General features: G+C 60.5%; 230 protein-coding genes, 2 tRNA genes and 2 pseudogenes (2 of these 234 cut by a window edge). 123 read left to right on the plus strand and 111 right to left on the minus strand.

All coding sequences use genetic code 11. The annotated features are described in order from the left end of the window. The 3 genes from BUA42_RS02530 to BUA42_RS02540 form a co-directional block, all read left to right on the plus strand. Positions 1-370, plus strand: the 3' portion of a protein-coding gene (locus tag BUA42_RS02530) for a phosphogluconate dehydrogenase C-terminal domain-containing protein (protein ID WP_072776107.1). 467 nt of this gene lie to the left of the window's left edge; 370 of the gene's 837 nt are visible here — the last part of the coding sequence; its start codon lies off the left edge, out of view; the stop codon is at positions 368-370. 508 nt (positions 371-878) lie between these two features. Beyond that, positions 879-1,856, plus strand: coding sequence for a TAXI family TRAP transporter solute-binding subunit (locus BUA42_RS02535; protein WP_245818942.1), 978 nt, complete (start codon positions 879-881; stop codon positions 1,854-1,856). Positions 1,857-1,929: 73 nt separating this feature from the next. Then, positions 1,930-3,843 (plus strand): TRAP transporter permease, encoded by a 1,914-nt coding sequence (locus BUA42_RS02540; RefSeq protein ID WP_072776109.1) that lies wholly within the window; start codon positions 1,930-1,932, stop codon positions 3,841-3,843. Between the two features lie 344 nt (positions 3,844-4,187). On the opposite strand, the gene BUA42_RS02545 is transcribed toward BUA42_RS02540, so the two are convergent. Further along, the gene (locus BUA42_RS02545) at positions 4,188-4,823 is read right to left on the minus strand and encodes a tyrosine-type recombinase/integrase (protein WP_072776110.1); all 636 of its coding nucleotides are present in this window, start codon (positions 4,821-4,823) and stop codon (positions 4,188-4,190) included. A 123-nt stretch (positions 4,824-4,946) separates the two neighbouring features. On the opposite strand from BUA42_RS02545, the gene BUA42_RS02550 reads away from it, so the two are divergent. Both BUA42_RS02550 and BUA42_RS02555 read left to right on the plus strand, forming a co-directional pair. Then, the gene (locus BUA42_RS02550) at positions 4,947-5,192 is read left to right on the plus strand and encodes a type II toxin-antitoxin system ParD family antitoxin (RefSeq protein ID WP_072776707.1); all 246 of its coding nucleotides are present in this window, start codon (positions 4,947-4,949) and stop codon (positions 5,190-5,192) included. After that, complete coding sequence (locus BUA42_RS02555) at positions 5,192-5,482, plus strand: type II toxin-antitoxin system RelE/ParE family toxin (protein WP_072776111.1); 291 nt, start codon at positions 5,192-5,194, stop codon at positions 5,480-5,482. Before BUA42_RS02550 ends, BUA42_RS02555 begins: the two co-directional genes overlap by 1 nt. 204 nt (positions 5,483-5,686) lie before the next feature. Here the strand turns inward: BUA42_RS02555 and BUA42_RS02560 are convergent, their stop codons facing one another. Then, positions 5,687-6,331, minus strand: a complete 645-nt coding sequence (locus tag BUA42_RS02560; protein WP_178346836.1) for a GntR family transcriptional regulator — start codon at positions 6,329-6,331, stop codon at positions 5,687-5,689. Positions 6,332-6,450: 119 nt separating this feature from the next. Between BUA42_RS02560 and BUA42_RS02565 the strand changes: the two genes are divergently transcribed. From BUA42_RS02565 to BUA42_RS02610, 10 genes are all read left to right on the plus strand, one after another. After that, entirely contained in the window at positions 6,451-6,948 is a 498-nt protein-coding gene (locus BUA42_RS02565; protein ID WP_072776113.1) for a tripartite tricarboxylate transporter TctB family protein, read from the plus strand. 3 nt (positions 6,949-6,951) lie between these two features. Beyond that, the gene (locus tag BUA42_RS02570; RefSeq protein WP_072776114.1) at positions 6,952-8,442 is read left to right on the plus strand and encodes a tripartite tricarboxylate transporter permease; all 1,491 of its coding nucleotides are present in this window, start codon (positions 6,952-6,954) and stop codon (positions 8,440-8,442) included. Between the two features lie 42 nt (positions 8,443-8,484). After that, entirely contained in the window at positions 8,485-9,444 is a 960-nt protein-coding gene (locus BUA42_RS02575) for a Bug family tripartite tricarboxylate transporter substrate binding protein (RefSeq protein WP_072776115.1), read from the plus strand. Further along, on the plus strand, positions 9,437-10,384 hold the full coding sequence (gene dctP / locus BUA42_RS02580; RefSeq protein ID WP_143152596.1) for a TRAP transporter substrate-binding protein DctP: 948 nt from the start codon (positions 9,437-9,439) through the stop codon (positions 10,382-10,384). Before BUA42_RS02575 ends, dctP begins: the two co-directional genes overlap by 8 nt. A 67-nt stretch (positions 10,385-10,451) precedes the next feature. Further along, on the plus strand, positions 10,452-11,606 hold the full coding sequence (locus BUA42_RS02585) for a zinc-dependent alcohol dehydrogenase (RefSeq protein WP_072776117.1): 1,155 nt from the start codon (positions 10,452-10,454) through the stop codon (positions 11,604-11,606). Further along, positions 11,603-12,529, plus strand: coding sequence for a dihydrodipicolinate synthase family protein (locus tag BUA42_RS02590; protein WP_072776118.1), 927 nt, complete (start codon positions 11,603-11,605; stop codon positions 12,527-12,529). Before BUA42_RS02585 ends, BUA42_RS02590 begins: the two co-directional genes overlap by 4 nt. 74 nt (positions 12,530-12,603) lie before the next feature. Beyond that, positions 12,604-13,419, plus strand: coding sequence for a putative quinol monooxygenase (locus tag BUA42_RS02595; protein ID WP_084066085.1), 816 nt, complete (start codon positions 12,604-12,606; stop codon positions 13,417-13,419). 66 nt (positions 13,420-13,485) lie between these two features. Beyond that, positions 13,486-14,571: a Bug family tripartite tricarboxylate transporter substrate binding protein gene (locus tag BUA42_RS02600; RefSeq protein ID WP_072776120.1), complete on the plus strand. Its 1,086-nt coding sequence runs from the start codon at positions 13,486-13,488 to the stop codon at positions 14,569-14,571. Continuing rightward, positions 14,571-15,113 carry a tripartite tricarboxylate transporter TctB family protein gene (locus BUA42_RS02605; protein WP_072776121.1) on the plus strand — a complete coding sequence of 181 codons (543 nt, stop codon included), beginning with the start codon at positions 14,571-14,573 and terminating at the stop codon, positions 15,111-15,113. The genes BUA42_RS02600 and BUA42_RS02605 overlap by 1 nt, the downstream gene beginning before the upstream one ends. A gap of 3 nt (positions 15,114-15,116) precedes the next feature. Continuing rightward, positions 15,117-16,607, plus strand: coding sequence for a tripartite tricarboxylate transporter permease (locus tag BUA42_RS02610; RefSeq protein WP_072776122.1), 1,491 nt, complete (start codon positions 15,117-15,119; stop codon positions 16,605-16,607). Here the strand turns inward: BUA42_RS02610 and BUA42_RS02615 are convergent. Next, positions 16,602-17,336, minus strand: coding sequence for a sulfite exporter TauE/SafE family protein (locus tag BUA42_RS02615; protein ID WP_084066086.1), 735 nt, complete (start codon positions 17,334-17,336; stop codon positions 16,602-16,604). The genes BUA42_RS02610 and BUA42_RS02615 overlap by 6 nt on opposite strands. A 105-nt stretch (positions 17,337-17,441) precedes the next feature. Between BUA42_RS02615 and BUA42_RS02620 the strand changes: the two genes are divergently transcribed. Genes BUA42_RS02620 through BUA42_RS02630 form a run of 3 tightly spaced genes read left to right on the plus strand, consistent with a single transcriptional unit; the run spans position 17,442 to position 20,428 of the window. Beyond that, positions 17,442-18,158, plus strand: coding sequence for a cytochrome b561 domain-containing protein (locus tag BUA42_RS02620; RefSeq protein WP_072776124.1), 717 nt, complete (start codon positions 17,442-17,444; stop codon positions 18,156-18,158). Positions 18,159-18,190: 32 nt separating this feature from the next. Further along, the gene (locus BUA42_RS02625; protein ID WP_072776125.1) at positions 18,191-19,141 is read left to right on the plus strand and encodes a hydroxyacid dehydrogenase; all 951 of its coding nucleotides are present in this window, start codon (positions 18,191-18,193) and stop codon (positions 19,139-19,141) included. Positions 19,142-19,150: 9 nt separating this feature from the next. Then, the gene (locus BUA42_RS02630) at positions 19,151-20,428 is read left to right on the plus strand and encodes an LVIVD repeat-containing protein (RefSeq protein WP_072776126.1); all 1,278 of its coding nucleotides are present in this window, start codon (positions 19,151-19,153) and stop codon (positions 20,426-20,428) included. A 240-nt stretch (positions 20,429-20,668) separates the two neighbouring features. On the opposite strand, the gene BUA42_RS02635 is transcribed toward BUA42_RS02630, so the two are convergent. The 5 genes and pseudogenes from BUA42_RS02635 to BUA42_RS02655 form a co-directional block, all read right to left on the minus strand. Then, positions 20,669-21,265 carry an HAD-IA family hydrolase gene (locus tag BUA42_RS02635; protein ID WP_072776127.1) on the minus strand — a complete coding sequence of 199 codons (597 nt, stop codon included), beginning with the start codon at positions 21,263-21,265 and terminating at the stop codon, positions 20,669-20,671. A 329-nt stretch (positions 21,266-21,594) separates the two neighbouring features. Next, positions 21,595-22,287 carry a hypothetical protein gene (locus BUA42_RS02640; RefSeq protein WP_143152597.1) on the minus strand — a complete coding sequence of 231 codons (693 nt, stop codon included), beginning with the start codon at positions 22,285-22,287 and terminating at the stop codon, positions 21,595-21,597. A gap of 320 nt (positions 22,288-22,607) precedes the next feature. Then, positions 22,608-24,071, minus strand: a complete 1,464-nt coding sequence (locus tag BUA42_RS02645) for a sulfatase-like hydrolase/transferase (protein WP_072776129.1) — start codon at positions 24,069-24,071, stop codon at positions 22,608-22,610. A 626-nt stretch (positions 24,072-24,697) separates the two neighbouring features. Continuing rightward, a pseudogene (locus BUA42_RS02650) lies at positions 24,698-25,924 on the minus strand (flavin monoamine oxidase family protein). A 278-nt stretch (positions 25,925-26,202) separates the two neighbouring features. Beyond that, on the minus strand, positions 26,203-27,066 hold the full coding sequence (locus BUA42_RS02655; RefSeq protein WP_072776131.1) for a LysR family transcriptional regulator: 864 nt from the start codon (positions 27,064-27,066) through the stop codon (positions 26,203-26,205). 114 nt (positions 27,067-27,180) lie between these two features. Here BUA42_RS02655 and BUA42_RS02660 point away from each other — a divergent pair, with 114 nt between their 5' ends. The 3 genes from BUA42_RS02660 to BUA42_RS02670 are packed head-to-tail and all read left to right on the plus strand — an operon-like array spanning position 27,181 to position 28,297. Next, positions 27,181-27,414: a YgaP family membrane protein gene (locus tag BUA42_RS02660; RefSeq protein ID WP_072776132.1), complete on the plus strand. Its 234-nt coding sequence runs from the start codon at positions 27,181-27,183 to the stop codon at positions 27,412-27,414. A gap of 13 nt (positions 27,415-27,427) precedes the next feature. Then, a complete protein-coding gene (locus BUA42_RS02665; RefSeq protein ID WP_072776133.1) occupies positions 27,428-27,811 on the plus strand; it encodes a DUF1330 domain-containing protein in 384 nt (127 codons plus the stop codon). 57 nt (positions 27,812-27,868) lie between these two features. Further along, positions 27,869-28,297, plus strand: coding sequence for an SRPBCC family protein (locus BUA42_RS02670; protein WP_072776134.1), 429 nt, complete (start codon positions 27,869-27,871; stop codon positions 28,295-28,297). A 273-nt stretch (positions 28,298-28,570) separates the two neighbouring features. On the opposite strand, the gene BUA42_RS02675 is transcribed toward BUA42_RS02670, so the two are convergent. Beyond that, a complete protein-coding gene (locus BUA42_RS02675; RefSeq protein WP_072776135.1) occupies positions 28,571-28,936 on the minus strand; it encodes a VOC family protein in 366 nt (121 codons plus the stop codon). 309 nt (positions 28,937-29,245) lie between these two features. On the opposite strand from BUA42_RS02675, the gene BUA42_RS02680 reads away from it, so the two are divergent. From BUA42_RS02680 to BUA42_RS02710, 7 genes are all read left to right on the plus strand, one after another. Beyond that, complete coding sequence (locus tag BUA42_RS02680) at positions 29,246-30,142, plus strand: NAD(P)-dependent oxidoreductase (RefSeq protein WP_072776136.1); 897 nt, start codon at positions 29,246-29,248, stop codon at positions 30,140-30,142. Next, entirely contained in the window at positions 30,135-31,847 is a 1,713-nt protein-coding gene (locus tag BUA42_RS02685; protein WP_072776137.1) for a dihydroxy-acid dehydratase, read from the plus strand. The genes BUA42_RS02680 and BUA42_RS02685 overlap by 8 nt, the downstream gene beginning before the upstream one ends. Next, complete coding sequence (locus BUA42_RS02690; protein WP_072776138.1) at positions 31,844-33,196, plus strand: NAD(P)H-dependent oxidoreductase; 1,353 nt, start codon at positions 31,844-31,846, stop codon at positions 33,194-33,196. The genes BUA42_RS02685 and BUA42_RS02690 overlap by 4 nt, the downstream gene beginning before the upstream one ends. A 30-nt stretch (positions 33,197-33,226) precedes the next feature. Then, positions 33,227-34,129 (plus strand): LysR substrate-binding domain-containing protein, encoded by a 903-nt coding sequence (locus BUA42_RS02695; RefSeq protein WP_072776139.1) that lies wholly within the window; start codon positions 33,227-33,229, stop codon positions 34,127-34,129. A gap of 97 nt (positions 34,130-34,226) precedes the next feature. Continuing rightward, positions 34,227-34,619, plus strand: coding sequence for a VOC family protein (locus BUA42_RS02700; protein WP_072776140.1), 393 nt, complete (start codon positions 34,227-34,229; stop codon positions 34,617-34,619). 18 nt (positions 34,620-34,637) lie between these two features. After that, positions 34,638-35,468 carry a helix-turn-helix transcriptional regulator gene (locus BUA42_RS02705; RefSeq protein WP_072776141.1) on the plus strand — a complete coding sequence of 277 codons (831 nt, stop codon included), beginning with the start codon at positions 34,638-34,640 and terminating at the stop codon, positions 35,466-35,468. Between the two features lie 83 nt (positions 35,469-35,551). After that, positions 35,552-36,100, plus strand: a complete 549-nt coding sequence (locus BUA42_RS02710; protein WP_072776142.1) for a YbhB/YbcL family Raf kinase inhibitor-like protein — start codon at positions 35,552-35,554, stop codon at positions 36,098-36,100. A gap of 125 nt (positions 36,101-36,225) precedes the next feature. Here the strand turns inward: BUA42_RS02710 and BUA42_RS02715 are convergent, their stop codons facing one another. Together BUA42_RS02715 and BUA42_RS02720 are read right to left on the minus strand one after the other, a co-directional pair. Next, a complete protein-coding gene (locus BUA42_RS02715; protein ID WP_072776143.1) occupies positions 36,226-37,020 on the minus strand; it encodes a nuclear transport factor 2 family protein in 795 nt (264 codons plus the stop codon). Between the two features lie 60 nt (positions 37,021-37,080). After that, complete coding sequence (locus BUA42_RS02720) at positions 37,081-37,494, minus strand: cupin domain-containing protein (RefSeq protein ID WP_218588600.1); 414 nt, start codon at positions 37,492-37,494, stop codon at positions 37,081-37,083. Between the two features lie 119 nt (positions 37,495-37,613). On the opposite strand from BUA42_RS02720, the gene BUA42_RS02725 reads away from it, so the two are divergent. From BUA42_RS02725 to BUA42_RS02750, 7 genes and pseudogenes are all read left to right on the plus strand, one after another. After that, on the plus strand, positions 37,614-38,543 hold the full coding sequence (locus tag BUA42_RS02725; protein ID WP_072776145.1) for a LysR family transcriptional regulator: 930 nt from the start codon (positions 37,614-37,616) through the stop codon (positions 38,541-38,543). 128 nt (positions 38,544-38,671) lie between these two features. Further along, positions 38,672-39,731, plus strand: a pseudogene (locus tag BUA42_RS02730) (IS110 family RNA-guided transposase). A 540-nt stretch (positions 39,732-40,271) separates the two neighbouring features. After that, a complete protein-coding gene (locus BUA42_RS02735; protein WP_084066090.1) occupies positions 40,272-40,517 on the plus strand; it encodes a helix-turn-helix domain-containing protein in 246 nt (81 codons plus the stop codon). 164 nt (positions 40,518-40,681) lie between these two features. Then, the gene (locus BUA42_RS20915) at positions 40,682-40,939 is read left to right on the plus strand and encodes a hypothetical protein (protein ID WP_143152599.1); all 258 of its coding nucleotides are present in this window, start codon (positions 40,682-40,684) and stop codon (positions 40,937-40,939) included. Between the two features lie 544 nt (positions 40,940-41,483). Further along, on the plus strand, positions 41,484-42,377 hold the full coding sequence (locus tag BUA42_RS02740) for a hypothetical protein (protein ID WP_178346839.1): 894 nt from the start codon (positions 41,484-41,486) through the stop codon (positions 42,375-42,377). A gap of 8 nt (positions 42,378-42,385) precedes the next feature. After that, positions 42,386-43,429, plus strand: coding sequence for a tyrosine-type recombinase/integrase (locus BUA42_RS02745; RefSeq protein ID WP_218588601.1), 1,044 nt, complete (start codon positions 42,386-42,388; stop codon positions 43,427-43,429). Next, positions 43,426-44,031, plus strand: a complete 606-nt coding sequence (locus BUA42_RS02750; RefSeq protein ID WP_072776148.1) for a hypothetical protein — start codon at positions 43,426-43,428, stop codon at positions 44,029-44,031. The genes BUA42_RS02745 and BUA42_RS02750 overlap by 4 nt, the downstream gene beginning before the upstream one ends. A 285-nt stretch (positions 44,032-44,316) precedes the next feature. Here BUA42_RS02750 and BUA42_RS02755 read toward each other — a convergent pair whose 3' ends face one another. After that, positions 44,317-45,105 carry a hypothetical protein gene (locus BUA42_RS02755; RefSeq protein WP_072776149.1) on the minus strand — a complete coding sequence of 263 codons (789 nt, stop codon included), beginning with the start codon at positions 45,103-45,105 and terminating at the stop codon, positions 44,317-44,319. 301 nt (positions 45,106-45,406) lie between these two features. Continuing rightward, entirely contained in the window at positions 45,407-46,183 is a 777-nt protein-coding gene (locus BUA42_RS02760) for a transporter substrate-binding domain-containing protein (protein WP_072776150.1), read from the minus strand. A 128-nt stretch (positions 46,184-46,311) separates the two neighbouring features. On the opposite strand from BUA42_RS02760, the gene BUA42_RS02765 reads away from it, so the two are divergent. The 3 genes from BUA42_RS02765 to BUA42_RS02775 are packed head-to-tail and all read left to right on the plus strand — an operon-like array spanning position 46,312 to position 48,202. Beyond that, positions 46,312-47,052, plus strand: a complete 741-nt coding sequence (locus tag BUA42_RS02765) for an amino acid ABC transporter ATP-binding protein (protein ID WP_072776151.1) — start codon at positions 46,312-46,314, stop codon at positions 47,050-47,052. Positions 47,053-47,063: 11 nt separating this feature from the next. Next, entirely contained in the window at positions 47,064-47,834 is a 771-nt protein-coding gene (locus BUA42_RS02770) for an amino acid ABC transporter permease (protein ID WP_072776152.1), read from the plus strand. Between the two features lie 11 nt (positions 47,835-47,845). After that, entirely contained in the window at positions 47,846-48,202 is a 357-nt protein-coding gene (locus tag BUA42_RS02775) for a carboxymuconolactone decarboxylase family protein (RefSeq protein ID WP_072776153.1), read from the plus strand. A 9-nt stretch (positions 48,203-48,211) separates the two neighbouring features. On the opposite strand, the gene BUA42_RS02780 is transcribed toward BUA42_RS02775, so the two are convergent. After that, on the minus strand, positions 48,212-48,796 hold the full coding sequence (locus BUA42_RS02780; protein ID WP_072776709.1) for a TetR/AcrR family transcriptional regulator: 585 nt from the start codon (positions 48,794-48,796) through the stop codon (positions 48,212-48,214). A 96-nt stretch (positions 48,797-48,892) separates the two neighbouring features. Here BUA42_RS02780 and BUA42_RS02785 point away from each other — a divergent pair, with 96 nt between their 5' ends. From BUA42_RS02785 to BUA42_RS02815, 7 genes are all read left to right on the plus strand, one after another. Next, positions 48,893-49,174 (plus strand): hypothetical protein, encoded by a 282-nt coding sequence (locus BUA42_RS02785; protein WP_072776154.1) that lies wholly within the window; start codon positions 48,893-48,895, stop codon positions 49,172-49,174. Positions 49,175-49,249: 75 nt separating this feature from the next. Next, positions 49,250-50,536 carry a homoserine dehydrogenase gene (locus BUA42_RS02790; RefSeq protein WP_072776155.1) on the plus strand — a complete coding sequence of 429 codons (1,287 nt, stop codon included), beginning with the start codon at positions 49,250-49,252 and terminating at the stop codon, positions 50,534-50,536. A gap of 83 nt (positions 50,537-50,619) precedes the next feature. Beyond that, the gene (glpX, locus tag BUA42_RS02795; protein ID WP_072776156.1) at positions 50,620-51,585 is read left to right on the plus strand and encodes a class II fructose-bisphosphatase; all 966 of its coding nucleotides are present in this window, start codon (positions 50,620-50,622) and stop codon (positions 51,583-51,585) included. A 10-nt stretch (positions 51,586-51,595) separates the two neighbouring features. Next, on the plus strand, positions 51,596-53,347 hold the full coding sequence (gene recJ / locus BUA42_RS02800; protein ID WP_072776157.1) for a single-stranded-DNA-specific exonuclease RecJ: 1,752 nt from the start codon (positions 51,596-51,598) through the stop codon (positions 53,345-53,347). Between the two features lie 134 nt (positions 53,348-53,481). Continuing rightward, a tRNA-Glu gene (locus BUA42_RS02805) sits at positions 53,482-53,556 on the plus strand. A 54-nt stretch (positions 53,557-53,610) separates the two neighbouring features. Further along, a complete protein-coding gene (locus tag BUA42_RS02810; protein ID WP_072776158.1) occupies positions 53,611-55,008 on the plus strand; it encodes a trypsin-like peptidase domain-containing protein in 1,398 nt (465 codons plus the stop codon). Between the two features lie 3 nt (positions 55,009-55,011). Beyond that, positions 55,012-56,316, plus strand: coding sequence for a replication-associated recombination protein A (locus BUA42_RS02815; protein WP_072776159.1), 1,305 nt, complete (start codon positions 55,012-55,014; stop codon positions 56,314-56,316). Between the two features lie 3 nt (positions 56,317-56,319). Here BUA42_RS02815 and BUA42_RS02820 read toward each other — a convergent pair whose 3' ends face one another. Then, positions 56,320-57,726: a multicopper oxidase family protein gene (locus BUA42_RS02820; RefSeq protein ID WP_245818944.1), complete on the minus strand. Its 1,407-nt coding sequence runs from the start codon at positions 57,724-57,726 to the stop codon at positions 56,320-56,322. 60 nt (positions 57,727-57,786) lie between these two features. Here BUA42_RS02820 and crcB point away from each other — a divergent pair, with 60 nt between their 5' ends. The 8 genes from crcB (at position 57,787) to BUA42_RS02860 (ending at position 65,261) form a co-directional block, all read left to right on the plus strand. Then, positions 57,787-58,167 (plus strand): fluoride efflux transporter CrcB, encoded by a 381-nt coding sequence (gene crcB / locus BUA42_RS02825; protein ID WP_072776160.1) that lies wholly within the window; start codon positions 57,787-57,789, stop codon positions 58,165-58,167. Further along, entirely contained in the window at positions 58,164-59,207 is a 1,044-nt protein-coding gene (locus BUA42_RS02830; protein WP_072776161.1) for an RluA family pseudouridine synthase, read from the plus strand. The genes crcB and BUA42_RS02830 overlap by 4 nt, the downstream gene beginning before the upstream one ends. Next, positions 59,204-59,884: an HAD-IA family hydrolase gene (locus tag BUA42_RS02835; RefSeq protein ID WP_072776162.1), complete on the plus strand. Its 681-nt coding sequence runs from the start codon at positions 59,204-59,206 to the stop codon at positions 59,882-59,884. Before BUA42_RS02830 ends, BUA42_RS02835 begins: the two co-directional genes overlap by 4 nt. After that, on the plus strand, positions 59,881-60,591 hold the full coding sequence (locus BUA42_RS02840; protein WP_072776163.1) for an ATP12 family chaperone protein: 711 nt from the start codon (positions 59,881-59,883) through the stop codon (positions 60,589-60,591). The genes BUA42_RS02835 and BUA42_RS02840 overlap by 4 nt, the downstream gene beginning before the upstream one ends. A 191-nt stretch (positions 60,592-60,782) precedes the next feature. Beyond that, entirely contained in the window at positions 60,783-61,802 is a 1,020-nt protein-coding gene (locus BUA42_RS02845) for an amino acid ABC transporter substrate-binding protein (protein ID WP_072776164.1), read from the plus strand. A 126-nt stretch (positions 61,803-61,928) separates the two neighbouring features. Beyond that, a complete protein-coding gene (locus BUA42_RS02850) occupies positions 61,929-63,143 on the plus strand; it encodes an amino acid ABC transporter permease (protein WP_072776165.1) in 1,215 nt (404 codons plus the stop codon). 1 nt (position 63,144) lies between these two features. After that, positions 63,145-64,440 (plus strand): amino acid ABC transporter permease, encoded by a 1,296-nt coding sequence (locus BUA42_RS02855; protein ID WP_072776166.1) that lies wholly within the window; start codon positions 63,145-63,147, stop codon positions 64,438-64,440. Positions 64,441-64,490: 50 nt separating this feature from the next. Then, the gene (locus BUA42_RS02860; RefSeq protein ID WP_072776167.1) at positions 64,491-65,261 is read left to right on the plus strand and encodes an amino acid ABC transporter ATP-binding protein; all 771 of its coding nucleotides are present in this window, start codon (positions 64,491-64,493) and stop codon (positions 65,259-65,261) included. A gap of 91 nt (positions 65,262-65,352) precedes the next feature. On the opposite strand, the gene BUA42_RS02865 is transcribed toward BUA42_RS02860, so the two are convergent. From BUA42_RS02865 to ttcA, 8 genes are all read right to left on the minus strand, one after another. Next, positions 65,353-65,856, minus strand: coding sequence for a SixA phosphatase family protein (locus BUA42_RS02865; RefSeq protein ID WP_072776168.1), 504 nt, complete (start codon positions 65,854-65,856; stop codon positions 65,353-65,355). A 24-nt stretch (positions 65,857-65,880) separates the two neighbouring features. Then, the gene (locus BUA42_RS02870) at positions 65,881-66,534 is read right to left on the minus strand and encodes a ferredoxin (RefSeq protein ID WP_072776169.1); all 654 of its coding nucleotides are present in this window, start codon (positions 66,532-66,534) and stop codon (positions 65,881-65,883) included. Continuing rightward, a complete protein-coding gene (gene argB / locus BUA42_RS02875) occupies positions 66,531-67,400 on the minus strand; it encodes an acetylglutamate kinase (protein WP_072776170.1) in 870 nt (289 codons plus the stop codon). The genes BUA42_RS02870 and argB overlap by 4 nt, the downstream gene beginning before the upstream one ends. Positions 67,401-67,490: 90 nt before the next feature. After that, positions 67,491-68,141 (minus strand): ribosome biogenesis GTP-binding protein YihA/YsxC, encoded by a 651-nt coding sequence (gene yihA / locus BUA42_RS02880; protein ID WP_072776171.1) that lies wholly within the window; start codon positions 68,139-68,141, stop codon positions 67,491-67,493. A gap of 1 nt (position 68,142) precedes the next feature. Beyond that, positions 68,143-68,886 carry an MOSC domain-containing protein gene (locus BUA42_RS02885; RefSeq protein ID WP_072776172.1) on the minus strand — a complete coding sequence of 248 codons (744 nt, stop codon included), beginning with the start codon at positions 68,884-68,886 and terminating at the stop codon, positions 68,143-68,145. Then, entirely contained in the window at positions 68,883-70,694 is a 1,812-nt protein-coding gene (gene yidC / locus BUA42_RS02890) for a membrane protein insertase YidC (RefSeq protein ID WP_072776173.1), read from the minus strand. The genes BUA42_RS02885 and yidC overlap by 4 nt, the downstream gene beginning before the upstream one ends. 168 nt (positions 70,695-70,862) lie before the next feature. After that, entirely contained in the window at positions 70,863-72,413 is a 1,551-nt protein-coding gene (locus tag BUA42_RS02895; protein ID WP_072776174.1) for a GGDEF domain-containing phosphodiesterase, read from the minus strand. A 20-nt stretch (positions 72,414-72,433) separates the two neighbouring features. Next, positions 72,434-73,303: a tRNA 2-thiocytidine(32) synthetase TtcA gene (gene ttcA / locus BUA42_RS02900; protein ID WP_072776175.1), complete on the minus strand. Its 870-nt coding sequence runs from the start codon at positions 73,301-73,303 to the stop codon at positions 72,434-72,436. Positions 73,304-73,412: 109 nt separating this feature from the next. Here ttcA and BUA42_RS02905 point away from each other — a divergent pair, with 109 nt between their 5' ends. Then, positions 73,413-74,360 (plus strand): alpha/beta hydrolase, encoded by a 948-nt coding sequence (locus BUA42_RS02905; protein ID WP_072776176.1) that lies wholly within the window; start codon positions 73,413-73,415, stop codon positions 74,358-74,360. Here BUA42_RS02905 and hrpB read toward each other — a convergent pair. The 5 genes from hrpB to uvrB all read right to left on the minus strand — a co-directional run bounded on the left by hrpB (position 74,357) and on the right by uvrB (position 81,118). After that, positions 74,357-76,807 (minus strand): ATP-dependent helicase HrpB, encoded by a 2,451-nt coding sequence (hrpB, locus tag BUA42_RS02910; protein WP_072776177.1) that lies wholly within the window; start codon positions 76,805-76,807, stop codon positions 74,357-74,359. The genes BUA42_RS02905 and hrpB overlap by 4 nt on opposite strands. A gap of 45 nt (positions 76,808-76,852) precedes the next feature. Beyond that, positions 76,853-77,167, minus strand: a complete 315-nt coding sequence (locus BUA42_RS02915) for an excinuclease ABC subunit B (protein WP_245818945.1) — start codon at positions 77,165-77,167, stop codon at positions 76,853-76,855. 161 nt (positions 77,168-77,328) lie between these two features. Further along, a complete protein-coding gene (locus tag BUA42_RS02920) occupies positions 77,329-77,769 on the minus strand; it encodes an excinuclease ABC subunit B (protein ID WP_245818946.1) in 441 nt (146 codons plus the stop codon). Between the two features lie 320 nt (positions 77,770-78,089). Next, positions 78,090-78,794 carry a DUF6782 family putative metallopeptidase gene (locus tag BUA42_RS02925; protein ID WP_218588602.1) on the minus strand — a complete coding sequence of 235 codons (705 nt, stop codon included), beginning with the start codon at positions 78,792-78,794 and terminating at the stop codon, positions 78,090-78,092. 140 nt (positions 78,795-78,934) lie between these two features. Then, complete coding sequence (uvrB, locus tag BUA42_RS02930; RefSeq protein ID WP_072776181.1) at positions 78,935-81,118, minus strand: excinuclease ABC subunit UvrB; 2,184 nt, start codon at positions 81,116-81,118, stop codon at positions 78,935-78,937. A 416-nt stretch (positions 81,119-81,534) separates the two neighbouring features. On the opposite strand from uvrB, the gene BUA42_RS02935 reads away from it, so the two are divergent. The 5 genes from BUA42_RS02935 to BUA42_RS02955 all read left to right on the plus strand — a co-directional run bounded on the left by BUA42_RS02935 (position 81,535) and on the right by BUA42_RS02955 (position 84,510). Beyond that, a complete protein-coding gene (locus tag BUA42_RS02935) occupies positions 81,535-81,846 on the plus strand; it encodes an ETC complex I subunit (RefSeq protein ID WP_072776182.1) in 312 nt (103 codons plus the stop codon). Beyond that, positions 81,847-82,311, plus strand: coding sequence for a GNAT family N-acetyltransferase (locus BUA42_RS02940; RefSeq protein WP_072776183.1), 465 nt, complete (start codon positions 81,847-81,849; stop codon positions 82,309-82,311). A gap of 46 nt (positions 82,312-82,357) precedes the next feature. Then, a tRNA-Arg gene (locus BUA42_RS02945) sits at positions 82,358-82,434 on the plus strand. A 61-nt stretch (positions 82,435-82,495) separates the two neighbouring features. Beyond that, entirely contained in the window at positions 82,496-83,710 is a 1,215-nt protein-coding gene (locus tag BUA42_RS02950) for a pyridoxal phosphate-dependent aminotransferase (protein ID WP_072776184.1), read from the plus strand. Next, on the plus strand, positions 83,707-84,510 hold the full coding sequence (locus BUA42_RS02955; RefSeq protein WP_072776185.1) for an aspartate dehydrogenase: 804 nt from the start codon (positions 83,707-83,709) through the stop codon (positions 84,508-84,510). Before BUA42_RS02950 ends, BUA42_RS02955 begins: the two co-directional genes overlap by 4 nt. Here the strand turns inward: BUA42_RS02955 and BUA42_RS21430 are convergent. From BUA42_RS21430 to BUA42_RS02965, 3 genes are read right to left on the minus strand one after another with little or no spacing between them, the layout of a single operon-like run. Next, complete coding sequence (locus BUA42_RS21430; protein WP_281249771.1) at positions 84,507-84,635, minus strand: hypothetical protein; 129 nt, start codon at positions 84,633-84,635, stop codon at positions 84,507-84,509. The genes BUA42_RS02955 and BUA42_RS21430 overlap by 4 nt on opposite strands. Beyond that, positions 84,632-85,936, minus strand: a complete 1,305-nt coding sequence (locus BUA42_RS02960; protein WP_072776186.1) for a c-type cytochrome — start codon at positions 85,934-85,936, stop codon at positions 84,632-84,634. The genes BUA42_RS21430 and BUA42_RS02960 overlap by 4 nt, the downstream gene beginning before the upstream one ends. Position 85,937: 1 nt before the next feature. Then, positions 85,938-87,179 carry a formate dehydrogenase subunit gamma gene (locus BUA42_RS02965; RefSeq protein ID WP_072776187.1) on the minus strand — a complete coding sequence of 414 codons (1,242 nt, stop codon included), beginning with the start codon at positions 87,177-87,179 and terminating at the stop codon, positions 85,938-85,940. A 168-nt stretch (positions 87,180-87,347) separates the two neighbouring features. Between BUA42_RS02965 and cls the strand changes: the two genes are divergently transcribed. Beyond that, on the plus strand, positions 87,348-88,748 hold the full coding sequence (gene cls, locus BUA42_RS02970; protein ID WP_072776188.1) for a cardiolipin synthase: 1,401 nt from the start codon (positions 87,348-87,350) through the stop codon (positions 88,746-88,748). Next, positions 88,748-89,431 carry an endonuclease/exonuclease/phosphatase family protein gene (locus tag BUA42_RS02975; protein ID WP_072776189.1) on the plus strand — a complete coding sequence of 228 codons (684 nt, stop codon included), beginning with the start codon at positions 88,748-88,750 and terminating at the stop codon, positions 89,429-89,431. The genes cls and BUA42_RS02975 overlap by 1 nt, the downstream gene beginning before the upstream one ends. 96 nt (positions 89,432-89,527) lie before the next feature. Here the strand turns inward: BUA42_RS02975 and fdh3B are convergent, their stop codons facing one another. The 6 genes from fdh3B to BUA42_RS03005 all read right to left on the minus strand — a co-directional run bounded on the left by fdh3B (position 89,528) and on the right by BUA42_RS03005 (position 95,213). Beyond that, on the minus strand, positions 89,528-90,121 hold the full coding sequence (fdh3B, locus tag BUA42_RS02980; RefSeq protein WP_072776190.1) for a formate dehydrogenase FDH3 subunit beta: 594 nt from the start codon (positions 90,119-90,121) through the stop codon (positions 89,528-89,530). Positions 90,122-90,135: 14 nt separating this feature from the next. After that, positions 90,136-93,006: a formate dehydrogenase subunit alpha gene (locus BUA42_RS02985; protein WP_072776191.1), complete on the minus strand. Its 2,871-nt coding sequence runs from the start codon at positions 93,004-93,006 to the stop codon at positions 90,136-90,138. Positions 93,007-93,099: 93 nt separating this feature from the next. Continuing rightward, the gene (locus BUA42_RS02990) at positions 93,100-93,291 is read right to left on the minus strand and encodes a twin-arginine translocation signal domain-containing protein (protein WP_072776192.1); all 192 of its coding nucleotides are present in this window, start codon (positions 93,289-93,291) and stop codon (positions 93,100-93,102) included. Between the two features lie 79 nt (positions 93,292-93,370). Beyond that, on the minus strand, positions 93,371-93,979 hold the full coding sequence (locus BUA42_RS02995; RefSeq protein WP_072776193.1) for a TorD/DmsD family molecular chaperone: 609 nt from the start codon (positions 93,977-93,979) through the stop codon (positions 93,371-93,373). Between the two features lie 2 nt (positions 93,980-93,981). Then, entirely contained in the window at positions 93,982-94,647 is a 666-nt protein-coding gene (locus BUA42_RS03000; RefSeq protein WP_072776194.1) for a DUF3306 domain-containing protein, read from the minus strand. Then, on the minus strand, positions 94,644-95,213 hold the full coding sequence (locus tag BUA42_RS03005) for a DUF3305 domain-containing protein (RefSeq protein ID WP_072776195.1): 570 nt from the start codon (positions 95,211-95,213) through the stop codon (positions 94,644-94,646). Before BUA42_RS03005 ends, BUA42_RS03000 begins: the two co-directional genes overlap by 4 nt. 138 nt (positions 95,214-95,351) lie before the next feature. Here BUA42_RS03005 and BUA42_RS03010 point away from each other — a divergent pair, with 138 nt between their 5' ends. Next, on the plus strand, positions 95,352-97,322 hold the full coding sequence (locus tag BUA42_RS03010) for a 4Fe-4S binding protein (protein WP_072776196.1): 1,971 nt from the start codon (positions 95,352-95,354) through the stop codon (positions 97,320-97,322). A 53-nt stretch (positions 97,323-97,375) separates the two neighbouring features. Here BUA42_RS03010 and BUA42_RS03015 read toward each other — a convergent pair whose 3' ends face one another. The 3 genes from BUA42_RS03015 to BUA42_RS03025 all read right to left on the minus strand — a co-directional run bounded on the left by BUA42_RS03015 (position 97,376) and on the right by BUA42_RS03025 (position 99,294). Further along, positions 97,376-97,858: a hypothetical protein gene (locus tag BUA42_RS03015; RefSeq protein ID WP_218588603.1), complete on the minus strand. Its 483-nt coding sequence runs from the start codon at positions 97,856-97,858 to the stop codon at positions 97,376-97,378. Between the two features lie 33 nt (positions 97,859-97,891). Beyond that, positions 97,892-98,422, minus strand: a complete 531-nt coding sequence (locus BUA42_RS03020; RefSeq protein WP_072776198.1) for a hypothetical protein — start codon at positions 98,420-98,422, stop codon at positions 97,892-97,894. A 128-nt stretch (positions 98,423-98,550) separates the two neighbouring features. Beyond that, positions 98,551-99,294 (minus strand): hypothetical protein, encoded by a 744-nt coding sequence (locus tag BUA42_RS03025; RefSeq protein ID WP_072776199.1) that lies wholly within the window; start codon positions 99,292-99,294, stop codon positions 98,551-98,553. A 116-nt stretch (positions 99,295-99,410) separates the two neighbouring features. Between BUA42_RS03025 and BUA42_RS03030 the strand changes: the two genes are divergently transcribed. From BUA42_RS03030 to BUA42_RS03045, 4 genes are read left to right on the plus strand one after another with little or no spacing between them, the layout of a single operon-like run. Continuing rightward, entirely contained in the window at positions 99,411-99,602 is a 192-nt protein-coding gene (locus tag BUA42_RS03030; RefSeq protein WP_072776200.1) for a DUF6494 family protein, read from the plus strand. A gap of 1 nt (position 99,603) precedes the next feature. Beyond that, entirely contained in the window at positions 99,604-100,668 is a 1,065-nt protein-coding gene (locus BUA42_RS03035) for an Mrp/NBP35 family ATP-binding protein (protein ID WP_072776201.1), read from the plus strand. Then, complete coding sequence (locus BUA42_RS03040; protein WP_072776202.1) at positions 100,665-101,372, plus strand: biotin/lipoate--protein ligase family protein; 708 nt, start codon at positions 100,665-100,667, stop codon at positions 101,370-101,372. Before BUA42_RS03035 ends, BUA42_RS03040 begins: the two co-directional genes overlap by 4 nt. Continuing rightward, positions 101,369-101,848: a DUF6505 family protein gene (locus BUA42_RS03045; protein ID WP_072776203.1), complete on the plus strand. Its 480-nt coding sequence runs from the start codon at positions 101,369-101,371 to the stop codon at positions 101,846-101,848. Before BUA42_RS03040 ends, BUA42_RS03045 begins: the two co-directional genes overlap by 4 nt. Positions 101,849-101,891: 43 nt before the next feature. On the opposite strand, the gene BUA42_RS03050 is transcribed toward BUA42_RS03045, so the two are convergent. Beyond that, on the minus strand, positions 101,892-102,614 hold the full coding sequence (locus tag BUA42_RS03050) for a DUF1194 domain-containing protein (protein WP_072776204.1): 723 nt from the start codon (positions 102,612-102,614) through the stop codon (positions 101,892-101,894). 134 nt (positions 102,615-102,748) lie between these two features. Between BUA42_RS03050 and BUA42_RS03055 the strand changes: the two genes are divergently transcribed. Further along, on the plus strand, positions 102,749-103,153 hold the full coding sequence (locus BUA42_RS03055; RefSeq protein WP_072776205.1) for a c-type cytochrome: 405 nt from the start codon (positions 102,749-102,751) through the stop codon (positions 103,151-103,153). 3 nt (positions 103,154-103,156) lie between these two features. On the opposite strand, the gene pepT is transcribed toward BUA42_RS03055, so the two are convergent. The 15 genes from pepT to BUA42_RS03130 all read right to left on the minus strand — a co-directional run bounded on the left by pepT (position 103,157) and on the right by BUA42_RS03130 (position 117,439). Further along, positions 103,157-104,392, minus strand: coding sequence for a peptidase T (gene pepT / locus BUA42_RS03060; RefSeq protein WP_072776206.1), 1,236 nt, complete (start codon positions 104,390-104,392; stop codon positions 103,157-103,159). Between the two features lie 140 nt (positions 104,393-104,532). Then, complete coding sequence (locus BUA42_RS03065) at positions 104,533-105,633, minus strand: BMP family ABC transporter substrate-binding protein (RefSeq protein WP_072776207.1); 1,101 nt, start codon at positions 105,631-105,633, stop codon at positions 104,533-104,535. A 60-nt stretch (positions 105,634-105,693) separates the two neighbouring features. Further along, positions 105,694-106,626 (minus strand): ABC transporter permease, encoded by a 933-nt coding sequence (locus tag BUA42_RS03070; protein ID WP_178346843.1) that lies wholly within the window; start codon positions 106,624-106,626, stop codon positions 105,694-105,696. After that, positions 106,617-106,925: a hypothetical protein gene (locus BUA42_RS03075; RefSeq protein WP_072776208.1), complete on the minus strand. Its 309-nt coding sequence runs from the start codon at positions 106,923-106,925 to the stop codon at positions 106,617-106,619. The genes BUA42_RS03070 and BUA42_RS03075 overlap by 10 nt, the downstream gene beginning before the upstream one ends. Continuing rightward, positions 106,922-108,010 carry an ABC transporter permease gene (locus BUA42_RS03080; RefSeq protein WP_072776209.1) on the minus strand — a complete coding sequence of 363 codons (1,089 nt, stop codon included), beginning with the start codon at positions 108,008-108,010 and terminating at the stop codon, positions 106,922-106,924. The genes BUA42_RS03075 and BUA42_RS03080 overlap by 4 nt, the downstream gene beginning before the upstream one ends. A 126-nt stretch (positions 108,011-108,136) precedes the next feature. Beyond that, a complete protein-coding gene (locus tag BUA42_RS03085) occupies positions 108,137-109,660 on the minus strand; it encodes an ABC transporter ATP-binding protein (RefSeq protein WP_072776210.1) in 1,524 nt (507 codons plus the stop codon). Beyond that, on the minus strand, positions 109,627-110,568 hold the full coding sequence (xdhC, locus tag BUA42_RS03090; protein ID WP_072776211.1) for a xanthine dehydrogenase accessory protein XdhC: 942 nt from the start codon (positions 110,566-110,568) through the stop codon (positions 109,627-109,629). The genes BUA42_RS03085 and xdhC overlap by 34 nt, the downstream gene beginning before the upstream one ends. Then, the gene (xdhB, locus tag BUA42_RS03095; protein ID WP_072776212.1) at positions 110,558-112,972 is read right to left on the minus strand and encodes a xanthine dehydrogenase molybdopterin binding subunit; all 2,415 of its coding nucleotides are present in this window, start codon (positions 112,970-112,972) and stop codon (positions 110,558-110,560) included. The genes xdhC and xdhB overlap by 11 nt, the downstream gene beginning before the upstream one ends. Then, positions 112,969-114,312: a xanthine dehydrogenase small subunit gene (locus tag BUA42_RS03100; RefSeq protein ID WP_072776213.1), complete on the minus strand. Its 1,344-nt coding sequence runs from the start codon at positions 114,310-114,312 to the stop codon at positions 112,969-112,971. The genes xdhB and BUA42_RS03100 overlap by 4 nt, the downstream gene beginning before the upstream one ends. 168 nt (positions 114,313-114,480) lie before the next feature. After that, complete coding sequence (locus BUA42_RS03105) at positions 114,481-114,948, minus strand: SRPBCC domain-containing protein (RefSeq protein WP_072776214.1); 468 nt, start codon at positions 114,946-114,948, stop codon at positions 114,481-114,483. Then, positions 114,945-115,427: an SRPBCC family protein gene (locus tag BUA42_RS03110; RefSeq protein WP_072776215.1), complete on the minus strand. Its 483-nt coding sequence runs from the start codon at positions 115,425-115,427 to the stop codon at positions 114,945-114,947. The genes BUA42_RS03105 and BUA42_RS03110 overlap by 4 nt, the downstream gene beginning before the upstream one ends. After that, positions 115,424-115,885, minus strand: a complete 462-nt coding sequence (locus tag BUA42_RS03115; RefSeq protein WP_072776216.1) for an SRPBCC domain-containing protein — start codon at positions 115,883-115,885, stop codon at positions 115,424-115,426. The genes BUA42_RS03110 and BUA42_RS03115 overlap by 4 nt, the downstream gene beginning before the upstream one ends. Beyond that, positions 115,882-116,211, minus strand: a complete 330-nt coding sequence (locus tag BUA42_RS03120; RefSeq protein ID WP_072776217.1) for an ArsR/SmtB family transcription factor — start codon at positions 116,209-116,211, stop codon at positions 115,882-115,884. Before BUA42_RS03120 ends, BUA42_RS03115 begins: the two co-directional genes overlap by 4 nt. A 68-nt stretch (positions 116,212-116,279) precedes the next feature. Beyond that, entirely contained in the window at positions 116,280-116,942 is a 663-nt protein-coding gene (locus BUA42_RS03125) for a hypothetical protein (protein WP_072776218.1), read from the minus strand. Continuing rightward, positions 116,939-117,439: a hypothetical protein gene (locus BUA42_RS03130; protein ID WP_143152602.1), complete on the minus strand. Its 501-nt coding sequence runs from the start codon at positions 117,437-117,439 to the stop codon at positions 116,939-116,941. The genes BUA42_RS03125 and BUA42_RS03130 overlap by 4 nt, the downstream gene beginning before the upstream one ends. A 165-nt stretch (positions 117,440-117,604) precedes the next feature. Here BUA42_RS03130 and dnaE point away from each other — a divergent pair, with 165 nt between their 5' ends. After that, positions 117,605-121,159 carry a DNA polymerase III subunit alpha gene (gene dnaE / locus BUA42_RS03135; protein WP_072776712.1) on the plus strand — a complete coding sequence of 1,185 codons (3,555 nt, stop codon included), beginning with the start codon at positions 117,605-117,607 and terminating at the stop codon, positions 121,157-121,159. A 91-nt stretch (positions 121,160-121,250) separates the two neighbouring features. Beyond that, complete coding sequence (locus tag BUA42_RS03140) at positions 121,251-122,114, plus strand: hypothetical protein (RefSeq protein WP_072776220.1); 864 nt, start codon at positions 121,251-121,253, stop codon at positions 122,112-122,114. A gap of 2 nt (positions 122,115-122,116) precedes the next feature. Here the strand turns inward: BUA42_RS03140 and BUA42_RS03145 are convergent, their stop codons facing one another. The 3 genes from BUA42_RS03145 to BUA42_RS03155 all read right to left on the minus strand — a co-directional run bounded on the left by BUA42_RS03145 (position 122,117) and on the right by BUA42_RS03155 (position 123,222). Continuing rightward, positions 122,117-122,509, minus strand: coding sequence for a DUF1801 domain-containing protein (locus tag BUA42_RS03145; RefSeq protein ID WP_072776221.1), 393 nt, complete (start codon positions 122,507-122,509; stop codon positions 122,117-122,119). Positions 122,510-122,541: 32 nt separating this feature from the next. After that, on the minus strand, positions 122,542-122,742 hold the full coding sequence (locus BUA42_RS03150) for a SlyX family protein (RefSeq protein WP_072776713.1): 201 nt from the start codon (positions 122,740-122,742) through the stop codon (positions 122,542-122,544). A gap of 135 nt (positions 122,743-122,877) precedes the next feature. Beyond that, positions 122,878-123,222: an ArsR/SmtB family transcription factor gene (locus BUA42_RS03155; RefSeq protein ID WP_072776222.1), complete on the minus strand. Its 345-nt coding sequence runs from the start codon at positions 123,220-123,222 to the stop codon at positions 122,878-122,880. A gap of 73 nt (positions 123,223-123,295) precedes the next feature. Between BUA42_RS03155 and BUA42_RS03160 the strand changes: the two genes are divergently transcribed. From BUA42_RS03160 to hisG, 4 genes are all read left to right on the plus strand, one after another. Beyond that, on the plus strand, positions 123,296-123,751 hold the full coding sequence (locus tag BUA42_RS03160; protein ID WP_072776223.1) for a DUF6428 family protein: 456 nt from the start codon (positions 123,296-123,298) through the stop codon (positions 123,749-123,751). A 76-nt stretch (positions 123,752-123,827) separates the two neighbouring features. Beyond that, on the plus strand, positions 123,828-125,297 hold the full coding sequence (gene hisS, locus BUA42_RS03165) for a histidine--tRNA ligase (protein WP_072776714.1): 1,470 nt from the start codon (positions 123,828-123,830) through the stop codon (positions 125,295-125,297). Continuing rightward, entirely contained in the window at positions 125,297-126,382 is a 1,086-nt protein-coding gene (locus tag BUA42_RS03170) for an ATP phosphoribosyltransferase regulatory subunit (protein WP_072776224.1), read from the plus strand. The genes hisS and BUA42_RS03170 overlap by 1 nt, the downstream gene beginning before the upstream one ends. Further along, positions 126,379-127,071: an ATP phosphoribosyltransferase gene (gene hisG / locus BUA42_RS03175; protein ID WP_072776225.1), complete on the plus strand. Its 693-nt coding sequence runs from the start codon at positions 126,379-126,381 to the stop codon at positions 127,069-127,071. Before BUA42_RS03170 ends, hisG begins: the two co-directional genes overlap by 4 nt. A gap of 27 nt (positions 127,072-127,098) precedes the next feature. Here hisG and BUA42_RS03180 read toward each other — a convergent pair whose 3' ends face one another. The 4 genes from BUA42_RS03180 to BUA42_RS03195 all read right to left on the minus strand — a co-directional run bounded on the left by BUA42_RS03180 (position 127,099) and on the right by BUA42_RS03195 (position 130,656). Continuing rightward, complete coding sequence (locus BUA42_RS03180; protein ID WP_072776226.1) at positions 127,099-128,418, minus strand: ABC1 kinase family protein; 1,320 nt, start codon at positions 128,416-128,418, stop codon at positions 127,099-127,101. 41 nt (positions 128,419-128,459) lie between these two features. Continuing rightward, on the minus strand, positions 128,460-129,242 hold the full coding sequence (locus tag BUA42_RS03185) for an SDR family NAD(P)-dependent oxidoreductase (protein WP_072776227.1): 783 nt from the start codon (positions 129,240-129,242) through the stop codon (positions 128,460-128,462). Between the two features lie 22 nt (positions 129,243-129,264). Next, a complete protein-coding gene (gene yghU, locus BUA42_RS03190; protein ID WP_072776228.1) occupies positions 129,265-130,131 on the minus strand; it encodes a glutathione-dependent disulfide-bond oxidoreductase in 867 nt (288 codons plus the stop codon). 93 nt (positions 130,132-130,224) lie between these two features. Further along, positions 130,225-130,656 (minus strand): DUF1489 family protein, encoded by a 432-nt coding sequence (locus BUA42_RS03195; protein ID WP_072776229.1) that lies wholly within the window; start codon positions 130,654-130,656, stop codon positions 130,225-130,227. Between the two features lie 204 nt (positions 130,657-130,860). Here BUA42_RS03195 and BUA42_RS03200 point away from each other — a divergent pair, with 204 nt between their 5' ends. Both BUA42_RS03200 and BUA42_RS03205 read left to right on the plus strand, forming a co-directional pair. Continuing rightward, a complete protein-coding gene (locus BUA42_RS03200) occupies positions 130,861-133,152 on the plus strand; it encodes an adenosylcobalamin-dependent ribonucleoside-diphosphate reductase (protein ID WP_072776230.1) in 2,292 nt (763 codons plus the stop codon). Then, the gene (locus BUA42_RS03205; RefSeq protein ID WP_072776231.1) at positions 133,130-133,645 is read left to right on the plus strand and encodes a DUF1993 family protein; all 516 of its coding nucleotides are present in this window, start codon (positions 133,130-133,132) and stop codon (positions 133,643-133,645) included. Before BUA42_RS03200 ends, BUA42_RS03205 begins: the two co-directional genes overlap by 23 nt. A gap of 15 nt (positions 133,646-133,660) precedes the next feature. On the opposite strand, the gene BUA42_RS03210 is transcribed toward BUA42_RS03205, so the two are convergent. Both BUA42_RS03210 and BUA42_RS03215 read right to left on the minus strand, forming a co-directional pair. Further along, complete coding sequence (locus BUA42_RS03210; RefSeq protein ID WP_084066094.1) at positions 133,661-135,010, minus strand: TrkH family potassium uptake protein; 1,350 nt, start codon at positions 135,008-135,010, stop codon at positions 133,661-133,663. Further along, the gene (locus BUA42_RS03215) at positions 135,010-135,666 is read right to left on the minus strand and encodes a potassium channel family protein (RefSeq protein ID WP_072776232.1); all 657 of its coding nucleotides are present in this window, start codon (positions 135,664-135,666) and stop codon (positions 135,010-135,012) included. The genes BUA42_RS03210 and BUA42_RS03215 overlap by 1 nt, the downstream gene beginning before the upstream one ends. 499 nt (positions 135,667-136,165) lie before the next feature. Between BUA42_RS03215 and ihfB the strand changes: the two genes are divergently transcribed. From ihfB to BUA42_RS03230, 3 genes are read left to right on the plus strand one after another with little or no spacing between them, the layout of a single operon-like run. Continuing rightward, positions 136,166-136,447: an integration host factor subunit beta gene (gene ihfB, locus BUA42_RS03220; RefSeq protein WP_072776233.1), complete on the plus strand. Its 282-nt coding sequence runs from the start codon at positions 136,166-136,168 to the stop codon at positions 136,445-136,447. Positions 136,448-136,454: 7 nt separating this feature from the next. Beyond that, the gene (locus BUA42_RS03225) at positions 136,455-136,805 is read left to right on the plus strand and encodes a lipopolysaccharide assembly protein LapA domain-containing protein (protein ID WP_072776234.1); all 351 of its coding nucleotides are present in this window, start codon (positions 136,455-136,457) and stop codon (positions 136,803-136,805) included. A 9-nt stretch (positions 136,806-136,814) separates the two neighbouring features. After that, positions 136,815-137,471 carry a phosphoribosylanthranilate isomerase gene (locus tag BUA42_RS03230; protein ID WP_072776235.1) on the plus strand — a complete coding sequence of 219 codons (657 nt, stop codon included), beginning with the start codon at positions 136,815-136,817 and terminating at the stop codon, positions 137,469-137,471. A 16-nt stretch (positions 137,472-137,487) separates the two neighbouring features. Here BUA42_RS03230 and BUA42_RS03235 read toward each other — a convergent pair whose 3' ends face one another. Both BUA42_RS03235 and BUA42_RS03240 read right to left on the minus strand, forming a co-directional pair. Continuing rightward, positions 137,488-138,537: a quinone-dependent dihydroorotate dehydrogenase gene (locus tag BUA42_RS03235; protein WP_072776236.1), complete on the minus strand. Its 1,050-nt coding sequence runs from the start codon at positions 138,535-138,537 to the stop codon at positions 137,488-137,490. A gap of 166 nt (positions 138,538-138,703) precedes the next feature. Next, positions 138,704-139,039: a DUF952 domain-containing protein gene (locus BUA42_RS03240; protein WP_072776237.1), complete on the minus strand. Its 336-nt coding sequence runs from the start codon at positions 139,037-139,039 to the stop codon at positions 138,704-138,706. A 127-nt stretch (positions 139,040-139,166) separates the two neighbouring features. Here BUA42_RS03240 and BUA42_RS03245 point away from each other — a divergent pair, with 127 nt between their 5' ends. After that, positions 139,167-140,747: a bifunctional metallophosphatase/5'-nucleotidase gene (locus BUA42_RS03245; protein WP_072776238.1), complete on the plus strand. Its 1,581-nt coding sequence runs from the start codon at positions 139,167-139,169 to the stop codon at positions 140,745-140,747. A 30-nt stretch (positions 140,748-140,777) separates the two neighbouring features. Here BUA42_RS03245 and BUA42_RS03250 read toward each other — a convergent pair whose 3' ends face one another. Then, positions 140,778-141,335 carry a flavodoxin family protein gene (locus BUA42_RS03250; RefSeq protein ID WP_072776239.1) on the minus strand — a complete coding sequence of 186 codons (558 nt, stop codon included), beginning with the start codon at positions 141,333-141,335 and terminating at the stop codon, positions 140,778-140,780. 74 nt (positions 141,336-141,409) lie between these two features. Between BUA42_RS03250 and BUA42_RS03255 the strand changes: the two genes are divergently transcribed. The 16 genes from BUA42_RS03255 (at position 141,410) to folD (ending at position 157,724) form a co-directional block, all read left to right on the plus strand. Then, entirely contained in the window at positions 141,410-142,075 is a 666-nt protein-coding gene (locus tag BUA42_RS03255) for an SOS response-associated peptidase (protein WP_072776240.1), read from the plus strand. A gap of 61 nt (positions 142,076-142,136) precedes the next feature. Further along, positions 142,137-143,522 (plus strand): FAD-binding oxidoreductase, encoded by a 1,386-nt coding sequence (locus BUA42_RS03260; RefSeq protein ID WP_072776241.1) that lies wholly within the window; start codon positions 142,137-142,139, stop codon positions 143,520-143,522. A gap of 719 nt (positions 143,523-144,241) precedes the next feature. Beyond that, positions 144,242-144,877, plus strand: coding sequence for a hypothetical protein (locus BUA42_RS03265; RefSeq protein ID WP_072776242.1), 636 nt, complete (start codon positions 144,242-144,244; stop codon positions 144,875-144,877). Positions 144,878-144,880: 3 nt separating this feature from the next. After that, a complete protein-coding gene (ybgC, locus tag BUA42_RS03270; protein ID WP_072776243.1) occupies positions 144,881-145,270 on the plus strand; it encodes a tol-pal system-associated acyl-CoA thioesterase in 390 nt (129 codons plus the stop codon). 116 nt (positions 145,271-145,386) lie between these two features. Then, positions 145,387-146,082: a protein TolQ gene (tolQ, locus tag BUA42_RS03275; RefSeq protein ID WP_072776244.1), complete on the plus strand. Its 696-nt coding sequence runs from the start codon at positions 145,387-145,389 to the stop codon at positions 146,080-146,082. A 3-nt stretch (positions 146,083-146,085) separates the two neighbouring features. Beyond that, the gene (gene tolR, locus BUA42_RS03280; protein ID WP_072776245.1) at positions 146,086-146,556 is read left to right on the plus strand and encodes a protein TolR; all 471 of its coding nucleotides are present in this window, start codon (positions 146,086-146,088) and stop codon (positions 146,554-146,556) included. A gap of 8 nt (positions 146,557-146,564) precedes the next feature. Beyond that, complete coding sequence (locus tag BUA42_RS21085; protein WP_072776246.1) at positions 146,565-147,689, plus strand: hypothetical protein; 1,125 nt, start codon at positions 146,565-146,567, stop codon at positions 147,687-147,689. Continuing rightward, complete coding sequence (gene tolB, locus BUA42_RS03290; RefSeq protein ID WP_072776247.1) at positions 147,686-149,011, plus strand: Tol-Pal system beta propeller repeat protein TolB; 1,326 nt, start codon at positions 147,686-147,688, stop codon at positions 149,009-149,011. The genes BUA42_RS21085 and tolB overlap by 4 nt, the downstream gene beginning before the upstream one ends. Positions 149,012-149,149: 138 nt before the next feature. Next, entirely contained in the window at positions 149,150-149,668 is a 519-nt protein-coding gene (gene pal / locus BUA42_RS03295; RefSeq protein WP_072776248.1) for a peptidoglycan-associated lipoprotein Pal, read from the plus strand. 11 nt (positions 149,669-149,679) lie between these two features. After that, positions 149,680-150,492, plus strand: a complete 813-nt coding sequence (locus tag BUA42_RS03300; RefSeq protein WP_072776249.1) for a tetratricopeptide repeat protein — start codon at positions 149,680-149,682, stop codon at positions 150,490-150,492. Further along, positions 150,489-151,877, plus strand: coding sequence for a tRNA lysidine(34) synthetase TilS (gene tilS / locus BUA42_RS03305; protein ID WP_245818948.1), 1,389 nt, complete (start codon positions 150,489-150,491; stop codon positions 151,875-151,877). Before BUA42_RS03300 ends, tilS begins: the two co-directional genes overlap by 4 nt. 78 nt (positions 151,878-151,955) lie before the next feature. Next, the gene (ftsH, locus tag BUA42_RS03310; protein ID WP_072776250.1) at positions 151,956-153,875 is read left to right on the plus strand and encodes an ATP-dependent zinc metalloprotease FtsH; all 1,920 of its coding nucleotides are present in this window, start codon (positions 151,956-151,958) and stop codon (positions 153,873-153,875) included. A gap of 156 nt (positions 153,876-154,031) precedes the next feature. After that, a complete protein-coding gene (locus BUA42_RS03315; RefSeq protein WP_072776251.1) occupies positions 154,032-154,628 on the plus strand; it encodes an MOSC domain-containing protein in 597 nt (198 codons plus the stop codon). Positions 154,629-154,777: 149 nt separating this feature from the next. Beyond that, on the plus strand, positions 154,778-156,454 hold the full coding sequence (locus BUA42_RS03320) for a formate--tetrahydrofolate ligase (RefSeq protein WP_072776717.1): 1,677 nt from the start codon (positions 154,778-154,780) through the stop codon (positions 156,452-156,454). Between the two features lie 56 nt (positions 156,455-156,510). Then, positions 156,511-156,825 (plus strand): chorismate mutase, encoded by a 315-nt coding sequence (locus BUA42_RS03325; RefSeq protein ID WP_072776252.1) that lies wholly within the window; start codon positions 156,511-156,513, stop codon positions 156,823-156,825. Next, positions 156,822-157,724 carry a bifunctional methylenetetrahydrofolate dehydrogenase/methenyltetrahydrofolate cyclohydrolase FolD gene (gene folD / locus BUA42_RS03330; RefSeq protein WP_072776253.1) on the plus strand — a complete coding sequence of 301 codons (903 nt, stop codon included), beginning with the start codon at positions 156,822-156,824 and terminating at the stop codon, positions 157,722-157,724. Before BUA42_RS03325 ends, folD begins: the two co-directional genes overlap by 4 nt. A gap of 55 nt (positions 157,725-157,779) precedes the next feature. On the opposite strand, the gene speB is transcribed toward folD, so the two are convergent. Genes speB through BUA42_RS03350 form a run of 4 tightly spaced genes read right to left on the minus strand, consistent with a single transcriptional unit; the run spans position 157,780 to position 160,898 of the window. Next, entirely contained in the window at positions 157,780-158,727 is a 948-nt protein-coding gene (speB, locus tag BUA42_RS03335; RefSeq protein ID WP_072776254.1) for an agmatinase, read from the minus strand. Positions 158,728-158,740: 13 nt separating this feature from the next. Next, the gene (locus tag BUA42_RS03340) at positions 158,741-159,154 is read right to left on the minus strand and encodes a PaaI family thioesterase (RefSeq protein ID WP_072776718.1); all 414 of its coding nucleotides are present in this window, start codon (positions 159,152-159,154) and stop codon (positions 158,741-158,743) included. Between the two features lie 26 nt (positions 159,155-159,180). Beyond that, positions 159,181-159,861, minus strand: a complete 681-nt coding sequence (pdeM, locus tag BUA42_RS03345) for a ligase-associated DNA damage response endonuclease PdeM (protein ID WP_072776719.1) — start codon at positions 159,859-159,861, stop codon at positions 159,181-159,183. A 50-nt stretch (positions 159,862-159,911) separates the two neighbouring features. Further along, entirely contained in the window at positions 159,912-160,898 is a 987-nt protein-coding gene (locus tag BUA42_RS03350; protein ID WP_072776255.1) for a 2-hydroxyacid dehydrogenase, read from the minus strand. 117 nt (positions 160,899-161,015) lie between these two features. On the opposite strand from BUA42_RS03350, the gene BUA42_RS03355 reads away from it, so the two are divergent. After that, the gene (locus BUA42_RS03355; RefSeq protein WP_072776256.1) at positions 161,016-161,537 is read left to right on the plus strand and encodes an SH3 domain-containing protein; all 522 of its coding nucleotides are present in this window, start codon (positions 161,016-161,018) and stop codon (positions 161,535-161,537) included. A gap of 15 nt (positions 161,538-161,552) precedes the next feature. Here the strand turns inward: BUA42_RS03355 and BUA42_RS03360 are convergent, their stop codons facing one another. From BUA42_RS03360 to BUA42_RS03375, 4 genes are all read right to left on the minus strand, one after another. After that, positions 161,553-162,617, minus strand: a complete 1,065-nt coding sequence (locus BUA42_RS03360; RefSeq protein ID WP_072776257.1) for a Hint domain-containing protein — start codon at positions 162,615-162,617, stop codon at positions 161,553-161,555. A 143-nt stretch (positions 162,618-162,760) separates the two neighbouring features. Beyond that, positions 162,761-163,822 carry a YeeE/YedE family protein gene (locus tag BUA42_RS03365; protein ID WP_072776258.1) on the minus strand — a complete coding sequence of 354 codons (1,062 nt, stop codon included), beginning with the start codon at positions 163,820-163,822 and terminating at the stop codon, positions 162,761-162,763. 82 nt (positions 163,823-163,904) lie between these two features. Then, positions 163,905-164,240, minus strand: a complete 336-nt coding sequence (locus BUA42_RS03370) for an ArsR/SmtB family transcription factor (RefSeq protein ID WP_072776259.1) — start codon at positions 164,238-164,240, stop codon at positions 163,905-163,907. Between the two features lie 9 nt (positions 164,241-164,249). Next, the gene (locus BUA42_RS03375) at positions 164,250-164,651 is read right to left on the minus strand and encodes a thioredoxin domain-containing protein (RefSeq protein ID WP_072776720.1); all 402 of its coding nucleotides are present in this window, start codon (positions 164,649-164,651) and stop codon (positions 164,250-164,252) included. Between the two features lie 72 nt (positions 164,652-164,723). Between BUA42_RS03375 and BUA42_RS03380 the strand changes: the two genes are divergently transcribed. From BUA42_RS03380 to BUA42_RS03430, 11 genes are all read left to right on the plus strand, one after another. Beyond that, a complete protein-coding gene (locus BUA42_RS03380) occupies positions 164,724-165,461 on the plus strand; it encodes a cytochrome c biogenesis CcdA family protein (RefSeq protein ID WP_072776260.1) in 738 nt (245 codons plus the stop codon). A gap of 33 nt (positions 165,462-165,494) precedes the next feature. After that, positions 165,495-166,073 (plus strand): thioredoxin family protein, encoded by a 579-nt coding sequence (locus BUA42_RS03385; RefSeq protein ID WP_072776261.1) that lies wholly within the window; start codon positions 165,495-165,497, stop codon positions 166,071-166,073. Between the two features lie 126 nt (positions 166,074-166,199). Next, positions 166,200-166,679: a sulfur oxidation c-type cytochrome SoxX gene (gene soxX, locus BUA42_RS03390; protein ID WP_072776262.1), complete on the plus strand. Its 480-nt coding sequence runs from the start codon at positions 166,200-166,202 to the stop codon at positions 166,677-166,679. Between the two features lie 31 nt (positions 166,680-166,710). Then, the gene (gene soxY, locus BUA42_RS03395; RefSeq protein ID WP_072776263.1) at positions 166,711-167,127 is read left to right on the plus strand and encodes a thiosulfate oxidation carrier protein SoxY; all 417 of its coding nucleotides are present in this window, start codon (positions 166,711-166,713) and stop codon (positions 167,125-167,127) included. Positions 167,128-167,157: 30 nt separating this feature from the next. Further along, positions 167,158-167,487, plus strand: coding sequence for a thiosulfate oxidation carrier complex protein SoxZ (gene soxZ / locus BUA42_RS03400; protein ID WP_072776264.1), 330 nt, complete (start codon positions 167,158-167,160; stop codon positions 167,485-167,487). A gap of 87 nt (positions 167,488-167,574) precedes the next feature. Next, positions 167,575-168,426: a sulfur oxidation c-type cytochrome SoxA gene (gene soxA / locus BUA42_RS03405; protein ID WP_072776265.1), complete on the plus strand. Its 852-nt coding sequence runs from the start codon at positions 167,575-167,577 to the stop codon at positions 168,424-168,426. 97 nt (positions 168,427-168,523) lie between these two features. Next, on the plus strand, positions 168,524-170,221 hold the full coding sequence (gene soxB / locus BUA42_RS03410; protein ID WP_072776266.1) for a thiosulfohydrolase SoxB: 1,698 nt from the start codon (positions 168,524-168,526) through the stop codon (positions 170,219-170,221). Between the two features lie 18 nt (positions 170,222-170,239). Beyond that, the gene (soxC, locus tag BUA42_RS03415; protein WP_072776267.1) at positions 170,240-171,514 is read left to right on the plus strand and encodes a sulfite dehydrogenase; all 1,275 of its coding nucleotides are present in this window, start codon (positions 170,240-170,242) and stop codon (positions 171,512-171,514) included. Next, positions 171,498-172,517 carry a c-type cytochrome gene (locus BUA42_RS03420; RefSeq protein WP_072776268.1) on the plus strand — a complete coding sequence of 340 codons (1,020 nt, stop codon included), beginning with the start codon at positions 171,498-171,500 and terminating at the stop codon, positions 172,515-172,517. Before soxC ends, BUA42_RS03420 begins: the two co-directional genes overlap by 17 nt. Before the next feature lie 390 nt (positions 172,518-172,907). Next, positions 172,908-173,567, plus strand: a complete 660-nt coding sequence (locus BUA42_RS03425; RefSeq protein ID WP_245818963.1) for a c-type cytochrome — start codon at positions 172,908-172,910, stop codon at positions 173,565-173,567. Between the two features lie 62 nt (positions 173,568-173,629). Further along, entirely contained in the window at positions 173,630-174,898 is a 1,269-nt protein-coding gene (locus BUA42_RS03430; protein WP_072776269.1) for an NAD(P)/FAD-dependent oxidoreductase, read from the plus strand. A 719-nt stretch (positions 174,899-175,617) separates the two neighbouring features. On the opposite strand, the gene BUA42_RS03435 is transcribed toward BUA42_RS03430, so the two are convergent. The 4 genes from BUA42_RS03435 to BUA42_RS03450 all read right to left on the minus strand — a co-directional run bounded on the left by BUA42_RS03435 (position 175,618) and on the right by BUA42_RS03450 (position 179,980). Beyond that, positions 175,618-176,499, minus strand: coding sequence for a carbohydrate ABC transporter permease (locus tag BUA42_RS03435; RefSeq protein ID WP_072776270.1), 882 nt, complete (start codon positions 176,497-176,499; stop codon positions 175,618-175,620). Positions 176,500-176,511: 12 nt separating this feature from the next. Beyond that, positions 176,512-177,534, minus strand: a complete 1,023-nt coding sequence (locus tag BUA42_RS03440; RefSeq protein ID WP_072776271.1) for a carbohydrate ABC transporter permease — start codon at positions 177,532-177,534, stop codon at positions 176,512-176,514. A gap of 75 nt (positions 177,535-177,609) precedes the next feature. Beyond that, positions 177,610-178,851: an ABC transporter substrate-binding protein gene (locus BUA42_RS03445; protein WP_072776272.1), complete on the minus strand. Its 1,242-nt coding sequence runs from the start codon at positions 178,849-178,851 to the stop codon at positions 177,610-177,612. Positions 178,852-178,927: 76 nt separating this feature from the next. After that, positions 178,928-179,980 (minus strand): ABC transporter ATP-binding protein, encoded by a 1,053-nt coding sequence (locus tag BUA42_RS03450; protein WP_072776273.1) that lies wholly within the window; start codon positions 179,978-179,980, stop codon positions 178,928-178,930. Positions 179,981-180,280: 300 nt separating this feature from the next. On the opposite strand from BUA42_RS03450, the gene BUA42_RS03455 reads away from it, so the two are divergent. Both BUA42_RS03455 and BUA42_RS03460 read left to right on the plus strand, forming a co-directional pair. Next, on the plus strand, positions 180,281-182,161 hold the full coding sequence (locus BUA42_RS03455; RefSeq protein ID WP_072776274.1) for an acyl-CoA synthetase: 1,881 nt from the start codon (positions 180,281-180,283) through the stop codon (positions 182,159-182,161). Positions 182,162-182,286: 125 nt separating this feature from the next. After that, positions 182,287-182,679: a DUF1801 domain-containing protein gene (locus BUA42_RS03460; RefSeq protein WP_218588604.1), complete on the plus strand. Its 393-nt coding sequence runs from the start codon at positions 182,287-182,289 to the stop codon at positions 182,677-182,679. Between the two features lie 6 nt (positions 182,680-182,685). Here the strand turns inward: BUA42_RS03460 and BUA42_RS03465 are convergent, their stop codons facing one another. The 12 genes from BUA42_RS03465 to BUA42_RS03520 form a co-directional block, all read right to left on the minus strand. Further along, a complete protein-coding gene (locus BUA42_RS03465) occupies positions 182,686-184,110 on the minus strand; it encodes an amidase (protein WP_072776276.1) in 1,425 nt (474 codons plus the stop codon). An 80-nt stretch (positions 184,111-184,190) separates the two neighbouring features. Continuing rightward, entirely contained in the window at positions 184,191-184,511 is a 321-nt protein-coding gene (locus tag BUA42_RS03470) for an ArsR/SmtB family transcription factor (RefSeq protein WP_072776277.1), read from the minus strand. 70 nt (positions 184,512-184,581) lie between these two features. Then, on the minus strand, positions 184,582-185,820 hold the full coding sequence (locus tag BUA42_RS03475; protein ID WP_072776278.1) for a mandelate racemase/muconate lactonizing enzyme family protein: 1,239 nt from the start codon (positions 185,818-185,820) through the stop codon (positions 184,582-184,584). Between the two features lie 46 nt (positions 185,821-185,866). Then, a complete protein-coding gene (locus tag BUA42_RS03480; protein ID WP_072776279.1) occupies positions 185,867-186,946 on the minus strand; it encodes an alcohol dehydrogenase catalytic domain-containing protein in 1,080 nt (359 codons plus the stop codon). Between the two features lie 78 nt (positions 186,947-187,024). Beyond that, positions 187,025-188,230 (minus strand): TCR/Tet family MFS transporter, encoded by a 1,206-nt coding sequence (locus tag BUA42_RS03485; RefSeq protein WP_072776280.1) that lies wholly within the window; start codon positions 188,228-188,230, stop codon positions 187,025-187,027. A gap of 66 nt (positions 188,231-188,296) precedes the next feature. Then, positions 188,297-189,085: a 3-oxoadipate enol-lactonase gene (gene pcaD / locus BUA42_RS03490; protein ID WP_072776281.1), complete on the minus strand. Its 789-nt coding sequence runs from the start codon at positions 189,083-189,085 to the stop codon at positions 188,297-188,299. Between the two features lie 82 nt (positions 189,086-189,167). Then, on the minus strand, positions 189,168-190,367 hold the full coding sequence (locus BUA42_RS03495; protein ID WP_072776282.1) for an endonuclease/exonuclease/phosphatase family protein: 1,200 nt from the start codon (positions 190,365-190,367) through the stop codon (positions 189,168-189,170). After that, the gene (locus tag BUA42_RS03500; RefSeq protein ID WP_072776283.1) at positions 190,367-191,344 is read right to left on the minus strand and encodes a threonine ammonia-lyase; all 978 of its coding nucleotides are present in this window, start codon (positions 191,342-191,344) and stop codon (positions 190,367-190,369) included. Before BUA42_RS03500 ends, BUA42_RS03495 begins: the two co-directional genes overlap by 1 nt. A gap of 3 nt (positions 191,345-191,347) precedes the next feature. Next, positions 191,348-192,169, minus strand: a complete 822-nt coding sequence (locus BUA42_RS03505) for an alpha/beta fold hydrolase (RefSeq protein ID WP_072776284.1) — start codon at positions 192,167-192,169, stop codon at positions 191,348-191,350. Then, positions 192,169-192,846: a haloacid dehalogenase type II gene (locus BUA42_RS03510; protein WP_072776285.1), complete on the minus strand. Its 678-nt coding sequence runs from the start codon at positions 192,844-192,846 to the stop codon at positions 192,169-192,171. Before BUA42_RS03510 ends, BUA42_RS03505 begins: the two co-directional genes overlap by 1 nt. Positions 192,847-193,058: 212 nt before the next feature. Then, positions 193,059-193,265: a 30S ribosomal protein S21 gene (gene rpsU, locus BUA42_RS03515; RefSeq protein WP_036556662.1), complete on the minus strand. Its 207-nt coding sequence runs from the start codon at positions 193,263-193,265 to the stop codon at positions 193,059-193,061. Between the two features lie 87 nt (positions 193,266-193,352). After that, the gene (locus BUA42_RS03520; protein ID WP_218588605.1) at positions 193,353-194,045 is read right to left on the minus strand and encodes a hypothetical protein; all 693 of its coding nucleotides are present in this window, start codon (positions 194,043-194,045) and stop codon (positions 193,353-193,355) included. 219 nt (positions 194,046-194,264) lie between these two features. Between BUA42_RS03520 and BUA42_RS03525 the strand changes: the two genes are divergently transcribed. Further along, on the plus strand, positions 194,265-194,954 hold the full coding sequence (locus BUA42_RS03525) for a COQ9 family protein (RefSeq protein WP_072776287.1): 690 nt from the start codon (positions 194,265-194,267) through the stop codon (positions 194,952-194,954). Between the two features lie 96 nt (positions 194,955-195,050). Here the strand turns inward: BUA42_RS03525 and BUA42_RS20920 are convergent, their stop codons facing one another. Together BUA42_RS20920 and BUA42_RS03530 are read right to left on the minus strand one after the other, a co-directional pair. Continuing rightward, the gene (locus BUA42_RS20920) at positions 195,051-195,911 is read right to left on the minus strand and encodes a hypothetical protein (RefSeq protein WP_143152604.1); all 861 of its coding nucleotides are present in this window, start codon (positions 195,909-195,911) and stop codon (positions 195,051-195,053) included. A gap of 95 nt (positions 195,912-196,006) precedes the next feature. Next, the gene (locus BUA42_RS03530) at positions 196,007-196,645 is read right to left on the minus strand and encodes a ribonuclease T2 family protein (protein ID WP_072776288.1); all 639 of its coding nucleotides are present in this window, start codon (positions 196,643-196,645) and stop codon (positions 196,007-196,009) included. A gap of 135 nt (positions 196,646-196,780) precedes the next feature. Between BUA42_RS03530 and BUA42_RS03535 the strand changes: the two genes are divergently transcribed. Next, positions 196,781-197,530, plus strand: a complete 750-nt coding sequence (locus BUA42_RS03535) for a DUF1013 domain-containing protein (RefSeq protein WP_072776289.1) — start codon at positions 196,781-196,783, stop codon at positions 197,528-197,530. Positions 197,531-197,608: 78 nt separating this feature from the next. Here BUA42_RS03535 and BUA42_RS03540 read toward each other — a convergent pair whose 3' ends face one another. After that, positions 197,609-200,254 carry a cation-translocating P-type ATPase gene (locus BUA42_RS03540; protein WP_072776290.1) on the minus strand — a complete coding sequence of 882 codons (2,646 nt, stop codon included), beginning with the start codon at positions 200,252-200,254 and terminating at the stop codon, positions 197,609-197,611. Between the two features lie 9 nt (positions 200,255-200,263). Then, the gene (ppsA, locus tag BUA42_RS03545) at positions 200,264-202,651 is read right to left on the minus strand and encodes a phosphoenolpyruvate synthase (protein WP_143152605.1); all 2,388 of its coding nucleotides are present in this window, start codon (positions 202,649-202,651) and stop codon (positions 200,264-200,266) included. A gap of 128 nt (positions 202,652-202,779) precedes the next feature. Between ppsA and BUA42_RS03550 the strand changes: the two genes are divergently transcribed. Beyond that, positions 202,780-203,130, plus strand: coding sequence for a hypothetical protein (locus BUA42_RS03550; protein ID WP_072776292.1), 351 nt, complete (start codon positions 202,780-202,782; stop codon positions 203,128-203,130). 41 nt (positions 203,131-203,171) lie between these two features. After that, a complete protein-coding gene (locus tag BUA42_RS03555; protein ID WP_072776293.1) occupies positions 203,172-204,119 on the plus strand; it encodes a 1-phosphofructokinase family hexose kinase in 948 nt (315 codons plus the stop codon). A gap of 11 nt (positions 204,120-204,130) precedes the next feature. Here the strand turns inward: BUA42_RS03555 and BUA42_RS03560 are convergent, their stop codons facing one another. Together BUA42_RS03560 and BUA42_RS03565 are read right to left on the minus strand one after the other, a co-directional pair. Further along, the gene (locus BUA42_RS03560; RefSeq protein ID WP_072776294.1) at positions 204,131-205,315 is read right to left on the minus strand and encodes a cation:proton antiporter; all 1,185 of its coding nucleotides are present in this window, start codon (positions 205,313-205,315) and stop codon (positions 204,131-204,133) included. Between the two features lie 45 nt (positions 205,316-205,360). Further along, positions 205,361-206,542, minus strand: a complete 1,182-nt coding sequence (locus BUA42_RS03565; protein ID WP_245818949.1) for a cytochrome c3 family protein — start codon at positions 206,540-206,542, stop codon at positions 205,361-205,363. 182 nt (positions 206,543-206,724) lie between these two features. On the opposite strand from BUA42_RS03565, the gene BUA42_RS03570 reads away from it, so the two are divergent. The 9 genes from BUA42_RS03570 to BUA42_RS03605 are packed head-to-tail and all read left to right on the plus strand — an operon-like array spanning position 206,725 to position 213,616. Then, on the plus strand, positions 206,725-207,993 hold the full coding sequence (locus BUA42_RS03570; RefSeq protein ID WP_072776723.1) for a Na(+)-translocating NADH-quinone reductase subunit A: 1,269 nt from the start codon (positions 206,725-206,727) through the stop codon (positions 207,991-207,993). Continuing rightward, positions 207,990-208,772: an RnfABCDGE type electron transport complex subunit D gene (locus BUA42_RS03575; protein WP_072776295.1), complete on the plus strand. Its 783-nt coding sequence runs from the start codon at positions 207,990-207,992 to the stop codon at positions 208,770-208,772. The genes BUA42_RS03570 and BUA42_RS03575 overlap by 4 nt, the downstream gene beginning before the upstream one ends. Further along, positions 208,759-209,553, plus strand: a complete 795-nt coding sequence (locus BUA42_RS03580) for a Na+-translocating NADH-quinone reductase subunit C (RefSeq protein ID WP_072776296.1) — start codon at positions 208,759-208,761, stop codon at positions 209,551-209,553. Before BUA42_RS03575 ends, BUA42_RS03580 begins: the two co-directional genes overlap by 14 nt. Positions 209,554-209,556: 3 nt before the next feature. After that, a complete protein-coding gene (locus BUA42_RS03585; protein ID WP_072776297.1) occupies positions 209,557-210,222 on the plus strand; it encodes an NADH:ubiquinone reductase (Na(+)-transporting) subunit D in 666 nt (221 codons plus the stop codon). After that, on the plus strand, positions 210,219-210,833 hold the full coding sequence (gene nqrE, locus BUA42_RS03590) for an NADH:ubiquinone reductase (Na(+)-transporting) subunit E (RefSeq protein ID WP_072776298.1): 615 nt from the start codon (positions 210,219-210,221) through the stop codon (positions 210,831-210,833). Before BUA42_RS03585 ends, nqrE begins: the two co-directional genes overlap by 4 nt. Then, a complete protein-coding gene (gene nqrF, locus BUA42_RS03595) occupies positions 210,830-212,053 on the plus strand; it encodes an NADH:ubiquinone reductase (Na(+)-transporting) subunit F (protein WP_072776299.1) in 1,224 nt (407 codons plus the stop codon). The genes nqrE and nqrF overlap by 4 nt, the downstream gene beginning before the upstream one ends. A 3-nt stretch (positions 212,054-212,056) precedes the next feature. Next, the gene (locus tag BUA42_RS03600; RefSeq protein ID WP_072776300.1) at positions 212,057-213,034 is read left to right on the plus strand and encodes an FAD:protein FMN transferase; all 978 of its coding nucleotides are present in this window, start codon (positions 212,057-212,059) and stop codon (positions 213,032-213,034) included. 16 nt (positions 213,035-213,050) lie between these two features. After that, positions 213,051-213,227, plus strand: coding sequence for a hypothetical protein (locus tag BUA42_RS21090; protein ID WP_178346846.1), 177 nt, complete (start codon positions 213,051-213,053; stop codon positions 213,225-213,227). Continuing rightward, positions 213,224-213,616: a CBS domain-containing protein gene (locus BUA42_RS03605; protein WP_072776301.1), complete on the plus strand. Its 393-nt coding sequence runs from the start codon at positions 213,224-213,226 to the stop codon at positions 213,614-213,616. Before BUA42_RS21090 ends, BUA42_RS03605 begins: the two co-directional genes overlap by 4 nt. A gap of 23 nt (positions 213,617-213,639) precedes the next feature. On the opposite strand, the gene recR is transcribed toward BUA42_RS03605, so the two are convergent. The 9 genes from recR to BUA42_RS03650 all read right to left on the minus strand — a co-directional run bounded on the left by recR (position 213,640) and on the right by BUA42_RS03650 (position 220,458). Further along, entirely contained in the window at positions 213,640-214,233 is a 594-nt protein-coding gene (gene recR, locus BUA42_RS03610; RefSeq protein WP_072776302.1) for a recombination mediator RecR, read from the minus strand. 42 nt (positions 214,234-214,275) lie between these two features. Further along, positions 214,276-214,620, minus strand: a complete 345-nt coding sequence (locus BUA42_RS03615) for a YbaB/EbfC family nucleoid-associated protein (RefSeq protein WP_072776303.1) — start codon at positions 214,618-214,620, stop codon at positions 214,276-214,278. A gap of 17 nt (positions 214,621-214,637) precedes the next feature. After that, on the minus strand, positions 214,638-215,021 hold the full coding sequence (locus BUA42_RS03620; protein ID WP_143152606.1) for a hypothetical protein: 384 nt from the start codon (positions 215,019-215,021) through the stop codon (positions 214,638-214,640). After that, positions 214,997-216,748: a DNA polymerase III subunit gamma/tau gene (locus tag BUA42_RS03625; RefSeq protein WP_072776305.1), complete on the minus strand. Its 1,752-nt coding sequence runs from the start codon at positions 216,746-216,748 to the stop codon at positions 214,997-214,999. Before BUA42_RS03625 ends, BUA42_RS03620 begins: the two co-directional genes overlap by 25 nt. 80 nt (positions 216,749-216,828) lie before the next feature. Further along, positions 216,829-217,191, minus strand: coding sequence for a YidH family protein (locus tag BUA42_RS03630; RefSeq protein WP_072776724.1), 363 nt, complete (start codon positions 217,189-217,191; stop codon positions 216,829-216,831). 39 nt (positions 217,192-217,230) lie between these two features. Further along, the gene (locus BUA42_RS03635; RefSeq protein ID WP_072776306.1) at positions 217,231-218,121 is read right to left on the minus strand and encodes a helix-turn-helix transcriptional regulator; all 891 of its coding nucleotides are present in this window, start codon (positions 218,119-218,121) and stop codon (positions 217,231-217,233) included. 56 nt (positions 218,122-218,177) lie between these two features. Beyond that, the gene (locus BUA42_RS03640) at positions 218,178-218,987 is read right to left on the minus strand and encodes an ABC transporter substrate-binding protein (protein ID WP_072776307.1); all 810 of its coding nucleotides are present in this window, start codon (positions 218,985-218,987) and stop codon (positions 218,178-218,180) included. Positions 218,988-219,020: 33 nt separating this feature from the next. Continuing rightward, the gene (locus tag BUA42_RS03645) at positions 219,021-219,758 is read right to left on the minus strand and encodes an ATP-binding cassette domain-containing protein (RefSeq protein WP_072776308.1); all 738 of its coding nucleotides are present in this window, start codon (positions 219,756-219,758) and stop codon (positions 219,021-219,023) included. Continuing rightward, a complete protein-coding gene (locus BUA42_RS03650) occupies positions 219,751-220,458 on the minus strand; it encodes an ABC transporter permease (RefSeq protein ID WP_072776309.1) in 708 nt (235 codons plus the stop codon). The genes BUA42_RS03645 and BUA42_RS03650 overlap by 8 nt, the downstream gene beginning before the upstream one ends. Positions 220,459-220,648: 190 nt before the next feature. Between BUA42_RS03650 and tsaA the strand changes: the two genes are divergently transcribed. Next, positions 220,649-221,140, plus strand: a complete 492-nt coding sequence (gene tsaA / locus BUA42_RS03655; protein ID WP_425435017.1) for a tRNA (N6-threonylcarbamoyladenosine(37)-N6)-methyltransferase TrmO — start codon at positions 220,649-220,651, stop codon at positions 221,138-221,140. A 3-nt stretch (positions 221,141-221,143) separates the two neighbouring features. On the opposite strand, the gene BUA42_RS03660 is transcribed toward tsaA, so the two are convergent. The 4 genes from BUA42_RS03660 to rplM form a co-directional block, all read right to left on the minus strand. Beyond that, positions 221,144-222,616: a pyridoxal phosphate-dependent decarboxylase family protein gene (locus BUA42_RS03660; RefSeq protein WP_072776310.1), complete on the minus strand. Its 1,473-nt coding sequence runs from the start codon at positions 222,614-222,616 to the stop codon at positions 221,144-221,146. Between the two features lie 147 nt (positions 222,617-222,763). Further along, a complete protein-coding gene (locus BUA42_RS03665) occupies positions 222,764-223,711 on the minus strand; it encodes a mechanosensitive ion channel family protein (RefSeq protein WP_084066100.1) in 948 nt (315 codons plus the stop codon). A gap of 122 nt (positions 223,712-223,833) precedes the next feature. Then, entirely contained in the window at positions 223,834-224,334 is a 501-nt protein-coding gene (gene rpsI / locus BUA42_RS03670) for a 30S ribosomal protein S9 (RefSeq protein WP_072776311.1), read from the minus strand. Continuing rightward, on the minus strand, positions 224,334-224,359 hold the 3' portion of the coding sequence (gene rplM, locus BUA42_RS03675) for a 50S ribosomal protein L13 (RefSeq protein ID WP_072776312.1). Its footprint extends 439 nt past the window's final position; 26 of the gene's 465 nt are visible here — the last part of the coding sequence; its start codon lies beyond the right edge, outside the window; the stop codon is at positions 224,334-224,336. Before rplM ends, rpsI begins: the two co-directional genes overlap by 1 nt.

Raw genomic sequence — 224,359 nt, forward strand, 5'->3', positions numbered from 1 at the left:
ATGCGAGGAAATCGCCCGCGTCTTTTATGGTCCTGTCATGCGATCTCACCGCGTCACGGTCGAGCAGATGGCTCTTCTGGAACCAGCGTTGTCGGAATCGGTCGGGGCAACTTTTGCCAAAGTCTTGAAAGACGCCACAGATGAGGCAGCCCGCCGGGGCATCCCCTATCAGGCGGCAGAAGACTTTTTACTTGGCCACCTGACGATCCTCTTGGCCGTGGCCTTTGGTGTCCAGCCCGGTGGCAAACTGTCGGACGGCTGCATGAAGGCCATCGAAGAGGCCGAACCCGTGATCTTCAGGGATGGGTGGATGGACAACATTTTTTCAGCCGAGGCGGTGAAGGCGTCTGTGAAATCCATTTGCGATTGATGAACGTTGGTGGCTTTCGGCGATCATTCAGCCGGACGTACTCAACACACAGATCGGCTTGCACAGCACAGGTGCCGTGAAATAGTGGATTGTTTTGGACCAAAATGGCTTTGGGGAAATCTGCTTGGTCAAAAGCTTCCAGTGCCGCCGTCGCGCGTGGTCACGCGTTAGCAACAGCTGTATTTACAATAGCCCGATTTGTCCGCGTCGCAGCCATTTCGGCCTTAGATATGCTGCGCAACCGATCAAGGTCCGCTTTGGGGAAGCTGCACTGCGGCAAAGTATCTCGCGGTGAACGGCTGGTAGGGGCCGTGAGTGTTTACACGAACTGTGCGCGCATAGCGGCAGATCGTTCTCAGATCGATTTGTATGAGTTCAGCACATCGTCGAGTCTGCAGTTTAGGTTATTTGGACCGCTCATCTGTGAGTGGTTCCAAAGGGTTCTCTCCATGGTTTGCGAATGCATTTGCATTCGTGTGCATTGGGGTTCTAGACTAAAGCCATAAACATGAATTGGGAGGAAGCTATGAATACGTTTACGAAGATGGCTGCTGTCGCCGCGATGGTGCTTGCCACACCAGCAATCGCGCAAGAGCGCCTGGCACTTGGTGCAACTAATGCCCAATCGTCCCATTACGCATATTTTGCCTCGCTCGCAAAGATCATCAACGAAAGCTATCCGGACAAGTATCAGGCAAGCGTGGTTGAGACTGGTGCAACCGTCGACAACCTGAAGCGGATGGCGCGGGGTCAGTTGGATGTGGGGCTTATCACCACGTCCGCCTTGTTCCATGCGAACAATGGCATCAAGACATTTGATGGTGAACAGATCGATTCACCTTTGCTGTGGGCCTACAGTCTGGCCCCGCAGAATGTAATTGTGCGTCGGGATGCGGGCGTAAATAGCCTCGAAGAACTTGCAGGTACCCGATTTGGCCCGGGTCAGCGTGGTAGCTCGACTGAAGCCACTAGCCAAGAGGTGCTTTCGCTGTTCGGGGTAGAACCGGAATGGGTGCGTGGATCAAACGGCGAACTGGCAGCTGCGATCAAGGACAATCGCGCAATTGGCTTTATAAAATCCGCTGTTGGAACACGCTTTGATGCGCTGACCACGGATATTGCGACATTCACACCGGTACAGGTGCTGCCGGTTCCGGAAGACAAGATCGCGATGATCCGTGAGCAACTCCCCGAGCTGTCCATTGTCGACATGCCCGGCGGTGACATGGAAAACACGGGTCCGTACCAGACCTGGGGCTTTATGATTGGTGTCTCCGCGCGTCCAGATATGCCAGATGAGGTTGCTTATGACCTGGTCAAAGCGGTTATGGAAGACGATGTCGAGCAGGTCACGGCGTTTCCGGCTATTGAGGGCGCGAACCTTGCCGAACTGACGCTGAACTATGCTACGTCGCCCTTGCATCCTGGTGCGATCCGTTGGTTTGAAGAAAACGGGTACGACGTTCCGGACCGTCTGCGGCCATAAACCTTAGCTGAGCGGCAATATTTTAACCCGCGCATTTCTTACGCGCGGGTCATGCCATCTAGTGGGGGGCCAAATGGCAACGCAGGACATCGATCCAGACGCAGGCATTGACGACAAAAGCGACAACTCGCTGCGCATGCGCGCTGCTGAGGCCATCGCGGTTGGTATCGGCCTTTTCGTCTTCTACACGTCGTTCTTTGGTGCCTTCGAGACCCTCATTCAACGGGCCTCGTTTGTTGGTCTGATTGTCATCATGGCAATACTGCTGTACCCCACTGGACATGGCAAACCTTGGCGCTGGTTAGGCATTGTGGTCGACCTCGCCATGGTGGGCTGGGTGATTGTATCAGCGATCTACGTTGTTGCGAATTTCGAACGCATTATGGTCGATCTGCCGTTTGCCGAACCCTTGGACGCGTGGTTGGGCTTTGGCACATTGATCGTCATCCTTGAACTGGCTCGGCGTACGGCATCGCTTGTGTTTCCGATTATTGTCGGGGGCATGGTGGCGTACGCCTTCTTTGGTGACGTCATTCCCGGCGCATTTGGTCACCGGGGTTTTGACATTTTCTACATCACAGAAGTGATCTTCTTGTCCGACCGGGGCTTGTGGGGCATGTTGGTCTCCATTGCCTCCACAACACTTGCCGCGTTTATCCTATTTGGCGCATTGCTGCTGCACACTGGCGCAGGGCAGACGTTTTTCGACCTATCCGCGCGAGCCGGCGGAGCAAGCCCAGGCGGTGCTGCAAAGATTGCGACCATCGCGAGCGGATTGTTCGGGTCGATCTCGGGCTCATCCGTCGCCAACATTGCAACCACCGGTAACTTTACCATCCCATTGATGAAACGCTTGCGCTACCCGGCACCCTTTGCAGGTGGCGTCGAGGCCGTTGCGTCCACCGGAGGCCAATTGGCCCCGCCCATCATGGGCACAGCCGCATTTGTCATGGCCGAACTTGTCGGTGTGAACTACTGGACCATTGCCGCGGTCGCTTTCATGCCCGCGTTCCTGTTCTATCTGGGTGTCTTTACGACGATCCACCTGATCGCCAAGCGCACCCACCTGGGCCAAGTGGATGCCGACGACCTGCCTGATTGGAAAGCCGCACTGAACTGGCAACGACTTGCCCCGATCCTTGCTGGCATCGCAGGGCTTGCGTGGGGCATCTGGAACGGAAACTCGATCCAGTTGACCGCCTGTTTTGGCATGATCGGCATAATTGTTGCATACACCATCGGCACAATGGCCGGCGGGGGCACATGGTCTGAAATCGCGGCGACACTTCTACGCGCGTTTCGCGATGGGGGCAAAGGAGTTGTCATCGTCGGCATCCTGCTGGTGGCGGCACAAGTCTTCGTGGCGATGGTAAACCTGACCGGTGTCGGCATTGCCGTCACGTCCCAGATCATTGGCATTGCGGGGGGTAACATCTGGGCAATTGCGGGCATCATGGCGGTGGTCTGCCTGATTGCCGGGATGGGACTTCCCACCTCCGCTGCCTATGTGTTGGTTGCCGCCGTCTTTGCACCTGTCCTCATCCAACAGGGCCTGGATCCAGTGATGGTGCACCTTTTCGTTTTTTATTACGCGGCGCTTTCGGTCATTACACCACCGGTATGTGTGGCGGTTTTTGTCTCGTCTACCATTGCGCAAGCTCCGTGGACGCAGGTGGCTCGGGATACGCTGCGACTTGGCGGCGTAGGTTACGCTCTGCCCATGCTGTTCATCGCCTATCCTGGCTTGCTGTTGCAAGGCGGCCCAGAGGCCATTGCACACGCGGCGTTTTCCGGGGTTGTGTTTGTCATTGCTGTGGCTGCCTTGTCCGCGAACCAAAAGGTCCCCGTCTTGCGGTTTGCCTCCGCGTTATTCTGGATCGGTGTGGCAGTGATCGCGCTATTACCAGGGTGGACGGCGTCAATCATCGCAGCCGTGCTTCTCATCGCCGCCTTGCGATGGCCCGAGCGCCAGGCTGTGTCCGTTTAGATGCTTCAATCAATCTGGCTACTCGGTGTGAATTTGATGAGCTCTTTCTTGAACGGAGCAGCGTTGTCAGTTTCTCGAAAACATGGCCAGCCTTACAGCGTGGACAAAATCTGTCAAAGAAAACGTTAGTACTGAAGCGGTTGGCAAAGAAGTCGACTTCTTTTGTCTGAATCGCCATTGGCAATAATGCCTGTCTCTGCAAAGAATCTTTAGCAATGCCGGTATGTGTGACGCGATCGACAGTGCAGCTGCAGCGAATTGCGGCTATGCGGGCTGCGAACGCAGCAGCTTGACTGGTCGGTCAATGGCAGGAGCGGGCCGCCCGCGAAGGCAGCCCAACTTGGTTAGATTTCAATCGCCTCTGCGATCGCGAGGGCGTCTTCGAGCTCAACCCCGAGATACCGGACTGTACTGTCCATCTTGGTATGGCCGAGAAGAAGCTGGACCGCGCGCAGGTTGCCCGTCTTCTTGTAGATCTGCGTCACCTTGGTTCTTCGCATTGAATGGGTCCCGTAGGCGCTTGCCTCAAGGCCGATCGATGTCACCCAATCTCGGACGATCCGGGCGTACTGCCGGGTCGAGATATGCAAACGCTCATGGAAGCGGCCTGGCCAAAGATACTCTGACCCGACCATCAACTCATCCTCCATCCACTTTTCGACGGAGGCGCGCGTGCCCTCGGATATCTCGAACCGTACCGGCTTCTGAGTTTTGCTTTGCAGGACTGAGGCGCGCTCCTTGATCTGACCAGATGCCATTACATCGACGACTTTCATCTTCACGAGATCACAGCCGCGCAGCTTGCTGTCGATCGCCATATTGAACAATGCAAGGTCACGATGGTTCTCGGCGAGTTCAAGGCGAACCCGGATCGCCCAGACATGCTTTGGCTTCAGCGGACGCTTTTGACCGACAATCCGTCCCTTGTTCCAGGCTGGGCGAAGCGCACGAATTGCAGGTAGGGTAGGGGTTGGTTCCATGACTGATCCTCCGATCCACCGCATGCCACCCCATCGTCAGTTCGCTGACGTGCCACTGTAACACGTCTCTTGTGATATTGAAAAATACCGAATATTGGTATAAATGTGTCTCAGGAGGCAAACATGGCTAAGAACACTTCTATGTCTCTGGGAGATCATTTCGCCGGCTTCATCGAGACTCAAGTCAGCAACGGGCGCTACGGCTCCGCGAGCGACGTCGTACGGGCAGGCCTAAGGCTTCTTGAGGAGCATGAAACCAGAGTCCAGGCGCTGAAGGACGCATTGATCGCTGGTGAAAACTCGGGTGAACCGCGTGCCTTTGATCGCGAGGTGTTTCAAGAACGCATGCGCCAGAAGAACGGCACCTGATGTCTCGGAAATATGTGCTTTCGCCGATGGCGGAAGCTGATCTCGAGGGGATCTGGATTTACACGGCGCAAAAATGGTCCACCGCGCAGGCCGAGAGTTATACCAACGACATCATCGACGCGTTTGAAGGCATCGCCACGGGGAGGAAGGTGGGCAGACCAGCTTTGGTCCGCGAGGGATATCTCAAGGCACTGATCGGCATGCATGCGATCTACCATCAAATCCGAGGCGAAGTGATCGCGATCATCAGAATCCTGCATCAAAGCATGGATGTGGACCGGCATTTGTAGCCTCCACGAACGGCCGCTTTCCGGGCTGCAACTGCAGCATCCGAGCACAGCGTTGTGAGTCCGCAATGGGCCGATGGCGTTAACGGAAATAGGACCCGCTTCTTATTACTTTTAGAGTGGACGCTCAGCTAAGCGGAGAACCAAACTCTGATAAACCAAGTTGCCGAGTTGGGTTCCCATTGTGAATTGTGAGGTGTCTTACTGCTACTGCGCGCTACCGGAAGGGGCATTGTCGCGCACGTGACGCCAAGAGATGTCGCGGGCTTGCGATGGCTCTCCGGATGCGATTGCGTCAATGATTGCCTGATGCGACTCTGCTAGAAGCTGCAAATCAGCAGCTGTGCGAGACATGTTCAGTCGGGTGCGGCTGCGGACGCTCAAACTCTCCCACATCTCGCGCAAGGTACTGTTTTTGCTCGCCTCCACGATAGTGCTGTGAAACTCGGAATTGAGCATGGCGAACTTCTTTTCGTCTGCGCGGGTTGCTGCTTTGCGCATGCGATCAAGGATTTTTTCCAGCGAGTTTGCCGTCTGGGGGGCGTCGCGCGCAACGATTTCGCCGGCGAGCGCCTCCAACTCCGCGCGCACGGAATAGATCTCGGCCAGTTCCGCTTCATCGATAACGCGGACGCGGGCACCGCGGTTGCGCTGTGTTTCGATCAGTCCAATGGCTTCCAGCTCGCGTAGAGCTTCCCGGACCGGGGCTTGGCTCGTCTGCATTTCATCCGCGATCTTGAGTTCGATTAACCGGTCACCCGGCTTGAGACTGCCGGATACGATCCTCTCCAGAAGAGTGTCTCTGATCTGCTGCGACAGAGAAGCGCGATTGATAACAGCGACTTCAGCCATGATTTGCTCCATAATCGATAATCCAATCATATGGCGTGAGGCGTCATCAAGACAAGGGCATTGACGATTATCGATAATCTATATTAGCGTTTGTTAGACACGAGGGAGGCATGTGAGTCGTGACGCAAGGTTTGAAGCCATTCGGCAGTGATACTCGGTCCGTTTCCGCACTGACTCTTGTCTATGGCGTGGTTGCCGGTATTTCGGCAGGTTTGCTGGTGGTCACGTCGGGCCAGGTTGGAGCACCCGTTACGCTGTTCGGCGCACCGCCTGAAGGTCTTGCCCCTGATACGATGCCGCGCCTTGTCCTCGTTGCTTTGCTCTGCGTAGCAGGGCTTGGCATTTTCACGACGTGGAACGACGCCCCCGAGGGCTTTGCGCGCCCGGTTAGGGCGGTCTTTGTCACATGCACGGCGAGCTTTGCGTTCGCTGCTTTGTTGGTCCCATTGGGTTTTGTCATTGCCAGCGCGTTGACCGTTGTATGTGTCGCTGTCTACCTTGGCGGACGTCACCCGGTCGGGCTTGCGCTCAGCGGTGTGGCGGTTCCGGTCGTGATTTACCTCGTTTTTACCCGCGGGTTGCACATCGCGCTGCCCCAGGGTTTGGCAGGGTTCTGATCGATGTGGGCAGAGCTTCTCACCGGGTTGGAGATGATCTTGCGCCTCGACACGGTCGCAATGACGGCTATCGGTTTGGTGTTGGGGATCTTCGTTGGGTCCTTGCCGGGTTTCACCACCGTTATGGCCATGGCCGTGTTGCTGCCGATTTCCTTCTTCCTCGATCCTTTGGTGGGGATCCCCTTTCTTATCGGTGTGTACAAAGGCGGGATTTATGGCGGGTCGATCCCCGCGATCCTGATCGGCGTGCCGGGAACAGGGGCGTCCGTGGCGACGACTTTTGATGGACCGGCGCTGACAAAGCAGGGCAAATCCAAAAAGGCGCTTGAGATGGCGCTTTACGCGTCGGTTTTCGGCGATACCGCTTCCAGCATATTTACCATCTTCCTCATTGGACCCATTGCACTCTTGGCCATGCGTATCGGCCCGCCCGAACTCGCTGTCGTGCTGGCTCTTTCGATGGCCATCATCGCAGCAACGTCGTCGACCTCGCTGATCAAGGGATTGCTCATGCTTTTGATCGGCATGTTCATCGCGCTCGTCGGGCAAGACCCGGTGCATGGTGTCAATCGGTACACCTTCGATATCTTTGCCCTGCAGGCCGGGATCGACCTGTTGCCAATGATTATTGGGCTGTTTGCGATCCCGGAAATTCTGCTGGCGGTCGAGGAAAAGATATCTCGTGTGCAAGCGACCAAGCCGGAAGGCGAAAGTCTGACACTTGACGAATTGAAAGCCTCACGTCGCACAATCCTGCGCTCGACCGCTATGGGTGGAGCGATTGGTGCGATCCCCGGTGTCGGGCAAGTCGTCGCGGCGTTCATGGGATACGCGGCAGCAAAAAGAGCTTCGTCCAAGCCTGAGACCTTTGGTCAGGGATCGCTGGACGGTATTGCGGCACCAGAAGCGGCGAACAACGCGGTGAACGGGCCGACCATGGTGCCTCTGCTGACGCTTGGCATTCCCGGCGACAATATCACGGCGATCCTGCTGGGCGCGTTTGTGGCGCAAGGGCTGCGTCCGGGACCGCAGCTTTTCGCGACCGATGCACCCGTGATTTACGCGCTGTTGGGGTCCATGGTCATTGCCTGCCTGCTGTTGCTGGTACTGGGCAAGCTGCTGATCCCCGTCTTTGCCAAGGTCGTGTCGATCCCGCGCGCTTACATGGTGCCATTGACATTGGTTTTCGCAGTCGCGGGAACGTATGTGTACCGCTCTAATCCGATGGACCTCGTCTTTCTGATGGCCTTTGGGGTCTTCGGCTACATCGCCCGCAAGCTTGCCTTCGACGTGACGCCGCTTGTCATGGGTTTCATTCTGATGGGCCCGTTCGAATACGCTGTCAGCCAGACCTTGTCTCTGAGCCAAGGCGACCTCGCCGGGTACATCGCCATGGAGCGTCCGGTCACCTTGATCCTGCTCGGCATGATCGGTGCGGGTCTTCTGTTTTTCTACTTTCGCCGCAAGAGCGGCCAAAGCGCGGTCTCGGCATGACCGGCCGCATTCCTAGCCAACCAAACTGAAGGGAGAATTCAAATGGCGTTTGGGAAGTTCATGAAAGGCCTTGCGGCGGCGGTCCTTGCCGCGACGCTTGGCACGGCGGCTGTGGCCGAATACCCGGAAAAACCGATCACCATGATCATACCGCTGGGCGCGGGCGGCAGCCATGATCTTAACGCGCGTGTGATCGCGTCAGTACTGCCAAGCTATCTCGGACAGCCTGTGATCGTGCAACTGATGCCAGGCTCTGCGGGGCAGATCGGCACGTCTGCCGCGGCGCAAGCGCCGGCAGATGGCTACACCATTCTGTTCACTCAGAACTTTATTGATGAGCTTCAACAGCATGTCGCAGAACTGCCGTATGATCCAAACGGGGACTTCGTGGCAATTGCCAGAACCAATTTTGCGGCACCCTCGATCATCGTAAAATCCGACAGCTCGTTCAATACGATTGGTGATCTGGTCGCACATTCCAAGGCAAATCCGGGCAGCCTGAAGTTTGGCCATTCGGGCAATTGGGGCGCGTTCATGGTCCCTGGCGCGCTGGTGTTCAATGCGGCAGGCACGATGCCGACGATGGTCCCTCACAAGGGCGGTGGACCGGCTATGCAGGCGTTGCTTGCTGGCGATGTCGACGTCTCGATGGCGTTCAATTCGGTGATCGACAGCCAGGCTGGTGCGGTCAAGGCGCTTGTATCAGTTTCGCCAGATACGCAGATCGAAGGTGTGCCGACCACAGCTGAAGCGGGTTTGGACGGCGTCGATACGGTTGGCATCATGCACCGCGTGGTCTTGGTGCGACGGGATACCCCTCCAGAGATAGTCGACAAGCTGCGCGCTGCGTTTGCCGCGATGAAAGAAGACAAGAGCTATCAGAAGCTGTTGGCCAAGCTTGGCGAGAACAACGTCTACATGGACGGAGCCGAGTATGAGGCTGTCCGTGTGTCGCAGGGCGAAGCTTATCAGGCACTAGTCAAGACACTGACTGGTGGCTGACGCCAAAAGGACGGGGCAGGGAACTGCCCTGGCTTGGTTCATGTCGAATGATGTGATCATCGCCGGATACCAGGGGCCGCGGTCGATTTTGACCCGCGGTCTCACCGCGTTTGCCGAGGCCTCCCTTCCCTCGGCAACGCTGGTTCCGGACGTGACCGCCGACGGTCTACCTGCGCAGGCGCTGTTCGACGGGATCGAAATGGGCACCTATGCGGCGGGCTACATGGCCAGCGGGTACCTGACCGCGCGCGTGCCAGAGCTCGCCGTTCTTGATCTCCCCTTCAGCGTGACGGATCGGCGTCAGGCGTTCGCCAAATTGGACGGCGACCTCGGTCGCGCGCTTTCCGCAGCGGTGGCGCGTGAAACCAACCTTGTGGTTCTGGCCTTCTGGGACAACGGTTTCCGTCATATCACGAACGCCAGTCACCCGATCCGATCTCCGGCAGAATGCAAAGGCCTCAGGATCCGCACGCTGAATAATCAGCTCTATCAGGACACCTTAACTGCTCTTGGATTTGAGCCGGTTGTGACCGACGTAAAGGAACTGATCCAGGCGTGTGAGACGGGTGCTGTCCACGCGCAGGAAAACCCGCTGACAAATATGCTGACCTTTGGGCTAGACCGATGGCACAAACACGTATCTCTGACCGGTCATATTTTTGGAATTGTCCTGCTCACTGCCAACAAGGACTGGTTTTGCGCCCTCAGCGAAGATGACCAAGAAACGCTGCTCAAAGGGGCGGCGGATGCGACCGTATGCCAACGCTTTTGGGCAGAAGAAGAAGACAGTGTCGGGTTGCAAACGCTAAAGGCAAGAGGCGTCGAGGTTCTCGAGCAGGCTGATCTCGATACGCAGGCATTCCGGGCAGCGGCAGAGCGCATTCGCAGCACATCTGTTGCCAAGCTGCCCAAAGAAATCGTCGATCTTTATCTCGCATAGTTATCGATAATCGTTGACATCGACACTTCTTTCGTTTGTATTATCGATAATCGAAAAGGAAAGACAAATGCCTGATTCCGGCTCGCTGCCAATTGACCATATTCAGACCGTCCCAGAGACAATGCGCGCTTGGGTGCTTGGTGGCCCAGACGAAATGACGCTGGTGGAAAAGCCGGTCCCGACGCCCGGCAAGGCCGAGGTGTTGATCCGCATCGATGCCGTTGCGATCTGTGCAACCGATCTCGAGATCATCCATTACGGTACGCCCGCGATCGTCGATGGCGGGCCCCCATTCCACAAGAACTTCACCATCGGCCATGAATACATGGGCACAGTTGCCGCCCTAGGGCCGGGTGTTGACGAGTACAAGGTTGGCGAGCGCGTTACGGTCGAAGTGCATGCCGGATGCGGTCGTTGCAAGCGGTGTCGGCAGGGGATGTATACCTCGTGCCACAACTATGGTCTGCGCGAGAAGGGCCACCGCGCCAACGGCATGACGACCGATGGCGGATTTGCCGAATACGCCGTCAATCACATCAACACGCTGGTGCGCGTACCGGACACGATGACAGATGAAGAAGCGACCCTTGTCGTCACGGCGGGTACTTCGATGTACGGGTTGACCGAGCTGGGTGGCCTCGTGGCGGGCGAAAGCGTTGTGGTAAGTGGCCCCGGTCCGATTGGCTTGCTTGCGGTCTCTGTCGCTCGATCTCTGGGCGCAGGCCCTGTTATCCTGACTGGCACCCGCGAAGACCGGCTCGCGATCGGGCGCAAACTGGGCGCGACCCACACGATCAACGTGCGCGAACAGGAAACGGTCGAAGCCGTCACGGCGATCGTAGGTGCGAAAGGGGCCGATTACGTTATTGAATGTGCCGGGACGGAAGCAGCCATCAACGATGCGATCCGTATGACAAACCGCGGCGGCAAGGTTTGCCTGGCGGGGTTCCCGCACGACCTCGCCAAGGTCGACCTGCCGCATGTCGTCAAGAACAACATCTACCTCTACGGCATCCGCGGAGAGGGCAAGAGCGCCACCCATCGCGCCATGTCATTCATGGCCGAAGGCCGGTTCGACGCTTCCCTGATCCACACCCACACCTTCGCCCTCGAAGACCTTCAGGAAGCGCTGCGATACGCGCGTGAGAGGGTTGAAGATGCGCTGAAGGTGGTCGTGAAGCCGCGAGGCGTTGCCTCGCTCAAAGCAAAGGCAGCAGAATGACCCACAAAGCCCGCAAAGGCGTTTACGCCGCCGCCATCACCCCTGTTGCCGCCGACGGGCGTCCAGACACCGCAAAACTGATCGCCTATTGCAAGCGCTTGATTGGCGAGGGTCTCGACGGCGTTGCACCTACTGGAACGACCGGAGAAGGGAATTCTCTCCCTTTTGATTGGCGATTGGACCTTCCGGGGCAGTTCGCAGAAGCCGAGTTACCTCCCGACCGGGTCATTTTTGGCACCGGCTCCTGTTCGGCGGACGATGCCGTGGCCCTGACCAAAGCCGGGGTCGATGCGGGTTATCCAAATGCACTCCTCCTGCCGCCCTTTTATCTCAAGAACGTCAGCGACGATGGCCTCTTCGCGTATTACGCGCGGCTGATCGATGGTGTGGGGTCCGACGCGCTGCGCGTCTATCTCTATCATTTTCCGCAGATGTCCCAGACGCCGATTTCGATCCCGCTGATCCAGAGGCTCAAGGCCGAGTTCGGCCCGATCATCGCGGGCCTCAAGGACAGCTCGGGCGATTACGAAGGGTCTCTTGCCTTCGCGGAAGCGGCGGACGAATTCGATGTCTTCCCTTCAAATGAAGGCGTGCTGGTTGATGCGCTGGCCAAGGGGTGCGGCGGTGTGATCTCAGCCACAACCAACGTTTCCGCAGGTCTTGCGCGGCGCACGTTGAATGCGACAGGCGCAGAACAAGATCGTTTGCAAAGCTTGCTCAATCAGGTGCGCCAGACCGTTGCCAAATACCCGTTGTCGGCGGCGATCAAGCAGGTTGAATCATGGAAAAGCGATGACGACACGTGGTGCGCGGTGTTCCCGCCACTCGTCCCGCTCACCGCCACGCAAAAGGCAAGTCTTCGCGCAGACCTTGAGGCGTTGCCAGCAGAAACCGGCGTTCTTGCGGCTTTGGAACTGGCCTGACGGAACGTTGAAAAGACTTCGGTTCACGAAGCGCAAAACACTGTAGCCAAAACAGCCATTAGGAGGAGAGATCGATGGCTTTCAAGGGAACCCGATTTTCGGGAATGGTCGCGGCTGGCCTGATCGTGGCCGCAACCGCAGCCACCGCTGAAATCGAATTGAAAAACGGCGAGGTGATTTCTGAATCGCCGACCTTTATTGTGACATATGTAGAAGTGGGCGCCGACCACTCTGGCGCGGCACTAGAACTGCTCAAAGCGCAGGCCGCCGCCGCCAAGGGCCACGACGGTCTTGTGCGCTTCGAAGTCATTCAGCGCATGGGCCAGGACAACCATTTCGTGGTGCTTGAGGCATGGGAAGACAGGGCAACCCGTGACGCCCATGCCGCTTCGGCAGAGACCGTCGCGTATCGCGAGGCTTTGGAGCCCATGCTCTACGCACCTTACGATGAACGCCCGCATGTCGGACTTGTGGCGGCGGACCTCGCAAGCATGCCCGAAGGAACGGCGGATACTGTCTATGTCGTGACCCACGCCGATATCATCCCGCCCGAGCAGTTCGCGCCGTGTGACCGCCAGATAAATCCGGCGGGGCCTTGTGGCAACGAGATGCTGGTGGGGCTCGCCAACTTCAGCCGCGAGCACGACGGCAACCTGCGTTACGACGTACTGACCCAGAACAACCGCACCAACCACATGAGCGTGGTCGAGATGTGGGACAGTCTCGAGGCGCAGCAGGCGCACCAGATGCACCCCGAGAAAAAGCAGTTCCGCAACGAGCTGGCCGGGATCGCTCCCGAAGGCGGGGTCAACGCCGACGCGCAGTTCGTGCCGAACATGCTGACCGGCAGCCTTTGGGACGAACGTCTCTACAAGCTAGTCGTGAACTGATCGCGCCAACGGGCCGGGCGGTTTCGTCGCCCGGCCACTCACACCCCGTCACGGGAGGAGGACCCAATGACCACAAGACGCAACTTCATGGCCGGGCTCGGAGCGACCGCCGCATCTGCCTTTGTCATCACGCCTGGCGCAGGCCACGCCAACGGTTGGCCGACACAACCCATCACGCTGGTTGTCATGTACGGGCAGGGCGGTGGCACCGATGTCATCATGCGCACGCTTGCCAATGAAATGGCGAGTGCGAAGGGCTGGAACATCAATGTCATCAACAAGCCCGGTGCCGTCGGTGCCGTCGCCACCGAGTTCGTGCATGGCAAGGAGGCCGATGGCCACTGGATGCTGGGCGCCGCCAATTACAACAAATTCGTTCGTGTCATGGGTCATACCGATGCGGTGCCGTGGGAGAACTGGACCTACCTGCAAGCAGCCTCTGCGCTGGCCTCTTGGGCTGTGCCCGTGGACAGCCCGTTCCAAACGCTGGAAGACGTCATTTCGGCCGCAAAGGACAACCCCGGAAGCCTTGCCATCTCGACATCGGGAACCGGTGGTATCTGGCACGAGCTTGCCTTGATCGTCGCGGATGCGGCGGGCATCGAGCTTAGCTTCGTGCCGTACAAGGGCGGAAAGGCGGCGACACTTGCGGGCCTGCAAGGCGAGACCGACATCGCAGGTGGCGGCGTACATGAACACGTCGATCTGATCCGCGCGGGCCAGCTTCGGTGCCTTCAGCAATGCGGCGTGGAGGACATCGTATTGGATGATGGAACCGTTCTGCCATCGGTCGGAAACCTGCTGTCCAGCCTGAAACCAGTTCTGCCGCTTGGTCCGCAGTACAACCTGATCCTTCGGCGCGATACTCCCCCGGCCGTTCTCAAAGAGGTGGAAGAGGCATTCGCCACGGCGGTCAACAGCCAGGCTTTTCAGGATATTGCCAAATCCAAGTACTTCAGCGTCGATATCCGGTCGGGCGAAGCCGCAGACAAGCGCGCAGCGCAGCTTGAGGCGATCACTGCCGCGACCTTCACGAAATATGCCGACCAGATTGGCGCGGCTGTGAAGTCACCGGCTGACCTTGGCCTTCCAGAGCCCGAAGGATTTGAGGCCTGGTGGCCGCCTGAAGGTTACACTCCGGTCGCTGGCTGATGCCGGAAGACACCGCAGCCTTCCGTGGTGAAGATGAAAGCGCGGGAGAGGCGTCTCCCGCGCTTGATCTGATCGCCTCCGGTTTCCTGTTTGCGCTTGGCCTGTTCTTTGCCGCGCTGTCGTTGGCGCTGCCAGTTCCGGGCGGGCTTGTCAGCGCTCCGGGGCTATTGCCGTTTGTGGTATCGGCCAGCCTTGCCGTCATGGCCATTGTTCTGGGTTTGTCGGCATGGCGCAGAAGGGTCTTTGTCGCGCCGCTACAAGTTGAGATCGACAGTGAAATCGCGCGCCGGATCGCGGCCGCAGGTGCCGTTGCGGTCTATCTTGCCGCGCTTCAAACTTTGTCACTCGAAGGCTTTGTCGCCATTCTCGGGCGTCAAATCCCGATAGGCGGATTTGAACCCGCGACAATCGTTTTCCTGACCGCACTGCTGCGCCTGTTCTGGACGGATCGTTTGGCCGCTGTGGTCACAGTTTCGGTGGGATGGACGCTTTGCCTGTCGTTTGCCTTCCGCGGCCTCTTTGGCGTTCCACTCCCGGGATAAAACATGCTCGACGCGTTCATCACCCTCGCTGACCCTTTGCTTCTTGGGACGACCCTTTTGGGTGTGACTCTCGGCATAATCTGGGGCGCGCTGCCGGGCCTTTCGACCACAATGGCGATGGGGCTTCTGATCGGGCTAACGGCCAGCATGGGGCAGAATCCCGCTTTGTGTTTCATGCTCGGCGTCTATACGGGGTCCGTTTTTGGCGGGGCGATTTCGGCTGTTCTAATCAACATCCCCGGAACGCCTGACGCGGTGCCCACGATGATCGAGGGTCATACGCTGGCCAAACGCGGCGAGGGCGGACAGGCACTAGGCATGGCTATCGGCGCGTCATTTATCGGAAATTGGGTCGGGATCATCCTTCTGATCCTCTTCATCCCAATGCTGCTGAGCTTCGCGCTTAACTTCAAATCCTACGAGATGTTCATCCTGTCGATGCTGGGCATTCTGGTTTGCGGATCGATGGCGGCGGGCTCCATGCCGCTGAAAGGGTGGATTGCCGGATGGCTTGGCCTTCTTGTGGCCTTCATCGGGATCGACATGATCCACGGCGTGCCGCGTTTCACCTTTGGCGTGCGCGCGCTGGAGGATGGTCTAAGCTACGTCGCGATTTTGATCGGTGTCTTTGGCATGACCGAAATCCTCAAAACCCTGCCGCAGCTCAGTGCGCCGCCAATCCCTCCAACGGCAGGTAGGGTCGTGCCCTCGATCGGCCGTTTGATAAAGTATAGCGGTGCCGCGGTTCGATCCTCGATTATCGGCACGCTGGCCGGGGCAGTTCCGGGGGCAGGGGCCAACGTAGCGTCCTTTCTGGCTTATGATATTGGCCGCCGTCGCGCAAAACCGGAAGAGCGGGCGAAATGGGGCAAGGGCAGTTATGAAGCCATCGTCTGCGCCGAAACGGCCAACAACGCCAATATCGGCGGTTCTATGTTGCCGACGTTGGCGCTTGGCATCCCCGGAAACGCCCCGGCAGCCGCGTTGATCGCAGCCTTGCAGCTTAAGGCCGTCAATGTGGGTCCGACCATCGAGATCGATCATCCAGGTTTGATCTGGTTCATCTATGCGGCTTTGATCGTCGCAAACCTCTTCATGTACGGCGCCGCCATCGCGCTGATCAAACCGTGTGTCCGGCTGTTTTCGCTGCCCAAGGGGTTGCTGCTGACGCTCATCACCCCGGTCTGCGTTCTGGGGGCATGGTCAGTACGGCTATCCATGTTCGATGTCTGGACGATGTTTGCCGCCGGACTTGCGGGATATGCCCTGATCGCCTTCCGCTTCCCGGTTGCGCCGGTGGTACTTGGCGTCATCCTGGCGCCGCTGGCCGATGAAAACCTGCGGCGTACGCTAATCCTTTTCGAGCGACGGGGGTGGGACTATGCCTTGGATCAGTGGATCGGAAATATCCTCTTGGCCGGCTTCATCCTGCTGATTGTAGAAGGCATATGGCGTGGGCGCCGCAATCAGAGGCAGGTGCCAACGGGATCATGACAAAGCATTCAGGATCAGCTTGATCCCGGCCAGGATCATCAACCCGTTCACAGTATATTTGAAAACGGCCTTGGGTAAGCGCCGGGCGACGACAAATCCCAAACCCGCAGCAATGCCCGCGACAGGGACAAGCCAGATGGCAAATCGCAGTGTTTCCGCGCTGAGAGCGCCGACCGCAAAGAAGGGCCAGACCTTCAGGACATTCACTGACGCCATGAACATGTTCGATGTGGCGGCAAAGCGCAGCTGCTCATAGCCGCGCGACAACAGGAAGATGTGAATCGGCGGGCCGCCAGCATGCGCGATGCTGCTGGTGAAACCAGAAGCCGCTCCGAAAGGCAAAGCCATCCATCGGGGCAATCCTCTTGCCCCTAAGGGTTTGCTCCACAGTGCGTGTACCGCAAATAAGATGGCGATGATGCCAATTCCGCCACCGATCAACTTGCCGGGCAGGATGTGTATCATGAGGGCGCCAAGGCCGACACCGATAAACGCGCCTGGCAGGGCCAGCGCAATCGTAGGGTAGTCGGCATTTTTGCGGTGGTTCACCACGTTCACGATATCCATCGTCAACAGGACCGGTAAAAGCACACCAATGGCCGTCTCAACCGGTATGCCGGTTGCCATAACAGGAAGGGCAACGGGTGCGCCGACGCCACCAAAGCCGCCCTTTGCCAACCCGAGGATCACCACTGCGACTAAAGGGAACAGAATTTCTTCCAGTAGCATTGCGCGATCCCGAAAGCTTGTACTTGTGTTGTAAATCGATTATCGATAAAAAATGATCGATGCAACGAAGAATCTACCGTTGGCCGAAGTCAAAGGAGTGGCCCCATGGCGCTAGAACAAACACATATTCCGACTGAAGTGTATCTGGGCATTCTTAGCAGAACGATCGAAATCCATTGGAACTACCACGCGATCCTCATGGCCGGTATCTGGCTCATCCTCGTGCCGCTCTGCATCACGATCATCCGCTACGGCAAACCCAAGCCGACAGAATTCGGGGTGCGCTCCAAAGTGAGCCTCTGGAACCGGGAATGGTGGTGGTTCAGCATCCACAAATACGGACTTTACGCCGCGGTTTTGTTATCTCTTGCGGGGTTGACGGTCGCATTGGTTGTCAGCCAGGGGTTCAGCGGGTCGGTGCATTCCATCTTGGGGCTGCTCACGATCCTTATGGGCTGTTTGCAGGCCATCTCTGGTATGCTCCGCGGCACCCATGGCGGCAAGTTTTACTACACCGCCCGCCCGGATGACCCGGCATCGTGGCAGGGCGACCATTACAGTCGCACCACGCGTCGCCGCATGTTCGAGGCCTATCACAAAACGGCTGGCTACTTCGCCGTTCTATTTGCCATCGGAGCGACCGGATCAGGTCTTATGCAATATCCGATGCCCATCTTCGCGTCTGTCCTGCTGTCACTCCCCTTTGTGTTCCTTGTTGTCTGGGTCGTGCTTGAGTTCTTCGAGCGGCGTTATGACGGCTACAAGGCCGTGCACGGCTACGGGCTCGAACATCCTTACAACAAGGCGCGCGAGTATCTTTGAGCGCCCATTGATCTGACCTGAAAGGACGCAGAATGGCCGATGTTGTCATACCCGAATTCATGGACGAACCCACGGCGCAAAGCCTGATCGCAGCCTTTGATGTGCATTGGGACCGAACGCTGTGGAGCAGACGCGCCGAACTGTTGGAGCGTGTCAGGAATGCCCGCGCTCTCATTGTGCGGAATGATACGCTTGTGAACACCGAGCTTCTTGATGCGGCCCCTCGGTTGCAGGTCGTGGCGCGCATGGGTGTGGGTCTGGACACAATCGATGTAGAAGCATGTGCCGCTCACGGGGTTGAGGTTGTTCCTTCAATCGGGGCCAACGCCGTGTCGGTCGCCGAGTATGTGATCGCAACAGCCATGATCCTTCTGCGTGGTCCCGCATATTATGCCACCTCGGATGTTGCTGGCGGCATCTGGGACCGACCGAGGTTTGCGGGCGGGCGCGAGATTGCAGGGCGCACCATGGGCATCGTCGGGTTTGGTTCGATCGGACAAACCGTGGGCGACAAGGCCCGCGCGATGGGCATGGACGTGATCGCCTATGACGCTGTGATGCCTGATACCGCAGCAGCCTGGTCAAAGGCGCGGCGCGTCGATCTCGAGACCCTCTTGGCGCAATCCGACGTCATCAGCCTGCATTGCCCAAAACTGCCCCAGACCATTGATCTGATAGACGCCGACGCCTTTGCGCAGATGAAATCCGGTGCCGTCCTGATCAACTCGGCGCGTGGCGGCATCGTCAATGAGGCGGCCTGCGCGGCAGCGTTGAAATCAGGTCAGATCTCCGGTGCCGCGCTCGACACGCTGGATGTCGAACCCATTGATGCGACCGCCCAAGCCATCTTTCGAGACGTCCCCAACCTGATCCTCTCGCCGCATATTGCTGGCGTAACGCAGGAAGCGAACCGCCGCATTGCCGAGGTGGCGGCCGATACCGTGCGGCGCGTTCTGGGTGCCGCGCAGCCCATTCCAGCCTGAGGCCCGACCATGCTGAACACGATCTCCAAATCGAATACCGATCTTCCCACGCCGGATTACGCCTATAACCTCAAACTGCTTGGTTACTCTGACCAAGGTGGCCGTCCCGACGGTGTGCAACTTATGGTCAACAAGGGCCACGCGATTGTCGGACACATGTTCTCAGACGGCTTCAGCGTCATTGATTGCCGTGATCCGCGCGACCCGAAACCTGTGGCCTATGTGCCGGCGCCCCCGAACACCTGGAACATTCACCTGCAAAGCCATGAAGACCTGCTTTTGGTCATCAACGCAAAGAACATGTTTGCCGCGGCCGAATTTCAGGACGAGACCGAATACTACAAAGGCAAGCTTGGGAAGAAGGTCGGCACCGCAGACACCATGCTGTCGAAGACACGCGACTGGACGGCCGGCCTTTCCGTCTACGACATCTCCGATCCGGCCAACCCACGTCAAATCGGGTTTATGGATGTCGAAGGTGGGGGCATTCATCGCCTCTGGTATGTCGGCGGCCGTTGGGCCTATGCCTCTGTGCTTCTCGATGGGTTCACCGACTACATCTTCGTGACCATCGACATGGCCGACCCGACCAACCCTAAGGAAGCTGGTCGGTATTGGCTGCCCGGCATGAACGCCGCCGCCGGGGAAAAGCCTGAGGACGGTCAAGCCCGAGCAGGTCTGCATCACGCAATTGTCCATGGAGATACGGCCTATGGTGCATGGCGAGATGCGGGCATGGTCATCATGGATGTGAAAGACCGCAGTAATCCCGATTTGATTGTACACCGCAATTGGTCGCCGCCCTTCGGCGGCGGCACGCACAACTGCCTTCCGCTTCCCGACCGCGATCTGCTTGTGGTGGCCGATGAGGCCGTCCTGGACAATTGCGCTGATGGTATCAAGCACATCTGGCTCTTTGATACTCGCGAACTATCCAACCCGGTAAGCATATCGACCGTGCCGATCCCGGATGATGCCGATTATGTCAACAAGGGCGCGCATTTCGGTCCGCACAATATCCATGAAAACCGGCCAGATGGCCTAGTTAGTGACCAGCTGATCTTTGCGACCCAGCAGAATGCTGGGCTGCGCGTGTATGATATCTCGAATGAGTACCGTCCTGACGAAGTCGCAGCGTTTGTGCCGCCGGCCCCCGCGCGTCTGATGGACAAACGACCAAACCGCGAAAAGGTGATCCAGTCCTGCGATGTCTGGGTATCCAAGGAGGGCTTGGTTTACACTTCAGACTACAATGCCGGGTTGTACGTGCTCGAATACCAGGGGTGATGCCTACTACGTTCGACCTCGAACCAAGGCACCGGATGTCAGGTGACCAGTAACCGAAATCCACGTAACGCCTCTCGCCTGAACGTGTTTGTTCCTTTGAGCCTTTCCTAAGGTCCGCTTTGGAGAAGCTGCGCTGCCGCATTGATTGAACCAATGAAAGGCAACTCTGGGCCGTCCCGGATGGTCGATCCCGGGCTTCAGATGGAGATGCTGCGCCGCCTCCGAGGTCTGTTGTGAGACCTAGTTCTTGATGTGACGTTGCAATATGGTGCGCAGTTCTTCAGTTCGATCCCAGTGGACAGCGTTCCAACCCTCCGATTGAGCAGCACTGACGTTTGGCATTGTGTCATCAACCAAAAGCAACTCATGCGGTCGGCGGCCGACTGCGTTCTCCGCGAAACGAAAAAACTCAGGCTGAGGCTTCTTGCTTCTTGCTTGCGCCGAGTACACGATCCCGTCCACATCTTCAGACAGTCGCATCACCTCCATCAGATAGGCCGCGCGCATGTGCTCCTGGTTCGTTGCCAAATAGACAGAAATCCCATCTCGCCTTGCAGCACGAATATCGGAGAGAACTGGTTCGACAACTCTGGAGTCCATTTTAAACCAGTAAGCTACCAAATCATTAGCTTCGATCGTGGGCGCGATGCGCCTCAGGATCCCCGCCAGCGTCGGCAACAGTGCCTTTTTGCCAACGACAATGTCATTCCACTCAGCTTCGAAGAACTCTTTGACGAGAACATCAGTCGGTATTTTCATGTGCTTCTGCAGATCATGGTCCCAACGCAATCCATCGTTTGGACGGCCATCCACTAGTACGCCATCAACGTCGAGCATCAGACAATTGACCGTCACTGAAGTTTTCCTCTCTGAAATGTTGAGCAAGCTGTTATCGACATTCGAAGTAGTATCGTGAAGCCCTCGCATCAAAAGCGTTCGCTTCTTTCGAGCAACACCAAACCTTGACAGGTCCAAAGTGAGCCCAAAGTACCTGATGCTACGAAGATCGCGAATGTCTATTTCAGCACCGTGATAGCGTTAGCGAGGAAGAAGACCGCATGCGCTTCTCAGGAACTTCTTTGGGCTGCTGCTTCCCACCATACTCTGCTTTGAAAGCCGTCCAATCCATCGTGAAAATCCAACCAACTCTGACAGGTGGAATTCCACTACATAGCGATATCTTCAAACGTGGTCTCCAGGAATAGAGATGGCATATTCGGAGCTGTGGCACGTTGTTGGGACAAGGCAAATCCGCGGGCAGCCAAGGTTTCCTGATCGCGACCGCCGACGGTGCAGTGTTTGGCAAAAGCGAAGGTTCTACCAAAACCGCTTCCTTTTGCGACATAGGCGTCTGTACGCACCAAATGCTGATGCTTTCGATCAGCATGTTTAGCGGCTTTGAGTGACGCCAGTCGCTTGTTGCGTCCGTTCTGCTCCGCTGCTCCGTTGACAGCCGTGAAATGGAACAGTGCCGCTGCGGATTTTCCGTAGGGCCGCGAATACGTATACGGCAGCGTTATGGCAAGCGTGTCTTCGCTTGGATGAGACCAGAGCAAACAATGCGGTGCATTTATCCACCGGTCCAGCTTTTCGACATCGCCATCTATTTCGACCGGTTGCGCCCCTCTGACCGCTTTGCCCAAATCCGGTATCATCTTCCAGACCGTCGCCATGGCTGAACGCATCCTGGCCAAGTCGTCATTGGACCTTGTCTGCACGAAACCTAGACCTGACAAATCGCCTGCAAAGGTGCGTGTATCAACTGTGTCATCCAAAGCCCTTGCGCTGGCCCAGAAGGCGGGCGCATCGTCATCGACGTCTTGCGAAGCGCTTCGCTTTTCTATCTTGGGAATCCTCACTTCGTCTCCTATCTAGTGCATTGGATTTCACAGCAATACACTCTGCTTGCAAGCGTGCCCAATTCTTTACGCATATTGCGAAACACCCAAAGGTCTGGTGCGTACTGACGGATTGCGATCACCCGAAAGTCGACCTTGGCAACCAAAGATCAGAGGTCCGCTTGGTCCGCGTTGCGGTCATCTGCTTCGGCGAAATGCTGCTCTCGCGAGGCAATGTTCGCTATGGGGGCTGCAACCGCAGCATCTGGAAAGACGGGCGAAGGTCCACTCAGGGCCGTTAATTCCCTTTCCCCATCTCAATCGTCGCTGCCATCCTTGGCTCACTCGCGCACGTACCGTCCTGTGGAGCTTTGGTCTACCGTGTAGTCCCAGGCCGTTCGATTTGTTTTCATCGCGTTGTTCACGACTTGCTTGAGCGGGAGTCGTTCCCACACTTCGGATCTGATTTTTGCCAGATCGAAGGTGCCGCCCGTTACCACCTTGTTCAGCTGCGCTTCGATCTCTTGACAGTCGGCGTCTCCGGCGCGGTTGGTCCATTCGTTCGGATCTTCGGCGAGGTTGAAGAGCTGCGGTGCAGAACCGTGACAGTAATGATACTTCCAATCGCCCAAGCGGACCATGAATGAGGGCCGCATGATGCCCTCACCGTGGTATTCAGAGACAATCGGGATCACGTCGAGGTCCGCGCCCTGTATCGCCGCGAGCAGCGACCGCCCCTCCAAGGGCGCAACCGGCTCTTGGCCAGCGATATCGATCAGGGTGGCTGGCACGTCGATCAGAGACACGGGCGTGTCAATTTTGCAGGGTTCGGCATCGGGCAGATCAATGAACAGCGGAATCCGTGCCGACCATTCGTAGAGGCTCCGCTTTTGGATCATGCCCTTCTCGCCCAGCATTTCGCCATGGTCGGAGGTGACGATGACGACCGTATCATCGCAGAGCCCATTGTCTTCGAGAACCTCCAGAAGCTCCCCGATCTTGTCGTCGACGTAATGAGCAAGCGCGGCAAAGCCACGGCGCATGGCGATGAGGTTCTCGGGATCGCGTATCTCGTCGCCCCTGTGATGAAGGCCGTGCCAGCGCCGCATGGCCAGATCAAAGTCCGAATAGGTATCGTCCATGTCGTCGGGATAGTCAGGCAACGGGATGTCCGCGTCCTTGTACATCTCCCAGTATTTCTTGGGGACGTTGTAGGGCGGGTGAGGATTGGTAAAGGAGACGGTCAGCATCCATGGATTGGCGGGCGTATGGCGCAGATATTCCATGGATTTGAAATGGGTCTCCTCATCATATTGCAGCTCTTTGGACCATCCCGGCCCGATGTTTTCCGCCAGATATTGAGGGGTGAAATCAAACGCTTTGAAACCGGGATCATCCTCAGGCGGGAGAGGGTACGACCAGATAAACCCCGATGGATAAATGTCTGTGTTCAGGCGGCGCTGAAAGCCGTGCAACTGATCGGCGCCGATGAAGTGCATCTTGCCCGCCAAAACGGTCTCGTAACCGGCATTGGTGAGGTAATGCGCGAAGGTGGGAATGAAGCTGTGATAGGGGTCACCGTTGTCATAGCAGCCGGTCGTCGAGGTATTGAGCCCTGTCATGAAACAGGATCGCGCTGGCACGCAAATCGGGCTTGGCGTATAGGCATTGGTGAAATTGGCCGAGCGCTTGGCAAGAGCGGAGATATTCTTGGTCTTTGCGCCAATCCCACCGCAAGCTTCCAACATGAAGGGTGTCATCTGATCGGCCATGATCAATAGGATGTTGGGTTGTCTGCCTGTCATCCCGCGTTCGCCTCCCCCAACCAACAATCGATGCCGTGATGTCAGGAGAGTGAAACAGTGCTGGTCGCGGTTGTCTAGCGTCGCCTGAACCCGAACTTGCGATCAGTATATAAATGATCGGTGAGGCGGGCAGCGCAATTGCGGAACGAAGGGCAAGCATAGTCGGGTTTTCCGCGGGTTCACCCATGGCTACGTTTTTGCCAGTGCAGCGAACGGCGGCTATTTGGGCTGCAATTGCGGAACCTAAGACCACGTTTGAACGGCAGGAAAGGGCCGTAAGCGACGCGACGTTCTCCCTCACGTCGTGGGATTCTGAATCGCCCTTCAGGTCAGTTTCGATTCAAGGCCTGCTGGATCCTGCGCTTTGGGCGGAGGATCTCCTGAAACCAGTCCTCGAGTTGCTGACGAGGTTCTTGCTTCGATTTTACCCACCTCCAAGGTCGGCAGAGAGCCAAACTACTCTGATGCCGCGGAATTGGGCAACATAGTTTTTCTTCATCTTGCAGCAGTGGTCACCTTGCCTTTCGTATGGTCCTGGCCTCGTCGACGAAAGCGTTCAGGACATCCCCCAGGGTGCTGCTGAAGTGGCCGAAACGTTCTGTGGCATCTTCCTTTTGCATTGCAATTCAACCAGATAGCACGATTTGTGCAGCCCTTGCGCCGGCACCGTGCGCTGCAGCGACGGAGATCGGGTGTGGTTCCTGCGCGGCATCACCAGCGAAGAACACACGATCGGCTACGGGAACCCCATAATCAATGCGCGCACTGTCAGCGCCAAGTGCTCTCACCGAATAGGCCCCGAGCGCGAACGGGTCTGCCGATCAATCGTAGTGGTCGTGCGCCACGATCGCCGGGTGCGCGGCGCCGAATGCTTCGCGACATGCATCCGTTACGTGCGCGATGCGATCCCGCCCTGGCATTCGGGCTACGTCTCGCGCGTGATCGCCTGCGACGATGGCTGTAATCAATGGGAGGCTTGGATGTACGTGAAACCCGACCGCCTGGCCGCGGTTCGCCCGTGAAATGTCGAAGGCATACTCGGGAACATCTCGCAATCGGCTCTCGAGGCGTAGTCCGATCTTCATGAAACGACCCATCGGCAGCGCCTCGATTGCCGCCAAGGTCCGGTCTGGCAGTTCCGGCACGAAGTGTATTCGTCCGTCGCGCAGCACGCCCGTGGGAACCGTGACGATGACAGCGCGACCCTTGACGCTTCCCCAGGGGCCGGAGACAGTGACTGCCCCGCCGTCGTCCCAAGCGATCCGGTCCGCAGCGTGTTTGAGACGCGCAGGTATGTTCTTTCCCCAGTCTGCGATCAGGCGACCGAGACCATTCTCGACGGTTCGGTCCTCGCCGTCCACGAAACTCATATAGTCGTCTACCGATAAGCGGTGGGGATCGGTGGCCATAGTGAACGCCGCAAGTCGCTCGGCTGCTCCTGTCCATTCATCCGCGTCGGGCACCGTACCGAAGGAGAAGTCGCCCCGCACGAGGCTGCGCCATCCAAGGGACCATTCAAGGCGTCTCGCGCCAGTGTCCAGTCTCTCGGCGCCATCCGGTACGATAGCGCCAGACCTCAGCACGCGCATGTCCTTGATCGGGCTGGGTCGGGTCGCCCTCCCCATTGCCCGCGCAATATCGGCGAATGGATTGGTTTCATAAGCATGCAGCCATTGTGCGCCCCGATCAAAAGGCAAGCCTAGAGCGGCATCGTGCGTCCACGCCCGCCCGCCGATGCGGTCGCGTGCTTCGAGTAGGGCGAAGGAGGCTCCGGCCGCTTGGAAAGTCCGAGCTGCCGAGAGGCCTGCAGCTCCCGCACCTGCAACTTGCCGCCGAGGACGGTTCTTGGGCAAGGGATGCCGAGTGCGCGATTGCGGGTTATCTGAAGCACTGTTCCGACAGGAGCGGTTGAGCGTTCCGCCTGTTTCATATCCCGTCCAGCGGTCCGGTTCTTACAATGCAGCTCAGTCCGGCCGAAACAATCCTGCGACGCTGCTGCCGCGAAAGCACGCTTCTCACCAAGAAATATGAGCTCGACCTGTCGTTGAATTTGCGTTCACAGCGTGTTTTCGGAAAGCGGGGCGCGCCAATGCAATAAGGCTGACCGGTGAAACATTGCAATGGCCCGAAATTATCTTCCTGAAACTTTGTCTTTCAGCGTTGTGATCCGTCTGAAGATAAAGTCGGCAAACACGCGTACTCTTTCTAGGCGCCGCAAGTCTTGATGCTGTAGCAGCCACGCAGGAAGTGTGGGCTGAGTGAAGTCCGCATCCATCCGCTTCATCTTCTGATCTTGATCGCCCATGATGCAAGGTAGAAGGCCAATCCCTCTACCTTGTCGAACCGCTTCGGCTTGAAGCTCGAGTCCGGGCAATTGCCACGCTATTGGACGATCGGAGTAGGGAGTTGAGGCGATGCGTTCTTGAAACCTACGTCTATCCGGCCATCCGACCCAACCGAGCGAGAGATCGGAAGGGTCTGCATCCTTGCTCACATAGATCGCATCATGAAATTCTGGCAGTCGTCGCCCGACGAGATGTTCGTCCGGAGAATTCGAAAACCTGATCGCTAAATCGGCATCCCTTCGGTCAAGGTCAGCAAAGCTGTCAGTGGAAGCAACTTCCAAGTCAATCCCGGGATACCGCTCTTGGAATTCAGCAAGCATGGGCAACAAAAGGTACTTTAGAACGGCCGGTGGCGCTGTCAGCTTGACAGGGCCTTCAAGCTCTATGTCCGAGCCGGCGATTTCGCGTTGAACATCGAATACTTCGGCTTCGATTTGTTGAGCCTTCACAAGAAGTCGCTCGCCTGGTCCCGTCAGAACAAATCCTTCAGGTGTGCGATCGAACAGCTGAGCGTTCAAAGCGTCTTCGAGAGCTTGGAGCCGGCGCAGAACAGTTGAGTGACTCGTTCCAAGTTGTGCAGCCGCAGCGCGCGCAGACGCTCCTCGCTCAAGCGCAAGAAATACGCGCAGATCATTCCAATCAAGCTTCAAAGCTGGTCTCCCGCTTGGTCCAAATTTGGTCCATCCATAGGTCAATTATAGTCCGTTTGTTCCATTTTGATCCAGTGTAGTTGTTTGATGTCCCAATCGAAGGAGCTAATTCCCATGTCACTTCTCAAACGCCTGACGACCCGAAATGTCGGTACAGTCGATCGTATCGTCCGCGCTGTCCCCGCCGTTCTCGTTGCTTTTCTTTGGCTGAATAATGCGCTTACGGGCACGGCATTGATCGTCGGCGCTATCCTTTCCGGAATGCTGCTGCTCACCGCGATCACCTCGCGGTGTTCGATCTACGCGATGCTCGGATTCAGCACCTGTTCGACAAACCAATCAAACTGAAAGGAGACATCATATGATGAAGCGTATTATTGCGGCTGCGGTTTTGACCTCAGCACTTTCTGGTGCGGCATATGCAGAGAACCAGCCCGCTTACCTTGTTGCAGCTTTGGAGGTTTCAGACCTTAACGCATACTTCCAGACCTACGGAGGGCCGGTCTTCCCGATGCTTGCGGCGGCTGGCGCAGAGGTTCTGGTCGGAAGCCCATCGGTCAGCGTCTTGGAGGGGAAATATGGCGCAACCTGGACCGCGATTGTCAGGTTCCCGTCAATGGAGGCGCTCGAAGCCTGGTACGGCAGTGTCGAGTATCAGGCCATCGCGCCTGCACGTCGCGAACTGAGCAACCAATCTGTATCAGTGCTGGTCGCTGCTCCGGCCTTTCAAATGCCCCAGCAGTGAACAAAGGCTCGGGCTCCGCTGCCCGAGCACACAAATGTCCAAAGAAAGAGCGTTGAGATGACCCATCATGTTCGAGCCGAACGCACCATACCAGTAGAGGCTGCCGACCTTTGGCAAACCGTCAGCAAGATGACCGGAATGGAGGATTGGTACCCTGAACTGATAAGCGACAGCGCTGTCACAGATGTTGACGGCCGGGAGCCTGCACGTGTCTGCACTCTGAAAGATGGAGCCATGTTGAAGGAACGGGTCATCCTACGAGATGTCGCGACACGAACCTTCTGTTACGCCATCGATGAGCACGGAATGCCTGCCAAGAACGTCGTCGGGACAATCCGCATTGATGACCTTGGCGACGGAAACAGCTTCGTGTCTTGGTCAGCAAACCTCATGCTAGAGCCGGAGAATGCTGGCCAATTCGCTCCCTTGGTTCAGGGCATGTACGAAGCGGGGCTCGCGTCGCTAGAGGCCTATCACTGCAAATGACTGCAAAACGATGCGAGATGCCGCCCGAACGAAAGGTTTGGGGCGGCACCGGTAATTGTAGAAAGAAGCTCTGCTCAAAGGCCAATAATCTGGAGTAGTTGAGTGTTCGTCGAATTCTGACATTGCGCTTGCTGCGAACGGCGGCTTTGCCGACTGCATCCGCAGCATCTTGACGGTTGGGCGAAGGTCCGGTCTGGGCCGTCCCTGTCGGTGTGATCGCAGCCAATCTGCAGTGATGTCGCGAAGCGGCTAACGACAGGAGTGAGCTCAGATTTACCGCTTGGCAAACTGCCGACTCGAAACGGAAATCGAATTCTTGGCCGGGTCTTTTGCATTGGCGAAGCTGTAACCGTCTGCTTGGTGAATGGTGCCGAACTTGAGCCCGCGACTTTCGGCGTCCCGGCAAAATGCTTCGACATCTTCAACATCGAAGACCAGCTTCACCAGCGTCTGTCCGTCCTTTCGACCTGCCGACATCGGGTGCAAAAGTATATTGCTGCCAGCACCTTGGCTGACAAGTTCGACGATCCGGTCGCCTTCGAGCCTCAGGATTTCAAAGCCAAAGTACTTACAGTAGAATTCCGCAACCTCTTCGAGTCGCTTTGTGTAAATGATGACGCGGCCAAGTGGTGCAGACATTACGACCTCAAGTTTACTTGCGACCCAAGTCTACTTTGAAACAAGCCCTTCGCAAATGGCAGCTCCGTCCCGCGCTGCCGTCACACGATTGAACCGTCGTTGCGGCGCTGCAGCGAATGGCAGGAAAGCAGGCTGCGACCGCAGCATTCGAACACCGAGCTCAAAGGCAGCAAAGGGCCGTCAAGTTACACTCCCCTTCGATATTTCATTTGCCTTCGTGAACCCTGAAAGGGGCGTTCTCAATTCGGAATGCGCGATTTTGGCTTCAGCGATGCTACTCCCTGACCAAACGAACGATGGGAGCGGCATATGCGATTTGGATTTGTTGGCTTGGGCCAGATGGGGGCGCCGATGGCGGCAAACCTCGCGGCATCACACGATGTAAAGGTTTTCGATCTCAGCGAAGAAGCGATGAATCTAGCCAACAATGCTGGCGCCTCGAAGGCTGAAGATGCGGGCGATTTTGCGGGCGTTGACGTGATGATCACCTGCCTGCCGAGTGGTGCGATCGTCGAAAGAACACTCTTTGATCCCGAGCACGGGATTGCGCGGCATCTCCGACCCGGCACGATGGTCGTCGATACCTCCACCATCGAGTACGGCCTTACGCTTAGCATTGGGGAGCGTCTTGCGGCCCTTGGCATGACGTTTCTCGACGCCCCGGTATCCGGCATGCGGAAACGGGCGGAGGACGGCACGCTTACGATGATGATCGGTGGGGAGTGTGAGGCAGTAGGTCAGTTGACGCCCGCGCTCTCGACCATGGCCAACCGCATCTTGCACACGGGCACCGTTGGATCGGGGCAGTTGACGAAACTAATCAACCAGCTTCTCTTTGACATCAACGCCGCCGCACTCGCGGAAATCCTGCCGATGGCAGTGAAACTCGGGCTCGACCCTGAAACCACAGCCGAGGTGGTGAACTCCGGCACCGGGCGCAGCTATGCGTCGGAGTATTTCATTCCGCAGATCCTGGAGGGTGTTTTCGACACCGGCTACCCGCTGCAATCGGCCTACAAGGACCTTGTCAGCGGCGCGGAAATCTCCGCCCGATACCAAATACCGGCGCCTGTTTTGGCGGCCGCAACAACAACCTACCAGCAGGCCCTTCTGGAGGGACATGGTGCCAAGGACAAGGGTGCGATGGTTCGCGTCTACGAGCGTCTGCTGGGTGTGACTTGCCGAAAGGAGACGGCCAATGGCTGAAGACAAAGGGATCAAGGGCGGGCTGACGAACTACGGTGACAAGGACTTTGCCTCCTATCTGCGCCGTTCCTTCGCGCGGTCCATGGGCCTGTCACGCGACATGCTCGACAAACCGATCGTCGGCATCGCGATGACGCCGTCCGGCTTCAACAATTGCCATCGCTCGATGCCCGATCTGGTGGAAGCGGTGTCGCGTGGCGTTCTGGCGGCGGGTGCGTTGCCGAGGCCGTTCCCGACCGTCTCCTTGGGCGAGGTGTTCCTCAAGCCGACCAGCATGGTCTACCGCAATCTCATGTCGATGGACACCGAGGAGATGGTGCGCGCCCAGCCGGTGGACGCAGTGGTGCTGATCGGCGGATGCGACAAGACCGTTCCAGCCCAACTCATGGGGGCCGCGTCGGCGGATCTTCCTGCCGTGCAACTTGTGACCGGTCCGATGATGACCGGCCGCCACAAGGGGGAACGCCTTGGTGCCTGCACCGATTGCGGCCGCTTCTGGGGCAAGTTCCGGGCCGGCGAGGTCGAAGCCGAAGAAATCGCCGAGATCGAGGGCCGTCTGGCCACCACGGCGGGCACCTGCGCGGTGATGGGCACCGCCAGCACCATGGCATGTATTGCCGAAACCTTGGGCATGTCCTTGCCGGGAACCGCAGCCATCCCCGCCGTGCATGCCGATAGGCTCGTGGCGGCGGAGCACTGCGGCAAGCTGGCGGTCGAGCTGATCCAGACCCCCCGCAGACCAAGCGAGATCATCACCGAGAAATCCGTCGAAAACGCGTTCCGCGTGCTGATGGCCGTGAGCGGGTCGACCAATGCCATTGTTCACCTCACGGCGGTCGCCGGGCGGCTTGGCATCCGGATCGCGCCGGAGCGTCTGAACCAGATTTCCGATGAAACACCGGTCCTTGTCGACCTCAAACCGGTGGGCGAGGGCTACATGGAAGACTTTTTCGCTGCTGGCGGGGTCGGGGCGGTGCTGAGGGAAATCCGGCACCTTCTTCATCTCGATACGGTGGATGTCACGGGCCAGACACTGGCAGAGCGACTGGACAACGAACCCGACTGGGTGGACCGCAGGGTCATCCGCAGTTTTGACGATCCGGTCTCGGACGAAGGCGGGCTGATCAGCCTGACGGGCAACATCGCGCCGCAGGGTGCGATTTTCAAACGGGCCGCAGCAACGCAGGGCTTGTTCGAGGTCGAAGGACGCGCCGTCGTCTTCGAAAGCCTCGAGGATCTGGCCAATCGCGTCGATGATACAGACCTCGACATCACGGCCAATGACATCATGGTGCTGAAGAACGCGGGTCCCGTCGCGGCGGGCATGCCGGAGGCAGGGTATCTGCCGATCCCCAAGAAACTGGCCCGTCAGGGCGTGAAGGACATCGTTCGGATTTCCGACGCGCGCATGTCCGGCACCGCCTTCGGCACAATTGTCCTGCACATGTCGCTCAAGGCGGCGGTTAGTGGTCCCTTGGCGATTGTTCAAAATGGCGACCGGGTCCGATTGTCCGTGGCCGAGAAGCGGATTGATCTTCTGGTCGATAGCGCGGAAATCGCCCGCCGTCTTGAAAGTCATCAAGCGCCGGAGCCTGAGAGGCGGGGCTATCGGGGCCTTTACAGCCGAACCGTGCTGCAGGCCGATGCAGGCTGCGATTTCGATTTCCTCACCCATGAAGGCTGCTCGAAGGAGGGGAGCAAATGAACCTGTTCGCAAAACTCCAAGAGCGTGCCGCCATGGGAAATCCGATCCGCGTGGGCATGATCGGCGCTGGCAAGTTCGGGACGATGTTTCTCTCTCAGGCGTTGCGACTGAAGGGCATCCATATTGTCGGCGTCGTGGATCTGAACCCCGGTACAGCGAAGTCCAACATGAAGCTCGTCGGCTGGGAGGGGGAGGCGTATTCCGCCGCCAGCCTTAACGCGGGGGCCGCGTCGGGCGCGACCTTTGTGGGCGATGATTGGCAGGCGCTTATCGCTCATCCTGCCGTCGAAATCATCATTGAGTGCACCGGCAATACGATCGCCGCCGTGACCCATGCGTTGACGGCGTTTCAAAACGGCAAACATGTGATCAATGTCACGGTCGAAGCGGATGCCTTCGTCGGGCCGGGTCTCGCTGACAGGGCGCGGGAGGCGGGGGTGATCTACAGCATGGCCTATGGCGATCAGCCAGCGCTGGCGAGTGATCTGGTCGATTGGGCCCGTGCCTGCGGGTTCAGCGTGGTTGCTGCCGGACGCGGGCACAAGTGGATGCCGCATTATCGGCAATCCACACCCGACACCGTCTGGGACCACTGGGGCCTCACGCGCGAACAGGCCGAACGCGGTCGTCTGAACCCCAAGATATTCAACGCCCTCCTCGATGGATCGAAACCTGCAATTGAAAGCGCCGCGATTGCCAATGTCTGCGGCTTGGACGCGCCGGCGGATGGGCTCGTCTTCCCGTCGGGCGGGATTGACGACGTACCCAATCTGGCACGTGCACGCGCGGAGGGCGGGGTGCTCGATCATAAGGGAATGGTCGACTTCATCTCTTGCTTGACGCCGGACGGGGCGCAAATCCCGCATGACATTCGCAAAGGCGTCTGGGTCTGTTTCGAAGGGGATACCGAATACCTGCGCAACTGCTTCGAGGAATACAAGGTAGTGACCGACGACAGAGGTCGCTACAGGTGCAACTACAAGCGCTGGCACCTGATCGGGCTGGAGCTTGGGATATCGGTGGCCTCTGTTGGACTGCGCGGCGAACCGACAGGCGCTGCTCAAGACTTCCGCGCCGATGTGGCGGCGGTCACAAAGCGCAATCTGAAGAAAGGCGAGATCCTGGACGGCGAAGGGGGTTATTCCGTCGCGGGCGGATTGCGACCCGCGTCGCTGTCGTTGGAGGGCGGCTATGTGCCACTTGGTCTCGCCCATAACGTGACCTTGATCCGGGATGTGCCAGAGGGTCAGCCGATCACGTGGAACGACATCAAAGCCGACACGAATACAGATGCCTACCGTCTGCGGCGAGAGGTGGAGACACGGTTTTCGAAGACCGCTGCAGCGTGATAGAACCCGCTAAACCGGGAAACAGGCTGGATGCGGAAACGATTTGATCTCTTGACGCTCGAACTCTTCGTGGCCGTGGCTGCCGCGAAGAGCATAGCCCAGGCCGCCGCGCAGGAAAACATCGCTGCCTCTGCCATCAGTAAGCGCATCTCCGACCTTGAGACAGAGATCGGAACGCCGCTCTTCTACCGCCAGCAGAAGGGGGTCGAACTGACCCCTGCTGGCGACGAAATGCTCAGACATGCGCGAGACCTCCAAAGGCTTCTCGACCGTATCGACGATCACATGAGCGATTTCGCGCAGGGCGTGCGTGGTACCGTGCGGATCGCCGCGAATACCTCGGCCATCACGCAGTTTTTGCCGGAAGATCTTGCGCTTTTCGTGGACGCGCATCCTGACATGCGGATCGATCTGACCGAACTGACATCGCCCGAGATTGTGGCCGCCGTGCGCGACGGCACCGACGATATTGGCATCTTCTCCGGCCTTGTTCCCGATCCCGATCTGGACGTCTTTGAATGCCGCCGCGACACCTTGATGGTTCTGACCCCAAAAGGGCATCCGCTTGGCACCGATGGGCCGGTGGCCTTTCGCGAATTTTCATCCCACGACCTTGTTGGCCTGCAAAAGGGTAGCTCCCTGCAGGCTTTCATCGACAGGAAAGCCGCCGAGGAGGGTCTGGAATTGCGCACGCGAGTCGAAGTGCTCAGCTTTGATGGCGTCCGCCGGATGGTCGAGGCTGGTCTCGGAATTGCGATCCTGCCGCTGGGCGCGGTGCAGCCCTATCTTGCTGCGTCAAACCTGCGGATGGCCCCTGTTGCAGAGCCTTGGGCAGAGCGTAGCCTGAGAATTGCTGTGCGCGACAAGGCCGCGCTGGCCCGCCCGATCCGCGCCTTGCTGGGGCATCTGAGCGCGGATGATGCCATCTTATGAGGCTGCATCTTTAGCTAAGACGGGGGCGGTCTCCAATAGGAACGGGGCTGTCCGTCCAAGTTGCACTTAGACTGCAGCCAAAACAGGAGACCCCGCCATGCAAATCGACCGCGTCGATCATTTCGTCCTCACCGTCGCCTCTATCGAGGCAACCTGCGATTTCTACTCCCGCGTTCTTGGGATGGAGGTCGTGAAATTTGCCGGTGGCCGCAAGGCGCTGGCCTTCGGGGCGCAGAAGATCAACCTTCATCAACGCGGCAAGGAATTTGAGCCCAAGGCGCTGACACCGACGCCGGGAAGCGGCGATTTCTGCTTGATATCTGCCGTGCCGCTGGACCAGGTGGTTGCCCATCTCGAAAGCTGCGGTGTCGACATTGAAGAAGGCATCGTGGCACGCACCGGAGCGACCGGACCGATCAGGTCCGTCTATCTGCGCGACCCGGATCGCAACCTGATCGAAATCTCCGAATACGACGCCGGGCGGTCCTAGCAAAGCGGAGGTTTCGGCATGGATGGATCCCGCCTGTCAGCGGATGTTACCTGTGGGCAGCCAGTGCGTTATGTCGAGTTTCGACAATGTTGCAGCGCCGAGTTTCAGCAGTTGCACATCTCCAAAACCTGCCTCCTGCGGATCCGCTCGGGCCGCAAGACAGTGCAAAGCGTCGCAGGCGCCGAAACTACTGTACCGCGGGGTGAGTTTGTCTATCTGCGCCAAGGCGAAACCCTCCGGATCGGCAACATCATTGGGGAGACCGGCCAGTATCTGTCGGAGGGGCTGATCATCGACGATGCAGTGATCGAGCGGTTTCTGAGGGTCCACCCGAATCCGCCGCATGCTCGCGAACTTCGGAAAGGAGAGATGGCTTGCGGCTTCCGTGACGCGTTCTCACACGTGGTCGCCAGCCTCCGGAGCCCTGCGCTGCCCGACAGGATCACGACACATCGGATGCAGGAACTGCTGCTATGGCTCCAGTTTCACGGGGTCGCTCATCGTATCCACTCTTCCGATGCGCTGAAGCACCGTCTGCGGAAGCTTCTGGAAGGTGATGTCGCACACCCGTGGAAAGCACCCGATGTCGCGCGAGCGCTTGCGATGAGCGAAGCCACCCTGCGACGGGCGCTCAGCCGGGAAGGCACCAGCTTCTCACGGGTGCTGCGCGACGTGCGGGTGACATTCGCACTTTCGCGCATCCAAACCACGCAGCAACCGCTCGCGCAGATCGCCCTCGAATGCGGCTTCAGCTCGCAATCCCGCCTCAGCGAGGCGTTCAAGACCCGCTTCGGTATCACACCAGGGCGGCTACGTGCGATGCCGAAGCCATTTGCGCGAATTGCGTAAAACCTTGATCGGCGTCGGGGATCATTCGCGATGCCTTGGTGAAATACAGGTCCCATCCGAAACACTTCAGATGGAGATTGACCATGAAACACCTGATCACCACCGCAGCGCTCGCTGTATCCCTCGTTGCCCCGGCCTTCGCGGATACAGGCTTCACGCTTTCGAGCCCGGACATCGCCGAAGGCAAGCAACTCGACAACACCTTTGTCCTGAACGCGTTCGGTTGCGAGGGTGACAGCATTTCTCCCGCGCTCGAATGGAGCAATCCGCCCGAAGGCACCAAAAGCTTCGTTGTCACAGCTTACGACCCCGATGCCCCGACGGGCTCCGGATGGTGGCACTGGGTGGCTTTCGACATTCCTGCCAATGCAACCGCATTGGCCCGCGGCGCAGGATCCGAAGGGGGCGAGATGCCCGCCGGGACGGTGCAAAGCCGCACCGATTTCGGAACGGCAGGCTTCGGCGGCGCATGCCCTCCTCCCGGCGAGGTGCACCGCTACCAATTCGCCGTGCACGCACTTCGGGTTGAAAGCCTCGGGCTGGATGAAAATGCCAGCGCCGCACTGGTCGGCTTCATGACGGGCGCCAATTCATTGGCCTCAGCACGCATTACCGCCGTCTATTCCTGCTGAGCCGATCAAAAACCCAGCCGCCCGGTAATCCGAGCGGCTGGTTGACGTCGTGTTTTTAGCAGATTGAAGCTACGCTCAACATTATATCGAGCTTGATCGGTCTTCAGCGTAATTCGCCACCCCAATTACTCAGCAGCCATATCCCAGTGTTCGAGCAGTTTCATGCCGTCCGTGCGGAACACGTCAATGATGGTCTGCGAGGCGCTCCAACCTTCGGGCGGAACGTCAAACGAAACGCGGGTTGACGAGACCACAAGCGTCTCCGCCTCTATCAAGCCTAAAACCTCTGCCTTCATGCCTTGACTGCTTGCAAGAACGTCTCGAAAGAAGGCCTTGAACCCTTCGGGGCCCTGGCCGATGCCAACAGCATGTTGCTTGTAGTCTTTGGCCATGAGCGCGTCGGCGGCGTCGGGGTCGTGAGCGTTTATGACCTTGCTCCAAAAACTCCGGACGAGCATTTCACCGCTGCCCAAGGGCGGTAATGCGCCAATGCCTAGCTGGGCACCGAACTCGGCCTGGTTCGCGAAGACCCAATCTGCCACGATTTTTCCGTTTTCGATCCGGTATAGCGAATTGCCTTTCAGCGTCACCATCTGGCCAGTCGGGGCTTCGCCCATGAATGAGCCAACGTGTTTTCCAGTGGCCGCCCACCTTGCTGCAACGTGATTTTCAGAAGCCATGATATGCTCGATAACGAAGCCCCAGCCCTCGAAGCAGTTGTGATTGTGGCGCATGCCGGCAATCAGCGTCTCCCGACTTCCTGAGTCCGTGCTTTGATCGTCAGCGACCGCGCCGGCACTGGAGAGAGTGAAGTCTTTTGACAAGACTTCACGCAAAACGGCTGCGTTGTTTTTGGAAAACCCTTTCAGAAACAGCTTTTCGACAAGGACCGTGTTTTTTTCGGCAGTTGATATCGACATTATGACTGGCCTTCCACCATGAGTCCTGCTTGCCCGGATCATCTCTGCTGTTGATCGCGGTTATTCGGCCGGCTCGACGTCCAACGGGCCTTCGAACTGCACGTAAATGATTGTCGGCACGTCTGTCGGAAAACTGTCCTGGTGGGCTTCACCACCAATCTGGTACCAGTAGTCGCCCGGCCGTTGAAGCGGCACATCTTCTTCGGATTGACCTGCAATCCAGTGTTTGGAGCCGCCGGAAATCACCACGGCATGGTACCCATGCGTGTGGGTGTGCATGGCCCCGGGAAAGTTGGGCGGGAATTTCAACAATACGGCGGATGGTCCTGTTTGCGGGTTCCCATTGAGCACAGCGATTTCAATCGGTGTGTCGCCGAATGGTTGAAACACAGCATCCGCAAGAGCGACCGCTGCATTGCCGACATGGCTGTCTGCCGAGACCGGCTGTGCGAGCAAGCCGACCGCGATAAGCATGGGAAGGAAAGAGCGGCAGGAAGTTTTCAAGATCGTCATTTTCTGGTCCTTGCTATTGTTGCCAGGAGAACGTCTTCGCATTATGCAATCGAGACAATGGATGATTATTGATACTAAAAATGGAAAATTTCGATATAGAGGCTGTCGACGTGAAGTCAATGCGTCTGATCCTAGGAATCGCGCGATCAGGATCGGTCACTGATGCCGCGTTCGACGAGGGATTGTCTCAATCAACTGCGAGTTATCGTTTGGACCGGCTTCGTGACGCGCTGAATGATCAGATCTTCATTCGCGGGCCCTCCGGCATGGAACTGACAATCGCGGGGGTTCGCATCATCCGGAGCTTTTCGAAGGTACTGGAAGAACTGGAAGCTCTGGGCAAATCTGCGGCCTTCGATCCGACGACCGCAACGATGGACTTCGTCGTCGCGGCGACCGCGTTTGAAATCGAAACGGTATTGGCTCCGTTTCTGAACGAAATAATGAATTCGGCTCCCGGGTGCCGTCTCATCGTTCGCCCGATGGAGACCCGGAAACTTGCAGAAGCGTTGCGCGATGATTTCGATATTGCGTTGCTGTCTGAACCGCCGAAATCGGGTGCTTTGAAGCAGAAACTCTTACTGCGAGACGAGCTTGTAACCTATTTCGATCCAAAGGTTCGTACCGCGCCTCTGACGCTGGACGAGTTCTGCGCTGCGGAACATGCGGTTGCCAGTCTCGGCGGCAGTGCGCGTAGTGGAGTTGATTTGGAGCTGCGGAAACTGAACCGGAAACGCCGGATCAAACTTGAAACGAGCAATATCGAGTCGCTTGCGCCGATGATGAAGGGCACGCCGCTGATCACAACGATCCCATCGAAACTGGGTCCAGGTCTCATGCGTGACTTCCACAGCGTCGCGTGTCCGCTGAACTTCCCGACAATTCCGTTTCACCTTGTCTGGCATGCCAGGAAGGATGGCGATGCGGCGCATGGCTGGTTGAGGAGAACTCTTTCTGAGGTCGCCCGAAGCGAGCGGGCTAGCTCGACCTCATCTCAACATGTGAAATGAATGTCCGCAATGCGGGCTGCGATCGCAGAATCTGGAAGTTAGGTCGAAGGTCCGGTAATGGGATGTACCGGCTGCTTCACCCAGCAGGTTAGGCTTGGCCTATTTCACCTGCAGATAGGAGAAGTAGCATGGCGAAGAACACAATTGATGAGTTGATGTCGATTGGCATCGATATCGGCAAAGACACATTCCATATCGTGGCATTCGACCCTTACGGGCAGTTGGTGATGCGCAAACAGATCAAACGGCTGGCGCTTGTTGCGACGTTTGAGAAGCTGCCCCGCTGCGTGGTCGGCATGGAGGCGTGCCTGAGTGCGCATTTCGTGAGCCGGACCCTTCGCAAGATGGGCTTTGAGCCTCGGATCATTCCCGCGATCTATGTGAAGCCGTTCATCAAGGGTCAGAAGAACGACTACAACGATGCGAAAGCCATCGCCGAAGCCGCGTTGCGACCCAATCTGCCGGTTGTCCTTGAGAAGAGCCAGGAACAGCTGCGACTTGCAGGCGCTGCATCGCGTTCGGTCACGGCTGGTGTCGCGCCGAACAGCGACGATCAACCAGATCCGTGGATTTCTGATCGAACAGGGGATCACAGTGCGCAAAGGTTTGCGTGCTCTGAAGAGCTCATTCGAAGCGATCCTGGAAGAGCGCAAGGACGAGATATCCCCACGGATGCGGTCTATCCTGATTGGTCTCTACGGCGATTGGCTCTGGCTTGATGATCGGATCGAAACCGTCTCGAAGGAAGTCGAACAGATCAGCCGCACCGAAGAGAACTGCGTCAACGTCATGACGATCCCTGGCATCGGCCCAATGATCTCGACCGCGATGGTAGCAGCAATTGGAACGGGCGAGGCCTTTGGTCGGGGACGCGATTTTGCGGCCTGGATTGGCCTCGTACCGCAACAATACAGTACAGGCGGTCGCACAGTGCTTGGCCGGATATCAAAGCGAGGTAGCCGATATCTCCGGATGTTGTTCGTTCAGGCGGCAAAGGTCATTTTGATGCGGACCAACAGATGGCCGGACTTCAGCTTTGGAGAATGGCTGACCAAAGCCGCGGAACGGATGAACCGAAACAAGCTGGCGGTTGCACTGGCCAACAAACTGGCGCGGATCGCTTGGAGCATACTGAGATTCAAAACGGCGTTTAACGCGCCCAAAGACGAAGTCGCTATCGGCGTGTAGGCCGGATCGACCCAGAGGAGTTCGCGACTGAAAGAAAGCATGGAACGGAACAATTACGCCCCCAGAGTCTGACGGCCCATTCGATCAACTTGGACCTTGCCGCTAATTAGACCACGGCGCGTGCGTAACCCCAACAAGGCCACGACCCGCGTGTCGATCAACAGGCCGGATACATATGAGCGACTTCCGAGAACATGCGAGAAATCATTTGCGAACAGCAGCCGGTACATACATATGGGCCATCCCATGGTCGCGCATTGTAGCAAATTAGGCCAAATGCTGCGTCGGCTTTGAGCCCTTTTTCCCGGATGCTGCGCTACTGACCAATGGCAGCTTTTAGTGCGCATTTTGCCCGTGTCGTACAAGTGGCACTCTGCCCTTGACGGAGCGCTTATTTGGTTTCATAAATAATGCTGCCTACCACATGTAGGTTTCAAAGACACGCATGAGGCGCTGTCAGAATAACCCCAAGACATTGGGGGGATCTGCAGTCATGCGTAGTACTGAGAATGCAGAGCTTCCCGTTTTCAGGAGAAGCTCATGAGTCATCAACCTCACAATTCTCAGCGCAAAGCGAAGTCCGCAACCGAGCACCCCACTGCAAAGCACGGTGACGTCCTGTTGACGGTCAAAGAGGTCGCTGAACTCGATCGCTGTTCGGAAAAAACCGTGCGGCGCGCCATCGACGCCGGACATCTCAAGTGCATTCGCGTCGGCCCCAACGGGCGCTTGATCCGCATTCGAAAAGCCGACCATGCGGCCTATCGCTATGCCCATACGATGTGACCGTCATGTCCATAAATGTCCATATACTTCAGTGCTCTATCAAGTTATCGGGAAGACAGTGGCTCCGAAAATTTTTGATTTTCCATGTTAAGCTCTTCCCGAAAGTCCACTGCTGACAACCCCTGTCCACCCGAGACCCGTCATGTCCAAGGAGACCCGTTCCCATGCAACCGCTGGATCACAAGAAGTTACAGTTGGTCTTTGCTCCCAAAGACTGCCCGACGTTCTCAGATATCATTGATCGTGTTCTGTCCGACCCCGCACTGTCTCAAGCCAGAGCGCGTGACATGGTCTCCGGTCTGCGCCGAGTGTCAAAGGCACTTGGGCGGTCCTCTGCGGACGTCCCGGCCGACCCGAAATGGCTACAACCGCGATTGCAGAAGATTGCTCCTGCGGCCCTTGGTTTGACGCCAAAGTCCTAGCAGAACATCGTGAGCAACGCGCGGGCCGCCCTGGTCTCCCAGGACATCGTTCGCTCGCGATGGCGGCGTATCGATGACCTCTCGCCCGAATGGCAGGACCTCTGGGGTAGGGTGCTGGCATCCGAGGATAAGACGCTGCCAGCGCCTTGTCGGTTTGTGCATTTCCTCAGTAGGCAAGGGGTGTGTCCGTCAGAGGTGTGCGAGGCGCATGCCGAGGCGTATCACGATGCCCTTTGCTCAATGAAATCAGCAAATCCCCGGAAACCGCCTACCGTGCAGCCGTGAACAACTGGAACCTCGCTGCGCGACGGATCCCGGAATGGCCGCAGGTTTTGCTAACCCTCCCGAGACGCCAAAAGAAAATCACACTCCCGCATGGAGCGTTGCCGAGTGCATTTCATGTGGATTTGCACGCGTTTCTTACCGGCTGGCAAACCCAAATCCCCTTGATCCGCATGGCTGTCAAAAACCGCTGAGGCCAGACACCCTCGAACAGTATCGCCGACAGATCCTGCGCTTTGCCTCTGAACTCGTACACTGCGGCGTGGATGCGGCGTCCATCGACAGCGTGGCGCGCCTCTGTGAGCCACAGCTGGCTGAACGCGGGCTGCGGCACATGCTGAAAGGGCAGGGGGACCGGACCACCCGCTATATTGCAGATACGGCGGGCCTGCTCAGGCGGATTGGACGTGTTCTAGGCGCAGAGGACGACGCTTCCGAGAAACTGGCGGATATGGCCCACCGCCTCAAAGCGCCAACGCAGAAGGGCATGACGCGCAAGAACCGTGATCGGCTCAGGGTCTTCAAAGAAGCGCACACCCTGCGCAGTCTTCTGTTGTTGCCGGATCGGTTGTTCGCGCAATCGCAGCGGGTCACCCAAGCGCACAGCCGTGGTCTTATGCGTGAAGAGGCCATCAGCATTGCGATCCTGCTCTATTGCCCGATCCGGGCAAAAAACCTCTCTGGTTTACATCTCGAGCAGCACATTGCACGTCCGGGCGATGGCCGGGCCTATCTTGTCTTTGACGAAGACGACACCAAGACCTATCAACCGATCGAGTTCGAACTGCCAGCCAGTGTAGTACGCATGATCGACCGACACTTGGCGACACGCGCTCCGGCGATGTGCCCAGGGAACTCACCGTGGCTGTTCCCTCGCCGAGATGGGTCTGGTCCAGTCGAACCAGGTCAATTGTCCGGTCGGCTTCGCCGCCGCATCCTTCGCGATGTGGGCATTGAGATGAATGCGCATTTGTTCCGGCACTTGGCTGTCATGCTCTGGCTGGATGCCAATCCAGGAGCATATGAGGCGGCACGGCGCTTGTTGGGCCACCGCGATGTCAGCCAGACCATCAACCTCTACTCGGGCCTCGAGACACGGTCCGCTATGGCGGAGTTTTCCGCGCTGGTCACATCCACAAAAGGGCGTCTGGCATGAGCCTTATCTTGCCATTTGCGCAATGGCCGGAAGCAGACCGTCAAATGTGGACGGACCTTATGGCACTATCCGGACCGTTGGATAGCGGGGGACAACTCGCGCATCTGAGAGAAACCTCGCGCACGCCCCTTCAAAACCATTACGGCCGTTGGCTGAAGTGGCTCGCGGTTTCCGATCCAGCCTCTTTGGACGAGATGCCTGTGAGGCGCGCGAGTATTGACCGCTGGCGGAGTTGGCTAAAGGCTCTGTCCCACACCCGTCCTATGACGCAATGGTCTTTTGTGCATGATACAGTACGCCTGCTTCGGGCTGCGCATCCAAATGCCAACTGGCGGGACCACAAACAACTGGTCAAACACTTGCGGCGTCAGGCGGGACAGGGGGATCGCACACGGAAAGCTGGCAGGGTTCTGGGCAGCCATGTCCTTCTTCAAGCGGGCCTGCGACACGCAATAGATGGGGCTGAAGACGCACCCACCGAAATCGACGCGCTTAAACGACAACGCGATGGAACGATGGTGGCCTTTCTCGCGCTCATGCCCATAAGACGGCGGGCCGTTGTCAGTCTAACCATTGGCACGTCTATCCTCTTTGGTGCCGATGGTATCGAGATCGTCCTGTCGGAAGACCTTACGAAAACAGGTGTGCCTTGGGAGGCGCAAGTGCCCCAGGAGATCGAACCGCTGATGCGCAGATATGCTGACGACACGCGGCCAAGACTCATGGCAGCTCGCAAAGAAACGCATGATTGGCTGTGGGTTAATGATCGCGGTGCCCCGTATCACTTGAACTACTTCGGAAACAGAATTGGTCGTATCACACAGGACCTTCTAGGAGTGCGCGTCACGCCACATCTGTTCCGCGACGCGGCCGCCACCACGCTATCGCGGCACTCGCCTGATGCTGCGAAGCTTATCCCGCCGGTCTTGTCACATTCCAGCAATCTCACCTCACAGAAGCATTACATCCACGCCGGAAGCATTGAGGCCGGGCGGGGATTGATGGACGTGATCAACCAGCTGAAAACAAGCAAAGCAGAATTCAACCAATGATGTGGAACCGAGGACACGACATCTTCAAGAAGGCATGTGCCTCTTCCCTCCAGCGCATATTCGCAACCCGCATCGCCATTTCCCTCAGGGGCATATTTGTGCTGGTCTACAGTGTCTTGGCATTACTTCTGCCTTCGAGTGCGTCAGCTTGGACATATCTTGGAACGGTTGGGGGTGAAATTGCCTTCCCGACAGACGTTTACGTCGACTGGGACACATACAATGCCCTCGACGGTGATGTCTTCGCCGTCGATACACTCAGTGTGTATCCTCACACCATTGCAGGCATTGATTTTTTCGATGATGAAAGCGGTCAGGTCTATGACCTTAGGTACCCGCACCGGTCATATCTCACCGAAGCCTTGTTTGACTGTGAGGAAAGTACAGTCACGCTCATGCGAACGGTGTACTATTCGGGTTCAAGACCGTCCCCCAGTGGCGAAGTGTTCAACATGATTGAAGATAATGTGGCGTTTCTTCCAGTAGGGCTGCTTCAACTCGGAGAAACGACCGTTCTCGATCTGGTCTGTGCGGCCATAAAAGAGAACGAGGGACAGCCGAGTTTGATGGTCTCGGTGAACCTCATCTCGTCACGCAGATGAGTTCGCAAGAAGGAACTCTTTCATCAACTCTATAAAAGTCCTCGGACTGGACGAAGGAACAGTCTTCCTGAAGACAAGATTTGGCTGCCTACCGCGGCCTTAGCTTTGCATTCACATCTAGGGTTATCCCGCCACCAGTATCTTGGGTCCGCCAATTTATCTATCATGAATTGGAATTCTTTGGGGGGCTGATTGGGGGGCTCTAACAGAGTGTCGGCATATTTCACATAAATTTCAATAATGTTTGGTGCGCACCGCCCGCACCACCGCAACCGTATTCAGTGCTCACATGTTGTTGGGTGTAGGCAACTCCGGCAATTCAAGATGTGTGTGCACTCTGACTTCGCCCGCTTCTGACATGGAGACTACGCGCAAATACGGGGCGCCGGCTTCTGGTGCGGAAACGTGATCTTGTGCGATGCCGGCGACCACCGTACCGTTTCCGGGGTTTTCTGCATACTCTTTGATCAAGTTACTTCTGAACCTGCATTGATAACTATTGCAGATGTTGGCCCGAACCGAGCGCATTAGTGTGCAGCCCGCATTACCGTGATAAACGCAACTGTTGACGATACTGCGTTCTGGCAAGTGAGACATATACAAGTCGAAGATGTCTTCTGCATTCATCTCGGGATTCTGCCAGCGCACGTAGTCGATTGTTTCTTTCTCTAGAAACGCTTGAGTATTGCGACCGTGCAGACAACAGTCGCCTTGGCACGCGATACAGGCCGCATCGAGAACGCGGAGTTCCGGCTCTTCATCCGCCAATCGTTCGGCGTAGTCTGGATCCTTCTCTGGCGGCGCGGGAGGGCCCTCGTCAGCATGTGTCTCTGCGAAACTGTCGGATATCACGGATCGGACGTGGTTCTGGAATTCCGCTTTTCGCTCCGGTGGCAGGTAATCACAGGGTAGGCCAATGTAGGGCGCGATGGCGGACGCGACCGGGGTGTCTTCTGAGTGACCGGCCTCACGCTTTGCCTGTTCGATCACCCCGCGCGTGCGCGTTTCGGAGATTTTTATGTATGTCTCAAAACGTTGCTCGACGCGTCTTGCAGCTTCCCCGGCTTCTTTCACTCGTCGTTGTGTGACACAGGTTTGGCGGGAACAGAATTCTGCGGACGCAGTATCTTCTTCGGTCAAGGAAAGCCCACAGGCTTGGCACACATTGCCGAAGACTGCGGGTCGATGAACATGAACGTGAGGCTGCATCGCTAAGCTCTTTCCAAAGCACAAATGAAATACGTATCAATGCAAATAAGCCTAAAGGCGCATGGCGCTGAAGACCACTCATTTGGCGGAGCGTTTGAAAGCTTACGCGTAGAAAAGAAAAAACCGGCCCGCGGGCCGGTTCCTCAATCGGTAGCTGTTGAACGCCTCACAGGCCCCATTTTGCAGCGGTTTCTTCGAAGAACCCTTGGGCTTTCTTCAGTTCGATCCAGCTGTTGACGTAGTTGATCCAAACCTGATCATCCTGCGGCAGAAGCATTGCAATGGGTGTCGGTGCGCGCGGGCCGTCGGTTTCGATCTGGCGCAAGTTGGGGAACTTGGTGAGCAGGGTGGAGCCTTCGATGTTCGACGTCACGAACACGTCGGACCGTCCCGACAGCACTTCCTGAAATCCCCGAGCGGGAGCTTCGACGACGGTGATTTCGGCATCCGGGAACCAGTCTCGCACCATCTTTTCAAAGCTGGTGCCAAGCGTTGTGGCCACTTTGACATCGGCTTGGTTGATCGAGTCCCAGCCCGAGAAACGGTCGATCTTGTCATCTGTTGTGAACGGGAAGATCTCGACCGAAATGTAGCTGTCGGAATAGCCAGCCGCCTTGAGACGTGCCGGGCTGATCGAGGCCGATCCCGTCATGTGATAGTTGCCCGCAACCACACCGTTGACCAGCGTCTTCCAGTCGGTGGCGACGAATTCAAGTTCTACACCAAGGTCTTCTGCAAGCTGTGTCATCACGTCGATGTCATAGCCGACATAGGTGTTTGTGGCGGGGTCGCGGACCGACATAGGGTTCCAGTCACCGGTCGTGCCGACCTTGAGCACGCCTTCGCTCAGAATGTCCTGCAAGGCGGATTGGGCCGAGGCGGGTGCGGCGAGCAACGACACGGCAAATGCCGCCGCCAAACCGATAGATTTCAGAAAACGCATGGTTCTTCCCTTTTCGTGGATGTCTTGGTGAGGTTACATGGGGCGGAACGCTCTGACGGCCATCCCGGAAACGCAATCTGTGTTGCGCGCGCTATCTTGAGAGCACTGAAGATGGATCGGAGACGAAGATGAGGTCTGAGCGCGTCATAGACATATCTGCGCTGAACAAGTCTTTCGGCGACTTCCAGGTTCTGAAGACCGTCGATCTTGAGGTGGATCTTGGCGAGCGTATCGTCATTTGCGGACCTTCTGGATCAGGCAAGTCTACTCTAATCAGATGTGTAAATGGATTGGAACAGTATGATTCCGGCACACTTATCGTTGACGGCATCAATCTTGCTGATCCCGGCGGCGTGGACCGGGTCCGTTCCGAAGTTGGAATGGTATTCCAGCAATTCAACCTGTTTCCCCATCTGAGCGTCCTCGACAACCTGACGCTTGGCCCGATGAAAGCGCGCGGCCTCTCGCGGGCGGACGCCGAAGCGCTTGCGATGGAATACCTGGAACGTGTCCGGATTCCGGAACAGGCAAAGAAGCGACCTCGCGAATTGTCAGGAGGGCAGCAGCAACGCGTGGCAATTGCGCGGTCTTTGTGCATGAAGCCCAAGATCATGCTCTTCGACGAACCCACTTCGGCTCTGGACCCCGAGATGATTTCAGAGGTGCTCGATGTGATGGTCGAACTGGCGGAAGAGGGGATGACCATGTTGGTTGTCACACATGAGATGGGTTTTGCCCGCAAGGTGGCCGACCGGATGGTGTTCATGGACGCGGGTGAAATCGTTGAAACCGGCACGCCTTCAGTGGTCTTCGATGCACCAAAGTCGGCGCGCTTCCGCGCGTTTCTTGACAAGATCCTCCAGCATTGAGGCACGCGGCGATGATACGACCTTTCAAGGTTTGGGCGCTGCTTTTCGCTGTGCTGTTTGTGACCGGGTGCAGCGGCGGCGGCACCTGGGGCTGGTACGTGATCGACCCGAGCACCGAACAGGGCATGTCGAACGTCCGTTTCCTTGTCGGTGGCTTTTGGGCAACGATCCAGCTGTCTTTGATCGCTGCGGCCATGTCCATGATGATCGGACTTCTTGTTGCGTTGCCGGGCATGTCATCAAACCGCTGGATCCGCTTGCCCAGCCGCATCTACATCGAATTCATTCGCGCCATTCCGCTTTTGCCTATGCTATTCTGGGTATTCTACGGTTTGCCGGTGGTGATGCGATCAATGGGCGTTCCCATCAGCATCGATGCTTTCTGGGGTGCCATCATCACCCTCGCGATATCAGATTCTGCCTTCACCGCCGAGATTTACCGCGCGGGTATTCAATCCATTCCCAAAGGTCAGACCGAGGCCGCCCGGACCGTCGGGCTCAGCTACACGCAGACCATGCGCTACGTCGTTCTTCCGCAGGCGATCCGGCGCATTCTGCCACCCTTGGCGAACCAATTCATCTACATCGTCAAAATGTCCGCCTTTGCGTCCGTCATCGGGATGCAGGAACTCACGCGGCGCGCCAACGAGTTGGTGGTGACGGAATACCGACCGCTTGAAATCTATACGCTTTTGATCCTCGAATACCTCGTGCTGGTGCTCATCATCAGTTTCTTCGTGCGGTGGCTGGAACGAAAAATGGGCTCGGACGAGAGCCGTTAAGGGAGAGACATATGAGTTGGTCGGACTTCATGAGCGATACGGTCGCGCGCATTGGCAGGTTGCAGAAGGAAACCCCCGATACGATGGCGGGGTTCAACATGATGGGCAAATCCGCAAAGACCAATGGCGCTTTGTCTGAGAAGACCAAGGAACTGATCGCTTTGGGAATTGCGATTTCTACACGCTGCGACAGCTGCATTGCGTTTCACGTCAAATCGCTGGTTCGGCTGAAGACCACGCGCGAGGAATTCTGCGAAGCGCTGGCGATGATCGCGTATATGGGCGGCGGTCCTTCGGTGGCGTTCAGCGCGAAGGCTTTGGAGGCATTCGATGAGTTCACCGGCGGCGCGCCGGGCAAATCGGTATGACCTTGTTCGTCATGTGACCGCTTTGCGCACCATGTCCCAATAGATCGTTTCGACCTCTTCCTGGGACAGCCGCCCGCCGCTGCGATACCAGGTGTTCACGCCCGTCAACATTGCGATGATCGCAAGCGTGGTGATCTTTGTATCCGCGACGTGAAAAACGCCCTGTTCCCGTCCATCGCGCAGGATGTCTTCCAGCTCGCTCTCGTAGGCGCCGCGCAGGTCTTCGATGATTTTGAAATTCTCGGCGGTGAGATTGCGCAATTCCATGTAGGAAATGAAAACCGCCTCGGGCCGGTCAAGGTGGAAGCCGATGTGAAAACGCGTGAATGTTTCCAACCGGTCTTCCGGAGTGTCGGGCTTTTTCAGTGCTGCGCGGGCGGTAAGCAAATCGTCCATGTGCCCCTTGAGCAAATCAAAGAGAAGTGACTGCTTGTCCGGTGTGTAATTGTAAAGCGCACCGGCCTGAACGCCCACTTCTTTTGCGATCTGGCGCATGGATACGGCCGCGTAGCCATGTTGCGCAAACAAGCGCAGTGCTGCCTCGCGGATGCGGGGGCCGGTGATATCGGAATGAGATCCAGCAGTGCGCGCCATGCCAGTCAGCGTAACTGAACAAGCGTTCAAATCAAGCCTGCGGTTGCGCAGGTCTTTTCTGTGCGGCATGACGGTAGGGCAGGAGGTGTGGTGCGGATGTGGCGTGGCGTAATCATCGTGGTCGTTTCTCTCTCCGCCTGTGCGGAGTTTCCGGACGTGGACGCCGCTTTGGCCAAAGGCGATGCGACGCGCGACTACCCTGCGCTTCTTCCGTTTGAACAGCTCTTGAACGCGGAAGAGCCGCGATTGGCCGACACCGATGACGAAGCGCTGCGTGCACGCGCCGACGCCTTGCGTGGGCGCGCGGATGCGTTGCGTGGGCCGGTGATCGATGGCAACACACGCGGGCGCATGGCCGATGGTGTCCGCCAACCCTGACGCGCCCCGTTGCAGCAACCCGTCCAAGGCGCTATTGCGAGCCAAATCACGCCGGTTTGCAAAAGGAAACACCCCATGACTGAACCATTGCGCCTTGGAATTGCGGGTCTGGGGACCGTCGGGGCAGGCGTTGTTAAGATCGTGCGCCAGAAGGCGGGCCTTCTTGAAGCGCGTGGCGGACGTCCGATCGCAATCTCCGCCGTTTGCGCCCGCAACCGGGCCAAGGATCGCGGCGTTTCTCTCGACTGCTACGACTGGGAAGACGATCCGGTCGCATTGGCGCAGCGCGACGATGTCGACGTGTTCGTTGAACTCATGGGGGGAAGCGACGGCCCGGCAAAGGCTGCCACCGAGGCGGCGTTGAAAGCGGGTAAGGACGTGGTCTCGGCCAATAAGGCGCTGCTTGCGCATCACGGGCAAGCGCTCGCGCAAGCTGCGGAAGCCTCCGGCGCTGTGTTGCGCTTCGAAGCGGCTGTTGCCGGTGGGATCCCGGTTGTGAAAGCGCTGACCGAAGGGCTTGCCGGAAACGATATCGAACGCGTCATGGGCGTGATGAACGGAACCTGCAATTACATCCTGACGCGGATGGAGTCGGCAGGTCTGACCTATGAACAGGCCTTCGCCGAAGCCGATGGCTTGGGCTACCTCGAAGCCGACCCGAACCTTGACGTCGGCGGCATTGATGCTGGCCACAAGCTCTCGCTTTTGGCCTCGATCGCCTTTGGCACGCAGGTGGCCTTTGATGATGTGGAGCTTGAAGGCATAGGCCGCGTAAGCATCGAAGACATCCGTCAGGCAGCGGACATGGGCTACAAGGTCAAGCTGCTCGGTGTTTGCCAGATGAGCGGCCGTGGCTTGGAGCAACGGATGTCACCCTGCCTTGTGCCGGCATTGTCTCCACTGGGTCAGCTGGAAGGGGGCACCAATATGGTCGTCATCGAGGGCGATCAGGTTGGCCAGATCGTTCTGCGCGGAGCCGGAGCAGGTGAAGGCCCGACCGCGAGCGCTGTGTTGGGTGACGTGCTCGATATCGCGCGCGGCACGCGCGTGTCGACCTTTGGCCAACTTTCGGACAAGCTGGTCAAGGCGGAACCAGCCAAGACATCGACACCGGCACCCTATTACTTGCGGATGAGTCTGCTCGACAAACCCGGCGCGCTGGCGAAGGTCGCGGCGGTTCTGGGCGAAGCCGGCGTGTCGATCAATCGCATGCGTCAGCGCAGCCACGAACAGGACACGGCGCCTGTCCTGATCGTAACGCACAAAACCACGCGCGCCGCGCTGGATGAAGCGCTGTGTGCGATGAAGGGGACTGGCGTGGTCGAAGGCGAACCGGTGGCGCTGCGCATCGAACAGGTCTGACGCAGATAGCGCAATCAACCTTGTCACTCCGAAGCCCCGCGCTTAACACGCTAGGGACTGACCCATTCTGATCGGAGACCCTTATGACCACGCGCACTGACTTCAATGACCGTATGTTGTCCCTCGGTCTGGCGCGTGTGGCCGAACAGGCGGCCATCGCAACGGTAGATCTTATTGGTCGTGGTGATGAAAAAGCCGCGGATCAGGCTGCGGTCAATGCAATGCGCCAACAGCTCAACATGCTCGATATCGCGGGTGTGGTTGTCATCGGCGAAGGCGAACGCGACGAAGCGCCGATGCTATATATCGGCGAAGAAGTGGGGACCGGAAACGGGCCTGGCGTCGATATCGCTCTTGACCCGCTCGAAGGCACCACGTTGACCGCCAAGGACATGCCCAATGCTCTGACTGTGATCGCGATGGGACCACGTGGGTCCATGTTGCATGCGCCGGACGTCTACATGGACAAGCTGGCCATCGGTCCGGGATTCGCCTCCGATCTTGTGACGCTCGACATGTCGCCGCGCGAGCGGGTCGCAGCACTGGCCAAGGTCAAGGGATGCCGCGAGCGTGACATCACGGTCTGCGTTCTCGAACGTCCGCGCCACGAAGACATGATCTCGGAAATCCGCTCCACCGGTGCCGCGATCCGACTGATCACCGATGGCGACGTGGCAGGTGTCATGCATTGCGCGGAACCACACCTGACCGGCATCGACATGTATATGGGCACCGGCGGCGCCCCGGAAGGCGTGCTGGCGGCGGCGGCCTTGAAATGCATGGGCGGGCAAATCCAGGGTCGCCTTCTGTTCCGCAACGACGATGAACGCGCCCGTGCCGATAAGGCCGGGATCACCGATCTCGACAAGATCTACACCCGCGACGATATGGTGACCGAAGACGTCATCTTCGCGGCGACCGGCGTAACAACCGGGTCGCTTGTGGCCGGTATCAAGCGTGAAATCGGGTACTACACGACCGAAACGCTCCTCATGCGCTCCAAGACTGGATCGGTGCGTCGGATGACCTATCGCAACCCGATGCAGTGATGGCAGCACCGTGACCGGCTATCTGGGCGTAGAACGGTCCTTGACCGGACGGCGCTGGGTGGGGCCATCCCCCGATGTAACGCGGCATGCCGAAGCTCTTGTTCAGCAAAGCGGGTTGCCTCAGGCCTTGTGTCAAACACTTGCCCGGCTGGGCGTACCGGCTGCTGAAGTCGAGACCTATCTCGAACCCACGCTGCGCGCGCTCTTGCCTGACCCGCGGTCCTTGCGCGATATGGAGCGGGCGGCAAGCCGTCTTGTGGCGGCGGTGAGCCAACGCCAGCGCATTGCGATCTTTGCCGATTACGATGTGGATGGCGGGGCCTCGGCCGCGCTGTTGATCGACTGGCTACGGCAGATGGATCGAACCGCGACGCTGTACGTCCCGGATCGCATCGACGAAGGCTACGGCCCAAACGAACCCGCGATGGCGGCTTTGGCCCGAGACCACGATCTGATCATATGCGTCGATTGCGGAACACTCTCACACGGGCCGATTGCGGCAGCAGAAGGGGCAGATGTCGTCGTTCTTGACCACCACCTTGGTGGTGAAACCCTTCCAGACGCTTTTGCCGTGGTGAATCCAAACCGTCAGGACGAAGACGGCGCAATGGCGCATCTTTGCGCTGCGGCGGTCGTTTTCCTTTGCCTCGTGGAAGCGGGGCGGCAATTGCGAGAGGCCGCGACGCAGGGCCCCGATCTGATGCAAATGCTCGATCTCGTGTCTCTTGCCACGGTGGCCGACGTGGCGCCACTCAAGGGGGTGAACCGGGCGTTGGTGCGGCAGGGGCTTAAGATCATGGCACAGCGCGCCCGGCCCGGATTGGTGGCGCTTTGCGATGTGGGACGATTGGAAACGGCTCCGAAATCCTATCACCTTGGGTTTGTTCTTGGCCCTCGGGTCAACGCGGGTGGGCGGATCGGCAAAGCTGACCTCGGCGCGCGGCTGTTGTCCTGCACCGATCCGCACGAGGCCAGGGCCATGGCCGAACGACTGGACGCGCTCAACACAGAACGTCGCGACATTGAAGAGGCGGTGCGCGCGCAAGCACTGGAGCAGGCCGAGGCACGCGGCCTTGACGCGCCGCTTGTCTGGGCTGCAGGTGAGGGCTGGCATCCCGGCGTCGTTGGCATCGTTGCGTCCCGCCTCAAGGAACTCACCAACCGTCCCTCGATTGTGATCGGCTTCGACGGGGACGATGGAAAAGGTTCGGGCCGGTCGGTCAGCGGCATTGACCTTGGCGCATCGATCCAGCGTCTGACGCACGAAGGTCTGTTGCAAAAGGGCGGGGGTCACAAAATGGCGGCGGGCTTGTCTCTGAGCCGTGCGCAACTGGAACCCGCGATGGCGCGGCTGGCGGAACTTCTGGCAAAACAAGGGGCTGACACACTTGGTGCGTCCGACCTGCGCCTTGACGGCCCCCTCATGCCCGGCGCTGCCACATCCGAGCTTGTGGACCAGCTGGAAACTGCGGGCCCCTTCGGCGCAGGCGCCGCCGCACCGCGGTTCGCCTTTCCGGATGCTCAGATCGCCTTTGCCAAACGCGTTGGCAGCAGCCACCTGAAGCTAAGCTTTGGCGACGGACTGGGTCCCCGGCTCGATGCCATCTGCTTCGGTGCCTTCGACGGCCCACTTGGACCCGCGCTTGAGCAGAATGGTGGAGCGCGATTCCATCTGGCGGGGCGGTTAGAGATCAACGAATGGGGCGGTCGCCGCGCGGTTCAACTTCGCCTTGAAGACGCGGCGCCTGCTACAGTGACATAGGAGTAAGTATCTGAAATGAAAAATTTTTCGTAAGCTTGCCATCCACCATCCGCTGGTACCAAAAATCCATCCGGATTGTTGAATTTCCACTTGCATGGCTCCGCCGCTTTGCCTAAACACCGCTCACCAAGCGTGGCCCGTTCGTCTATCGGTTAGGACGCCAGGTTTTCAACCTGGAAAGAGGGGTTCGATTCCCCTACGGGCTGCCACTTCTCCTCCGCTCAAGACTTGCAAATGGTCCCGTCGCTCGACATATCCGAGCCATGGGTGCGAAATATCTCACTATCGCTTTCATTCTGGCCTCTATCGCTTTGCCGGCGACAGTTCGGGCGGAAGATATACCCCGCGTGCCGACCTCTCAGTCAGAGATCAACCTGTCCTTCGCGCCTCTGGTCAAAGAGGCGGCACCGGCTGTCGTGAACATCTACGCCCGGCGTATCGTGCAGTCGCGGCGCAGCCCGTTTGCAGGCGATCCATTCTTCGGGAATTTCTTCCGCGATTTCGGCACGACGCGGCCTCGGGTGCAGAACTCGCTTGGCTCCGGGGTGATCGTCTCGTCGGACGGGTTTGTCGTGTCCAATTACCACGTGGTTGGGCAGGCCGACGAAATTCGCGTTGTCCTGAACGACCGGCGCGAGTTCGAAGCGCGCGTCTTGATTGGTGATGAGGAGTCCGACCTCGCCATTCTCAAGATCGACGCGCTGGACATGCCGTATCTTCCCCTGCGCAACAGCGACACGGTTGAGGTCGGCGAACTTGTTCTTGCTATCGGCAACCCGTTTGGCGTGGGCCAGACCGTGTCCTCGGGCATCGTTTCCGGCCTGGCCCGGTCCGGGACAGCGGCGGGCAATGCGCGGGGATACTTCATCCAGACCGACGCGCCGATCAATCCCGGGAACTCTGGCGGCGCGCTGATCGACATTGCCGGTCGGCTGATCGGGATCAATACGTCGATCCTGACGCGCTCTGGTGGATCGAATGGGATCGGTTTTGCCATCCCGGCAGCACTGGTGGAACAGTTCCTGGCACAGGCGCGTGACGGGAAGACACGGTTCGAACGACCCTGGGCTGGAGTGACAGGTCAATCGGTCGATGCGGATCTTTCGGATGGCTTGGGGCTTTTGCGCCCGGAAGGCGTTGTTCTGACGGCGTTGCACCGCGCCAGCCCGCTGGCGCAGGCGGGCATGGCGGTGGGCGATGTTGTCGTCGAAGTGGCCGGACAGCCGGTCAACACACCCGCTGAGATGCTGTTTCGGATGTCCGTTCAGGGGTTGGGGCAGGAGGTCGACATGGCCTTTCTTCGCGACGGAGATCTCGCCCGCGCCAAGGTGGCCCTGATTGCGCCGCCGGAGGACCCGCCACGCGATACTCGCACCCTGTCCGACCGCGAGGTCCTGGCAGGAATGGAAGTCGCACAGGTGAATCCCGCTGTCATGGCCGAACTGGGTCTGCCAATGAATGCGGAGGGTGTTGTGGTCATCAATCCCGGGCCTGTGGCTCCGCGTGTCGGTCTGCGGCGCGGCGACGTTCTTCGCCAAATCGACCGGCAGGTCATCCAGAGCACTGACGAGGTTGGCCCGGCCTTGCGCCGTGCCGCACCCAATGTGGGCATCGAAGTGGAACGGGGCGGCCAACGCGTGATCTTGCGGTTCCGGGCCTGAACGGTGGCGGACCTGTTTGATTCCGAGGACCTGTCGAAAGAGGCACCGCGTCCTTTGGCAGATCGCCTGCGCCCGAAGTCACTGTCCGAAGTGATCGGCCAGCGGCAGGTGATCGGACAGGATGCGCCCCTGACCGTCATGCTGGAAGCTGGAAGCCTCGGATCGGTGGTGTTCTGGGGGCCGCCGGGCGTAGGGAAGACCACCATCGCCCGACTTCTTGCGGATGAGACCGACCTGCATTTTGTCCAGATCAGTGCAATCTTTTCCGGCGTGCCGGAACTGCGCAAGGTGTTTGAAGCCGCCAAGCAACGCCGCAAGGCGGGGAAGGGGACGCTTCTGTTTGTTGACGAAATCCATCGCTTCAACAAGGCGCAGCAGGACAGCTTTCTTCCGCATATGGAGGATGGGACGATCCTCCTCGTTGGTGCGACCACCGAAAACCCGTCATTTGAATTGAACGCGGCTTTGCTGAGCCGCGCCCAGGTCTTGGTGCTGGAGCGTCTGGACCTCGCCGATCTCGAACGCCTTGCGCAGCGCGCCGAAGTGGAGCTTGGCAAGACACTGCCGCTTGACGGTCCTGCACGCGAGAACCTGCTTGAAATGGCCGACGGGGACGGTCGGGCGCTTCTGAACCTGATCGAGCAGGTCATGGCATGGACCGTATCTGAGCCTCTGACCAGTCAGGCTCTGGGACAACGGCTGATGAAACGCGCGGCGCAGTACGACAAATCGGGCGACGCGCATTACAACCTGATCTCGGCCTTGCATAAATCGGTGCGTGGGTCCGATCCGGACGCGGCGCTCTATTGGTTTGCGCGCATGCTGGATGCCGGCGAAGACCCGCGATACCTCGCGCGTCGCATCACACGCATGTCGGTCGAAGACATCGGCTTGGCGGACCCGCAGGCACAGACGATTTGCTTGCAAAGCTGGGAGACGTTTGAACGATTGGGCAGTCCGGAAGGTGAATTGGCGATTGCGCAGGCCTTGGTGTATTTGGCGCTCGCGCCCAAATCGAATGCCACATACGTGGCCTACAAAGCCGCGCGTGCGGACGCCAAAAAGACCGGCTCACTCATTCCCCCGAAACACATCCTCAACGCGCCGACGCAGTTGATGAAGGATCAGGGGTATGGGTCAGGCTACGCCTATGATCACGACGCCGAAGACGGTTTTTCAGGGCAGGACTATTTCCCCGAAACGATGGATCGCCCCGAATACTACGCTCCGGTCGAGCGCGGGTTTGAGCGCGATCTGAAGAAACGGCTGGACTACTTTTCCAAGCTGCGATCCAAGCGCTCCAGCTAAACGCTACGCGGAGACGCGGATCCACGTTCCCATACCGGCCTGATGGTGGGCCAGCATGTGACAGTGGAACAGCCAGTCCCCCGGGTTGTGCGCCTGGAAAGCGATCTCACGCGTTTCCTGCGGGTTGAGCAGAATGGTGTCGCGCAGCGGCCCAAGCGATCCATCCGGCAGGACTTCGGCGAAATGTACCCCATGTAGGTGCATCGCATGCGGGAATGCGGTGTCATTGGCCATGCCGATGCGTACGCTCTCGCCCAGTTTCAGGTCGAGCAGAGGGTCTTCGGGGCGACCCGCCGTCCCGTTGAGCGCCCAAAAGAGCCCGCGCTGAGCCAGGTCTCTGGCACCAAGTTGCTCTCCGTCGACACTTGCCGCGCGCATGCCGCCCATCGCGCCGCCTTCGATCAACAAGGTCGCAGCGCGCGCGTTTTGCAGATCAATCGGGAAGTCCGGGTTGGCCGGAAGCGCGTCCGGTTTGGCCCGCTTTGGTGACGGGGCGCCCGAGACCGGGAAATGCGCAATCGCGTAGCCACCGTCGCGTTCGAAGGTGATCAGAAACGCCTCGTCATCGTCTGTTGTCACATCCACGATCAGATCCATGCGCTGCGCCGGAGCAAGCGTGATTTGGTCTGGAAGTTCTTGAGGGTCAGCCAAAGGCATCCCGTCCAACGCGACGATCCACCCTTCAAGGCCGGCCAGCCCAAGCGTGAAGATGCGCGAATTCGCAGCACTGATGAGCCGCAGACGAATGCGTTCGCCCCGTTTGATTGGGTACGCCGGATCGATCTGCCCATTCGCCAACCACAGATTGCCAATCCGGCCCGCGTGGCTGAGATCGTGGAAATTGCCGAACTCGCCGATCGTCCCATCCTGATTGAGACGGATATCGTCCAGAACAAGCGTCAGATCCTGGTCCACATCGGGCGGGTTGATCTCGTCGATGATCAGCGGCCCGTAAAGCCCGCGCTCGACCTGTTCCATGCTCTGTGCATGGCTGTGGTACCAATAGGTTCCGGCGTCCGGCAGATCGAATTCGTATGTGAAGGTTTCTCCCGGTTGGATTGGCGCTTGCGTGAGATAGGGAACGCCATCCATCGCGTTGTCGAGGCGGAGACCGTGCCAATGAACGGCGGTCGGCTGCGGCAAGTCGTTTACAACGTCAAGCGCCAGACGATCCCCCTGCCTCGCGCGCAGCGGCCGGCCGGGGAAGGCCGCGTCGAAACTCCAAAGCGTGGTCTCCGGATAACCGGCCGGAAGAATCTGCTGGCGATGCGTCGCCGCTGTGAGCACGTCCGGCGCCTGTTGCGACAACGCGGTACGCGGAAGAACGCCTGATGCAGCCAGTGTTCCTAGAAAGTGACGACGATGCACGGAATGGACCTCGCTCCTGACCCTGACAAGATGAAAGGTCACGTGCCAAAGCGCAATGGTGCATCGCTTGACATCCATAGGGCCGCGCGCGAGAGAGCCTGCATGTTGACCACCCTATCCCTTGTCGCGCTTGGCGGAGCCATTGGCGCGTGCCTCCGGTTTCTAGCCGGGGTCGGGATCCTGCGTCTGTTTGGTGCGGGTGACTTTCCTCTGGCGATCCTGACCGTGAACGTACTTGGGTCCTTTCTGATGGGGGCTTTCGTGGTCGCCGCAGCGCAACGTGGTCTGTCGCACATGTCGCCGTTCGTGATGACCGGCGTGCTTGGCGGGTTCACGACGTTCTCGGCCTTTTCGCTGGAGACGATGACATTGATCGAACGCGGTCAGATGGGGTCGGCAGCGCTCTATGTCGTACTCTCGGTCGGGTTGTCAGTGGGCGGATTGGCCCTTGGCCTGATGGCGGCACGGAGCGTCTTCGCATGAGCCGGGTGCAGAACATCACGGTTGGTCCGGGCGACGCGGATCAGCGACTGGATCGCTGGCTGAAACGGCTCTTCCCGCATCTGGGGCAGGGGCGCATCGAAAAGATGTGCCGCAAAGGCGAATTGCGTGTCGATGGCGGCCGGGTCAAGGCAAGTACGCGCTTGATGACAGGTCAGGATGTCCGCATCCCCCCGCTGCCTGAACCAGGAGAAGTTCAGGCGCGTCCGAAGCCGTCGGTTTCGGACAAAGACGCGGCCATGATGAAGTCCTTGGTTCTGTACCGTGACGATCACATCATCGCGCTGAACAAACCCGCTGGCTTGCCGACGCAAGGGGGCAGCAAACAGACACGGCACGTGGATGGCTTGGCCGAGGCTTTGACCTTTGGCTATGACGAGAAGCCCCGCCTCGTGCACCGGCTTGATAAGGATACGTCCGGAGTCCTTTTGCTGGCCCGCACACGCCAAGTGGCCGGTGCGTTGACCGAGGCGTTCCGGGCGCGCGAGACGCGCAAGATATACTGGGCCGCGGTTGCTGGCGTGCCATCGCCACAGATGGGCACAGTCAAATTCGGTTTGGTGAAGGCTCCGGGCCACGGTGCGGGTGGCGAGAATGAAAAGATGCGCTGCGTGCATCCGCGCGACGTAGCAACCACCGAGGGCGCGAAACACGCGACCACGGATTACGCTGTCCTCAGCGCTCTAGGCAAGCGAGCCGCGTGGGTTGCACTTGTTCCGGTCACAGGCCGCACGCATCAGCTGCGCGCGCATATGGCCGAGCTGGGCCATCCGATCATCGGTGACGGGAAGTATGGCGGGTCGAGCCAGGAAAACCTTGGCGATGGTTGGGGAGCCATGCTGGGCGGCGCGGTCAGCAAAAAATTGCACCTGCACGCCAGGTCGATTTCTCTCAAGCACCCTGTGACGGGTGCAAAACTGAATATCGTTGCGCCTTTGCCCGAGCATATGCAGCGCACCTGGGGTTTCGTTCAATGGGACGCGCGCGACGTGCCTGCCGACCCGTTCGAGGAACTTGAATGAGCGGACCGCTTCGGTTGGTGGTGTTCGATGTGGATGGGACGTTGGTGAACAGCCAGTCGCACATCCTCGTGTCGATGCGTCAGACCTTCGATGACCTTGCGCTGCCCGTACCGGAGGATCAGGCCATCCTCCAAGGGATCGGCCTGTCTCTTCCAGAATTGATGGCGAGGCTCGTGCCGGACGCCGATGCGAACGTTCACGAAGCTTTGGCCATAAGATACAAAGAGTTATCCTATGCGCGGCACGCCACGGTTGGACGGGACGCGGAGTCGCCGTTTTACCCGGGCATGCGTGACGTTTTGGAGCAGCTTCGCAAAGACGATTTCACCTTGCTGGCAACCGCGACCGGCAAATCGCGCCGTGGATTGAACCGAATGATCGCACACCATGGATTGCACGGTTATTTCCAGTCAACTCAGGTCGCCGACGACCATCCGTCGAAACCACATCCCTCGATGCTGCTTTCCGCACTGTCGGAAACCGGCGTCGATGCGGAGAATGCCATCATGATTGGCGACACGAGTTTTGACATGGCGATGGGCAAAGCGGCCGGAATGGCGACGATTGCGGTCAGTTGGGGGTATCACCCGATATCGCATCTGGCGGAAAATGCGATCGTGGAGTCAGCCGAAGACCTGATGACTGCTCTGAATCTGTGGATGGAGAGGTTGGCATGAGCGAATGGGCCCCGAAACGGTTCTGGAAAACGACGGAGACCACGCAGGTTGAGGGCGGGTTTGGCATTCTCTTGGACGGTCGCCCTGTCAGAACACCCGCGAAGGCGGCTCTCTACGTGCCAAGTGCTGCATTGGCCTCAAAGATCGCCATTGAGTTCGACGCACAGGAAGACCGGATCGACCCAACGACGATGCCGTTCACGCGCACGGCCAATGCTGCCGTCGACAAGGTCATGCTGCAACATGCTGAGGTTGCGGACATGTTGGCAGATTACGGCGACAGTGATTTGTTGTGTTACCGCGCCGACGCGCCAGAAGAACTGGTTGAGCGTCAAAACGCGCAGTGGGATCCGCTGCTCGACTGGGCGGCCGATGCGCTGGACGCCCGACTTGAAACACGCACAGGTGTCATTCACGCGGCGCAGGACCAAGCGATTCTGTCGCGCTTGCGCGAACGCGTGCACGCGCTGTCCGCATTCGAACTGGCGGCGTTTCACGATTTGGTGTCCATCAGCGGATCGCTGGTAATTGGATTTGCCGCCAAAATGCAGCATCGAAACCCCGAAGAGCTTTGGACAATCTCCCGGCTGGACGAGATTTGGCAGGAAGATCAATGGGGCGAGGATGAAGAGGCCGCTGAAATGGCCTTGGTCAAGAAAGATGCGTTTCTGCATGCGGCCGATTTCATGCGCTTGATCGAGTCGTAAAACCGGTGCTGACGCTGCGGAAACCAGAGGCATCTGTCCAAAAATTAGGCCAATCGGCTTGACCTCCGCGTCTGAATCCCCACAAAATCTCCGACACGAGGGGTAGGGTATTCCCTACTTTCGTCGTATGAGCATCATTATGCTTGTCGTAAACCGTGCCTGAAGGCGCGGGCTAACAGGAAGAGGTAAACATGAAGAAACTTGCAATTCTTGGCGCGATGACCGCTGCTGGCCTGACGGCCGGTGCAGCGTCTGCCGCCACGCTGGACGACGTGAAGGCGCGCGGCACGCTGAATTGTGGCGTGACCACGGGTCTCGTCGGATTTGCAGCACCGAACGCAAACGGTGAATGGGAAGGCTTTGATGTCGGCGTCTGCCGCGCTGTGGCCGCTGCCGTTCTCGGCGACCCGACAGCTGTCGAGTTTGTGCCGACAACCGGTAAGACACGCTTCACAGCGTTGGCATCCGGTGAAATCGATTTGCTCGCGCGGAACACCACATGGACGTTCTCGCGTGACGTCGACCTGAAGTTCGAATTCGTCGGAATCAACTACTACGACGGTCAGGGCTTCATGGTCCCGAAAGAGCTGGGCGTGTCCTCGGCGAAGGAACTGGACGGCGCAACCGTCTGCATCCAGACCGGCACCACAACAGAGCTGAACCTCGCGGACTTCTTCCGCGCCAACAACATCAGCTACGAGCCGGTTCCGATCGAAACAAACGCTGAGGCGCAGCCGCTGTACCTCGAAGGTGCATGCGACGTGTACACAACCGACGCATCCGGCCTTGCCGCGACACGCGCCGCGTTCGAAAACCCGGGCGACCACGTGGTTCTGCCGGAAATCATTTCCAAAGAGCCGCTTGGCCCGCTGGTTCGTCACGGCGACAATGACTGGGCAGATATCAACCGTTGGGTTCTCAATGCGCTGATCGCAGCGGAAGAACTGGGTGTGACATCGGCAAACGTCGAAGAACTGGCGTCGGCACCTGGCGACAACCCGGAAATCAACCGTTTGCTCGGCACAGAAGGCACACTGGGCGAAATGCTCGGCCTTGACGCTGACTGGGCGAAGCGCGCCATCATGGCGGGCGGCAACTACGGTGAGCTGTTCGAGAAGAACATCGGTGAAAACACGCCAATCGGTCTGGCGCGCGGCCTCAACGCGCAGTGGACCGAGGGTGGGCTGCTCTACTCGCCGCCCTTCCGCTAAGGCCTGACATAAGGAAAAGGGCGCGGTGCAAACCGCGCCCTTTTTCAAATAAACAAACGATAATCCGGATCAGACTCAAGAGCGTGCAAAACGCCGAATTGAATCCGGAAACACAGGGATAAGCATATGTCCACGTATTCAGACCCGCCATCGGGGTCGTTTCAGCTTTCAATGCTGATCAACGACACGCGTTATCGGTCCTACACATTCCAATTTGTCGCGCTGCTGCTTTTGGTTTTGGGGATGGCCTATCTTGGCTGGAACCTGGTCCAGAACCTTGCGGCGGCCGGGCTCAATATCTCCTATCAGTTTCTCGGAGAACCGGCCGGCTATGACATCAACCAGACCTTGATACCGTATACGAGCCAATCCTCGCATTGGCAGGCGTCCATGGTGGGCGTGTTGAATACGCTGCTCGTGGCGTTTCTTGGCTGTATCATGGCCACCATCATCGGCGTGGCCGTTGGTGTCCTGCGCCTAAGCAATAACTGGATCGTGCGTCAGTTGATGTCGATCTACGTCGAAATCTTCCGAAATGTTCCGGTTCTGGTCTGGATCCTGATCATCATGGCGATCTTTATCGCCGTGCTGCCGCAACCACGGGATTTCCGTGGCGACGATGCAGAGGCGTCGATGTTCCTCAACGCCTTCGCCTTCACAGGTCGCGGCTTCTATTCCCCCGCACCGATCTTCGGACCGGGGTCCGGCGTCGTGGTTGCCGTCTTCCTTGCATCAATTGCCGGCATTTTCGCGCTGCGAAACTATGCAACGAAAGCGCTGTATCAGCGTGGGCAGTTGATCCCAACACTTTGGCCATCGATCGCCCTGTTCTTTATACCTGCGATCCTCGCCTTCTACATCATGGGCCGCCCGATTGGTCTCGAATACCCGGAACTTCGCGGGTTTAACTTCCAGGGTGGCGTGTTCATGCGGAATTCGCTGATCGCCTTGTGGTTCGCCCTGTCGATCTACACCGCGGCGTTCATCGCTGAAAACGTCCGTGCCGGCATCCTCGCCGTGAGCAAGGGCCAGACCGAGGCGGCGGCGTCGTTGGGCATGCGTCCCAACCGGATCATGAATCTCGTGGTTCTCCCGCAGGCGCTGCGCGTGATCATTCCGCCGCTCATCTCGCAATATCTGAACCTCACCAAGAACTCGTCGCTGGCGATTGCTGTGGGCTACATGGACCTGACCGGGACACTTGGCGGTATCACGCTCAACCAGACAGGTCGCGCGATCGAGTGCATCGTCCTTCTGATGCTGTTCTATTTGACCATTTCCTTGGTCATCTCTGCGTTGATGAACGTGTACAACAACGCCGTTAAGCTGAAGGAGCGCTGAGATGTCAGACACACATGCTCAATCCGTTGCCTTCGTCCGCGACACGATGATACCGGAACAGGCGCCGCCGGCGTCTGAGGCGGGTATCATCAAATGGATGCGCGAGAACCTCTTTTCCGGCTGGTTCAATACGATCCTGACGCTCGTCTCGCTCTACTTCATCTACCAGATCGTCACGAGCGCATATCCGTGGTTTGCCAACGGTATCTGGACGACGAGTTCGCTTGCCGAATGCCGCGAGGCACTGGACGGGATGACCGGGGCCTGTTTCTCGGTCTTGACGGAACGCTGGAACCAATTGTTGTTCGGATTTCAGTATCCGAACGACGCATACTGGAGGCCGACTCTCGCATTTTTCCTGCTGATCGTGGCGCTTGTGCCGGTGCTCTATCCCAAAGCGCCGCGCAACATGCTGATATTCACAGCGATCTACCCGTTCCTGGCCTTCTGGCTGATCTGGGGCGGAACAATCTTGATCCCGATTGTCGCCATGCTCGGATTTGTCGGCGGCTATTTCGCGTTCAAGCAGTTCGACCACCAGAGCTTTGCCATGGGGCTGTTGGCGGGGGTCATTGCCGCAGTCGTTGTTTGGTGGGTTGGCGGTTTCGCCACTGGTGCCGCTCCGAACCTGCTGGCACTGGAAGCCGTGCCGTCGCGCGACATGGGGGGCTTCATGCTCAACATGATCCTCGGCACCGTCTGTGTGGCGCTGTCCTTGCCGATCGGCATCGTGCTGGCGCTGGGGCGTCAGTCGCACATGCCGATCATCAAATGGATTTGCGTGATCTTCATCGAATTCATCCGTGGTGTGCCGCTCATCACGCTTCTCTTCGTTGCGAATGTGGTGCTGGCCTACTTCTTGCCTCCGGGCACGAATTTCGACCTGATCCTTCGTGTGATCATCATGATCACGCTTTTCGCCTCTGCTTACATCGCAGAGGTGATCCGGGGCGGCCTGGCGGCCCTGCCACGGGGCCAGTACGAGGCGGCGGATTCGCTCGGTCTTGATTACGCGCAGTCGACGCGGTTGATCATCATGCCGCAAGCGCTGAAGATCTCCATTCCGGGGATCGTGAACGTGGCCGTGGGTCTGTTCAAAGATACGGTGCTCGTTTCGGTGATTTCGATGTTCGACCTTGTCGGGATGATCCGCGGGCCGATCCTCGCATCGACGGAATGGAATGGCGTCTATTGGGAACTCTGGGGCTTTGCAGTCTTCGTGTTCTTCATCGTCTGTTTCAGTATCTCGAAATACTCGCAGTGGCTCGAGCGACAACTCGCCACCGATCACCGATAAGGAGCACCGCGCTCAAAGAGCGAAGCGGTAGCGCAAGAAGGAAAAAAGTCATGGCTGAACAAGCACAGGAATTGACCGTCTCGGACGAGGTCGCGATCCAGATCAACAACATGAACAAATGGTACGGGTCGTTCCACGTTCTGCGGGATATCGACTTGACCGTGTATCGCGGCGAGCGGATTGTTATCGCCGGCCCGTCCGGATCGGGGAAATCCACGCTCATCCGGTGCATCAACGCATTGGAAGAGCATCAGAAAGGGTCGATTACGGTTGATGGCACGCTGTTGTCATCGGATCTGAAAAACATCGACCGCATCCGGTCGGAAGTCGGGATGGTGTTCCAGCACTTCAATCTGTTCCCGCATCTGACGATCCTTGAAAACTGCACGTTGGCCCCGATCTGGGTGCGCAAGACACCAAAGAAAGAGGCCGAGGATATTGCGATGCATTTCCTCACCAAGGTGAAGATCCCGGATCAGGCGAACAAGTACCCCGGACAGCTCTCCGGTGGTCAGCAGCAGCGCGTTGCCATTGCACGCTCGCTTTGCATGCGTCCGCGGATCATGCTGTTCGACGAACCGACATCGGCGCTTGACCCCGAAATGATCAAGGAAGTGCTCGATACAATGGTGGAGCTTGCCGAGGAGGGCATGACCATGCTCTGCGTGACGCACGAGATGGGCTTCGCCCGTCAGGTGGCGAACCGCGTGATCTTTATGGATGCGGGACAGATCGTCGAACAGAACGAGCCCGAAGAGTTCTTCAACAATCCGCAGAACGAGCGGACAAAACTGTTCCTGAGCCAGATCCTCGGTCACTAGGCACTTTGCGGGCAAACGCCCGGCACACGAAATCAGAAAAGCCCGGCGGTCGATCCGCCGGGCTTATCTTTTGCGCATGCCTGGACGCGCCTTAGCCTGGCAGCCCCTCCATGACCTCGCGGGGGATGGCAAAGCCTTCGCAGACGCCAAGACCAGGACGCACATCCTGCCATGATGTCACATCAAAGGCGATCAGGCTGGTGGCGCAGGTCGGGTAATCCGAAAACCTCGGATGGTCGGGTGGTTCCGAAACCAACTGATGTGCGCAGTCCGCGATACCGTAGTTGTGGCCAAGCATGAGGACGGTGTCGCCATCGGCACCGCGAAGCACGTCGATCATTTGCTCGGCACTGGCAAGGTAGAGCGATCGTTCAAACCGCGTCGGGGTGTCGGGCAAGCCAAGTAGGTCCAGCGTTTGGCGCGTGCGCGTGGAGGACGAGCACAGGATTTCGTCCGGAACCCAACCCTGATCGGTCAGCCACTGCCCCATGGCAGGTGCGCTTTTGAGTCCGCGCTTGTTCAGCGGGCGCGCGTGGTCGTCGCCGCGGGCGGACCAATCCGACTTGGCGTGGCGCATCAGAACCAGTCGTTTCAAACGGACCGCCTTTCCTTGATGGCGTTACTCTCCCAAAAACGCGCGCATGTGGAAAGCGGATTGTTCGGCAGGTCGGCCAAACCGTTGCGACACGGGGCAGGCACGTCTGACCAAGCATCCTGCGCGACAGGCGGCACCCTCCGGGCTTTCAAGATGCGCTTTACATGCCGGGACATCGTAGTCCTTACCGGGTGCAAGAGCGCCCACCGGGCAAGCGCTTGCACAAGGCTGTGCACTGCAACTCCGACACGGGTTCTGTGGTGTTCCGGCAATGGGCAGGCGTTCGGCTACGGCCAGCGCTGCGCGAAAACTTATGAACAGTCCCGCCGTCTCATGCACCAGTAGTCCGATCGGGGATGACCAGCTGGTGCCACAGCGTTCAGCCCAGTGTAGAAAGGGCGCGTAGGGTGGCCCATCGTAGGGAAAGATCGCAGTCGCGTGAAACAGCGCAGAAAGCTCGCCCGTGACCCGTTTCGACCAGCGGTCCAGCGGATGCTGCGCGCCATCGGTCATTTCCGGCGAAGCCTCAAAGATCGGCCAGAAGGACGGCTCATCCGGACCGAGCAGGACAAGGGTCTTGGTCCCGGGCGGTGTGTTGTCGCTGTCCGTTGGATGGAATGCGCCGCGCACGGCAAGGCCAACCGCGCGCGCTTTGGCATCGAGCTGATGAAGCGTCACCGTTTCGGGCGGATAAGCGATCCCGCCCCATGTTCGGTAAAGAGTTCCAGCAAGCAGGCATTTGGAACCCGCCCGTCCAGGATCACCACCGCCCGCACCCCATCGTCGATGGCTTTCAACGCCGTCTCGGTTTTTGGGATCATGCCGCCGGCGACGGTGCCGTCGTCGATCATCGCGCGCAACTCTTCCGGCGTCATGTCCGTGACAACCTCTCCATTGCCGTCCTTGACCCCACTCACATCGGTGAGCAGCAACAACCGGTCCGCCTTGAGCGCGCCCGCAATGGCGCCAGCAGCGGTGTCTCCGTTCACGTTGAACGTCTCATTGGGCAGCATGCCCGTCGCCACAGGCGCCACGACCGGGATGATCCCGGCCTCGAACAGATCACGAAGCACCTGCGGATGCATCTCGACCGGTCGTCCGACAAAGCCGAGTTCGGGGTCATCCGCCTCGCACACCATCAGGTCGTCATCCTTGCCCGACAACCCAACGGCACGGCCACCTTCGTCCATGATCGCCTGAACGATCCGTTTATTCACAAGGCCCGTTAGAACCATCTCGACCACCTGCACGGTCGCTTTGTCGGTCACGCGCTTGCCTCGCACGAATTCCGACTTGATCCCGAGCTTGGTCAGCATGTCGTTGATCATCGGCCCGCCGCCATGCACCACGACGGGGTTGATCCCAACCTGTCGCATCAAAACGATGTCGCGTGCAAACTCCGCCATGGCCGCATCATCGCCCATCGCATTGCCGCCAAATTTCACCACAACGATCGCCCCGGCATAGCGCTGCATGAATGGCAAAGCTTCTGAAAGCGTGCGGGCGGTGGCGATCCAATCGGTGTTCATATCTCGGGATTTCATGTTCGTTTCATCCTGGCCGGAACGTCCTCCGGCGATGGCCTTGTGTGCGGCAAGCGGCTTGGCGAGGCAAGCCGTTTTGAGCGGCCGGGCTTACGTGATGCCTGCAATCACCGCGCGCAGCGTGGCGATGCCGTCGCCCTTTTCGCTGCTTGTCGAGATCAGTTCGGGAAAGGCTGCGGGGTGCTTCGACAACTTCTCTCGCACCTGGTCCAACACGGCGTCGTGCTGCGACGGCTTGATCTTGTCCGACTTGGTCAGCACCACCTGAAAGGTGACCGCGCTCTTGTCGAGCAACGTCATAATCTCGTCATCGACCGGTTTGATGCCGTGACGGCTGTCGATCAGCACGAAGGCACGGCGCAGGCTGGCGCGGCCCGACAGGTACTGTTTGAGCAGCGCCTGCCACTTTTCAACGACGTTCACCGGCGCGTTCGCGTAACCGTAGCCGGGAAGGTCGACAAGATACCTGTCGTCGCCGACGGTGAAGAAGTTGATCTCTTGTGTGCGGCCCGGTGTATTCGATGCCCGTGCAAGCGCCTTGCGGCCCGTCACCGCGTTGATGAGCGACGACTTCCCGACATTCGATCGCCCGGCGAAGCACACTTCGATCCTATCATCCGGCGGAAGACCGGACATGGCGACCACACCCTTGAGGAAGTCCACCTCACCGGCAAAGAGCTTGCGACCCCGCTCGCGCGAGGCGTCGTCAGGGTCTTCGACAAGCGGGAAGGGCAGGCGCATGTCAGACACGTGTCACCTCATCGCCCACGCGGATATCTCCACCTTCAACCACCTCTGCCCGGACCGAAAAGTCCTGATGCCCCCAACTGCCCAGAGCGCCGAGAACATCCGCGTCGCGTTTGCCGGTCTCGGGATTGGCATGCGTCGACATACACCGATCCGTGCGTTCGCGGATGCGAAGTAGCGTCTCCCCAATGCGCACGGTTTTGTCGTCCCAGTCGAATTCCTCCCACGGTGCAAGCCCGTCGATCCAGATATTGCCGCGCCATCGGAGGTGAGACAACGGTCGCCCAACACGCTGCTCTACCGCTCTGTGGGACGCGTGGTTGCACAGCGTCACGCTTGGGAAGTCGCTATCCGTGAACGCTGCGGCTTGCGCATGCACCAGGCGCGCGGGCTGCAACGTCTCGTCGGAAACGAGGCCTTGTACCCAGTCAACTAAAGAGGCGCCGTCATCTTCGGGATCGAAGACGAAGTCCGCCTGATCCGGGTGGCGCAATGTGATCGCTCCTGTTGCGTTGTCGGTGGACGCGGTCACGGCCATCAGGGCCGGTATCTTGGCGACCCGGCAGAAATTCCCGCACGGTGCCCATTCCGACCCGTCAACCGTGGATCGTTCATGAGCCACCGCCCATGAGCGATCCAGCGGCATCGCCTCGCCCGCGCGCAACGCCACCGATGTCAGCGCTTCCCGGCCAAGGCTCTTGATCGGGTGCCGCCAGATCTCGGTGACGCGGGCGGTCATTTCTCGTCGGTCTTCGGACCGCGTTTCAGACCGGACTTGATATTGCCAAACACGTCCGGCTTGTACCCTTGCGAACGCATGATCAGGTATTGTTGCGTGAAGGTGATCGTGTTGTTGGCGATCCAGTACACCACAAGACCGCTGGCAAACCCGCCCAGCATGAACATGAACACCCACGGCAGCCAGGCAAAGATCATGGCCTGCGTCGGGTCAGTGGGGGCCGGGTTCAGCTTTTGCTGCAGCCACATGGAGATGCCCAAGAGAAGCGGCAGGATACCAATGAAGATCAGCGCGAGCAGGGAACCGGGTGCAGGCGCTGCCCAGGGCAGCGCGCCGAACAGGTTGAAGATCGAGGTCGGGTCAGGCGCGGACAGGTCCTGAAACGGCCCAAGCCACGGCGCGTGGCGCAGTTCGAGCGTGACGAAGATCACCTTGTAGAGTGAGAAGAAGATCGGAATCTGCAGAAGTATGGGCAAACATCCAGAGGCCGGGTTCACCTTCTCTTTCTTGTAGAGCTCCATCATCTCCTGCTGAAGCTTCTGCCTGTCGTCGCCCGCACGTTCCTTGATCTTCTCCATCTCGGGCTGAAGTTCCTTCATCTTCGCCATGGAGACGTAGGATTTGTACGCCAGCGGGAACAGGATGGCCTTGATAATCAACGTCAGCCCGATGATTGCCCAACCCATGTTGCCGATCAGCAGGTTGAGATGGTGCAATAGCCAGAAGATCGGCTTTGTCAGAAAGAAGAACCAGCCCCAGTCGATCGAGTCGATGAAACGGTCCACGCCTTGATTTTGGTACTTGCGGATGGTTTCCCATTCCTTCGCGCCGGCGAAAAGCTGGGTGGTGACGGTGCGGGTCTCGCCCGGCGCGACCGTAACCGTCGGTTGTACGGCTTCGGTCTGATAGATGTTGTTTGCGTCGCTGTATTTCGCGACCTGCCGGAACGGCGTGCCGTTCTCCGGGATGATGGTCGTCATCCAGTAATGATCGGTAAACCCAATCCAGCCGCTTTCGGTCACTTGCGTGACCTCGGCGCGCGCGCCTTCGGATGGCACGACGGCAAAGTCCGGCATTTCGTCGTAGTCAATCTCGGCTAGCGTGCCATCTGCCATGGCGACCACGCCCTCGTGGAGGATGAAGAAATTCTTCAAATCCATTGGTTCGCCATGACGCGCGATCAGGCCATAGGGGGCCATCGAAACCGCGGTGCCACTGGCATTCTCGACGGACTGGGTGATGCTGAACATGAAGTCTTCATCGACCTCGATCGTGCGTCGGAATGTCAGGCCCGCCGGACTGTCCCAGCGCAACACGACGGGTGTTTCTGTGGTCAGCGTTTCACCGCTCTCGACTGTCCAAGGGGTCATGACACTTGGCACATCGTCAAGACCAAGACCGCTGCCAGGAGCCCAACCGAACAGCGCGTAGTGCGGGTTCTCGGTACCGACGGGTTCCAATAGATGCACGATATCCGCGTCAGGATCGAGCGTTTCGCGATAATCCTTCAGCGACAGATCGTCGATGCGCCCACCGGCAAGCGAGATGGACCCTTGCAAGCGGTCCGTTGCGATGGGAACACGAGGTGCGGTTGCAATTTCCGGCGGCGCGGATTGCGCGGTCGTCGTTGTTCCGGGTGCCGCATCCGGCGTGGTCGCGATGGCTGGGGACGTGGCTTCGGACGCAGGTGGCAGGGCCGTTTCGGGAGCGACGGTCGGCTCCGGCGGCGGGAACAAGACAAACCAGACAAGAATGACCGCAAAACTCAGCGCTGTCGCGATAAGAAGGTTCTTGTTTTGATCGTCCATCGGGGATCGCCACCTGTGCTTGTGAATTATCGCAGGGTTCAACAGGCACTATGCGTGAAGGTCAAGCAGATTCCCGGTTATCCACGGGCCCTGCGGCATTTGTTCAGGCGAAATTGATTGGCCGTCAGACTGTCGATTGCACATCAAAACCTGCTGGTGTTTGGCAAGTCAAATGGCTTGGACCGACGGCATGTCTGCATTCACGACATGCTTAGCTATCCAGCCTCCCACGTCTGCAGCGGGCATGGCATTCCCGATCAGAAGACCCTGCACGTAATCGCAACCCAAATCCCGCATGACGGCGTGGTGGGCCACCGTCTCGATCTCATCAGCCAGTGTTTCCAGCCCCAATTTTTCAGCCATTGCGCAGACGGCGGCGAGCATGCGCTTGGCGTCTGGCGATTGGTCTGCGCTTTTGACCAGGTTTTGACCGATGATAAGCCGATGGATTGGATAGTACTGCAGGGTCGAAACGGGCATCTTGCCGGTCCCAAACCCATCCAAATCGATGCGACAGCCCATATCCGCCAAGGCATGGACATTGCGATGCACGACATCCTCCGGCGAGTCACCGACGGCATTTCCGTGGATAAGCAGAGCGATCCGATGTGCGGGCAGCCCTAGGCGGTCCAGCTCCCAATTGATTTGATCCGCGAGGTTCGGATTTCGCATCGCGGCTTCGGGAAATGGCACGCTGACCGTTGGTATCGAAAGCCCCTCCAAGTCCCATTGCCGCAAGCCTGCAAGGCTTTGCGACAGCAAGGTCTTGCCCAGATGTTCAATTGCTCCGCTGTCCTTTGCCGAACGCAGGATTTCGGACGCCTGTACAGGACCGCGTCTGGGATGATCCCATTGCGGTGTTGCGACCATGCCGACAACTTCCCCCGACAGCGCACGAACTTGTGGTTGGAAATGCACTTGTATCTGCCCGTTCGCCAACGCATCGGTCAGGTCTTCCCGCAACGCGTGTTCGGACTGTCTTTTGTGTGAGAGCCTGTCGGACCAGATCCGCGTCGTCGATGGTCCAGAGGCCAGGGCATCCGCCAAGGCATGCGCGCCTGACGCCATCCAGGTCTCCGCGGTGACATTGCGACGGAAATTAAGCGATGATGCAATGCCGGTCGCGGCATACAGATATCTTGTTGTCCCTTTCAGCGAGAGCGGTTGTTCGATCGCCGCGCGCAGACGCGAAGCGAGATCGAGAAGACCGTCAAGCTTCAGGCGAAATCCCGGCGCGATGAAAACGACATATCGGGACTCACCGATCTGAAAAACTCGGTCGCTCTTTCGGAGCGCAGACGTCAAACGATCCTTTATAAAGTGTCGCGCTTCGTCTGCTGACTCCTCGCCCAGCGTACGGGCGATTTCGTCATACCCCGAAACACCGATCTGGAAGCAGGCGGTGGTCTGGCCATGATGGTGGGCGATCTCCAGAAAGTCCTGCGCAACCTCGCGATATCCCGGTGCACGTTCGGCTGGTTGATCCCCAAGGGTCAGGCTGCCGAACCCGCCGATTGCTGCGTAGAGCAGGGGCGTGAACAGGGCGACGGCCACCAAAAGCACTTCTCCGCCGGCCCAGTATGCTATCAGGCAAACTGCGGGTAGAAAGGCGAGCATGTGGGGACCGCGCAGCCCGGTCTGCAGCAGGCGCGCGGTATTGGAGTGATGGATCGGCGGCATGATGTCCAAGCCCGGTAGAAATTCCTCCGGACCTTGCATCGAAACGAGTAACCGAGGTCTTAACGAAGCTTCGGAATCTCGTCCGAATTTTCGTCGATTTCGCCGCGGTTTATGGAAAGCCCTGCAAAATCAAAGAGTTTTTCGTCCAACAGATGTGACGGCCGCGCGTTGGTTAGCGCACGAAAGATCACTTGCCGACGCCCCGGGGAATTCTTCTCCCACCCGTCGAGGATGGCCTTGACCTGCTGCCGTTGCAATCCGTCCTGACTGCCGCACAGGTCGCATGGAATGATCGGATAGTTCATTCCTTTGGCAAACTTCTCGCAATCGGCCTCGGCAACATGCGCGAGCGGGCGGTAGACGAACAGGTCGCCGTCCTCGTTCACCAGTTTCGGCGGCATCGTGGCCAAGCGCCCGCCGTGGAACAGGTTCATGAAAAAGGTCTCAAGGATATCGTCCCTGTGATGACCCAAGACCACCGCCGAACATCCTTCCTCGCGCGCGATGCGGTACAGGTTGCCACGCCGCAGCCGCGAACAGAGCGCGCAGTAGGTCCGTCCCTGAGGCACCTTATCGACCACGATGGAATAGGTGTCCTGATACTCGATCCGGTGCGGAACGCCCATCTTTTCAAGGAAGTCCGGAAGAACAGTGGCGGGGAAACCGGGCTGTCCCTGATCCAGATTGCATGCGAGCAGGTCCACCGGCAGAAGGCCGCGCCATTTCAGTTCGTAGAGCACCGCCAGAAGCGTGTAGCTGTCCTTGCCGCCGGACAGACACACCAGCCAGCGGCTGTCCCGCTCGATCATACCGTATTGTTCGATCGCCTCGCGCACATTCTGCACGATCCGCTTGCGCAGTTTTTTGAACTCGGTGGTTTTCGGCGCACCGTAGAACAGCGGGTGAATGTCGTCGGCATCATCAAGCATGGGTCGGGATGTACGGTTTTCCGCGCAGTCCAGCAAGGGCTGGCCGCACCGCTTTGGGAATGCGGCGAAGCCGCGTAAACTGACGGCATTGATTTAAGGAGTATTGCTCATGGATTACGTATTCGTTGCGCGGGGCAAGCGTGGTGACGGGTTTTCAAACGAACCGTCGGCCAGTCATTTCCTCGCGGTTCCCGAATCCGCATCGACTTTGGCGTGGCACCAGCGGATTTCAAAATCCGCGTGGACCAAGGCCATTTTGGTCGAAGCTGAAGGCGGAACGCCGAACCCCAACACGAAGGGTGACATCCTGTTCTACGTGCACGGTTTTAACAATTCGCAGGCCAAGGTTCTGGAACGTCACCGCAAGATCAAGAACGGCCTGAGACATCAGGGCTTCAAGGGGGTGGTTGTCAGTTTCGACTGGCCAAGTGCGGACACTGCGCTGAACTACCTCGAAGATCGCGAGGACGCCAAGCTGTCCGCTTTCCGGTTGGTCAAGGATGGCGTTGCCACTTTCTCTGCACTCCAACAGCCGGATTGCCGCATCGATCTACACATCCTGGCGCACTCGATGGGGTGCTACGTTGTGCGCGAAGCTTTCGACGACGCCGACGACCGAGCGCGCATTGCCGGCAAAAGCTGGTCGGTGAGCCAGATCATGTTGGCGGCGGCGGATCTTTCGGTCGATAGCCTGAGCGAAGGCAACCCCAAAAGCAGCTCCCTCTACCGCCACTGCGTTCGATTGACGAATTACTACAATCCGCTTGACGATGCGCTATCGATCTCGGCGGTAAAAAGGTTGGGTGTGGCGCCGCGCGCTGGGCGCAACGGGATGGCGGATCCAAAACATCGCAAGGGTGTGAACGTTTATTGCGGGAAACACTTCAAGGACAGCGATTTCGGGCGCGGTCCGAATGTCGGGCACACCTGGTATTTCGACGATCCCGTGTTCATGGAAGATGTGTTTCAGACGATTTCGGGCCAATTGGATCGCGCCGAATTCAGGACGCGTGTCCCCACCGATCAGGGCAATCTGGCGCTGATCAAACCGCTCTAGGTCCTTCTGCGCTTTGCACGCAGGGTCGGGTCAGCTTCGGTCGGATCTTCCGGCCAGGGATGTTTGGGATACGCTGCCTTCATGTCCTTGCGGACATCGGCGTAGGAACCTGCCCAGAACCCGGGCAAATTCATTGTGGTCTGCACCGGACGTTGCGCCGGGGATAGCAGCGTAACACGCAACGGCGTGATTCCTACGCGGGGATGCGTGGTCTGACCGAACATCTCTTGCAGACGGAGCGAGATTTCCGGGTGCTCACCCGAGTAGTCGATCGGAATGCTTCGTCCCAGCGGCGTTTCGAAGGTGGCTGGCACAGCGGAGTCGAGGCTTTTTTGCTGCGCCCAGTCAAGCATCCCGCGCAAGGCGGGCAGAAGGTCGAACCGCTTCCAATCAGCCGCCGCGCGAACGCTGCTCAGGTGCGGAAGCAGCCAGTCTTTGATGGTCTCCATCAAAACACCCTCGGACATATCCGGCAGGTCGAGCCCGGCCTCCCGTCCGATCTTCACCCGCGCAAGAAAGCGCCTCGCGGCATCGGTCAGCGCCGGACTCAGACCGAGATTGCGAACGCCATCCAGCATGGCTTCGGCGACGGCGTGATCAGGAACCGTTTTCCAGATGCGGTCATCCAAGGCTATTGCGCCGAACATCTCCTGCTGCCGGGCAATGACGCGGCGATCCCGCTTGGACCATGTGCAGATGTCGACCCACGAAATCTGATCCTCGAACAAGTCGCGCACCGATGCTTCGGTGATCTGGATGGCTTGCCGGATGCGGGCCTCTCTGGGATTGCCATCAAGGTCGGTTGCAACGATCAACCGTGCGCCTGCAAGCGCATCGCCGTCGTCCATCACCGCGCCTTTGCCACCGGACAACTGGAACCGCGCCGCATCACCTTTGCGGCGCAAGCCGATCCGGTCCGGATAAGCCAATGCTGCCATCTCGGCCGGGTCGACCGGTTTATTCGGCGTGCCATCGACGACGCTGCGAAGGCGTTTGGCCTCTGTCCTGATCCGATCTATGGCGCCCCGGTTCATGGTTGCGGTGCGTGTCGCGGCAAAGCGCCTAGGATCGCGCAGGGCCTCCAATCGCAGGCTCAGATCGACTCCGCCGCCCTGCACCGGGTCCCGATCGGCCAAAAGCGCCGCCAAATCAGCCGCATCCGGCCCGGCTATGGCCAGCATGTGGGCCAGACGTGGGTGGAGCGGTAAGCGGGCCAAACTGCGACCGTGCCCTGTAATCAGTCCCTTTTCGTCAAGCGCACCCAACATGCGCAGCAAACCCTGCGCCTCGGCAAGAGCACCTTCTGGGGGTTGCGTGAGAAATGGCAGATCGCCCGCCTGCGCGCCCCAAAGAGCCAGTTCCAATGCCAGCCCGGATAGATCGGCGGCCTCGATCTCGGCGGGCGGAAAGGCGGAAAGCGCGCCATCCTCGCCCTTGCTCCAGAACTTGTAGGCGACACCTTCGGCAACCCGTCCCGCGCGGCCGGCACGCTGTGTGGCTTCGGCCTTGGTCACCCTCTCGGTCACAAGACGCGACATTCCGGACCCGGGATCGAACCGCGCACGGCGCGCCAACCCGCCGTCCACGACAACCCGGATGTCTTCGATGGTGAGCGAGGTTTCGGCGATGGCCGTGGCCAGCACAATCTTGCGCCCATCGCTTTCCGGTTGAATGGCCTCGCGCTGCGTCTTGAACGGAAGCGCACCGTAGAGTGGTCGCAGTCTCGCGGACTTGGGCAAGCGCCCGTCCAGCTGCGCCATCACCCGCCGGATCTCTCCTTCGCCCGGCAGGAACGCTAGGATGCCGCCCTCCGTCTCGGTCGCGGCTTTCAGGATGAGATCGGCAAAACCGTTCTCGAACCGCTCAATCTTGCTGCGCGGTTTGCTCAACCAACGTGTCTCAACCGGGAAGCTCCTTCCCTCGGACGTCACGATGGGCGCTTTCATGAGCTTCGCCACCGGCGCCGCATCCAGCGTGGCCGACATGGCAAGAAGGATCAAATCCTCGCGCAACGCGTCAGTGATTTCGAGGCTCAGCGCAAGCCCCAGATCCGCATTCAGAGACCGTTCGTGGAACTCGTCGAAAATGACGGCACCGATCCCCGTGAGCTCGGGATCGGACTGGATCATGCGTGTCAGGATGCCCTCGGTGACGACCTCGATCCGCGTATCTTTCGAGACCTTGGTGTCTCCACGCACGCGGTAACCGATCGTGCGCCCAACCGGGACGCCCAGTGTTTCCGCCATCCGCTCCGCCGCAGCGCGCGCGGCAAGGCGACGGGGCTCCAGCATGACGATCTTTTTGTCGGTGAGGCCAGCCTCAAGCATGGCCAGTGGCACACGCGTGGTTTTCCCGGCTCCCGGCGGCGCTTGCAATACCGCGCGTCCAGCCTTGCGCAAATGCGCCAGCAGTTCCGGAAGTACCTCATCAATGGGAAGCGCGGTCATGCTGACGTCTAAACAGGTTCCAGAAGCACCGGCAAGACGATCAGATCAGGCGTCACTCACAGCGTACAGCGTGTTGCAGGTCTGTGTTCCACGCTCTGCGGCGCGAGCCAAGGACGGCAGGCGACGCGCAAGCTCTGCTTCGCGTGCTGTCAACGCCGCGCGATCGATGCTGACACGCCGCGTGATCGGAATGGTCTCATTTTTCCAACAGGGAATATAGGTGTCCCGTCCGTGATAACAGCGCGTGAAGACGCGTCGCGTCACGAATTCCGTTTTGTACGCGTATCCACGAGCCAGCGTTTCAGAGATCGTCGCGCGTTCCTTCAGCGCCGCGCGATAGGGCGCGGTGGCGTCAGACACGCAACGTTCCTGCGGTGTAGCGCAAGCGGCAACCAGCAGGATTATCGGAAGGACACGCACCATCCGGCGATGCTACTGCAAGGCGTCTCACACAGCAAATCCAACGCAAGCCGACGGCGACGTGCCTGTGAACGCGCGACACGGCGCTTGTCTGGAGCAGGTCAGGATGCTGACCGGTCGATACCCGGCGTCCTCAGCACCAACTGGTCCGTCGGGCAAGCGCGGAATTCCTCAACTGCGGGGGCGGCACCATCAAGAGAAACGGGCACTTCGAGGTCACCCAGGACGGCGACCGCGCGAGCGTTGAAGTTCAAACCGTTGAGGACATTTCCAAAACCGCGGTCCTTCACGGTCAATGTCCTCGGATCGACCGCGTCGACACTATGGCGCGTGGTCGAAATCGTCAGTCCGCGCTCTCCTTCGAACCGCATCGAGAACACGTCATCTTCGGGCCAGCCCCCCTCTCGCGACAGATGGATCGCGTACTCGCGAACGGAATGATCGTACGTGACCATGACCGCCATGTCTTCACCTTGGTGAAACAGCGTGCAGATGGGCACCGGTGTGAACTCCCACGCAGCGGCAGACATGGGTGAAACCATCAGGGCAAAGGCCAAAGAGAATAGACGCATGCTCAAAGAGTAGCGTGAGTCTCTGTGCAGGCCAGTGGTGCAGTCATTCGATTTACCGCCGGGCGACGGCAAGGAGGTGTTCGACTTCGACGCAAAGCTCGGATAAGTGCAACACAACGGCTCAATTTGGACGATCCAGCGCCTCGCGATGGGTCCAAGATTCGGAGATCGATATGCGTGTGTGGATTGCGATTGCCAGCTTGGTTGCTCTGAGCGCTTGCGGCGTGCCTTTTGTGCCTTTCATCTGATACAACGGCCAAAGGTCCGTGCGTCCCTTCGACGATTGACCGTCAGTCTTCGGGCAACGCGCACTGGTAGGGCGTGCCGTCTGGAAGGGTACAGAGCTGATCCAGAAACTCAGGCGCAACCCGGTCATATTGCGGCAGCAAATGCGCCTCTTCCGTCCGATCGAGGTAATCCAGGCAACTTGATACGTAGTACACGTCGGTCCGCTGTTCGTTCGCAAACCACGCATCGAAACCCGCCTGCGCCGCTTGCGAAAGGCTATCCGTTTCCTCAAGCCTGGTCTCGAAAGCCGCCGCGACATCGCTTTGCATGGGCCAACGCGAAATGGCCTCCCACATGGAATCGTTACCGCTTTCCTTCAGACGTGCCGCGACGACGAGGCTCGCGACCGACGCATCCGCTTCCATCGCAAAGATCGCCTGGGCGTAATCTCTCATCGCCAGCGACAAAGAGGGGCAAAGCCCGAGCGCGTACTGCTCTGCATGGCGCAATTCATGAACCATAACGGCTTCCGGCAAGCCACCTTCAAGATCGGGCGCCAGCACGATGCGTCTGGCCTCTGGTTCGAAATAGCCGCGCGCCGCATGGAGTTTGTCGGCGATGCAAATCTCACGAATTGCAGATGACAGCGTCATCTCAAGCCCGGCAAATCCAGAGATCGCCTCAGAGGTCGCCTCGACAACCCGTGCTATCGGTTCGGGGCTGTCGAAAGGTGGATCGGCACAGACCGTTTCTGCGTGCACTTGCACTGCCGACAAGAGCAAAACGCTGGGAAGAAGAGCGTGGTGGAAGCAGGTCACTGAAAAGGGCCGGAGAGTCATGCCTGCTTTTACTATGCGACGGAACGGGAAAGGGGAAGGCAGCGCACAGCCGGGCAGTACTGCCCAATCTACCGTTTCTTGCGCCGCTTCACATTCCCACCGCGTTGGCCGGGCCGACCTGCGGTCGATCGACCGGATGACTTCACCGCCGCATCAGCAGCCGCTTCTACCGCTGACTGACGCGCAAGGGGATCGTCGGCAACGGCGAGGTCGACAGCTTCAAGCCGCTTGATCTCGTCCCGCAAACGGGCGGCTTCCTCGAATTCAAGGTTTTCCGCTGCCTTTCGCATATCGGTCCGCAGCCCATCCAGAACCGCCTTCAGATTGGACCCCTGCATCTTGTCGTCGATCTTCGTGGTCACGCGGTTCATGTCCACGTCGCCCTTGTAGAGTCCCGCAAGAATATCCTCGACGTTCTTCTTGACCGTCTCGGGTGTGATGCCGTGCTCTATGTTGTAGGCGATCTGCTTGTCGCGTCGGCGATTGGTTTCCGCCAAGGCGCGCTCCATCGAACCGGTCATGCGGTCGGCATACATGATGACCCTGCCATCCGCGTTACGCGCCGCACGACCGATGGTCTGAATGAGCGAGGTCTCTGAACGCAGGAAGCCTTCTTTGTCGGCGTCCAGAATAGCGACCAATCCGCATTCCGGAATATCGAGGCCCTCACGCAGGAGGTTGATGCCCACAAGCACGTCGAACGCACCCAGTCGCAAATCACGCAGGATTTCGATCCGTTCAATCGTGTCGATATCACTGTGCATGTAGCGCACGCGGATCCCTTGTTCGTGCAGGTATTCTGTGAGGTCTTCGGCCATCCGTTTCGTCAGCGTCGTGACCAGCGTGCGATAGCCATCGGCAGCGACCTTGCGGATTTCGTCTAACAGATCGTCGACCTGCATCTCGACCGGACGGATTTCGACCTCCGGATCGAGAAGGCCGGTGGGACGGATCACCTGCTCAGTGAACACACCGCCCGTCTGCTCCAGCTCCCAGGATGCAGGCGTGGCCGAAACGAACACTGATTGAGGCCGCATCGCGTCCCATTCCTCGAACTTGAGGGGGCGGTTGTCCATGCAGGAAGGCAGGCGGAAGCCGTGTTCGGCAAGCGTGAACTTGCGGCGATAGTCGCCTTTGTACATGCCGCCGATCTGTGGAACGGAAACGTGGCTTTCATCGGCAAAGACGATGGCGTGGTCGGGGATGAATTCGAACAGGGTGGGCGGGGGCTCTCCCGGCGCGCGTCCGGTCAGATAACGCGAGTAGTTCTCGATCCCGTTGCAGGACCCGGTGGCTTCAAGCATCTCGAGGTCGAAATTCGTACGCTGCTCCAACCGCTGCGCTTCGAGCAGCTTGCCTTCGTTCACCAACTGATCAAGCCGCGTCCGCAACTCCTTCTTGATGCCGACAATCGCCTGATTGAGCGTCGGGCGCGGGGTGACGTAGTGGGAATTGGCGTAGATGCGAATACGCTCGAACGTGTCGGTTTTCTCGCCCGTCAGCGGATCGAATTCCGTGATGCTTTCCAACTCCTCGCCGAAGAAGGACAACTTCCAGGCACGGTCCTCGAGGTGAGCCGGAAAGATCTCAAGCGAATCTCCGCGCACTCTGAAAGACCCGCGCTGGAACGCCTGATCGTTGCGGCGGTATTGCTGCGCCACCAGATCGGCCATGACTTTGCGCTGATCGTACTCCTTGCCGACATGCAGATCCTGCGTCATCGCTCCGTATGTCTCGACCGAACCGATACCGTAGATGCACGAAACCGAAGCCACGATGATCACGTCGTCCCGCTCCAGAAGCGCCCGCGTGGCCGAGTGGCGCATCCGATCGATCTGTTCGTTGATCTGAGATTCCTTCTCGATGTACGTGTCAGACCGCGGAACGTACGCTTCGGGTTGGTAATAGTCGTAGTAGCTGACGAAATACTCGACGGCGTTGTCCGGGAAGAACCCCTTGAATTCGCCGTATAGCTGCGCCGCCAAAGTCTTGTTCGGTGCCAGAATGATCGCCGGCCGCTGCGTTTCCTCAATCACCTTGGCCATGGTGAAGGTCTTGCCCGTGCCCGTCGCGCCCAACAGGACCTGGTCCCGCTCGCCGTCCATGACTCCGCCCGCAAGCTCTTTGATGGCAGTCGGCTGGTCCCCAGCAGGCTTGAATTCGGTTTGCATGCGAAAACGAATACCGCCTTCCAATTTTTCGCGCGTTCGCACGTCAGGAGCGGGGGAGTGAAGAATGGCATCATCTGGCATGGTGTGCCTCAAAGATTCGACTGGTCTCACCGAACGAAAATAGCGGTGGCGGGAAGACGGTCAAAATGGGCTTTCCAACGGCGAAATGCAACCAAGGTCTAATACGAGATGTTACGCAGGAAAAATAAATCTTTACAAAGTGTTACATATTTTGGCGCGTTTTCCTGCACTTCAATTGCGAGTGATCCCGGCTTTTTTATTTTCAAAGTTGCATGAAAGAGTTACCTTAAACGTGCAAGCAGTTGGTGCCATTGATTTTCGGGTTGCACACACCCACCCCTCGCTCCCCGCGGCTCGGGGGTTGATGGAACCCTGCTTGCACCCGCACCAACTGCGACAATTCACAAAGTGACAAAGGCTTGCGCAATCGGCGCAAACCTCTCATATCCAATGTGAACTGAGATCAGGTGACAGACATGCGCGCTCGTATTTATCAGCCTTCGAAAACCGCGATGTCCTCGGGTACGGCAAAGACCAAGCATTGGGTGCTCGAATTCGTGCCGGAATCCGCACGCGAGATTGATCCGCTTATGGGCTGGACCTCGTCGTCGGATACCCAAAGCCAGGTGCGCCTCAAATTCGACTCGCTGGATGCGGCAAAAGCCTATGCCAAGGAACACGGCATCGATGCGATCCAGCTGGAGCCGAACAAACGCAAGCCCAATATTCGTCCACGCGGCTACGCCGAGAATTTCGCCGTCGACCGCAGAGGCGCCTGGACGCATTAAGTGACGTCCTTCCGGATTGAACGTGTGGCCGAACCGCGCCCGGACGTGGTCGATTTGATTGAACGTCACTTCGCCGCGATGCGCTCGCAATCCCCCGAAGAAAGCTGCCACGTTCTGAACGCAGATGCGCTTTTCACATCCGGCGCGCATATCTTCGTGTTGCGGGACCGTGACGATACGCTCGGGATGGGCGCGATCAAACCACTGGACGAGGCACATGGCGAATTGAAGTCCATGCACACCAAGGCCGAGATGCGCGGTCGCGGTATCGGCAACGCGCTGGTCCTGCACCTTTTGGAAAAGGCACGCGCGCTGGGCCTTCAGAAGGTCAGTCTCGAAACCGGGTCGGAAGACATGTTTGCCCCCGCACGCCGCCTTTACGAACGCCACGGCTTTGCCTACTGCCCGCCTTTCGCGGATTACGTCGAAGACCCGCTCAGCGTTTTTATGACCCGCACGCTCTGACGCTCTCTTGCCCTGCGCCGGGAAAGCCTGCAAAACCGAAAACAGCGGTCCCTTAGCTCAACTGGATAGAGCAGCTGACTTCTAATCAGCAGGTTGAGGGTTCGAGTCCTTCAGGGATCGCCATTATTCGCTCGAAGCTCGGTGCGTGAATTGCCGTGAGACCGACGAGCAGGGGAAGGGTGAGATGAGCAAGCTTGACGTCAAATTCGCCGGGCTCGGTGCGGAAAACGCGCCAGGGCAGGAGGTCCGGCAAAACTCGGAAGACCTCAAATCGATCATGCGGGGTGACGTATTGCCCGGCACCCCTGTGGATTTTTCACATGGCGATGTGGATGCCTTTGCGCCAACACCCGGTGCGCGGGACGCATGGCAAGACGGGTATGACGTTGGCGGCGCGCAGGCCTATACCGAGTATCGCGGCGACGCCGATATCCGGGCGCAAGTCGCGGGCGATCTGGCGGCCTTCACCTGCGCACCGGTGGATCCTGTCGATGAGCTCATTATCACGCCGGGCACGCAAGGTGCCCTGTTTCTTGCCCTGGGATCGGTGGTCGATCAGGGCACGAAGGTTGCCATCATGGAGCCCGACTATTTCGCCAATTGTAAACTCGTGCGCTTCTTCGGCGGCGAGATCGTTCCCATTCCGCTGACCTACCAAGGGTCGGCAGAGGAGAATGGGCCGGATCTCGCGGCGCTCGAAGCCGCATTCTCGAAGGGCGTCGAGGTGTGCGTCTTCAGCACGCCCAACAATCCGACGGGATTGGTTTTTTCCCAACACGCCATCACTCGAATTGCTGAACTGGCGGCCGCGCACAACGTGACACTGATCGTAGATCAGCTCTATTCCCGGCTGCTTTATAGCGGTGAGACCTACACCCATTTGCGCGCCTGCGCCGTACGTCCTGACAAGCTCGTCACGATCATGGGCCCCTCGAAAACCGAGTCTCTCAGCGGCTTCCGTCTTGGCGTGGCCTTCGGCTCCGCATCGTTGATCGAGCGGATGGAGAAACTGCAGGCCATCGTCTCCTTGCGCGCCGCAGGCTATTCGCAAGCGGCGCTCCGCACCTGGTTCCGGGAACCCGATGGCTGGATGGCACAGCGCATCGCGCAGCATGAAGCGATCCGCGATGACCTTCTCATGATCTTTCGCAAAGCGGGTTTCCCCACGGCAACAACGCAGGCCGGAAGCTACGTCTTTCCGGAACTCCCGGACCTTGCAGTTCCACCGGAAACTTTCGCCCGTCTGTTACGCGTTCAGGCCGGGGTCACGGTTACGCCCGGCTCGGAATTCGCGCCGCACACGGCCAATAGCATCCGGCTCAATTTCTCGCAGGATCACGAAGCCGCCGTCGCTGCGGCGCACAGGATCGTAGAAATGGTCGAGAGGTATCGCGCATGAAGGTCGGCATCGCAGGTCTTGGCGCCATCGGTCTGCGCGTCGCGCAAGAACTGGACCGGGGCGGGATCCCAGGATGCACGCTCGCGGGTATTGCCACCCGCAACGCCGCGCGCGCGGCGGACGCAAACGCCACCCTCAACACGCCCGCTCCCGTCTACGCGCTGCACGAAATCGCGCGGCAATGCGATGTTGTTATCGAGACATTGCCTCCGACGCTCTTTCTCGACCTCGCCAGACCGACGATTGAGGCGGGCAAGACGCTGGTGGTTCTCACAGCCAGCCAGCTTCTGGGGCAGCAAGCGCTGATCGACCGCGCGGCCGAGACCGGCGCGACCATTGCGATCCCGTCGGGCGCGATCCTGGGGTTGGATGCAATCAAGGGTGCCGCTGAGGGCGAGATCACGTCGGCGGTTATCGAGACTCGAAAACCGGTGGCAGGTCTGATCAAGGCGCCTTACGTGCAGGAGAACGGCATCGATTTGACGGGCCTCACGGAGCCAATGCAGATCATCGCCGGACCCGTGGTCGATATCGCCCGGCACTTTCCAGCCAACGTGAACGTGGCAGTTGCCGTAAGCCTTGCTGGCATTGGCCCCGAAAAGACCCGGATGGAGGTTTGGGCCGATCCTTCCGTCACCCGCAACCTGCACACGGTGCGAGTCACGTCGGACAGTTCGGACTTTACCATGTCAATCCAGAACCGGCCGAGCGACGAAAACCCGGCCACGGGCAAAATCACGGCGTTAAGTGTTATTGCGTGGTTGAGACAGCAGACGGCAACCTTGCGCGTCGGGACTTAATCGAGGCGGACGTTGCTCGACGACGATCCCTGTTCTTCGGCGCTCCATCCCATCTGGTCCATGATCAGATCGCCGCTCACGGCGATGACCGCGATAGCAATGAATCCAAGGATCATGGCTTTCATTCTGTCGTCTCCTTTGGCGCGGTCTCTTTGCGCAGGTAAGTCACGAGGTCTTCCCGATCCTGCGCACCCGTTATGCGCTGAACCGGCATTTTCGTTCCGGGAATGTACAGGTCCGGTCCCACATCGAAAAGAGCATTGATGGTGGTCTCGTCCCAGATAATCGTCGATCCGTTCAGCGCGTCTGAATAGCTGTAATCCGGCACCGTCCCGGCCTGCCGCCCGAATACGTCATACAGGCTTGGCCCGGCACGCCGCGCGCTGCCCGGGGTCAGCGTGTGGCAGATCGAGCATTTGCGCATGAACTGCCGTTCGCCGTTGGGCATCTCATCCGCGCGCACAAGGAAATCGGGCGTGCCGGTTTGCATCGGGTCATATTCACCCATCGTCTCAACCGGCCACGAATAGACCCGCGCGTCCAGACCACCTGCATGGATGTTGGTGCCGTCGTTCGAAAACGCCAACGCCCAGACCGGACCGCGCTCTGTCGCGCGGAAATCGCGTGTGATCCGCCATTCGGATGTGTCGACCACCATGATGTACCCTTCGCCGTCTCCAACGGCGAGCTGGTCAGTGACGTCGCTCTGCGTCATCGCAAGGATCGGTCGCCTGTCGAGCGACAGATCGGCAAGAACTTCGCCACTCTGGACGTCCAGAACACGTGTGCCACCATCAACTGCGCCATATGCCAGCCAGCCGCCAGCCTCGTTCAGCTCGATCTCGTTCACACCGAACCCGTGTTCGACGACGCGGATCGCCTCGTCCTGTTCAGAGATGTTCCACAGTCGGATACTACCATCTGCCGAGGCGGAATAGAGCTGCGCGCTGTCGCCCGTGAAGGCCAGGTCATTCACCGGTCCGCTGTGCCCCTCCAGAAAGACCGGCGGTCCACCCGCCACCGACCAAAGTCCGACGGTGCCATCCCAGCTTGCCGAAGCCAGCCATTCCGCGTTTGCCGACAGCGCCAGCGACACGATCTTGCCCTTGTGCCCATGCCAAACGGCTTGCTCCGTTCCGTCCGGCGCCCACACCCGGATCGAGAAATCGTCACCTGCGGAAAAAAGCGTACCATCCGGTCCAAAGACCACCGCGTTTACAGCGGCTTCGTGCCCATCAAACCAGACGGGCGCTTGCCCGGACCAAAGACCGACGGCGTTGTCGAAGCTCACCGTCGCGATCTGGTCGCTGTCGGACACGGCAATCCCCATGACGGGCCCGCCGTGACCTTTCAACGTGAAGAACTCATCAGCCCCCGCCGCCGATGCGCACAGCACCGCAGCGCCAAGCAGTAGCGCCCCGCGCATCTTACTCGGCGGGTGTCGCGTTGCCCGGGGCATCCCGTTCGCGTTTCTGCACCTCTTCGACCCACAGGCTATGGTGTTCCTTGGCCCATTGCTCTTCGACCATGCCGGACCCCATCGCGTCATAAGCGCCTTCCATGCCGACCGACCCGATGTAGATATGCGCGAGGATAATCGCCATCAGAACAAAGCTGACGATTGCGTGCCAAAGCTGCGCGTACTGCATCTCTTCATGCGGCGTCATGGTTTCCGGCAAGACACCGAAGCCAAGCATCTCGGGCAGTCCGGTGCTGTTCAGAACCGCAAAGGTCTTCGCAAAGAGCGGCAGCTCGAACGGGAAGAGCAGGGACAAACCGGAGACCGAGATCGACGCACCCAGCACAATCACCGACCAGAAAATCAGCTTCTGACCCGCGTTGAACTTCTTGGCGGGCGGGTGGCCCCCGCCAAACAGACCGCCACCCTTGGCGAGCCATTTGATGTCCGTCTTGTCAGGCAGGTTATGCACCACCCACATCACGAAGATCATCACAAGCGCGATCATGAAGGCCCAGGACACGTTGTTGTGCACCCATTTGGAATACCCAGCGATCCAGGCAAACGCATCGTGACCAAATGCCGGGATCAGGAATTTCCGACCCATGAGCGAAACCAAGCCGGTGATGCCCAGCAGGATGAACGAACCGGCCAAAAGCCAATGCCCGAAGCGTTCGAAATTCTTGAACCGCTCTATCCGGCGACCGGTCTTTTCGCCGTCAATCCGCACGCGCCCGCGTACGAGGAAGAACAGCAGCAGAAACCCAAGCGTGCCGAGCAGAAGGTACCCGCCATAGGTCAAAAGCGGCCCTTCGCGGAACTGCAGCCACCACATGCCGCGGTCCTGGATCAGAACCTCGGAGGCCGGACCACGCACCTGTGTCGTGACATCCGCCGCGTTAAACCGCATGCCGCGCCAGAGGTCCGGGTCGGATGCACCACCCAGCGTGCCAAGCTGTTCGCTCAATCCGGCCGCCGCCGATGGATCACCGACATTTGACGCGCGAGAGGCGTTGTCGTTGGTTTGCAGACCTTGCTGGCGGCGCATGATGTCCTCCAGCGTCGTTGCTCCACCTGTGGCTGACCGGTCAATCTCGGTTTCCGCCGCCTCTTGTGCGAAGGTTGGGGACGAAAAGCCGGCAGTCAGGAGTGTTGTCAGCGCGAGAACAGCGACAAACAGAAAGCAAAGCGGATTTCGAGCGTCACGCATTGGGTGGGTCCCTCGTTGGCGGGCGCATGGAACGCCCTAACAGTTTTATTGTTGAGTCCGTTCATACACAGTTTATCTGGGTGACGTGACCGGGCAAAGCGCCGTTCTTTGCGACTTTAGGAGGAGATACCGCAAAACCCTGGGGTTTCCTAGCGTGTGGTAAGAGAGATGACAGAATTTCTGACACTGGGAAACGCAGCCATTGCCATCGCCATCGGGGCGTTGTCGCTGATCGCATCCTATCGCGCGCTTCTCACGTCGCGGACTCCACAGGGGTCAGTGGCGTGGATTCTTCTCATCCTGCTGGTGCCGATCATCGGCGTGCTGCTTTATTTCGTGTTCGGCCTGGCGGATTACAAAAGCTTTGAACGCGACCGGAAGAAATCCGATGAAGAGATGTTCGACGGCGCGATTGGCGCGGAAACCACGCATCCCAGCCCGCGCCTGAGTCCATTCGCCCGCATTTCCAACCTCGCCGTGACCGAAGGCAACGCAATGTCGCTGCTGCTCGATGGGCACGAGACGTACAGCGCGTTGTCGGACGCCATCGCTCAGGCGCAGTCTCACATCTTCGTCCAGTATTACACCATCAAAGACGACCACGTGGGGCGCTCCTTGCGCGATGCCTTGATCGAACGGGCGCAAGCCGGTGTGAAGGTCTGGGTACTCCACGACGAACTGCCCCTTTTCGGTTTGCCGAAGGCGTTCAAGAAAAAGATGTCCGACGCGGGGATTCACCTCGCCCGTCCTCAAGGCCCAAAGCGCCTTCTTGGTCCGTTCCAGTTCAACTACCGCAATCATCGCAAATTGGTCATCGTCGATAACACCGTCGCTTTCACCGGCGGATTGAACGTGTCCAAAACCTACCTTGGCGAAAGCGCCATCGGCGCGTGGAGAGACACATTCGCACGGTTCGAGGGTCCAATCGTACAACAGCTCGGGCTGCACTTTTCCTCTGACTGGGTGTGGGCCTGTGGGGAAGACCTGAGCGAGTATTGCGCGGAGGTGCCGTCCAAGGCAGGTGACACCAACGCCGTGGCCCTGGCCCCATCCCCGGCCGAGGACGTCGCGGCGGGCAATCTCTACTTCATCGCCGCCGCCCACGCCGCGCAGTCCCGTCTGTGGATCGCGACACCCTATTTCGCGCCGGATCGGGACGTGCTGACCGCGCTGCGCTTTGCAGCCCTGCGCGGCGTCGATGTGAAGGTGCTGGTGCCCGGACGGGCGGATCACTACCTCACTTATTACGCCGCGATGGCCTATTTCGATGACCTCCGATCGGCGGGTGGGGAAATCTGGGTCTACGATCCCGCATTCATGCATCAAAAGGTGATCCTGATCGACGATGACCTGTCGTCCATCGGGTCGATCAACCTCGACATCCGCTCCGGGTTGCTGAACTTCGAAATCGCGGTTGTCATGGAAGGCAAAGCGGCAGCAGCTGATGTGGAGGAGATGCTCGCAGCCGACCTCGAAAAGGCGCGACGCGTCGATTTCGACCTGGAAGACCGTCCCATGCTCGTCGGCATGGCAGCACGCATCTCGCGGCTGTTTGCGCCAATTCTGTAATGCGGATCGTCAGCTACAACATCCGTAAAGCCGTAGGTCTCGATTGGCGTCGCGACCCTTTGCGGATCATACGGGTGCTGGAAGACCTCAACGCCGACGTGGTCGCTTTGCAGGAAGCAGACAAACGGCTCGGGTCAAGACCGGCGGTGCTCCCGCAAGAGCAGCTTTACGATCACACCGGCCTGCGCATTCTGCAGGTGACCAACGGGCCAAGCTCCGGCTGGCACGGCAACGCGATCCTTGTCCGCGAGGGGTGGTCCGTTTTGTCGACCGAGCGGTTCTCGCTGCCCGGAATCGAACCGCGCGGCGCGGTGCGGGCGGACCTGCGCGGGCCGGAATTCGATGTCACTGTGATCGGTACTCATCTTGGCCTTCGCCGGGGCTGCCGACAGCTGCAACTGGCGCACCTGTTGGACGAGATCGGGGAGAACAGTGCGCGTACCATCGTGGCCGGGGACATGAACGAATGGTCAACGCGCATCGGCTTCGATCTGATCGACGATCATTTCGAAATGATCGTGCCGGGACAAACCTTCCACACTAGTCGCCCGGTCGCGGCACTGGATCGCTTTGCGGTGGGCCCCGGGTTCCGATGCGCTGATGCCGGAGTGTTTCGTCAGGGCGAGGCCAAGCGCGCCTCGGATCACTTGCCGGTCTGGATGGACGTCGAAGCGCGAGCCTAAGCGCCTTGGAAAGCGCTTTACGGCAATTCGAATGTCTTGCTCCCAAAGAAAACGCCCCGGCGCAAACCGGGGCGTTTTCTTTAAGGGAAAGAGGCTTTAGCCGTCTTTCTGATCGTATGCTGTGCCCCAGCCCCATGCGCCGGACCCAAAGCCACGGGCGACTACTCGCTCGCGGTAGATCGAAGCGACGATGTCGCCGTCCCCCGCCAGAAGCGCCTTAGTCGCACACATTTCCGCACAGATCGGCAGTTTGCCTTCGTCGATCCGGTTGCGGCCGTACTTGGCGAACTCGGCTGTGGAGTGGTTTTCTTCCGGGCCACCGGCGCAGAAGGTGCACTTGTCCATCTTGCCGCGCGACCCGAAGTTGCCCGCTTGCGGGTACTGCGGCGCGCCGAACGGACAGGCGTAGAAGCAGTAGCCGCAACCAATGCAAAGGTCCTTGGAGTGCAGGACCACACCTTCTTCGTTCTGGTAGAAGCAATCCACCGGGCAGACGGCCATACAAGGCGCGTCCGAGCAGTGCATGCAAGCGACCGAGATCGACCGTTCGCCGGGCTTGCCGTCGTTGATCGTCACCACCTTGCGGCGGTTGATGCCCCACGGAACTTCGTGCTCGTTCTTACAGGCTGTGACGCAGGCGTTGCATTCGATGCAGCGTTCGGCGTCGACGAGAAATTTAGCGCGTGCCATGTTTCAGGTCCTCCTTACGCTGCGACGATTTTGCAAAGCGTCGACTTGGTTTCCTGCATTTGGGTCACCGAGTCGTAGCCATAGGTCTGTGCCGTGTTCGTCGATTCACCCAGCACATAGGGGTCTGCGCCTTCCGGATACTTGGACCGTTGGTCCTCGCCCTGGAAATGTCCGCCGAAGTGGAAGGGCATGAAGGCCACGCCCGGTGCGACGCGCTCTGTGAGCATCGCCATCACCTTGACCTTGCCGCCTTCCGGACCTTCGACCCAAACCTGTGCGCCGTCCCGAACACCAAGATCATTAGCGTCGCGCGGGTTGATCTCGACGAACATGTCTTGCTGAAGCTCAGCCAGCCACGGGTTCGACCGGGTTTCGTCCCCGCCGCCCTCGTATTCGACCAGACGGCCCGAGGTGAGGATGATCGGGTAGTCGCCCGAGAAGTCCTTGGCCTGAATCGACTTGTAGAGGGTCGGCAGACGGTAGAACTTCTTGTCCTCGTAGGTCGGGTAATCCGCCACCAAATCGTAACGCGGCGTGTAGAGCGGTTCGCGGTGCAGCGGCACCGGATCCGGGAAGGTCCACACAACAGCGCGAGCCTTGGCGTTGCCGAAGGGCGCACATTCATGCTTGATCGCCACCCGCTGGATGCCGCCCGAGAGGTCGGTTTTCCAGTTGGTGTTCGGACCTGCCACCGCGTCAATCGCGGCGCGCTCTTCGTCGGTCAGGTCACCGTCCCAGCCAAGGTCCATCAGCATCTGCATGGTGAACTCGGGGTAGCCGTCCTGAATTTCCGACCCTGCGCTGGCAACACCTTCTGCCAGAAGGTTGTCGCCGTCCCGCTCAACGCCAAAGCGTGCCCGGAAGGTGAGACCGCCTTTGGAGACCGGCTTCGACATGTCGTAGAGGTTCGGCGTGCCCGGATGCTTCATCTCGGCAGTGCCCCAGCAGGGCCACGGCATACCGTAGTAATCGCCGTCTGCTGGACCGCCGATCGCCTGAAGCGTGGTGCGGTCGAACGTGTGCTGATTCGCCATGTGCAGCTTGATCCGCTCTGGCGACTGGCCGGTGTAACCCACCGTCCACATGCCCGAGTTGAACTCGCGGGTCACACTCTCGATGTTCGGCGTGTTGGCATCGTCCATCTCGATGTTGCGGAAGAAGCGATCCGCAAACCCGAACTTGTTGGCGAAGAGGCCGATGATTTCGTGGTCGGTCTTCGCCTCGAAGAGCGGGTCCATGATCTTGTCGCGCCACTGGATCGAGCGGTTGGACGCGGTGACCGAGCCATAAGTCTCGAACTGCGTCGCCGCCGGCAGCAGATAGACGCCATCGGTGCGGTCATGCAGCACGGCAGAGACGGTTGGGAAGGGGTCGATCACGACAAGCGTGTCCAGCTCTTCCATCGCCGTCTTCATCTCGGTCATGCGGGTCTGAGAGTTGGGCGCGTGGCCCCAGAGCACCATGACCTTGACGTTGTCGGGCTGATCCATGTTCTCGGGGTCTTCAAGAACCCCGTCGATCCAGCGCGACACCGGGATGCCGGTGGACTCCATCAGCTCCTTGGAGCCGAACTGGCCTTGTAGCCACTCGTAATCCTCACCCCAGACACGGGCCCAGTGCTTCCAGGACCCTTCAGCGAGGCCATAGTAGCCCGGCAGAGTGTGCGACAGAACACCAAGGTCTGTCGCGCCCTGCACGTTGTCGTGGCCGCGGAAGATGTTGGTGCCGCCGCCCGATGTGCCCATGTTGCCAAGGGCCAGCTGGAGCACACAGTAGGCGCGCGTGTTGTTGTTGCCGTTGGTGTGCTGCGTGCCTCCCATGCACCAGATCACGGTGCCGGGGCGGTTGTTGGCCATGGTGCGGGCCACACGCTCAAGCTGGCTGCCGGGGGCGCCGGTGACGCGCTCGACTTCCTCGGGGTTCCACTTGGCGACTTCTTCCTTGATCTGGTCCATGCCCCAGACACGGGTGCGGATGAACTCTTTGTCCTCCCAACCGTTCTCGAAGATGTGCCACAGGATACCCCAGACCAGCGCAACGTCGGTGCCGGGACGGAAGCGGACATACTCATCCGCATGTGCCGCCGTACGCGTGAAGCGCGGGTCGCAGACGATGACCGGTGCGTTGTTCTGCTCTTTCGCCTTGAGGACGTGAAGCAGCGAGACCGGGTGCGCCTCGGCAGGGTTGCCGCCGATGATGAAGATCGCGCGGCTGTTGTGGATGTCGTTGTAGCTGTTGGTCATGGCGCCGTAGCCCCATGTGTTCGCCACACCCGCAACCGTGGTGGAGTGACAGATCCGCGCCTGGTGGTCGACGTTGTTGGTGCCCCAGTAGGCGGCGAACTTGCGGAACAGGTACGCCTGTTCGTTGTTGTGCTTTGCCGAACCGAGCCAATACACCGAGTCAGGACCGTGCGCATCGCGCGACGCCAGCATCTTGTCGCCGACCTCATTGATGGCCTGCTCCCAAGAGATGCGCTTCCACTCACCACCCTCTTTCTTCATCGGGTACTTGAGGCGACGCTCGCCGTGGGCGTGTTCACGAACCGCGGCACCTTTCGCGCAATGTGCGCCCAGGTTGAACGGGCTGTCCCAGCCGGGTTCCTGGCCGATCCAAACGCCATTCGAAACTTCGGCAACGACCGTACAGCCGACTGAGCAGTGTGTGCAGACCGACTTGACCGTTTCGACCGCGCCGTTGACCGCTGTTGCTGCGCTGGCTTGCGTGACCGTGCCGCCTGTGGCGCTGATTGCGGCAAGGCCACCGATGGCCAGGCCCGATCCGCGCAGGAAGGTACGTCTGTCGACTGTTTTATTGGCGACTTCGGAGATCAGGCCGGTCCGCGCAGCGCGCCGTGTCAGCCCTCCGGTTTTCTTTCTTAGCATGGTGTCCCTCGTTAGCTACCTGAGCGCCCTTGCGCTGTCGGCTGGGTTGCGTCCTGTCGTCCGTTGGCCGTCAGGAGGGGGTGAGAAGCGCGATCAGAACCGCGTGCTGGCCAGGTACGCGCGCGTATGCGGCGTATCCTGCATCTTGCCATCCGCGACCGGCGTTTCGTCCGCTGCGGCCTGTGTGCCGGACACGGCGACGGCCGCCACGGCTGCGGGCGCGGCGGTGCCGGCAAGCTTCAGAAAATCACGGCGACTTGCGGTCGCTTCGGTTTTCTTTGTCATGGAAGTCTCCTTCCTTTCTTCCAAATGCGCGGCGGGGCGCCGCAAGGGGTGACGGTTGCCCGCCGGTTTCAAGCTCGGCTCAGGCCGAGGTCAGTCTGAACGCTTCGCGCTCAATCTCCATAAACGCCTTCCCGACTGATCCGACCGCGCTGAAAAGCATCGCGGATTTTGCGTTTTCCAGATCGTCAAAGAAGTGGCCGGCCCAAGGTGCGATGTGCCGGTTAAAAAACAGCTTCTGATCGTCGAGTGTCGCCGGGGCATTAAAGCGGCCAACGATCAACCCGCCCATGACCTCCATCAAGGTGGCGATATTGTCTTCGGGTTCGTAGACATTCGGTGCGCGCTCGATCCGGCGCGCGGCCAGATCGTTGCGCAGCACGGCAAGCGGCTTTTCGTGCAGAAACCCGGTCAGGTAGAAGCTCGCATAGGGCAACAATTCACCCCGGCCTAACCCGATGAAAAGCGCGTTGAACTCTTTCTCCGCCTGTGCCGGTTTGGTCGATTTCGCACAATCGGCAAGCCGTCCGATAGCCGATCCGATGGCGGTCTCGTCGCCGGACAAACCAGCGGTCTGGGCGAGGAGCAATTCGTCCGGGGGTGCAGAAAGAATGAGGCCCAAAAAATTGTAGAGGTCCGCCCTCAGGCGGTCTTCGTCTGACACTGCTGGCGTGGCTTGAGCTGCGCTCATGCTCATTCTGTCTCACTCTCGATTCGAAAACGCATCCGGCGAGGACGCAAAGGTTCCTCTTCCACTGTATCCAATGGTGTTCCGTCAGCATATTCCGCGACGTCTGAGACGATGGTCGTAGATGCATCTGCAGTATCTGCAGAATCTTGCAGAATTTCCGTTTTTTCTGCATTTTCCGCGTCCACTTCGGAATCTGTGCCTATAGCTGCTAATTCCGACGGATTCTCTGGGTTTTCTGCCGCGATGCCTTTCGCCTTCTCCGCTGCTTCGCGTTCCAGCGCCTCGATGTGTTTCATCAGACCCTTGCCGACCCGATAGGCCGTCGCCACGCCGGGTGCGTCCGTGGCCGCGTTGGTGAAGTCGCCGTTGTAGTCACACAAGCCGTCCAGATTGGCGAGCGCCGGGTTCAATCGCCACAACTGGCGCAAGGCACGTTGGCGCAAACGCTCAGGCACGGCCTTCTGCATGAAGCCCGAGATGTTTTGACCGGGTTCAAGCTGGTCGGGATCGGGCAAACCCAGTTCGTCCAGAATCTCGGCGTCGGATTTCTCTTCCAGTTCCGCCTGAGCGGCGCGCGCCTCGGCATCTTCGACCGCACGCGCCTCTTCAGCGGCTTCGGCCTCGACCTGCGCCTTGCGCCGTGACCAGAAATCCGATCCCCGGCTCATGACGATCCCAGCTTCCGGTCCCGTGACGGGGCGCGATAGACATCGGTGACTTGCTGGATGCGTGGATCACCGACCCCGTCTTCGACCTTGTCCTCGAGATATTTCTTCCGTTTGCGCTTTTTGAACGGCTCTTCGACGAAATGCGCGTCCGTCCATTCCTGCACCCAAGCGATCAGGGCAGGGGGCATGGGCACCTTTTCGATCAGGTCATCGCCGCCTTCGGAGTATTGCATCGCCTCATGCGGGTTCGCAGTCACGAGTTTGAGCGCAAGCGGACGGTCCGCATCGCTTGACGGCTCCAGCACGACATAAGCACAGGGCGTCGCCTCGGCGAGCGCGATGCGATAGGCCTCGGCATCGGTGCGCCAAAGGGTCAGGGGCAGCGTGCCGATGTGAAACTCGGCGCTGTCGCCTTCCTCGCGCAATACTTTCCAGTCAGCCGGGCCCGCTCCGGGCAGGAGGGCAGAAACGCTCCACGCCCATTTCTGCCAGCGCGTCGCGCCCGGCTTGCGGCGCAACACTACTCCGATTGGAAGCGTGGTCGAACGATCATCTGATCCGGTCAAGCGTCCGTCTCCTCCCCAAGACACGTTTGGCGCAGTTGACATCTGGGTAGCATAGCCATTGGGTAGGGCGAAATGTCGACCTTCGGACACAACGCCGCGCCAGCTAGCGCTTCGAAAGGCCCAGAGAAAGGCCAGTGAATGGGAACCAAACTGATTTTGTGTGACTGCCTCGGCAGCCAATCCGTTGACGCCCCCCGCATCGCGGAAGCGTCGGGCCTTGAGGTGTCGCGCGTCCATACCAACCTCTGTGGTGCCGAAGCGGATGCAGCGGCCAAACTGATGGAAGACAGCGATGTGATCGTCGCGTGCGCCCAGGAAAGCGCGTTTTTCGAGATGTTGGCAGAAGAGATCGGCGTCGACGCACCCGCGTGCGTCGATATCCGTGACCGCGCCGGGTGGAGCGACGAAGGCGCGCAAGCTGCGCCAAAGATGGCGGCCCTCGCGGCTGAGGCTAAACTCCAAATCCCGATGCCGAAGGTCGTCGATGTGGTGAGCGAGGGCACCTGCCTTCTGGTTGGCACTGGCGATACGGTATTCGAGGCCGCAGCGAAGTTGTGCGGCACGCTTGCTGTCACCGTCTTGCAGACCGATACCTCCGATGTCCCGGCTGACCGCCGGTTCGACGTGGTGCGTGGTGCCATCCGCAACCTTTCTGGCGCGTTGGGCGGCTTTAAGGTCCGGATCGACCGTTTCTCGATGCTGCAACCCGGTGGACGCGGGGCGTTCACTTTCAGCGACCCGAAAGACGGAGCCGTGTCGGAATGCGACATCGTGATCGACCTGACCGGCGATCAAGCGATGGTGCCCGCCCCACATAAACGCGAGGGCTATTTCCGCGCCGACCCGCGGCAGCCTATCATGGTGGCGGATGTCATGGCCGAAGCGATGCAAATGGTCGGGACCTTCGAAAAACCGCTCTATATCGCGCTTGAACCGGCGATCTGTGCGCACAGCCGCGCGGAACAGGCGGGCTGTTCGAAATGCTTGAACATCTGCCCGACCGGCGCGATCACATCCGCCGGAGACCATGTCGCCATCGACCCGATGATCTGCGCCGGGTGCGGCGCTTGCGTGGCGCTGTGCCCCTCGGGCGCGATCACCTATGACGCGCCCCCGGTCTCTGCCGTGTTCCGTCGACTGGACGCGTTGGCAACGACATATCGCAAAGCGGGCGGCACGCATCCGCACCTGCTCGTACATGATGCAGAGCATGGCGGCGAGATGATCCGACTTGCCGCGCGCTTTGGCCGGGGTCTGCCCGCCGACGTGATCCCGTTCGAAACCGATACGCTGGCAGGCTTTGGTCATGCCGAGATGATGGCCGCGCTGGGATGCGGGTTCGCGTCCATCGATGTGCTTCTCGCGCCAAAGACGGAACGGGACACACCGACCGTCGAAGCGGCGCTTGCGAACGCGCTCGCAGGCAAAGAGGCGGTCCGATTGTTGGACCTGATGGACCCGGACGCACTGTCCGATGCCTTGTTTGGCGCTGAACAAGCAAAGTCCATTGCCACACCCAACCTGCCCATCGGTACCCGGCGTCAAGTTGCGCGGGTCGCAGCGAAAGCCTTAAACCCCGAGGCCGACATTCTGGCTTTGCCCGACGCCGCGCCCTATGGAGCCGTGCTCGTCAACACGGACGCTTGCACCTTGTGCCTGAGTTGCGTGTCGCTCTGCCCGTCAGGCGCGCTGGGGGACAACCCCGATCTGCCGCAATTGCTGTTCCAGGAGGACGCCTGCCTGCAATGCGGGCTTTGCGCCAACATCTGCCCCGAGGATGCCATTGCGCTGGAACCGCGCATGAACCTGACGGATGCAGCTTTGAGCCAGGTTGTGTTGAACGAAGAAGAACCGTTTGCGTGCATCGAATGCGGCGCGCTCTTTGGGGTGAAATCGACCATCGAAAAGATCACCGAAAAGCTCGCAGGCAAGCATTCCATGTTCGCCAATGAGAGTGCGGCGAAGATGATCCAGATGTGTGACAATTGCCGGATCTCTGCGCAGTACCATTCAGAGAACAATCCGTTTGCTATGGGAGAGCCCCGCAAACCGCGCACGACGGACGATTACCTGTCGGACACGCCCTATTCGAAACGTCGGGATCACTGAGGGGACGCACAGAGTTCGGTTGCGGCATTGATCGTCGCCGGCGATAACAGCTTTTATCGAGTCAGCGGTTCCACGTTCGGGACATACCGTTCGAAAGCGGTCCGGAAAAACGCATTGCATTGCGTCAGCGAATAGGTGCCGTTTGAAGTCTCCACGTAGGGATTGAGCTCGACCGCAACCTCCACTTCTTCGCTGTCCCCGTCGCGCACACTCAGGATTTCTTGGAGAAGCGCAGCCTTTTCATCGATATAGGACGGATCGGCGTCCGGGCTCGTCCACGGCATGCGGAGAATAACGAGATCACATCCCGGCGCGCTGACCCCGGGGAGGCGGTCCGGCGGGATGTAGACTTCGAACATGCCGCCGTCCGAGAGCGTGTAGGCCAGATCATCATCCCGCGTATCAGGATTGGGTAGCAGATCACCGCGGGTCAGGCTGACCAGCACATGAAAGTATGCTACCCCGTTCGTGGTATTGATTCTGACGTCGGCACGCGCTTCGGGAATGCCTGACGTCCCGATCAGCAGTAGTGTCATAGACATTGCCAGATAGCCGCGCATCCTAAACCCCTAAACCGTGCAATCCGATCGGAAATATACCTTCGGGCCGCCATGCGCAGTCCAGTCATTCTGGTATTTGGTGGGCGTGCCTTTGCCCTTGGCCGTATTGTAGTGCTTTTTCCAATAGTTCGAATGTCCCACGATATCATCACTTTTCGGCAGAGGGTCGGGGCTGCGCAAATAGTGCACGCGCGCCATCCCGGCAGCATAGTTGTCGTTGAATTCAAGTTCGACATGCTTGTCTGCGTTCGGCAGGCTCATCAGTGCTTCGACACGTCCGCGAAGGTCATCCCGGTAGGCGAGGTAGTTGTTCCAGATATCGTCGTGCGTTGCCGGTTCCATTTGGAAGAAGCTGCGCGCCGGTCCACCGATTTGGCGACGGTGCTTTAGTCCCATACTCTCGTGCAGAGCTGTTCCCAGGAGCAGCTGCGTCGCGGACTTCGAGAAATTCTCCAGGTGACACAGCACAGGCTCGATCACGCGTGTCGTGAATATTTGTGGAGTGATGTTATCAATGCATTGCAGTTGAAGTTGGATCATCGTTCTGGTCTCGAATAAATTTGTCTGTGCAAGAAATATCTTCAGACATTACTCCGTAGCGCGTAAAAATTCAATGTTTTGCTTCGCTTCCCGCCCTTTTCCAAACCTGCCGATCAAAGACCTGAAGCTTATTCACTAAGTGCCCTCATGGACCGGCCCAGATCGGCTGGGGGAATGCCCTGCACAAACGCCATGATGTTCTCAAGATCGCCCAGCGTCATTTCCAGCGCATGGATCGGAGAGGGGCGCGACGGATCGAACGGGTCTGTCACGTCCGTAATCTGCGTGAAAGCGGGGTGCGGATTGAGAACGTAGAACGCCTGAAATCGGTTCTCCCAATCCGAGAGTGTTCGCAGCACCGCGAAAGAGGGCGTCGATCCGATGGAGTTCATCCGGTTCTTGTCGCTCACCACGTGGCAGCGCCCGCAATAAGACAGTGAGACTTTTTCCCCAAGCGCAGCATCGCCATCATAGGTGACAGCGACAACCACCTTCTTGACCTCGACCTCGGAGGTAAAAGGCGCGACTCCATCGACCTCGTAGCCATCGATGGTATTGCGCCCGACGTCCGAGCGGAGCCACTCCGCAAACCGCTGCGCGTCCGCGTCGTTGCCCGCGTCGTACTTCCAGACCTGCTCCAGCCCTTCGAACGCAACGAGACCGTCCGTGCCGAAACGCGCATCCGCAGGGGCATCGGGCGCGACAAGCGTGATGCGCGTCTGCGTCTTCAGAGAAAAGCGCGGCAGGATGTGTTTCAACAACCCGCTTTCGATCAAGGCGTCCGGCGCCGAAAGCGTGAACTGCTTGTCCTGAGCAAAGGCAGGGGCGCCGAGTGCCAGTATCAGAGCTGCGGCGTATCCAGCTTGTCTCATGGTTCCGTCCTTCCGGCCGCCCTCGCCGCTTGAAAGCCTAGGGGGCGTGGCGTAGACAGGTCAACAGTCCGATAAACTGTATCTCAGACTCACATTTGTCCTCGGGGAGGGAGCCAATGAGCGACGATTTCAATATGTCCATGCGCAAGTTTCTGAAGCAGGTTGGGGTCACTTCCCAACAGGCCATCGAAGAGGCGATGCGCGATGCCGATTCCACCGGCAAGGACTTCGAGGCAAAAGTGGTGCTGACCATTGACGGGTTGGACCTCGAACATGTCGTGACGGGCACCATCAAAGGACAAGACTGACGTGGCACTGACACGCGATGCGGTTCTTACCGCTCTCAAGGCGATCAAGGATCCCGCCTCGGGACAAGATATTGTTGCGGCGGGCATCGTCCGGGCGTTGAACGTCGATGGCGATGCGGTCCGCTTCGTGGTCGAGGTCGCCGGTGACCAATCGCAGGCCTATATGCCCGTGCGGCAAGCTGCGGAAGACGCCGTGAAAGCGCTTGGCGCCAGCTCTGTCTCGGCGGTGATGACCGCGCATTCCGCGCCCAAGCCGCCGCCCGATCTGAAAGGCGGCGCAAAGCCAAAACCGGCTGGGCCGGAGAAGATCCCGGGTGTCGACCGAGTGATCGCCATCGCGTCGGGCAAGGGCGGTGTCGGGAAATCCACGGTTTCCGCCAACCTTGCCTGTGCGCTTGCAGCCGAAGGGCGCAAAGTTGGTTTGCTGGATGCGGATGTCTACGGCCCGTCGCAGCCCAGGATGCTGGGCGTGTCCGGTCGCCCGGCCAGCCCCGACGGCAAGACGATCTTGCCGATGCGAAACTTCGGCGTGACGATGATGTCCATGGGCCTCATGGTCAACGAAGGGCAGGCGGTTGTCTGGCGCGGTCCGATGCTGATGGGGGCCTTGCAGCAGATGATGATGCAGGTGCAGTGGGGCGCGCTTGACGTTCTGCTCGTGGACCTGCCGCCCGGCACCGGTGACGTGCAGATGACACTTTCGCAAAAGACAAACGTGGACGGCGCAATCGTGGTCTCAACCCCACAGGACGTGGCTCTGATCGACGCCCGCAAGGGGATCGATATGTTCAACCAGATGCAGGTGCCCATCGTGGGCCTGATCGAGAACATGTCGACGCATATCTGTTCGAACTGCGGGCACGAAGAGCATATCTTCGGTCATGGTGGCGTGGCGGCGGAGGCGGAGAAGATGGGTGTGCCGCTTCTGGCCGAAATCCCGCTTCACCTCGATATCCGCAAAGCCGCAGATGGCGGTGCCCCGATCGTCGTGTCACAGCCCGACAGCCCGCAAGCCGGCGCGTTCCGCGATCTGGCGCGCAAGCTGATCGAGGTGGGGAAGGCATGAGTCACGGCCCGAGTTTCCCGCCGCTGATGCAAGGCATCAACGCGGCGGGGGCTGATCCGTTTGAAGCGGCCTGCGAAGCGGCGTCAAACGACTGCGACGCCGGATCGATACTGTACGACATCACCCCCGACCGCCTTCGGGCCGCGATCGTTCTCGCACCCGAGGTCCCGCTGGCCAAAGCCGCCGCCATGTTGCCGCTCACCGCCGTTGCCGTGCAAAACGCCCTGGGCGCGCTTGGCCCTGCGGAACTTCCGGTACATCTGGAATGGTCCGGCCCGATCCGTGTGAACGGCGCTCGCTGCGGTGCCGTCAAGGCGGCCGCGTCCGGCGCTGACCTCACCCAGCCACCGGCGTGGATGGTCACCGGTTTTACGCTGACGTTTGCGCGGCCACAGGCGGAAGGCGGTGCCACGCCGGATGAAACCGATCTCATGAGCGAGGGGTGCGGCGGGCTGTCGCCCACGCAATTCCTCGAAAGCTGGTCGCGCCATCTCCTGAATTGGATCAATCGGTGGGAAGATGACGGGATGGCGCCGCTGCACCGTGAATTTGCCGGACTGGCTTACGGTTTGGGAGAAGATATCGAGGTGCTTGGCCGCTCCGGGCACTTCCTTGGTCTTGATGAAGACCTCGGCCTCTTGCTTCGCTCGGGCGGCCAGACCACAGTAATCCCCGTGACAGACCTTCTGGAGACCCGGACATGAACCTCGCCCGTGCCATCCATTTTGACGAAAGCGACCAGCGCGTCTTCCACTCTCCGGCGCGGACGGGGGAGTGGTGCATCTCCGGGGGGTTCGAATTTTCGAACTGGTCAGAGGCCGATTTGACCGGAAAGGCAAAGCAGGCCTTCTCGAACGGATGGCTTGGCGCGGAAACCTTTGGTCGCGTGAGTTTCGTTGCGGTGACGCAGATCGAACCCGCGGAACACGACGCACTCGTGCTCGGACTGGCGCAGCACTTTGTCGATCTCTACGGCGCACCGTCCGTTGAAGCCGCCAGAGGTGTCGCCGCAGAGGAAATCGCCCACATGGCAGAGCTGTGTGACGAACACGCGCCGAACACGCTCTTGACCGTCAGCCGCGAGTTGACCGAAGCGGGCGTCAAGGAAAGCTTCCGCGTGATCGAGGCGCAGGAGGCAGAACTGACGATGCTGGCGGTGCACGGGTCGCTCGACGAGTGAAGCGTCTTGGAAGACGCTTGGCCCGCGTTTTCCAAAGCGCGGATCAAGGCTCTTTGAAGAGCCTTTCAGCAGCACTTGCCACCGTCTTTTCCGGCATCTGACCGGAAATCTCCAAAATCAGCTTTCGCTTCACGGCTTCGGCAAAGGACGCTCGGTCTTCTGCCGTCACCACGAATGCTCCCAGACCGCCGATGATCTGCGCTTCGTACTGCGCTTCCAGCCCGCCCTGCGCGCGGCCGGGGTCGTCGGGGCGCAGGATCGGCAGCGCGTTGATCGTCACACCTGCTGCGACCACCGTCGCGCGGGCTTCTGCGATGGACGGTCCCGAATAGTTGCGCACGCTGTCGCCCGAGAAATCGATCACCCGCCGCCAGCCGTCGAAGGCGTTTGTCTCCATCAGTCGTAACCCTTCCAGCAGTGCTGCGCCGATGGCGTTACGCCCGTAGGCCTGACGCGGTTTTTCAAGCAGTTCCAGCGCGAAGGCCGCCGCTGACTCCGGCCCGTCGATCCGTGTCCAATCCGCCACCACTGCCTGGTTCGCAGCCCATTCCACGTAGGTCACGGCAATCGATCCGTAGGCCGTATTGGCGATGGCGGACAGCACCTCGGGATCGGTGATCGCGGCCGCATAGCCCTGCCGCTGAAAGTCGATCTCGCGCTGGTCGATGGAGCCCGATGCATCGGCCAGAAGCACAAGCTCGAGGTCGGTGTCCTGCGCCCACGCAGGCGTGATCATTAAGATCAGCACAATCGCGAAGATACGCATGGTCCGACTCCCACTCTTTCCTCTACAGTAGCTGTAGATTGCCGAGCGACAAATCGCTTGATCCCGATCAACGTCGCGCGGTCCCGGAATTCCTAGACTTGCCTCAGTTTCAGTCAAATGGATGGAGATCTCGAATGCGACTGTCCCATGCCTGCCTCGCCGCGCTTTGCCTTTGCGCCTCTGCCGTGTCCGCGCAGGACGCCGATCAAGGCCGTGCGCTGTTCCAAAGCCACTGCGCCAATTGCCATGGCGCGGATGCCGACGGCAACGGTCCACTGGCGGCCGCACTGCTCTTGCAGCCCACCAATCTGACGACGCTGGCAGCAGGGAACGAAGGTCAGTTCCCGTTGGAGCGCGTTCTGAGACGGATCGACGGCACTGATCCCCTGGTCAGTCACGGCTCACCGATGCCGGTCTACGGCCCCTATTTCGAAGGAGTCGCCAACACACCGATGAAACTGCCAAGCGGCCAGCCGGTTCTCGCGCCGGAGCCTATGGCGGATCTGGTCGGGTATCTGATGTCGATCCAGGTCAAGTAACGCTCAGGCTTCGGCGGCGCGCTCCGCGATGCGCAGACACAGGCGCGTGGCCGCCGCCATGTCCTGCACCGATACCCATTCCAGCGGTCCGTGCACGTTCTGCATGCCGGTGAAAAGGTTGGGGCAGGGCACGCCCATTTCCGTCAGGCGCGAGCCATCGGTGCCACCCCTGATCGGAACAGACAGTTCCTCGATACCGAGGTCACTCAACGCGGCGCGGGCGAGGTCGACTGGCGTCATGTCCGTTTCCAGCCAATAGCGCATGTTCCGGTACTGTGGCGTGATCGTGCAGGTGATCTCGGCCCGGGGCTCTGTGGCGGCAACGGTTGCGCAGACCTGACGCAAAAGGGCGCCTTTCGCCTCCAGCCCGTCCCGTTCAAAATCCCGCAGGATGAAGCGCAGCTCCATTCTGGCGGCGCTGCCCTGCATGTCGACCGCGTGAATGAACCCATCGGTGCCGTCGGTGGTCTCTGGGGTCATCGTGACCTGCGGCAAGGTCTCAACGATCCGGGACGCAAGATGAATGGCATTCACCAGCTTGTTTTTCGCCCACCCGGGATGGATCGAAACGCCGGTGACGCTAACCACGGCAAAATCCGCCGAGAATGTCTCGTAAGTGACCTCGCCCAGATCGCCACCGTCGAAGGTATAGGCGAAATCGACGCCCAAATCGGCCGGGAGCCTCTCATCAACCCCGCGGCCGATCTCTTCATCCGGGGTGAAGGCCACGCGGATCGTCGGACGTTTGATCTCGGGGGTCTCCAGAAGATGTCGCATGGCGGTCATGATGATCGCCACGCCTGCCTTGTCATCCGCGCCGAGCAGTGTCAGGCCAGACGCAGTGACGATGTCGTGCCCGACCTTGCTTGCAAGGTAGGGAAAGTCCTCGGGGGTCAGAACCAGTTTGGGATCGTCGGGATAGGTGATCGTCCCGCCATTGTAGCCTTCAACCACACGCGGTCTGACACCCGTCGCATTGAACTGGGGCGCGGTATCGACATGGGCCAGAAACCCGATGGTCGGTCCTGGAGCCGTGCCAGGAATTGTCGCGATCACTGTGCCGTAGTGCGTCTTGGTCACATCCGACGCCCCGATCTCGGTCAATTCCCGCACCATGAGATCGAGCATGTCGTGTTGGCACTCGGTCGATGGCGCCGACGGGCTGTCCATATTCGACTGGCTGTCGATGGCGCAGTAGCGCACAAGGCGCTCTTTGAGTTCGGTGTCGAAGGACGTCATTTTGATCTCCTCAAGGTGACATCAATCGGCGGCAATCCGGCGGACGAGTCAAGCCGCGCGGGAGCACGATTCAAGGAAACGCCGGAAAAACGAAACCCCGCCGTAGCGGGGTTCCGGGATCGGTGGTGCTGCGACTGAAATCAGTTCGGAATGTCGCCTGTGATGCCTTCGATGTAGAAGCCCATGCTCAGCAGATCGCCATCGCTTGCGGTTTCGCCTTCGGCGAGCCAAGCGGAGCCGTCCTGTTTGTTGATCGGGCCGGTGAACGGGTGGTATTCGCCCGACGTGATCGCGTCGATCATGGCTTGTGCTTCGGCCTGAACGTCTGCTGGGATCGCATCGGTCATCTCACCGATGACAACTTCGCCTTCCGGCATACCGGCCCAGCTGTCGATCTGCTCGTAGGTGCCGTCCATCAGCTGACCCACGCGCTTCACATAGTAGGGTGACCATTCGTCAATGATCGATGCGATCCGCGGTCCCGGCGTGCCATCGTCATTTGTCGTGAAGGCGGCCATGTCAGACGCCTGACCGAAGCCCCATGCGCTGCCACCCTCTTTGCCGATCTCAGCCAATGGCGCAGTCGAGTCGGTGTGTGCAGTGATCACGTCGACACCCTGATCCAGCATCGCGCGGGCGGCATCCGCCTCTTTCGCCGGGTCGAACCATGTGTAGGCCCATGTCACGACCAGTTCGACATCCGGGTTCGCCAGTTTGGCGTGGTGGTAGTAAGAGTTGATGCCCATCACCACTTCGGGGATCGGGAAGGATGCGATGTAGCCGATCTTGTTGGTTTGGGTCATCTTGCCCGCGATGTGACCAACCACGGCGCGGCCTTCGTAGAAGCGCGCGTTGTAGGTAGACACGTTCGGATGCTCACGCTTGTAGCCTGTCGCATGCTCGAATTTCACGTCCGGGAACTTGGCCGCCACCGCATTGGTCGCATCCATATACCCAAAGGATGTGGTGAAGATGATGTCACAGCCCGAGATCGCCATTTGCGTAATCACACGCTCGGCATCGGCACCTTCCGGCACGCTTTCCTGCCAGCGGATATTGACGGCATCGCCATACTCTTCCTTCACGGCAAGCGCGCCCTGATGGTGCTGGTATGTCCAGCCGCCGTCGCCGATGGGGCCGACATAGACAAAACACGCCTCGGTCGGGTCCTGCGCCATGGCAGGGGCAGCGGCAAGCGTGGCAGCAGCGGCAGCGCTCGCGAGCAAGGTTTTACGGATCATGAGTGGTCTCCCAGTTGGTGGGGCGGCAGATGCCCCGTTGATGACACGCGCGCGGTTGTCTCACCGCGTCGCATGGAACGTCTGTCCAAGGCTCGCAGGTGCGTCGTGACTGCCCCGCTTGCGGTTGGACGAGATGAAAACAAGCACGAGGATCGTTATCAGATACGGCGACATGGACAAGTACTGCACCCCCCAAGTCATTCCGGCGGCTTGCAGATTGAGTTGCAGCACCGTGATGCCGCCAAAAAGATAGGCACCGACCAGAACGCGTCCCGCACGCCAGCTCGCAAACACCACGATGGCCAGCGCAATCCAGCCCGCGCCGGCCGTCATGCCCTCCGTCCATTGCGGCACACGCACGAGGCTGAGGTAAGCCCCTCCGAGCCCCGCACAGGCCCCGCCGAACATGATGGCGGCGATGCGCACGCGGATCACTTTGTACCCCAGCGCGTGCGCCGAGTCGTGGCTTTCGCCTACTGCGCGAAGGATCAGCCCGGCGCGGGTGAACTTGAGAAACGCCCAGACGGCAAGCACCAGAAGGAGGCTCAGATAGACCATGATGTCATGGCTGAAGATCATCCGGCCCAGCACGGGCAAATCGCTGAGCAACGGGATATCGAGCTTCGGCAGCGTCTCGGCCTTCATGCCTTCGTAAGGTTTGCCCAGCAGCGACGACAAGCCAAGTCCAACCAGCGTCAGGCCCAAACCGGTGGCCACCTGATTGGACAGAAAAACCTGCGTCAGCACACCGAAACTGAGCGACAAAATCGCCCCCGCCACCGCCGCGATGGCAAAACCCAAAAGCGGCGCGCCGGTGTTGATGGCAACGATAAACCCGATCACCGCACCGGTGATCATCATACCCTCGACACCGAGGTTCAGAACGCCGGACTTTTCGACAACCATCTCGCCAATCGCGGCCAGAAGGATCGGTGTCGCCGACACCATGAGCGACGCGACCAGAAGAACCGGGTTGATGTTGCTCAGGTCCATGCAGGCCCTCCATGAACCAGATGGATCAGAACCGCCGTTGCCACGGCCATGCCGAACATAACGCCCACATGCCGCCGCGACGGTCGATGCGCCAAAATGCGCGCCAAGGCGGGCCAGCGTCGATGCAAACCAAAGGCCACGGCAGCCAGAGCTGCCGAGACAACCGCGACATGTGCCAGAACGAATGCCACCGCGCCTGCGGCGCTGCCGTCTCCGGTCAGAAATCCGTGCAACATCCAGAGCATCATCGCGCCCATGATGACCCCCATACCCGCCGGCATCATGTCTCTGCGCGTCATGCCGCGACCTCCCCTTTTCCGAACCGCACGCGGTAATTGGTCAAAACATCCACCCCCAGAAGGAAGAACAAGAGCATGCCCTGAAACAGCTGGATGGACGCGCCCGGCACGCCGAGCATCAGCTGGGCCAGTTCCCCGCCGATATAGGTCAGCGCCATCAAGAGCCCTGCCAGCAGAATGCCCACCGGATGCAATCGTCCAAGGAACGCCACGATAATCGCCGTGAAGCCGTAGCCCGATCCGAAGTCGATGGTGATCTGGCCCGCGGGCCCGGTCACCTCGAAAAGGCCCGCCATCCCGGCCAGCACGCCCGCCAGCCCGAGGCAGAACAGCACCGTCCTCGCGGGAGAGACGCCTGCAAAGCGCGCCGCCCTCGGCGCTTCGCCAGACAGCCGGATGTTGAACCCCTGGATATGCCGCGTGAGCAGGACGTAGGCGAGGATCACGGCGATAAAAGCCGTCAACACCCCCAGATGCATCCCCGTCCCGGGGATCAGCTCAAGGTTCTGCGACGATGACCATTGCGCCAAGTTGCGAGACCCGGGAAAGCCCATGCCTTCGGGATTGCGCAAGATACCGGACGACACCGAGGCGAGGAGGTTCTCGGCCACGTACACAAGCATCAAAGACACGAGGATCTCATTGGTTCCAAACCGCACCTTCAAAAGCGCCGGGATCATCGCCCAAGCCCAGCCGCCCAAGGCCCCCGCTACGATCATCAGGGGCAGGATCAACGCCGACTCCATCGGATAAAGCGCCAATCCGACACCCGCGCCTACAATCGCGCCGATGATGTATTGACCCTCGGCCCCGATGTTCCAGATACCCGCGCGGAAACCGATGGACAGTCCGATCGCGATCAGGATCAGAGGCCCCGCCTTGACCAGAAGCTGAGGGCGCGAGAAGCCGGAAAACTGAGGATGAAACAGCGGGTCCCAGAAAATTGTGCGGATCGCCTCGAACGGTGACGTGCCGATCAACCCGAACATGATCCCGCCGAACACCATCGTCAGCAACACCGCCAGGATGGGCGTGGTGTAGGTCCAGACCTTTGACGGCTGCGGACGCTTTTCCAGACGGATCATCCCGCGCCTCCGGTCATGCAGACATATTGGGAGAAAGTACAAGAGCAGGATGGTACAAGACACCCCTGCTTCTTCTTTTCAGAAATATGCAAATTCTCCACCGGCCAGGGGCGGAGCGACACGGGCTTATTCCGCGACATGGGCGACCTCCATGTCATGCGCGCCGCCCATCATCAGGCCGATCTCCTCGATATTGAGCTGCGCGACCGGTTTCAGCGCGGACAACCGCCCCTCGTTCAGCGCCCCGAACCGATCCGCGATCTCCATCAATTCGTCGAGATCCTGACTGATTACGAGGATCGCCGCGCCCTTCGCTGCGAGGTCCAGAAGCGCCTGCCGGATGGCGGCTGCCGCCGCCGCGTCCACGCCCCAGGTCGGTTGGTTCACGACAAGGACGTCCGGGTCCTGCGCCACCTCGCGCCCGATGACGAATTTCTGCAGGTTCCCGCCTGACAGCGCCCGCGCCGCCACATGGGTCCCCGGCGTGCGCACGTCGAACCGCGAGATGACATCAGCCGCGAAACGCTCCGCGCGTTTCCAGTTGATAAACCCGTTCGACACCAGCCGCTGCCGCCGACCGGCCGTCATCACAGCGTTTTCGGTCAGGCTCATATCCGGCGCGGCGGCATGGCCCAGACGTTCCTCCGGCGCACACAGAAAGCCGACGGCGCGGCGCGCGATCGGTCCATCGCGGCTCACATCCGCGCCCTTGACCCAGATCGTTCCCTTGTCGGCCTTTCGTTCTCCCGAAAGTGCCAGCAGCAACTCATCCTGTCCGTTCCCGGCCACACCGCCGAAACCCAGCACCTCGCCCGCGCGCAGTTCGAAACTGATGCCCCTGAGCGGCGTGCCAAATGCGCCCGGCGCAGGCAGGGTGAGGTTATCGACACGAAGCAAAACCTCGCCCGGTGTCGTTGTCTTGGGCGCAGGCGACGCAAAACTCGCCCCGACCATCATTTCGGCCATCTCGCGCGCCGTGGTTTCCGATGGCGTGCAGGTCGCCACCTTCTTGCCCAGCCGCAGGATGGTCGCGTGATCGCACAGGGCGCGGATTTCTTCGAGTTTGTGGCTGATATAAAGGATCGCCGTGCCTTCGGCTTTCAGCTTGCGCAGCGTCTCGAACAGGATCTCGACCTCCTGTGGCGTCAGAACAGAGGTCGGCTCGTCCATGATCAGCAACTTGGGATCCTGCAGAAGGCAGCGAATGATTTCAACGCGTTGCCGTTCTCCGGCAGAAAGTGTTCCGACCGTGCGCGCGGGGTCCAGGGGGAGTCCGTAGGTCTCTGACACTTCCCGGATCTGCCGTGCCAGATCACGCGGCTTGGGCGGGTTTTCCATCCCCAGAGCCACGTTCTCGGCCACGTCGAGTGCATCGAAAAGCGAGAAATGCTGGAACACCATCGCCACACCCGCGGCCCGCGCCGCGCTTGGCTCAGACGGAGCATAGGGCGCACCGCGCAGCTCCATCGACCCGCTGTCGGGCTTGACCAACCCGTAGATCATTTTGACGAGCGTCGACTTGCCCGCGCCGTTCTCACCCAGCAACGCGTGAATTTCGCCTTCGCGAATGTCGAATGACACATCGTCATTGGCGACAACGCCGGGATACGCTTTGGTCAGGCCTGAGAGGCGAAGGAGGTCTTTGGCCAATGGGCACCTGTGTTGGTCTTCGACAGCGACAGTAGTTGCGAGGCAACCCCGACCGCAATCGCCTGAGGATGTTTTCCGAGCGATTTTTGCCCAATCGGACAGCATATGCGCGCGATTTGCGCATCGGAATGGCCCATCGTTCGGAGGCGCGACCGGAATCGCGCCCATTTCGTGTCCGATCCAATCAGCCCCGAAAATCCGAAGCCGTGACGCAAAAGCGCGTCGCACAGGCTCAGGTCAAGGGTATGGGAATAGGTCACGATGATATGGGCGGCGTCCTTCGGTGCGAGACTTACAACGCGCAACGGGTCTCGGGCGGGCAGGGCGTTCACGGTGTCGGGAACCGTTTCAGGGAACCGGTTCGGCGCTGTGTCGATCCACGTGATCTCGCAATCGGGCAATGGCTCAAGCATACCGACCAGCGCCCGGCCCACATGACCCGCGCCCCATATCCAGACAGGTCGCCTTGGCGTCGCCATGGGTTCCACGAACCAGCCCTGTACCATCCTCGGGCGCAAGTCGACACCCTGATTGCGCGCGCAGGTCAGCATGCGTTTGACAGCCAGAGGCATATCACCCGGCCCCCGCGCGTATAATGTGTCTGCGTCAAGTGACGCCAAAGCATCGGCATCGAACTGTTCGGACAGAAGCGTGACCGCCCCTCCGCAGCACTGCCCGAGTTCCGGTCCAAGCGGGTGCCTCGAAAACCCGTCGCGCACAAAGGCCTGTTCCGCGGCCTGATACTCCAACGCACCACCGCCGATGGTGCCGGATTGACCGCCGTCCCAGACCAGCATCGCCGCGCCGACCTCGCGCGGGGATGACCCCGCGACGTCAGCAATCACCACGCGGGCCACGCGCCCGTGCTCGGTCACCGCCACGCGCAGGGCTGCCAGATCAAATGCCATCCCGAACCCTTTCGATGGCAGCCAAAAGCCGCTCTGGCGTCGCGGGTGCGTCGAGCGCCGGATAGCTGTCTCCGCAGGCCGCAATGGCGTCCGACAAGGCCAGAAAGACCGATATCCCCAGCATGAAAGGCGGCTCACCAACCGCTTTGGAGCGATAGATCGTGTCCTCGCGATTGCGCCCGTCCCAGAGTGCCAAGTTGAAGACGTCCGGCCGGTCCGAGCAGGCGGGGATCTTGTAAGTGGACGGGGCATGCGTCCGCAGCCGCCCTGTGTCGTCCCAGACCAATTCCTCAGTCGTGAGCCAGCCCGCACCCTGCACGAAACCGCCCTCGATCTGGCCGATATCGATGGCCGGGTTCAAAGACGATCCCGCATCGTGGAGGATGTCGGTCCGCAAAACGCGATACTCACCGGTCAGGGTGTCGACGGCCACTTCGCTGACCGCCGCGCCATAGGCGAAATAGTAGAAGGGACGCCCCTGACCCTTGATCCGGTCCCAACTGAGTTTCGGGGTTTTGTAAAACCCTGTCGCCGACAGGCTCACGCGCGCCTGATAGGCGATCTGCGCGGCCTCGGCGAAGCTGTAGGTCTCGCCGCCCACGGTCACATTGCCATCGGCGAACTGTACGTCCGCAGCTGCGCACTGATGCAGTTCCGCCAGATGTTCGGCCATTCGGTCCCGGATCGTGTCGCAGGCCGCCTTGACAGCCATGCCGTTCAGGTCCGAACCGGAGGAGGCCGCCGTGGCGGAGGTGTTGGGCACTTTGCCGGTATCGGTCGCGGTGATTTTCACCATCTCCAGCGGCACGCCGAACCGATCCGCTGCCACCTGCGCCACCTTCTGGAACAATCCTTGCCCCATCTCGGTGCCGCCGTGGTTCATGTGGATCGATCCGTCCTGGTACACGTGCACCAGTGCACCCGCCTGGTTGAGATGCGTGAGCGTGAAGGAAATCCCGAACTTGACCGGAGAAAAGGCGAGACCCTTCTTGATGACCGGGTTCTCGTCATTCCATGCCGCCACGGCCTCGCGCCGTGTCTCGTACTCGGCTTCGGTCAGCAGTCGCTCGGTCATCTCATGTAGGATGAAATCCTCGACCACCTGCCCGTATGGCGTCGTCTGCGATGCCGCCGCAGGCTTGGCGTCAGTGCCTTCGACCAGTTCTTCCGACCCGCGAGAGACAATGTCGCCTTCGGTCTTCTCTGTTTCCGAAATACCTCGGGGGGGCGCCTCAGGCGCGGGGGGCTGGCCCCCCTCGACCTCTGCCGCGTAAAAATTCGCTCGCCGCACGGCGACAGGGTCCATCCCAAGCTCGTGCGCGATGTGATCCATCACCCGCTCGATCCCGAGCATCCCCTGCGGCCCGCCAAAACCGCGAAACGCCGTGGCGCTTTGGGTATTGGTCTTGAGGCGATGGCTCTCAATGCGCACATGGGGTAGGTGGTAGGCATTATCCGCATGCAGCATCGCGCGGTCCGCGACCGGCAGAGACAGGTCCTGCGCCCAACCGCAGCGAGCGTATTGCTCAAACTCGATCCCCTTGATCACACCATCGTCGTCAAAGCCGATGCGGTAGGCGATCCGGAAATCATGCCGCTTGCCGGTGATCATGAAATCGTCGTCCCGGTCATAGCGCATCTTCACCGGTTTTCCGGTCGCAGCCGCAACAACCGCGCAGGCGATGGCCAGCGCGTTGCCTTGGCTCTCCTTGCCGCCGAAGCCGCCGCCCATGCGGCGCGTTTCCACCCGCACCGCATGCATCGGCAGGTGCAACGCATGCGCGACCTTGTGCTGGATCTCGGTTGGATGCTGGGTCGAGGCGTGGACGACCATGTCGCCGCCTTCCTGTGGCAGCGCCATGGCGCATTGACCTTCGAGATAGAAATGCTCCTGCCCGCCGATCTCCATCTCGCCGCTCAAATGACGCGGGGCGGTGTCGATGGCCTCGCCGGGATCACCCTTCTCCCAAATTCTTGGCCCGTCCTCGAAGCGACTATCCACCGCCATGGCCTCGTCGATCGTCAGGATCGCGTCGCGTTCGGTGTAGGTGATCTTGCCCAAGCGCGCCGCCTTGCGCGCCGCAAGATGCGAGGTTGCCGCGACAAGGAAAATTGGCTGGCCAAGGTAGTGGATCGTCGCCCCGGACAGCAACGGTTCGTCATGCGCCGACGGAGAGCAGTCGCAGTCGGATGGCAGGTCTTTCGCCTCCCACAAACCAACCACACCGCGGGCAGAGCGCACAGCCGCAAGGTCGATCTCAGCCACACGTCCGGCTGCAATCGTGCTCAACCCAAAAGCCAGATGCAGCGTCCCGCGCGGCGTTGGAATGTCATCGACATAACGCGCGGCGCCGGTCACATGCAGGCGCGCGGCGTCGTGGGGGAGCGGCTTTTGCACGCTCATGCCGACACCTTCAGCACGCTCGTCGTCGCGCCCTGATCCTCTAGCCAAACCCGCAAGAGCATGTTCTCCGCCGTCTGGAGCCGGTAGTCGGCACTCGCACGCATGTCGCTGAGAGGCGTGAAATCCTCGGCCATCCTGGCCATTGCAGACCGCACCGTCTCCTCGGTCCATGCCTGACCGATCAGCGCCTCTTCCACCGCCGACGCCCGCTTTGGCACACCGGCCATCCCGCCGAACGCGATACGCGCGTCGGAGACTTTTCCGTCGGATCGTGCGATGTTGAACGCCCCGCAGACGGCCGAGATGTCCTGATCGAACCGCTTCGACAGTTTGTAGACCTTCAACCGGTCCGCCTGCCGTGGGAATGAAACGCCCGTGACCAGTTCGCCCGGCGCGCGGTCCTGCTTGCCGTATTCGAGGAAGAAGTCCTCCAGCGGCATCTCGCGGACGTCCGCACCTTTGCGCAGATGCAAAGTCGCGCCCAAAGCGATGAGCGCGGGTGGGTTATCCCCGATGGGCGAGCCGTTGGCGATGTTGCCGCCAATCGTCGCCGCCGCGCGCACCTGCGCCGAGCCATAGCGGCGGATCATCTCGGCGTAGTCGGGGTGCAGGTCCCTGACGGTCTCCATCACCCGATCCATCGTTACGCCAGCGCCAAAATGTACGGTTTCATCCGTGACGGTGATCTCTTGCAATTCCGCGCAGCGATTGAGGAAGATCACATCCGAGGGATCAAACATGTTCTTTGTGACCCAAAGCCCCACATCGGTCGCCCCGGCGATCAGGGTCGCGTCCGGCGTCGCCGCATAGGCCTCGGCCAATGCGTCCAGCGTTATCGGCGCTGGGCCATCGGCCGCGTCACCCATCCAATCGGGTACAGGCGCGTCCGCAGCTGCCTCGGCCGCGCGGACAATCGGTGCATAACCGGTACAGCGGCACAGGTTGCCAGCCAGCGCATCGTCATGCCCCGAGTCGCCATTCTTATGCGCCATTGCCATCTGAACAACAAAACCCGGCGTGCAGAACCCGCATTGCGAACCGTGATGCTTGACCATCGCCTCCTGCACCGGGTGCAACGCACCGTCCGGCCCGCTAATCCCCTCGACCGTGCGCACGGCGCAGCCTTCAAGCTGCGGCAGAAACAGAATGCACGCATTCAGCCCTTTTGAGCCCCTTGCGTCGGTGACCATCACCGTGCACGCGCCGCAATCGCCCTCGTTGCAGCCCTCTTTGGTTCCGGTCAGGCCACGCTCTTCGCGCAACCAATCCAGCAGCGTCACCGTCGGCGACACATCGCGCAGTTCCACGCTCTCTCCGTTCAGAAGAAAGGTGACATCCATGTGAAAAACCTGCCGCCTTACCAAGCCACCCGTTATGTGCGCGCCCTCGATGCGGCGTAGAAAGCGCGCGGGTTTTCCCTGTTTCGGTGAAAAGGCTAGGCAGGCGGGCGGGGGTTTGGCAAGTCAAATCTGCCGGTTTTCACGCCACGGCCCGGCACGGTGCCCGTTTCAGAGGCGCGCCGTCAGTTCGTCCAACTGCCGCAACGTGGTGCCCCAACCGTCGTGGAAGCCCATCTTTTCGTGCTCCGCCTTTTTGGCCGCGTCACTGTGCATGACAGCCGCGGAATACAACGTCCCGCCGTCCTTTGGGATCAGCCGGACATCTGCGGTCATGAAGGCAGGCTCGGGTGTCGGACGAAAGCCGGTCAGGCACCCGTCGGTAAAGACGAGGCGGCTGTGAGGTTCAGCCAGAAGAAAACAGCCGTCGTTTTCCATGAGCGTCCCGTCGGGCAACTTCATGACGTTGAACGCCCGCCCGCCGGGGCGCAGATCGTTCTCTACTTCGGTCACCTCGACCGGTGGCGGCACGAACCACTGTTTGAAAAGCTCCGGCTCTTCCCAGCAGCGCCAGATCGTCTCAGGCGCGGCCTTCATCAGCCGTTCGGTCTTGAGATCGGTGTCCGCATTGAAGCTCATGCCGCAGTCTCTTTCAGGACCTTGTCCATCATGTCCATGAGCCAGTTCCACCCGTTCTTGCGGCTTTCCAAACCGTCCGAGCCGTCCAGTTGCGTGATTTGTTCGGTGTAGGTCAGCCGCGTTCCGCCACCCGCATCCTCGAACGTCACCGTGGCGAGCGACGCTGAATGGATTTTGCCGTTCATCGCCATTGTGTAAGCATAAATGATCCGCGCGCGGTCCTCGATTTCAAGGTACACGGTCTCGTTGCTATGCTCGCCCGCCATCGGCGTATGGTCTGTGGCCTCCATTTTCCATCCGCCGCGTTCCCACCCTCCGACGCGGAAATCACTGTTGTAGTGAACCGTTTTCCACTCCGGCCCGTCGTGATCGACGAACCAGGCGCGTTTCAAAGTTGGGTCCGCCCAGGCCGCCCAGACATGGTCGCGGCAGGCGGCAATCTCGCGGGTCAACGAGAAGCTGTCATGTTGCGGTGTCATGCGAAAGCATCCGCTTTGATGAACCGTTCCAACCGGTCCAACCCGCTGTTCCAGCCCTGCTGGAAGTCGTCGAGCATGTCGCCATCCGTCAGCGGCGCGAGGCCCACATCGATGGTCAGTTTCGTGCCATTGCCTTCGGCGGTGAGTGCATAGGTCACCAGCGTCACCGCGAACCGGGTGCCGCCCGCGCTGATTGTCTCGGTGAAACAGGCGAGGTCCGGGGCGGCCAAATGATACCAATGCGTATCCACCACGAAATCGGGATTGTCCGCCGGGCCGCAGCGGTGCCGTTCCTGACCGCCTTCGCGCAGGTCGGCGGTTTCCAGAACCAGCACTGCGTCGTCAGAGGGTGCGCCCCACATTTCGCGCGCCTTGGGTTCGGTCAGCAACGACCACAACCTGTCGGGTGGCGCAGCAATGGTGCGGGTCAGTTGAAAATGAGCGCCAGACTGGGTCATTGCGGTTTCCTTTCAAGAGCTTCTGCAAGGGATTGCAGGCGATCCAGCCGACCCTCCCAGAGTTTGCGTTGACGGCTCAACCAATCCTCCGCCGCACGCATCGGTGCGGCCTCGATATGAATCATCCGCGTCCGCCCGGTTTTCTGCGAGGTCACAAGCCCCGCATCTTCAAGCTTGCGCAAATGCTTCATGAACGACGGCAGCGCCATGTCATGCGTTTCGTGCAGATCACTGACAGAGGCCGGACCGTCGAGCAGACGTTCGATGACGGCTCTGCGGGTCGGATCGGCCATCGCGGCGAAGACGGTGTCAAGTTGGTTAGCCATGTGGCTAAGTAAATGCATCTTCAGAACGCGGTCAAGCAAAAACTTAGCCATTTGGATAAGTTTCTACGCTACACGCCGAACAGATACACCGCCAAAGGCACCGGCAGCACGGCAATCGCCACGGTCAGAAGAAACTTCCAGACCCCGAAAACCCCGCTCAATCCCGCGACGAACGATAGCCCGCCGCCGCCCCCGATCAGCGCGTTGCCCGGCGCGTTGATGAGCAGCGCAAGCGCCACATAGCGATACCGCGCCAACCCGCGCAGAGCGGGCTGGTTGACCGAGTCAATCAGCATCTGAGGGCGCTCCTCGCGCGGCGTGGCGCAAAGCGTTTCCAGAAACGCGGCAAACCGCTCAAGCCGTAACCGCTGCAGCATCCGCGCCGTCGCCTCCAGCGAGGCCAGACGGCCGGCTCCGTAGGCCAGCATCAGGCTCAGGATCGTGGCGAGATAGATCAAAGGCGCCATCTGCGCGCCGAACACCGTGAGGAGCGTCATCCCGATTTCCGCGCCGGGCACGAAGGGCAGGGAGGTCAGGATCACATAGCTCAGAAGCCCCAGCAGGATCATCCGGTGCATCCACGCCTCATTGTGCGGCATGATCTCGATCCCGAGGCGTTGCTTCACCCAGGCCGAGAAATAGACCGCCACCAGTATAACGGCGATCACCACGGCCAACCTGAGCGCAAGACCGACGTAGTAGCGCCAGTCAGAAGACGTCGTGATTGTCATCCGGCGGTCAGTATCTCTGCGGGGGACTCCGACAAGTTGCCTCTGAATTCGAGCACCTGTTCGGTGTCCCAGTACCACCGCTTCGACGTCCATGTCACGGTGCCCTGTACGCTGTCCCCGCGCACAGCGCCGCGCCAGACCATCGTCGTGCTCTTGGTCGGGCAGTATGCCTCTACGATGAAGGCCGTGCCTCCGTCGACTTCGCGCGTCAGATACGCGCTGGGCGGATAGTTGCAGCGGTCCTCGCATTCGCGCGACATGAACAGGCCGTCGCTGAATTGCACGTAATCCTTAAACTCGGGCGGCTTACCCTGCAGCCCCATCACGGTGTCGAACCGCAGACCATCAAGCGCTCCTTGCCCAGCCGGATCGCTGAGCGGCAGCACCACCTCCCGCGGCGTCGCCTGCGCGTGATCCACATCCGAAGGCACCAGCAGGATCGCGGTGGTGACACCACCAAGGCACAGAACGGCAAGCGCCGCGAGGATCCATCGCATGAGCATGCTCCTTTGCAATGAGACTAAAGCGAAAGCATCCAAGTGGATAGGGTGACGCGCGGGTCAATTCGTCCGTTCGCCTTCCGACGTCCAAGTGCGGAAAAAACGTGCCGCCCGTCCATATCTTGGGTTTCGCCCGTGCGTGCCCCTGCATATCCTGTGCTCATGTCTGATCCCCGATTCATCCATCTCCGCGTCCACTCTGAGTATTCCCTGCTGGAAGGGGCGGTGCGGTTGAAGAAACTGCCGGGCCTCTGCGCGGACAAGGGCATGCCCGCCGTCGCGCTGACCGACACCAATAATCTCTTCGCGGCACTCGAATTCTCGGTTGGTGCGTCCGGTGCGGGCATCCAGCCCATCATCGGGTGTCAGGTCGATCTGCGTGTATCCGATCCAACCCCGGGCGAACGCGCCAAATCGCCCGCGCCGGTGGTTCTTCTTGCGCAGTCCGAGACCGGGTACGAGCACCTGATGAAGCTCAACTCGTGCCTGTATTTGCGCCGCGACGGGGAGCTGCCGCATGTCACGCTGGACGAGCTTGCGCAGCACAGCGCGGATGTGATCTGCCTGACCGGCGGTCCGGACGGCGCCGTGGGGCGTCTTCTGCAACAAGGTAATCGCGGCGAAGCCGAAGCGGTGATGCACCGTCTGGCGGAGATGTTCGGCGACCGGCTTTATGTCGAGCTGCAACGCCACCCCGGTGACAGCGGCCTTCCGGAAAACGAACGCCAGACCGAGCGGCCGTTCATCGAAATGGCCTATGCCATGAACCTGCCGCTGGTGGCCACCAACGATGTCTACTTCCCGAAGTCCGATATGTACGAAGCGCACGATGCGCTGATCTGTATCGCCGAGGGCGCTTATGTGGACCAGCAGGAACCACGCCGTCGCCTGACGCCGCAGCATTACTTCAAAAGCCCGCACGAAATGGCGACCCTCTTTGCCGACCTGCCCGAGGCGATTGAGAACACCGTCGAAATCGCCCGCCGCTGCGCCTTCATGGCCTATCGCCGCGATCCGATCCTGCCGAAATTCGCCGATGACGAGGTTGAAGAATTGCGCCGTCAGGCCAAGGCCGGCCTGAAGGAACGGCTTGCGGTGATCCCGCATGCCGCGCCGGTCAAGGAATACGAAGACCGTCTCGAATTCGAACTTGGCGTGATCGAGGGCATGGGTTTTCCCGGGTATTTCCTGATCGTTGCCGACTTCATCAAATGGGCCAAGGATCACGACATCCCGGTCGGCCCCGGGCGCGGCTCCGGTGCTGGCAGTCTCGTGGCCTATGCGCTCACCATCACCGACCTCGATCCGCTGCGCTATCAGCTGCTGTTCGAACGGTTCCTCAACCCCGAACGGGTGTCGATGCCCGACTTCGATATCGACTTCTGCATGGACCGCCGCGAAGAGGTGATCCGCTACGTGCAAGAGAAATACGGCCACGACAAGGTGGGCCAGATCATCACCTTCGGCGCGCTGCTGTCGAAGGCCGCTGTGCGCGATGTGGGCCGCGTGTTGCAGATGCCATATGGTCAGGTCGACCGGTTGTCGAAGATGATCCCGGTGGAAGGGGTCAAACCCGTCTCCATCGAAAAGGCGCTGAAGGACGAACCGCGCCTGCGCGAAGCCGCGCGCGAGGAAGAGGTCGTGGATCGCCTTCTGACCTATGGCCAGCAGGTTGAGGGCCTGTTGCGCAACGCCTCGACCCACGCCGCAGGGGTGGTTATTGGGGACCGCCCTCTGGATGAGCTTGTGCCGCTCTATCAGGATCCGCGTTCCGAGATGCCCGCGACCCAGTTCAACATGAAATGGGTGGAACAGGCGGGCCTCGTCAAATTTGACTTCCTCGGTCTCAAGACCCTGACGGTTATCCAATACGCGCTCGACATGATCGCCAAGTCAGGTCGTCCGCTGCACCTCGCCGCCGACGGGACCGAGCTCTATGACCCGGCAGAGGGCGCCGAGAACGATATCGGGCACATCCCGCTGGACGATGAGGCCACCTACATGCTCTACGCCGCCGCCAAGACGGTCGCGGTGTTCCAGGTGGAAAGCTCGGGCATGATGGACGCGCTCAAGCGCATGAAGCCCACCTGTATCGAAGATATCGTGGCCCTTGTGGCGCTCTATCGCCCCGGCCCGATGGAGAACATCCCGACCTATTGCGAGGTCAAGAACGGGCTGCGCGAACGGGAATCTGTGCACCCGCTGATCGACCACATCCTTGAAGAGACGCAAGGCATCATCGTCTACCAGGAGCAGGTGATGCAGATCGCGCAGGTCATGGCGGGTTACAGTCTTGGCGGCGCGGACCTCTTGCGCCGCGCAATGGGCAAGAAGATCAAGGAGGCGATGGACGCCGAGCGCCCCAAGTTCGAAAAAGGCGCGGCAGAGAACGGTGTCGAACCGGCGAAAGCGAAAGAGGTGTTCGACCTTCTGGAGAAATTCGCCAATTACGGTTTCAACAAATCTCACGCCGCAGCCTACGCCGTGGTCAGTTACCAGACGGCCTGGCTCAAGGCGAACCATCCGGTCGAATTCATGGCCGGGGTGATGAACTGCGATATTCACCTGACGGACAAGCTCGCGGTCTATTTCGAGGAAGTTAAGAAAGGTCTGGGCCTGCCTTGGGTGCCACCCTGCGTCAACCGCTCGCAGGCGATGTTCGACGTGGTGGACGGCCAGCTTGTCTATGCGCTCGGCGCGTTGAAAAACGTTGGTGTCGAGGCGATGAAGCTCGTCACCGAGGCGCGGAAAGCTCCTCAGCCCAACCGGGCGTCGTCGTCCGGCAAGAGCTCTGACCAGAGCGATGAGCGTCCGTTCGCAACGCTGTTCGATTTCGCCCGCCGCGTGGACCTCAAGCGTGTTGGCAAGCGCCCGTTGGAAATGCTGGCGCGCTCCGGTGCTTTTGACCAGCTTGATCCAAACCGCCGCCGCGTCTTCGAAAGCCTCGACGCGCTGGTTGCCTATTCCGCTGCGATCCACGACCAGCGCGCCTCGGCGCAGGTGTCGCTCTTTGGCGAAGCGGGCGACGACCTGCCCGAGCCGCGTCTGTCTCCGGTCAGCGACTGGCTGCCCGCCGAACGGCTCTCGGAAGAGTTCACCGCGGTCGGCTTCTACCTCTCTGGCCACCCGCTCGATGACTACATGACCGCGCTCAAGCGCAAGGGTGCCATGACACTCGACGATGTACTTGCCAAGGCGCAGGGCGGGCCGTGCGTTGTCAAGATGGCGGGCGTTGTGGCGGGACGTCAGGAGCGCAAATCGGCGCGCGGCAACCGTTTTGCTTTCGCGCAGCTCAGCGATCCAACTGGCGCTTACGAGGTCACGCTTTTCTCGGACACACTGGAGGCCGCGCGCGACCATCTGGAAACCGGATCGAAGGTGATGGTGACCGCCGAAGCCACGCTTGAATCCGATCAGCTGAAACTCCTCGGCCGCTCGGTCGCTCCGGTGGATATCGCGGTCGCTGATGCGGTCAGCATGGGACTGCGCATCTTCGTCGATGAACCCGAGGTCGTTCCACAGGTCGCGTCCGTCCTGGCGCGCGCGGCGGACCAGCTGCCGAAGGCGGGCAGGGGGCCCATCCGCATTTGTTGCCTCAACGCGCCCGGGCTTCCGGGCGAAGTCGATGTCGCGCTGTCACAGGAGTTCCCCGTGACGCCCGAGATCAAGGGCGCCATCAAATCGCTTGGCGGCGTGATGGACGTGGAAGAGCTGTAGCCCGCCTACGGCGGAAGGTCGCGTTGGGGTATGCTGGACGCGTCTGCCACATCCCGCTACGCTCGATCCACTCACCGGGGGGAGAGTCACCATGATCCGTTTCGCAGCGATCTTCTGCGCCGCACTTGCCTTGTCAGGGTGTGCCTCCGATCCCCTGCAGGACGTCCCACGCCTGTCCGAGGCCGACGTGGCAGAGACCGAGAGTCAGGCGGCCATCCGGGCAGAGCCGGACGACGCCATCGGCGAGCCCGAGGTCGCGACTTCGGCTCAAGCCACCGCAGCCACTGCACAAACCCAGCGCGGCGGGTTGCTCGGTTTCCTGCAGCGCGCCGCCGATGAGGCGCGAGCGTCCGAAGGGACGACCGGAACAACGGTCGCTGCAGCACCGCCGCCAACGACCTCGGACGCGACGCCGTCGCCGGGGCTTTTCGGCGCACGCTCCGGTCCGCGACCATCCGATCCGGATTATCGCATCGTCGAATTGGGCACGCCTTTGCCATACGGGGTCCTCGCGCGCGTCTGCAACGTGCGCCCGCGCCAGCTGGGCAGTCGCGTGGATCGCTATCCGGAAGGGCGCGGCATGTACGCGCTTTACGATTCTCAACCCGGCAACACCGCGCCACACACGTTTTACGTGACGGGCTTCAAGGACGGCTGTGCGCGCCAGTTCACGGCGGCTCTTGCCGTCTTCGGGTCAACCGAGACGCATGAGCAAATCCGCTATGGCCTCCCGGCGCAGGTGCAGCCCTATTCTGAAACTGACGCCGCCTACGAGACTCTGAAATCCCGTGTCTGCCGCGTCCGTCGCGGCCAACCCTGTGGATCTGCGCTGCCGCGTCTGTCGCGCAACACGGTTTTCGTCAGCGTCTACGAACGTTTCGGGTCGAACCCGGTGTGGAAAACGATCCTCATCCACGATGGCGAAGTGATCGAGACCGACATCCGCGGGAACTGACCTCAGAACAGCCGCTCAAGACGTCCCTTGCGCTTTGTTATGTTCTTGTAATCCCATCGAATGCGACGGCTGTCCTCTAGCCAGGCAGCCAAAGCAGCGCTGTCGATCTCGCCCACATCTGTGAACCGTGCCTCGGCTGCTTTGAATGTTCCGGTTGGCTGTAAGCCAGGTGCATCGAAGGACTGACCGCTCCAGAAAATCAATCGCACGCAGTCTTTCAGTTTGCTGTAACCGACGATCGGATTGCCTTCGAGGAACCAAACCGGATGAGCGTACCACATCTTGGCCTCGGCCGCTGGCAACCCGGCGTCGATCTCTTGCCGCAGCCGGTCGCAGATCGCGCGATCCGGTTCGGCAAGCCCCGCATGATAATCCGATATCGTTGACGCCCCCATATCCGGATTTAGCACACTGCGCTCGCGGCAGGTCAATAATGCGGGGGACGCTCGTCGCCGAGGACGATCCCGCCGGAGCCTTCCGCCTCGCGCGCGGCTTCTCGCTGCAAGAGCATTTCGACCCGCGCGGTCAGGCGGTCGATCTCCTTTGCCTGCGCCGCCACCGTATCGGAGAGGTCATCCGTGACCCGCAACAGATGCGCAATGCGTTCTTCAAGCTGTGTCTGATCCATGCGCGACAGATGCGCGTCCGGTTTTCGAAACGCAAGAGGTGAATAGGTCAGGAACGGCACCCTTTTGTTTCGCGCGCGAAACATTGGGTCCGGATCGGACCTTTTAACTTCCTGAAAACCAATGTGAAAAGCGCCTTAACAGTCGAGGCCAGGTCCGTCGCCCGACGCTGATGCACAGCACTCTCGAACGGTCGGGTGACCGCCACAGCAGTCTTCCAGAAGGTAGCGCAAAAGCGCGCCGAGCGCCGCGAACTCGACCTGATAAACCACATGACGTGCCTGCCGCTTGCTGGAAACGATCCCGGCCTCTGACAGCAGGTTCAGGTGGAAGGTCGTCTTCGACGGACTTGCGTCGATGCTCGTCGCGATTTCCCCGGCCGTCAGCCCGTTGGGCGCGCGGGCGACCAACGCCCGAACCGCGCGCAGGCGCATCGGGTGGCTGAGGGCGGACAGGTTCGCCAGGGCAATCGCTTCGTTCATATTTCAAACTTTCTTGAAATGAAATCCATTCCATGTTTTTACTTCAATAATTATTGAAATGAAAGGAAAGCCCATGACCTTTGAACACTTCCGCAAGCAACTCGACAGGCTGCCGGCCGGCGCGCCTGTCGTGTTCTCAACGCCCGATGGGCCGATCCGTGGCGGGTACCATCTGACCGAAGTTCGGCAAGCACGACTGACCGGCCTTGCTTGCAACGGGGTGTCTGAAGAGTGGGGCGAGGTGGCGTTGCACCTCCTCGACGGGTTCGGTGGACCACATATGCCAGTTGCCACACTGTTCGGAATCCTGGGGAAGGCGGCAGAAACCCTGTCTGACGCCATCGATTATGAGGTCTCCGTCGCGTTCGGTCATGGCAACGCCACCCGAAGCGTTTACACGGTCACCGATCCGGTTCTCGAAGGCGACACAGTGAAGATTGCACTCACACCGTCACCGGTGGACTGCAAAGCCTTGAGCACGGCGCAGATGGATCAGGTCCGCGCAGCATCGGCCTGTTGCGGGGGCTGACAGAGCGTCGTTCTTGCCCCTTACCCCGTCAGCCGCTAGAGGAGGCGCGAAACCCAGACCCAACCGGGACATGACGATGGCCAAGCAGAAAAAAGCCCCGCGCCCCAAGGCAATCACGCCGAAAGGGTTCCGCGACTATTTTGGCGCGGAAGTGACCGAGCGCGCCGAGATGCTCGACAAGATCGCCGGGGTCTACCATCGCTATGGCTTCGACGCGCTGGAAAGCTCTGCCGTAGAGACGGTCGAGGCGCTGGGCAAGTTTCTTCCAGACGTGGATCGCCCGAATGACGGCGTGTTCGCGTGGCAGGAAGAAGACAATGATTGGCTTGCGCTGCGCTATGATCTGACGGCTCCTCTGGCGCGGGTTTACGCGCAGCACCGCAATGACCTGCCGCTGCCCTATCGCCGCTACGCGATGGGCCCGGTCTGGCGCAACGAAAAGCCCGGGCCGGGGCGGTTTCGCCAGTTTTATCAATGTGATGCGGACACGGTCGGTGCCGCGTCCGTGGCCGCGGACGCAGAGATCTGCGCTATGCTGGCGGATACTTTGGAAGTCGTTGGCATTCCGCGCGGGGATTACATCGTCCGGGTCAACAACCGGAAAGTGTTGAACGGCGTGCTGGAGACGATGGGTCTGAATGACGACGGCCAACGCGATGCGGTTTTGCGCACCATCGACAAGTTCGACAAGGTCGGAGAGGCCGGTGTGCGCGAGCTATTGGGCAAGGGCCGGTTGGACGCCTCGGGGGCGTATATCGATGGGGTTGGCCTCAGCGACGATCAGGCCGAGCCCGTTATCGCGTTTTTGACGTCCAGGGGAGACACTGCAGCGCAGACGGTTGAGAACCTCAAGGCGGCAGTGGGTGACAGTGAGATTGGTTTGGACGGCGTGGCAGAGCTTGAGCAGATCGCTGATCTGCTGGGCGCTGGTGGCTACGGCCCGGATCGCATCGTCATCGACCCCTCTGTTGTGCGGGGTCTTGGATACTACACCGGCCCGGTGTTCGAGGCCGAACTCACCTTTGAAATCCTTGATGAAAAGGGGCGCAAGCGGCAGTTCGGATCGGTTGCGGGCGGCGGGCGCTATGACGATCTGGTCAAGCGGTTTACCGGTCAATCGGTCCCCGCCACGGGTATCAGCATCGGGGTGGACCGTCTTCTCGCTGCGCTCCGCGAGAAAGGGCGCATCGGAAGCGAGGCGCAGGGCCCCGTGGTGGTCACCGTCATGGACCGCGACCGGATGGGCGATTATCAGGCGATGGTGGCCGAGTTGCGGCAGGCCGGGATCCGGGCAGAGGTCTATCTGGGCAATCCCAAGAATTTCGGCAATCAGCTGAAATACGCGGACAAGCGGCAGTCACCCGTGGCAGTGATCGAGGGCGGTGATGAGAAGGAAAAGGGCGTTGTCCAGATCAAGGACCTGATCCTCGGCGCGAAGATCGCCCAAAGCGCGAGCCACGAGGAATGGCAGGACCGTCCGCAACAGTTCGAGGTGCCGCGCGCCGATCTGGTCGCCAAGGTGCGCGAGATCCTGGACCAGTACTGATGGCCAGTATTGCCGAGATACGTGCCGAGGCCGCGCGCCTCTGTGCCCGGTTCGAGGCTGCGGGCGCAGTGCCAGTGGACTGCCCTGTTCTGCAACCCGCCGAGACACTTCTCGACCTCTATGGCGAGGACATCCGCGCGCGCGCCTACGTGACCCGCGACCCGTCACAGGGTGAAATGATGCTGCGCCCCGATTTCACCGTGCCGGTCGTGGAACGCCACATGGCCGAAGGCGCGGAGCCTGCGCGCTACACCTACGCGGGCGAGGTGTTCCGGAGGCAGGAAGACCACCCGGATCGCGCTTCGGAATACATGCAGGTCGGGTTCGAGGTGTTTGACCGCGCAAATCCGGCTGCGGCGGATGCGGAGGTGTTCGCCCTGATCTCTGACGTGGTGTCGCCGCTTCGGCTGCGGGCGGTGACCGGGGATATCGGTCTGTTGATAGCAATGGTGTCGGGGTTGCGCGTGTCCGAGGATCGCCGCACTGCGCTCCTCCGCCATATCTGGCGCCCGTCGCGCTTCACGGCGCTTATCAAACGCTACGCCGGGATGACGCCGGTGCCACCCAGCCGCACAGCGCTTTTGAGCGCTGCAGATCCCTTCGCACGCGCTGGGGCGCAGATCGGTTTGCGCAGCGAGGCGGAAATCGCCACGCGCATCGACGCACTGCGCAAAGAGGCGGCAGAGCCGCCGATGAGCGGTGAAGAGGTCGCCCTGATCACGGCAGTTCTGGGTGTGGCAGAGACATGTCCCAACGCGCTCGAACACCTGCGCGATATTGCGGTCGATATGCCAAGCATCACGCATGCGCTCGACCGGTTTGAAGCGCGCTGCACAGCTCTGGCCGCGCGGGGTGTCGATGTGGGTGCACTGGCTTTCGAGGCGTCTTTCGGGCGCACCTCGATGGAGTATTACGACGGGTTCGTGTTCGGGTTCTATGCCGATCCCGCCGCCGATCTGCCCCCTGTCGCAACCGGTGGCCGCTACGACGCGCTGACCCTGCGCCTGGGCAACGGTCGCACCATCCCGGCCGTAGGTGGCGTGATCCGCCCCGATCTGGTTCTGACGCTGGGAGGTGCGACATGAGCATCAAGCTTGGCGTGCCGTCGAAGGGACGGCTGATGGAGAAGACCTTTGATTGGTTCGCGACGCGTGGTGTCGTCCTGTCGCGCACCGGGTCTGACCGTGAATACGCGGGCGCGGTGGAAGGGATCGACAATGTCGATCTGGTGCTCCTGTCGGCGGGTGAGATCCCGCGCGAACTGGCCTCCGGGCGCATTCATCTTGGTGTGACGGGCAACGATCTGGTGCAGGAAAAGCTGGTTCAGTGGGATCAGAAGGTCGAACCGCTTGCGGGGCTGGGCTTTGGTCGGGCGGACCTGATCGTTGCGGTTCCGCAATGCTGGGTCGATGTGGACACGCTTGATGACCTCGACGGTGCAGCGGCGGCGTTTCGCAAGCGGCACGGGTTCCGGATGCGGATCGCAACAAAGTACCACCGGCTTGTACGTGACTATCTGCGGCGGGGCGGGGTCGCGGATTATCAGTTGGTCGACAGCCAGGGTGCGACCGAGGGGACGGTGAAGAACCTGACGGCGGAAGCGATTGCGGACATCACGTCGACCGGCGAAACGCTGCGAGCCAATCACCTGAAAATCCTCGCGGAAGACCCGGTGTTGCGAAGTGAGGCGACGCTCTTCCGGAGCCGATCAGCCCCGATGGCCGGTGCGGACCGCGACACGATCAGCGAATTGCGGATCAAGTTGGGCGTGTAAAATAGGGACGTTCCGAGATCCGGCGCGTCAGACGTGCATGTCGAACAACTCGCGCAGATTGACTTTCGCACGCAGCCGCGTCGCCAGCAGGAACAACCCCGCCGCCTTTCGCTGCAGGTAAAGCACCTCGGTCGGCGGAATGTGCTGGATCGACCGATCGCGGCCAAGCGCCATACCGCGGTCCCTCAGATCGGCGACAAGTGTCGTGTCGCCGAAGTCAAACCCATCCGGTGACAGCATTGGGCCGTTGGCTGTGGCGACCATGTCGAGGATTTCGGCTTGAACGGCTTCCGGCAAGGCATCGGTCAAAAGCCCCAGATCGCGCAATGCGTCCGCAAGACCGGCAAGGTCGTTCTCGAGCGCAGGCTGCAGCATGGCGCGCGACCTGGCGATCAGCGAAGCGTCGAGCCGCCGCGTTGCGCCGAAGTCGAGCAGGACCAGACGCGCGGTCTCGGGTTGCCAGCGGAAATTGGCGAAGTTGGGGTCGGATTGTACCAACCCGAACTCGAACACCTCCCGCATCATGAGCGCGATCAGACGCCGGGCCACATCATCCCGCGTCGCCGCGTCTGCATCGTCCAGCGTGTCGATGGGCTGGGAGGGCACGAAATCCATTGCGAGGATGTCCGCCGTGCTGAAATCCGCCTGGCAGCCAGGGACGACGCAGGTCGGATCATCGCTCAGAAGCTGTCCGAATTCCGCAAGATACGCGGCCTCCTGCACGTAATCGGCCTCTTCGTGCAATTGCCGACGCGCGTCTTCGAGCAGCGATGCGAGGTCGAGACCCTTGGGCACCATCCCGGACAGGCGCATCAAACCCGCGAGGTTGCGGATATCGCTGTCGATGCTGTCTCGGATGCCGGGGTACTGCACCTTGATGGCGAGGTCGCGACCGTCGCGGGTTTGCGCACGGTGGACCTGACCAATGGATGCTGCCGCGATGGGGCGGACATCGAACCGCTTGAACCGTTTGGTGAAATCGCTGCCCCACGCCGCGCTCAGAACCTTTTTGAGCTGCGATGGCGGCATGAAATGCGCCTGTGATTGCAGGGGCCGCAAGACCGCGGCCAATTCCGGCGTCAGCAGATCGCCCGCTTCCAGGGACAGCAGCTGGCCCATTTTCATCGCGGCCCCGCGCATCTGTGACAGTTGCTGCGTCAACCGATGGGCGTTGGACGGCGTGAGGAACATGTCGCGCGGCGACGGACGTTGCCCGCGCAACAGATGCCGCGCGCCTTCGGCAGCGGCCGATCCGATCAGCCCGGCGGTCAGGCCACCCATCCGGGCGGCGCGATTGGCGCGTCCTGTCGGAACAGCGCGCGCGCGGGGATCAGGGGTGTCGCTCATGCGTCACGAGGTAAGTGCCATGACCGCAAAGGCAACGTCGTTCAGGCCTGCTTTTCCTGCATGTCGCCGAAGATCTTCAGCACCAGACGACGCGGCATGAACGGGATGACCCAGTTGAGCAGGAAGCTCAGTTTGGCTTCGTTGATCGTGACCAGCGTGCCCTGCATCATTGCGTCATAGCCGTGTTTGGCCACCGACCTCGCCGTCGCGCCGCCTTGGCTGACGAGCTTGGTGCCTTCGAGATCTGCCACTTCCGCGAATTCGGTCTTCACGTAGCCCGGCGCGAGCACGGTGCAGGTGACACCTTTGTCCCGCATTTCGTGATCCACGGCTTGGCTGAACGAGTTGACGAAGGCTTTGGTGGCGAAATAGACAGCCTGATTGGGCCCGGGTGCGAAACCCGCAGTCGATCCGACATTCAGGATCTTACCTCCGCCTTTGGCCGCCATATCGCTGCCGAACCTATGCGTTAGCTCAACCAGTGCCTTCACGTTCAGGTCGATCATCGACAGCTCTTTCGCGAGATCGCGTTCAATATGCTTGCCGTGTCCGCCGAAGCCCGCGTTATTGATCAGAATATCCGGGGTGAGACCGGCGGATTTGACCGCCTCATAGAGTTTGGCGGGTCCGCCGTCAGATGCCAGGTCAGCGGTGATCACATGTGCGCTGATGCCGTGCTTGTCCTCCAGTTCGGATTTCAGTTTGTTCAACGCCTCTTCGCGGCGGGCGACGAGGATGACGTCGCCGCCTTTGGAGGCGTGATAGCGTGCAAGTTCTTCGCCGATACCGGATGAGGCACCGGTGATGAGGGCAAGTTTGCTCATTGGATTGAATCCTTCCAGAGGTCTATTCGGCGGCGTCGAGCTTGTCTTGTGTGCGCGTCTCGAAATCGGATGCGTCATGACGCTCGTGCAGCTGTTCGCTTGGATCGCCAGAGGCGCGGTTTACCATGCGGCCGCGTTTCACTGCATCGCGCGCGTCGATCATCTTGGCCCAGCGCGCAACGTTGGTATAGCTTCCGACGTCGAGGAAATCGGCGGCATTGTAGAGGCGGCCCAGAACAAGCCCGCCGTACCACGGCCAGATCGCCATGTCGGCGATCGTGTAATCAGGGCCGCTGATGAATTCGCTGTTGGCGAGTTGACGGTCCAGAACGTCGAGCTGCCGTTTGGTTTCCATCGCGAAGCGGTTGATCGGGTACTCCATCGGCTCTGGCGCATAGGCGTAGAAATGGCCGAAGCCGCCGCCGAGATACGGCGCGCTCCCCATCTGCCAGAAAAGCCAGCTGAGCATTTCGGCGCGGTTGTCCTGCGGCCCGAGGAACGCGTCGAACTTCTCGGCCAGATGCATGAGGATCGCGGCGGACTCGAAGACCCGGACGGGCGTGTCGCCGGTGTAGTCCATCAGCGCGGGGATCTTGGAGTTTGGGTTGATCTCGACAAAGCCCGACCCGAACTGGTCGCCGTCACCGATCTTGATGAGCCACGCGTCGTATTCGGCGTCGCTGTGGCCGGCTGCCAGCAGCTCTTCGAACATGATCGTGACCTTCTGCCCGTTCGGGGTTGCAAGGCTGTACAGCTGGAAGGGATGCTTGCCGCGCGGAAGGTCCTTGTCGTGGGTTGCGCCGGCAACGGGTCGGTTGGTGCTGGCGAACTTGCCGCCGTTTTCCTTGTCCCAGGTCCAGACTTTGGGGGGCGTGTAGGTATCGGTCATGGTGATGGTCCTGATCTGGTTTGGTTGCAGCTCAAGGTAAGACCCAAGGTCGAAAGTACCAGTGCGATGGCGCAGGTCGGATGTGCAACGTGGTCAGAGAACGCCGATTTCCGCCAGCTTTCCGGCCAGGTCCGGCGGCAGGGCGTCATCGTTTGCGCGCGCCTTTCCAAGGTCTGCCGGGGCATCTTCAGGTTTGAGATAGCGCCATCCCTGAAACGGACGTTTCGGTGCGACAGTCGTACGGATAAGCTCGGGGTCGAGGACAATGGCGCACCGGCGAATGCCGTCGTCGCCGATCACCTCTTCAAGGCTGAGAACGCGCTGGCGGGCCTGCAGAAAGCCTTTGACCACCCAGTAGATCGACCCGCCGTTGAGCAGTTCTGCCTCGCGCTTGGGCCACATGCGGGTCAGGTGGTAGTACTGGCCGCCGATCCGCTGCTTTGAGCGGTTGCGTTGCCAATCCTCGATCTGTTCGACGCTGTCCGAGCCGACAGAGAGTTTGATGAGGTGTATCGTGCCTGTCATGGTGTGTCCCCTTGGGAACGACATTAGACGGCTTCTACCCGGGTTCAAGGGAGGCACGGTCCGGTTTGGTTTTTCCCGGGCTTATCCACAGAGTCTTCCCCAAGGCGTACCGAATGTGGTAGTGTCGATGTCTCACAAAGCTAATTGTTGTTTCTCCCGGACACGGTATCTTGTCGGTCTGCCACACCAAGGGAATCGCTGCCAATGACACGTTTCACTGCTCCGATTGCGGAACAAATCTGGGACATGAAGTACCGGCTGAAAGAGGCGGATGGCACACCGCTGGATGTCTCCGTGGAAGACACGTGGCGGCGGATTGCGCGGTCTCTGGCCGAGGTGGAGAAAGAGCCCGAGGTCTGGGCGGATCGGTTCTATACGGCGCTTGAAGACTTCAAGTACCTGCCCGCGGGCCGGATCACGGCAGGCGCAGGCACAGCGCGGTCGGTGACGCTTTTCAACTGTTTTGTAATGGGCACGATTCCCGACAGCATGGGCGGCATTTTCGAGATGCTGAAGGAAGCCGCGCTGACGATGCAGCAGGGCGGGGGGATCGGCTACGATTTCTCGACCATCCGGCCCAAGGGCGCGGATGTGAAGGGCGTTGCGGCGGACGCGTCTGGACCCTTGTCTTTTATGGATGTGTGGGATGCCATGTGCCGCACGATCATGTCGGCAGGGTCGCGTCGCGGTGCCATGATGGCGACGATGCGCTGCGATCACCCGGATATCGAGGATTTCATCACAGCGAAATCCGACGCCGCCCGTCTGCGCATGTTCAACCTGTCGGTGCTGGTCACGGACGACTTCATGGAGGCTGTGAAGACGGACGGTTCGTGGGATCTGCAATTCGACGGGCAAATCTACCACACCGTTCAGGCGCGCGATCTGTGGAACAAAATCATGCGCGCGACCTACGATTATGCCGAACCGGGCGTGATCTTCATTGATCGGATCAACGCGGCCAACAACCTGAGCTATTGCGAGACGATCGCGGCGACGAATCCCTGCGGCGAACAGCCATTGCCACCCTATGGTGCGTGCCTTCTGGGATCGATCAACCTCGCGCGGTTGGTTTCCGATCCGTTCGAGGATGCCGCTGCACTCGACGAGGATGCGCTGCAGGAGTTGGTGGCGACTGCCGTGCGCATGATGGACAACGTGGTCGACGCGTCGAACTTTCCGCTGGCAGCGCAGGCGGCAGAGGCGCAGGCGAAACGGCGGATTGGCTTGGGTGTGACCGGCTTGGCGGATGCACTTTTGATGTTGGGACTGCGCTACGGCTCTGACGAGGCAGCGCGTCAGACGGAGGATTGGTTGCACGCCATCGCGCGCGCCGCATACCTCGCGTCGGTCGACCTGGCAAAAGAGAAGGGCGCCTTCCCTCTCTTTGATGCTGACGCATTTTTGGCCAGCGGCGCGATGCAGCATATGGACGCCGATGTGCGCGATGCGATCCGCGAACACGGCATTCGTAACGCGCTTTTGACGTCCATCGCGCCCACCGGGACAATCTCACTTTATGCGGGCAATGTCTCGTCCGGGATCGAGCCGGTGTTTGCCTACGCCTACACCCGCAAGGTGCTGCAGAAAGACGGGACCCGGACCGAGGAAGAGGTCGTGGATTACGCCGTCCAGATGTGGCGCGAGAAGTTCGGCGACCGTGAGTTGCCGGACTACTTCGTCAACGCCCAGACGTTGCAGCCGCTGGAGCATGTGAAGATGCAGGCGGCGGCGCAGAAATGGGTGGATTCGTCGATTTCCAAAACGATCAACTGTCCCGAGGATATCAGCTTCGAAGCGTTCAAGGACGTCTACATGGAGGCGTTCGAAACGGGCTGTAAGGGCTGTACAACCTACCGCCCGAATGACGTGACGGGCTCGGTGCTGAGCGTGGCGGAGGAGAAGAAATCGGACGCACCCGAAGTGGTGACATCTTCGGAGGATGAGCCGCGCCAGCCGCATGGCGACGTGATCTACATGTCCGAACCTCTGGACCGGCCAAAGGCGCTGGAAGGGCAGACCTACAAGCTCAAGTGGCCGGACAGCGAGCACGCGATTTACCTCACGATCAACGACATCATCGTCGGCGGGCATCGTCGTCCGTTCGAGGTTTTCATCAACTCCAAGAACATGGAGCATTTCGCCTGGACCGTGGCGCTGACCCGTATGATTTCGGCGGTGTTCCGGCGCGGCGGGGACGTGTCCTTCGTGGTCGAGGAACTGAAAGCGGTATTCGATCCGCGTGGTGGAGCGTGGGTGCAGGGCAAGTACATTCCGTCGATCCTTGCCGCCATCGGCGGGGTGATCGAGCAACACTTGATCTCTATCGGGTTCCTCGAAGGCGAGGGCATGGGGCTCAAATCCGATCCGCAGGCGGCGGTGGTCAACTTGGGTGGGCCGCGCGGGCCTGCCTGTCCGTCCTGTGGGCAATACGACATGCGGATGATCGAAGGGTGTATGACCTGCGGGTCTTGTGGTCACAGCAAATGCGGATGATGCGGCGCGGATGACGGACGCTTTGGCAGAGGCGGTGCCGCAATCGGTCCGGACTTATCTCGATCGCGTGCAGCACATCCTCGACCAAGTCGCCTTGCGCGAGGACGGTGACGATCTGCTGGCGATCAAGCTCGCGCCAGACATGTTCGACACGGGGTTCAATTTCGCCATCGCGATCCAGTTCGCCGCGCGCGCCCTCTGTCCACCTGCCCGCATGGACGTGCCAGAGATCCCGGACACCTTTACCTGTGCGACTCTGCGCGTTTTCCAGCGAGTGGTCGCAGACCTGATCGCGCCGATCCGCGCGTCAGACCTGCGGCACGAGGTGACCCATGTGGCGGGTGAGGCGAAGCTAACACAGGATCCGGCCAGCTATGTCATGCTCTTCGCCCTGCCCAACATGATCTTCCATCTGAGCCTTGCCTATGCCGGACTGCGGCACGGTGGGATGCAGATCGGAAAGGCGGATTTCGACGGGCTGCACGTCTACTGACCGCCAAGACCTGAATTAGCCGAGGAAGACCTTGCCATCGGGGTACTTCACCCGCGCCTTTGATTTCTGCGCGAGGAAAAATCCCAGCGTCAGTGGCCCAAGCCGCCCGACGAACATGATCACCATGATGATCGCGCGTCCCACGCTGTCGAGCTCTCCGGTGGCACCCCGGGACAGTCCGACGGTGCCGAAGGCCGATGTCACCTCGAACAAGAGATCGAGGAAGTCGCCCGTGTAGGTGAGCGATGCGATGAAAAGGCCCATGAGGACGAGGAACAGGCTAAGCGACGTCAGTGCCAGAACCTTGATGATCTCTTCGATGCCAAGGCTGCGCCCGAAGATCGTCAGGCGGTCCTCGCGGCGGAAGAAGGCGAGCGTTGCGAGGCAGAGCACGATCAGCGTTGTGACCTTGATCCCACCCGCAGTGGAAGAGGGGCCGCCACCGACAAGCATCATCGTGATAGTCATCAATGTCGTGCTCGTCTCCATCTGGGCGTAGTCGAGCGTGTTGAAGCCGGCGGTGCGCGGTGTGACGGCCTGGAACCAGCTGGCCAGCAAGCGGTCTCCGGTGCTGTCTAGCGCCCCCAGCGTGCCGGGGTTGTTCCATTCCAAAGCGGCGACCATCACCCAGCCCCACACAATGAGCACGAGGCTGCCCGAGAGCATCAGTTTGCTGTGCAGCGACAGCGTTTGCCAGCGGCGTTTCTGGTAGAGATCGGCAAGGACGACGAACCCAAGCCCGCCAATCATGAAAAGCACGGTGATGGTGATGTTCACAATCGGATCGCCGACATAGCCGACGAGGCTGTCGCTGAAGAGAGAGAAGCCCGCATTGTTGAAGGCCGAGATCGCATGAAAGAGCGCTTGCCAGAACCCATGTGTCCAGCCGAACTCGGGTACGAAGACCGTCATGAGGAACGCTGTCCCGATGGCCTCGCAGATCAGGGCGACGATGATGACAAGGCGGACGAGCTGTCCGAGGTCGCGCAGGCTTGTCTGTCCCAATTCATCGCGCAGGACGAGCCTTTGCGGCAGGCCGAACTGCATGCCCAGCATGGACAATAGCAGGGCGGCGAAGGTCATCAGCCCAAGTCCCCCGATCTGGATCAGGAGGGCGATAACGATCTGACCGATCAACGTGTAGTCCGACCCTGTATCGACCACGATCAAGCCCGTCACCGTCACCGCAGAGGCGGCCGTGAACAGCGCATCTTCAAAGGTGACGTCGCCGGTATTGCTGAAGGGCAGGCGCAGGACGATAGCACCCAGCAGAATGAACACAGCGTATACCGTGGCGAGGACAGCTGGCGGGCTGAACCGGCGTCGCGACAGAGAAAGCTGGAAGTCGCTGATTGACTTCAACATCACAGACTTCCGGCGAAATCGCGCAATTCGGAGCGGCGGCCGAGCATCAGGATCAGGTCGTCTTTCTGTAATGTGCAGGCTTCCCCGTCACGCCCGATGAATTCGGTGCCGCGCATGACACCGAGGCAGCGCAGATCGTAGTCTTCGGCATAGGACAGGTCTGACAACTCTTTACCTTCGAGGCTCTCCGGAACGGTGAAGTTCACGATGTGGAGGCCATTTCCGAGACTGACGTAATCGCGGATCAGCGGGTTGTTCAGCATCTGGGCAACGTGCTGACCCACCTCTTTCTCGGCGCGGATCACCCGGTCGACGCCAAGCTTGCTGAGGATGCGGTGATGGTTCTTTGATCCCGCCTTGGCCCAGACCTTTTTCACGCCCACCGTCTTGAGGTTGATGGCCGCGAGGATGCTGGTCTCGATATTCGAACCGATGGCAACGAGGCCGACTTCGCACTGGTCGATCCCGGCTTCACGCATGGCGCCGTCATCACGCGCGTCGAAGATCAGCGCCTGGCTGAGGTGCTCGGAATGTGCGCCGACCTTGGCCTCGTCGATATCCACACCGATCACGTGGTTGCCGAAGCGTTCGAGTTCCTTGGCCACGACACTCCCGAAGGTGCTGAGGCCGATCACGGCAAAAGTGGCTTTCGTCATGTTGGATGGGCTTTCCGTACAGAAAAATATTTGACGTAAACGCCGGACACGTCGATTTGGTTTCAATTCATCCGGACATGTCTGTCGCTTTTGCCCCAGAGAGTTGTGCGTGTTGTGGCCACTTGTCCAGATGGAAGCATGCGCGCTTTGGAAATAAATTCTGGAATGCGTGGAAGCGACGAATGCGCAAAGCTGTCCATCGCGGGGACGTCGTTGTCCGGCGCCAAAAGTGCGGAACGCCATTGCTCCTTCGGCCTCGGGTCTTGCTCTCGTGGTTACGCAGAATTCTCCGAATCGTAATGTAAGATACATACCTTCAGACACGGCGCCTGAGCGGATTTGAGCCAAGAAATGGGCAGCGCAGTGGCCAGAAGCGCTTCATTTGCCTGAACTTTCTCGATTTCAGGCGATGCGGACGGTTTTCGTATCAGTGTCGTCTGCGTATACTCGGCTTCACGAACACGACGGGGATATGTGTTCCACAAGGGGATGCGAAATAATGATACGGTCGGAATTGATTCAAAAGATCGCTGATGACAACCCGCATTTGTACCAGCGCGATGTTGAGCGCATCGTGAACACCATTTTCGAAGAAATCATCAATGCGATGGCGCGCGGCGACCGGGTTGAGCTGCGCGGCTTCGGGGCGTTTTCCGTGAAGAAACGGGATGCGCGCATTGGCCGGAACCCTCGAACGGGTGAGGCTGTTGAAGTGGAAGAAAAGCACGTGCCGTTTTTCAAAACCGGCAAGTTGCTTCGAGACAGGTTGAACGGAAAGTAAGGGTCTGATGCGATACATTCGCTATGCGTTTCTTGCGGTGCTCGCCATCGCTTTGTTGTCGGTGGCCTTGGCCAATCGCGGGATGGTGACGTTGCAGCTGCTGCCCTCGGGTTTGTCCGAGATGGCCGGAATGAACCGATCGATCGAACTGCCGCTTTTCATCGTGATCTTTGGCGGAATCATCGCGGGTCTGCTGATCGGTTTTGTCTGGGAATGGCTACGTGAGCACAAGCATCGCGCCGCTGCCGCTCAGCGCGGGGCCGAGGTCAAGAAGCTCGAACGCGAATTGCGCCGTACCAAGGCCGAGCGCGACAAGGACAAGGACGAAGTGCTGGCGCTGCTTGACGAGGCCAGCTAGACCCGTCCCATGACGCCGGGAATTCGAACCAAGATATGCGGGCTGACCCGTTCCGAAGACGTGCTTGCTGCGGCAGACGCCGGGGCGGCCTATGTGGGGTTCGTTTTTTTTCCGAAAAGCCCGCGCAACCTGACCGTCGAAATGGCTCATGCGCTTGCCATCGAAGTTCCGGCCGGAATCGCCAAGGTCGCGCTTGTCGTGGACGCCGATGACGGGCTGTTGTCACAGATCACCGACACGGTTCCGATCGACATGCTTCAACTGCATGGGAGCGAAAGCCCGGAACGCGTCTCTGATGTGCGATCGCGGTTCGGCTTGCCGGTGATGAAGGCGGTGGGTGTTGCCGAGGCGGAGGATGTGGCGGCGCTGGATGTCTATTCCGAGGTGGCCGATCAGATCCTTGTCGATGCCAAGCCGCCGAAAAATGCAAACCTTCCCGGTGGAAACGGTGTTGCCTTTGACTGGCGGCTTATATCGGCGCGGCGGTGGTCAAAGCCGTGGATGCTGGCCGGTGGTTTGACGCCAGAAAACGTGGCCGAAGCTCTTGCACTGACGGGCGCGCGGCAGGTCGATGTGTCGTCTGGCGTGGAGGCCGCGCCGGGCCAAAAGGATGCAGAGAAAATCCGAAACTTCATCGCCGCCACACGGATGCCGTCACTGGCCTGACAGAGCGAGTGAGAAGTCACCGAACGCCGGATCCAACCGCATCCGCAACGGTTCCGAAGCCGTCTCTCGCCAGTAGCGCGTCGAGGCCACGCGCAATCTCGGGGATCAAACCCAGACCGCGATAGACCAGCGCCGAGTAAAGCTGCACAGCCGACGCGCCAGAGCGGATCTTTTCGTAAGCGTCTTCTGCAGAGGCCACGCCGCCGACGCCGATGATCGGTAGCTTTCCCTCTGTGTGTTGGTAGAGCTCCCGCAGGACGCGCGTCGATTTCTCGAACAAAGGTCTTCCGGAGAGACCGCCGGTTTCGCTTGCAAAGCGTGATGTCAGACCGTCCCGGTCGAGCGTGGTATTCGTGGCGATCAGCCCGTCGATCCCGGACGACACAGCAACATCTGCCACATCTGCAATCTCGGCGTCCGACAAGTCAGGCGCGATCTTGAGAAATATCGGGATCGGCCGCGCTAGGCCCGCCCGACTATTCATGACGCCCGCCAGCAATGCCGCCAGGGCGTCTTTGCCCTGCAGGTCCCGCAGCTTTTCGGTGTTGGGCGAACTGACGTTGACCGTGGCGAAATCGATGTATGCATCGCAGGTCTCAAGCACCGTTGCGAAATCCTGAGCCCGGTTTTCGCTGTCTTTGTTCGCGCCGAGGTTCAGACCAATTACGGCGTCGCGCGGACGGTTTTGCAGTCGCTGCGCAATCGCGTGCATACCGTCGTTGTTGAAACCAAAGCGGTTGATGACCGCATTGTCCTCGGCCAACCGAAAGAGACGCGGTTTCGGGTTGCCTGGCTGCGGGCGCGGTGTTGCAGCGCCGACCTCGATAAAGCCAAACCCGGCGCGTGACAGCGGGCGCAGCGCCTCGGCGTTTTTGTCGAACCCGGCCGCTAGACCGATGGGATTGGGCAGGGACAATCCAGCAAGCGTCGTGTGCAAGCGCGGACTGGTGACGGTCCCGGTTGTCGGTGCCAGACCGAATTGAAGAGCTCTCAGCGCCAGCCCATGTGCCGTTTCCGGATCAAACCTGTGCAACAGGCGCAACCCGAGCGTTTCGAGCGCGGTCATTCGGAAATGCCCCCGCGCTCCTGTCTCTCACTGCGTGGCAGGCAAGAAAGTCCCACGGCGGCTTTGCGAAAGACTGGGTCGGTTCCTATCGCCAGAAACGCGGGGGCGTGAGCGCCCGACAGGTTCTTGAACGCCTCGGACTGGGTGCGTGTTGGATCGACATGCGTCATACAACGTCTTCCGGGAACACATGTTGCCCACCCGACAGCGGCAAAGGTTTCGCCCAAACCATCTCGGACAGCCTCAACGGACCGTACAGATGGGGGAACAACGCGCCGCCCCGCGACGGTTCCCACCGAAGGTCTCCGGTCATCGTTTCTTCGTCATAAGCCAGCACCATCAGACCGTTGGTTCCGGTAAAATGCTTGGCTGCGGTTTCGCGAACCTGCGCGGCGGTGGAGAAGTGGACATAGCCGTCAGCGACGTCAACCGGCGCACCGGGCGTCTCGCCCGCCGCTTGCAGGGCAGCCCACTCATCGGCGCGAAGAATTTTGTAGATCATGCCTGCGCGTGTGCCGTTCTCTTCAGCTGACGTCAAGTCGCGGGGCGTCAGACTGCAATCTCTTTTGACTCCCTTCGCGCCGCATTGCACGATTGGCCCATAACAATATTCGACAGAGAGGACTCCCATGTCTTACCGACTTCTTACCAGCGCTGCGGCTCTCGCGCTGACAGCTACGGTGGCGCAGGCCGAATTTTCGCTGCACATCGTTCATATCAACGACCTGCACAGCCGTATCGAACCGATCAGCCGTTTCAACTCAACCTGTTCGAGCGAAGACAACGCTGAAGGCAAATGCTTCGGCGGCGTCGCGCGCGTGAAGACGATGATCGACCAGCTGCGCTCTGAACTCGACGGCGAGAACTACCTCGTCATCGACGCAGGCGACCAGTTCCAGGGATCGCTGTTCTTCATGACCTATTCGGGCGCCGTGGCGGCCGAGATGATGAACGAGATCGGCTTCGACCTGATGGCTGTGGGCAACCACGAATTCAACCTTGGCGACGGTGCCTTGGCGGCATTTATCGACACGGTGAACCACCCGGTTGTGTCCGGAAACCTGAACGTAAGCGGCTCGAACGAGCTGGCGAGCAAGGTCGGCGATACGCTCATCCTTGAACGCGGCGGCGAACGCATTGGCATCGTCTCGGCCTTGGCGACTGACACGCGCGAGCTGTCGTCGCCATCCGAGGCGATTGTCTTCAACGACGAGATCGAGGCGCTGCGCGAGGACGTGGCCGCGCTGCAGGCAGACGGCGTCGACAAGATCATCGCCGTGACCCATGTGGGCTACAATCTGGACCAGCGCATCGCGGCAGAGGTCGAGGGCATCGACGCGGTGATCGGCGGGCACAGCCATACGTACCTGTCGTCATCCGACCCGGACCGGGCCGGGCCGTACCCGACGATGGTCAGTCAGGGCGATGCGCTTGTGCCGGTGGTGCAGGCAGGCGCGTTTTCGAAATATGTGGGACATCTCGAACTGACCTTCGACGACGCTGGCAACGTGACCTACGCCGAGGGCGACACGATCCTGCTCGATGCCTCCGTGGCCGAGGATGAGGCCATCGTTGCGCGCGTGGCCGAGCTTGGTGCGCCGATCGAGGAAATGAAAAACCGCATCGTCGCCGAGGCCGCCGAGATGATCGAAGGCGACCGGTCTGTCTGCCGTGCCGTCGAATGCCCGATGGGCAATCTGGTGGCCGATGCCATGCTGGACCGTGTCGCCGATCAGGGCGTGGAGATTGCGATCCAGAATGGGGGCGGTCTGCGCGCGTCCATTGATGCGGGCGAAATCTCGATGGGTGAAGTGCTGACTGTTCTGCCCTTCCAGAACACGCTGTCGACCTTCCAGGTCACCGGTGAGACGATCCTCGCCGCACTTGAGAACGGTGTGAGCCAGGTCGAAGATGGCGCAGGCCGCTTTCCACAGGTTGCGGGCATGAGCTTTAATGCGGATCTGAGCGCAGAACCCGGCAGTCGCATCTCTGATGTCATGGTGGGGGGCGAACCGCTTGATTTGGAGCGGACCTACAGCCTCGTATCGAACAACTTCGTGCGCAATGGCGGCGATGGTTATTCGATGTTCCGTGATGCGATGAACGCCTACGACTTCGGCCCCGATCTGGCGGACGTGACGGCGGAATACCTTGCGGCAAACGCGCCGTACCAGCCTTATACCGATGGCCGGATAACGGTGAACCAATAATCCGTGGTCAAGGCCGGGCGACGGTCCGGCCTACCTTCCCTTTGCCCACCGCAAAGCCACTTCTTCGACCCGCGCGCCAAACCGGCGCGCGGTTTCCACGTCGGGCGGATCGATCAAGAGAGATTTTTCACGCGACGAGGTCGCCATCAGCCCCAGCCATCCTCCATCCCGATTGATACCCGGCTTGCTCTCGTCCACCTGGGCCCCGATCTCGCTTTGACCCACCCAGATCATTCCCATCTGCGCCGCATAAATCGCCACACGCGTGAGCGCAGACAACTTGTCACCCAAGCCGTAGGCCCCAATCGTAAACCCGCCAGCGAGATTGTTCTGCCAGTCCTGCGTCACCCAGCGCTCCGCGGCGTCTTCCAGAAACAGATCGGATTGCGCCGCCGTGGACCCCTTATAGGTTGGCGCGCCAAAGAGGATCGCCTCGGCAGCGTCCAGCGAAGCCCAATCGGTGTCCGACATCGTTCGAATGTCGATCAACCGCGCCTGACCGTCGGTAATGCCTTCGGCAATCGCCGCAGCAAGACGTGCCGTGTGTCCGGCGCCAGTGAAATAGGCAAGACAAATCAAAGCGCTCATGCCATCAACCTGCGGTCCCGGTCCCTGAAAGGCAAGACGCTTGCGGGCGCGTACAGGCCCGTTACTCTGACGCCATGTGCGGACGATTTGCCCTGACCCTTCCACCGGACGCGATGGCGCAGCTTTTTGCGGCGGTGCCGTCGAACGATCTGCCTGCGGTTCCGAACTTCAACATCTGCCCGACAAACCAGGTTCACGCGGTGCACGTGCTGGACGGGCAACGTCGGCTCGTTGCCATGCGATGGGGCTTCCTGCCGCATTGGTATAAGGCAGAGAATGGCGGGCCACTCTTGATCAATGCGCGCGCTGAAACGATTGCGGAGAAGCCTGCCTTCAAGGCGGCCTGTCGGGAGCGACGCTGCCTAATCCCTGCGACGGGGTTCTACGAATGGACCAAGGATGCCGAGGGCAATCGCCTCCCGTGGTACATCCATCCGGCCAAGGAAGACACCTTTGCCTTCGCCGCGGTTTGGCAAGACTGGGAACGTGATGGCGTCGCGCATCGGACCTGTGTGATTGTCACCTGCGCGGCCAATGAGGCCATGTCGACCATCCATCACCGCCAACCGGTGACACTGGCTGAGAAAGACTGGGCGCTCTGGCTGGGTGAAGAGGGGCACGGAGCCGCGAAACTGATGACCGCCGCGCCCGAAGACGCGTTGGTGTTTCATCGGGTCGACCCGAGGGTCAACTCCAACCGCGCTTCTGGCCCGGAGCTGATCACACCCATCGCCGCCTGACCGGTCTTCCCCGCGCGCGGACTTGGCGCTAGACCAAGAACAGCACGCGCGGAGGATCCCCATGAGCACACCCCAGATCGACGCCACCATCGCCGCCTTGCGCGAGTTGCTCGGTGACCGATTGTCAACGGGCGACAGCGTGCTTGACCAGCACAGCCATGACGAGGCCTATACGACACCTGCACGCCCGGATGCGGTGGCATTCCCGGAAACGACCGAAGAAGTGTCCGCCATCCTGCGCACCTGCGCACAGCACAAATGCCCGGTCATCCCCTACGGTATCGGGTCCTCGCTCGAAGGCCATGTGGTTCCGCTGCATGGCGGCATCACCATCGACACATCCCGCATGAACACCGTGCTCGAGATCCACGAGAGCGACCTTGATGCGGTGGTCGAACCGGGTGTGACGCGGACTCAGCTGAATGACGCCTTGCGCGCCACTGGTCTGATGTTCACCGTCGACCCGGGGGCCGACGCCACGCTGGGCGGCATGGCGGCGACGCGCGCCTCGGGCACCAACACGGTGCGATACGGGACGATGGCGGACAACGTTCTGGCGCTGGAGGTGGTGCTGCCCGATGGCCAGATCATCCACACCGGCAGCCGCGCGCGGAAGTCCTCCACCGGCTATGACCTGACCCATCTCTTCGTCGGCTCCGAAGGCACGCTGGGGATCATCACGAAGCTCACGGTCAAGCTTTACGGCCAGCCCGAGAAAATCGCCGCTGCCACTTGCGCCTTCCCGGATATCGCCTCCGCCGTCGATACGGTGATCCTCGCCATCCAGATGGGTCTGCCGATGGCGCGGATTGAGCTCTTGGACGAGGTGCAGATGCGCGGCATGAACATCTACAACCCTGACCTGCAACTGCCCGAGGCACCGCATCTTTTCCTCGAATTCCACGGCACTGAGGCGGGCGTGGAAGAGCAGGTCGAAAGCTTTGGCGAGATTGCGCGCGAGCATGGTGGTTCAGACTTCCAGTGGGCCACTCGGACAGAAGATCGCAACCGGCTCTGGCAAGCGCGCCACAACGCGTACTATGCGGGCAAGGCACTGCGGAAAGGGTGCGAAGGCGTGGTCACCGATTGCTGCGTGCCGATCTCGGCCTTGGCGGACTGCATTGCGGAAACCAAGGGTTTGATCGCCGCCTCCGGCCTCATAGCGCCATTGGTTGGCCATGTGGGTGACGGCAATTTCCATCTGCTTATCCTGATCGATCCGGCGGACCCGTCAGAAGCCGAGCGTGCCAAAGCTCTGGCAGCAGAGGTCAACGAGTTGTCCCTCAAGTTCGGCGGCACGGTCAGCGGCGAGCACGGCGTGGGCCTTGGCAAACGCAAGTACCTCCCACAGGAACACGGCGCCGCTTACGCGCTGATGGGCACACTCAAGAAGGCCATCGATCCCGACAACATCATGAACCCAGGGAAGCTGGTGACGCTGAACTGAGGGTTGACGCAATTCTGGGCATCCCCGGAACAGCCCTACGTCAACTTTGGCAACGGTATTCAAGGGGTGAAAGGTCCACGATTACTTCGCAAAGTTGTGTCGGCATCGAGCCTCAAAAAGTTGGGACCGATACGTAAAGAAATTACGTTTGAAAGATGAATGGTCAGTCTTCTAAGACTTTTTCTTTCGATATCTCAGATGACCCACCCGCTTAACGGTCCAAGCGGCGATTAGGACCTGATTGATCTCTTTCGGTGCCGCCGCGTAATAAAGCTGCACGCTTCGCGAGTTAGATAAAACGTAAGGTTGCGACTGGGTAGCAACTTCCTGTTCTATCCTGCGATCCGGTTCACGGTTCGAGGATCGAGTTTTCTATAGTTTTACAATGCATTGCGCTGTGGAGAGCTTTTTGACACGCCACCGTGTAAACGACACCGCGCTGTTTATTGGAAGACGCGAATATTGGACTGACGCCGGACAAAGCCGTGAAGCACATTTCTTTTACGAGCTGTTCAGGCGTTTTTGCCAGCTGCGAGCAACACTTGTACTGTTTGGTCTTGCCCCAAAAAACAACGTTCACCAAGTAAAGCAGTATCTCAAGGGCACCGCGCTACGATCATGCGGACGTTACTTGCGATATTTTCCTTTTGTGACACCTACATAAAAAGTATCGCGTCACCATAGACTTTTCCAAAATTCAAAACAGAGAAGACGGGACGATGATCGAGGCTTCTGAGGTTGAGCGCTTTTTCACGCGGTCTGATGGGTCGTATTTGTTTGCGCGATGGGGGCGGCCGATTGCGCCGATCGTGTTCGGGGTGGAAGACAGCACCCTGTCGGTGGTGAAGGGCGCGTTCGAAGCCGTTTGCGCGATGGTCGGGCATCAGATGGCCGAGACGGACCCGGAATTGGGGGCCAACGTCATGGTGTTCTTCTTCCGGGAGTGGTCCGAGCTTCTGGACGTGCCGGATCTGGACCGGTTGATCGATGGGTTGGCGCCTCTGGTGGCCCGGCTCTCTGAGGCGGAGGCGAACCAGTACCGTGTGTTCCGGTTCGACGAGGCAGGTGCGATCAAGGCCTGTTTCGTGTTTCTGCGCATGGATGATGTCTTGTCTGCGATTCCGGCGGAGACACTTGCCTTGAGCCAGGTGGTGCAATCGATGGTGCTTTGGTCGGACACAGCCTTCACCGATCAGTCACCCTTGGGACAGCTTGATGACGGGCGTGTCGTGTTGCGGCCGGAGATCGGGGCGCTCATGCGCGCGGCTTATGATCCGGTGATGCCCGCCATGGACACCGATCCAAGCCATGCCCTGCGGGTGGCGGCGCGGATGAAGGTGGCACGGGGGAATTGAGTCATGGTGCATGAGTTTCCGGTGCGGGTGTATTACGAAGACACCGATATGGGCGGGATTGTGTATTACGCCAATTACTTGCGCTTCATCGAGAGGGCACGGTCCGATTGGGTGCGGTCGCTCGGCATCGATCAGAATGCCATGCGCGAGCAGGACGGTGTGGTGTTCGTGGTGCGTCGGGTGGAGGCAGACTATTTGCAGCCCGCGAAATTCGATGACGCCCTTCTGGTTCGGACAGCCGTCAAGGCCGTGACCGGCGTGCGCCTGATCATGACACAGGAGGTGCTGCGCGACGAGACCGTTCTGTTTCAGGCCGAAGTCACGATTGTTTGCATTGGCGAAGGCGGTGCGCCCGCGCGGCTTCCGGCGAATATCCGCCGTCAGATGCATTGAGCTGCGGCCATTGATGCGTTCTGACGCCATTGTGTTGGCGTTTCCCCTCACGTTGGGCTATTGAGGGTGATAATCAGAGCCCGAGAAACAGGGCCAACCGGCTAAAGAGCAGGCAGATGGAAGCAGAGACACTTGCGTTGGCGCAGGAGATTGATTTCTCCATGTGGGGGCTTTTTGCGCGTGCCACCCTGACCGTTAAAATCGTCATGATCCTCTTGGTGATCGCGTCCTTCTGGGCCTGGGCGATCATCATCGAAAAGCTGATGGCGTATCGGAAAGCCCGCGCCGAGGCTGCAGAGTTCGACCGGTCCTTCTGGTCGGGCGAGCCGCTGGACGAGCTGTTCGACCAGATCGGGCCAGAGCCGGAAGGCCGCGCGAAGAAGGTATTCGCCGCTGGTATGACCGAGTGGCGGCGGTCGCATCGGGACGATGGCGGGCTGATTGCCGGGGCGCATGCGCGGATCGACCGGTCGATGGACGTTGCGATTCAGAAAGAGGCGGAGGACCTGCAGAAGAACCTTGCGGTTCTGGCGACAGTCGGGTCGGTGGCTCCGTTTGTCGGGCTGTTCGGCACCGTTTGGGGGATCATGCACGCCTTTGTCGAAATCGCGCAGCAGCAGAACACGTCGCTGGTCGTCGTGGCACCGGGGATCGCGGAAGCGCTTCTTGCGACCGGTCTCGGCCTTTTGGCCGCCATTCCGGCGGTGGTGTTCTACAACAAGCTTTCCGCAGACAGTGATCGCATCCTTGCCGGGTACGAATCCTTTGCCGACGAATTTTCGACCATTCTCAGTCGCCAGTTGGACAGCTGAGCCATGGGCGGAGGTGTGGTCAGGCAGAACGGAGGGGGCGGACGCAGGCGGCGCAAGGGCCGCGCCGTGCCGATGTCCGAGATCAATGTCACGCCCTTTGTGGACGTGATGATGGTGCTGCTCATCATCTTCATGGTGGCGGCTCCTCTCTTGACCGTTGGTGTGCCGGTGGAACTGCCAAAGACGGCGGCCTCTGCCCTGCCATCTGAAACAGAAGAGCCCCTGACGGTGACCATCTCCGCTGACGGCGTCGTTTCGATCCAGAACACCGAAGTGCCGCGCGCAGATCTGGTGCCGCGCCTGCGCGCGATTGCAGCAGAGCGGTCGGACGACCGGGTGTTCCTGCGGGCCGACGGCGCGGTGACCTATGACGTGGTGGCGCAAGTGATGGGTGCGTTGAACGCCGGCGGGTTCTCTTCGATCGGTCTGGTGACGGATATCGGCGGCCCGACGCTTGACGGGTCGGATGGCTGAGGCGCGGGGTGCATACGGGCCATTATATCTCGGGCGCGGCACATGGGCTTCTGATCCTCTGGGCCCTGTTCGGTGGCATGTTCCGCGGCGATCCGCCGGAGATGGAAGTGGCTGATGTATCGGTCATCTCTGAGGCGCAGTTCGCTGCAATGATGCAGCCGCAACTGGCGCCCCCGACCGTGGACGAACCGGCAGCTCTGCCGCAGCCAGAGCCGGAAACGGCGCTTCCAGACACCCCTGTCGAGGACACCCAGCCGGTCACTCAGCCCGAACCCGCAGAACCTGAGGTGGTGGAGCCGGACCCAGTGCCTGAACCGGTGTTGCCGGAGCCGGAACCGCAAGTGGCTGACGATTTGCCGCAACCCCCGACGCCGGAAGCGGTGCCGGACGTTCAAGCGCCGGACGTGGCGCTGCGGCCGACACCAAGACCGGCGCCGCGAGTCGCACCCGAAGCGGTGCCCGAGCCCGCGCCCGAAGCGGATGTCGCGCCCGAGGTTCAGGACACGGTGGAGCAATCCGACACGGCTGAACCGTCCGAGGCGGAGGAACAGCAGGCCACGGCACCGGAGGCGGCAACGACAGAGATTGTGACCGAAGCGGAAGAGCCCGCGCGGGCACCGACGGCGTCGGTGCGTCCTCAGGTGCGCCCGAACCGACCTCCGCAGACGCAGACGCAGACTGCTGCTGCGCCCGCAGCGCCACCTGAGCCCGAGCCGGAGGCCGACGCAGCCGCCGCGGATGCAACCGCGGCAGCCATCGCCGGTGCGCTGGAAGAGGCGCTTTCTGGCGCCACGACGGGCAGTGCCGAAGGACCGCCGCTCACTCAAGGGGAACGGGACGGGTTTCGCATCGCGGTTCAGGATTGCTGGGTGGTCGATGTCGGCTCGCAGGCGGCCAATGTAACTGTGACGGTCGGTTTCGACATGGATCGTGACGGTCGGGTCGTGGGGTCTTCCTTACGCATGTTGGCCGCGGAAGGCGGCAGCGGCACGGCGGTAGAGACCGCTTTTCAGGCAGCGCGCCGCGCAATTCTGCGCTGTCAGGGGGATGGCTATTCGCTTCCCGTTGAAAAATATGATCAGTGGAGAAACGTCGAGATGACGTTCAATCCGGAGAGTATGAGGGTCCGATGAAACAGGTCTTCGCAGCGTTACTGAGTGGTTTGGCTTTCGCTTTGATGGTGCCCGGCGTCGCTTTGGCACAGGACGGGCCGCTCAGGATCGAGATCACCGAAGGTGTGATCGAGCCCTTGCCCTATGCCGTGCCGGACTTCGTGGCCGAAAGCGCGGGCGCGCAGCAGCTTGCGCAGCAGATCGCGCGCGTGGTGGCGGATGACCTGACGGGCACGGGCCTGTTTCGCGAAGTGCCGCGCGAGGCGCATATCAGCCAGATCACCAGTTTCGGCAGTCCGGTGCAATTCGCGGACTGGAAAGCCATCAACGCACAGGCTCTGGTCACCGGGGCCGTGAGCGAAGAGGGCGGGCGCGTGGTTGTGAAATTCCGCGTCTGGGACGTGTTCGCGGGCACCGAACTCGGCCAAGGCATGCAGTTCGCCGGGACGCCGGAGGGTTGGCGGCGCATGGCGCACAAGGTCGCCGATCAGGTCTATAGCCGCATCACCGGCGAGAGCGGGTATTTCGACAGCCGGGTGGTGTTCGTGTCGGAAAGCGGGCCCAAGGATCAGCGCGCGAAACGGCTCGCCGTGATGGATTACGATGGTGCGAATGTGCAGTACCTTACCGGTAGCAACGCGCTTGTTCTTGCTCCGCGGTTTTCCGAAGATGGTCAGCGGGTGCTGTATACCAGCTATGAAACGGGCATGCCGCGTGTTCATGTGCTTGAGGTCGGGACGGTGCAAAGCCGCATCCTGCAGGGGCAGGACGGTGTCATGAGCTTTGCGCCCCGCTTTGCGCCGAACGGCCAGACAGTGGTGTATTCGCTGACCCAGGGGTCGAACACCGACATCTGGGCAATGGACATCGCAAGTGGTGGCACCCGGCAGCTGACCAGTGCGCCGTCGATCGAGACCGCGCCAAGCTATTCGCCCGACGGCAGCCAGATCGTCTTTGAAAGTGACCGCTCCGGGACGCAGCAGCTTTACGTAATGTCGGCCTCTGGCGGTGAGGCCCGCAGGATCAGCTTTGGTCAGGGGCGGTATTCGACGCCGGTCTGGTCGCCGCGTGGAGACATGATCGCCTTCACGAAGCAGAACGCCGGACGCTTCCACATCGGTGTGATGCGCACCGATGGCTCGGAAGAGCGGTTGCTGACCGCGTCGTTTCTCGATGAAGGCCCGACATGGGCGCCCAATGGCCGGGTTATCATGTTCGCCCGCGAAACGCAGGGCGCGCAGGGGTCGTCATCGCTTTACACGGTCGATATCTCGGGCCGTAACCTGAAACGGGTGCGCACGCCCGAAGGGGCATCGGATCCAAGTTGGGGGCCGCTCCAGTGATCTCCGGGCTTTCACCAGAATTTAATTTTGAGCGCTCAGAATTTTCGTACGAAAATTCTGGGACACAGTCCGCCTCTAGGCGCAGGACACAGGCTGTGGTATTTTCGGATTAACCAAGAAAAAAGAGCAGGACATCCCATGCGACTTATCGCGAAACTCACCGTGCTGGTGGCCGTGCTGGCCCTATCGGCGTGTACCAATCCGAACCGCTTCGACAACGAACCGGTCGACCTGAACGCGGCCACAGGACAAGCTGGCGGCATCGTTCCGGGCAGCGTGAATGACCCAAGCTCACCGGCCTATTTCCAGCAGACGGTGGGCGACCGCGTCCTGTTTGCCGTCGATCAATCGACGCTCAGCCCCGAGGCGCGCGCGACACTGGACGGCCAGGTGCAGTGGCTGATGACCAATACCGACTACAACGCGGTCATCGAAGGTCATGCCGACGAACAGGGCACCCGCGCTTACAACCTCGCCTTGGGCGCGCGCCGCGCCAATGCGGTGATGGAGTATCTGGTTGCGCAAGGCATCCCGGCCAACCGTCTGCGCTTTGTGAGCTATGGTAAGGAACGCCCGATCGAGATCTGTTCCGAGGAATCGTGCTATGCCAAGAACCGGCGCGCGGTGACGATCATCTCGGCCGGACTGACAAGCTGACGGAGACGGGAATGCGCCTGGGGGCATGGGTACTGAGTGGAACGTTGTTGCTTGCGCCTTTGGGTGTTCAGGCGTCGGAGACGTTGGCGGACATCCGGCAGGACATGTCAGTGCTGTTTGTCGAGTTGCAGAAGCTCAAGCGTGAGTTGAGCACGACTGGGCCAAGCACGGTCGCCTTGCCCGCTGGGGCTTTGGACCGGATCAATGCAATCGAGGCCGAGCTTCAGCGGTTGACGGCCAAGACCGAGGAACTCGATTTCCGTGTCGGTCAGGTGGCCGAGGACGGGGCACGTCGGCTCGGTGATCTGGAGTTTCGCCTGTGCGAACTGGAAGCCGATTGCGACCTCGGGTCGCTCGGTCGTGTTCCGACGCTTGGCGGAGAAGCCGAGACATCGGCTCCGGTTGCACAGCCTGTGCCGCAAACGCCGGGAACAGAGTTGGCGGTTGGTGAAGAAACGGACTTTCGGCGAGCCGGGGAGGCGCTCGCCCAGGGTGACTTTCAATCCGCCGCAGATCAGTTTGCGACCTTCCGCCAGACCTATCCGGGCGGACCGCTAGAAGCCCAGGCCCTTGTTGCCGAAGGTCGTGCGCTGGAAGGTCTTGGCAATCTCAGAGATGCGGCGCGGCGGTATCTGGACGCCTATGCGGGCTATCCCGACGACGCGGCGGGGCCCGAAGCGTTGTGGCGTCTTGGCGCGGCCCTTGGGGATCTCGGAAACGTTGCGGAAGCCTGTGTGACGCTGTCGGAAGTCGCCGGTCGGTACCCGGGCAGCACCGCCATTGCCGAAGCCGAGGCGCAGAAGGCGCGGTTCGGCTGCCAGTGACGGACGCGCCGCTCGACCAGCGGTTTGCGGACGCGATGGGCCAGTTGCTTGGCCCGGATTTTCCTTCTGAAATTGGATTGGCCGTCTCCGGCGGCGGGGACAGTATGGCGATGCTCGCCCTCTGCCATAATTGGACGCGGGTCTACGGTGTCCGCTTATGGGTCGTGACCATCGATCACGGTTTGCGCCCCGAGAGTGCAGATGAGGCGCGCATGGTTGCCGAAGAGTGCGCTGCTCTGGGTTGGCCGCACGCAACCGTGCGGTGGGACTGGGATGGAACGGGCAACGTCATGGACGCCGCGCGGCGGGCGCGTTTGGAGTTGATCAATCGATGGCGCGGCACACTCCGGTACGTGCTGATGGCGCACACGCAGGATGATGTGGCAGAGACGTTTCTGATGCGTCTGTCCCGCGGATCGGGTGTGCGCGGTTTGAGCGCGATGGCAGCGAAACGGGACGTGGGGTCTTCGCCGTCCAAGGATCTGGAGGCGGAGGAATATGTCGGAGACATCCCCAAGCAGTGGGAGATCGCAAAAGGCGGCCCCGGCAGGTCAGGTACGTTCCAGATTGTTCGACCGTGTCTCGGCATGTCGCGCGCGGAGTTGCGGCATTACCTGAAGACGCTCAAGGGCCGATGGGTCGACGACCCCAGCAACGAGAACGACGCATATCTGCGCGCGCGGATGCGAAAGTTGCTGCCTGATCTGGCGGAGGTGGGCTTGGATATCTCGACACTCTCGGAAACGGCGCACCGTTTGGCTCGCGCGGACACGGCTCTGCGCGCGCGCGCTTGTCAGGTCTGGAAAAGGATCGGGTCGGAAGGTCGGGTTGGCAGCGAACCTACCGGGGAGCTTCTTTTCGATCGGGACGGGTTCGACCGCCTTGAGCGGGACACGCAGATGCGGCTCTTGGCCGACGCGCTGCGTTACACTTCGTCCCAGACCTATGCCCCGCGCGAAGATGCGTTGGAAGCCCTGCTTGACCGCATCCTCGGGGGCGGAGGTGGCACGTTACACGGCTGCGAGGTCCGCATGGAGCGGGATCAGTTGCGCGTGTTTCGCGAGTACAACGCTGTCGCGGGTCTGGAGACGGAGTTGACATCCGTGGATGGTCGGATGCGACTTTGGGATGGGCGGTGGCGGGTCACGGACCTTGGCCAAACCGGCACGCGTATCCGGGCGCTTGGACCGGACGGGTGGGCGCAGATTGCAGAAAAGCGCGGGGACAGCCCGCCATTTCACAGCGCGCGCTCTTTGCCGAGTTTCTGGAGAGACGACCAGCTTGTTGCATGCACTCCGCTGGGTTTTGGCAACAATGCCCATACCCGGCTATGGCCGATGGGCCGAGAGATGTTCAATTTCGCCGCATTTCTGCTTTCGCATTGAACCCGGGCCTTGCTTGTCTATGTTATAGGCCAAGAGGCACGCGCGCTGTCCGCGCGGCCGTTTTCAGGAGAAATTTCCTTGGGCAACGCACGAAACATCGCCTTCTGGGTCGTTCTGTTCCTGTTGATCCTGGCGCTTTTCAACATCTTTTCTGGCGGCGGCAACACGCTCCAGAGCCGCGAAATCAGTTACTCTGATTTTGTGTCGGCAGTTCAGGATGACACGGTCAGTTCCGTGACACTGGATGGCGAACAGGTCAGGTTCCGCAGCACGGATGGTCAAGACTACATCGCCATCAAACCGGAAGACGCCACCGTCACCGATCTTTTGATCGAAAACGATGTGCCGATCCGGGCCGAGCAGCAACAGCAATCGGGCTTTCAGTCTTTCCTGCTGAGCCTCCTGCCGTTCCTGCTTTTGATCGGTGTCTGGATCTACTTCATGAACCGGATGCAGGGCGGGGGCCGCGGTGGCGCGATGGGTTTCGGCAAATCGAAAGCCAAGCTGCTGACCGAAAAGCACGGGCGCGTCACGTTTGACGATGTGGCCGGTATCGACGAAGCCAAGGAAGAGCTCGAAGAGATCGTCGAGTTTCTGCGCAATCCGCAGCGGTTCTCGCGGCTTGGCGGTAAAATCCCGAAAGGTGCGCTGCTTGTCGGACCTCCGGGCACCGGTAAAACGCTTCTTGCTCGTGCGATTGCGGGCGAGGCGGGTGTACCGTTCTTCACCATCTCCGGTTCGGACTTCGTCGAAATGTTCGTCGGTGTGGGTGCGAGCCGTGTCCGTGACATGTTTGAACAGGCGAAAAAGAACGCGCCGTGTATCGTGTTCATCGACGAGATTGACGCAGTGGGTCGGGCGCGGGGTGCCGGCTATGGCGGCGGCAACGACGAACGCGAACAGACGCTGAACCAGTTGCTGGTCGAAATGGACGGCTTCGAGGCCAATGAGGGTGTGATCATCGTCGCGGCCACAAACCGTCGTGACGTGCTGGACCCGGCACTTTTGCGTCCCGGTCGCTTTGACCGTCAGGTCACCGTGCCGAACCCGGACATCAAGGGCCGCGAGAAGATCCTTGGCGTGCACGCGCGCAAGACACCGCTTGGCCCCGATGTGGACCTGCGCATCATCGCACGCGGTACGCCCGGTTTCTCCGGGGCCGATCTGGCAAATCTCGTGAACGAGGCCGCACTGATGGCAGCGCGCGTTGGCCGCCGGTTTGTGACGATGGAAGATTTCGAGAACGCGAAGGACAAGGTGATGATGGGGGCCGAACGGCGCTCCATGGTGCTGACGCCCGAGCAGAAAGAAAAGACCGCCTATCACGAAGCCGGGCACGCGGTTGTTGGTCTATCGCTGCCGCAGTGTGATCCCGTGTACAAAGCCACGATCATCCCGCGCGGTGGCGCGCTTGGCATGGTGGTTTCGCTTCCCGAGATCGACCGCCTGAACTGGCACAAGTCCGAGTGCGAGGAAAAGCTTGCCATGACCATGGCTGGCAAAGCCGCCGAGATCATCAAGTACGGACCCGAGAACGTCTCGAACGGCCCGGCTGGCGACATCCAGCAGGCTTCGGCGCTGGCGCGTGCGATGGTGCTGCAATGGGGCATGTCCGATAAGGTCGGCAATATTGACTATCGGGAGGCCGCCGAGGGTTACCAGGGCAACACAGCCGGCTTCTCGGTTTCGGCGGACACGAAGGCGCTGATCGAACAAGAGGTCAAACGGTTCATCCAGGAAGCGTACGACCGGGCTTTCAAGATCCTCACCGAACGTCAGGAAGATTGGGAGCGTCTTGCGCAGGGCCTTCTTGAATATGAGACGCTGACCGGCGACGAAATCAAGCGCGTGATGAACGGCGAACCGCCGCATTCGGGTGACGACGATGAACCCGGCGATGCACCTGAAAAGCCAAGCATCACGGCGATTCCGAAAACCAAGCCGAAGTCCAAGCCGCGCTCGGATGACGGTGGCCTTGAGCCGGAGCCGACAGCGTAAAGCACGATCGGTAAGAACCCTTGAAAACCCCGGGCGCAGAAATGCGGCCGGGGTTTTTCTTTGACGGAATAATCGTGCGCATCGGCATCTGTTCGTTTGCGCTTGAACGCCCGGCTGGATTGCGGTTTTCAAACGCAACACACATCGGAGCTGCGTATGCCCGCATTGAAACCAACCGATTTCACAGCGACTGTCCGTTGGATAGGTCTGGTGCCGGAAAATTCGACCGGTATCGCTTCGGAAGCGACGGACGCCCTCGAACTAGGCTTCGAAGGTCCAATCGGAGACAGCCACAGCGGGATCACGCGCCCGTCGTGCAGCCGCGTGACCTCCCAGCACCCAAAAGGGACCGAAATTGCCAATGCGAGGCAGCTGTCAATCGTGTCTGCCGAAGAACTGGCCGCCATCGCCGAGGAGATGGGGCTTGAGGCCATTGATCCGGTTTGGGTGGGCGCAACGCTTGTGATCGAGGGCATTCCAGACTTTACCCATGTGCCGCCCTCGTCGCGCCTGCAGGGGCCTGACGGGGGGACGCTGGTCGTCGACATGGAAAACCGCCCTTGCCATTTGCCGGCGCGCGAGATCGAGCCTGTTCATCCCGGCAAGGGTAAGGCTTTCAAAGCGGCTGCCAAACACCGTCGGGGCGTCACAGCCTGGGTCGAACGGCCGGGCACCTTGCGGGTCGGCGATGAATTGCGCCTGCACATCCCAGATCAACCGGTCTGGCCGCATCTGGAAACCGCGCGCGGCTGAGCCGAAACGGCACGAGGTTTCCGATTGGCGGCATCATGCGGTGGATGCCGCCGTTCCTTCGCGCGGAAATGTCGGTTTCGCAGCGCCGTGGCACTGGTGTGCAACGGTATGCGTGGGGCAAATGGCATCGCGAACAGGGAGCGCACGACATGTCGCATAAGTCGGATATCGAAATTGCCCGCGAGGCACAGAAGCTGCCCATACAAGAGATCGGTGCCAAAATCGGCATCGGGTCGGATGATCTGCTGCCCTACGGTCATGACAAAGCCAAGGTGAGCCAGAGCTTCATCAACTCGGTTCAGGACCGCCCCGATGGCAAGCTGATCCTTGTGACGGCGATCAACCCGACGCCTGCGGGCGAGGGCAAGACGACGACGACGGTGGGGCTGGGTGATGGCCTGAACCACATTGGCAAGAAAGCGATGGTCTGCATTCGCGAAGCCTCACTCGGGCCGAATTTTGGAATGAAGGGCGGCGCAGCGGGCGGCGGTTACGCGCAGGTGGTGCCGATGGAGGACATGAACCTTCATTTCACCGGCGACTTCCATGCGATCACCTCCGCGCATTCTCTGCTGTCGGCGATGATCGACAACCACATCTACTGGGGCAACGAGCAGGACATCGACATCCGCCGTGTCGTCTGGCGCCGTGTGGTGGACATGAACGACCGCGCGCTGCGGCAGATCACTTGTTCGCTGGGCGGTGTCGCCAACGGGTTCCCGCGGGAAGGCGGGTTCGACATCACGGTGGCGTCCGAGGTCATGGCGATCCTCTGTCTCGCGAAAGACCTCAAGGATCTGGAAAAGCGGTTGGGCGACATGATCGTGGCCTACCGCCGCGACCGCAGCCCGGTGTTCTGCCGCGATATCAAGGCGGAAGGCGCGATGACTGTGCTGCTCAAGGACGCCATGCAGCCGAACCTTGTGCAGACGCTCGAGAACAACCCGGCCTTCGTGCATGGCGGTCCGTTCGCGAATATCGCGCATGGCTGCAATTCGGTGATCGCGACGACCACAGCTTTGAAACTGGCGGATTACGTGGTGACCGAAGCCGGATTCGGGGCGGATCTGGGCGCAGAGAAATTCATGAACATCAAATGCCGCAAGGCGGGCATCGCGCCGTCGGTTGTGGTCTGCGTGGCCACCGTGCGGGCCATGAAGATGAATGGCGGCGTCGCTAAGGCCGATCTTGGTGCTGAAAATGTCGATGCGGTAAAGAAAGGCTGCCCGAACCTAGGGCGACATATCGAGAACCTGAAATCCTTCGGCGTCCCAGTGGTCGTCGCGATCAATCATTTCGTAACCGACACCGAGGCAGAGATCGAAGCGATCCAGAATTACGTGGCCGAACATGGGGCCGAGGCAGTCCTGTCGCGTCACTGGGAGCTTGGGTCCGAAGGCTCGGCAGCGCTGGCGCGGAAGGTGGCCGAGGTTGCGGATGCTGGGCAGGCGAACTTCTCGCCGATCTATGCGGACGAGATGTCCCTTGCTGACAAGATCCAGACCATCGCCAAGCGTATCTACCGCGCAGACGAAGCGCTTATGGACCAGAAGATCCGCGATCAGCTGAAACTCTGGGAAGAGCAGGGTTACGGTCATCTGCCGGTCTGTATGGCGAAGACGCAGTACTCTTTCTCGACAGACCCGAACCTGCGCGGTGCGCCAACGGGACATTCGGTACCGGTGCGTGAGGTGCGTCTTTCGGCAGGGGCGGGGTTCGTGGTTGTCGTCTGCGGAGAGATCATGACCATGCCGGGCCTGCCTCGGGTGCCATCAGCCGAGAACATCCGGCTGAACGACGCGGGGCAAATCGAAGGGTTGTTCTAGTCAGCGCCGCGTGCGAGCACGCGTCCGAACACCCCTTACAAGAGTGAAGGACAGCCATGCCACGACCCGCGCCCGACACTGTCGACACAATGGCGGAGCTTCGATCCGCCATCGACGAGATTGACGCAGAACTGATGACCCTTCTGGCAGAGCGGCTGTCCTTTGCCGATCGCGCTCCGGTTCTGAAACAGCGCGAAGGCATTTCGGCGGCTGCGCCATCGCGGGCGCGGCAGGTCTTGGACAATGTGCGGGCCAAGGCAGAGGTGGCCGGCTTTGATCCGGACATGGCGGAAGCCATGTGGAAGATCATGATTGACGGCATTATTGCCCGCGAAGAGCGGGTGATGGGCAAGGAAGGACGGGACGGATGAGCGCCACGATTATCGATGGAAAAGCCTTTGCGGCAACGGTGCGCGAAAAGGTGGCGGGTCACGTGGCCCGGCTGAAGGAGGAGCACGGGATCACACCAGGCCTTGCGGTTGTTCTGGTCGGCGAAGACCCGGCGAGCCAAGTCTACGTTCGCTCGAAAAACAAGGCGACCAAGGAAGCCGGGATGCTTGGCGTCGAATACCGGCTCGACGCCGATGCGCCGCAGGATGAGTTGCTGCGATTGATCGAAGATCTGAACACCAACCCCGAGATCCACGGCATTCTCGTTCAGCTTCCCTTGCCCGGTCACCTGAACGAGGACCTCGTCATCAATGCCATCGACCCGGCGAAGGATGTAGACGGGTTTCATATCTCGAATGTCGGGCTGCTCGGGACGGGTCAGAAATCGATGGTGCCCTGTACGCCGCTGGGGTGCCTCATGATGTTGCGTGATCACCACGGGTCCTTGTCGGGCATGAATGCAGTGGTGATCGGCCGGTCGAACATCGTGGGCAAGCCGATGGCGCAATTGTTGCTGGGCGACAGTTGCACAGTCACGATTGCGCATTCCCGGACCAAGGACCTGCCAGAGGTCGTGCGCCGCGCGGATATCGTGGTGGCTGCTGTGGGGCGGCCGGAGATGGTGACGGGCGACTGGATCAAACCGGGGGCGACGGTGATCGACGTGGGCATCAACCGCATCGATGCGCCCGAGAAGGGCGAGGGTAAGACACGGCTGGTTGGGGATTGCGATTTTGACAGCTGCGCTGCAGTGGCGGGCGCCATTACCCCGGTTCCGGGCGGTGTCGGGCCGATGACCATCGCGTGCTTGCTAGCGAATACCGTGACGGCGTGTTGCCGGGCGAACGGGTTGGCCGAGCCGGAAGGGCTGACGGCCTAAGTGCGTGCCGGGCCGAAGCCCGGCCTACGAGGTCAAGAACGTGCGCCGCCCGGGCTTACCCCATCTGCGCCTTCGGCAAGGCGCACAGCATCTCGAACAGCAAGTTCGACGCGATCAGTGCTGTCGTGCCGGTCGTGTCGAACGGCGGAGACACCTCTACAAGATCAGCTCCGACGAGGTTCAGCCCCGCACAGCCGCGCACGATCTCCAAAGCCTGCCAGGTGCTGAGGCCGCCCATCTCGACCGTGCCGGTGCCGGGGGCGAAGGCTGGATCAAGGCTGTCGATATCGTAGCTCAGGTAGACCGGCGCATCGCCGACGGTTTCGCGTATCTCGGCCATTAGCGGGGCGAGCGACTTGAACCAGCACTGCTCGGCCGGGATCACATGCCAGCCCTGACTGCGGGCCCAGTCCCAGTCTTCGGGGCTGTAGCCCGATCCGCGCAGGCCGATTTGCCAAACCTTGTCGTTTTGCAGACAGCCCTCTTCCCACGCGCGGCGGAACGGTGTGCCGTGGGCCTCTTTCTCACCGAACATCTCGTCGCTTGTGTCGGCGTGGGCGTCAATATGGATGAGTGCGACGGGTCCATGCCTTTCCTTGATCGCGCGCAGGATCGGCCATGTCAGCGTGTGGTCACCGCCCAGCGTCAGCGGGATTGCGCCGTGGCTCAGGATGTCGCGGTAGAAGTCGGTGATGATGCCGATGGTCTTTTTCAGGTCAAATGTGTTGATCGGAACGTCGCCGATATCGGCGACCTGCATAGATTCGAACGGCGCGGCCCCGGTCGCCATGTTGTAGGGCCGCATCATGCGGCTTTCTTCGCGGATCTGGCGCGGGCCAAGGCGCGTCCCGGGACGGTTGGAAGCGCCGTGATCCATCGGGATTCCGACGAAACAGGCGTCGAGCCCCTCGGCCGTCGGTTGCGTCGGCAGGCGCATCATCGTGTTGGGGCCCGAAAAGCGGGGGCTGTCGTTGCCGCCGAGGGGTTGGTTGAACTTGGACATGAGGCGGCTCCTTCTAAAGGTCGACGGGCATCATGGTGCCCATCAGGCAGGCGATGTGACGTTCTATGCCATCGGTTTCTGCGTAGACATCGGAGGCGACCACCATCAGGCGGCGCCCCGGTTTAATGACCCGCCCGCGGGCGATCAGGCGATCCCCTTTCGCCGGCGCCAAAAGGTTGATCTTGATCTCGGCGGTGACGACTTCCTGAGTCTCCGGGATAAGGGTGAGGGCCGCGTAGCCCGCCGCGCTGTCCCCGATCGAAAAGGTCAGACCCGCGTGACCAAAGCCCTGTTGCTGGCGCGTTCCGGACAGGATGGGTGCCGCAATCGTGGCGGTGCCATCGCCCGTTTCGACAAGGGATGCACCCAGCGTCCGCATCATGGATTGGCGGTCGAAGCTCGACTTAATGCGGGGATTGATCGTCATGGCGCACTCTGTGCACGCCGCCGGGATCATGGCAAGGCCGCCTGGCCCGGCATTGGAATTTTGCAGGGCTTCGGGCCAGTCAGAATCGCATGCGCCCCCGACGAAAACAATCCGGACAGCGCCGGATCATGGGCGTGAAGCCCGCCGGTGAATGCGCCGTAGGCGGGCAGGATCAGACGCCTTTGGTCGAAGAGGAAACAGGGCCGGGTGAGAAGTCGGCCCCGCAATGGCACGGATGCCTTCGGGTGGTAATGGCCCGTGACTTCGCCCGGCATGGCGTCAGGTTCGGCAATATGGAGAAACCGCAATGGCCCGACCACCATGGCACGCCGGTGTGCGCCGCCGAGGGACACCGGGCCGGGGTCGTGATTGCCCTCGATCCAGTACCAGTCGCGACCGGCTTGCAGGGCGGACAGCGTGAGAAGGTCCTCTTGCGGAAGCATGTCCTGCATCTGAGGCGCATCGAAACTGTCGCCAAGGCAGATCACGGTCTTCGCACCGGTGCGGTCCAGGTCAGTGGCAAGACGATCCAACGTCTCGCGCGTCTCATAGGGCGGCAGTTGCGCCCCGCCGAAGCGCGCGGCACGCGCGGATTTTCCGAGATGCAGATCGGAGACCACAAGCAAGCTACGCACAGGCCAGAAGAGCGCGCCGGAGGGCAGCGCGTGAAGTGTTTCGGACTGAAACTCGAAAGCGAAGTCGTTCATGCTTTGTTCATGGCGCGCCAGCGCGGGCATTGCAAGAGGCGACGCGACGCCTAGAGCATCGCCGGGACGACCTGATCGGGTGGGCGGTGACCGTCGGCAAAGGTCTTGACGTTGATGATGACCTTCTCGCCCATCTCCATCCGGCCTTCCTGTGTGGCAGACCCCATATGCGGCAGCATGACCACGTTTGGCATATCGCGCAGCTCGGGATTGCCGCGATGGCCGTGTTCGTAGACGTCGAGTCCCGCCCCGGCCAGTTCCCCTGCCTTGAGCATCCGGGTCAGGGCGTTCTCGTCAATCACCTCGCCACGCGAGGTGTTCACGATCACTGCGCTGGGTTTGAGAAGCTTCAGGCGCCGGGCATTGAGCAGGTGGAAGGTCGATGGCGTGTGCGGACAATTGACGGACAGGATGTCCATGCGCGCGACCATCTGGTCGAGGCTTTCCCAATAGGTCGCATCGAGATCGGCCTCGATCTCGGACCGCAGGCGACGGCGGTTGTGGTAGTGGATCTGCATGCCAAACGCTTTTGCGCGGCGAGCTACGGCTTGACCGATGCGACCCATTCCAAGGATTCCAAGACGGCGCCCGCCCAGTCGGCCCCCGAGAAGCGCATTGGGCGCCCAGCCTTCCCATTCGCCCTTTTGCATGATGCTCAGGCCTTCCTGAATCCGACGCGTCACGCCCAACATCAGGGCCAGGACCATGTCCGCCGTATCTTCGGTCACCACGCCCGGCGTGTTCGAGACCAGAATGCCCCGGCTGCGCGCGGTATCGACGTCGATGTGATCCACGCCCGCACCGAAATTCGCAATCAGGCGCAGGTTCTCTCCGGCCTGTCCGATGAGGCCCGCGTCGATCCGGTCGGTCAGCGTTGGAACAAGGACATCCGCGCTCTTCACCGCTGCCACCAGTTCGTCCTGCGTCATCGGTGCATCGGTGTCGCGCAGCGAGACATCGAACAGCTCTTTCAAGCGTGTTTCGACGGCATCCGGCAAGCGTCGCGTGACAACAACACTCAGACGTTTTGATGGCATGCGATAACTCCCCTACTTTCGCGTCGCGCTTGGTTTTGGCAGAGTGTCGCAAAGGCACGGCAGGCACAAGAACCTGCCGACAAAAAGCAAATAACCGAGCAATTTGAGGCGCATTCCATGATTGGGTTGTCTGTAAAGACGTTGACGGGCGGGCTTCTGTCAGCCGCGCTTGGTCTGAGCCTGCTTTGGCCGACCGATCTTTCGGCGGGAGACCGCGGATCGGTGACCAATTTGCCGCTCCCGCGTTTCGTGTCGATGAAAGCCGCGGAGGGTAATGTGCGGCGCGGTCCGTCGCTGTCGCACCGGATCGACTGGGTCTACAAGCGTCGAAACATGCCGTTGCAGATCACGGCGGAGCACGGCCATTGGCGACGTGTTCAAGATCGGGATGGGGCCGGGGGCTGGGTGCACTATGCGCTGCTGTCCGGCGTGCGGACGGCCCTTGTCGAGGTCGACACGCTGAACCTGTACGCCAAGCCGGATTCGACATCTCAGGTCAACGCACAGCTCAAGCTTGGCGTCGTCGCCGAAGTGCGCAAATGCGACGTGAACTGGTGTGAACTGTCTGCCGGTGGTTATCGCGGTTGGGCGCGCAAAGGCACGTATTGGGGTGTGAAGCCGGGCGAAGTGTTCGACTGACGCTGGTGCGCAGCGTCAGGCAGCTTCGTGCAAAAGGATCGCGGCCTCAGAGGCAGACAGGTTCCGACGCGCATAGCTCCCGTAGCTTTGCGGGTTGTTCTCCACCGACGGCAGCATCTCGGACAAGCGCGACCGGTCATGCGCGTCGAGCGTAGAAAGCGCGGCGTTGGCCGGGTGAAAGCTTTCCGACTCAACGCCGTTTGCAAAGACGATCTCGTGCTGCGGCAAAAGCATGTGCACGTAGGTGACTTCCCGGACCGACAGGTCCACGGACACCTTGTCATGGTCGACAAGGTCGCGTGCCGCGACGAGGACTTCGGGTGAATTGAACAGATCAAGCGCGACGCGTCCTTTCACCAGCATCCGGTGTTCGGGCGAGACCAGAAGGTCCTCGTCCGGCTCATCAAGGCCGAAGATACCGGCGCGAATGCGGATCGGGCGGAGTTTCGGCATCGCGAACAGGCGCGCCCCGCTCATCCGGCGGGCCCCCATCCACTGGATCTCTTGCTGGCCGTTGTCCTTGGTCTGTACGTAATCACCCTCGCGCAACTCTTCGATCCGTTTGACCCCTTGCGGTGTGAGGATCTGGGTCCCGGGCGTGAAGCAGATGACCGCGCCGTTGTTTTCGGCATCCGTTTGCGTGACCTGGTTGGACAGCGTCGTGTGCACGACCCACAGGTCGTGATCGCGCGGTGGAACATTGTTGAGGAACATCAACAGCGGCGGTGTGCGCGGACAGGAATCGATCAGCGTGACCGTATAGGTCTGGCCGCCATCGGTCAGGACAAAACATTTGTCCGCGATTGGAAAGTCTGGCGTCAGGATGCTTGCCGTGCCAGCCTCATCGAGCGCTTCGCCAACCAACCGGCGCACCATACGTGCTGCGCTTTTTCGCCGTTCCGCTTCGCCTTCCGCTTCCTCTAATCTCAAAAGATCGTTCGGGCCGTCCACCCGTACCGCCTCTCCGGTCCAACTCCATGCGGCGCCAACTTTCAGGAACTCGGTCGGAGCCGCCTGAAGCGTGTCGATGGTTGTCTGCGACCAGGAGATGACGAACGTGCCATTGTAAGCCGTTCCCATTTTCCCGCGTGCCTGCTCTTATTGTTTTTTGTCACGGTACCCGAGGTCGGGCGTTTTTGCAGGCGAAATTCCGCTCGACTGAATCGGCGTACCAAAAATGCAGCCAAGCGTGATTCTTTCGCAACGGTTGCCCTTAAGATGCCTTATTCTGCGGGGCGGAATCCGACGATCAATTGCCGGAGGCCAAAGGCCGCGCCCGCGAAGATGCTCGCGAAGGTCACCGGTGCGCTGTAGGCCAGCGTGGAGAACGCGCTGATGCCCTGACCGACGGTGCAACCCATTGCCACCACCGCGCCCGCACCCATGAGCGCTGCGCCGAAGATCTGCCGCCGCAATTCGCGCGGGTCTTCACAGGCTTCCCACCGGAAATGCCCTTTGATGAGGGATCCGATAAACGCGCCAAGCCAGACACCCGCGATGGATCCGACGGCAAAGCTGATGGGGCGTGCGGAGCCAGTCATCCACCACAGAATGGACTCGCCGAGCGGTGCCGCAAAACTGTGGGAGACCACCGCGATATCGTCGAACCCGGTGCGGGCCACCCATGCGGTACCGGCCCATCCGCTGATCACGGCTAGTCCGACGACAACCGCCCAAAACACATTCTTGGGGCTGGTCCAGACGTCCTTGGATTTGGCCGACAGGGCGAAGATTACGAGGCCAATCGCCATACCAATCCCGTGCGTTGAAAGGCCAGTCACGTTCGAGGCAAGATGCGCAAACCCGGGAGGCGCTGCGCCCGGCAAAAGTTCTGTCTGCGGGAAAAGGGCCGCGCGGATTGGCGCAAGCGGGCCGCTCAGGACGACGTATGTGGCAACCCCCATGACAAGGACAATGACAAAGCTGCGCAGGTCGCCGCCACCCAGACGCGCAATCGCGCCGTAGCCGCAGTTGCCCGCCAGCGCCATGCCGTATCCGAAGGTCAGCCCACCGATCACTGACGCCCAAGGCAACCATTGAACGGACAGATAGGCGCTACTTTCAGCCTCGAAACCGCCCGAGGCGATGAGGGCGAAACTGCCGAAAATCGCGGTGCCAATGGCCATACCCCACATGCGCAGACGTGTGTCGGACCCGCCGTATAGAATGTCTTCGATGGCCCCGAGCGTGCAAAACCGGCCAAGCCGTGCCGCCAGCCCAAGCAACACACCGCCGAATAGGCCAACGCAGGCCACCAATGTGGCCTCTGGAACAGTCTCCAGCATTTTCGCTGTCCTCCCCAGACAGGCTCCCACCAGCAGTATGCAGCTGGGTCAGAAACGACTCAATACGGAAGTACTGTCGCGGTCAGTCGTCCTGGCAAAAGAGTTCGTAGACGCATTCCAGCATCTTGCGGGGACGATCGTCGGCGAGCCGGTAGTAGATGGTCTTGCCCTCGCGGCGCGGGATGACCAGCCCTTCGAGGCGAAGGCGTGACAATTGCTGCGACACGGCGGCCTGCCGCGCGGCAAGAAGCTCTTCAAGCTCTGTCACCGATTTCTCACCCGTCACCAGATGACAGAGAATCATCAGTCGGCCTTCGTGACTGATCGCTTTGAGAAAGTTCGATGCCGTGGCCGCCTTGTCGGCGATCCGATCAAGTTCATCGTCATTCAGGTCAGGGCTGAGTTGCGGAAGTGCCATGACGTGCCTTTAGTTCTGGACCGTTTCGGCCGGTTTTTGGGACGCGAAGTCCGTGTTTTCGGTCAAGAGCCGCGTCAGCAGCGGCCAAAAGAAATCTTCTCCGGGGTATCCATCAAGCCGGGCAAGCTCTGTGCCATCCTCGATGAGGATGAAGGTCGGCGTAAAGGTCACGCGGCGCGCATAGGATACACCATCTGGGGGTCCCTCCCGCAAGTCCGCGCGCAGAAGCGGTGCGAACTGACCTTCTGCCGTCTTGGGATAGGCTGGGCCGATCTCGGCCTCCCAGCGTTCGCAGTAGATGCAACCCGGTTGATCGACCATGATCAGCTGCGGTTCGGCCACAGCATGATCTGTACCAGCTGCAAGCACCGATACCGAGGCGGCGAATATCAGGGGTTTCAACAGGTGCATCATACTTCAATTGACTGGGTCTGAACAAAACACCTAATCTGAATATGTGAATAATTCAAGGAATCTCGCCCCGTGTTCGATATTTCATTTGCAGGTGCGGCTTTAGCGGGTGTTCTGAGTTTCTTTACGCCCTGCATCCTCCCGATGGTGCCGTTTTACCTGTGCTATATGGCGGGAATATCGATGAACGAATTGCGCGGGGACGAAGACGTGCCCCGTGGAATCGCCTGGAATCTGGTGCTGTCGGCCTGTCTTTTCGCGCTCGGCGTGACGACGATCTTCGTCCTGCTGGGCATGGGCGCTACGGCTGTGGGTCAGGCGTTTGCCGACTATCGCGAACCGCTGCGCTACATCGCGGCGGCGGTGCTGGCAGTCTTCGGACTGCATTTTCTGGGCGTGATCCGGGTTCCGATCCTGTATCGCGAAGCGCGCGTTGAAAGCAGTACCGAGCCGACGACATGGCTTGGCGCCTATGTCATGGGGCTTGCCTTCGGGTTCGGCTGGACGCCGTGCGTCGGCCCGGCGCTGGCGTCGATCCTGATGATCGCGGGTGGCATGGGCGACGTGGTGCAGGGCGGGCTGCTCTTGCTGGTGTACGGGCTTGGCATGACTTTGCCCTTTGTCATCGCGGCGCTGTTTTCGGGACCTTTTCTGCGCTGGACGGCGCGACACCGTGATAAGCTGGGCAAGGTGGAAACCGCTATGGGGGCGATGCTGCTTGTGTTTGCGGTGCTGATCGCCACCGATAGCGTGATCTGGATCGCGGACGCGATGCTGCGGCTGTTCCCGGGATGGGTCGCCGTAGGCTGAGAATCGCGGGCGAACAACGTAGGAGGAGAAAAGATGAGACGTTTGATACTGGGCGCCGTGGCGCTGCTCATGGCGGTGCCGGTGGCGGCCGCCGAACTGGGCGATGACGGTCTTCACAAGCAGCCATGGATGCGCGACACTTTCAAGGACCTGCGCGAAGACCTCGACGAGGCCAATGCCGAGGGCAAACGACTGGTTCTCTTCTTCGAACAGCGCGGCTGTATCTATTGCACCAAGATGCATGAAGACGTGTTCTCGGATGCAGGCATCAGCGAGTTCATCGCGGACAACTACTTTGTCGTCCAACTGAACCTGCACGGGGACATCGAGGTCACCGATTTCGATGGTGAAACGCTGTCAGAGAAAGACATGGCGCGGAAGTGGCGCGTCATGTTCACACCAAACATCGTCTTCCTGCCGGAAGAGGTGCTCGAGGACCAGACTGCGCTTGATGCATCCGTCGCGGTGATGCCCGGCGCGTTCGGCAAAGGCACCACGTTGGACATGTTCACATGGGTGGCCGAGAAGCGCTATCTTCTTGATAACGGAGAGGATTTTCAGCGCTACCATGCCCGGATGATCCAGGAGCGAAACAACGGAAGCTTCGACTGAAACCTGGCGATTACAATCATTAATTCACTTTTGTGAATTTGTTGTTGCATGAATCAACTCCGGTAGCCTACGGTATGCAAAGCCATATGTCAGTCCGGTTCACTGCCGGACGGTAAGGGAGGGACAATGAAGCTAACAGGACTTACAGCTGTCGTTGCACTTTGTGCAGGCGCGGCTTTTGCGGAACCCATCGCACCCGGCGATGTGCAATACTCGGAATACGGCGCGGTTGAGGCGTCTTTGAGCGGCGCAGCCGGCGATCCGGAAAACGGCGCTGCCATCATGGTCAATCGCGGTAAGGGCAACTGCGTTGCTTGCCACGCGGTGACTGCACTAAGCGATGCGCCGTTCCACGGTGAGGTGGGGCCGACCCTTGATGGTGTCGGTGGTTACCGGAGCGCCGAAGAACTGCGCGGCATCGTGGCGAACGCTAAGATGACCTTTGAAGGCAGCGTGATGCCGGCCTTCTACAAGACCAGCGGCTTTATTCGACCGGGTGACGGATACACCGGCAAAGCTGCAAAAGAGGAAGACCTGACGCCCATTCTGACGGCGCAGGAAGTCGAAGATGTCGTGGCGTTTCTGATGACGCTTCAGGACGGCTGAAACATCTCTGATCTGAGTTAGGAGACACGAAATGGAATTTACGAGACGCGAAACCCTGGCCATCGGTGGGGCAGCCGCGCTGACCTTCGTATTGCCGTTCCGCGCCAATGCCGCGGTCGAAGATTTGGTGAACGAATTCACCGGCGGGGCTGAACTGGCTGATGCGGGTGTAGAGCTTACGGCGCCCGAAATTGCCGAGAATGGTAACACAGTGCCGATCGAAGTGGCGGCCCCCGGCGCTTCGGCCATCATGGTGCTGGCGGCAGGCAATCCGACACCTCCGGTTGCCACGTTCAACTTTGGACCACTGGCGGCCTCGCAGGCGGCAAGCACGCGTATTCGCCTTGCTGGCACACAGGATGTGATCGCCATCGCGAAACTTGCTGACGGCAGCTTTGCCCGCAGCGCCAAGACCGTGAAGGTCACCATCGGCGGCTGCGGCGGCTAAGGTCAACATTCAGATTTCAGGAGAGAAAACATGGCTTCCGGAGTAAAACCCCGCGTCAAGGTTCCCAAGTCCGCCGCTGCAGGCGACGCGATCACCATCAAGACACTGATCAGCCACCAGATGGAATCGGGTCAGCGTAAGGACAGCGACGGCAACCCGATCCCGCGGTCGATCATCAATCGCTTCACATGCGACTTCAACGGTCAGAACGTGATCGACGTGAAGATGGAACCGGCGATTTCGACGAACCCGTACTTTGAATTCGAAGCGACCGTTCCAGAAGCGGGCGAATACAAGTTCACGTGGTACGACGATGACGGCTCGGTCTACGAAACAAGCAACGCGATCGCCATCGGCTGATCCTGGCCCTGCGCCGGACATCCGGCGCAGGACTGCCAAAACCCGCTGCGCAACACCGCAGTGAGGAGCCTTAAGGGAGGGACAGGTATGAAATTAAAAGCAATGACGGCGCTCTGCGCGACGCTTGCTATGGCAGCACCGGTGGTGATTGCCGGTGGTGCGGATGATGACACGATGGTCATCAATGGTGAGATCGAAATGGTCACCAAGACGGCAGCACCCGAGCACATGGACAATGTGAGTGAGATCATGTCCGGCTGGCATTTCCGCTCGGACGAGACGCAAGCGCTTCAGCTTGACGACTTCGACAACCCCGGCATGATTTTCGTCGATCAGGCGATTGATGCGTGGAACACTGTCGAGGGGTCGGCTGAAAAGGCGTGTGCCTCGTGCCACGAGGGGCCAGAGTCGATGGAAGGCGTTCGCGCAGTCTATCCGAAGTGGAACGAAAGCGCCGGGGAAGTCCGGACGCTGGCGATGCAGATCAACGATTGCCGCACCAACCAGATGGGCGCAGAGCCGTACAAGTACGACAGTGTCCCGATGGCATCGATGGAAGCCCTGATCTCGGTGCAGTCCCGCGGCATGCCGGTGAACGTTGCGATCGACGGCCCGGTGGCCGAAACGTGGGAGCAGGGCAAAGAGCTCTACTACACCCGGACCGGTCAACTCGAACTGTCTTGCGCAAGCTGCCACGAGGAAAACTACGGCAACTACATTCGCGCAGACCATCTCAGCCAGGGCCAGATCAACGGTTTCCCGGTGTACCGTCTGAAAAACGCGAAGCTGAACACAGCGCATGGCCGCTTCAAAGGCTGCGTCCGTGACACGCGCGCCGAAACCTACAGCCCGGGGTCTCCCGAGTTTGTCGCGCTGGAACTTTACGTCGCTTCACGCGGGAATGGCCTGTCGGTCGAAGCACCGTCGGTTCGTAACTAAACACTTCGACCCCGCGCTCGGACAGGGCGCGGGGTTTTTTGACCAAAACCCATTCACACATGCGAATGTGTGGTGAAAACCGAAAAAGGCTCACTCCATGATTTCACGACGCGATTTCCTTCAGGTGTCCATGGCCGCCTCCGCGCTTGTGGGGGCCTCGGGCTTTGGCAACTGGTCGCGGCTCGCGGCGCAGCAGGCTTTGACGCAGGATCAGCTTTTGCAGTTCGACACGTTTGGCAACGTGTCCCTGATCCACGTGACGGACATCCACGCGCAGCTGAAGCCGATCTACTTCCGGGAACCGTCGGTGAATATCGGGGTGGGCGAGAACCGCGGGGCGGTTCCGCATGTGACCGGCGCCGATTTCCGCAGGCTCTACGGGATCGACGACGGTAGTCCTTCACACTACGCGCTGAGTTCTGGGGATTTCACCTCCCTTGCCCAGGCTTATGGGCGCGTGGGTGGGCTGGATCGCGTGGCCACCGTGGTCAACGCGATCCGCGCCGACCGTCCCGATGCGCTGCTTCTCGACGGCGGCGACACCTGGCACGGCTCCTACACCTGTTTCCACACCGAGGGGCAGGATATGGTCAACGTCATGAATGGCCTGCGCCCTGACGCCATGACGTTCCACTGGGAATTCACTCTCGGGTCGGATCGCGTGGCCGAACTTGTCGAGGGACTGCCTTATGCTGCGCTGGGCCAGAATATCTTCGATGCCGAATGGGACGAACCGGCCGAGCTTTTCCCGCCTTACGAATTCTTCGAACGGGGCGGCGTGAAGATCGCCGTGATCGGTCAGGCCTTCCCCTACATGCCCATCGCCAACCCGCGCTGGATGTTCCCGGAATACTCCTTCGGCATCCGTGACGAGAACATGCAAGCCATGGTCGACGAGGTGCGCGGACAGGGCGCCGAACTTGTCGTCGTCCTGAGCCACAACGGCTTCGACGTGGACAAGAAGATGGCAAGCATCGTTACCGGCATCGACGTGATCCTGTCCGGTCACACCCACGACGCGCTGCCGGAACCGGTGTTGATCGGCGAGACAATCATCGTTGCCTCCGGATCGAACGGCAAATTCGTCAGCCGCGTCGATCTGGACGTGCAGAACGGACGCATGATGGGCTTCCGGCACAAGCTCATCCCGATCTTCTCTGACGTGATCGAACCGGATGCGGAAATGGCGGCGCTGATCGACGAACAACGCGCGCCGTTCAAGGATCAGCTTGAAGAGGTGATCGGTCAGACCGAAAGCCTTCTCTATCGACGCGGCAACTTCAACGGGTCGTGGGACGACCTGATCTGCGACGCGCTCATCAGCGAACGGGATGCCGATATCGCCCTGTCGCCCGGCGTGCGCTGGGGGCCGAGTTTGATCCCCGGTCAGGATATCACCCGCGAAGATATCTGGAACGTCACCTCAATGACCTACGGAGAGGCGTATCGCACTGAGATGACGGGCGAATTCCTCAAGGTCGTGCTGGAAGACGTGGCTGACAACATCTTCAATCCCGACCCCTATTACCAGCAGGGCGGGGACATGGTGCGCACCGGTGGCCTTGGTTACCGGATCGACGTGAACAAGCCGCAGGGCGACCGCATCAGCGACATGACCCTGCTGCGCACGGGCGAGGCCATCGATCCGGCGAAGAATTACGTCGTCGCGGGCTGGGCGTCCGTGAATGAAGGCACCGAAGGACCGCAGATTTGGGACGTGGTCGAGAACCATATCAAAAAGCTCGGCACCGTCACCGTGAACGAAAACGACAGCGTCACCGTTGTGGGCGCCTGAACAAACGGAGTGTGAGACATGTCTGACATCCTCAAACCCTCGCGCCGCGCGTTTCTGCGTGGCTCAGCTGCGGCAGCGGCAGGACTGACGGCGGGCGCAGCCGCACGTGCTGGAACACCTGATCCGCTCATCACCGAGATACAGCCTTGGGCGCAAGTCTTCGGCGATGGTGTTGATGCCACGCCCTATGGTCTGCCCATCGAGTACGAAAGCGACGTGATCCGGCGCAACGTGGAATGGCTCACCGCTGACACCACAAGCTCGATCAACTTCACGCCGATCCACGCGCTCGACGGAACGATCACGCCGCAGGGCTGTGCGTTCGAACGGCACCACTCGGGCGCGATCGAGCTGCGCAAGCAGGACTACCGCCTGATGGTCAATGGTCTTGTCGATACGCCGCTGGTGTTCACCTATGACGACCTCGAACGCTTCCCGCGCGAGAACCATGTGTATTTCTGCGAATGCGCCGCGAACACCGGCATGGAATGGGCGGGGGCGCAGCTCAATGGTGCCCAATTCACGCACGGGATGATCCACAATATGGAATACACCGGCGTCTCGCTGCGCACGATCCTGAACGAAGCGGGTCTTGGGGCTGCTGGCGATCTGGCAGACAAATGGGTCTATGTCGAAGGCGCGGATGCGTCCTCGAACGGGCGGTCGATCCCGATGGAAAAAGCGCTCGACGATGTGCTTGTTGCCTTCAAGGCAAATGGTGAAGCGCTGCGTAAAGAACACGGCTACCCGGTGCGCCTTGTCGTTCCGGGCTGGGAAGGCAACCTCTGGGTCAAATGGCTGCGCCGCATCGAAGTGATGGACGGTCCCGTCGAAAGCCGGGAAGAGACGTCGAAATACACCGATACGCTGGAAGATGGCACCAGCCGCAAATGGACATGGGTGATGGACGCGAAATCCGTCATCACCTCGCCCAGCCCGCAAGCACCGATCACACACGGCCACGGCTCGCTGGTGATCACCGGACTTGCATGGTCGGGCCACGGTGCGATCACGCGCGTGGATGTGTCCAAGGATGGCGGTGTCACGTGGGAGACCGCACGCCTAGCCAAGCCGGGCGAGAAAATGGCGCTGACGCGCTTCTACCTCGATACCGAGTGGAACGGCGAAGAGATGCTGCTGCAGGCCCGCGCGATGGACGAGACCGGCTATGTCCAGCCGACGAAGGATCAGCTGCGCGAAGTGCGTGGTGAGAATTCGATCTACCACAACAATTGTATTCAGACGTGGCACGTGATGCCGAACGGGGAGGCAGAAAATGTCGAAGTTTCCTAAACTGATCGGAGGCGCGGCGCTTCTTGCATCCACGGCGGTGCTCACAACCGAGGCACTGGCAAACGGCAAACTTGGTCTGGGCCGCGAAGCACTGCCAGAAGAGATCGCTGCCTGGGATGTCGATATTCGCCCGGATGGTCAGGGCCTGCCTGTCGGCTCCGGTTCTGTCGCTGACGGGGAGATGCTGTTCTCCGACAATTGCGCAGCCTGCCACGGGGAATTCGCGGAAGGTGTCGACAACTGGCCAGAACTGGCCGGCGGTGAAGGCACCTTGGCGGATGAAGACCCGGTGAAGACGGTCGGAAGCTACTGGCCGTACCTGTCCACCGCGTGGGACTACGTCCACCGCTCCATGCCTTATGGCAGCGCGCAGACGCTGACCGATGACGAGGTTTACGCCATCGTCGCCTACATCCTCTACTCGAACTTTCTCGTTGAAGACGATTTCGTCCTGTCGAACGAGAATTTCCTCGACGTCGAAATGCCGAACGCGGACGGGTTCATCATCGATGATCGCGCTGAGGCGGAATATGCCCAGTGGCGGACCGAGCCTTGCATGAGTGACTGCAAGGACAGCGTCGAAATCACGATGCGCGCGTCTGTGCTGAACGTGACCCCAGAGGACGAGGCGTCGGCCGACACCGGGGAAGCCGAGGTTGTTCAGGTCGCGGCTGCGGCGGAACCTGCGGTCGATCCCGCACTTGTCGAAGCCGGAGAGAAGGTGTTCGGCAAGTGCAAAGCCTGCCACCAAGTGGGCGAGGGGGCAAAGAACCGCTCCGGCCCCATACTGAATGGCATTTTAGGTGCCGATATCGCGTCCGTGGACGGGTTCAGATACTCCAAGACGCTGGCTGAGATGGACGGCGTATGGACTGAAGAAGCGCTTGCAGGCTTCCTCGCCGACCCGCGCGGTTATGCCAAGGGCACCAAGATGAGCTTTGCCGGATTGAAGAAGGAAGACGATATTGCAGCCGTTACTGCATATCTGTCGACGTTCGAATAAGGTGATTTTGCGCGGCGCGGCATTGTCCTGCAGCGCGTCGCGACTGTCGAAGGTTCTGTTGGTGTAGGTACAATGGCACAGTCATCGGGCATGATCCTTTCGGTACTGGGCGGCGTGGCTTTGGTCCTTGGCACCGCCTATGGCTGGACGGCCCGAGACCATCGAGATGCCGAACTCGCGGCACTGACCGATCGCCTTGCGCAAGTCGAAGCCCGAAGTGCTTCCCTTTCCGAACAGGCCGCGCAAGTCTCTGAACTTGAGGCCAAATTGTCCGAGCTTGAAGCCGCTCTGGTTGCGGCGCAGGAAGAGGCCGAGGCCGCGCGACAGGCCGCTTTGGCACCCACGCCAGTCATTGAGTCACCAGCGGAGTCAGAACCCGAAGAGGACACCGTGGTTGCCGTCGCGGATGGGCTGGAGTTCGGCGACCCGGAACAGGGCAAGGCCGTGTTCGGGCAATGCAGCTTTTGCCACAAGATCGGGCAGGGGGCGCAAGACGGCATCGGTCCACATCTGAACGGCATCTTCGGTCGCCGGGCAGGCGCGCATGAAGGGTTCAAATACTCCGAAGACATGTCGATGATGGGCGCGGATGGTCTGACCTGGAACCTCGAGACTCTCAACGCCTACCTCGAGAACCCCAAAGCGCTCGTGTCGCGAACACGGATGAATTTCGCGGGTCTTGAGGAGGAACAGGACCGAGCGGATATTCTGGCCTACCTGCGCCAGTTCTCGGCCAGCCCGCAGAACATTCCCGAAGCCGCACCCACTGCGCAGGCGCGCGAGGTCGAATTGCCGGACGATATCCTCGCCATTGTGGGGGACACGGATTACGGCGAATACCTGTCAAGCGAATGCAAGACCTGCCACCAGCAGGACGGCACCGACGAAGGCATCCCGTCAATCACGCAATGGCCCACCGAGGATTTCGTGATCGCGATGCACGCCTACAAGCAAAAGCTGCGTCCGCATCCTGTCATGCAAATGATGGCGGGCCGATTGTCCGCAGAAGAGATTGCTGCATTGGCGGCGTATTTTGGTAATCTGGACTAGGGCGAGAGGACGCCAGACACAGATCGCACCTGATTTTTTCGAGTATTCCAGGGAGGAATGATATGAAACTGAACAGACGTGAATTCGTGGGCACCGGCGTCGCCGCAGCCTCAACGCTTGCCGCGCCGATAGTCCATGCGGCGGGGCACGGGAAGCCCAAGGTCGTGGTCGTCGGTGGCGGTGCCGGAGGCGCCACCGCGGCGCGCTACATCGCCAAGGACAGCGAGGGCGAGATCGATGTGACGTTGATCGAACCGAGCCGCAGCTACTACACCTGCTTTTTTTCGAACCTTTACATCGGCGGCTTCCGCGAACTGGACAGCATCGAGCATTCGTACGGAACACTGGCCGCAGAGTACGGAATCAACGTTGTGCACGACTGGGCCACGGGTGTGGATCGCGACGCGAAAACGGTTGCCTTGGCCGGTGGCGGGTCGGTGCCCTATGACCGGCTGGTGTTGAGCCCGGGCATTGATTTCGTCGAGGGATCGGTTGCGGGCTGGGATCTGAATGCGCAAAACGCCATGCCGCATGCCTACAAGGGCGGCAGCCAGACCGAGCTTCTGAAGGCACAGATCGAAGCGATGCCGGAAGGCGGCACATTTGTCATGGTCGCCCCGCCCAATCCGTACCGTTGCCCGCCCGGACCGTACGAGCGCATCTCGATGGTGGCACATGTGCTGAACACGTCGAACCCCACCGCCAAGATCATCATCGCCGACCCGAAGGAAAGCTTTTCGAAGCAGGCGCTGTTCGAGGAAGGCTGGCAGAAGCATTATGGCGGCATGATTACCCGGATCGGTCCGGATTTCGGCGGCGGTAACGTGACCGTCGATCCTGCGGCGATGACGGTCGACATCGATGGCGAGACGGTGAATGCCGACGTGGTAAACGTCATCCCCGCGCAAAAGGCGGGTCATATCTGTGACGCGGCAGGTCTGACTGAAGGCAACTGGGCACCTGTCGTGCCGCAGACGATGCAGTCGCGGATGGACGAGAACATCCACATCCTCGGCGATGCCACCAACCAGGGCGACATGCCGAAATCCGGCTATTCGGCCAACTCTCAGGCCAAGGTGGCCGCGATGGCGGTGCGCGGGGCGCTGACCGGAAGCCGCGTGTTCCCGGCCAAATTCTCGAACACCTGCTGGTCTCTCATCGAGACCAATGACGGCGTGAAGGTCGGTGCCACCTATGAGGCGACCGACGAAAAGATCGCCAAGGTCGATGGGTTTGTGAGCCAGACCGGCGAAGACGCAGCGCTGCGCAAGGCGACTTACGAAGAAAGCATCGGCTGGTACGAAGGCATCACCACCGACATGTTCGGGTAAGCCTTTCCGGGCCGGGCGCCAGTCCGGCCCTTGTGTCGAACGGCTGGCGCCGTCCGACCGGATGGGGGCTCTGCCCCCGTCCGCCTGCGGCGCGTTTGACTGCGGCAGACACGAAGGCCACCAAGTTCTTCGTTCTTGCGTTCTGATATCCTGATCTGCTCCGTGCGGGTACGGTTCGTTCTTTGAAACCACTCCATTTCTCTCGCAAGCCCCAAGTCTATTTTCAGAGACAAAATCGGTGTCGCGATGCGCCGTTCTCTTGTTATTGGCGTCGCAAGGTCAACGCCCAAATCTGCAACCACCTGCTTGCGCGTCAGGTCACTCGTTAGCGCGATCCATAACGCACCAGCCCGGAGTTCCTCCGTCGGTTTTATTCCGATGTTTTGCCTCCTTTGCTGCAACAAGTGCTATCAAAGGATGGACATGACACCGCGAAAGCTGCGCAATGGTCCAAAGAGGATCAAAACCTGAACGAAGATGATCTTTAGTCACCGGTTCCAACGGGAGCAGGTCAAACCCAAAATTCGAAGACAGATCGTTCTGTTTTCGATGTCCTTCACACCAATGCGCCGTAACCGAAGATAAACATGCAAGGTGTTGGTGAAGCACTGATTTCATACCCTCTGGCTGGGCGTCTTGAGATTCCAAGAAATCAAAACGGCAAACGAATGCGGCATGTTTTGCAGATGCTCAGAGCGATCAAAACGAAAAGAGTGCTTTCAGCCCTTAACGGCTCCAGCTGTCAGACCGGACACGATCTGGCGTTGGAAGAACATGATCAGGAGGAACAGTGGCGCGGTGGTTGAGACGACTGCGGCGACGGCGAACATGACGTTGCCCTTCGTCTGGGTCGTGCCGAGGAAGGACGCGATTTTCGGCACCATTGTCTGGTTCTGCTTGTCGAGGATCATCGCCGTCACGGCGAAGTCGTTGTACGCCAGCAAGAAGCTGAAGAGCCCCGTGGTGATGACGCCCGGCCACATCACCGGGATAATGACATAGCGAAACGCTTGGAACCGCGTACAGCCATCCACCATCGCGGACTCGTCGAGGTCCTGTGGGATGTTCTTGAAGAACGAATGCAGCATCCAGAGCGTGAAGGGCTGGTTGATCGCCACAAGGACAATGATCGCGGTCGGCAGGTAGCCCCAGATATTCCAGTCGAAGAACACCGGAAGATATCCGGACACCAGCGTGATTGGCGGCATGGCCCTGAAGATGAGGGCGATGAGAAGGAACCAGAACGCGTAGCGATAGGTGGAGCGCGCCAGTGCGTAGCCGCCAAGCGTGCCGAAGGTAAGCGAGATCGACACGACAAAGAGGCAGACCAGCGTCGAATTCCACGCCGCACGCCAGAACTCTTCCTGCACCCAGGCACCATAATAGCCTTGGGTCGTGAAGGTGTCGCCGGTCTCGATCTCGGTCATGCGGCCGGTCAGGGCATTCGTCCAGTTGTTAAGCGAGAAGAAATCAGCCTCGACCTTGAACGACCCCCAGAGCGTCCAGAAGAACGGAAAAGCCGCTGCGATCATCCAGACGACCAGCGTCACGAACAGGACGATCTGAAGAGCGAGGGGGCGTTTCTGAGCTTTACTGGCCATCGATCGTCTCCCTCACGCCTTGCCGTAACTGCGATACGTGCGGACGAGCACGGGCGACAGCAGGATCGCGACGCCGATTACCGTCAACACCGAGGTGGCGGCGGCAGAACTGAGCTGCTGCGTTTCACCGCTCAGATCGTTGTAGATCGCCCAACTCAGCGACGTCGCGTGGGCCTGCGCATTGAAGCTGATGATCGGCTCGAACACCCGGAAATTGTCCATGAGCTGGATCAGCGCGATGAAGGTCGTCAGGGGCAACAGATGCGGGATCACCACATGACGGATCTGCTGCCAGCGGCTCGCCCCGTCGATCCGGGCGGCCTCGAGCGTGTCGGTGCTCACGGTTTGCAGTCCGGCATAGTAGACGATGAATGCGAAGGGCGCAGAGGACCAGACACCATAGACCATCAGCATGATCCACATGAGACCGGTGTCGGCCTTGACTGAAAGCGACGGATCGTCCGCGAGGTATCGCAGCGCGGTGCCGATCACGCCGCGGGCATCGACCATCCAGAACAGGATCAGACCGCCGATAAGTGGCGTCACGATATTGGGCAGGAGCGTGAAAAAGATCAGCGGCCCGCGCAGCGATCGCGCGGCACTGTTCACCGCGACGGCGATGATGAAACCGAAGAGGATCGTCAGCGGCGTGACGACTGCGACATATGTCAGAGTGAAGCCCAACGCCTTGTAGAAGGGCAGGTTCATCAGGCGAACGACGAAGTCACCGATGCCCTCGCTCTGCTGCCATGTCTGAGCGAATTCATTGACGGCAAGGTGGTTGCGATCTTTGTAGATCTCGAGCCCGGCAAACCGCCCCAACGGTTGTTCTTCGCGTAAAGCGGCGGTGGCTTCCTGGTCGATTGCGGTCGCGGTCGTGCAGCCGAACGGGCCGCAATTCTCGACCTCGATAATCACCTGTTCGTGGGCCACATGGAACGACTGGATCACGACCGAGACGATGGGGAAAAAGATAAACAGCATCATCGCGGTGGCCGAGGGCAGAACGAACCAGAAGAAAGCGTTGTGTTTCATCGAAGGCCTTGCTCATGCGCGATGGGCTGAAAGGAGAGGCGAGGGCGGCGGACCGCCCCCGCGTTGCGTAACGGGTTAGTTGACGAAGCCCTTTTCACGGGCGGCGGCTGTATAGGCCGCTTCGATGTCCGACAGCGTCTGCTCGGCGCTTTCGTCGCCCTGAAGGAAGTCTGCGATGTTGTCGCCCAGTGCGGTGTGCAGCAGCCCGTGATGCGGCAGCATCGGGTAGGGTGTGGTGCCCATCGAGATGGCCGAGAACACACCTTCGTTCACGGGGGCAGGCGTGTAGCCTTCGATCATCCACACCGCCTGACCCATCGTCTCGTCGTTCAGGATCGCGGGGCTGATGCCATGCTTCATGGCCTTGAACGTCGCCTCCGCGTCTTCATCACTGATGTTCTTCGCGACAGTCCAGCCGTCCCACCACAGAGTCGACGCAGGCGTGCCGGCGCCGGCGACGGTCATCGGACCGGCGACAGCGGTGTTCTCATAGACCTGCGGCTCGGAGCCTTCGGCATCCATCAGAACGCCGGTCCGAGAGCCCCACATGTTCATGAGCGCGACGTTGCCTGCTTCCCACTCCGCGCTGGTGGCGTTCGAGTCGTGGGTCAGGAAGTCGGGGTTCATGTATTCGCTGAGCGCTTTCAGCATCTCAAGCGTCGCAACACCGGCTTCGTTGTTGATTGACACCTGTGCCGTACCCGGTTCGTAGAAAGACCCGCCGTGGCCGAGATACATGTTCACGAATTCCTGTGCGAGGTTCCAGCCAGCGGCATAGGCGCCGCCAAGTGGATACTCGAGGATGCCTTCAGAACGGATTGTTTCGGCTGCGGCCAGCATCTCTTCGTAGGTCTTCGGAGGCTCTGCGCCGATCTGTTCTAGGATGTCCGCGCGGTACACGAGGTGCTGCGCGTTCGCCATGAAGGCCACCGCCATCACCTGACCGTTGATGGTGATCAGCTGTTGGGTCGGGATGTCCTGACCATGCGCCGCGATCAGATCGTCCAGAGGACGGATCACGTCTTCGTTGATCAATGCCACGATGGACGAGTTCGCCACGATCGCCGTGGTGTATTCCGCTGGGTTGCCCTGCATACCGGGCAGGTTGATCGTCTGGTGATCCGCCGTGAGGTTGGCCTCAGCATCTGACAAGCCCTCACATGCTTGCGCATTGCGCGCAACTGTCTGGATCGCGGGGAATTCGTTGCCGATGATGCTGAGCCGTCCGCCGTCAATGCCGCAATCGGCCGCCATCGCCGTCGTCGCGCCGGCGGCGGCAAGGAACGAGCCCGCCATCAGGATGTTTTTGAGTTTCATTTTGGTCTCCCTGTGTGTTCAGGTGCGTCTTGCAAGCCCGCACCATTGTGTCCCGGTTGTCCGGGAATATCGTGTCTCACGCGCTCAGGCGCTTTCCGGTGTCCGTGTCGAAGACGTGACAGATATCGGCAGGCACGCTGATTGACACCGTATCATCGATCTCGGCCCGGAAGGATTTGTCGGCTTTCACCGCGACGAGCGCCTGTCCGATGCGGACCGACACCATCGTCGCGTCACCGAGAAGCTCTAGCGTATAAATCGGTGCTGTTATCTGACCGTTTCCATCTTCCGCGATGGATGCGTCTTCGGCACGGAAACCAAGCGTCACCTTACCATCGGGCGCGCGCAAACCTTCCACGCGTGTGCGCTGCGTTTCGAACACGCCGCCGCGCATCTCTCCGTCGATCAGGTTCATCGCAGGATTGCCGATGAAACTTGCGACAAAGGCGTTTGCGGGTTTGTCGTAAATCTCGGTCGGGCTGCCGACTTGCTGGACAATCCCCTTCTGCATGACGACCACCCTGTCGGCGAGTGTCATTGCCTCGATCTGATCGTGGGTGACGTAGATCGTCGTCACCGCCAATTCGTGGCTGAGATTCTTGATCTGCGCCCGGGTCGATACACGTAGTTTCGCGTCGAGGTTCGACAGTGGCTCATCCATGAGAAATACGTTGGGTTCCCGCACAATGGCCCGGGCCAGGGCCACGCGCTGTCGCTGGCCGCCCGACAGTTCCGCGGGTTTGCGGTGCAGGAAATCGTCGAGTTCCACCATCCGAGAGGCGCGCCGCACCCGTTCGTCATGGGTGGAGGCATCGACGCCACGGACCCGCAGCGGAAAGCGAATGTTCTCGTAGACATTCATGTTTGGGTAAAGCGCGTAGGACTGGAACACCATCGCCACGTCGCGATCTTTGGGGTCCAAATTGTTGATGACTTTACCATCAATCGCGATCTCACCTTCGGTGATATCCTCAAGCCCGGCAATCATGCGCATGGTCGTCGTCTTACCACAGCCCGAAGGCCCAAGCAGGACAAGAAATTCCTTGTCCGCGATTGTGAGGTTGAAATTGTCTACCCCAACGAACGATCCCCATCGTTTATTGACGTTCCTGAGCTGAATTTCAGCCATGCTTCCCCCTGCGCAAAGAGCATTTTTGCGGTAGACTGGCTCAGCAAGCCACAGGCATCTGCGTTTGGCAAGAATTCTTTGCAAACGTGTGCAAAAAACCGATGCCGGGCTATCACGCGGTGGTACATCCTGGCAGATGACGCCACTGCACAGGGGAGGAGACGGCTGAAAAACGCTTGGAACGCAGCGTCATGACGAATTTGTCGTTGCGTCGCACTGTCTTGCTTGGCGCGATTTTCCGCTAAAGACAGCGCAGAACAATTGATCCGCGGATCTGCGGGACACGTGGGAGGGGACACCATGACATTCGCCAGCTTTGAAGACCGGAACGCAATCGAAAACGAGATGCCGTGGGACGCTCGCGATCTTCCCAGAACGCTTTACGGCCAACTCAGCAAAACTGCGACTGCGTTCCCCGATAGACCTGCGGTCAGTTACCAGTTGTTGTCCGCGCCGACCGACAAGGCAGAGACGCTGACCTGGTCCGAACTGCACAGCAAAACCGTTCAGGCGGCGAACCTCTTTCGCAAGCTTGGTGTCGGCGAAAATGACGTGGTCGCCTATGTCCTGCCCAACTGTCACGAGACCATCCTAACGCTGCTTGGCGGAGCGATCGCGGGTATTGTGAACCCGATCAACCCGCTACTTGAACCCGAACAGATCGGCGCAATTCTGCGGGAAACCGATGCCAAGGTCGTCGTGACGCTCAAAGCGTTCCCCAAAACGGATGTGGCCCAAAAAGTGGCCGAGGCCTGCCGCCACGCCCCGCATGTGCAAACGGTGCTTGAGGTTGACCTCAACCGTTACCTGACCCCGCCGAAATCGTGGATCGTGCCGCTTGTGCGGCCCAAGAACCCGGGCGGGCACCATGCCGATGTGCTCAGCTTCAACGCTGAACTGAAAAAACAGAATACGACGCTCGATTTCGCGGACAGTTCCGACGACCGGGTTGCCGCCTATTTCCACACCGGTGGCACGACCGGGATGCCCAAGGTCGCGCAGCATCGCTATTCTGGACTGATCTACAACGGCTGGCTCGGCAATCGACTGCTCTTTACCGAAGAGGACAGCATCATGTGCCCGCTGCCGCTCTTCCACGTGTTCGCCTGTCACGTGATCCTGATGGCGTCGGTCGTTTCGGGCGCGCATACAGTCTTTCCGACGCCGCAAGGTTATCGGGGTGAAGGCGTGTTCGACAATTTCTGGAAGCTCTGCGAGCGCTGGAAAACCACTTTCGTGATCACCGTTCCAACGGCGATGTCGGCGCTGATGCAACGTCCGGTCGATGCCGATCTTTCGGCGATCAAGACAGCGTTTTCGGGCTCATCCCCGCTGCCGCTTGAATTGTTCAACCGGTTCGAGAAGGCCTGCGGCGTGACGGTCGTCGAAGGCTACGGTCTGACCGAGGCGACCTGCCTTGTCTCGTGCAACCCGCCCGACGGAGAAAAGAAGGTCGGATCGGTCGGCATTCCGTTTCCGTACACCGACGTCAAGATCATCACGCAAAAGGACGGTTCCGTCATTGAATGCGCGGCGGACGAAATCGGCGAGATCTGCGTTTCGAACCCCGGGGTCTTTGCCGGGAACACGTATACCGAAGCCGAAAAGAACGCCGACCTGTTCTACTACGACAAGTACCTGCGTACCGGCGATCTGGGACGGATCGACCCGGATGGCTACCTCTGGATCACCGGTCGCGCGAAAGACTTGATCATCCGCGGCGGGCATAACATCGATCCGGCCGAAATCGAAGAAGCTCTGCTTGCGCATCCGGCCGTCGCCTTCGCCGGGGCCATCGGGCAACCCGACGCGCATGCCGGAGAACTGCCCTGTGCCTTCGTCGAACTGGTCGCAGGCGCGTCCACCACCGAGGAAGAACTCCTGGAGCATTGCACCGTCCACGTCCACGAACGCGCGGCCTATCCCAAGCACATGACAATCCTCGACGAACTGCCGAAAACCGCGGTTGGAAAGGTCTTCAAACCCGACCTGCGTAAACACGCCATCACCCGCGTCTTCAACGCAGCCTTGGACAAGGCAGGCAGCCCGGCCCGCGTGGTATCGGTCATCGACGACAAGAAACGCGGGCTTGTTGCACAGGTTGACCTGCACGGCGCGGCAACAGACGACGTCGGCCACATCCTCGGCAATTTCGCCAACCGCTGGGAAGAGGCGGCCTGACCAAGGTTCGGATCGGCTTCGCTGATCCGCAGGGAACGCCTGCGGCTCGAGTGATCACACCTTTTGAATAAGAAATGTACGGCCTCTACTTGACGAAATATTGACAGCGCACCGATGTTGCGATGGTGAAAGTCGCGCCAAACCCTCCTCCGAGTGTTGATGCCGCCTTGGCGGTACATCCGGAGGCTATACAAACGGTGCTGCACGAGCTGCGCGCTCTGATCCTAGACGTGGCGTCTGTGACGGACGGGATCGGAGACGTGACGGAAACTCTGAAATGGGGCCAGCCGTCATTTTCGGTTCCGACAGGCACGCCGTTGAGGATTGGGGTTACCAAGGCAGGAGCTCCCGCCTTGTTCGTTCACTGCCAGACGACTGTCATTGCGGATGCCCGCGCTGTGTTTTCTGGCGATCTTCGCTTCGAGGGAAACCGCGCGGTTGTGTTTGATACAGACACGGCTTTGCCCGAAAGCGCTTTGCGCCATGTCATTCGCGCAGCGCTCACCTATCGGCTTTGACGCGCTTTAGGAACGTGTCGGCCCCATTGGATCGATCAGGGTCACGGGCAAGGCGAGCGCCTGTTCGAGGCTGTGCGCGACCTGCAAGAGCCGCCCTTCGCCGCGCGGCGGGCCGATAAGCTGTAGTCCGACGGGAAGGCCCGAGGCCGTGAACCCGACGGGCAGTGACAAGGCGGGCAAGCCCGCCACGGTCGACAGGAACGCAAAGCGCAGCCAATCGATGTAGTCGTTCATCTTCTGGCCCGCGACCTCGGTCGGGTACTCGATCTCGACCGGGAAGGGCGGGATGCCGTTCACTGGCAGGGCCAGCACGTCGTACGTCTCAAAGAAGACGCGCATCGTGTTGTAGATGGCCGAGCGGTCCCGTTCCGCCGCCGCGAAATCGGCGAAGGTCATGGCGTCGGCATCCGCCACGTTGCCGAGGATCGTTGCCTTGTAATGCTGCCGGATCTCGGGTGGGGTGATCTGATAGCTGCCAAGGAAGGACAGGCACCGCATCGCGCGGAACGCGTCCGCCAGGCGCGGCAGGTCGGGGCAGTGCTCTTCGATCTGGACCTTCGGCGACTGCACCAACTCCAGGGCCGCACGCAGGACGCTTTCGATCTCCCCCATGATCGGCGCAAAGCCGTTCATGTTTGGTGTAAAGGCGATCCGGATCTCGCCCGCGTCGCGTTGCGCGGTCTCGAAGAACGACTGTTCCGGCGCCGGGAAAGAGATTGGCCAAGTCGGGTCCCAGCCGGACATCGCATCGAGAAACAGCGCACAGTCCAGCACGTCGCGTGCCATTGGTCCGTCGACGCCGCCATTGTGAAACCCAAGCTGTGCCGAACTGCCGCCCGCCACGCCGGGCGAGGGTCGCATGCCGACGATGCCGCAGAAATTGGCGGGGCTGCGCAGACTGCCGCCATAGTCCGATCCGTGGCTGAGCCAGAACTCCCCGGTGGCGAGAGACACCGCCGCACCGCCCGACGATCCGGCAGGGGTCAAAGCGGTGTTCCACGGATTGCGCGTGATGCCGAACACCGCGTTGAAGGTTTGCGCCCCAGCACCCAGTTCGGGCGTGTTCGTCTTGCCAAGGACCACCGCGCCACGCTCTTCCAGACGGAGCACCAGCGGATCAGAGGCGTCGGGCACGTGATCGGCATAGCCTTTTGTCCCGAAGGTGGTGCGCACGCCTTTGACGGGATTCAGATCCTTGATCCCGATGGGCAGGCCTGCCAGCAGGCTGTCCGCGCTGGTTTTGGCGGCACGGGCGCGCTCCGGGCAGCGCGTGACCACGGCGTTCACTTCCGGTTCGACCTGATCCATCCGCGCAAGGCTCGCGTCGATCAAATCGGTCGTCGAGACCTCTCGCTTGCGCAGAAGTGTGATCACATCGCGCGCGGATTTCGCGCACAGTTCCGGGCCTGAGAACGTGGTTTCGGGGCGCATCGGTCACCTTTCCATGGAATGGCCCGCACCAAAGGGTCTTCCGTGCGGGCAAATGACGGGCAAACGGAGGGGACGCCGTATCAGGATTTGCAGAACATGTCGTAGAGCAGGTCGATCATGCGTTCCGTATTGGTATCGCTCAGACTGTAGTAGATCGTCTTGCCTTCCCTGCGGGTCTTCACAAGGGACTCGTCCCGCAATCGGGCAAGCATCTGGCTCACCGCCGCCTGACGTATGCCAAGGAGGCTTTCAAGTTCGCCGACCGACTTCTCGCCCGTGCCGAGATGGCACAGGATCATCAGCCGTCCTTCATGCGCAAGTGTTTTGAGAAACGCCGTGGCATGCGCCGCGTTTGTGGCCATGTCCTGCGCCGGGGAAGAATGCATTGCGACATCCGACATAAAGGGTACCCTGGTTACTCCGGGCGGCGTATAGCACCGTTCCCCGCCCGGACACAAAGCTTTACATGCGTTAAATCGTATCTGTTGCGGGAGGAGCACCGCCCATGAAGGCATTGCCGTCCTGGTAGTTGCAGGGCGCCTCCTGCATCTGCAGGTGCAATCCGTCGCCGGTATAGGGTCGGCTTCGCGCGAGGTCTTCGTCGACATCGATGCCTAGGCCGGGCGTATCTGGTGCCGTGATGTAGCCGTTTTCGACGCGTATGGTGTCGCGGATCAGGTCCCGGTGGAAGGCGGTCTCGATCGATTCCGCGATAAGCACATTGGGGATCGACGTGCACAGATGGATATTGGCGGCCCATTCGATGGGGCCTGCATACAGATGCGGTGCCATCTCTGCGTTGAAAGCCTCGGCCATTCCGGCAAGCTTCTTCATCTCCCAGATACCACCCGCACGCCCCAGCGCGGGTTGCAGGATCCTGGCCCCGCCGGTGCGCAGCAGTGTGGCAAACTCGGTTTTTGTCGTCATCCTTTCCCCGGTGGCAATCGGGATGCGCACCGCGCGCGCCACCTCGGCGAATTCGAGCAGATTGTCGGGTGGGATCGGTTCTTCGTACCAGAGCGGCAGATAGGGCTCGATTGCCTGTCCCAGCCGGATGGCGCCCGAGGTGGTGAACTGTCCATGGGTGCCAAACAGCAGGTCTGCCTTGTTGCCCACTGCCGCGCGGATTGCTTTGCACATCTCGACCGACAAGGCGATGTCGGTCATCGCAGGCTGGTGTCCGCCATGGATCGTGTAGGGCCCTGCAGGATCGAACTTGAGCGCGGTATACCCCCGTTCGACATATGCGACTGCGGCCTCGGCAAGGGCGTCGGGGTCAACCCAGAAGGTCTCAAGACTGTGATGGGGCAGGGGGTAGAGATAGGTATAGGCCCGCACCTTGGGCGTCATGCGCCCGCCGAGAAGCGCCCAGACCGGACGCTCCCGCGCTTTTCCGAGGATGTCCCAGCAGGCGATCTCAAGCCCCGAAAACGCGCCCATGACCGTCAAATCGGGGCGCTGCGTGAAGCCCGAAGAGTACACCCGCCGGAACATCAACTCGATATTCTCGGGGGTTTCGCCCTTCATGTGCCGGTCGAAAACGTCCTGAATGACGGCGAGCATCGCCTCTGGTCCGACCGAAGACGCGTAGCACTCGCCCCAACCAGTGATCCCGGTGTCGGTGGCGACCTTGACCAGTGTCCAATACCGCCCGCCCCAGCCGGGTGGCGGGGGCGCGGTGGTAATCACATCCACGCTGTGCAGCTTCATCTCGTCCCGTCCTCCACGTCGTTCTGAAACCTTTGCGACGTCGGGATCAAAAGACGATCACGTTCCGCTTGGCATCGCCCGAATTGGTGTCCGCAATCGCCTCGTTGATCTGGTCGAGCGACCAGCGGCCTGAAACCAGTTCGTCAAGTTTCAAACGCCCCTGGTCATAGAGGTCGGCGAGCCACGGGATGTCCCGACGGATCACCACATCGCCCATCTTCGACCCGATCATGCCTTGCGCCATGTAGGCCTGCACCACGGGTTCATACTCGGCCATCGCGCCGGAATGCGGCATGCCCACCATCACCATGCGCCCGCCCCAGCCCAGGTAACGTGGCGCATCGTTATAGGCTGGGATCGCGCCAACGGTGATCGCGACCACATCCGCCCCGCGCCCAAGAATGCGCATCGCCTCTTTCCACGGCGCGTCCTGCGTCGCCAGAACCCCGTCGGTCGCGCCGAACGCCTTGGCGGTTTCCAGCTTTTCCTCTGTCACATCGACGGCAACGACCCGACGCGCACCCGCGATCCGCGCACCTTGAATGGCGTTCAGGCCAACACCACCTGCGCCGATCACCACCACGTCTTCGCCTGCGCGCAGCCGTCCGGCATTCACGATCGCACCGACGCCGGTGATCACACCACAGGCCAACAGCGCCACCGCCTCGGGCGGCATCGTGTCGGGCAGGGGGACGACCTGGCTCTGGTCCACGACGACCTTTTCAGCGAAAGCACCGCAATTCATGGCCTGCACCACCGATGTCCCGTCCGCGCGCGACAGCGGCGACTCGGCCGATCGCGGCGTTTCGCAGATGGTGGGCTTTCCGCTTGCGCAGTTCGGGCATTGACCGCAGGCCCGGATCAGCGTCACCACCACCCGTTGCCCGTCCAGCAGGCCAGTCACACCCGGTCCAAGGGCTGTCACCCGTCCGGCGGCCTCGTGCCCGTAGACGGCGGGCAGATCACCGCCCCACGCGCCTTCGGCGTAATGAATGTCGGAATGGCAAATGGCGACGGCGTCGAGCGTCACCTCGATCTCGCCCGCGCCGGGCGCGCGCAGCTCCAGCTCTTCTATGGTCAGGGGTTCGCCGAAGGCGGTGCAGACGGCAGCTTTGATCCGGGGCATGTGCCCTCCCTCGTTGGATTTTTGCCCACCGTGCGTCGGCCCGGGGGCAAGTGCAAGCGGGAAGCCGACCCCAGACTGTCAGGCTGCGACCGGCCTGCGCTGCGGCCATAGGAAGACGACCAGCGCAATCAGGATCAGGCCAAGAGACAGGAGAAACGGCGCGCCCGGGAAATAGACGGGTGCCGTGCCACGGGTGAACTCCGCGAAGGTGAACGTCATGATCATCGGGGACACAATCATCGCCACGGCCCCGACCGAGGTCAGTGCGCCCTGCAACTCTCCCTGCCGCTTGTCGCCCACCGCTTTCGACATGATCCCCTGAAGCGCAGGTGTAATCACCGCGCCCAGCGCTGCAAGCGGCGTCAGCACAAGTGCGACCGTGCCCGAGGTCACGATGGCCAGCGCGCCGAAGGCGAAGACGTCGAAGACCAGCCCGTAGATGACCGTCCCGCGTTCGCCCAGACGGCGCAGGATCAGGCGGATCAACCCGCCCTGTACAATGGCCATCATGATCCCGAAGAGTCCCAGCGACAGCCCGATCATCCCGGCATTCCAGCCGAACCGCGCCTGTCCGAAATAGGCCCAGACCGCCGGATAGACGAAGAACGCGACCTGATAGAGGAAAAACACCACGAACAGCCGCCCGATGCCGGGCAGGTCTCGCATCGATTTGAACGCACCAAACGGGTTGGCGCGGCGCCATTCGAACGGTCGCCGGATGGCATCGGTCACCGTCTCGGTCAGAACGACATACCCAAGCACCGCATTGGCCCCGGCGAGCGCCGCCGCCGCCCAGAACGGCGCGCGCGTGCCGAACTCGCCCAGCACCCCACCCAATAGCGGTCCGATCACGAACCCGATCCCGAAGGCCGCGCCGACAAGGCCGAAGTTCTGGGCCTTCTTCTCGGGGTCCGAAATGTCAGCCATGTAGGCGTTGGCGGTCGATTGCGTCGCCGCCGTGATCCCGCCGACGATGCGGCCGATGAACAACAGCCAGATACTGCCCGCGACCGCCATCACAACGTAATCCGCCGCCATCACTGCAAGGCTGATCAGCAGGACGGGGCGCCGCCCATACCGGTCCGATAGATTTCCCATCACCGGCCCGAACAGGAACTGCATCACCGCAAAGACCGTGGTGAGTACGCCGCCCCAAAGTGCTGCACTGGCCAGATCGCCGCCTGTGACCTCGCGGATCAGATCGGGCATCACCGGGATGATCAGCCCAACCCCCATCGCGTCGATCATGACGCTGAGCAGGATAAAGACGACGGGCAGGCGCATGGGGCGAGACTTTCAGAAGGCGCGCAACCGCGCCCTCACGTGTAAACTACAGCTGACACGTCGCGGTCAATGCGCCTGCGCCTCGATGAATTCCAAAAGCACGCGGGCATATTCCTCGGGTTTTTCCACGCATGGCAGGTGGCCCGCACCGCGGATCAGGTGAAACTGCGACCCGGGGATCAGATCGACGGTTTCGCGAACCAGATCGGGCGGCGTCGAGCCATCCTCGCTGCCCGCAATGCCGAGTGTCGGCAGGCGCAGACCAGAGGTCGGCGTCATGAAATCCGTGCCCGAGATCGCGTGCGAACACCCAATGTACCCTTCTGCCGGTTGCCGCACGAGCATGTTGCGCCAGGCGTGAAAGCCATCCGTCTTGCGGAACGTGTCGGAAAACCACCGCTGCATGACACTATCGGCAAGCGCTTCGATGCCGCCCGCTTCGACCCCCGCGATGCGCTCGGCCCACATCTCGCGCGTGGCGATCTTGGCGCCGGTGTTGGACAGCACCATCGCGCGGACAAGGTCGAGCCGCTTCGCGGCCAGCCCCTGTGCGATCATCCCGCCGATCGACAGGCCGACAAAGATCACATCGCGCAGGTCAAGATGATCCATGAGCCTCTCGACATCGCGCACCAGCGTGCCCATCGCATAAGGGGCGGGGGTGCATTCCGACAGGCCATGCCCGCGTTTGTCGTAGCGAATGTACCGCAAACCCTGCTTCGGCAGGAGATCGATCACCTGATCCCAGAGCCGCAGATCGGTGCCGAGCGAATTCGCGAACACCACGGGCGCACCCTCGGGATCGCCGTCTACCCGGTAATGCAACTTGATGTCCCCCAGATCGGCAATCTTCATCGCGAAGCCCTCTACTTCTCTGTTTCAAAAATACCTCGGGGGAGTCGCCGCTTGCGGCGACGGGGGCAGCGCCCCCTGATCCCTACCGTACCCGCAAATGCGCCATGATCTGCCCGTGATCACTCGCCAGTTTGTTATACGGTGCCTCGGGATGGCTGCCATCGGTCAGATGATCGTTGAGCACGCTGAAATAGGTCATGTCGCCAATCCGATCCGGGACGTCCGGATCGAAATGCTGCGACAGCCAGATCTGGTCGATGCTTTCGAACACGCCGCCAAAAGCCGAGGTATAGACCATGTCGCGCAGCGATTTGCGCACGAACAGCTTCTCGGCGGAATGCAGGCGCACACGCTCGACCGCCTCTGTGATGGCGTCGTTTTCCTCTTGTGAGTACCGGTCCGCACGGTGTTCGGCGTCGTGGCGCAGCATCCAGGCGTAGTTCTTGAACGGGCGTTCGCCGCTGATGATCTCGGAACTGACCGCGTGTTCCCCGTCATTGTAGTCGCCCATGGCGATGACCGGTCGACCAGCGCTCAACTCCGCAAGGATCTCGCGCCGCAGGATCCACGCTTCTGCCATCCGCCGCACCGCTGCCCGCAAGGATCCCATCGCACGCCCAAGCGGATCGTATCGGGTCAGGTCCGCCTCGGGCGCGTATTCCGCACCGGCGGGTTTGATGAACTCGCCCAGCTTTGATTTGAGGTGGCAATTGAACACGGTGATGGTCTGTGACCCCATGCGCACCCGGACCTTGAGGATGGGACGCGACAGCCGCCGCAGCGTGAAATGTCCCGCATCGCCTCCACCCAAACCGCGCAGGGGCGCAAAAGGAATGACCAGAGGGTCAGGCAGATCCTGAATGATCTCCGGCGCGTCTTCGAACCCGAGGCGTGACAGGATCGCCACCCCGGGACGGCGTTCTCCGGGGACACCCTCATCCGCCGAGTTCGGCGCAAAGGCCAGTGCCGCGCCTGCATATCCGACGCTTTCCAGGCGGCGGAAAATCGCCTTCTTGCGGTAGGATTTGGTGCGGTCCGGTTGCGCCGCCTCGTTCAGCAGAGCGGCGCGGCGCGAGGTCTCATCCACCACGGCCCGCAGCGCGTCTTCCTCGAAGATCTCCTGAAAGCCCACGATATCGGCATCGAGCGCCAGAAGCTGGTCCGCCAGCCAATCCTCTTTCCAGGCGTACTCCTCGGGTGTGTAGGTCTGGAACTTGTAGTATTCCTGATCCGGCCCGATCAGGTTCTTGACGTTGAAACTGGCAACCGTGACGTCCTGCATCACCCTTCTCCAAACCGCTCCAGCGCGGCGATGAAGACCGGGCGGTCCACGTTGCCGCCCGAAATCGTCACGACCACGGTATCTCCCTCGATCTCGTCCGCATGATAGAGCGCCGCTGCAAGGGCCACGGCACCCCCCGGTTCCGCGACCAGTTTCAAGCGTGCGAACGCTTGCGCCATCGCCATCTGCGCCTCATCATCGGTCACGACGATCCCCGGTCCGCAAAGCCGCTGCATGATCGGAAAGGTAATGGCGCCCGGCTGTGGTGTGATGATCGCATCGCACAGGCCGCCGGATGTCGCCGCATTGCGCTCGATCCGGCCCGATTTCAGAGAGCGCGTCACGTCGTCGAACCCTTCCGGTTCCACCGGCCGGACACGCAGGCCGGGTGATTTCGCGTCGAGTGCCAAGGCAATGCCCGACGTAAACCCACCGCCACCGCAGCAGACAAGCACCTCCGCCTCTGTGACGCCAAGCGCCTTCGCCTGATCCGCGATTTCGAGCCCGCAAGTGCCTTGCCCGGCGATCACCTCGGGTTCATCGAAGGGTTTGATCAAGGTCAGACCGCGCGCGTTCGAAAGCTCCGCGCCGATCGCGTCCCGATCTTCGGTGCTTCGGTCATAGAGGACCACCTCGGCCCCCAATGCGCGCGTGTTGTCGATCTTCATGCGCGGCGCGTCGGACGGCATGATGATCACCGCGGCCACCCCGAACTGCTGCGCGGCCAGTGCCACGCCTTGCGCGTGGTTGCCTGATGAAAACGCGATCACTCCATTTGCCCGCACGTCCTCTGGCAAGGCCGACACCGCGGCCCTGGCCCCGCGATACTTGAAGCTTCCGGTGTGCTGCAGGCATTCCGGTTTCACCAGAACCCGCCGCCCGGCGATCTCGTCCAGAAAGGGCGAGGACAAAAGGGGCGTGCGGCGTACATGTCCCGTCAAGCGCGTTGCGGCAGCCTCGATCCGTTCAATGTCCATCGGTCACCTCAACATATCCAGCCAGCGCCGCAACGCATCGAGGCTCTCTGGTTCGTCCAGAAACGGGATATGCCCGCGATCCGGCACATCTGCCGCGATCATATCCGGGCGCCGCGTCTTCATCTCCTCGAAGGTGGATTTGGCGAGCAGGTCGGAATTCGCGCCACGGATACAGGCCAGCGGCAACCCGGCCAGAGCGTCGAACAAGGGCCAGGCGTCCGGGGCGGGCTCCGCCCCGCTGTTCAACACGGCGTCCCGCAGCTTGGGATCATAGGTCAACGCCAGCCCATCTTCGGTCTCATGGAACAGGCGTTGCGCCTCTTCCATCCAACGCGATTTGGGCACATTGGCAAACCCCGTCATCACGCGTTCGCGGGCTTCGGCCACCTCGGCGTGGCTGCGCAAAGCCGGGGTCCGACCGAGGTAATCCTTAATCACCTCCAACCCCTCGGGGGCAATTTCGGGCCCGATGTCGTTCAAAGCCACACCCAGCATGCGGTCTTTCACCACCGACGCCATGACCATCGCGATTAGACCACCCCGGCTGGTGCCGAGGATTGCCGCTTTCTCGAGCCCGAGGTGATCCATCAGCTCCACCGCATCGCGCCCTTCGACCGGGATATGATACGTCGACGGGTCGGCCCAATCGGATTGCCCCCGCCCGCGATAATCGAGCCGTATCAGGCGTACATTGCTCAGATGCGGCGCCACGAAATCAAAGTCGCGCCCATCCCGTGTCAATCCGGCCAGGCAAACCAGCGGAAGCCCGTCGCCTTCATCGGTGTAATGCAGCGACAGCCCGTCAGATGTGGGGAATGTGGGCATCAGGCCAACTCCGGCAGGCGTGTGAGGTCGGTCAACTGGTGTTGCGGCACATGCGGCAGGCGATCCACGGGATCACCGGCGCGATTGACCCAGACCGTGTCGAACCCATAGCCCGAGGCGCCAGCGGCATCCCACCCGTTGGACGAGACAAAGAGCACATCCCCTTTCGCACAGCCGAAGCGCGCGCCGACCATGTCGTAGACTTGCGACGACGGCTTGAAGATGGCCACGTCTTCCACCGACAGCACAGCATCTAGAAACGTTGCGATCCCCGCGCTGTCGACCGCGCCTTCGAGCATATCCTTGCTGCCGTTCGACAGGATCGCACAGGTCTTCCCGGCCGCCTTGAGCTGCGCCAGCATCATCGGCACTTCCTTGTAAGCCGGGAGTTCCCAATAGAGCGCCAAAAGCCGTTCGCGCAGTTCAGGATCGTCGGTCAGACCGACCTTTTCCATCGCCCAGTCGAGTCCGTCCTTGGTGACGTCCCAGAACGGGGTGTAGTCGCCCGTGATCGTGCGCAGCCACGTGTATTGCAGCTGCTTCTGCCGCCAATGCTCGGCCAGTTGAGGCCAGACCGCGTTCAGCCCGTCGCGCCCCGGCTCATCGGCCGCGACCCGCGCCGCCGCCGCGACGTCGAACAACGTGCCGTAGGCGTCGAATACACAGACTTGCGCCATACCACTTCCTTTTGTCGTTTGGCGTAAAGTGTCAGATGCCGGTGTCAGAGGAAAGAGGGAGTCCGCCCGCCCGGCATCATCCAAGAATTTACTGGCGGTGCTGAGAATCTTCGTACGAAGATTCTGACAAGCAAGGATTTAAAAAAGACAAACCCCCGAAAGGCAAATGCCTCGGGGGTCGTCAAAAGTCTCTAAGTGCTGGAAAGAACTGCTTAGAGCATACCTTCGCGCTGCGCTTTCTTGCGCGCGAGTTTGCGCGCACGGCGGATCGCTTCGGCTTTCTCGCGGGCTTTTTTCTCCGATGGTTTTTCGAAGTGCTGACGCAGCTTCATTTCACGGAAAACGCCTTCACGTTGCAGCTTTTTCTTCAGAGCGCGGAGCGCCTGATCGACGTTGTTGTCACGAACACTAACCTGCATGTGGTTTTCACCACCTTTCTAAGTTGGATTTGCAAGGATTTGCAGGAGCGCGCCGTATAGCAAGCGATCTTCCGTTTGTCCAGTGCGTCAGCTGTTATCGACTCCGCCCGTCGATGTCGCACCGGTGGTCGACAACGGATTGGCCGGATTGAGAAAGATCCCAAGCGACAGCAGCGCAAAGATGCATTCGTACACTTCCCAGCGACGGCTCTCCCCGAGGAACGGAATGATCACCGTCACGATCAACGCAAAGAGCGCGTGATGCTGGTGCGGGACCGGAATGACGAGCCGCTCGGTCACGCGACGTACCCAGGCCGCACGCGGCCAGAGGACCGGCAGAATGATCAGATAACTCAGGATGATGTAGGACAGGGCCGGTCCGAAAATCAGCTCGTCCAGTTTCACGCCGCCGATCACCAGGTTGTGGAAGGTAAACTCCTGCTGATCGTTGTTTTCCTGAAAGTATTCCGGGCTCTCGAAACCAAGGATGCGCTGACCCCAGGACACCTCTTCCCCCGCGACCCAGATATAGGCGAGCCCGTAGAGCGTCCCGAGGACCAGCGCCAACCGGGTGATCGCGCCCCGCACACGCCAGACCCGCGCCAGCAGCACCGCACCCGCACACGCCAATCCGACCGCTGTGGCGTTCTCCACCAGCGAATCCTCTGCGCCGAAATAGATGAAGAACGCGTCTCGCGACAAAGCGGACACCACAAATGCCGCAAAAAGCAGCGCGCCGCCCAGAAAAAGAAAGATCGCGTCGATGGTCTGCCGGGTCACCGGATGCTCCTGTGTCGATTGATCGATCATCTACCAGCACACCGAGCGTAACCCCAGAGCCTGCCGTGCAAAAAACTGCACAGTGTCGTGTTGAAAGCGCATCTCGGACATCCGTCCCATCCATGGTCTGCAGTCCTCGAAGAGCGCGCGACTGGAAGCCTGGGTGTAAACGGGCTACCTCTTGGTCATAGCCAAATTCGCCTCTGGGGACTCCGATCCATGACCGACACACCCGACACCGCAACGCAGCTCCTTGACGCCGCTCTGATGCATGTGCCGTTCGACGGGTGGTCCGAAACCGCCTTCAAGGCCGCCATCGCAGACACCGGCGTCGCGCCGGCCGTCGCGCGCGGGCTGTTTCCACGCGGCGCGATCGATCTGGCGGCGGCGTATCACCGGCGCGGCGATGATCTGATGGTGGCCGCACTGGAACGGGAGGACCTCTCGTCGCTCCGGTTCCGCGACAAGGTCGCCCGTGCAGTTCGCCTTCGGCTCGAAATCGTCGAAGACAAAGAGGCGGTCCGCCGCGGCGCCACGCTATTTGCGCTGCCGATGCACGCGGCAGAGGGTGCAAAGCTCATCTGGGGCACCGCTGACCGCATCTGGATCGCGCTGGGCGACAGCTCGCGTGACATCAACTGGTACACCAAACGCGCGACGCTTTCGGGCGTGTACTCCTCGACCGTGCTTTACTGGCTGGGTGACGATTCGCTCGATCATCAGGCGACCTGGGCCTTCCTCGACCGCCGCATCGACGATGTGATGAAGATCGAAGAGGTCAAAGCCCGCGTCCGCAAGGCCCCAGGCCTCGGCCCCTTGATGACCCGGGCCGAGCAGGCGCTGTCCCGCGTCCGCCCTCCCAAACCCCGCCGCGATGACCTCCCCGGCGGCTGGACCGTCCCGCGCTGATCACTTTCTCCGAAGGTCAGCTGTGCGGGACTTTGCTGCCATTCGATATTCCTGACTTTCCCGCAAGTTCTTGTTTTCGCCGGATCTCCGTGAATTCTATCGATACGTCGGTAGTTCTATGGATTCACTCGGCCATCGTAACAAGAAGACCCGATCAAAGGGCGTCTGGACTGGGGTTGTCACCGAAACTGAACTGAATTGGGTCGCGTATGCAGATGGCGGAAAGGAACTTCCTTTTTTCCTGTCTTTATTCGCGGAGACTTGCATCACATCAAAGACGACCAACAGCCAGTGTTGGTCACAGGAACGATAGCCTGAGATTGCCTTAGATTTTGCCCGTAGAATGGGATTAAGAACGTTGTCCGTGAGAACTGGAGGCGACCCGCCGCCGCCGCCACCAACCTTTGTGTCGTGATCACCATCCTTGTATATGCCTACACTCTGCATGTAGTTCGGCAGCGGAACACGCTCAGCATCAGCTGGTTCGACAGAGCGGAACCTCGTTGAATTCGCGGAATAAAATCTCAAAGCACCGGGGTTCTGGAGTAATCTGGCTTGATTGCGTAGCTGAGATGCAAGGCCCTTGAGCATCTTCCAATCATCGCTAGAAACCGGCACGCCTTCGTTATGACTCACCGAAATGATCACTCCGGCCTCATCACCAACCTCATCTCTCAAGGCAATATCGAAATCCCTCTGGGCCCGAGCGACTTGTAGTGGTGAAAAACCTGACCCGGCCGAATTATTATGAACGGCCAAAGTCAATTCGATCCCAACCTTCAATTCTCCAATTTTAGCTACAAAGTCAGGCCGTTCAGAAGGTTGGGTCAAATCTGGGGCGATATTCTGGAGCCGAAAGAACTGCTCCAGCCAAGAGTATTCAAAATCTTTATCTTCTGGTCTCAAAACTAATCGCCTCACTGAACCCGAGATAGCTTGAGCATAGCTCGCCAGCAAGGAAACTTGTGTAGATTGGGCTCATTGCAGACACTCGTCGGTGATGTGCGCCGACTACTCGCCTGACCTACCAAACGCAGGACAATCCCGAAGCCCTACCGGATCGGTTCGAGCAGTGCGTCCGTCATCTGGCAATCGCGCACGACATCCCGGCCGCACGGCACTGGCTCCAGCGATTTGGACAAACAGATCCGTGCCTCCTGAATGCGGCCCTGTTTGCAGGTGATGGTGATCATGTCCGGTTCAAGCTGCGGATTGGCTTCGAGGAATGCCTCTTCGACCACGGAGGCGGGCAGTTTCACCGCGTCTTCCAGACGGCGAAAGATCTCTGGGCGGACAACGGTCGCAAACGCGTCCCGCGACAGCGCGTAGTAATCCTCTGCAGACAGGCCCGAGCAGACCCCATGCTTGTTCCACTGGTGCCACGCAAGGCCTGACGTGCCCATGATATCCGCCATGTCCCGCGTCATCGCGCGGGACGGGTTGCGCTCGGTTGTGGGGCAGAAGGACGGCCAGCCGCGATGGTATTGCGGCCAGAGCCCGTGCAGGATCCAGCCGAAATCGGCATCGGCTTCGCATTGCGGTGAGTTCCGCGCGTCGCCTTCGATGGCGCACCATGTGGGGGACCAGCTGAGCGACATGACGTAGTAGTCGAACACGCCGGACCGGTCGCCTTCGGACCGGGCCACGTACACCGTTGACATCGCAATCAGTGCCGCCAGCAATACGCGCATTTGCTCTTCCCTCTTTGCCGCCGCGCGACTATACAGCCGCCAAGTTCCCTGACAATGGAAACCTGTCCCGGCCGATCCGGGACCTCCCGGACCCGCTCCGGGAGAGCGAAAAAGAATTGCGTAAGGAGACGCGAGATGGGCAAACCGATCATGGCCAAGGCCACCGCTGTCTGGCTGGTGGACAACACGACGTTGACGTTCAAGCAGATCGCCGATTTCACCGGCATGCACGAGCTTGAAGTGCAGGGCATTGCCGATGGCGATGTGGCGGCAGGCGTCAAAGGCTTCGACCCCATCGCCAACAATCAGCTTGAGCCCGAAGAGATCAAGAAGGCCGAGACCGACCCGGCCCACAAGCTCAGGCTCAAGGTCTACGCCGCCGCACAGGGCGAAGAAAAGCGCCGTGGCCCGCGCTACACACCGCTGTCCAAACGTCAGGACCGTCCGGCGTCGATCCTCTGGCTGGTGAAGTTTCACCCCGAACTGAGCGACGGCCAGATCTCCAAGCTGGTCGGCACGACCAAACCGACAATCCAGGCGATCCGCGAGCGGACGCATTGGAACATCAACAACATCCAACCCATCGACCCGGTGGCGCTGGGCCTCTGCAAGCAGTCCGAACTGGACGCCGCCGTCGCCAAGGCAGCCAAAAAGCAGGAAGCGGTGATGTCGGATGACGAACGCCGCAAGCTCGTGTCGACCGAGCAGAGCCTCGAAATGGACGCCGAACCGCGCCTGCCATCGGCCATCGAAGGTCTCGAAACCTTCAGCCTCACCGGCACGCCGGACGAGGAGGAAGAGAAGAAAGACGACGATTACGCCGACGCCGATAGCTTCTTCAACCTGCCCGACGGCCCTCGGGACGACGAAGACGACAAGGACTGACGTCTTTCATATCGATGATCTGAAACATGGCGCATCCAACGGGTGCGCCATTTCTTTTACCGGCGTTGGTCAAAACGATCAGCCGCGCGAGAACCACACGAGGATTTGCCCCGCAATCAGCGGCACGACACTGAAGACCACCGCAAGGGCAACACCGGACAGGTCGGGCGGCGGTAACCGCAGGACTTCCGAAAAGAGTGGCAGCCAGACGGCTGCAACGGTCAACAGAAGGCACAGCGCAATGGCGATCCATATATACGGGTTGCGCGAGATTTCGTTGACGATCACCCCGTCCCGGCGCTTGCGCACGTTGAACACGTTCCAAAGCTGCGCAAAGGCGATTGTCAGAAACGCGATGGTGATCGCCTCTGGCTGCGCGGTTCCCAGATAGAACAGCGCACCCGCATAGGCCCCAAGCGTCGCGCAGGCGATGATCAAGCCGAGAACCGAGATATGGATCCACGCAGCCCGGTTGACGATGGGCGCTTTCGGATCGCGCGGCGGGTCTTTCATCACGGACGCATCACCGCGCCCCAGGCCAAGCGCGAACGCCGGGAAGACATCTGTCACGAGATTGAGAAACAGGATCTGCAATGGCAACAGCGGCGTAGACAGGCCCAGCCCCAAGGCAAAGGCAACGACCAGCACTTCGCTGACATTGCAGGACATCAGGTACACCACGAAATTGCGGATGTTCGAGGCGATGATCCGTCCCTGCATCACCGCTTCGGCGATGGTGCTGAACGCATCGTCGAGCAAAACGATCTCGGACGCTTCGCGCGCCACCTGCGTGCCACGTTGGCCCATGGCGATGCCAATATCGGCTTTCTTGAGGGCAGGGGCGTCGTTCACGCCATCGCCGGTCATCGCAACGATGCGGCCCTCTTTCTGGTGAAATGCCACGAGATCGAGCTTGTTCGCCGGGGCCACCCGGGCGAAGATCCGTGCCTTGCTGATGCGCTCGGCAAAATCGGGATCGAGGTTTTCCGGATCGAAATCGCGCAACTCACGCCCCTGAACCACGTCCGCACCGGCTTCTGCAATGCCAGCTTCCGTGGCGATGGCGGCCGCGGTCGTGGGGTGGTCCCCGGTGATCATGACGACATCGATGCCCGCGTCCCGGCAGGCGGCAATAGCGGCGGGCACGTCCTCGCGCACCGGATCGGCGAGACAGACCAGCCCGATCAGCTCCAGCTGCTCGAACGGGTCTTTGAGAGAGGTGCCATCGGCCCGCATTGCGAGCGCTAGACACCGCAACCCTTTCGCCGTTTCTTCCTTCGTTTTCGTCAGCCATCCCTTCTTTTCGTCACCGGTCAGGGGCACTGGACCCGACGGACCGACCACAGTTGTGCTGGCCGCAATCACCGCTTCCGGGGCGCCTTTGACCAGAAAGACAGACCCGTCTTGAACGGCATGCACTGTCGCCATCATCAAGAGGTCGGGATCGAACGGGTGGGTTTGCGTTGCCGGACCAATGCCGCAGACCCGGGCCGTATCGAATGCCGCCTCGTCTGCCGCGCGGACCAGTGCCGCTTCCATAGGGTCACCGGCATAGGCAGAGCCGGGTCCGGTCGTGTTGCACAACGCGCCGACGCAGAAGGCCCACCGCAACGCGGCGTTCTCGTCGATCCGCAGACCGTCCATCTTTTCCAGGTCAACCGTTGCATCGGGCAGGATGAAGCGGACCACTTCCATGCGGTTCTCGGTCAGCGTGCCCGTCTTGTCGGTGAGGATCATCGTGGTGGAGCCGAGCGTTTCGACCGCCGACAGGCGGTTGATCAACGCATTGCGCCGCGCCATGCGCAGCATCCCGCGCGCAAGGCAGAGCGTGGCGACAATTGGCAGACCTTCGGGAATGGCGGCGACGGCAAGGGCGACGCCGGTCTGGATCATGTCGGCCAGCGGCTGGTCCCGCAGCACGCCCAGAAGGACCGTCAAAACCACAAGAACCAGCGTCAGACCGATCAGCCTTTGCCCCAGCCGGTCCAACCGCCGTTCCAGCGGGGACGCCTCGTCTTCCACGCTTTGCAGCAGATGCGCGATCTGACCGATTTCGGTACCCATCCCGGTGGCCGTCACAACCGCTTCGCCCTGACCCTGCGTGACCGAAGACCCCCGATGCGCCATCGATGTGCGGTCTCCCAGGACCGCGTCCGCTGCAACCGGAGTGGTGGATTTCGACACCGGAACGGATTCGCCCGTCAGTGTGGATTCGTCGCAATGCAGGTTCGTGGTCGCGATCAGCCGCGCATCCGCCGGAACCAGATCCCCCGCCTCCAGAAGCACAATATCCCCCGGAACAAGGTCTTGCGCCGGGACGGTGGTCACGCGGGCATCCCGGCGAACCCGAGCAAAAAGCTGCGCGTAGGCGTAAAGCGCCTCCATCGATCGCGCCGCGCGAAGTTCGGTGACGAAACCGATGGTCGTGTTGATCACCAGCACGAGTGCGACGGCGATGGCTTCGACATAGTCGGTCAGAAAAACCGAGAACACCGCAGCCCCGACCAGCAGCCATGTCACAAGGCTGTTGAACTGATGCAGAAGGATCGACAGCACGCTGCGCGGCTTTTGCCGCTGCAACAAGTTGGGGCCGTATTTGGTAGATCGTGATGCGACTTCGGCCGCGCTCAGCCCCGTGTCGGGCGAAACGCCAAGCCAAGCCACCACCTGATCCGATGGCGCCGAATAGGGATGTCGTTCACTCGATGATTCAGGCTCATCCATGCGCCGATATCATCGTTGATTTTCTGCCTCCGCAACCTGTGTTTTGACCCGGAAGAAACTGTCCGGGGTCACAGAGATGGAATCGATGCCGAATTCGACAAGCGTCCGGGCGAATTCCGGGTAATTCGACGGAGCCTGCCCACACAACCCGACCTTTGCCCCCGCGCCGTGGGCCTTTTCGATCACCGTTCGGATCATCCACTGCACCGCGTCGTGGCGTTCGTCGAACAGCGGCGCCAGCTGGTCGCTGTCCCGGTCGATGCCAAGCGTCAGCTGCGTCAGGTCGTTCGATCCGATGGAGAAGCCGTCGAACCGCTCAGCGAACGCCTCGGCGAGGATCACGTTCGAGGGCACTTCGCACATCACATAGATCTGCAGCCCGTTCTCTCCGCGCGTGAGACCTTCTTCGGCCATGACGGCCAGAACCTTGTCCGCCTCTTCCGGAGTCCGGCAGAACGGCACCATGATCAACACATTGTCAAAGCCCGCGCTTTCGCGCAGCCGGTGGATGGCCCGGCATTCAAGGCGGAACCCGTCGATATAGGCCGGGTCGTAGTACCGCGACGCCCCGCGCCAGCCGATCATCGGGTTCGACTCTTCCGGTTCGAACTGCCGACCGCCCAGAAGATCGGCGTATTCGTTGGTCTTGAAATCGCTCAGTCGCAGGATCATCGGGTTGGGATAGGCGACCGCAGCGATCCGCGACAGACCCAGCGCAAGCTGATCGACGAAGTATTCGGCCTTGTCGTCATACCCTTTGGTGAGGTTTTCGATTTCGGCCCGCACCTCGGCATCGCGCAGATCCTGGAATTTCAAAAGTGCCATCGGATGCACGCGGATCGTGTTCGAGATCACGAATTCCATCCGGGCCAGTCCGACCCCATCGCAGGGCAATCGCCACCACCGTGCCGCAATGGCTGGGTTCGCAAGGTTGAGCATCACCTTCGTGCGCGTCTCGGGCACATCGTCGAGTTTCAGGTCTTCAATCTTGAACGTCGCCTGTCCGGCGTAGACGTACCCTTCATCCCCTTCGGCGCAGCATACCGTGACTTCCTGCTGATCGTGCAGCACATGCGTCGCGTCTCCGCAGCCGACAATGGCCGGCACGCCAAGCTCGCGGCTGACGATGGCGGCGTGGCTGGTGCGCCCGCCGTGATCCGTCACAATGGCCGACGCGCGCTTCATCACCGGCACCCAGTCCGGATCGGTGGTAGACGTGACAAGCACCGATCCGTCGACGAAGTCGTCGATATCTTTGACGTCCTCTATCAGACAGACACGCCCCGTGGCGATCTGTTCGCCCACTGACAGACCGGTCGTCATCACCGGGCCATGATCTCCAATCTGGTAGCTTTTCAATGTCCCCGCCGCGACGCGGGACTGCACCGTTTCAGGCCGCGCCTGCACGATGAAAAGCTGCCCGGTATTGCCGTCCTTGGCCCATTCCATATCCATCGGTTGGCCGTAATGCGCTTCGATGGTGGCGGCCTGCCGCGCAAGGTCGAGAACCTCGTCATCGCTCAAGACAAAGCGTTCGCGCTCGGCTTTCGAGGTCGGCACATTGCGCACCGGATCAGGCCCGTCGTCACTGGAATAGATCATCTTGATCTCTTTTGCGCCGAGCTTCTTTTCCACGATGGGCTTGACCCCGTCGCGCGTCAGGAACGGTTTATAGACCTGAAACTCATCCGGTGTGACCGCGCCCTGAACCACGTTTTCGCCGAGTCCCCAGGCAGCATTGATAAGGATGATCTTGTCGAAGCCCGATTCCGTATCGATGGAGAACATTACGCCCGACCCGCCAATGTCCGAGCGCACCATCTGCTGCACGCCGACCGACAGTGCGACGTCCATATGATCAAAGCCCTTGACCTTGCGATAGGTGATCGCCCGGTCGGTGAAAAGCGAGGCAAAGCATTTGCGGCAGGCGGTCAGAAGGTCGTCTTCGCCGACAACATTCAGATACGTCTCCTGCTGCCCGGCAAAGCTTGCATCCGGCAGGTCCTCCGCCGTGGCGCTGGAACGCACCGCCACCGACACGTTGGGCTGCCCGGCCCGGTCCGACAGATCGCGATACGCTTGCCGGATCGCCGCCTCGGTTGCTTCGGGCCAGTCCCCGGCGACAATCGCATTGCGAATGCTGTCGCCGGTCTGGTGCAGGCTGATCTTTCCAGCGTCGTGATCCGCCAACACCTCAGAGATGACCGTGTGCAGGTTATTGGCCGCGATGTACTTCCGAAACGCATCGGCCGTGGTCGCAAATCCTGGCGGAACAAGAATGTTCTTCGCGCCAAGCTCTTGCACCATTTCCCCGAGCGACGAGTTCTTGCCGCCGACAAGAGCCACGTCATCGCGACGCAACTCATCGAAAAAGATCACCTCGTCCTTGTTTCCCATCACTCGCTCCTCCGCTGCTCGGGCCTTTGTGGATCGTAACCGGGGCGCGTGGCGGAACCTTGATCTCTGTCAACGCCGAAGCGGACAAGCCCCGCCATCGTGACCACAACAGATTGAGGGAGAGATCTATGGACATGGAACTTGCCGCGCTGGCCGAAGACGTCGAAGCCGCATTGGTCTTGGAAGACGACCTTGCCGATCGGGCCCTGAAGGTGATCAACGGCATGGCGTCCGATCTTGGCATTGCACGCGCCGATCTGGATTCGACCGACAGCGTGCTTGGCGTCATCTACAAGGTGCGCCCTGGCTGGAGCGTGTCGATCCGCGGCAACGCCACCATGCCCAACGGCCACTGGCGCTGCACCCTGCGCAAGTCGTCTTCGCGCGACAATGACGAATACCTCGGCATCGGGCGCGGTCCGACCTTGCCGCATTCGCTTCTGGCCGCGCTACTCAAGGCGATGAGCTTCACCAAATAGCGCACTTTTGACAAGCGTCGGAACCGTTTAGAAGGGTGCGCATGAGCGCTGTCTTGACCATCACCACGAACCCGGCAGTCGATATGGCAACAACAGTTGCGAGCGTCGTCGCCGGACCGAAACTCCGATGCAAAGCGCCTCGCTGGGACGCAGGCGGGGGCGGCGTGAATGTGGCCCGCGCGATCCGCAAGCTCGGCGGCGCTTCGCTTGCCCTGGTTGCGACCGGTGGATCACTGGGCGAGCGTCTCTTGGCGCTTTTGGCCGCCGAAGGCGTCGCTGCCCTGCCGGTTCCAGTTTCCGCCGAGACGCGTATCAGTTTTGCGGTGATGGACGAAGGCACCGGCGAGCAATATCGCTTTGGCGTTCCCGGAGAAGACGTGACCGAAGCGGAAGGTGCCGCACTTTTGAGCGCGGTCGCGGACGCCGCACGCAATCACGAGGTTGCCGTCTTCAGTGGCAGCGTCGCACCCGGCCTTCCCATCGATTTCGTGGCTCAAGTGCAAAGTGCTTTGGCGCCTGCCGAAACACGCCTTGTTGTCGATACGTCCGCAGCGGCGCTGGCGCAGCTGCTGGCCCGTCCTGTCGGCGTCCATGCGCTGCGGCTCGACCGTGCCGAGGCTGAAAAAGCCGCCGCCAGACCACTCGACACCATTGCCGACTGCAGGGATTTCGCGGCTACCTTGGTCACCCAGGGCGTGGCCGAGATCGTTGTCATCGGACGTGGGGCGGACGGATCTGTTCTTGTGTCGAAAGATCGACGCATCCACGCGTGGGGGCCACTGGTGCCGGTGCTGAGCAAGGTCGGCGCGGGCGACACCTTCGTCGGCGCTTTCAGCCTGAGCCTCTCGCGTGGTGAGCCATTGGACACTGCCCTGATGCGCGGCGTTGCGGGCGCGGCGGCAACCGTCGGCACCGAAGGGACTGCACTTTGCGACAAGGACACGGCCGACGCCATCTTCGCGCAGTGTGAGTATGCGGATCTGACCTGAGGCTGGGACAGTCACTCACCTGCCTGTTGGCGCGCCTCATTTACCATACGGTCCTGCCGTCGGATGATGGCCAGGGTGATGGGCGGTCCAAACAACTCGAACACCACGGTCGCGGCGATTGTCACGGTCAGGATCGTTGCCGCCCATTGCGGCACGGTTTCCGCCGCGACCAGCGCCATCCCAACGGCGACCCCGGCCTGAGGCAATAGCGCGATCCCGTACAAGTGCCGTTCCTCCTTCGGTACACCGGCCAGCCAGGCACCTATGCTGCCACTGGCAAGACGCGCAAGCACGCGCAGTCCCACATACGCCGCGGCAACCCATCCGAGAGCCCGGAGCGCGTCCAACTCAAGCGATGCGCCCGCCAAAAGGAAGAACAGCAACATGAACGGCTGTTCGATCTGCTCGATCTCGTTGAAGGCGTACTCGTGGTGACTGGCAAGATTGGCAATCATCGCGCCTGCCGTCATGCCCGCGATAAGGAAGGACACATCCATCCAAAGTGCCAGCCCGGCGGTCAGGAACACGATGCCGAACGCCTCGGTCTGCAAGGGTTCGCCGCTCTTGAGCCGCCCAGACAGATACGCCGCCGGGCCACCGATCACGACACCCAGCAATAACGCCCCGCCGATGTGGTGCCCCGCGTTCAGGATCGGACCCGACCAGTCGTCTGACGGGTTCACCGCGGCGAGGCACAGGCTGAAGACGATGAGCCCCCACACATCGTCGATGGCCACGATCCCGCTGATCGTCTCGGTGAACCCGTTGCGCACCCCGGACTGTTGGATCACATCGGCAATTGCCGCCGGTGCCGTGGCGGTCGCGATAGCGCCAAGCAGCAGCGCCAGTCCCGGGTGAAGACCCAGCGCGGACAGACCAATCCAAACGGTCAGTGTCGTGCCGATGACGATCATCACCGAGATGAAGAAAATCGCCCGCCCATGTTGCGTCAGGTTCTCGCGCGTGAGGTCCGCGCCCAGCAGAAACGCCACCATCGTCAGTGCCACGACCGAGATTGGCTCGAACCAGTCCGCTGATTGATCGGGCAAGAGGCCAAAGCCGGACTGACCGACCACCAGCCCTAACATGAGTAAAAGCGTGACCCGGGGCAGGCGGGTCACGCGCCCGAAATGTTCGGCCGCCAGACCGCCCAGAAACAGGACACCCAGCGTGATCAACGGAAGCGCCTGATCCATTTTGGTGACCTTATCCTTAAGCGGGCTGCGCGCCGGGTCCGCCGGTTAGCGCAGCAGGTCCATCGCTTCGAAGTCGATGCCCAACGGGCCGCTGAGATCTGCAATGGAGTCGTAGAGAAGCTCTAGCGCGTATTTCGGATTATGGGCGTAGTTGCCCGGATCGGCGGTCACGAGCTTCCAGTTGAACGCGGTACGCAGGCTGCGCGGCGTCCAGGACCCATAGGCCACGGGCCGCCCGTCCTCACCGGTGTCGATGACGCCATCCCCGTTGGCATCCGAGAAGAAGTACGGATAGCGATTTCCGTCATAAATGACCGGTGCGCCGGCAACCTCTTCCGTGTAGTCGCGGATCAGGTCCAGAAGTGTTTCGGCGTTCGCGGAAATGTCAGAGCTGATGCCGACCGACACGTTGCCACTGCCATCATAGCTTTGCCGCGCAATACGGATTTCCTCGGGGCTGTTGGCCTGGTGACAGGTCAGGCACGGCTCGAATTCAACTTCAAGCGTGTGCGGCTCGTGGCAGGAATTGCAACTCGCAACCGGGCGGGCGTGGAAGAACCGTCCCGAATAGTCCTTTCCGTCGTAGTGATACCCTGATGCGCCGTAGCCGCCCAGCCACGTCGCCGCAGCCGTCGCATAATGCGGGTTGATGAAGCGTAGGTCGCCATTCGGCTCGTCCACGGCAAGGTTCGCAATCGCGGTTTCCACGTTGATCCCTGCCGTCCGTCCCTGATGGCAGGTCAGGCAGGACGCCTCGACCCCCTGCACAGGATGCACCAACCCGCTGGGAAAGGTGATCTCTTTGATGTTGGCAAGCCCCGCATTGTGGCATGTCCCGCAATCGACGACACCGCCCGTGTTGATCGTTCCGTTGACCACGCCGGCCTCGGTGCCATCCAACCCGTGAAAATCGCGGAACCCTTCGCCCGAGTGGCAGGTCGCGCAGGCGGCGCGGATCTCGCCATCGTCGTCCCAGTGACTGAATGCTTCGGCAGCCGCGTTGGCATGGGCAGAACGGAACCAGTCCGCGATTGCCTTGTCGTTGTCGATCTTGATTTCGGCAGGCGTAAACGGGCCCGACTGCGGAAGCGCAAAGGGAATCGCGGCCTCGCCCTCTTCGTTTGAGGCGCCATCTGATTGGGCAAACGCTAGCCCGCCAAGCAGGCAGGCGGCAAAACTGGACATCAAAATCAACGACTTGGGGGATAGAATAGGGCGCGCGGACATCAAAACTCTCCTGATGTGAGATCTGGATGAATCATCCACAGCCTAGGCCGGGAAGAGGCAGTCACACGTTGACGTCGATCATATGAGCCTCCGAATCCCGTTGCTAAGCTGCGGTTTGTGCGACGTGTGGGATCACACGGAAAAGCGCTGCACGGATGGCAGCACAGCTCAGCGGAGGCAGAATGGTCTTTTTCGGGCGCAATGCCGGATTGATGCCGGAATTTCCGTCTCCGGCGGGGCCGTCAGAGATCGAGGACGTCGTCACCGAGGAAGCGGCGATCCGGCCACCCTTGGGGCGCGCGGTCGCTGTGACGCCCTTGGTCAAAGAGGGCGACACCGTCGCGCGAGGCGCCGCACTTGCCTGCCTGCGCCACGCGCCGGATGTGTGCTTCGCTGCCCCCATCGCAGGCAAGGTCGCGCGCATGTCCCTTCTGCCCGGCCGCCGTATGTCGGAAATCGTGCTCTTCCGTGACGACAGTGGCGGCGTTGAGACGCACGACACCAACAAGGCCGACACGCAATCTGGTTTGCGCCGACTGATGCAGGACGCCGGGATGTGGCCCCGGATCGCGCGTCGCCCGTTCGGCGGTATGCCGCACCACGCCGAAACCCCTGCCGCGATTTTCGTCATGGCCACCGACACCCGCCCGCAAGCTCCGAATGTCCAAAAAGCCTTGGACGGCCAGAGAGACGCCTTCGCCCGCGGCCTCGACGCGCTCACGCTTCTGACTGACGGCCCGGTGGTCCTTTGCCACCCCGAAGGCGTGCCGGGTGTCGACACGAAAGCGGTCAGTGACCGCATCCAGTTCGCACCACGCGGCACGCGACATCCGCAAGGGTCACCCGGTATCTGCATCCACCAACTTTATCCCGCAGACATCGACACGCCGGTCTGGGACGTTCACGCCGAAGACGTGGCGGCGCTGGGCACGCTTCTCACCACCGGCTCTTTGCCGATGACGCGCCTCGTCAGCATTGCCGGTCCGGCGCTGCGAGAGAGCCGCACCGTCCGCACGCATATCGGGGCCGACCTGAGGCAGCTCACACAACGCATCGTCGCGCCCGGACCGCATTTGCTGATGTCAGGCTCGCCGCTCGACGGCCTTTCGGCGCGTTGGCTTGGGGGCCGGGACCGGCAAGTCGCCGTGCTTCCGCGCGCCGCGCCCGCAAGACAGACACACTGGCTCTTCGCCGCGCTCACGCAGTCGGCGGGAACGCGACCCGCGATCCCGACCACGGCACTATCGCAGGCCTTCGGCGGGGCCTTACCCGCCGCCGCGTTCATCCGCGCCTTGGCCTCCGGCGATGAAGAAACCGCAATGACCTTCGGCCTCCTGTCCCTTCTCGAAGAGGACGTGGCGCTCGCCGATTACGTTCTCAGCGAAGGTGGCACACTCCTTGCACAGTTCCGCGCCCTTCTCGACCATGTCGAAACGGAGTTCGCGGCATGATCCGGGGCCTCTGGAGTCGCGAGACGGTCGCGATGGTGCTGCTGGCCGCCTATCTGCCGCTTGGCCTGTTCTGGCTCTGGCTCGGCGGGGTCGACGCCATCGGGCGTCTTGGTCTGTCGGCACTGGTCGTGGCGTTCTGGCATCTTGTCTTCATGCTGGCCCGGGCGCAGGCGCCATCTTTGGCGGCGCTGATCACCGCGTTCGCCATCGCGATGCTTGCTCCCGAGGATCTGGGCGTGTTCCGCCTCGCGTTGGGCATCAGCTTTGGCGTTGTCATGGGTGAACTGGTCTTTGGCGGTTGGGGCCGCAACGTGGTCAACCCTGCAACCGTTGCGCTGGCCTTCCTCGGTTTCGGGTTCCCGTCGTTTGCCTGGCCTATCTTTGACGCGCCCGTGGCCTGGGCGGCAATCCCCGCCGCGCTGATCGGCGTCCTGACAGGTGCCCTGTCCGCTGCCCTGCTGGGCGGGGCAGGGGCCGTCGCCCTGATCGCACTCGCGGCAGGACTTCTACCGCAGGACGCGCTGCTCGTCAGCGGGATCGTCCTTGTCCTTCTGGTGGCCGATCCCGTCACATCGGCCGCGACCCATCTCGGCCGCTGGATCAACGGCGCGCTCTACGCGAGCTTGGTCGTGCTGTTCGCCACCAACTGGACAGGCGCGGCACCGGTCCAGATCGCAGTCGCTGCCGCCCTGCTGTCATCGCTTGCCGCACCGCTTCTGGACGAGAAGGTGCTGGCCCTCTGGATCTACCAACGCAGGAGGCGTCATGGCCGGACCTGACTGGAACCCCCTGCGCCGCGTGCTGGCGCTGCCCAACGAAAGTCGCCTGAAAACGGTGGTCATGGCCTTCCTCGTGTCGGCGATCTGCGCCGCGCTTGTGAGCGGCGCGACCGTTGTGCTGCGCCCGATCCAGACCGCCAACCGCGCCGCAGAGGAACAGGCGCGCATCGCCGCGCTGGTCGAGGGGATCCCCGGCATGGCCGCGATCCTCGAACAGTCCGGGGGAACCTTGTCGACCGTGGTGATCGATCTCGCTCGCGGGCGCGCCGCCGCAGATGTGACACCGGCCACACTCGACGCCGCGCTTGCTGATCCCGGCAACTGGACCCGGCTTGAGCCGGGACAAGATCTTGCCGGTCTGGGGCAGCGTCCCAATTTCGCGCAAATCTACCTTCTGCGCGATGGCGATCAGGTCTCCGTGGTTCTTCTTCCGCTCAGCGGGCAGGGGTATGGCGGGCGGATCGATGCGATCCTCGCACTTCGCGGCGACATGAATACCATCGCGGGCCTCACGGTCACGCAGCACTCAGAAACCCCCGGGCTGGGCGCGCGGATCGAGGAATCATCGTGGCAAGCCAGCTTTCCGGGAACAGAGCTGCGCGACGACAGCGGCGAGATACGGTTTCGCGTGGAACGCGGTCCGGCCTCGGGCGTGCACGAGGTCGACGGCATCACCGGCGCGACCCGCACGGGGCGCGGCGTCACGCAAATGGTCCGCTTCTGGCTTGGGCCGGACGGCTACGGGCCGCTGATCGACGCCATCGCGCGCGGGGAGTTCTAGGGCATGGCCGCGCAGTTGAATGTCTGGCGCACCCTGACCGATCCGCTCATCCGGCAGAACCCGGTGACGCTGCAGATCCTCGGCATCTGCTCGGCCCTTGCCGTCACGACGACACTTGCCACGGCGCTGACCATGTCGATCTCCCTGACCGTGGTCCTGACGCTTGCCGCGGGTGTCATCAGCATGATCCGGCGGCACATCCCGGACACCATCCGCCTCATCGTGCAGATCGTGATCGTCGCCTCTCTGGTGATCGTGATCGACCAGATCCTGCGCGCCTATTTCGCCGAGATAAGCCGTGCCCTGTCGGTCTATGTCGGGCTCATCACGACGAACTGCCTCGTCCTTGGCCGCACCGAGTCCTACGCGCGCCATCACGCCCCAATCCCCGCGATGGTCGATGCCTTGGGCAACGGGCTTGGCTATTCGCTGATCCTCATCGTCATCGGAGGCCTGCGCGAACTCTTCGGCAAAGGTGCGCTGTTCGGGACGCAGGTTTTTCCGCTGGCCGAAACCGGCGGCTGGTTCACACCGCTAAGCCTGATGCTTCTGGCACCCTCCGCGTTCTTCCTGCTCGGACTGCTCGTCTGGGCGGTTCGCAGCTTCTGGAGCGAACAGGTTGAAGCGCCGGAACACACGCCCCCCTTGCGTGTGGAGCCTGCCGAATGACCGCGCTTTGGGATCTCTTCCTGATGGCGGCCTTCGTCGACAACATGCCGCTGACGCTCTTTCTGGGGCTGTGCACGTTCCTTGCCTTGTCGAAGCGTCCCGAAGCTGCGTTTGGCCTCGGTATCGCGATGATCTGTGTGCTTGGCGTGACGGTGCCTCTGAACAACCTGATCTATCAGGGCCTTCTCGCGCCCGGGGCGTGGTCCTGGGCAGGCCTGCCCGACCTTGACCTGTCTTACCTGTCACTCATCGCGTTTATCGGTGTGATCGCGGCATCGGTGCAGGTGCTCGAACTCCTGCTCGACCGGTTTCTGCCGTCGATCCACACCGCCTTCGGCGTCTTCCTGCCCTTGCTCACCGTGCAATGCGCGATCCTTGCGGGCAGCCTCTTCATGGTCGAACGCAGCTACACATTCGTGGAATCGGCGGTCTTTGGACTGGGCAGCGGGTTCGGCTTCGCCGTTGCGGTCGCCATGCTCGCCGCGATCCGGTCTCGACTGGCCTATGCGGATCTGCCCGCCGGGCTGCGCGGTCTGGGCATCGCCTTTGTACTGGCCGGGTTGATGTCGCTGGGCTTTGCCTCCTTCGCACAAATGGCAGCGGCGCAATGACCGAGGTTCTGCTGGGAAGCCTTGTCATCGTGGCGCTGATCGTCGGCATGGCTATGGGGGTCCTGATCCTGCAACGCAGGCTGATCCCGGACACCGGCCTGGATATCGCGGTGAACGAAACACTCCACGTCTCCGCGCGGCGGGGCGACAGGCTTCTGAGTGCGTTGCACGGCGCAGGGATCATGATCCCCGCTGCCTGTGCCGGGTCGGGCACTTGCGGGCTGTGCCGGGTAACCGTCACGGGCGATGGCGCGGGGGAACCGCAGGCCACCGAACGCGGCGTCCTTTCCCCACGTGAACGCCGCGCCCACATGCGGCTTGCCTGCCAGACCAGCCTGCGCGGCGATTGCGCGGTCAAGGTGCCGGACGATGTGCTCACCTCCGGGGCGCGGTTCGTCAGTAAGATCGCCTCGACCCGCATGCTGGCCCCGTTGATCCGCGAGATCGTGGTCGATCTGCCGAAAGAGCAGTCCTCGGAGTTCCGCGCGGGCGATTTCATGCAGATCACGGCACCGCCGTACAGGCTGGACTTCGGAACCCTTGAGCTGCCCCCGGAGTATCGCGACGCCTGGGACATCGCAGGCTGGAGCGCGATGAGCGTCACGTCCGATGCCGAGGTCACGCGGGCCTATTCTCTCGCCACCCGGCCCGAGGACCAGGGTCAGGCGGTGTTCAACATCCGCCTTGCCGTGCCACCCGCGGGCCGCGAAGACGAGGTGCCGCCGGGCCTCGTGTCGTCCTGGCTCTTTTCGGTGAAGTCCGGCGACGATATCACGCTGTCCGGACCCTTCGGCAGTTTCCACATCCAGCCGACCGAGCGCGAGATGGTCTATGTCGGCGGCGGCGTCGGCATGGCCCCGCTGCGCGCCATGATCCACCAGGCACTGTCGCAGGGTACCACCCGCCGCATTCGCTACTTCTACGGCGCCCGCTCCGCTGCCGATCTCTTCTACGCCGACGAGTTCACCCAACTGGCTGACCGTCACGCCAATTTCAGCTTTTCACCGGCCTTGTCAGACCCCGCGCCCGGCGATCGCTGGACCGGAGCAACCGGGTTCATCCACGAAACCCTGCGCGCCGAGATGAGTCGCCACCCTGCGCCGGAGGACTGCGAGTATTACCTGTGCGGCCCGCCGGTCATGGTCTCTGCCGTCCTCGCGACACTGGGGCGCCTCGGAGTCGACCGCAGCGCGATCTTTTACGATGATTTTGGAGCCTGAGACATGACCCACCGTTCACATGGCCTTTCCCGACGTCACGTGCTTGGCTGTATCGGAGCGACGCTTGCCTTGCCCAACGCCCTTCGGGCCAGCCAGACGAACATGATCCAAGGGACTGCGTTCGGCACCCATTGGCGCGTCATGGCGTCGACGGCAGAGGTGGGCGCCGAGATGACCCGACGGGTCGATGCGATCTGCGCCGAAGTCGACCAGCAATTCTCACCGTGGCGTCCGGACAGCCTCCTAAGCCGCTTCAACCACGGCGGGGCAGGGGACAGATTGTCCGAGCCTGACGTGCTCACAGTCACTGCCGCCGCGCTCGACATCGCCCGCAAAAGCGACGGTGCTTTCGATCCAACCGTAGGACCGCTCGTCGCCCGCTGGGGTTTTGGCCCGATCACCGAAGGAGGCGCAGCGGACTGGCGCGCGCTGGATCTGACCGAAACAGACCTGTCCAAAAACACGCCCGACCTGACGCTCGACCTCTGCGGCATCGCCAAGGGCTGGGCGCTCGATCGGATCGCGCACGAGGCGCGCCGCTCCGGCCATGACAACCTGCTGTTCGATCTCGGCGGGGAATTTGTGGCGTTGGGCCAGCATCCCGATGGGCGAGATTGGCAGATCGCCATCGAACCGCCGATCCCGGGCGCGCAACCGCACATCGTGTTGCGCCTGCCGCCCGGCATGGCGGTGGCGACCTCCGGAACAGCCGCGCAAAGCTACAGCGTCAACGGGCGGCTCTACAGCCACATCATCGACCCGGTGACCGGCACGCCGGCAACGGGCAGGCTGCGCTCTGTCACCGTGGCCGCCGCCGACGCGATGACGGCCGATGGCTGGGCCACCGCGCTCTTCGTCGCCGGGGACATCGCCGGACCGGATCTGGCGCGGACCCACCAGATCGACGCTGTGTTCCAGATCGAAGCCGAGGGCACACTAAGAGACGTGCGTACAGGCTCCGTGTCGGGTCTGATCCTGTGATGCAAAGGATACGCTGATGGAAATCCTGTTTGCCATCGCCATCGTGACACTCGCTGCCGGAGGTGTCGGGATCGGCCTGATTTTTGGACGTGGACCGGCCAAGACCAGTTGCGGCGCAGCGGACGCTTTGTCCGTCGGGCGCTGCCGCGACTGCCCACTCCGCCGACGCGCCGCATCGAAGGAGGCGTCATGACCGAATATCGTGTCAGAGCAATCATGCGCACCGACATTCCGACCCTGACGGCCGAGACGCCCATCCGCCGCGCTGTTGCGGTGCTGGTCGACACAAAGTCCGCGGCGGCCCCTGTGCTTGGCGATGACGGCGCGCTGATCGGTATCCTGACGCAGAAAGACTGCTTCCGCCCCGCGCTGCACGCCAGCTACCATCGCGAATGGACAGGGCGCGTCGCCGATCACATGTCACACGAGGTGATCGCCGTGACGATAGAAGACGAGGTCATTCGTGTCGCAGAGATGTTCCTTGAACATCCGCACCGCGTTTTCCCGGTTATCAACGGTTCAAGCGTCGCGGGGCTTGTGCATCGCTCGGATGTGCTTGCCCTTCTCAGCCGGATGGGCTGAGCCGCCCCTTCAAGACGAAACCTTCAAATCGCCTTGCGCGCGTTGAGCGCCGCCGAAATCGTCCCTTCGTCGAGGTAATCAAGCTCACCTCCAATCGGCACACCCTGCGCCAGTGATGTCAGGGTCACGCGCCCTTCCAACTGGTCGGCGATGTAATGCGCGGTGGTCTGGCCGTCGATTGTCGCATTGAGCGCCAGGATCACCTCGGTGATCTCTTCGCTCTCGACGCGGGCCTGCAGTTTCGGGATGCGCAGTTCCTCTGGGCCGACCTGATCCAGTGCCGACAGCGTCCCGCCAAGGACATGGTAACGCCCCTTGAACACGCCCGCGCGCTCCATCGCCCAAAGATCGGCCACGTCTTCCACGACACAGAGCAGCCCCGTCGCCCGCCGCGCGTCCTCGCAGATCTCGCAGATATCCTGCGTGCCGATGTTGCCGCAGTTCAGGCATTCCCGCGCATCGCGCGCGACCCGTGTCATCAGCTCGGCCAGCGGGCTCAGAAGCAGCGCCCGCTTGCGGATCATGTGCAACACCGCACGCCGCGCCGATCGCGGCCCCAGCCCCGGGAGCCGCGCCATCATCGCGATCAGCGCTTCGATGTCGTTGGTGTCACGCATGGTGCCGCGTCACCCCTGAGGATGACAGAAGGACGCTGTTGATCAAAACGGCAGCTTCATCCCCGGCGGCAGACCCAGCCCTTCGGTCAGCTTCGCCATCTCTTCCTGCGACTTTGTTTGCGCCTTCTGCTGCGCATCCTTGATCGCGGCAAGGATCAGGTCCTCGACCACTTCCTTGTCATCGCCGTTGAAGATCGACGGATCGATGTCGAGCGCCGTCAATTCGCCCTTGGCCGTTGCGGTCGCCTTGACCAGACCAGCACCAGATTCCCCGACCACGGTCATCGTCTCCAGGTCTTCCTGTATCTGGGCCATCTTGCCCTGCATTTCCTGCGCGGCCTTCATCATCTTGGCCATGTCGCCCATTTGGCCCAAACCCTTGAACATATTGCTCTCTCCGAGTGTCAGCGCCTCTCACGTGGCGGCGCGGTGTAAAAGATCGTCCCCACACATATTGCAGCGATGATGGCGATGAACAAGGCGGGGTTCCCGACGCAGCCTTCCGCAAAGGCCGCTTTGCGCGACTCCGGCGCCAGCATGGTGATGAAGGTGACAAATGCCGTCCATCCCAGAACGACGACCAGCCCACCCCACGAACTCCTGAACCGCAAGGCAAGTACAGTGCCAAAGGCAAGGACCAACGCCGCCGGCGTCGTCGCGAGAAACATCGCCTCCTGCGCCATGCTCACCGGTGTGCCATCCCAGGACGGCCGCTGCTCTGCACAGGTGTCTGCGATGGCCGCCGTCGGCAGCAGCGACAGGATCACCCCTCTTCGAACGGGTCCCATTCGTCTTCCACTTCCGGCAACGCCTCGGCTTCGGCCTCGGCGGCAAGTTGATCGGGCGTCCGGACCTCTGCGATGGTCGCGCCCGGGAACGTCTCCAGTACCGCCTTTACCAAAGGATGCTCCGCCGCCTCCGCCTTGATTGCCAGTTCCTCGGCATCCCGCACCTCTGCGATCGTGGCAGCCTCCGAGCCGTTGACAACGGACACGCCCCACCGGTTCCCCGTCCAGCGCTGCAATGCACTCCCCAGTCGCTGGGCCAGATCGCCGGGCGCAGTCTCGGTCGGTGTGAATTCGATCCGGCCGGGCTGATAGGCCGCCAGACGGACATATCCCTCCACTTCGACAAGCAGCTTCACATCCCGGTTCGCGCGGATCAGCTCGATCACATGCTCGAACGTCGGATAACGCGCCAGCGCCTGATCAGCAGCAACAGCCACGGCGGCACCGCCATGCGACGCATGCGGGCCGGACGTCGTGCCATGTGTGGGGGCAGGGGTGCCCATGGCCTGTGTCGGTGACGCACCAGAACCCGCCGACATTCCACCACCCTGCGGGGATGGCGGCGGCGGCGCGTCCTGCAAGCGCTTTACGAGGTCCTCCGGGCTGGGCAACTCCGACACATGGGTCATGCGAATGATCGCCATCTCGGCGGCCATCATCGCGTTCGGCGCGTTCGCCACCTCATCCAGCGCCTTGAGCAACATCTGCCACAGCCGAGTCAACGGGCGCATTCCCAGCGCACCGGCGAAATCCTGTCCGCGCTGACGCTCGTCCGGGCTGATCGTCGGGTCCTCCGCCGCGTCGGGCGTGATCTTCACCACCGAGATCCAGTGCGTGATCTCTGCCAGATCGCGCAGCACCGCCATCGGGTCGGCCCCATCGGCGTATTGCGCGGACAGCTCGGTCAACGCGCCCGCCGCGTCGCCTTTCATCACCAGATCGAAGAGGTCGAGAACCCGCCCCCGATCCGCCAGTCCCAGCATCGCGCGCACCTGATCGGCGCCGGTTTCACCTGCGCCATGGCTGATCGCCTGATCCAAGAGCGACGTCGCATCCCGCGCCGACCCTTCCGCCGCACGGGTGATGAGCGCCAGCGCGTCATCGGTGATCTCGGCCCCTTCCGCCGTCGCGATCCGGCGCAACAGGGCAATCATCTCTTCCGGTTCGATCCGCCGCAAATCGAACCGCTGACAGCGTGACAGAACCGTGACCGGCACCTTGCGAATCTCGGTGGTCGCGAAGATGAACTTCACATGCTCAGGCGGCTCTTCCAGCGTCTTCAACAGCGCGTTGAACGCGCTGGTCGACAACATGTGCACTTCGTCGATGATGTAGATCTTGTAGCGCGCAGACGCCGCCCGGTAATGCACGGAGTCGATGATCTCGCGGATATCGCCGACACCGGTGCGCGAGGCTGCGTCCATCTCCATGACGTCGACGTGGCGGCCTTCCATGATCGCCACGCAGTGTTCACACTGGCCGCAGGGTTCTGTCGTCGGTCCGCCGGACCCATCCGTCCCGATGCAGTTCAGTCCCTTCGCGATGATCCGCGCTGTCGTGGTCTTCCCAATCCCCCGGATGCCCGTCATCACAAAGGCCTGCGCGATGCGGTCCGCCTCGAACGCGTTCTTGAGCGTGCGCACCATCGCCTCTTGCCCAACCAGATCGGCAAAAGTTTCCGGGCGATACTTGCGGGCAAGCACCTGATAGGCGGGCGTGTCTGACATGCGGGCTCCCTCGGATCGTGGCCAAACCTATGCCGCCCCCGCGCCAGCGTCCACCGCTGCCGTAAGCTTTTCCCCAGAAATCAAAGCAACCAGAGAATGGCCCCGGTCGCCACGGCGCCAAGGCTCAGAACTGCGGTGATCCAAGCCATGTTGCGCGCCGATTGGCTGCGGGTGTCGTGATCGTCCATGTCTTTCTGGGTCAGGCTGCAATTGCGCCACGCGGCCCAAAAGATCATCAGCGCCACAAGGACAAAGACCGAGGCAACCGTTTTCGGGATCCATGTCGGTTCAAACGGCCCGAACAGCGCACGCAAACCCAAGGCCAGCGCGACCGAGGCCATGCCCGTGCGCATCCAGCCCGCAAAGGTCCGTTCGTTTGCCAGAACGGTGCGCGCCTCCGCCCAATCCGTGCGGTCTTCGGCCAGATCATTCTTGTCAGACACGCAAGCGGAACGCACGAACGACCGCCGGGTTCCCGAAGGTCAGCCGTTCCAGCGCACGGTCCCGGCCTCCGACACGTCGTATCCCGGCATCGCACCGGCGTGGTCTTTGAAGGCTTCGGAGGTCAGAAACCGCACGAAACGTTGCATCGGCGGCTCGAAATACGCGCGTCGGCTCACCAGCAGGTCAAAGCGTTCTTCGATCAGCGGTACGAAGCCCAGCTTGTGCTGGTGCGCAAGTACCTCAAGGCCGAAGGTCACGTCCGTGTCCTCTGACACCACATCGAACACCGCGTCCGCCTCGCTGCGCGCAACCGGGCCAAAGCGCAGCGCATCCGCCGCCACACCGGCCTGCGCCAGAAGATGATCGAACAGAATCTGCGTGCCTGCTCCGGGTTGTCGGGGCGTGACCTTGCGCCCGACAAGATCAGCAACACCTGTGACCTGCGACGACAGGTTTCTCCGAAGCACCAGCCCCCGCCGCCGTTTGGCAAAGGCCAGAAGCGCGACCGGCTCCCCTTCGAACCGGGCGGCGGCGGGCACGTTCCAATCCCCCGATGCGGCATCGAAAATGTGGATCCCGGCCGCCAGCCCTTCGCGGTTGGCGAACCGGTCCAACCCATCCTGAGACCCGTCGAAGAAAGTCGCGATCCCGCATTCCGACTGCCGCAATGTCCAATCGAGAAGGGGGTCGTGGCTGCCCAGAAACACGGACGGCCGCGCCGCATCCGGCCCGCTTTCTCCGCTCTGACCCTGAGCCAGCCAGCGATGCACCGCCTGTTCCGGGAACAGAAGCTTGCCCGTGACCTTGGAGCACGGCACGGTCCCGCTGGAGGCGAGATCATAGACCTTGCGTTCCTTGATCCGCAAAAGCTCGGCCAGTTCCGGCACGGTCAGGTAGCGTTCGGGCGAGGATGTGTTGCGGTTCAGCATGGTGGGTTAACTATGTCCAACGAGGTCTCGCGCGGCAAGATGGAGCGGGACGAAGATTATTGCGCGTTCGGAAAGAAAAGCTGCTGGCCGTCCCGCGTATATGCGCCAATCGCGCTTTGGCCGTCAGCCGAGACCAGCCAGTCGATAAAGGCCTGACCGTCTTCTGCCTTCACGGATGGGCAGCGGGACGGGTTCACGAGGATGACGCCATACTGGTTGAACAGCGCCGGATCGCCTTCGACCACAATCCCGAAATCACCCTTGTTGCCAAAGCTGATCCATGTCGCCCGGTCGGTCATGACATAGCCGCTCATCCCGACCCCGACGTTCAGCGTCGCGCCCATGCCCGACCCGGTTTCCCGGTACCACGTCCCGGATGCGCCGGTCGGGTCGATATCCGCAGACGCCCAGAGCGCCATCTCTTTCTTGTGGGTTCCACTGTCGTCCCCACGGGAAACGAACAACGCCTCCGTCTCGGCTATGGCTGTCAGTGCCACTGCCGCATCCGACCCGCCCGCGATACCCGCCGGGTCCGAGGGTGGGCCGACGAAGACGAAGTCGTTATACATCACATCCGCCCGCGACACGCCGTAGCCCTCCTGCACAAAGGCCTCCTCCGCCGCCTTCGCGTGCACCAGCAACACATCGCCGTCGCAATTCTGCGCATTGCGAATGGCTTGCCCGGTGCCCACGGCCACGACGTTGACGGTGATCCCGGTCGCCTTGGCAAAGATCGGCAGGATGTGGTCGTACAAGCCTGAATTGGCCGTCGACGTCGTCGACTGAACGAGGATCGAACGCTCTGCCCATAGGGGGCTGCTCATGGCGAACAGCAAACCTGCGGCGAGCAATGTGGACAAACGCATGGAAGGGCTCTCTGACGTCATTTGGGGAACGGCTTAAAGGACCATGAGGTTCGACAGATACGCCCGCGCCTCACGCGACACTGGCGCGCGAAAGAACGCGTCCGTCGTACTGTGCTCGACGATGCGCCCGACCGACACAAACGCCACGCTGTCCGCCAGACGTCGCGCTTGCCCGACGTCGTGGGTGACCAGTACGCAGAGTGTACCGTGATGGCGCTCTTCGCAGAGGATCTCTTCGATCAGCCGTGCGGAATTCGGGTCAAGGCTCGCCGTGGGTTCATCGAGGAACAGAACCCGCGGCCGGATCGCCAAAGCCCGTGCCAAGGCAAGCCGTTGCTGCTCACCTCCTGACAACAGCCGGGCGGGTTGCCGGTTGCGCCCTTCCAGCCCGACGCGTTTCAGCAGCGCATCGCGAAAGGTCGGGTCCGCGGATCGGCGGGATTTGAGAACGAAATCCACATTGGCCGCCACAGATCGGCGCAGCAGGACGGGTTTCTGAAACACCATAGCCTGCGCCACCCGGTCGGATGCCGACATCGTATCACCCCGCCATCGCACCGCGCCCGCATCCGGCGTGAGCAATCCGTGCAGCAACCGAAGCGTCAGGCTCTTGCCCGCGCCATTCGGGCCGATAAGGCAATGAATGCCGCTGTCGGGCAGGTGAAGGGTCAACCCGTCGATCAAGCGCGACCGCCCCGGGGCGTAGTGCAGGTCCGTTGCCGACAGACCGGCGTCAGCCTCAAGCTCAAGATATGACGCCGTATCACGCATAGGCCGACCTCGTTGCCGTGGCGCGAACCGAATAGACCAGCGCGTTGACCACCAGCGCCAGTGTCATCAGCACCATGCCAAGGGCTAGAGCCAGCGCCAGTTCCCCTTTTGAAGTCTCAAGTGCAATGGCCGTCGTCATCACCCGCGTAAGGTGGTCGATATTGCCGCCGACGATGATCACCGCGCCCACCTCGGCCACCGCGCGCCCGAACCCGGCCAGTGCCACGGTCAGCAGCGCATACCGCCCATCCCAGACAAGCGCTTGAACCCTCTGCACCCAGCCAAGCGCAAAAGACCGGAACTGTTCCGCATATTCCCGGTCCATGTCCTCAAGCACCTGCCGCGACAGCGCCGCCACGATTGGAGTGATGAGAAGTGTCTGCGCAATGATCATCGCCGTCGGGGTGTAGAGCAGCCCGAGAAACCCAAGCGGACCGGAGCGCGAGAGATAGAGGTACACAAACAGACCCACCACCACCGGCGGCAGCCCCATCAGCGCGTTCACGATCACCAGTGCCACCCCGCGACCGCGAAAACGCGTCGTCGCCAGAAGCGCGCCAAGCGGCAGACCAAAGGCGCAGGCGAGAACCGTCGCGCTCAGGCTGACGTAAAGCGACAACCGGACGATCTCGAACAGGTCCGCGTCCGCTGAGATCACCAGTCCAAGGGCGAGGCCAAGCGCCTCGGAGATGCTTTGCATGCAAACCGCACTTCTGCATAATTTCCGGTAAATGCAGTGTCGTCCGGAAATTATGCAAGATCAATGAATCCACCGCGCATTTTGATCGATTTGCCCTTATCCTTTAGTCTTACTTGGGCTGGCGTCATTGGTGATCAGGCTGGCAAATGTAAACGAAATCAATGTGATGCTGCATCCGGGGGAGGGCGCTTTGAACCAGGCAGATACAACCGGCATCCGTTCCGGCGAGGTCATCAACCCGGCCGAGGTGCAAAACGACGCGTTTGTACAGTTCATCGGTACGATCCGTACGCCGTTCACAACTCGCGATCTCTGCCCGCGACAAGGTGCGCTGGACGGGCCAGACTGCCGCCTTGAGGTTCTGCCGGAGTGGCAAGCAGCGCTCAAAGGCATCGAAAAATTCGCGATGCTCGACGTCCTCTACTGGCTGCACGAATCCCGCCGCGATCTTGTTCTGCAAAGCCCGAAAAATACCGGGAACACCGTCGGCACCTTCGCCTTGCGATCTCCTGTCCGGCCCAATCCCATCGGGTTGTCCCAAGTGCGTCTGATCCGTGTTGAGGACGGTGCAGTGATTGTTAAGGGATTGGATTGCCTCGATAAAACCCCACTCATCGACATCAAGCCGAACCGCTGTGAGTACACGCCTGAAGCGCCGTTCAAAGCCGCCGATCAGGCCTGAGAGCTATAGCTTGGCATCCCGGCAGTCGGCGACGGATTGAACTGCGATTTCAATGTCCTCGGCCTGCGTCCGGTGATTTGTGATCGCCGCCCGCAGGCAGGTCACGTCCTCTCCGTCCGGCGTCTGCGCGGTTGTCGTTGAGAACACGGCCAACCCGCGCATCTGCAGATCCTGCGCAATCCGGGTGTTGAGCGCACTCTGCTCCGTCGCGCTCAGTGTCGCGTCCGCCGTAAACACACACAGGTTTGACACCACCGGCGCGACCAAGGCCATTTTATCTTCCGTTTCAACAAGTTGTCCCATGAGCGCCGCCTGTCGGCAATTCGCCGTGATCGCCGTGCCGAGTCCCTTTGCGCCATGTGCGCGGATCGTACACCACGCCTTCAGCGCGCGATTCCCCCGGGACAGATCGGTTCCATAATCGCAGAACCACGGGTCGCCTCCGGCCAGCCCGTTTTCCATTGAGGACAGATAGGCCGGCCGGTTGGCGAACGTCGCCCGATGATCCGCCTCGTCACGGATCAACACCAGCCCGCAATCATACGGCACGAACATCCATTTGTGGAAATCGCAGGCAATGCTGTCGGCGCGGTCGATCCCGTCCGTGAGCGCGCGCCACGGGTCTTCGGCAAGCCGTGTCCAAGCGCCAAAAGCGCCGTCGACATGCAGCCACAAGTCTTCATCCCGGGCGAGGTCGGCCAGGGCGGTCAAATCGTCGAACGTGCCGAAATCCACTGACCCCGACGTGCCCACAATCGCAAACGGCACACATCCGTTTGCCCGATCTTCTGCGATTTGGGCACGCATTGCGGACACATCCAGACCATCTGCGCCCGATGGCAAAAGCCGCAAGCCCTCCGCGCCTATCCCCATGATTTCCAGTGCATTTTGCGTGGACGCGTGCACCTGTGTGCTGGCATAAACGGTTAGCTTATGGTCACTGTTCCCCACACGCCGCACATCTGCGCCCAACACCTTGTGCCGCGCGGTCGACAGCGCGATGACCGTGGCCTGTGATGTTCCGGTGACCAGCACGCCCGATGCGGAGGATGGCAATCCCATCTGCCGCCGGGCCCAGTCGATCACCTCGCGCTCGACGTAAACGCTGCCATGATCGCGCCCGCCGCAATTGGCGTTCATCGTCGCCGCCACCATTTCGGACATCAGACCCTCGACAACGCCCGTTCCGTGGACCCAGCCAAAGAAGCGCGGATGCGTGTTGCCAGTCGCATAGGGCATGATCTGATCGCGCAGCGTGCTGGCCAAGTCTGTGGCATCCGCACCGTCTTCTGACAGACGGTAACTGTCCCGCACATCCTGTGGTACCGGTTGCCACGGATGTTCACCCGCGCTGGTAAGCCGGTCGAGGCAGGCATCCAACAGGTGATGCGCGGACGCGCGGAAGGCGGCCCAGTCCTTTGGGTCCAGCGTTGGCTGATTGGCGGTATCGTCCGGTGTGCCTGTATCAAAGCTCATGGCCCGTCCTTTTTTACGTACAATTTCCTACGAAAAGGTCGCCGACGCCAAGAGCCAAAGCTGAATCCCGTTCACTGAGGGGCAAACCGACACAAAAAGGCCGCCCTGGTGCGGGCGGCCTTGCAAAAATTTCCCGCGTTTTGCGGTCTATTCCGCTGCGAGGGATGCGTCCTTGCGGTCGTCTCCATCCGCGTCGATCACTTGCACCTTGGGGTCCTGATGCAGCAGTGTGCGCGTCGGGAACGGAATATCCACCCCATTCTCATCCAGCGCCTCTTTCACCTTCCGCTTCATGTCGGCCTGATACTGGAAGTACACATCCGCGTCACACCAGACACGGACGAGGAAATCGACGCTGCTGGCGTTGAGGTTGTTCACCTGGATGAACGGCTCTGGGTCGCTATGCGAGCGGTCGTCCGACATGATGGCATCGCGAATGGTCCGCTCTGCATCGGCCAGATTGGCGCCGTAGCCGACCCCGAATGTCCACTCTGCGCGGCGCTTGGGGTAGCCGGAATAGTTCTTTATCGTGTTTCCCCAGACCTCGGAATTCGGCACAACGACCTGCACGTTCCCGAGGTCCGCAATCTCGGTGTAGTTGAGGGTGATGTCCTTGACCGTCCCGACAACATCGTTGACCTGCACGAAATCGCCGATCTTCAGGGGCCGGAAAATGATGATCATCACGCCGGCCGCGACGTTCGACAATGTGCCCTGCAACGCAAGACCAATCGCCAGACCGGCCGCACCGATCATCGCGACGATTGAGGTCGTCTGAACACCGAACGTGTTCAGAATGAAGAGACCCGTGAAGGCGAGGATCGTGTACCGGGCGATGTTGCCGAGGAAGGTAAACAGCGTCTTGTCGAGCTGCGTGTAATGGTCGTTCAGTGCTCGGATGCGCCGTCCGACAAAGCCGGAAATGGTCAGGCCCAGGAACAGGATCGCGAGGGCCGCGGCGACGTTTCCAGCGAGGCCGAGGATGGCTTCGAGCGTCAGAAGATCGGAGAGGGATGTGCCTTGGTAGATGTCCTGTGACATCGCCGATTGGACCCACGAGCCTATCGTGTTGAAGAAGTTCTGCACCGTTTCCATTCCAATTGCTCCGGTAAAAGTCGTTGCCTTTCAACGCACAGCGCTGCGAAAAGTTGCAAAGCCACCGCCCCAAACGCAAAAGGCCGCCCGGACGGACGGCCTTTCGACGATATGTCTTGCGATTAACGCTTGGAGAACTGGAAGCTCCGGCGCGCCTTGCGCTTACCGTATTTCTTCCGTTCCACCACGCGGCTGTCGCGGGTGAGGAACCCGGCCGCCTTGAGCGACGGGCGCAGCGACGGATCGTAAAGCTGCAGCGCCTTGGAGATGCCGTGCTTGACCGCGCCGGCCTGACCGGACAGTCCACCGCCCTTGACGGTTGCCATCACGTCGAATTGGTCGGCAACGCCGGCCACGTCGAACGGCTGGCGCAGGATCATCTGCAGCACGGGGCGAGCGAAATAGGAGTTCATTTCCTTGCCATTGACGCTGACCTTGCCGGAACCCGGCTTGATCCAGACGCGGGCAACCGCGTCCTTCCGCTTGCCGGTGGCATAGGCGCGACCGAATTCGTCACGCTGCGGTTCGCGCGAGATTTCTTCGGCGGTCGAACCCTGCACCGCGCCAATGTCGTCGGTGACGGCTTTCGCCAGCTCGTCGAGGGAGTTGATTTGCTCAGCCATTATTTCGCCGTCCGTGTGTTCTTGG

Source organism: Marivita hallyeonensis, assembly GCF_900129875.1.
In the GTDB taxonomy this organism is placed as follows: domain Bacteria; phylum Pseudomonadota; class Alphaproteobacteria; order Rhodobacterales; family Rhodobacteraceae; genus Marivita; species Marivita hallyeonensis.

Excerpts from the sequence above, each read along its gene's own strand:
- BUA42_RS02535 (WP_245818942.1), top strand. The coding sequence starts at position 879 with ATGAATTGGGAGGAAGCTATGAATACGTTTACGAAGATGGCTGCTGTC.
- BUA42_RS02540 (WP_072776109.1), top strand. The coding sequence starts at position 1,930 with ATGGCAACGCAGGACATCGATCCAGACGCAGGCATTGACGACAAAAGC.
- BUA42_RS02545 (WP_072776110.1), bottom strand. The coding sequence starts at position 4,823 with ATGGAACCAACCCCTACCCTACCTGCAATTCGTGCGCTTCGCCCAGCC.
- BUA42_RS02550 (WP_072776707.1), top strand. The coding sequence starts at position 4,947 with ATGGCTAAGAACACTTCTATGTCTCTGGGAGATCATTTCGCCGGCTTC.
- BUA42_RS02555 (WP_072776111.1), top strand. The coding sequence starts at position 5,192 with ATGTCTCGGAAATATGTGCTTTCGCCGATGGCGGAAGCTGATCTCGAG.
- BUA42_RS02560 (WP_178346836.1), bottom strand. The coding sequence starts at position 6,331 with ATGGCTGAAGTCGCTGTTATCAATCGCGCTTCTCTGTCGCAGCAGATC.
- BUA42_RS02570 (WP_072776114.1), top strand. The coding sequence starts at position 6,952 with ATGTGGGCAGAGCTTCTCACCGGGTTGGAGATGATCTTGCGCCTCGAC.
- BUA42_RS02575 (WP_072776115.1), top strand. The coding sequence starts at position 8,485 with ATGGCGTTTGGGAAGTTCATGAAAGGCCTTGCGGCGGCGGTCCTTGCC.
- BUA42_RS02585 (WP_072776117.1), top strand. The coding sequence starts at position 10,452 with ATGCCTGATTCCGGCTCGCTGCCAATTGACCATATTCAGACCGTCCCA.
- BUA42_RS02590 (WP_072776118.1), top strand. The coding sequence starts at position 11,603 with ATGACCCACAAAGCCCGCAAAGGCGTTTACGCCGCCGCCATCACCCCT.
- BUA42_RS02595 (WP_084066085.1), top strand. The coding sequence starts at position 12,604 with ATGGCTTTCAAGGGAACCCGATTTTCGGGAATGGTCGCGGCTGGCCTG.
- BUA42_RS02600 (WP_072776120.1), top strand. The coding sequence starts at position 13,486 with ATGACCACAAGACGCAACTTCATGGCCGGGCTCGGAGCGACCGCCGCA.
- BUA42_RS02605 (WP_072776121.1), top strand. The coding sequence starts at position 14,571 with ATGCCGGAAGACACCGCAGCCTTCCGTGGTGAAGATGAAAGCGCGGGA.
- BUA42_RS02610 (WP_072776122.1), top strand. The coding sequence starts at position 15,117 with ATGCTCGACGCGTTCATCACCCTCGCTGACCCTTTGCTTCTTGGGACG.
- BUA42_RS02615 (WP_084066086.1), bottom strand. The coding sequence starts at position 17,336 with ATGCTACTGGAAGAAATTCTGTTCCCTTTAGTCGCAGTGGTGATCCTC.
- BUA42_RS02620 (WP_072776124.1), top strand. The coding sequence starts at position 17,442 with ATGGCGCTAGAACAAACACATATTCCGACTGAAGTGTATCTGGGCATT.
- BUA42_RS02625 (WP_072776125.1), top strand. The coding sequence starts at position 18,191 with ATGGCCGATGTTGTCATACCCGAATTCATGGACGAACCCACGGCGCAA.
- BUA42_RS02630 (WP_072776126.1), top strand. The coding sequence starts at position 19,151 with ATGCTGAACACGATCTCCAAATCGAATACCGATCTTCCCACGCCGGAT.
- BUA42_RS02635 (WP_072776127.1), bottom strand. The coding sequence starts at position 21,265 with ATGCTCGACGTTGATGGCGTACTAGTGGATGGCCGTCCAAACGATGGA.
- BUA42_RS02645 (WP_072776129.1), bottom strand. The coding sequence starts at position 24,071 with ATGACAGGCAGACAACCCAACATCCTATTGATCATGGCCGATCAGATG.
- BUA42_RS02660 (WP_072776132.1), top strand. The coding sequence starts at position 27,181 with ATGTCACTTCTCAAACGCCTGACGACCCGAAATGTCGGTACAGTCGAT.
- BUA42_RS02665 (WP_072776133.1), top strand. The coding sequence starts at position 27,428 with ATGATGAAGCGTATTATTGCGGCTGCGGTTTTGACCTCAGCACTTTCT.
- BUA42_RS02670 (WP_072776134.1), top strand. The coding sequence starts at position 27,869 with ATGACCCATCATGTTCGAGCCGAACGCACCATACCAGTAGAGGCTGCC.
- BUA42_RS02675 (WP_072776135.1), bottom strand. The coding sequence starts at position 28,936 with ATGTCTGCACCACTTGGCCGCGTCATCATTTACACAAAGCGACTCGAA.
- BUA42_RS02680 (WP_072776136.1), top strand. The coding sequence starts at position 29,246 with ATGCGATTTGGATTTGTTGGCTTGGGCCAGATGGGGGCGCCGATGGCG.
- BUA42_RS02685 (WP_072776137.1), top strand. The coding sequence starts at position 30,135 with ATGGCTGAAGACAAAGGGATCAAGGGCGGGCTGACGAACTACGGTGAC.
- BUA42_RS02690 (WP_072776138.1), top strand. The coding sequence starts at position 31,844 with ATGAACCTGTTCGCAAAACTCCAAGAGCGTGCCGCCATGGGAAATCCG.
- BUA42_RS02695 (WP_072776139.1), top strand. The coding sequence starts at position 33,227 with ATGCGGAAACGATTTGATCTCTTGACGCTCGAACTCTTCGTGGCCGTG.
- BUA42_RS02700 (WP_072776140.1), top strand. The coding sequence starts at position 34,227 with ATGCAAATCGACCGCGTCGATCATTTCGTCCTCACCGTCGCCTCTATC.
- BUA42_RS02705 (WP_072776141.1), top strand. The coding sequence starts at position 34,638 with ATGGATGGATCCCGCCTGTCAGCGGATGTTACCTGTGGGCAGCCAGTG.
- BUA42_RS02710 (WP_072776142.1), top strand. The coding sequence starts at position 35,552 with ATGAAACACCTGATCACCACCGCAGCGCTCGCTGTATCCCTCGTTGCC.
- BUA42_RS02715 (WP_072776143.1), bottom strand. The coding sequence starts at position 37,020 with ATGTCGATATCAACTGCCGAAAAAAACACGGTCCTTGTCGAAAAGCTG.
- BUA42_RS02720 (WP_218588600.1), bottom strand. The coding sequence starts at position 37,494 with ATGCTTATCGCGGTCGGCTTGCTCGCACAGCCGGTCTCGGCAGACAGC.
- BUA42_RS02725 (WP_072776145.1), top strand. The coding sequence starts at position 37,614 with ATGGAAAATTTCGATATAGAGGCTGTCGACGTGAAGTCAATGCGTCTG.
- BUA42_RS02735 (WP_084066090.1), top strand. The coding sequence starts at position 40,272 with ATGAGTCATCAACCTCACAATTCTCAGCGCAAAGCGAAGTCCGCAACC.
- BUA42_RS20915 (WP_143152599.1), top strand. The coding sequence starts at position 40,682 with ATGCAACCGCTGGATCACAAGAAGTTACAGTTGGTCTTTGCTCCCAAA.
- BUA42_RS02750 (WP_072776148.1), top strand. The coding sequence starts at position 43,426 with ATGATGTGGAACCGAGGACACGACATCTTCAAGAAGGCATGTGCCTCT.
- BUA42_RS02760 (WP_072776150.1), bottom strand. The coding sequence starts at position 46,183 with ATGCGTTTTCTGAAATCTATCGGTTTGGCGGCGGCATTTGCCGTGTCG.
- BUA42_RS02765 (WP_072776151.1), top strand. The coding sequence starts at position 46,312 with ATGAGGTCTGAGCGCGTCATAGACATATCTGCGCTGAACAAGTCTTTC.
- BUA42_RS02770 (WP_072776152.1), top strand. The coding sequence starts at position 47,064 with ATGATACGACCTTTCAAGGTTTGGGCGCTGCTTTTCGCTGTGCTGTTT.
- BUA42_RS02775 (WP_072776153.1), top strand. The coding sequence starts at position 47,846 with ATGAGTTGGTCGGACTTCATGAGCGATACGGTCGCGCGCATTGGCAGG.
- BUA42_RS02780 (WP_072776709.1), bottom strand. The coding sequence starts at position 48,796 with ATGGCGCGCACTGCTGGATCTCATTCCGATATCACCGGCCCCCGCATC.
- BUA42_RS02785 (WP_072776154.1), top strand. The coding sequence starts at position 48,893 with ATGTGGCGTGGCGTAATCATCGTGGTCGTTTCTCTCTCCGCCTGTGCG.
- BUA42_RS02790 (WP_072776155.1), top strand. The coding sequence starts at position 49,250 with ATGACTGAACCATTGCGCCTTGGAATTGCGGGTCTGGGGACCGTCGGG.
- glpX (WP_072776156.1), top strand. The coding sequence starts at position 50,620 with ATGACCACGCGCACTGACTTCAATGACCGTATGTTGTCCCTCGGTCTG.
- BUA42_RS02810 (WP_072776158.1), top strand. The coding sequence starts at position 53,611 with ATGGGTGCGAAATATCTCACTATCGCTTTCATTCTGGCCTCTATCGCT.
- crcB (WP_072776160.1), top strand. The coding sequence starts at position 57,787 with ATGTTGACCACCCTATCCCTTGTCGCGCTTGGCGGAGCCATTGGCGCG.
- BUA42_RS02830 (WP_072776161.1), top strand. The coding sequence starts at position 58,164 with ATGAGCCGGGTGCAGAACATCACGGTTGGTCCGGGCGACGCGGATCAG.
- BUA42_RS02835 (WP_072776162.1), top strand. The coding sequence starts at position 59,204 with ATGAGCGGACCGCTTCGGTTGGTGGTGTTCGATGTGGATGGGACGTTG.
- BUA42_RS02840 (WP_072776163.1), top strand. The coding sequence starts at position 59,881 with ATGAGCGAATGGGCCCCGAAACGGTTCTGGAAAACGACGGAGACCACG.
- BUA42_RS02845 (WP_072776164.1), top strand. The coding sequence starts at position 60,783 with ATGAAGAAACTTGCAATTCTTGGCGCGATGACCGCTGCTGGCCTGACG.
- BUA42_RS02850 (WP_072776165.1), top strand. The coding sequence starts at position 61,929 with ATGTCCACGTATTCAGACCCGCCATCGGGGTCGTTTCAGCTTTCAATG.
- BUA42_RS02855 (WP_072776166.1), top strand. The coding sequence starts at position 63,145 with ATGTCAGACACACATGCTCAATCCGTTGCCTTCGTCCGCGACACGATG.
- BUA42_RS02860 (WP_072776167.1), top strand. The coding sequence starts at position 64,491 with ATGGCTGAACAAGCACAGGAATTGACCGTCTCGGACGAGGTCGCGATC.
- argB (WP_072776170.1), bottom strand. The coding sequence starts at position 67,400 with ATGAAATCCCGAGATATGAACACCGATTGGATCGCCACCGCCCGCACG.
- yihA (WP_072776171.1), bottom strand. The coding sequence starts at position 68,141 with ATGCGCCTGCCCTTCCCGCTTGTCGAAGACCCTGACGACGCCTCGCGC.
- BUA42_RS02885 (WP_072776172.1), bottom strand. The coding sequence starts at position 68,886 with ATGACCGCCCGCGTCACCGAGATCTGGCGGCACCCGATCAAGAGCCTT.
- yidC (WP_072776173.1), bottom strand. The coding sequence starts at position 70,694 with ATGGACGATCAAAACAAGAACCTTCTTATCGCGACAGCGCTGAGTTTT.
- BUA42_RS02895 (WP_072776174.1), bottom strand. The coding sequence starts at position 72,413 with ATGCAAGGTCCGGAGGAATTTCTACCGGGCTTGGACATCATGCCGCCG.
- ttcA (WP_072776175.1), bottom strand. The coding sequence starts at position 73,303 with ATGCTTGATGATGCCGACGACATTCACCCGCTGTTCTACGGTGCGCCG.
- BUA42_RS02905 (WP_072776176.1), top strand. The coding sequence starts at position 73,413 with ATGGATTACGTATTCGTTGCGCGGGGCAAGCGTGGTGACGGGTTTTCA.
- hrpB (WP_072776177.1), bottom strand. The coding sequence starts at position 76,807 with ATGACCGCGCTTCCCATTGATGAGGTACTTCCGGAACTGCTGGCGCAT.
- BUA42_RS02920 (WP_245818946.1), bottom strand. The coding sequence starts at position 77,769 with ATGGTTTCACCCATGTCTGCCGCTGCGTGGGAGTTCACACCGGTGCCC.
- uvrB (WP_072776181.1), bottom strand. The coding sequence starts at position 81,118 with ATGCCAGATGATGCCATTCTTCACTCCCCCGCTCCTGACGTGCGAACG.
- BUA42_RS02935 (WP_072776182.1), top strand. The coding sequence starts at position 81,535 with ATGCGCGCTCGTATTTATCAGCCTTCGAAAACCGCGATGTCCTCGGGT.
- BUA42_RS02950 (WP_072776184.1), top strand. The coding sequence starts at position 82,496 with ATGAGCAAGCTTGACGTCAAATTCGCCGGGCTCGGTGCGGAAAACGCG.
- BUA42_RS02955 (WP_072776185.1), top strand. The coding sequence starts at position 83,707 with ATGAAGGTCGGCATCGCAGGTCTTGGCGCCATCGGTCTGCGCGTCGCG.
- BUA42_RS21430 (WP_281249771.1), bottom strand. The coding sequence starts at position 84,635 with ATGAAAGCCATGATCCTTGGATTCATTGCTATCGCGGTCATCGCCGTG.
- BUA42_RS02960 (WP_072776186.1), bottom strand. The coding sequence starts at position 85,936 with ATGCGCGGGGCGCTACTGCTTGGCGCTGCGGTGCTGTGCGCATCGGCG.
- BUA42_RS02965 (WP_072776187.1), bottom strand. The coding sequence starts at position 87,179 with ATGCGTGACGCTCGAAATCCGCTTTGCTTTCTGTTTGTCGCTGTTCTC.
- cls (WP_072776188.1), top strand. The coding sequence starts at position 87,348 with ATGACAGAATTTCTGACACTGGGAAACGCAGCCATTGCCATCGCCATC.
- BUA42_RS02975 (WP_072776189.1), top strand. The coding sequence starts at position 88,748 with ATGCGGATCGTCAGCTACAACATCCGTAAAGCCGTAGGTCTCGATTGG.
- fdh3B (WP_072776190.1), bottom strand. The coding sequence starts at position 90,121 with ATGGCACGCGCTAAATTTCTCGTCGACGCCGAACGCTGCATCGAATGC.
- BUA42_RS02985 (WP_072776191.1), bottom strand. The coding sequence starts at position 93,006 with ATGCTAAGAAAGAAAACCGGAGGGCTGACACGGCGCGCTGCGCGGACC.
- BUA42_RS02990 (WP_072776192.1), bottom strand. The coding sequence starts at position 93,291 with ATGACAAAGAAAACCGAAGCGACCGCAAGTCGCCGTGATTTTCTGAAG.
- BUA42_RS02995 (WP_072776193.1), bottom strand. The coding sequence starts at position 93,979 with ATGAGCGCAGCTCAAGCCACGCCAGCAGTGTCAGACGAAGACCGCCTG.
- BUA42_RS03000 (WP_072776194.1), bottom strand. The coding sequence starts at position 94,647 with ATGAGCCGGGGATCGGATTTCTGGTCACGGCGCAAGGCGCAGGTCGAG.
- BUA42_RS03010 (WP_072776196.1), top strand. The coding sequence starts at position 95,352 with ATGGGAACCAAACTGATTTTGTGTGACTGCCTCGGCAGCCAATCCGTT.
- BUA42_RS03015 (WP_218588603.1), bottom strand. The coding sequence starts at position 97,858 with ATGACACTACTGCTGATCGGGACGTCAGGCATTCCCGAAGCGCGTGCC.
- BUA42_RS03020 (WP_072776198.1), bottom strand. The coding sequence starts at position 98,422 with ATGATCCAACTTCAACTGCAATGCATTGATAACATCACTCCACAAATA.
- BUA42_RS03025 (WP_072776199.1), bottom strand. The coding sequence starts at position 99,294 with ATGAGACAAGCTGGATACGCCGCAGCTCTGATACTGGCACTCGGCGCC.
- BUA42_RS03030 (WP_072776200.1), top strand. The coding sequence starts at position 99,411 with ATGAGCGACGATTTCAATATGTCCATGCGCAAGTTTCTGAAGCAGGTT.
- BUA42_RS03040 (WP_072776202.1), top strand. The coding sequence starts at position 100,665 with ATGAGTCACGGCCCGAGTTTCCCGCCGCTGATGCAAGGCATCAACGCG.
- BUA42_RS03045 (WP_072776203.1), top strand. The coding sequence starts at position 101,369 with ATGAACCTCGCCCGTGCCATCCATTTTGACGAAAGCGACCAGCGCGTC.
- BUA42_RS03050 (WP_072776204.1), bottom strand. The coding sequence starts at position 102,614 with ATGCGTATCTTCGCGATTGTGCTGATCTTAATGATCACGCCTGCGTGG.
- BUA42_RS03055 (WP_072776205.1), top strand. The coding sequence starts at position 102,749 with ATGCGACTGTCCCATGCCTGCCTCGCCGCGCTTTGCCTTTGCGCCTCT.
- pepT (WP_072776206.1), bottom strand. The coding sequence starts at position 104,392 with ATGACGTCCTTCGACACCGAACTCAAAGAGCGCCTTGTGCGCTACTGC.
- BUA42_RS03065 (WP_072776207.1), bottom strand. The coding sequence starts at position 105,633 with ATGATCCGTAAAACCTTGCTCGCGAGCGCTGCCGCTGCTGCCACGCTT.
- BUA42_RS03070 (WP_178346843.1), bottom strand. The coding sequence starts at position 106,626 with ATGGACCTGAGCAACATCAACCCGGTTCTTCTGGTCGCGTCGCTCATG.
- BUA42_RS03075 (WP_072776208.1), bottom strand. The coding sequence starts at position 106,925 with ATGACGCGCAGAGACATGATGCCGGCGGGTATGGGGGTCATCATGGGC.
- BUA42_RS03080 (WP_072776209.1), bottom strand. The coding sequence starts at position 108,010 with ATGATCCGTCTGGAAAAGCGTCCGCAGCCGTCAAAGGTCTGGACCTAC.
- xdhC (WP_072776211.1), bottom strand. The coding sequence starts at position 110,568 with ATGGCATTTGATCTGGCAGCCCTGCGCGTGGCGGTGACCGAGCACGGG.
- xdhB (WP_072776212.1), bottom strand. The coding sequence starts at position 112,972 with ATGAGCGTGCAAAAGCCGCTCCCCCACGACGCCGCGCGCCTGCATGTG.
- BUA42_RS03100 (WP_072776213.1), bottom strand. The coding sequence starts at position 114,312 with ATGGATGTCACCTTTCTTCTGAACGGAGAGAGCGTGGAACTGCGCGAT.
- BUA42_RS03105 (WP_072776214.1), bottom strand. The coding sequence starts at position 114,948 with ATGAGCTTCAATGCGGACACCGATCTCAAGACCGAACGGCTGATGAAG.
- BUA42_RS03110 (WP_072776215.1), bottom strand. The coding sequence starts at position 115,427 with ATGACACCGCAACATGACAGCTTCTCGTTGACCCGCGAGATTGCCGCC.
- BUA42_RS03115 (WP_072776216.1), bottom strand. The coding sequence starts at position 115,885 with ATGACCCAGTCTGGCGCTCATTTTCAACTGACCCGCACCATTGCTGCG.
- BUA42_RS03120 (WP_072776217.1), bottom strand. The coding sequence starts at position 116,211 with ATGGCTAACCAACTTGACACCGTCTTCGCCGCGATGGCCGATCCGACC.
- BUA42_RS03125 (WP_072776218.1), bottom strand. The coding sequence starts at position 116,942 with ATGACAATCACGACGTCTTCTGACTGGCGCTACTACGTCGGTCTTGCG.
- BUA42_RS03130 (WP_143152602.1), bottom strand. The coding sequence starts at position 117,439 with ATGCGATGGATCCTCGCGGCGCTTGCCGTTCTGTGCCTTGGTGGTGTC.
- dnaE (WP_072776712.1), top strand. The coding sequence starts at position 117,605 with ATGTCTGATCCCCGATTCATCCATCTCCGCGTCCACTCTGAGTATTCC.
- BUA42_RS03140 (WP_072776220.1), top strand. The coding sequence starts at position 121,251 with ATGATCCGTTTCGCAGCGATCTTCTGCGCCGCACTTGCCTTGTCAGGG.
- BUA42_RS03145 (WP_072776221.1), bottom strand. The coding sequence starts at position 122,509 with ATGGGGGCGTCAACGATATCGGATTATCATGCGGGGCTTGCCGAACCG.
- BUA42_RS03150 (WP_072776713.1), bottom strand. The coding sequence starts at position 122,742 with ATGGATCAGACACAGCTTGAAGAACGCATTGCGCATCTGTTGCGGGTC.
- BUA42_RS03155 (WP_072776222.1), bottom strand. The coding sequence starts at position 123,222 with ATGAACGAAGCGATTGCCCTGGCGAACCTGTCCGCCCTCAGCCACCCG.
- BUA42_RS03160 (WP_072776223.1), top strand. The coding sequence starts at position 123,296 with ATGACCTTTGAACACTTCCGCAAGCAACTCGACAGGCTGCCGGCCGGC.
- hisS (WP_072776714.1), top strand. The coding sequence starts at position 123,828 with ATGGCCAAGCAGAAAAAAGCCCCGCGCCCCAAGGCAATCACGCCGAAA.
- BUA42_RS03170 (WP_072776224.1), top strand. The coding sequence starts at position 125,297 with ATGGCCAGTATTGCCGAGATACGTGCCGAGGCCGCGCGCCTCTGTGCC.
- hisG (WP_072776225.1), top strand. The coding sequence starts at position 126,379 with ATGAGCATCAAGCTTGGCGTGCCGTCGAAGGGACGGCTGATGGAGAAG.
- BUA42_RS03180 (WP_072776226.1), bottom strand. The coding sequence starts at position 128,418 with ATGAGCGACACCCCTGATCCCCGCGCGCGCGCTGTTCCGACAGGACGC.
- BUA42_RS03185 (WP_072776227.1), bottom strand. The coding sequence starts at position 129,242 with ATGAGCAAACTTGCCCTCATCACCGGTGCCTCATCCGGTATCGGCGAA.
- yghU (WP_072776228.1), bottom strand. The coding sequence starts at position 130,131 with ATGACCGATACCTACACGCCCCCCAAAGTCTGGACCTGGGACAAGGAA.
- BUA42_RS03195 (WP_072776229.1), bottom strand. The coding sequence starts at position 130,656 with ATGACAGGCACGATACACCTCATCAAACTCTCTGTCGGCTCGGACAGC.
- BUA42_RS03200 (WP_072776230.1), top strand. The coding sequence starts at position 130,861 with ATGACACGTTTCACTGCTCCGATTGCGGAACAAATCTGGGACATGAAG.
- BUA42_RS03210 (WP_084066094.1), bottom strand. The coding sequence starts at position 135,010 with ATGTTGAAGTCAATCAGCGACTTCCAGCTTTCTCTGTCGCGACGCCGG.
- BUA42_RS03215 (WP_072776232.1), bottom strand. The coding sequence starts at position 135,666 with ATGACGAAAGCCACTTTTGCCGTGATCGGCCTCAGCACCTTCGGGAGT.
- ihfB (WP_072776233.1), top strand. The coding sequence starts at position 136,166 with ATGATACGGTCGGAATTGATTCAAAAGATCGCTGATGACAACCCGCAT.
- BUA42_RS03225 (WP_072776234.1), top strand. The coding sequence starts at position 136,455 with ATGCGATACATTCGCTATGCGTTTCTTGCGGTGCTCGCCATCGCTTTG.
- BUA42_RS03230 (WP_072776235.1), top strand. The coding sequence starts at position 136,815 with ATGACGCCGGGAATTCGAACCAAGATATGCGGGCTGACCCGTTCCGAA.
- BUA42_RS03235 (WP_072776236.1), bottom strand. The coding sequence starts at position 138,537 with ATGACCGCGCTCGAAACGCTCGGGTTGCGCCTGTTGCACAGGTTTGAT.
- BUA42_RS03240 (WP_072776237.1), bottom strand. The coding sequence starts at position 139,039 with ATGATCTACAAAATTCTTCGCGCCGATGAGTGGGCTGCCCTGCAAGCG.
- BUA42_RS03245 (WP_072776238.1), top strand. The coding sequence starts at position 139,167 with ATGTCTTACCGACTTCTTACCAGCGCTGCGGCTCTCGCGCTGACAGCT.
- BUA42_RS03250 (WP_072776239.1), bottom strand. The coding sequence starts at position 141,335 with ATGAGCGCTTTGATTTGTCTTGCCTATTTCACTGGCGCCGGACACACG.
- BUA42_RS03255 (WP_072776240.1), top strand. The coding sequence starts at position 141,410 with ATGTGCGGACGATTTGCCCTGACCCTTCCACCGGACGCGATGGCGCAG.
- BUA42_RS03260 (WP_072776241.1), top strand. The coding sequence starts at position 142,137 with ATGAGCACACCCCAGATCGACGCCACCATCGCCGCCTTGCGCGAGTTG.
- BUA42_RS03265 (WP_072776242.1), top strand. The coding sequence starts at position 144,242 with ATGATCGAGGCTTCTGAGGTTGAGCGCTTTTTCACGCGGTCTGATGGG.
- ybgC (WP_072776243.1), top strand. The coding sequence starts at position 144,881 with ATGGTGCATGAGTTTCCGGTGCGGGTGTATTACGAAGACACCGATATG.
- tolQ (WP_072776244.1), top strand. The coding sequence starts at position 145,387 with ATGGAAGCAGAGACACTTGCGTTGGCGCAGGAGATTGATTTCTCCATG.
- tolR (WP_072776245.1), top strand. The coding sequence starts at position 146,086 with ATGGGCGGAGGTGTGGTCAGGCAGAACGGAGGGGGCGGACGCAGGCGG.
- tolB (WP_072776247.1), top strand. The coding sequence starts at position 147,686 with ATGAAACAGGTCTTCGCAGCGTTACTGAGTGGTTTGGCTTTCGCTTTG.
- pal (WP_072776248.1), top strand. The coding sequence starts at position 149,150 with ATGCGACTTATCGCGAAACTCACCGTGCTGGTGGCCGTGCTGGCCCTA.
- BUA42_RS03300 (WP_072776249.1), top strand. The coding sequence starts at position 149,680 with ATGCGCCTGGGGGCATGGGTACTGAGTGGAACGTTGTTGCTTGCGCCT.
- BUA42_RS03315 (WP_072776251.1), top strand. The coding sequence starts at position 154,032 with ATGCCCGCATTGAAACCAACCGATTTCACAGCGACTGTCCGTTGGATA.
- BUA42_RS03320 (WP_072776717.1), top strand. The coding sequence starts at position 154,778 with ATGTCGCATAAGTCGGATATCGAAATTGCCCGCGAGGCACAGAAGCTG.
- BUA42_RS03325 (WP_072776252.1), top strand. The coding sequence starts at position 156,511 with ATGCCACGACCCGCGCCCGACACTGTCGACACAATGGCGGAGCTTCGA.
- folD (WP_072776253.1), top strand. The coding sequence starts at position 156,822 with ATGAGCGCCACGATTATCGATGGAAAAGCCTTTGCGGCAACGGTGCGC.
- speB (WP_072776254.1), bottom strand. The coding sequence starts at position 158,727 with ATGTCCAAGTTCAACCAACCCCTCGGCGGCAACGACAGCCCCCGCTTT.
- BUA42_RS03340 (WP_072776718.1), bottom strand. The coding sequence starts at position 159,154 with ATGACGATCAATCCCCGCATTAAGTCGAGCTTCGACCGCCAATCCATG.
- pdeM (WP_072776719.1), bottom strand. The coding sequence starts at position 159,861 with ATGAACGACTTCGCTTTCGAGTTTCAGTCCGAAACACTTCACGCGCTG.
- BUA42_RS03350 (WP_072776255.1), bottom strand. The coding sequence starts at position 160,898 with ATGCCATCAAAACGTCTGAGTGTTGTTGTCACGCGACGCTTGCCGGAT.
- BUA42_RS03355 (WP_072776256.1), top strand. The coding sequence starts at position 161,016 with ATGATTGGGTTGTCTGTAAAGACGTTGACGGGCGGGCTTCTGTCAGCC.
- BUA42_RS03360 (WP_072776257.1), bottom strand. The coding sequence starts at position 162,617 with ATGGGAACGGCTTACAATGGCACGTTCGTCATCTCCTGGTCGCAGACA.
- BUA42_RS03365 (WP_072776258.1), bottom strand. The coding sequence starts at position 163,822 with ATGCTGGAGACTGTTCCAGAGGCCACATTGGTGGCCTGCGTTGGCCTA.
- BUA42_RS03370 (WP_072776259.1), bottom strand. The coding sequence starts at position 164,240 with ATGGCACTTCCGCAACTCAGCCCTGACCTGAATGACGATGAACTTGAT.
- BUA42_RS03375 (WP_072776720.1), bottom strand. The coding sequence starts at position 164,651 with ATGCACCTGTTGAAACCCCTGATATTCGCCGCCTCGGTATCGGTGCTT.
- BUA42_RS03385 (WP_072776261.1), top strand. The coding sequence starts at position 165,495 with ATGAGACGTTTGATACTGGGCGCCGTGGCGCTGCTCATGGCGGTGCCG.
- soxX (WP_072776262.1), top strand. The coding sequence starts at position 166,200 with ATGAAGCTAACAGGACTTACAGCTGTCGTTGCACTTTGTGCAGGCGCG.
- soxY (WP_072776263.1), top strand. The coding sequence starts at position 166,711 with ATGGAATTTACGAGACGCGAAACCCTGGCCATCGGTGGGGCAGCCGCG.
- soxZ (WP_072776264.1), top strand. The coding sequence starts at position 167,158 with ATGGCTTCCGGAGTAAAACCCCGCGTCAAGGTTCCCAAGTCCGCCGCT.
- soxA (WP_072776265.1), top strand. The coding sequence starts at position 167,575 with ATGAAATTAAAAGCAATGACGGCGCTCTGCGCGACGCTTGCTATGGCA.
- soxB (WP_072776266.1), top strand. The coding sequence starts at position 168,524 with ATGATTTCACGACGCGATTTCCTTCAGGTGTCCATGGCCGCCTCCGCG.
- soxC (WP_072776267.1), top strand. The coding sequence starts at position 170,240 with ATGTCTGACATCCTCAAACCCTCGCGCCGCGCGTTTCTGCGTGGCTCA.
- BUA42_RS03420 (WP_072776268.1), top strand. The coding sequence starts at position 171,498 with ATGTCGAAGTTTCCTAAACTGATCGGAGGCGCGGCGCTTCTTGCATCC.
- BUA42_RS03430 (WP_072776269.1), top strand. The coding sequence starts at position 173,630 with ATGAAACTGAACAGACGTGAATTCGTGGGCACCGGCGTCGCCGCAGCC.
- BUA42_RS03435 (WP_072776270.1), bottom strand. The coding sequence starts at position 176,499 with ATGGCCAGTAAAGCTCAGAAACGCCCCCTCGCTCTTCAGATCGTCCTG.
- BUA42_RS03440 (WP_072776271.1), bottom strand. The coding sequence starts at position 177,534 with ATGAAACACAACGCTTTCTTCTGGTTCGTTCTGCCCTCGGCCACCGCG.
- BUA42_RS03445 (WP_072776272.1), bottom strand. The coding sequence starts at position 178,851 with ATGAAACTCAAAAACATCCTGATGGCGGGCTCGTTCCTTGCCGCCGCC.
- BUA42_RS03450 (WP_072776273.1), bottom strand. The coding sequence starts at position 179,980 with ATGGCTGAAATTCAGCTCAGGAACGTCAATAAACGATGGGGATCGTTC.
- BUA42_RS03455 (WP_072776274.1), top strand. The coding sequence starts at position 180,281 with ATGACATTCGCCAGCTTTGAAGACCGGAACGCAATCGAAAACGAGATG.
- BUA42_RS03465 (WP_072776276.1), bottom strand. The coding sequence starts at position 184,110 with ATGCGCCCCGAAACCACGTTCTCAGGCCCGGAACTGTGCGCGAAATCC.
- BUA42_RS03470 (WP_072776277.1), bottom strand. The coding sequence starts at position 184,511 with ATGTCGGATGTCGCAATGCATTCTTCCCCGGCGCAGGACATGGCCACA.
- BUA42_RS03475 (WP_072776278.1), bottom strand. The coding sequence starts at position 185,820 with ATGAAGCTGCACAGCGTGGATGTGATTACCACCGCGCCCCCGCCACCC.
- BUA42_RS03480 (WP_072776279.1), bottom strand. The coding sequence starts at position 186,946 with ATGCCCCGGATCAAAGCTGCCGTCTGCACCGCCTTCGGCGAACCCCTG.
- BUA42_RS03485 (WP_072776280.1), bottom strand. The coding sequence starts at position 188,230 with ATGCGCCTGCCCGTCGTCTTTATCCTGCTCAGCGTCATGATCGACGCG.
- pcaD (WP_072776281.1), bottom strand. The coding sequence starts at position 189,085 with ATGAAGATTGCCGATCTGGGGGACATCAAGTTGCATTACCGGGTAGAC.
- BUA42_RS03495 (WP_072776282.1), bottom strand. The coding sequence starts at position 190,367 with ATGCAGGACGTCACGGTTGCCAGTTTCAACGTCAAGAACCTGATCGGG.
- BUA42_RS03500 (WP_072776283.1), bottom strand. The coding sequence starts at position 191,344 with ATGGACATTGAACGGATCGAGGCTGCCGCAACGCGCTTGACGGGACAT.
- BUA42_RS03505 (WP_072776284.1), bottom strand. The coding sequence starts at position 192,169 with ATGCCCACATTCCCCACATCTGACGGGCTGTCGCTGCATTACACCGAT.
- BUA42_RS03510 (WP_072776285.1), bottom strand. The coding sequence starts at position 192,846 with ATGGCGCAAGTCTGTGTATTCGACGCCTACGGCACGTTGTTCGACGTC.
- rpsU (WP_036556662.1), bottom strand. The coding sequence starts at position 193,265 with ATGCAGGTTAGTGTTCGTGACAACAACGTCGATCAGGCGCTCCGCGCT.
- BUA42_RS03525 (WP_072776287.1), top strand. The coding sequence starts at position 194,265 with ATGACCGACACACCCGACACCGCAACGCAGCTCCTTGACGCCGCTCTG.
- BUA42_RS03530 (WP_072776288.1), bottom strand. The coding sequence starts at position 196,645 with ATGCGCGTATTGCTGGCGGCACTGATTGCGATGTCAACGGTGTACGTG.
- BUA42_RS03535 (WP_072776289.1), top strand. The coding sequence starts at position 196,781 with ATGGGCAAACCGATCATGGCCAAGGCCACCGCTGTCTGGCTGGTGGAC.
- BUA42_RS03540 (WP_072776290.1), bottom strand. The coding sequence starts at position 200,254 with ATGGATGAGCCTGAATCATCGAGTGAACGACATCCCTATTCGGCGCCA.
- ppsA (WP_143152605.1), bottom strand. The coding sequence starts at position 202,651 with ATGGGAAACAAGGACGAGGTGATCTTTTTCGATGAGTTGCGTCGCGAT.
- BUA42_RS03550 (WP_072776292.1), top strand. The coding sequence starts at position 202,780 with ATGGACATGGAACTTGCCGCGCTGGCCGAAGACGTCGAAGCCGCATTG.
- BUA42_RS03555 (WP_072776293.1), top strand. The coding sequence starts at position 203,172 with ATGAGCGCTGTCTTGACCATCACCACGAACCCGGCAGTCGATATGGCA.
- BUA42_RS03560 (WP_072776294.1), bottom strand. The coding sequence starts at position 205,315 with ATGGATCAGGCGCTTCCGTTGATCACGCTGGGTGTCCTGTTTCTGGGC.
- BUA42_RS03565 (WP_245818949.1), bottom strand. The coding sequence starts at position 206,542 with ATGTCCGCGCGCCCTATTCTATCCCCCAAGTCGTTGATTTTGATGTCC.
- BUA42_RS03570 (WP_072776723.1), top strand. The coding sequence starts at position 206,725 with ATGGTCTTTTTCGGGCGCAATGCCGGATTGATGCCGGAATTTCCGTCT.
- BUA42_RS03575 (WP_072776295.1), top strand. The coding sequence starts at position 207,990 with ATGATCCGGGGCCTCTGGAGTCGCGAGACGGTCGCGATGGTGCTGCTG.
- BUA42_RS03580 (WP_072776296.1), top strand. The coding sequence starts at position 208,759 with ATGGCCGGACCTGACTGGAACCCCCTGCGCCGCGTGCTGGCGCTGCCC.
- BUA42_RS03585 (WP_072776297.1), top strand. The coding sequence starts at position 209,557 with ATGGCCGCGCAGTTGAATGTCTGGCGCACCCTGACCGATCCGCTCATC.
- nqrE (WP_072776298.1), top strand. The coding sequence starts at position 210,219 with ATGACCGCGCTTTGGGATCTCTTCCTGATGGCGGCCTTCGTCGACAAC.
- nqrF (WP_072776299.1), top strand. The coding sequence starts at position 210,830 with ATGACCGAGGTTCTGCTGGGAAGCCTTGTCATCGTGGCGCTGATCGTC.
- BUA42_RS03600 (WP_072776300.1), top strand. The coding sequence starts at position 212,057 with ATGACCCACCGTTCACATGGCCTTTCCCGACGTCACGTGCTTGGCTGT.
- BUA42_RS21090 (WP_178346846.1), top strand. The coding sequence starts at position 213,051 with ATGGAAATCCTGTTTGCCATCGCCATCGTGACACTCGCTGCCGGAGGT.
- BUA42_RS03605 (WP_072776301.1), top strand. The coding sequence starts at position 213,224 with ATGACCGAATATCGTGTCAGAGCAATCATGCGCACCGACATTCCGACC.
- recR (WP_072776302.1), bottom strand. The coding sequence starts at position 214,233 with ATGCGTGACACCAACGACATCGAAGCGCTGATCGCGATGATGGCGCGG.
- BUA42_RS03615 (WP_072776303.1), bottom strand. The coding sequence starts at position 214,620 with ATGTTCAAGGGTTTGGGCCAAATGGGCGACATGGCCAAGATGATGAAG.
- BUA42_RS03620 (WP_143152606.1), bottom strand. The coding sequence starts at position 215,021 with ATGGGACCCGTTCGAAGAGGGGTGATCCTGTCGCTGCTGCCGACGGCG.
- BUA42_RS03625 (WP_072776305.1), bottom strand. The coding sequence starts at position 216,748 with ATGTCAGACACGCCCGCCTATCAGGTGCTTGCCCGCAAGTATCGCCCG.
- BUA42_RS03635 (WP_072776306.1), bottom strand. The coding sequence starts at position 218,121 with ATGCTGAACCGCAACACATCCTCGCCCGAACGCTACCTGACCGTGCCG.
- BUA42_RS03640 (WP_072776307.1), bottom strand. The coding sequence starts at position 218,987 with ATGCGTTTGTCCACATTGCTCGCCGCAGGTTTGCTGTTCGCCATGAGC.
- BUA42_RS03645 (WP_072776308.1), bottom strand. The coding sequence starts at position 219,758 with ATGCGTGATACGGCGTCATATCTTGAGCTTGAGGCTGACGCCGGTCTG.
- BUA42_RS03650 (WP_072776309.1), bottom strand. The coding sequence starts at position 220,458 with ATGCAAAGCATCTCCGAGGCGCTTGGCCTCGCCCTTGGACTGGTGATC.
- BUA42_RS03660 (WP_072776310.1), bottom strand. The coding sequence starts at position 222,616 with ATGAGCTTTGATACAGGCACACCGGACGATACCGCCAATCAGCCAACG.
- BUA42_RS03665 (WP_084066100.1), bottom strand. The coding sequence starts at position 223,711 with ATGGAAACGGTGCAGAACTTCTTCAACACGATAGGCTCGTGGGTCCAA.
- rpsI (WP_072776311.1), bottom strand. The coding sequence starts at position 224,334 with ATGGCTGAGCAAATCAACTCCCTCGACGAGCTGGCGAAAGCCGTCACC.